The organism is Algoriphagus yeomjeoni (assembly GCF_003259505.1).
In the GTDB taxonomy this organism is placed as follows: Bacteria; Bacteroidota; Bacteroidia; order Cytophagales; family Cyclobacteriaceae; genus Algoriphagus; species Algoriphagus yeomjeoni.
Genome location: NZ_QLLK01000004.1, coordinates 57,672 through 288,357 on the forward strand (window position 1 = coordinate 57,672; position 230,686 = coordinate 288,357).

The following is a 230,686-nucleotide window of genomic DNA, read 5'->3' on the forward strand; positions in this document are numbered from 1 at the left end:
TCAAGACTTCTTTCCCGATGGTAGTAGCCGAAGAACTCGATGCAGATTGGAGCAGAGTTCGTGTCATCCAGGCAAATCTGGACACAGATCAATATGAGCGCCAGCTGACTGGTGGCTCTGGAGCCATGCCTCACTCTTGGGAGCGGCTTCGCAAAGCAGGAGCTACAGCTAAATATCTTTTAGTAGCTGCTGCCGCAAAGAAATGGGAAGTATCAGCTGATGAATTGAGTACTTCAGAAGGTATTATCTACCACAAAGCCAGTGGGAAGAAAATTGGTTATGGTGAAGTAGCAAATGATGCAGCGCTATTAACTGCTCCTGAAGAGGTGACTTTAAAGGACAAAAAAGACTTTAAAATCATAGGTACGCCAGTAAAGAATGTTGAAAACGCTGCTATTTTTACCGGAGAGCCACTTTTCGGGCTAGATTTCTATAGAGAAGGAATGCTTCATGCCATGATTCAAAGAGCTCCTTTCGGGATGAAAATCAAATCCATAGACGATGCTGCTGCTAGAAATGTAGCAGGTGTGAAAGACGTGGTAACCTTCGAGAATAGTGTTGCAGTGGTAGGAACTTCTACTTGGCCACTGATGAAAGCCAAAAAGCTTTTGAAAGTGGAATATGAGGCAGATGGAAAAGTGGAAAGTTCTGCGGACCACGATGAGATTTTCAAAGACCTACTTGCCAATGGAAAAGCCGAAGTAAAGCGAGAGGATGGCAATGTAAATTCAGCGTTCAAAAATGCCGCGCAAGTAGTGACAGCGGAATATCAGTGTCCTTTCCTTTCCCATTCGCCTATGGAGCCAATGAATTTCTTTGCGCATGTTCAGGCTGATAAAGTGGAATTGATTGGACCAACACAAACTCCAGAAAGTGCTAGAAGAGCAGCTGCTGAGGTTACTGGAATTGCTCCTGAAAATATTAGCGTTGAAATTACCCGATTAGGCGGTGGATTTGGTAGAAGACTTCGTGCAGATTATGTTGCTGAAGCTGTACATGTATCCAAAATGATGAATGCGCCCGTAAAGCTTACTTGGAGTAGGGAAGATGACCTGACTGGCGGAGCATATCGACCAGCAGTTCGATATAGATTCGATGCTTCATTGGATGCGGATGGAAATATGACTGGTTACAAACTCCGTGGAGTAGGTATGAATGCTGGAAATAGTACTAGAGAACATAATTTTCCATCAGGAGCTGTTGAAAACCTACTGATCGAAAATGTGAACTATAATTCTTCCATTACCACTAATGCTTGGCGTGCTCCGATTACGAATTTCTTGGCCTATGCTGAGCAATCGTTTTTGGATGAAGTAGCTTTAGCTGCTGGAAAAGATCCGATAGCATTTAGGTTGGAATTGATGGAAAAAGCGAAAGCTAATCCAGTAGGAGGAGAACTGCGCTATGATGTGGACCGTATGATCGGCGTTACAAAAACTGCAGCTGAGAAATCGAATTGGGGTAAAAACCCGAATGTTAAGCAGGGATTTTCTGTTTACTTCTCTCATAGAACCTATGTGGCTCAAGTTGCTGATATTGAGATGGAAAACGGAACCCCAACACTAAAGAAAATACACGTAGTAACAGACTGTGGAATGGTCGTAAATCCAACCGGAGCTGATCACCAAGTTCGTGGTGGAGTAGTCGACGGAATGGGACATGCAATGTATGGTAACCTGACTTTCGAAGGGGGGCTACCTACGCAGACAAACTTTGATAAATATCGACTGATCAGAATGAAGGAAGTTCCAGCAGTTGATACTTACTATGTGGATAGTGGCTTTGACCCAACTGGACTAGGTGAGCCTTGTTTGCCTCCGACGGGTGGTGCTATTGCGAATGCTATCTTCAGTGCAACTCAAAGAAGATTAAGAAGTCAGCCGTTTATCGAGCAGAAGGAATTCACTGATCTCAATTTGGGCATTAAGAGAGCCTAATTAGTAGCTAGACGTTAGAAATAAGTATCAAGAAAATAGAGTCACGATTCAAGAGAAAAGCACTTCCAGAATTTGTTGGAAGTGCTTTTTTTGATAATGAACCTTGTACTAGTTTATTAATCCTAAATATATTTTTTCTCGAATCTTATCTTGGATCTTGATTCTTTGCTCTCACTACTTATGTCTTAAATCTAAATACTTATGTTTTGCTACTTGATACTATCCTTAAATTTCGTCCATCTCTCTTTCTGGCCAATAAGGTCCTTTCAGGTTCAGTTTATCATTTTCGATTTCAAATGTGATTTTCATGCTATCCCTCTTTTGATCGTGGATTGCAAGACAGGCATTGTAGTGAATCAAGTCAAATTCTAGGTCGAAATCCCCCTCACTTTCGTTCTTGAAATTGATTTCGGATGATAGATCTACTTTTTCAGCAAGTGCTCCTTCTTTCTTGAAATAATAAGAGAGGAATATCCCTAAATCTTTTTTATTATCGGATAATACCAATTTAAGTTCATTTGAAGTTGGCTTTTTGCTTGATGGGAGTGTAATGGTCCAAGTTTCTTGCATGCCTTAAATTACTAATTTATTGTTTGATCACCATTTATCACACTATGCGAATTTTGATTGATACATGTAATTCCTTGAGCTAGAAAAATCCCTATTTTGCACACATGAATTACCCCATTTATCTTGATTACAATGCCACAACTCCTTGTGCTCCTGAAGTCGTAAAAGCTATGATTCCATGGTTTGGAGAACATTTTGGCAATGCGGCGAGTAAGTCTCATGCTTTTGGATGGGTGGCTGAAAATGCTTTAGATGAAGCTAGGGAGCAAGTGGCAAATTTGATCGGCGCACAGGCTAAAGAAATCATATTTACCTCAGGAGCTACTGAAGCAATTAACCTTGCAATCAAGGGAACATTCGATTTGTATAAGGGCGAAAAACAACATTATATCACCTGCGAAACTGAGCATAAAGCGGTTTTGGACTGTATGAAATCTATTGAGGAGGCAGGTGCAGAGGTGACCTATTTACCGGTGGACAAGAATGGGAATATAAGTTTAGCTGATCTGAACTCTAGCATTCTTCCTCATACAAAAATGATTTGCCTGATGTGGGCAAATAATGAAACAGGTATCATTCATCCAATTGCTGAAATAGCAGGATTGGCCGAGGAAAGAGGAATTGTCTTTTTTACAGATGGGGTACAAGCTGCCGGGAAGACTCAGGTTTCAGTAAAAGGCATTCACTTGATGGCTATTTCGGCCCATAAACTCTATGGACCCAAAGGTGTTGGCGCACTTTACATCAGGCATAATCATTCTTTACCTAAGCCACTTGCGCAGATTCACGGAGGAGGACATGAGAAGGGCTTCCGAAGCGGGACGCTAAATGTGCCAGCTATCGTGGGTTTTGGGAAAGCTGCAGAATTCAGATTGGATGAAATGAATGTAGAATCTGAACGACTCAAAAACCTCCGTGAATTTCTGGAAAACAAGCTTTTGACTATCCCAGATACTTTTTTGAATGGAAGTCAGAATAGACTTTCCCATGTGACAAATATTGCTTTCGGTGGAGTAGATGGTGAAGATTTACTTCGTAAAGTTTGCCAAAAAGTAGCCGTTAGTTCCGGTTCAGCTTGCACAAGCATTTCACCTAAACCATCTCATGTGCTCCAGGCAATGGGTTTAGATCATGATCTTGGACGAGCTTCGATTCGGTTTAGCTTGGGTAGGAATACTAGTGAGCAGGATGTGGTGGATACTGTGGTTTGGGTGGAGAAGGTGGTTCTTGGCTTAAGAGGATGATAGTATCTAGCCGCGAGAAAAAAACCGCGGCTTGGCGCCTTGGCGGGAGACTTCATCACAAATTCAAATCTCTCAAATCCTCCTCAGTATCTATATCAACTTTGCCTTTTGGGAAGGCTACTGTGACCATATCATCTTCATGAGCCATCGCAATTCCTTTGGCTCCTTCATCACCCGTTAAGGCCATCAATTCCTTGAAATAGGTACTCCCGAAAAGAATAGGTACACCAACAGTTTTTGAATACGCACAGGCGACAATGCCCTTACCTTCTTTCTTCTGGGTGGCAATCAACTTATTTAGGATCTTTGCATCTACAAAGGGTTGATCGCAAAGCATGACGATCACCTGATCAGGCTTATCAAGTTTGAGCATGTATTCTAAGCCAATTTTTAAACTGGAAGACATCCCTTTTTCGAAATGCGGATTCGGAATATTCGGAATACTTGCACCTGAAAAAGTCTTTTTGATCTCATCACGATTTGCACCAAGAACCAAAACTCTTTTGTCCACTTTGGCATCATTTGCAGCGTCAATAGCGAGCTGGAGCAAGGTCTTTTCCTTGTATTTTGCTATCTGTTTTGGGTAGCCAAGTCTGCTTGATTCTCCTGCTGCTAATATGATAATTCCTGTTTTCATCTGTTTATAATTTTATTTTTAATGGTCAGATAGCCTGTCCCGATTTTTCCTCGGGAGAATCTTGCCTAGTGATCCCGACAACTATCGGGACATCCCTCTGTGTGTCGTTTTCGACATGCTCGATTTCATGAGCTTAATCGTGTATTGGGCCTTTCTTATTTCGCAGAAAGGTACCTTGTTTTTTTGCCAAAACTGCTTTCACTTCTGCCAAAATGGATAAAGCGATCTCCTCTGAACCCTCAGCGCCGATATCCAAACCCATAGGAGAGTAGATAGCATTCTGATTTACAGTTAATCCATTTTTTTCCAAACGCTCGATCAACTTTTCAGATTTCTTTTTAGGGCCCAAAATCCCGATGTACGAAAGTCCCAAAGGAAAAAGGTCTTTTAGCACCTGAGCTTCATATTCGAAATTGTGTGTCATTAAAAGTGCAGCTGTATTAGTATCTATTTCCAACTGCTGAACGACTTCATCTCCCGAGCCAGTAATAATTCCGACGGCAGTTGGAAACCGTTCTGGAGTTGCCAGATTTTTTCTTCCATCAATGACAAAAACCTCAAGTCCCAGAATAGCCGCCATTTTGCATACCGGAATTGTATCATTTCCAGCTCCGAAAAGCAAAATTCGGATAGCGGACTTGATTGATTCCATGAATACTTGAACGTCATCCAATTCCTCATATTTCTTGATAATATGATGGGAAAAGTCATTTGCGCTAATTTCATTTTGAATCTGTGACCAAAGTGCAGGATCTAAGCTTTTTTCATTTCCAAAAGTCTGAGTTCCTTTCATTAGTACCTTGGTTCCAACTTGTTCTTGTTTGGAGTATTTCACTGAAAATACAGTGATCAATCTGCTAGTAACCCGCTCTTGAATAGCGATTTTCAGTAATTCAATTGGATTTATAGAATCTTGATAATCAATAGGTTCTATCAACACATGTATAATTCCATTGCAGCCTAAACCTACTCCAAACTTTTGATCATCTTCATCAGTGGTGTCATAAGTTACAAGCATGGATTTTTGCTGGAAAATCACGGTCTGAGCTTTGCGAAGCGCATCTCCCTCGAGACATCCACCGGAGATCGCTCCAGTCAATTCCCCGTCTTCTGACACCAGCATTCTTGCCCCAGGACGACGATAAGCCGAACCGTCTACCTGCACTACTGTCGCGAGCGCGACCTTCTTACCTTCTGCTAGGAAGATTCCATACGCTTTGATGATGGACTGGATTTCTTTCATTGAATAAGTATTTTCCTAAATAGTAGAAGTTCTTTATCAATTTCAAGAAGATTCATTTCGACGGTAAGGATTTTAGTAAAAATATAGGTCATGATATAACTTGCAGTATGAAAATCCCAAGTCTAGCCCAACTTAAAAAAGAACTTAGCTACTTAAATGAAAAGGAATTAATTGAACTGGTAGCTGATCTTAGCAAGTTTAGCCGTGATAATAAATCCTACCTTTTTTTTAAACTCAATGAGAAAGACAACCCACAACTCTATGTAGAAATGGTGCAGGAGGAACTAGAGCTTGATTTCCAAACGGCAAGGGGTGACCATTCATACTACGCGAAAAAAGCTGCTCAAAAACTTCGGAGGAAGATGAACAAGCTACTTAAGCTGAGTAAAGTCAAAACTGATCAAATCGAAGTTCTTCTGTTTTTCTGTGAAAAACTAAAGGAATACGGTTTTCTCAGACATAGAAATCAAGTGCTTGATAATATCTATCAAATGCAGTTGGCAAAAGCGGTTAAACTTATTTCACGCTTACATGACGATTTACAGTTTGACTACGAGGGTAGAGTAGAGGAGTTGACTAGTTGATGTTCTAGCTAGGATGTCGACTGTTTAAAGTCATCTGAGGACCGCTAATCATAATTTGCTTCGCTAAGTTTTTTGCAAACACTGGATTCAATCTGAAAAACCATAAATTCAGGAAACCCAACCTAAAACCTAGTAGAATGAAATCAACTTTTAGAATCCTATTGATAGGATTTCTCTTTGCAGTGCAATGCAGTTTTGCCCAAAAAGCTACTTCCACACGCTGGAAAGGCAAGCAAGCCGCAGTAGTTTTGACTTACGACGATGCGCTGAATGTTCATCTGGACAATGTAGTTCCAGCTTTGGAAGCTCATCAACTTAAGGGAACTTTTTACCTTTCGGCTTTTTTCCCAGGAAGTAAAAGCAGAATTGAAGATTGGAAAAAAGCAGCTGCTTTAGGCCATGAGTTAGGTAATCACACCCTCTATCATCCCTGCGATGCTTCATTACCCGGAAGGTCCTGGGTTTCACCTGACAATGATTTACATAACTATACTACAGAGCAAATTCTAAAAGAAATCCTCATGACGAATGTGTTTCTGGAATCTCTGGATGGACAAAAGGAACGGACATTTGCCTACACATGCGGAGACACGGCAACTGGTGAAGGTTCTTTTATGGAGGAAATCGAAGATGACTTTGTAGCCTCCAGAGGTGTGCGTGGGGCATTGAACGTGATTGGAAATATCAATTTACTTAATGTAGATAGCTATGGAATTAATGGAGAATCGGGCGAAGACCTGATTCAATTGGTGAAAGAAGCTCAGGAGAAAAATGCGCTGATTACCTTCCTTTTTCATGGAGTAGGAGGTGAGCATAACCTAAATGTATCTCTGGAGGCTCATCAAATGTTATTGGATTACTTGGCAGAAAATAAGGAAACTATCTGGACTACAACCATGCTGGATGCAGCAAAACATGTAAAAGAACTTCAACACTGATACGCTCAATATACCTTAAAACTTATAATGAAAAAGACAATTTTATTTACGCTACTTCTAGGAATTGGTGGTTTGTCTACTGCTCAAACGACTAAAGTAGATTCCTCTAAATATCCCACACCAGTTACTTTTACAAATGAGCAAGACCACGCCAATATGCAGCAGCAATTGGGTATCAAAGTGCTTCGTCCAGGCCCGAGTGGCAATGAATCTGCTCCAAATGCCGCAAACTATGATGAGACAAAAGCCAATCCTTGTCCAGAACTTCCGGATATTCTAACTACCGATGCTGGTCAAAAAGTGACTTCAGAGGAAATGTGGTGGCAAACTCGTAGACCTGAATTGGTCGATGCTTTAGAACGTGAAGTTTACGGCAAACTTCCAGAAAATATTCCTAATGTGAATTGGGAGGTGAAAATCACGGATCGGGAATTTGTAGCAAGAACTCCTGTGATAGCTAAGCAAATCATTGGGCATGTTGACAATAGCGCATATCCTTTGATTGAGGTTGACATCAATATGATGCTGGTAGTGCCAGCAAATGCCAAGGGACCAGTTCCGGTGTTGATTATGTTTGGCAGGCCTTCTTTTCCGGCTCCAGCTCAGCCAAATGGAGAGGATATGGAAATATTAAACACCTCCTTCAAGGAAATGATGATCAAGAATGATCCTTCCTTGCAAGCGCTTTTTGATAAATATCCAGCCTACAATCCAGTCACTCGATTGCCTGGTCCAAGTTTCTTTGCGCCAGCTCCAACTGGCGATTCTCCATCCACTGAGCAATTGCTTGCAGCAGGCTGGGGATATGTGACCATCGACCCAAGTAGCATACAAGCTGATAATCATGCTGGAATTACCAGAGGAATTATAGGTTTGGTGAATAAAGGTCAACCACGTTCTCCTGAAGATTGGGGTGCACTTCGTGCTTGGGCATGGGGCGCCGCAAGAGCTTTAGACTTCCTGGAAACAGAACCCTTGGTAGATGCTAAAAAAGTGGGAATTGAGGGAGTTTCCCGATATGGAAAGGCAGCTTTGGTGACTATGGCTTTTGAGCCTCGCTTTGCCACAGCTTTGATAGGTTCATCTGGAAAAGGAGGCACAACACTTCACAGGCGAGTTTTCGGCGAAGCTGTTGAAAGCCTTACCGGTGGAGAAAACTACTGGATGGCTGGAAATTACATGAAGTATGGAGCTGAAGAGTCTGTCTTTGGAAGAATGGATGGCTGTGATTTACCTGTAGATTCTCACGATATGTTAGCGCTGTGTGCACCTAGGCCTGTTTTTGTGAGCTATGGAATTCCTGAAAAAGGCGATGCCAAATGGCTTGATCAAAAGGGAAGTTATATGGCTGTGATTGCTGCTGGGGTTGCCTACAAACTGTTAGGATCATCAGATTTGGGCGTTTCCAATGATTACATGAAAGAAGAAATGCCACCATATAATACCGATATGTTGGACGGAGATTTGGCTTGGAGACAGCACGATGGAGGACATACGGATGGTCCGAATATGCAGCACTTTATTCCTTGGGCAAATCGGGTGTTGGATTACGAAAAATAATTTGGGATATATTGGCAAGATTAGTGATACAAAATCACGTTTGAAGTGAAGGAGTTAATCCTTATTCCTTCACTTCAAACTCAATAAATTGAAATTCTGAATCCTCTTGTTCAGAAGTTTGAATTTCCAGATCAGTTTCAAACAATCGATTCAAATTGTTTCCAGCTAGATCCTCCAATCTACTTGAAATCCTAACCTTGTACTTTCCTTTGTTCCAATTTGAATCAGGAGTGAAGTCTATGCTTTTTTCCTCATTTCCAATTTTCCACTCGCCATCGATTTCTTGATTTTTGTGCGATATAATCTTGAAAACTTCATTGAGCAAACTAAAATCGAGTGATTCTTCAAATTTAACTTTTAAGGGTGATTTGGATGCTGATCTTGGAATTTCCAACTGCCATTCTTGCGGAGCCGGAGAAATACTATCTCTAGCTACAACAGCAAAATCCTTTGAATAGTCCCGATCTAAAACTCCACCATTTAACCCTTTCCATTCAGAAGAAATAATCAGCTTATATTTTTCAGATTTGCTCAACGGAGCTCCCATTTTTTGATTAGGAATCAGGTCACGTTTGATTCTGCCCGGATCAAGCCAGACTGTCAGTAGCGTCTGATCTTCATTCCACAGTTCGGGTTGCAAATCCAAGAAAACACCTGATAGCGTATCAGTATCACCTTTAATTAGTGTCAAATAGTTGACGGATTGACCTTCACGCATTGGCTTCGAAAACTTCAAAAAGAGTTTCAGGAGATTTTCAGGAACACTATCCTGAGTTGGGTAAATTTCAACTAGTGAATGCTCAGAATCATTGGGATCAAAGCCAGGAATTAATACATCTCCCAGTTTTTTATCACCATTATATATTGCATAGCTCTGCCCTCTGGTGAAAGGGATCAGTGGTGAAAAAATAATCATACCGCCTTCTTCTTTTAATTCTCCAAGGATTGGAACGCGGTTACCTTCTTGCACTAGCCGAACTTCTATTTGAGAATTTCCGAGTTCATAAATGCTAAGTTTCTCCAATTGAAGTGCTACTGCTTTATCATTTTCCCAAACAATGGAAATAGCTTCCTCCGTCTCATTTGTACAGGAAAATTGGAATAGGACAACAAAAAAAATCAGGTTACGCAATCCACATAACCTGATTTCAATAAGCTCAATCATCATTATTTTGTCAAATTCTCAGCTTTATCTGATGACCAAAGATCGAGAGCCCCATTTGATTTCTTTTGTAAAAACACCATCGTCCCATCGTCCATTTTGGCTAATTGCTGTACATCGGTGAGTGGCGTTGATTCAAAGTCAACTCCATCCGTTTTGACATTATCAGCTAAAGGTTCTGTCAAGGATCCTTCAAAACTTTCAATATCCTTAAAATCAACTTGGAAAACAGGATGTCTTGAATTTGCCATAACCAGGTATGATTTGCCATCTTTTTTCATACTTATCAGGTCTAGCGGTTGATTACCATTCCCCATCTCAGCAATAGTTCTACCTTTTACATGAGTTCCAGCTTTCAATTCGTCCAGCGGAAACAAAACCAGAGGAGTACATGTGTAGCTAGCAATCAGGTATTCTTTCCCATTCACTTTACCAGTGGTAAAAGCTTTAATAGGTGAGGTAGTCTCATATCTTCCATGTGCTGCGTGAAAAATCTCCAAAGAGGCATAATCCTGCGAATCTGTGAAAGGAAATGGAATACTTCTGAAAGTTGAGCTGAATTCCTTATTGGATAGACCACTTACCATCAATTTGCCATCAGAATAGTCTATATCAGAAATAGTGGAAACTCGTAGCGATCGGCCTCTTCCATCTTTATCATCCACACCAGGTGAATTGTTAAGTTGCACTTCTGCAAATTCCACGTCCTTGAGCGTGACAGGAGCAAATTTACCCTCCGCCAAAGTCATTAAAACTGGAGTACCGTCCCCAGATTGAATTGCTAGATAAACCTTCTTTGAAATTGGATTAACGGCAATATCCAAAATAGAAATATTGTCTGATGTAGTGCCTAAAAGAGTAGCGATTTTCTGATCAATCGCTTTCACATCGATAGAAGAAACTGATTTCGGGCCCTTGACATCCTTGGTGTTTACCGCATAAACTGCTGCGCTTTTGGAGTCTCCAATAAATAAAATTCCTTCGGGGCCAAAAGCCAAAGAGGAAATAGACTTGACCTCCGGACTACCCATCTTTAGATTATAGGGCAATTCATCATTGCCTCGAAAGGTCATAGCGGCCAGAACCACCATGACTGTGCTTAATGCAACTAGTAAAACTGACTTTTTCATATTGTCTTGAGTTTAAGTATATCTTATTGCTAAACAGGAATTTATACAAAATTAAATTTGATTCAAAACAACTCTTTACAAGCGGTAGAAGAGGAATTCAATCAGCTAATTCAAGTCTTAAAGAACATCTGGCAGCAAATTGTTTAATAAAAATTTTATCCAGAAATGCTGTCAACCAATCAGTTAACTGGAATATCTCTAAAAATTAATTACTTTGTAGGTAGTTTGTTTTGAATACTTTTTCTCAAAATTTTTAATAACTACAGAATATGACAGGACTAATAGTATTAGATACTTTTATCAGTTTGGTTTTCATCTTCCTCTTGTACAGTCTCTTTACAATGACATTGATTGAATCGCTTACTTCAATTTTTAGCTCAAGAGCTAAGAATTTGATGGCAGGAATTGAACGGTTGTTAGCAGATGAAAATGAGTCAAATAAAACCAACCATACCATTGTAAATTTATTTTGGGCTTCAACAAATAGTCTACTTACAAAAGCCTTTTACACTCATCCATCAATTAGGTATCTAGGGCCAAAAGGTATAAACAGTAAACCTTCATATATAAGTCCTAATAGATTTAGCGAAACACTTGTTGACTTGTTACAAAAGGGAACGAATAGTAATGCAGTAGAAAACATTAGCGCCGCTTTGGGGATAATTCCAAAGTTTGAATTAGGAGAGCTAGAAGGCAATATCAAAGAGTTAGAGGAGGAAATCAAAATACTAAAGGGTATTGAATCTGTAGACGAATTTGAAGTTGAATCAGCTAAGCAAGAGCTGTCTTACCTCAAGTTAGAATTGGATAATAGAACCAAGACAAAGAATCCATTTCTCCCAGAGGATTTTATTTTAGGCACAGATACCAAATATCAATTCAATCTACTTTGGAATGAAGCCGGCGATGATATAGAAAAATTCAAGGGATTGCTAGAGCAATGGTATAACGATCAAATGGATAGGATTTCGGGTTGGTATAAAAGGAAGTTATCACTTCTTACTTTTATTCTCGGGTTCATAATTGCTTGTTCATTCAAGGTAGATACCATTCAATTAGCTATGGAATTGTCAAAAAATGAAGATTTGAGAGCAATCTATGTGGAAGGAGCTAAAGACATGATTGCTAATATTCAAACAGTGGATAGCATAAAACTTGAAGAGAATAGGCAATATTTTGATAAAAAGCTGCAAGAAAACAATCTTGTTTTTTCTGTTACTGATATCAGTTTTAAAGATATAAAATTCTTGAACTGGGTAGGTTTCTTGATCACCGCTTTTGCTATATCGCTTGGAGCACCTTTTTGGTTTGATCTACTAAGTAAGCTGATGCGCGTAAGAACCTCATTGCAGCCTGCAGCACCTTCGTCCTCAGGTACTTCTACTTCCAATGATGGGAAAAACACCAAAGCGGTAGGATAATGGAGACTTATAAAGGAATCGTAACCAAACTGGTTAATACTAGAATTTTCAAACCATCGGTAAATGCACCTAAATCCCAAGAACTTCAGCCGAGATGGGATGTGGAAATTTCACATGCCATACGGGGTGAACTTCATCGAGGTATAGATATTTGGTATGTTTTGACAAATCGTACTTTCGTATGGAGTGGGGCAGTTTTTACCAGCCAAAATATTCCAATCCTAGCAAAGCTATATTTAGTTACGGCTGATGATATTGGGGTAAATAAGGAGATAGATCTCGGTGCAAAACTTGCCCTAAAAAACGGATTGATTAATTCAATAGCTGTTCTGATTAATCGTACAGCTGATGCTGACGATGAGCATTTGGAAAGTCTTCATAAATTTCTCAATGAAACAAAAGGGCCTAATACGTCCGCGCCTTTGGCACATACCACCCATGTAGGATTGCATTATACTATTACATCAGGCAGGCCTGTTTCTCCTATTGAAGAAGTCAAAAATCTGGTTGATGAAAATGGATATTTTCCAGAATACAAGGGCTTGGATAGCAATTATGCTACTGACAGCTATGTGCAGCAAGCCATGCGTGAATTAGAATCCCAATACATCAAATTTAAAAAAGTTTTTAAGAGAGAACCTGCGCATCTTACTTCTCATCACGATGTTCACACATTCACCTATCCACTTTTCAATTCAATACATAGCTGGGCGATTAGCAAAAAAATTCCAATCCGTTCCCATAGTTTTTTGCCCCCAATAAGGAGAGAGTTTTATGATTTGGGTGTGAAACTGAATTTACCTTCAATCGATACGATGAATTCCTGGTCTATAAAATTGGGATGTCAATCATCGACAGACCATACTATGGTTGGACATTATGGTCCAGCACCTTTTCTTCCATTGATTAGCTATACTAGTGTGGTCAGGAAGAAGCATAAAACCTTAGATGGTGGGATTTATGATTTTTTGGCAAGTACAGATCAGACTCGGGAAATAATGGTACATATAATAAAGTCGGATCTCACAAAAAAGAGTGAGTTTAAACATCACTACAAGCCATTTGTGAAAGAATATCCTGGAGTAGATACAAGGTATTTTGCAGGAAGAGTTGCAGAATATGTTTCTTTGCAGACGAGGAAAACAGCCCTGGAAGGAAAATTAAACTCCTATTTCATTCCATTTGATTTTATACTTCCTGAAATAAGGAACGTTTAATAAGGTTTGAAAAAATAGGAGGATTTAAACATTAAATTTTTCTCCTGTCATCTCTTCCGCTACTGTCCATAGTTTAGATGCGACTAGTAGATCATGTGATCTTGAAGAAGAATTCACCACTTTAGGCGCACCTTTGATTTCTTTGAAACCAGAAGGGCCAAAATATTCACCGCCTTTGACAGTCGGATCCAAAGCTGCTCTTAAAGTAGGTAAAGCTCCAGCTTTGGCATCTTGTCCAATAAAGGAGGCAAATGGAGAGAATAACTTAGCTCCTATAATGGGCAATAGGTGGCCTAAATTAGTACTTGAGAAACCTGGGTGGGCTGCAAGAGATTTTAGCTTTAATCCCTTATCATCAATCCTTCTTTGGAGTTCGTATGCAAAAATCAAACATGCCAACTTACTTTGCCCATATACTTTCCAATTGGAATAGTTTTTTTCAGCATTCAGATTGCTAAAATTTATCCTCGCATTTTTATGGGCAAGACTGCTCAGCATCACTACTCTTGATCCTACGGTGTTTTTAAGTATAGGGAACAGTCGATTAACCAGTAAAAAATGAGCAAGGAAATTCACGCCAAATTGACTTTCAAATCCGTCTTTTGTTTTCTGAAAAGGAGGCATCATAATCCCAGCATTTGCTATTAAAAAATCAAGTCTGTTATGCTTTTCACCAAATTCCATTGCAAAATCCAGTACAGACTTCAGGCTGTTTAAATCAATGAGAATTATCTCCAAATCAGCGGCATGGACTTCCTTGATCATTTTGTCCATTGCCTTTTGAGCTTTGGCTAAGGAACGGCAGGCTAGAATGACAGTGATTTCCTTTTTTGCCAATGCCAAAGCTGTTTCATAGCCTAGACCAATATTGGCTCCTGTGACAATGGCAACTTTACCTTTTTGGGATGGAATAGATTCCAACTTAAATGTCTTCATAAAAAATATACTATTTTTTAAAAGTATGGACTTGCTTGATAAAATAATAACTACTGATAGTGAGCAATTTAGTGTAAAAAGCTTCACAAAAACAGCTGAATTTTCTATTCGTAGGAAATGCTTTTATAAACGGTGTTTGAGCACTTAAAGAAATCGATTAACTTTTTCACAAAATATTAGCCCATATGAAAAATCTACTGTTCGTCCTGTTAATACTATCCATCTCCTGCAGCCCAGAAGGAGAAACTAATGAGTCAAAAACGGCTCGAAACTTTGTGGAAGTATCAGAAATAGACACATCGATAAAGCCAGGTGACAATTTCTTCATGTATGTAAACGGCATCTGGTATGACACCGCAAAGATCGCAGATGATCAATCTGGTGTGGGATCCTATTCTTTTCTAAATATTCCTCAGAAGAAATTACTTGAGAATATTTTGGAGGAGGTTTCTAGAGCTGAAAATCCAGCAGGAAGTATAGAACAGAAAGTAGGCGATTTTTATGCTTCGGGTATGGATACTGAAGCCATCAATTCCAGAGGGTTTGAGCCCATCAAACCTATTCTTGAGGAAATTGAATCAATTTCTGATTTACCTTCTTTATTGAGTTTTGTGACAGATGAAATCAAATCAAATAGTGAATCTATTATTGGGTTGGGTATTTCTCCAGACGCAGAAAATAGTTCAATTAACATAGCACATTTTAGTCAAACAGGGCTTGGATTACCTGACCGGGATTATTATTTCAAATCGGATTCTTCGACCTTGGCAATTCAACAAGCATATCTGGACTATTTGGCAACGCTATTCCAGTTAACCGGAACAGATGAAATTACAGCTCTGAAGAATGCACAGAGTGTGTATGCGATTGAGAAAAAGCTCGCTGAATCTCATAAAACCCGAATCGAGCGAAGGGTTGTAAAGGAAAACTACCATAAAATGGCAGTTTCCGAACTGGATCAGAAGCAACCAAATATCCGTTGGTCAAGCATGCTGGATCAACTTGGGCTGGATGCAGATTCGGTAGATGTGAGGCAACCGGCTTATTATGAAACTTTGAATAGTATGCTAAAAACAGTATCCATTTCAGATTGGAAGAACTATATCAAAGCCCATACTTTATCGTCTTATGCTGAAGTTTTAAGTAAGCCTTTTGAGGACGCTTCTTTTGCATATGAAAAGGTAATCTCAGGACAATCCACCCAATTGACGCGAGCACAGCAAATGGTGCAAAAGGTAGATAGACAATTAGGGTTTGCTTTAGGTCAATTATACGTGAAACGCTATTTTAATGAAGATGCCAAAAAACGGGTTCTTGATTTGGTGAATAATCTTCAAAAAGCTTTTGAAAGCCGAATCAATCAATTGGACTGGATGAGTGACAGTACTAAAACTCAGGCAAAAGAGAAGCTTTATGCAATCACAAAAAAAATAGGATATCCAGACGAATGGAGAGAATATGATGTCAGCATTGATCCCACTAAGTATTTTGAAAATGTGCTTGCACTTCGTAAAGATCAGAGTCGGTACCAATTGGATAAGTTTGGTAAAGCTCCAAACAAGCTAGAGTGGGGTACGACTCCATCTACTGTGACAGCGTATTATAATCCTTCTTTGAATGAAATAGTTTTTCCAGCGGGCATTTTACAATATCCTTACTTCGATCTGTATGCTGATGATGCGATCAATTACGGTGGGATCGGTATGGTGATTGGCCATGAGCTAACTCATGCTTTTGATGATCAGGGAGCGCAATATGATAAGGATGGTAATGTAAAAAACTGGTGGACTGAGGCAGACTATGAGAAGTTCAAGGGCAAAACTCAGCAACTGATTGAGCGCTATGACACCTTCACTGTTTTAGATTCAGTTCATGTGAAAGGCGCAATGACTATTGGAGAAAACACTGCTGACAACGGTGCTTTATACATTGCATATGAAGCATTTAAACTAACTGAGCAGGGTCAGGATACTACAAAAATCGATGGATTCACGCCAGATCAGAGGTTCTGCCTTTCAATCGCCAGAATCTGGAGAGTCAAAACAAGAGATGAATTTTTGAGAACGTACGTGAATACAAATTCGCATTCTCCAGCCGTGTGGCGTGTCAATGGTCCTTTGATGAACTTCGATCCATTTTACACGGCATTTAATATTCAGCCCGGTGACGTAAATTATAAGTCAGAAGCAGAAAGAATCAAGATTTGGTAAAAAGCTGGGAGACTAAGGAAAAAGACTTCCTTAGTCTCTAGACTTTATCAATGAATCAGATTTCATTGAATTTTTTCATCAGTTGATAAGTAAACTGAATGATTTCCTTGTAGTTTTCTTTAGATATTTTCTCGTCGATTCCATGAAATCTACTCATAGTTTCCGGGCTAATTCGAAGGGGATAATACCTATACACATCGTCGGATATTTTATAAAAATAACGTGAGTCAGTTCCTCCACCAATTAATCCAGGGACTACCACTGTCTCAGGAAAAACAGACCGAACTGTTGCTTCTAAAAGCTTATATGAATCTGAGTCAATTCTCGAAGAAGGTGATGGATTAGTCAAAAAACCTGATTTTTCTACTCGTACTTTATCACTGATGGTATTCTCAATATGCTCCTGAACGGACTCTATTGTTTCTCCTTGAAGAATTCTAAAATTGATGGTAGCCTCTGCAACAGTTGGAATCACATTGTTCTTCACTCCGCCATCAATGATAGTAGGAGCTGTGGTTGTATGTGAATTGAGTGCTTTCAAAATAGGGCCTTTCAAAAGCCATAGATTAGCAAATGCAACTTTCTGAGCAAACGGCATTTCAGGCCCTAAATATTCAAGTTGGTACCGCACAGGATCTACTAATCTGTATGGACGCTGATTATTTTCCAAGTCAACAATTGCTTGGGCAAGCATTCCAATTGTATTTTCTCTTGGCGGAGCAGAACTATGACCACCATTTGTTTCTACAATTAATTTAAATGAGGCAAATCCTTTTTCCGCAACATTGATCATAGATACTGGTTGATCAATTCCCGGCACCATTCCTTCAGCTATCATTCCACCTTCATCTAGGGTAAAGGCAGCACGAATGCCTTTCTCTTCCAGATAATCAGCGATTTTAGCTGCACCATTTGCCCCGCCAACTTCCTCATCGTGACCAAAAGCAAAATAGATTGTTTGATTTGGGACAAAACCTTCTTTAATAAGCATCTCCGCACTTTCAAATAAGGCAATGAGAGATGATTTGTCATCCATAGTTCCACGTCCAATTATATGGTCTTCTGTGATTATACCTTCAAATGGTCCAGCTTCCCACATTTCCATAGTAGGGAGATCTACCGGCACCACATCCTGATGTGACATTAGGATAATTGGTTTTTTCGCAGGATCAGAACCTTCCCAAGTATAAAGGAGGCTGTATTCACTGATTTTGGTTAGCGACATTGTCTGATGCACCAAAGGAAAAGTTTCCGCCAAAAAAGCATGAAATCCATTGAATGCTACTGAATCTGGGATAGCATCTTCACTAAAGGAAATCGTCTGAAACTGTATGGCCTTTGATAGATTTTGAAAAACATCATCAGAAATTGTAACAGGCTGAATAGGCTGTGGTTCTACCTGTTTAGATTCCATTCTAAGGGCATTGAAAATCAAAACAGCCGCTAATAGGAGAACCAAAATAATTAGACCTAAAAATATTTTTGTAATTTTCTTCATGTGAAATCGGTATGAGGTTGGGGATAATTTGTTGAATATAAGAAAGTAGGCTGAATTCTTTGAAATTGATTTTAATCCTAATTAGAATTGCCTCTTTGCTTCAAATTCGGATAATCACAATCTCCTCCGGATATTTTCAGATCTTTATCCTACTTACACAGCAAAACTTCGCACACTAATCATTTGAAATACCCCTATGTTTGAAGGTCCTGATTATCCCAAATCAATCACTGAAGAAGAGTTTGAATCCTGGCTAGAAGAGGGTAGAGCAAGTAAAATCAGCTATCATTTTTTGCTGATTGTATGGAATGTGTATGATGAAAAATATAATCCTGTTTATGTGGAAACTAGAGATGAACTAACCAATTATGAATTATACCCTGATGCCAGAGGATCCGAAGCATTGATTGCAGTTTACGATCTCTATTCCGAAAGTAGGGTTAGTCTATAAGATAATAGCCTATTTTCGATAAAATGCACATTTCCATTTAATTAGACTTTGCCGATCAACCAATAAGCGGTGGATTCAAGTAAATATTTCTATTAATTCGCGGTAAGAAAACCTTCCTATCTATGTTGAAAAAAATCACCTCACTTGTACTACTTGTGATCCTCGCTGCCGCTTGTAGCAAAAAGACTGAAACTGCGTCAAGAGAGTTTAATGTGGAATTTGAAAAATTCAAGCTGGACAATGGTCTAGAAGTTATTTTTCACATCGATAAGTCAGATCCAGTGGTGGCAGTTTCACTGACTGCTCACGTAGGTTCAGCGCGTGAGAAAGAAGGTAGAACTGGCTTTGCTCACCTTTTCGAGCACTTACTTTTTCTGGAATCAGAAAACCTAGGAAAAGGAGGTTTGGATAAAATGACAGCTAGAATAGGAGGGTCTGGAGCAAATGGTTCTACCAGTCGTGATAGAACAAATTACCTTCAAACTGTGCCGAATGATGCATTGGAGAAAATGATATGGGCAGAAGCTGACAAGTTGGGTTGGTTTATAAATACGGTGACTGATCCTGTTTTGGCTAAAGAAAAGCAGGTGGTGAAAAATGAAAAAAGACAGGGAGTTGACAACCAACCCTACGGCCATACTTCTTATGTGATTGATAAAAACCTCTATCCTGAAGATCACCCGTACAATTGGCAGGTAATCGGCTCCTTGGAAGATTTGCAGAATGCAAAACTAGAAGATGTCAAGGAGTTTTTTAGAAGATGGTACGTTCCAAATAACGTTACACTTACAATAGCTGGTGATTTTGACCCAAAACAAGCTAAAGAATGGGTGGAAAAGTATTTCGATGAAATAGCAGCAGGTGAGTCCATAGCCCCACTTACTCCAAGACCGGGGAAAGTGGAAGCCATCAAAAAACTTTATCATGAAGATAATTTCGCGCGTCTTCCAGAGCTGACCATGACCTGGCCTACTGTGGAGCAATATCATGCAGACTCCTACGCTTTGGATGTGCTGACGGATTACCTATCCAGTGGAAAAGAAGCTCCTCTTAATGTGGTCTTGGTAGATGATAAAAAGCTTACATCCAATGTGAGAATGTATAACAGAACTTCAGAATTAGCTGGGCAAGCACAACTTTCTGTCCGCGCGTATGCTGACAAAGATTTGGATGAAGTAGCTGCCGCTATAGAAATGGCTTTCGCCAATTTTGAAAAAGAAGGCATCTCCGAAAAAGACCTAGCACGTATTAAAGCAGGTCAAGAAACACGCTTCTACAATGCTCTTTCCAGTGTTTTAGGAAAAGGTGTACAGCTAACTCAATACAATATTTTTGCTGAAGACCCTGGCTTTATCAATCAGGATATTCAAAATGTCTTGGCTGTCACGACGGAAGACGTGATGCGGGTTTTCAACCAATACATTTACGGTAAGAATTACATCGCTACCAGCTTTGTACCTAAAGGAAATTTAGAAGCTGCACTCGAAGGGTCTGAGAAAGCTGAAGTCGTAGAAGAGCAAATCGTACAAGGTGCCGAAGAAAGCTTCGATGCATCGATTCAAGCTGAATACGAGCGTGCGCCATCTACTTTTGACAGGTCTGTTGAGCCTCCTTATGGCGAAGCGCCTGAGGTGACTATTCCAGCTGTTTGGGAAGATTCACTCGGCAATGGCTTACAAGTATATGGCATTGAAAACCATGAAGTTCCATTAGTTCAATTCAATATGATAATTGATGGTGGACAACTATTGGATGATCCTAATAAAGTTGGGGTTGCCAATCTTTTGGCTCAGTTGATGACAAAGGGGACTGAAACCAAAACCACCGCTGAATTGGAGGATGCAATTGATCAATTGGGAGCATCAGTGAATGTTTATGCAACTACAGAGAATACAACTATAGCCGTAAATACATTAAGTAGAAACTACGATCAGGTGATGGACTTGGTGAAGGAAATCATTCTTGAACCGAGATGGGACTCTGTTGAATTTGAACTCGCCAAGCAGGCAACTTTGAGTAGAATTCGTCAACTGGAAGCTAGTCCAAACATGGTAGCTCAAAATGAATTCAATAAGCTGTTGTACGGAGAGGGTAATATTCGTTCTCAAAACATCTTGGGAAGCATTAAATCTGTAGAGGCGATTACATTGAATGACCTGAAAAATTATTATGATAAATACATTTCTCCTTCAGTTACCCGAATGCATGTAGTGGGTGATTTAGGTAAAGTGAATATTATCGCCTCTCTTCAAGACCTGGTAACTGACTGGGAAAGTAAGGACGTGAGCATTCCTGCTTATGATGCGCCATCAAGACCAGAGAATGCACAAGTTTATTTTTATGATATCCCAGATGCTAAGCAGTCCATATTACAATTTGGATATCCTGCGATGGCTTCTACCAATCCTGACTATTACCCTGCAGTGGTAATGAATTACATCTTGGGAGGTGGTGGCTTTGCCTCAAGATTGACTCAGGAACTCCGTGAAGGCAAAGGATATACTTATGGCATTCGATCTTCATTTGCAGGGGGAAAAGTAGCCGCTCCATTCAGTATAAGCAGTGGAGTGCGAAGCAACGTTACTTATGAGTCTGCTCAGTTGGTAAAAGACATACTTTCAGACTATGCTTCCACCTACACTTCTCAAGATTTGGAAACTACTCAAAGCTTTATGATCAAAAGTAATGCTAGGGCCTTTGAGACTGCTGGGGCGAAACTGAATATGCTGGAGAATATCAGCGAGTTTGGCTGGGATCCAGATTACATGAAGGATAGAGAGAAAATAGTAAATGAAATGACTGTGGAAAGAATTCAGGATTTGGCAGGAAGCTATCTTGATCCAAACAAGATGATTTGGCTGATTGTAGGAGATGCCAAAACACAACTGGCAGGTCTGGAAAAGCTAGGCTTTGGAAAGCCAATTCTTATCAATGAAGAGAAGGTTTCGATGGAAATGGACAAGTAGGTAATAAAAATCGTCCCTTTAGACACAGAAAAAATCTTCTGCTTATTTAATAGCTACCATAGTTTGCCCCAATGGGGTGGTCAATATTTTAATATGACCTCACTGTCTAGTTTTTGGAGAAGCAGGACTACTTCCATTAAGGTTATTTATTGATACAAAAATATCGCCCGCTGAACATTCTCAACGGGCGATTCTAAACTAGAAACTGCGATTAGACAATTTCAAATCTGAAACTTCTAATTTTAAATTCTTCCAGCTTCTCCAGCCAACTCCTCATTCTCATCTGCTAAGCCTGCTTCAATAAATTCAGCAATTTCAGTGTTTCTTTCTTGTCCATTTGCAAGCAAAACCCCCAATGCAATCATCACTCCGATACGGGTTCCCACTTTTTTAGCGGCAGTATTGAATAGAGGAGCTAATTCCTCATAGCTCACTTCCTCTGCTAATTTTGCAATGTCTGCTCTAGCTGCAGCCAATTTATCACCGGAAAGGTTAGTGTATTTCTTCGCAATTTTCTGAATCTCATTGATCGCAGAGCGCTGTCCTTGAGGCTGTCCTCCACCTTGGTTTTGTTGCTTTGCAGGTTGATTTTGTGGTGCAGAAGAAACTGGAGCTTGCTTTGCCCAGGAATCTCTCAAGCCCACCGTCTTGTTGAATACCAGGTTCTCTGCAGTAGAGTCCTTATCCAAAGTAAAATAGCCTAGCCTCTGAAATTGAAACTTATCATCAAGTGTAGCATCTTTTAGAAATGGCTCTAAATAAGCTTCTTTGATAATTTTTAAGGAATCTGGATTGACGAATTCCATGAAATTCTTATCCTCATGACTATCTGGAGCTTCATCCAAAAACAATCGGTCGTATTCTCTAACTTCCGCCTTAATAGCATGTTGGATAGACACCCAATGAAGCGTTCCTTTTACTTTTCTAATACTAGCTTCGGTACCAGATCCGGATTTTGAATCCAAGTCAGCAGTACAATGAATTTCAGTAATGTTACCCGCAGCATCTTTCACCACAGACTCACCTTTGATGATATAGGCACTTTTCAGACGAACCTCATTTCCCAAAGTCAAACGGAAAAACTTGCTTCCAGCTTCTTCTTTGAAATCTTCGCGCTCTATGTAAAGTTCTCCAGAGAATGGTAAATCATGTGTTCCTGAGTTAGGATCTTCTGGATTGTTTTCTGCAGAAAGGATTTCTGTTTTTCCAGCTGGATAATTGGTAATCACCAATTTCACGGGATCCAAAACGCCCATCACTCGGGTAGCTGTTTTGTTCAAATCTTCCCGGATACAGTATTCCAATAAGGAGACATCTGTAACTGAGTCACGCTTGGAGATTCCTGAAAGATCAGAGAATTTACGAATTGAATCAGGCGTATAACCCCTTCTTCTCAAACCTGAGATAGTAGGCATGCGTGGATCATCCCAGCCCGATACAGTCTTGGTCTGAACCAGTTCAAGAAGCTTCCGCTTGCTCATTACGGTGTAGCTCAGGTTTCTTCTGGCAAATTCCCGCTGCTTTGGTCTCAGTTTAGCTGGGTCATAGATTTGATCCAAAAACCAATCGTATAACTCTCGGTGCATCTTGAATTCTAAGGTGCAAAGAGAATGTGAAATCTGCTCTACGTAATCAGACTCACCGTGAGCCCAGTCATACATAGGATAAATGCACCATTCAGTGCCTGTACGATGGTGTGCTTTGCGCACAATCCTATAAAGAAGAGGATCACGCATCAACATATTGGAAGAAGCCATGTCAATCTTAGCACGAAGCACATAGCTTCCTTGCTCAAATTCACCAGCCTTCATTCTTTCAAATAAATCTAAGTTTTCCTCAACCGAACGATCCCGGAAAGGTCCAGCTACTCCGGGTGTTGTTGGTGTTCCTTTCTGCGTAGCCATAGCTTCTGCAGACTGCTGATCCACGTAGGCCTTACCTTCTTTGATCAGTTGAACTGCCCAGTCATAGAGCTGCTGGAAATAGTCTGAAGAGTAACATTCCGTTGCCCATTGAAATCCCAGCCATTGAATATCGCGCTTGATTGCGTCTACATATTCCTGCTCTTCCTTGCTTGGATTAGTGTCGTCAAAGCGAAGGTTAACGGGTGCATTGTGCATCTCACCCAAACCGAAATTCAAGCAAATAGAAGCTGCGTGGCCAATATGTAAATAGCCATTCGGCTCGGGAGGAAAACGAAAACGAAGTTTGTCCGGAGAAAAGCCTGCGGCCAAATCGTCAGCAATGATTTGTTCTATGAAATTGAGTGAGTCTTTTTCTTCTGTCATGGGTAAAAATTGAATTTCAAAATTAAGGCAATTGACTTGAAAAGCAATTAATGAATGCTTCGGTTGTATCCAGAAAGGGTTGCAATGATTTAAAAATTGCAAGATTGAAATATTGAAAAATTAGCTCCAAGTGAGCAATAGGTTAAAAATGCCTAATGTATCAAATTGAAGTACTCACCACCGAGAATGTCGTTAATCCAACTTCATAAATCGAAAATACTATTGCGTGGTATTTCTCATTTGAAATTTCTGACTTTACCCGGAGGCATGGCCTTTGTTTATTTTCCCCAAAAAAACACATATGGCCATACTAGGTAAGCTCGTAAAAGCGGGAATTGACATTACTTCAAAACTACAATTTGCAGAAGACACACCTGAAGTCTCTCAAGAAAAACAGCTTCGAGAGCTTCTTACTGAAGCCAAAAACACAGCCTTTGGAAAGTATTATGGATTTGAAGATATCCTGAAATCTGAAGATCCTGTTTCTTCATTTAGAAAAGAAGTTCCAATATTCAATTACCAGACCATGCATGAGCAATGGTGGGCTAGGCAGGAGCGATTGAATGATATTACTTGGCCAGGCAAACCTGATTTCTTTGCTCGTAGCAGTGGAACGACTGGTAAAAGCAGCAAAAGAATTCCGATAACCAAGGAATTCATGGCTTCTATGCGGTCAGTTGGATCTTCCATGATTAACTCTCTTCATGAATTCGATTTTCCAGAATCACTTTTTGAATCTGAAGTCTTGATGTTGAGCAGCTCGGCAAACTTGGATGAAAATGAGCAGGGCTTCAAGGAAGGTGAGATTTCAGGAATCAATGTGAGCAATTTCCCCGATTGGTACGACATTTTCTACAGACCGGGAAAAGACATTGCGGCCATTTCTGACTGGGATGAACGCGTAAATGCAATTGCAGAACAAGCTCCCGGATGGAATATTGGAGCTATTGCAGGAATTCCCTCTTGGGTTTTGTTGATGCTGAAGCGTATCATTGAGCGCCATCAACTTAAAAGCATACATGACATTTGGCCAAACTTGCAGGTGTATGCCACAGGAGGAGTTGCATTTGAAACCTACCGGGAGGATTTCGAAGCGGTATGTGAAACTCCACTTACAATCTTGGATACCTACTTAGCCTCAGAGGGATTTATCGCCTATACCAGCAAGCCTGATACTATGGCAATGAAACTAGCTTTGAATCACGGTTACTTTTTTGAATTTATACCCTTTGATGAGCGAGGAATAAACGAGACTGGAGACTTACTGAGTAATCCTTTGGTGTTGGGAATTGATGAAGTAGAAGTAGGGAAGGAGTATGTATTGATATTAAGCTCCTGTGCTGGTGCTTGGCGGTATGCAATTGGAGATGTAATCCGATTTGAAAGTCTCAACCCGCCACAAATAAAGATCACTGGAAGAACCAAATTCTTTCTCAATGTAGTTGGATCCCAGCTTTCGGAAGAGAAAATGGATAAGGCTATTTTGGAATTAGCTGAGGCAAACAAAACAACTATCAACGAGTATATGGTGGGAGCCATAAAAAATGAAGCAGGTGATTACATCCATCAATGGGTGTTAGTATCTGAGGTTAAACCAAGTGGATTAGCTAATAAATTGGATGAGCTGTTGAAATCAGCCAATAAAAATTATGCGGTAGCCAGATCCAAAGCACTTAAGGGAATAGATGTGAAGGTGATATCCAAGGATCAGTATACCAGTTATTTATCTGCTACCAATAAAAAAGGAGGACAGACGAAAACTCCTAAAGTCATGAAAACTGAAAAAATGAATGCCTTACTTGAGTTTATATCTCAACCTTAGGTAAAACAGGCACTAGTTCATCTGGGCAAAGTTCAGCGCCACGAATAGTCATGTAGAATTTTTTGATCTGATCCTGATATGCCGGAGAAATAAAATCGTTTTCAAGTATATATTTTTTGGCAGCAATCACATCCTTTCGGAAACCGTGCCGAATCGCAATGCTATCCGCTTCATGTTCCCGCTCGCGTTTGTATTTATCGGAAAGCACGTAGCGAATTCCATAAGCAATCATACCAGCATTGGAATGATTTTCATAATCCACAATGTGTCCAAGTTCATGTGCAAACCAACCACGCAATACATTCTCAGGTAAATCAGCTATGTATAGATCATCTGAGTCAAGTACTTTTTCAGCTACATCTAACTTATACTGTCGGTTTTTCCCAAAAATATCACTGAGATTAATCACCGGCTGAGCCTGCATAGTAGAGCTGCCTAGGTTGCTTTGAATGACATCAAATCCATAGCTGTGGAGTTCCTTATACTGCTGCCAAACATCGAGAAAGGCTTTTCTGATATTTTCATTGATTCCTGCAGAAAAAGTAGGAGAGCTGGTGTTCTTTACGCGGGTTTTCTCAAGACTGAATGATATACCAATCAAAACGGATACGATGATTAATCCACCAATAATTTTGTATTTGTGTCGCATTACTATCTATTTAAACAAAGAACATACCAGAGGTCTTTTGGTTTTATAAAGTAAAATATCATATACATGAAGTATGAATTCAATTTGTCTATACACTAGGTCTTTTCTCTTTTTGTTTTTCACAAACACGGAAATGACACCCTTTTATTCTTCTGCACTTTAGCAAACTCAGTGTCTAGAGATTTTTAGTTAAGAATAGAAGGCTGTGCAATAAGAGGCCAATCGAACATAAATTCCTTTATCCATAAAAAAGCCCAGGCAATCAAACCCGGGCCTTTCAACTCTAATCAACTCAACTAAACTTAGTTTGCGTTACTTCCGATATTTCCCTGAGCTACCACTACTCCAAGTTCAGCCATAGAAAGATGTACATTTACGTAGCCGTTGTACATCAACAACTGATCGTAAGTAATGGCTGTCATATCATCTAAAGCAACAATATTCGTCATACTCATTCCTGAATTACCATCTACCGGAGTAAAGGTTACTTTAATACCTCCGCCCATGGCTGCTGTATTTTCATGAATGTGAGCTGGATGTTCGCTTCCTGGAATTGTATTTTGTACTTCCAAAGTTGCTAGTGTTGTACCATTTACTCTTTCTTGGAACGTCACCATTCCACTGATTCCCGGTACATCTTTTTCACCCAAAACATACATTTTAGATTCGCCAGTCAACTCATTTTGTCCTATATCACCCTGAGCAACTAAGGTAGATAAGGCATCTGCAGAAAGGTGTACATTGATGTATCCGTTGAAATCCATCAGATCATCGTATCCAACCATCGTCTCATCGTCCAACATGGCAAAATTCGTTTGACTCATTCCGGTTGCTCCGTTTACTGGGTTAAATGTGAATAGTATTCCACCACCTTGAAGAGCTGTATTTGCGTGAATATGTGCAGGATGCATTTCATCTTCTGGGGTATTCATTAATTCTAATATTGCCAAAGCTTCACCGTTCATACGCTCTTTAAATGTCGCAGTACCGCTGATTCCATCTACAGCTTTTTCGCCTAAATCATAAACCTTTTCTACGCCTGTTAATTCGTTTTGTCCTATGTCGCCCTGAGCAACTAAAGTTGACAATTCGTCTACCGAAAGGTGAATATTTATATATCCGTCAAATTCCAGCAATTCATCATAGGTAATAGGAGTATTTTCATCCAACATTGCGATGTTGGTGACACTCATACCAGAAGTCCCATCTACAGGGGTGAAAGTAACTGCAATTCCACCACCTTCGGCAGCAGTATTAAAATGGATGTGTCCTGGGTGCATTCCACCGTCAGGAGTACCGTTAAGCATGATTTTAACCAAGGTCTCATCATTTTTACGCTGACTGAATGTAGCTGTACCAGAGATACCAACCACATCTTTTGTACCTAAATCATAGGTCTTAGACTCACCGGTGAGCACATTTTCTCCAATATCACCCTGAGCAACCAGCGTGCTAAGATCTGATGCTGAAGCGTGCACATTGATGTAGCCATCGAAGTTTATCAATTGGGAATAGGAGATAGCAGAGCCATCATCCAAGGTATTGACTGTCACGGAGCTCATTCCTGTGCCGCCTATTACAGTACCTAGAGTCAGTGCAATATCGCCACCTTCTGCAGCAGTATTAAAGTGAATGTGGGCTGGATGCATACCACCTGACGGCGTGCCTGAGAGCATCAAGTTGATTGTCGTCGTGTTATCGTCATTTTCGATAAACTCCGCCTTACCGGAAATACCTGGGTTGGAAACGGATGCTAAATCGAATGTTGTGGTCATGCCAGTTGGCATTGGCATAGGCATGGGTTCATTGTCGTCGTCGTTACAGCTAAAAAGAATAGCTGAAAAGAGTAATAAAATCCCTCCAAAGAGATGTTTTGAATAATTCATAATCATTGAGGTTAGTTAAAATTGATTCTGATTAATGCTTCCAAATTGTTTGGTTGCATTTTTAGCTACGAAGTGAGTATCCGCATTGGATTGCTTGGTTCTTTATTTTCTCAAAAAATCAAGTAGGGAGGGGGGAGGTTTTTACTAGCGTGTAGCAGAAAATTAAAAAGTATTCAACGAAGCGACAGCTTGAAAGCCCCAGTTCTTAGAAAAATCTAAACTGGGGTTTAAGCATTTTCTAACATTTAGAGTTATAGTATATAGGTTAGATATACTGGTGGAAAATGTTTGAGGCAAATAGTTGACATCTAATCCACTGACCTATTTCCCCCGGTATTATTGGAAGAAAAACATCTGATTTTATGAACTAATCCGCTACTATTTAGCCAATAATCCAACTCTTGTGATTCTGACCCATCGAGCAGTGCTTGCGCTTTTTTATATTCCTTTTCCAACAAACTGGAGTCAAAGCTTACTTTTTCAAGGATAGTTTTGTAATAGTTAAGAAATGATCCTTTTTCCATTTTTCTTAAATTTTTGTTAGTGAAAAATCTTCCTCAGGTTCAGAAATAAGATTTAAAACAAGTGAAGGCAACCTCAGTTGAGGTTGCCTGGTAAATTTTAAGAAATTTGAATGGTCTTAACGGGCTTCTTCTTAGCTTCCTCGCGCTTTGGAATAATCAATCGAAGTACTCCGTCTTGATAAGTCGCTTCAATCTTGTCATTTTCTACAGTATTAGGCAAATAGAATGAGCGCCTAAATGATTGATAGCTGAACTCTTTGCGTGCGTAGCTTGCTGACTCGTCATGATTTTCAGATGTTGTCGAAGCTTCAGCTTGAATGGTCAGCGTATTATTATCAAGCTCTACTCTGAAGTCTTCTTTTTTCATACCAGGCACAGCCATTTCGACCTTGAAATCACTATCCGTTTCCAGAATATTCACACTAGGAAGTGTATTTTGGCTGTTGCTTCTGCCAATCCCGGCTGAATCCAGCCAATTAAAAAAACCACCAGTTGGGAAGTCATCAAATAAGCTTGTAACTGGGCTATAACCGTTTCTTTTCATTAATGTGTTCATTGCTTTTACGTTTTAAGGATTAAACAAATAAACTGTCTTGATAGGTAATCCAGTTGCTAACCTTGGAGGATTACTGAATCAAGAAATTAATAAATTGAACCGCGATTCGGGAGTAAAAAAACAAGTTATATGCCATCTGATCTGAAGAATATATTTTGTCACTTTTTTCTGAAAAAATGACAGATTTACCCAGAATTCAAGTGTGTAATTTGTCAGTTTTTCAAGCTGTTTTTCTATGAAACCACGTTTTCCTTTTACTTCAGAGCAAGAGATTTGGAGAAAAAATACGCAAAAAGAAGTTCAATGGAATTAGAAATTAGGATCATAATGATTCTGGAAGGTAAATCCCAAAAAGTAAGAGGTTTGCAAGAAACGGGTCTAATCATTCTTTACCTATTCATTCCACTTTTAACCTTATCTTAATGCATCAAATTTAAAGATCTACTATACCTCCACCTCCATGAAAAAAACATTATTTCTGACCTCACTTGTAGCCATATGTGCCAGCTGTAGTCCTGTAGTTTTAGATGATGAAGCTTTATTGGCTTATGCAGATCTCGTAGATCAGGAGCTGATCAAGCATCATATTGCGGTGTTGGCTGATGATAGCCTGCGAGGGCGACTTCCGGGTACACCTGAATATGACATAGCCATGAACTATGTGGTCGAGCAATATAAATCCATGGGTATTGCCCCTCTGGGAGACAAGGAAGGTAGCACGTATTTTCAAAAGATGATGCTTCGCACGGCCATTATCGATGAACCTGCGTCGTATTTACTATTGAATAATTCTGATACCGTGACTGTAGGAACCGAGTACTTTTTTAGTGGAAATGCATCAGTACCAGAAGTGGAATTTGAAGGAGAACTGGTCATGGCAGGATACGGAATCGAGGCACCTCAGTTTGGATACAATGACTTCGAAAATCTAGAGGTAGCCGGGAAGGTGGTAGTTGTATTTACTGGAGGTCCGGATGCTTTACCAGCGACTGAACGGGCTCACTTCAGCAATACCAATACGAAGATTGAAACCCTGTCCCAAAAAGGTGCGGCTGGGATTATGTTTACAAACACCCCAAGTGGTAGGGGAAATTTCTCAAGTACCTATGAACGTGTATCTACAAGCGGAATCGTCAATGTTAAACTTTCCGACGGCGTGTATTCCGGTAGAGCTGTCTTTGGAAATTTGCAGTTTGGAGGCTTTTTCGACTGGGAATATCTTAGAAGTATCACAGACAATGAAGTTGATTCTATCTTGCTTGACTATGAGTCAGGAAAATTATCACAGCCCGCTAAGGAGCTTGTTTTCAGGGGAAAAGCAGTAAGCAGATACACAGAGATCGAAAGTGCCAACGTGGTGGGAGTGTTGGAAGGAAGTGAGTTGAAGGATGAATATGTTATTCATACGGCGCATTTAGACCATGTAGGTATAGGAAAGCCGGTGAATGGAGATTCGATTTACAATGGTGCGCATGATAATGCCTCAGGTGTCAGTGCGATGCTCGAGATCGCAAGACTGTACAGTGAGTTGCCTTCCAAACCGAAGCGATCATCTATTTTTGCCATCCTGACTGCAGAAGAAATGGGACTTTTAGGCTCAAAGTACTTGGCAGAAAATCCTGTTGTCCCTGCAAATAGCATCATTGCCAATGTAAATGCAGACATGCCCATGATGGTTGGTCCATTGGTATCTGTAGAACCACTAGGAGCAGAGCAAAGTAGTATAATGAGTATAGTTCGGCGAACTACCAGCTTGCTAAATCTTACTATAGATGAAGATCATCTTCCTGAGGAAGTTCGCTTTGTGAGAAGTGATAATTACAACTTTGTGTTGGCAGGAATCCCGGCCTTACGGATGAAATTCGGTATAAAAAGCAAGGATTCAGAAACGGGTCTGGATTCGGCAATTAAGTTTTTGATGAATGACCTTTACCATAGGCCATCTGATGAATTGGGAGAGAGCTTTAATTTCGATGGAGCCAAAACCTACGTGGAGCTGCAGTTTATGAATAGTTACCTGATCAATACGACAACTGCCCGACCTACCTGGAACGAGAATTCCTTCTTCAAGCGATTTGAGCGTTAGAGATTTGCGTTGCAAAGGCTAGCCTTTTTGGCTGAACACTTTTACCCCAAGGCAGTTTCAATTTCATGCATAATATCTCAGGAAATCATTCCGAACAGGGCAAAACCAAATTTTATTTAGCTCTTCGAAAAGGAATCTTATCAGGTTTAATTCTGAAATCTGAAAGAATGGGTGGATATTAAGCCTTCTAGTGAGGTATGGACTAATCTATACCTGTGCTGCAAAACAACAAAACATGAATAATCAAAATATGAGTCAATTTAATAGTGTATTGGAAAAGGGTCCTATGAGGAAATTAGTTATTGTCGGGATACTGGTAGTTATTCTATTTATCCTGAAGCCGTGGGTGCAAATTGGAGCAGGGGAAAGAGGAATAGTTTTGAATTTTGGAGCTGTTCAGGACAAGGTTTTAAGTGAGGGAATTCACTTTAAAATCCCGATCGTTCAGACTATAGAGATCATGGATGTGAAAATCCAAAAGGTAACGACAGATGCCGCTTCTTCCTCTTCAGATCTTCAGGATGTAGATATGTCTGTAGCTTTAAATTATCATGTAATTCCTGAGGATGCGAATTTGGTCTATCAGACGATTGGAGTTCAGTTTAAGGATAGAATCATTGATCCAGCCATTCAGGAAGTGATGAAAGCTGTTTCTGCACGCTACACTGCTGAAGAATTAATTACCAAGAGACCTGCCGTAAGTTCGGAAATGAGAGAGGCTTTGACCACTCGATTATTGGAGTCAAAAATAGCCGTAGATGCCTTCTCAATTATCAATTTCAGCTTTTCTCAGACCTTCACAGATGCAATTGAAGCAAAGCAAACGGCAGAGCAGAATGCGCTGAAAGCTAAGCGTGACCTGGACAGGATCAAGGTGGAAGCGGAGCAAACCATCGCCGCAGCAACTGCAGAAGCAGAAGCTTTAAGATTACAGAAGATGAATATTTCTCCGGATTTGATTGAGTTGAGAAAAATTGAAGCTAATCTAAAAGCTATTGAGAAATGGAATGGTATTTTGCCTGAAGTTACTGGTGCAGGTGCAATTCCATTTATTGGCGTGGGAGAAGCAGCGAAGAAGAATTAGATAAAGAGCAGGAATACGGGAGATTGAGGACAGAAGTATTCAGCATTAACTTATCAAGGTTTAGATTTTATCAAGGCTACCGGGTGTTTTCACTTGGTAGTTTTTTGCTTTTTGGTTTTAGCCTTATTATTATCGCTCAGGAATGAAGGGTTTAAAGAATTCTGAACAGCTTTTAATTTATTGATAGATAAGACTGTTTAAAAACTCCAGAGAAACAGTAATTTTTAGTCACATGGCAAGACAACGATTTAGTCAAACCATTAATCACCATGGTTGCAACCCATTGTTAGAAAAATCACAAATTCATTAGGCTCCGTGCTGGATAGCTTGTTGGTGACAGGGTTGAATGTGGAAAAATGGCAATGAGAATCTCTTATCAAAATATCACCCATTTGAGCGATGTCCAATATATCAAATCTATAAAGCAGCTCAGCTCCATAAAGGCATTAGCCTGATAACATCAACCTTAGATATCCCTATTTATTTTTAATATCTTTCATTTTCAGCTAATTATCTGCCCCAAAATGATCAAACTCAATCTTTTATTTATTACCACTTTTTTATTGCTGCTACCATTTAAGGTAAATGCAAATGATCGAGATCATTTATTCATCGGTGAAAAGGACATCAAGACTGATACGATCATTGTTCCGGCTTCTGACTTTTTGTACGAACTTCCCAAAGGGGACATCATCGCCAATTCTTGGGCTTTGAGGGAAGAATGGGTATTTAATAATACTGCGATTGTACTTAATTCTCTGAGCAATCTTCTGACTCATATCACTGTTGCACAGGCAGGTGATTACTATCTTTTTGTGCGGAGTAAGGGCAAACCGAACAGCTCTTTTAAGGTTGCCGTCAATGATCAGGTCACCACATCGATTTTCGGCAATGATTCCCTCATGACCTGGAAGCAGGGGGAAAGGTTCAAGCTTCTGGAAGGAAAAAATGTCGTCAAGATTACCAGAATAAACGCTGGTGCTGCATTTGATGTGTTGGCTTTTACCAAAGCTCCTAGTTTGGAAGAGAAGGAACTCAAACAATTTGAACTTAATCCAGATGTAAAGCTGCTGAAGGAATATTCTATACCTGCCTCAAACTCCGTGAAATTTGGAGATCTCAACGGGGATAATCTGACAGATTTTGTTGTGTTCACAAGGGACTATTCAGCACATGCCTTTGATCAGAATGGAAAGGAACTCTGGACTTGGGAAGCACCAGAAGAATACCGTCGGGAACGCTCAGAGTTTGAAGCTCCAGGTGTGATTTGGGATTTCGATCAGGATGGAAAAGCCGAACTGGTGCATTGGAGAATGACTGGTGAGAAGGAATGGTTGGTGATAGCGGATGGTCAATCAGGTGAAGTGATCAGGCAGACCGAATGGCCTACAAACCCCTTACCGCACGTATATAATAACTTTCGATTAGCAATAGGTAAACTCACTGCTGGAGATCCAAATGAAGTCGTGGTGTTCACCGATATGGGTGGAACCATCAGGGTAGATGCATATGATAGCAAGCTCACTCGGCTTTGGAATCATACCGAAAACCGAAAAAAAGACAATTTAGGTCATTACGTCTACCCGGTTGATTTGAATGAAGATGGAATGGATGAGGTATTGGTAGGATCACTTTTACTTGATTCAGATGGAAAGGAACTTTGGAACCGTTTTGATTTACTAGGAGACAACCATGACCATGCAGATAATTACAAGTTTGCCGACATAAACGGAGATGGGAAAAGAGACATTTTAACTGCCAATAGTGAGACTGGAGTCTTTATGTATGAGGGGTTGACGGGTGAAATAATCTGGCAAAATATCGCGGAACATTCCCAGCAGATAGAATCTGGAAATTTTCTAAAAGGCCAAAGCGAGCCTCAGGTGGTAGTTGGAGCTCGAACCTATGGCAACCGACAAGCTGGAGAGCAATATTTATGGAGCCAATTATATTGGTTTTCCAAAGAAGGGGAAATGCTTTTCAAATGGCCACAGAAGCCAATTAATGGTAATCCTGACTTTGTAAAAGGCGACTGGCTGGGTAATGGTCAAGATCAATTGTTTTGGTTCAAATTTTTTATCAATGAGGAGGGAAAAGGAGATTTATATTTTCCAGACCCTGTCTTTCATATGTTTGACTTTACCGGAGATGGGGCTGAAGAGGTAATAACGCTAGACGGGAGAACGCTTCGTGTTTTTGGCGCTAAAAATCCTCAAGTATCTAAGGATAAAAAAGAAGATCTTAACTATCTAAAGCACAAGGTGGTCAATCATACGCATTACTGATGGGCTAAGGTAGAACCGGCTATTTAAACAGAATTATTATCGCTCCCAAAGCTGTCAATACCAATATCATCTTTCTGAAAAAGACTTCATCGATCATCTTTATTAGTTTAATTCCCAGTACAAATCCTAAGATAATTGCTGGAATCAATTTCAGATCCAGTAGGAGCGTTTCCTCTGAAATAGTATGCCAGATAAAGAAATGAAAGGGTAATTTAAACACGTTAATAATCAGGAAAAGCCAGGCAGCGGTGCCAATAAAGTGGTTTTTGGGAAGTCTCATCGCTAAAAAATAAATGTTAGATATTGGACCAGCCAAGTTTCCAACCATAGTCGTGAATCCTGCCAGAGTCCCAACTCCACTTGCAAAAGCCCAATGAGTTGGGACTTTTTCTACTTTTTTCTGATCCCACCAAACGATAATACCCAAGACTAGGAAGATAATGATGGCCATTGCAATTTTAAAGATTTGCTCGGGAAGATCCATACCAATCCAACTGCCCAGAATTATCCCCAAAATCATCCAAGGGAGAAATTTAACCACGTATTTCCACTGGGTATGGCGATTGTAATAGATGACAGCAAAAACATCTGCCACCACTAAAAGCGGTAAGACGATACCTGTTGACTGCTTGGCTTCAAAGGCAATGGCCATGAAGGTCACATTGATAATGGCTATTCCTTTGATACCAGCTTTGGACAATCCGATGACAAATGCAGCTAAAAAACTAAGAATCCATGAAGTGGTACTGATCTCAGAGGCAATAGATAAAAACATAGATGTTGGTTAAAGGAGAAGTGCAAAAATAATTGAGTTTTCGAAACTAATTCCTTCCATAAAAAAGGAGGGGATTTGAAAGAATACTTATGGGAAATCAAAAATAGGGGATCATTTATTGGGATCGAATTGAAGTTATTTAAAAGAATGAAAAGATGATAAACGTGGCATTTTCAGTTGAACTATTGGATTTACAAATACCCAGACTTACATAGACATGTAGTTGGGTTTCTTGAGAAACCTTTGACTATAATTTTCCTAAAGTCATTGGTTGAATAGTCAACATTTCTCAAAGTTCTATTTAACTTGTTCATCTTTAATACTTTTTTTGTCACTTGATAACTGAGTATGAAAATGTTTAGTATTTCTTCTAATCAAACCTAGATGCTGAACCATCCGGTCAATTTGATAAATTGACTCAGCTTGCTGTCAAAATAATTAAGGCCGATGGAGGCTTGGGGTAGCGTAGATATATAGAATGAGAATGACAACGGAACCGTTGTACCCTTAGAATTACTTAATTATGAAAATTAAACTTTTATTAATTGATGATGATCGAATTTCTCTTTTAATAGCTAAGAAATATCTTTCAGACCATTGTATAAAAGAATTGGTAGAAGAAATTATTGCATTTACAGAGGCTGAGGATGCATTGAAGCTACTGAAACAAGCAAAATCTGATCAGGATCAATGTCTTTTTTGGATTCTTTTGGATGTCAATATGCCGAAGATTAACGGTTGGGAATTTTTGAAGTTGGTTGAAAAATATAAGTTAAAAAATTTGTTAAAAGTAGCCATGTTGACTTCTTCAATCAGTGAGGTAGATAAGAGTACGGCCAAATCTTTTGATACGGTACACGGGTTCTTTACAAAGCCTTTGACTCAAGAGAAATGTGAAGAATTTAAGGCCTTGATTAACCAACAAACAAGTTGATTTTTTTTGTTATGGACGATAAAAGCCTACTAAAATTTAAGGGAATTTGAGCTAACCTCCATCAAAATATTTATCCTGTTCAAGTAAGATTGCTTTGGTTTGAAGCTAGCGATTCTTAGTTTAGAATTGAGATTAGTGAATACTACAAGCACTTTTTGTTTGAGATTGGAATGAGCCCAAAAGAAATAGTATCGTCGTATAAAGAATTTGAAGATTTGTTGATCAAGGCAACAAATACGGCAAATGAAGGGATTACTATCAGCTCTATGGACCAAATAGATAGACCTCTTGTTTTTGTTAATGAAGGTTTCGAAAGATTAACTGGATATTCAAAAGACGATGTCATCGGCAAAAATTGCCGTTTCCTGCAGGGTGAAGAGACAGATCAAACTACGGTAGATATTCTGAGAAGAGCCATCAAAAAAGGTGAACAGGCAACAGTAGAACTCCTTAATTATAAGAAAGATGGAACTGCATTTTGGAACAGACTTTCTATTACTCCACTTAAGGATAAAAATGGAGTGACCACTCATTATGTTGGAGTTCAGTCAGATATCACTGAGCTGAGGGAAACACAGAAAAATCTTAAGTCAGCCAATAAGGAGTTAGCTTTGTTCCAGGATAAAATCAACTTTGAACTGGAGGAGGCTAGGAGAGTCCAGAATTTCATACTTCCATCAATCTTACCCTCTACCAATAAACTTAGTTTTGCTTCGGTTTTTGAACCCATGGATCAAATTGGCGGAGATTTTTATGATATTCTTGAAATTGAAAAAGGGATTTTTGGAGTATTGATCGCTGATGTCACAGGTCATGGAATCCAGGCTGCTTTGCTCACTTTTATGACTTCCTTTGCTTTCAAAAACATTGCACTTCAGACTAGCTCCACAGCCAAAGTAGTCACAGAGACAAACGAGAAACTCTATAATAAAATGCCGCGAGGTTCTTTTATTACAATGTTTTATGCCGTCTATGATTCAAATACTCAGCTTTTAAAATATACACAAGCTGGTCATCCAGAAGGTTATGTGATCAGAGCTAATACCAGAGAAGTTATTCCCCTGACGTCTTTGAGTCCTCTTGTTGGCGCTTTTAGCAAAGAAACGGTAAGCTATTCAGAATCAATAGTTAAGCTGGAAACTGGAGACAAAGTTTTACTTTACACAGATGCAATTCTTGAGGTTTGGGATAGCGAAGATGTGATGATGAAAAGGGAGGAATTCACAACATTCTTAATCAAAAACTCTAAACTTCCAATTGATGAGCTCCTGAAAGACATAAAGTTATTTTGTCTCAAATTCAGTGGACAAAGTAGTTTCAATGATGATTTTACTATGGTAGGATTTGAAGTACTTTCATGATAGAAACTAAAAAAGCCTCAAAATGAGGCTTTTCAACTATTATGCATTTAGTACTGTTACATGGCAGGAGGTAATAATACTGCGTCCACAAGGTGAACTACTCCATTTGATGCATCTACATCTGCTGCTATTACAGTCGCGCCATTCACTTTAGCACCGTCTGTTGTAGTGATCGTAATATCTTGACCATTAACAGTGGAAGCCTTCATTCCGTCAGTAAGATCTGTAGAAATAACCTTACCAGGAACAACGTGGTATGTTAAGATTGCAACCAATTTGTCTTTGTTTTCTGGCTTTAACAAGTCTTCAACAGTTCCTTCCGGCAACGCTGCAAATGCCTCGTTAGTAGGGGCAAATACAGTAAAAGGTCCTGCACCTTGTAATGTTTCAACAAGCCCACCTGCTTTAAGCGCTGCAACAAGCGTCGTCAAGGATTCATTCTCAAGAGCTAAAGTCACTATGTCTTTTGGCTGCTCCGCAACTACTTCTTCAACTTCTACAACTTCAACTTCTTCAGTGGAAGTTTTTTCGCCGCTACAAGCAACTGTAAATAAAAGCGCTAGGGCAAATAAATAATTTAATGTTTTCATGATTAATGGTTTTAGTTTAATAGGATAACAAAGTATCTTCAAACTTGTTCAGTTTTATAGAATCTTACGCAGAATTTGTGTGTCTAGATTCTATGAATGGTATAAAGGTTAATATGGCGGGATTAAAATGATGTTAGTACTATTTGTTACATAATTTATATTATGTTAAATAAAGAATTAAGCTAACCTTCAAACGTATATTCTCGATACTGAATCTCCAGCTCTTTTCCATGTACCACCACCCCAATTCCAAAGTTTGGAACAACATCTAAAAATCTGCATTCCAAAATTTCAGTTCTATTTGAATCAGTATGTGATGGAACGGTAAGAAATGGCTTATTCATAGTGTTTGTCACAAGAACTTGATCCAAGGGAAATGTTAATCCTTTACCAACTAGTTTGATGTACGCTTCTTTGATGCACCATAATCTAAAAAATGCTTCTGATTTAGTTTTTCCTACTGAGCTACGGATCAAGGATATTTCATCAGAACCAAAAAAATGATTTGAAATTAACTCTGCTTCAATCTCAGCGTCTAAAAATTCTATATCAACACCAATCTCAGCATCTTTAGAAAAACCATACAATACATGATCTTTAGAATATGATGTATTGAAAAAGATTTTTTCATCAGTATTGGCCACGTATGGTTTCCCAAGTTTTGTTTGGTTTATAACTATCTCATTGGGTTTGACAGCTAAATACTTAGAAAGTAACTGACGAAGTATACTTCTGCGCTTTATAAAATGATCTTTAAAATTTTGATGAATAAAACGATCAGCACGGATTTGCTCTTCATCAGATAATAGACTTTCGTCTACATCTGTTAATTCATCAAGCTTCGCAAGCCATAAGTCTACTTTCATAATCTGATGGATTGCAGCTTATTCATCATCCCACTTTCTTAGATTTCTTGCGATTGCTTCATTTAGCTGACCTGTGTAAGGTTCACGCATCAGCTTCAAATGTGGTCCCAATATTTCTTCTTTATCCACAATATTTACCAAGGGTTCCCACCCAAACGTATGCTTAAATTCCCTAGGTGTGGTAATAATTAGCGTATCACATTCGATTTTTTCTGGCTTATATGCAAGAATATATTTTTGCAAAAGGCCTGTATCCTTAATTAATGAAGGCTGTTTTGAACCTTTATTAATTTTCTTCAGCACTTTTTGAAGTAACACTGCGGGTTTCTTAAAGTAGTCCAAATAGGTGAAAATCTTTCGATAGCCACCTTTGCCAAAAGTTCTTGATTTATCAAAAAACAGCGGAGGGTCTATCATAATCAAGTTGACCTGATCCCCTGCCTCAAGCAGTTGTTTAGCCAACTCAAACGCAACCACATTTCCTATGGAATAGGATAAGATTCTATATGGTCCGGCGCCTTGAATCATCCTAATTTCTTTAAGTCCAAGGCTAGCTATTTCAGCAATATTTTTGGGAACAGATTCCTTCACCAACTCAGGACTAACAGATAAAATACCGTAAACAGGATATTCTGCAGGCAAATGCCTGGTCAATTGACTATAAACGGTTTCATAATAAAATTCACTATGAATGCAGAAAAGTGGTTTCTTAGTTCCTACTGTTTTAATAGGAATCACTCTGTTTATCGGTTTTAAATCTAATTCAATTACGTTTTTTTCACCATCAACTTTTGATGAAATCTCCCGAATTGAGTCTGTCATTTTGATGGGTTTTGAGAAGTTGTACCTTGAATTAATCTCCTCTTCTACCCTAGTCCATTCAAATCTAGAACCTCCATTTTTTTCAAAACTATCCCTAACACCTATCAATTTTTGGCCAAGAAACTTCTCCCAAACTTTCAAAACCTCCAACTCAAGCATGTTTTGAGGCCTTAAGTATTCTTCATGGTGAAGAGATTTCACCAGGGTTTCAACCGTAGAATAGCGAAGAAACTGTGCTGGAGTTACTTTAATCCCAATATCTCTGCATCTGGCGATGATCCGAATACTTTGGAGAGAATTCCCTCCAAGCTCATTGAAATCACGATTGACGGGAATTTCATCTACTCCCATAACATCCGCCCAAATACCAGCAATCTGACGTTCCAAATATGTAGAAGGATGTTTAAAAGTAGTAGTTATTGTTTTTGGTTTGGATAATGCAGTTTCAGATAGCGCTTTTAAATCAATCTTACCGTTTGGCAATAGCGGAAAATCCTCCATTGGTAGAAGAATATCAGGCACCATGAACCTTGGTAAATTTTGACGAAGGAAATTCTCAAATTCCTCCTCAAGGATATTTTCGCTTGATTTATAGGCTAAAACGATTTGTTGGTTGCTCCCATCTGTGACAAATGATATTGATGAAACTATACCGGGAAAGCGACTAGCTAACTCTTGAATCTCGGTCAGTTCAACTCTGTGTCCTCGGATTTTAATCTGATTATCTAATCTTCCTAGGTATTCTATCCATCCATTTTCCTGAATTCGCACTAAATCTCCGGTTCGATAAATCTTGCTCCATTCATCAGAAAAGCTATTTACTGTAAATTTTCCGACAGAGTCAGCCTCAGCTAGGTAGCCTTTGACAAGTCCCGCACCAGCAATACAGAGTTCGCCCGGAATGCCAGTAGGTACCAATTCCTGATTTTCATCCAATATGTAGGCTAAGGTGTTATTGCTTGCTAAACCTATGGGAACTCGATGAAATGAATCCCCTTCCATCACTTCCTGAACGGTACACCAAACCGTCCCTTCGGTAGGCCCATATTCATTAAAAAGACGGATGGTAGGGTGCTTTGCAAAGTGCAGTGCGATTAACTCGTTTGGAAACTCCTCACCTGCTAAGATTACAACTTGGAGTTCCTTTCTGTCACTGTCCCTACCCTGCAAAAGTGCTTGATAAAGCGAAGGCAACATTAAGGTATGGCTGACCTCTTCCCTACTGATAATCGACGAAAGTGCTGCTGTATTTAAGGTTTCATTATCCTGAGTAATAACCAATTTCCCTCCTGTACACAATGACCAGAAAATTCCTGCCACCGAGCTATCAAAAGAAAAAGAAGACAAAAGTAAAAATGAACTTGGGGACGCTTTGTAATACGCTTTCCTAGCAGCTACAGAAGAGAATAAATTATCATGACTAACTAGTACACCTTTAGGCTTATTTGTACTTCCAGAAGTGAAAATTAGGTAAGCATTTCGCGAACTATTCGATTCTTTATCTAACTGAAAGTCATTAGTATAGTTATAATCAAGTGAATCTATTTCTATTGATTCGAACTCTTTTTTGAGCGAAACTTTGGAGTGTAATAATCCACGATGCGTAAGGACATATTTTGCTCCTGACTCCTGTAGATATTGAAGAATTCGTTGATCTGGATATTCAGGATCCAAAGGCAAATATGGCCTGCCAAATTTCAGTATTGCGAGAATAGAAACAACAAAATCCACAGAGCGTTCCATGTAAATTCCTATGGGTTGATCTTGGGCTATAGCATGCTTTTTAAGTTCAAATGCTATTGCAGAACTTCTATGATCTAACTCTCCATAGGTCAGCCGGTCAGTACCACAAACTACCGCTGTTTGATCCTTCTTAGCTGACAGGATTTGGAGAATTTCGGTTATTACATTTCCATTAATTTCAGGATGAAAGGCATGACTTAACCCTGAAGTGAGGAAAACTCTTTCTTCCTCTGATAGTAAAGAATAGCGTTTTAATTCCTGGTCAGGATTATCGCAAATTTCTTCCAAAAGTGTTGTAAAATGGGAAGCAAGCCTTTCTGCAAAGGATGAACTAAACAAATCAGTACTATATTCTATTCCAATTTGGTAAGTCCCTTTATTCAATCCAAAGTGATGAAGTGTCAAATCAAATTTGGACACATCTAAATCCAGCACTTCAAAATCTACAGGAATTCCATTGTTCCGAAAAGGATTCTCTCCTGCCGAATGGCCTACAAACATGGCTTGAAAAAGCGGATTGTAACTTTGATCCTTTCGTTCTTTGGATGAAATGAGCAATTCCTCATAGCTTTTCTTTTGAGATGAGATAGCTCCGAGAACGTCTTTTTTTACTTCATTTAAAAGATCCTTAAATGATTTTTTCGACTCCAAACTACCACTAATTACTTGTGTATCTACAAAATAGCCAACCATGGATTTGAACTCTTCTTTGTCTCTATTTAAGACAGGAATACCCACATTTACAGCATCACTTTTTCCATATCTTCCTAAAAGAATTTGAAAACAGGCAAGAAAGAGATTGAAATCAGTTGTTTGAAGTGATTTGAGTGTCTTTCCAACTTTAGGACTTAATCTATCCGGAAGCGAAAATCTGGACAACTTCCCTTCATAACTAGGATTTGCTGGTCTTGGATAATCGAGTGGCAACTCCAAAAATGATTCATTGAAAGGCTCAGATGAAACTTGGTTGCCTGTTTCTTTTTGAAGTTCTTTTTGCCAAACTGTGTAATCCTTGTATTGAAATTCTGGTACTTCAGATTCAAGTGATTTATGCTTATATAATTTGGCAAAATCTTCCCTTAAGATTCCCATCGACCATGCATCAATGATGATATGATGAAAGGTCATACCTATAGTAAAATCACCGTTCTCTAATTGGCAAACAGCAACTCGGATAAGTGAATCAGTTTCCAAACGAAAAGGCTTGTTAGCTAAACTCTTAAGCCATTTTTTGGCATCCAAATCATTCTTAATTTCATCAGATATTTCCAAGCTGAATTTCTTTCCCCTTCGAAATACCATTGCTGGTTCTTCTTGGAAAATCACATAATTACTAGCTAAAACCTGATGCTTTTCAACTAGGTCTCCCAAAGCTGAAATAAAGTTGGCCTGATCGAAAGATCCATCCTGAAAATACCAGATTTCAGAATAATTGTAAACAGCACTTTCAGGATTTTTCTGATAAACAAAGAAAAGCCTACGCTGAGCTATGGACAGCGGATAATAGTCAGAAAGAGGAGCTTTAGGGATTCGCTCCTCTTCCGATAACTCTTCTTCAAGGTTTTGCTCGTTTAAATTGAGCCACTGATCTAACAGATCATCCGAATTCCCCTCCATATTCTAAACTACTAAAGGATTCCTTTTTCGAGTAACCAAGTATGGATTTTCATGTCATAGCCGAAAGCTCTCTCAATAATCCAGTAGGTAGAAATTGCGATTAGCAAGAGTGAGAATCCTACTACAATGATGTAGTAAAGTTTAACCCTGCTCAATAAGAATAGGATCGGAAATGCAATTAGAATTATTGCTAACTGACCTAATTCTACACCAATATTAAAACCTACCAATGAATAAACCAGGTACTCCCCTCCTCTGGACTGCTCAGCCAAAACTGATGCAAATCCGAAACCATGAAATAAGCCGAAGATCAAGATGATCAACCATTCCTTTTTATTCAGAAAGGGAACAATATTGTGAAATGCTGCCATACCTATAGATATAGCGATGATAGATTCCACTAATCTGGATGGCAAATTAACGAGTTCTAAAGCGGCTAAACTGAGCGTTACGGAATGAGCCAAAGTGAAAATGGTGATGATTTTAACTACTGAAATTAGAGCAATCTTAAAACTTTTTTCAGGTTCAAAATCCGTGTATTTGATGCCAAGCCAGCGTCTTTTTGGATCTTTTGGCCTGTAGACAATAACCGATGGAATCAGCAGAGCAATTAGAAAAAGAATGTGGTCTAACCCGATCCAAATGTGATAAACACCGGATTTTACCATTGCCAAAAAGCCAGTCAATACCGAGCCTTCTTCTATATCCAGCGTTTGGTTTGGGTTGGAGGTGCCAAAAATCAAGGAAGGAAGGGATTCATTAGCTAAAACCCCTGTTTTCCAATTTCTTTCAATATGTAGTAATGACTCATGACTACTTAACTCTTCCACAAAAATCTGATCATATACCTCAAGTTCAGAGGGTACAGTGTCCATATTTTCAACCTTAAAATTAAATAGAAGGAAATCGTCATCTTTTAATTGCAAGAGACCTAGTTCAGTAAAAGTGAGCGCGTGATCTCCATTTACCGAATTGAATTGTAAATGATCTGTAAGGTACTTTATGATTGCTTGAACCTTTGGGTTATTTTTATCTGGAATAGCTCCATGAGCAAAATCATAGTTAAAAACTTCTTTTATATCAGACTTCTTCAATTCTACCCGACAATCCATTTGACCCTCATATATACTCAAGTAAATGTAATTCTGATTTGGTCTGTGGGCCTCTACTCTCAAAACGCTTAGTGTAAAAAATACCAAGAATAGAAAACATGTTTTAATAAAATTAGTTGTTGTCATGGAATGGGGTTTGGATGAGTTCTTTAGACAAATTTATCTTGAAAATGTTTAGAAATAAGTTCAATTTGTTGACTCTAAAAAACTGAATTGGCCCAATAGATCAAAATTATTATAAGCCTACAGGTAAAATTAATTAAATGAAGAAGAATCAGGAGAGTATAATTATTGACAGTCACGCGGTAAATCAGATTATAAATACAATAGGTTTAAACCAGGTGATGGACAAGCTTATAGCCAACTTAGAAAAAGCACTTTTAGGCTATTCAAAAGAAGAAACTGAAATTCCAATTCGATCAGGATTCAACTATAAAAAACCCTTTCTTGGCTTAGTAGAGTGGATGCCGGTGATGAAAAAGGGTGAAGACGTTTTAATTAAAGTTGTTGGTTACCATCCTGAAAATCCAGAAATTTTTAAAATTCCAACCATTTTATCTACCATTTCATCTTATGATGTACATACTGGACATTTAAATTTTTTGGTAGACGGGGTATTATTGACAGCCCTTCGCACGGGAGCTTCCAGTGCTATCGCCAGTAAAATGATGGCTAAAAAAGACTCTAAAGTTTTGGGAATTATTGGTTGCGGAGCACAGTCGGTTCCACAGATTCATGCCATTTCTAGGCTTTTTGCTATTGAGGAAATTTTAATTTACGATACCGACCAACCTTCCATGGAAAATTTGGAAGAACGAATTGCACCAATAAATCTTGGTATTTCACCACAATCTTCAACTATAGCTGACATAATTTCAAAATCAGATATCGTTTGTACTGCCACCTCTATTGCACCTGAAAAGGGTCCACTTTTTTATGAATTTACGGTCAAACCTCATCTTCACATTAATGCTGTAGGGGCAGATTTCCCGGGAAAATTTGAACTGCCTAAATCTCTTTTAGAATCTGCCAATGTGTGTCCTGACTTTCTAGAGCAAGCAATTTTAGAAGGGGAATGTCAGCAGCTTAAATCATCGGACATAGGTCCTAGCTGGATTGAGTTGATTCAGGATGATAAATTGAAAAATAAATATCAGGGCGAACTAAGTGTTTTCGATTCTACAGGTTGGGCTTTGGAAGACCAAGTAGTCGCAAAACTTTTTTCTGACTACGCTCAAGAGTTAGGATTAGGCACTAAAATGAATATAGAATCCTATTCTTCTGATGAAAAAAATCCTTACGGAGTTTTCCTACCTCAACGGGTACAACCGGAAATTTTAGATTAAAACTTTAATATTTCTCAAACAAAACTTACTGATTTGTGATTATTATAAATTAAAAATCAATTTCCCTCCAATTATTTAACCTGTTTAATATGCTTAAAAATTTACTTTCCTTGCTTGCAATTGCCTTTGTTGGCGTTTTTTCTGCCCATGGGCAGGCGTTCAAAGGTCGGGTCCTAGATAGTGGAAGTTCTCCTATCATCGGTGCTTACCTTATTCATGGTGATTCTGAGCATCATGCGCATACCAATGATTCTGGATACTTTGTGTTACCCGGAGTATCTGCAGGTGACACGCTACAAATCAGCCATATAGGATTTGAAAGGCAAATCTATGTGATAGAAGATTTGACAAAAGAAGTAACAATCAGAATGAAAGATGCTGCCATTGAATTAGGTGAAGTGGTTTTCAGTCAAGACATAAATCCATTAAATACTTTATCTCGAATTGACCTCAAAACCAATCCGGTGAATACTTCTCAAGATATTTTGAGAAAAGTGCCTGGTCTTTTTATAGGCCAGCATGCCGGTGGTGGTAAAGCTGAGCAGATTTTCCTACGTGGTTTTGACATAGATCACGGTACAGATATCAACATCACAGTAGATGGAATGCCGGTAAATATGGTGTCCCATGCACATGGACAAGGCTATTCAGATTTACATTTCCTGATTCCTGAAACTATTGAGCGTGTAGATTTCGACAAAGGTCCATATAATGCTGATAAAGGTAATTTTGCGACAGCAGGTTATGTAAACTTCCAGACGAAAAGAGGCCTTGATAAAAGTTCTGTGAGTGTTCAGGGTGGTAGCTTCAACAGCATGAGAACTGTAGGTCTTTTTAAATTGATTAATGATAAAAAAAGCAATGCTTACATCGCAACTGAATATCTTTCCAACGATGGACCTTTTGAATCAAGCCAGAATTTTAGCCGCTTAAACTTGATGGGTAAATATGGGCTGACATTAGAAGATGGTAGCGATATCAGTTTGCTAGCTTCCTATTTTACCAGTAAGTGGGATGCGTCAGGCCAAATCCCTGTCAGAGCTGTTGAAAGTGGTCAAATCACAGAATTTGGTGCCTTGGATGATACTGAGGGCGGGGTTACCAGCAGAATGAATTTGGCATTGAATCACACCAAGCAAGTTAATGATCGACTTTTTGTAAAAAATAATGCCTATTACTCAACTTATGATTTTGAGCTTTTCTCCAACTTCACATTTTTCCTAGAAGACTCTATCAATGGAGATCAAATCAGACAACGTGAAAACAGAGCGATTTTTGGAGCAGAAAGTCAGGTGACTTACAGCAACGCATTCAGTGGTGGTGACTATGCACTTCAGTTTGGAGTTGGTGTTAGAAATGACTTTATCCGAGACAATGAATTAGCCGGAACAAAAAATAGAGATAGCGTAAGATTTGTGACTCAGCGTGGTGATATCACCGAGTCAAACTATTACAGTTATGTGAATTTTGACTTATTTCTGAGCAAACTTCGAATAAATCCTGGAATCAGAGTAGATTATTTCAAGTACCTATATCAGGATCAACTGACACCTGAATACGATCCAGCTTCCCTAACCGCAGCTGTTGTCAGTCCAAAACTAAATTTCATATACACAGTAAATCCTAGCGTTCAGGTCTTTTTAAAGTCAGGCATAGGCTTTCACTCCAACGATACCCGTGTGGTTCTTGAAAGACCTAATAATGAATCGATATTGCCTAGAGGCTTTGGAGCTGACTTAGGTGGTAATTTCAAGCTTTCTCCTAGACTCATCGTCAATGGTGCTTTATGGTATCTTGGATTGGAGCAGGAGTTTGTTTACGTGGGTGATGCCGGAATCGTAGAAGCCGGCGGCCGTACTGCACGTAAAGGAGTTGATTTGGGGCTACGCTGGCAGGCAAATAACTGGATTTATCTTGATGGTGATTTCACGTATTCTTACGCCAGAAGTATTGACGATCCTGAGGGAGATAATTTGATTCCTTTGGCTCCAAGAATTACTACGACTGGTGGTTTGAGTGTAGAGAAAAATGGATTTGCTGGTGCTCTCAGAGCACGATACTTGCAGGACAGACCTGCCAACGAAGATAATTCGGTAGTTGCTGAAGGATATACTATCTTGGATTTAAATGCGAGTTACAGTTTCAGTAACTTTTCCGTAGGATTTTTCATACAGAATTTGTTGAACTCTGATTGGAAAGAAACTCAATTTGATACAGAATCAAGAATCCGACTTGCAAATGGACAATTGGAACCTTCTCCAGTGAGTGAAATCCATTTTACCCCTGGAACTCCATTTAATTTCACAGGATTTGTCAAATTTTCATTTTAATTGAATGGAATTTAGTTGGAGCCCCGAGCAATTACAATTACGCCAAAAAGCTAAATTATTCTCCGAAGCAAACCTGAATGAGGATGTTTCACAAAAAGAACAGAATAATCTTTTTCCGCTAGAAGAATGGAAAAAGTGTGCTGAATTCGGAGTTCTGGGATGGCCTTTTAGCAAAGAATATGGTGGCAGTGGATTTGATCCACTGACCACTGTTCTTATGCTTGAGGGCTTAGGCTATGGCTGCAAAGACAATGGCCTCCCCTTTTCTCTCAATTCCCAGCTTTGGAGTACTCAAGTAGCTATAAATGCCTTTGGTACAGAAGAGCAAAAGCAAAAATATCTTACCAGACTTATTTCAGGAGCTATTGGTGCTTTTGGAATTACTGAAGAAGGATCTGGTTCTGATACCTATGCGTTAGAAATGACCGCAGAGAAAGTTGATGGAGGATACATCTTAAATGGAGAAAAGCATTACATCACCCTTGCTCCTCTCTGTGAAATAGCGGTAGTTTTTGCGACCACGAATATCAAATTAGCCAAATGGGGAATCACAGCTTTTATTGTGGATACCACAATGGATGGATTTACTAGAAGTGAGGTTCGTGACAAAGTCGGTATGCGAACTACTCCTATGGGAAATCTCTACTTAAAGAATTGCTTTGTCCCTGATGAAAACAGGCTAGGAAGAGAAGGTTCTGGACTTAGTCTTTTCAGCTCGGCGATGGAGTCAGAGCGTGGATATATCTTTGCAAGTCAAATAGGTAGATTGGAGAAACAACTCGAGCTTTCTATAGCTTATGCCAATACAAGAATGACCTTCGGAAAAAGTATTGGTAAAAACCAATCCATATCTAATCGTATTGCCAATATGAGACTTCGTCTGGAAACCTCAAAGATGCATCTTTACAAAGTCGCATACTTGGATCAGCATGACTTGCCTTTGATGAAGGAAGCAGCCATGGCCAAATTATATATCAGTGAAGCATTTGTAGAATCAAGCATGGATTTTATCCGGATATTTGGTGCCAAAGGAGTCGTTACCGAATATGAAGTTGAGCGTGATTTACGTGATGGTTTAGGCGGATTGATTTATTCTGGTACTTCAGATATTCAGAGAAATATTATTGCCAAATTGGATGGCTTGTTATGAATTCAACTACTGAAATATTAAGTAGACTCGTATCTGTAGTTGCTTCGACAACTCCTGATAAGGTTGCTTTCAGTAGTGTTGACGGCAAGATTACCTACGGTGAGTTAGACAGAAAGAGCAACCAATTGGCAAATTGGCTTGTAACTCACGGTGTGAGTAAGGGTGATCGTGTAGGAATACTTATAGGGAAAAATATTTTCACAGCTTATGCTATCTACGGAATTCTAAAGGCAGGTGCAGTGCTTGTGGCTCTAGATCCAAGTCAAACTACTGAAAGAATTGACGCTATTATTGCAGATTGTGATATTGAAGTGATTATTTCAATCTCTGCACATCAACGAGTTGTTAATCATATAAATACAAAAAAAATAACTGTATTAGGGTCTAATCAAGGTTTCTCTTGGGAAGAAGTTTTTACCCAAGCTAGCGATACAACTTTAGAATTAACCATTAAACCTTCTGATCAGGCTTACATACTTTATACTTCTGGATCCACGGGGGAGCCAAAAGGAATTGTCCACACCCACGCCAGCGGTATGGCTTATGCAAGGCAATCCTCACTCCTTTACGAAGTATCTCCAGACGATGTAATTGGGAATGTTGCATCACTTCATTTTGATCAAAGTACCTTTGGCTATTTCTCAGCGATGTATGCTGGCTGCAGTTCTTATATTTTCGGAACAAGCGAATTGGTGATGCTAGGTAGCTTTTGCGAAGCTGTTAGAACGAATAGCATTTCAATACTATATTCAGTTCCATCCCTTTTCATTGCTTTAGTTTCAGGTAATTTTGATCTCAACTTCCCATCCGTAAGATGGATCAAATACGGCGGAGAGTCTTTTCCCCCGAATAAATTAAATGAGTTGCATTCAAAGATTCCTCAAGCTAAACTTTCAAATGTATACGGTCCTGCAGAGGTAAATCAGTGTACTTATTTCAACTTTAAGGGTCCAGTTGATCCGGAAAAAGAAGTTCCAATTGGTCGAGTTTGGGATAATACCTCCTATTTGATTTTGGATGAAACTAATCAGCCCGTCCAGCTAGATGAGCAAGGAGAATTATTGATTCACTCTGCCACCATGATGTTGGGCTATTGGAATAATGACTCTTTGAATGAAAAGTCATTTTATCTAGCCAACATCGAAGGAAAACACATTAAATTTTACAGGACCGGTGACTTCGTTTATTTAAACAGAAATGAAGAACTTGTCTTTGTAGGAAGAATGGATAGACAGGTGAAAATTAGTGGAATAAGAGTAGAACTTGGTGCCATAGAGCAGGTTTTCAGAAAATGTGAGGAAGTAAAAGATGTGGCTGTTTTCACTTCAAAATCAAATGGAATGAGAGAACTTTGCGCGGCTATCGTTCTAGCAGAAAGCTCCTATGAACTAGAAAACCTAAGAAAAAAGCTTTTCAAACTATTGCCTAAAACAAGTATTCCCAAACACCTTTTCGCAGTGCAATCCCTACCTCATTCGGATAATGGCAAAGTGCACTACCGGAAGTTGGAAAAACAGTTTTCAAATTGAAATACCCTCGCTTTAAAATTTATGCTTAGTCAGGATCAAATTAATCAGTTCGAAAAGCAAGGCTTTCTACATCTAGCTAGTTGGTTGGAGGGAGAAAAACTTGAGCAAGTTATTCAGGCTATTGAAAAAATAGAGCAAATGGATGGCCCCGAGTTTTTTAGAGAAAAGACTTCTAAGAAAATCAGGACTGTATTTGCTCCGGAAAAATTCGATTCCTCTATTTTGGATCTAATAAAGAATTCTCCGCTTCCTTACGAAATAAAGCAGCTTTTAAAGTCAGACTTTTACCTTTTCCAATCAAAACTTAATACTAAAGCATGCCTCGAATCGGGGGTGTGGAGTTGGCATCAAGATTTTAAGTTTTGGAGAGAAGATGGAATGTTGGAACCAAAAGCTTTAACGGTTGCGATAATGCTCACTGATGTAGATGTGGCAAATGGACCGATCTTGGCCATTCCCTCCTCTCAACAGGAAGGTGAGGTAAACTCTTATCTGAATAACCCTGATGGTGTGCATGATGAGAATCTGAAATATATGATCAGTCAAAGTACCTTAGCCAGTATGGTGGATAAGTATAGTCCAATTATCCCATTTACAGGAAAAGCAGGTGATGTGCATATTTTCCACTGTAATTTGCTTCATAGCTCGTACCAAAACATGGGTGTGGTGGATAGAAAACTACTTATGTTTACCTTCAACCCTATCGAAAATATCCAAGAAGTCTCAGATCCAAGACCTGAATACATGGTCAAGAGAGACACATCAGCAATAAATCCAAACTAATGCTCGAACAAATTACAAACTATATAAATAAGGAAATTGATATTCTTGTCAGCCAAGAAGAGGAATTGCTTAGTAGTGGATTGATAGATAGCATTACTATTATGAAACTTATTGCTCATTTGGAGGAAACCTATCAGATCAAAGTTCCACCTCAGGATATGGTCATTGAGAATTTCAATACCGTTTCATCTATTAGAGATTACATTGCCCAACAGCAGAATAAATAATAAGCAGATTGCAACTATCAAAGGATTCGAGCACTAGCCTCACAGGAAGTCAACAAAGTATTTGGGCAAGTCAAAAATTCAACCCAAGCTCAACAGCAAATTATCTTCCCCATACATTTGAGTTTAGCGCAGCTATAGACCAAGAAGCTTTTAGCAAAGCTTTCAATCAACTTATTGCGCAAAATGACAGCCTAAGAACCGTCTTTCAAGAAGATGAAGATTCTAATGTGGCACAAATCGTTTTGGACACCATAGAATTTATTTTATCTGTAGAAGAACTTGGTGAGCAAGACTCTGATTCTTTTATCAATCGTCGGGTACAAACTACCCTAGATCTACAAATCAGATGCTTTGATTCGATTTTACTGAAGGTCAGTGATGATAAGTTTATTTGGTACCTCAATATCCATCATATTCTTGCCGACGCTTCCACATTTAAAGTGCTTTTTGATGAAATGTCTAAGCTTTATGAAGCTGAGCTAAAAGGTGAAAAAATTGAAGTCAATAATAAGACAAGCTTTGAATCTTATCGAGAGTTTGAATCCAAAAAAAGAGAAGACAAGAATTCGACAGCGGCAGATTACTGGAAATCCAAAGGACAATTTCCAAGTAAGAACTTATCGCTTTATGGAAACCAAAAAGGCTTATCCAATTCTAAAGCTACCAGAGTAAGAATCCCATTTTCTGAAGATTTAAAGACCCTTTTTGAAGAAAAGCTTACTACCGATGGGTATCGCTCTTTTAATCCAGATCTGACAAAATTCACTATTTGGGCAACACTATTTACAGCCTTTATTTCCCGGATAACAGCTGAGTCCGTGATTAGAATTGGAAGCCCCTTTCCTAATCGAAACCTAAGCAAATTCAAGAATACAGCAGGGTTACTAATTGAAGTGCTCCCCATAGACATTCAAGTAGATTCTGAGGATACATTCAAAAGTCTATTTGAAAAGGTTAGACAGGAGTTATTTGACTTCTTTAAGAATGGTTATCCTGGTGCACAGACCATGGAAAGTTCTCGGGGAATCCACCTGATCGTAAATTATATCCCTCTTTATTTTGGAGATTTTGGCACTATTCCGACGAAGACAAATTGGCTATTTCCAGATCAACTAGACTCTGGTCATCAGGTACGTTTTCAGGCGTTTGATTTCAACAATCAAGCTAATCTGGATTACTATTTCGATATCAATGAGGCTTACTTAACTCCAACTCAGGTGGAGCTTCTTCCTCGTCACTTTGAAAAACTAGTTAAAGGATTTATTGCTGACGATCAATCAAAAATCACTGAAATAGGCTTAGTATCTGCTCAGGAAAAGGATAACCTAATTTCAAATGGTGACTTCGAAAAGCTAGCTATTCCATCTCTTGATGATATGCTCAGAAGCTCATTTGAACAGAATTCAAATGTTACTGCGTTAGTGTTTGGAGAAGCTAGGCTCAGCTACCAGGAGCTAGAAACTTTAGTAAAAAAGGCAAGTCAACTCCTTAAAAATAAAGGCGTTAATCCTCAGGATATCGTAGTACTTCACAAGCATAGATCTATAGAGTTTGTGCTATTCGTTCTCGCTGTCTTAGACTTGAAAGCAACATTTGTCCCTGTCCCGGTGGATCTTCCCAAAAAACGGGTGGAAGGTATTTTGAAGGACTTAAAGCCTAGAGTGATTATCAGTGCGTCCCAGGAATTTGATGTTGATCAGCAGGTTATTGATATAAGTATTGAGGAGATTAAATCCCTTGAGCCGCTAGGTCAAGATTTGGCAACAAAAGCAGATTTTGATAGATCTGCCTATATTTTATTCACTTCTGGTTCTACGGGTGTTCCCAAAGGTGTTGAAGTTTCTTTAGCTTCTCTTTCAAACTATGTGGTCGAAGCGCGAAACTTATACAGCAGAGATGAGGCGGTTGGTATGCCTTTCTTTACTTCAATCGGTTTTGATTTAACGATCACTTCTCTTTTTTTACCACTAATCACAGGTGGTACTATCCATATTTACCCTGAAGGAAAATCTGGTCCAGATGTTTCTATTTTGGAAGTCATTAAAAATCAGGAGATAAATACCATAAAGCTGACTCCCTCCCACGCGAAAATCATTCAGGAAAACGCCTTAAGTAAATCCAATATTAGAACTGTGATTTTCGGAGGGGAAAACCTGAAAACAAGTCTTGCAAAATCTATCCAATCGAATCTCTCAGAAGGGTCCGAAATATTCAACGAATATGGCCCAACTGAGGCTACTGTGGGTTGTATTGTACATAAATATGAATGTTCTGAAGAAAGCAATTCTGTTCCTATTGGCAAATCAATTGCTGGTTGCTTCTTCTATATTTTAGACGAGGGATTGAATCCGGTACCTCAGGGAGTGCAGGGTATATTATACCTAGGTGGTCATGTTTTAGCGAAGGGATATTGGAATAATGCTGCTAAAACATCCGAGTCTTTTATAAGTGATCCTTTTCAACCTGATCAAAAAATCTATAAAACTGGAGACTTGGTACGACTCAATGCTTCAGGGATTTTAGAATATTTCGGTAGAGTGGATGAGCAAATAAAGCTCAATGGAGTCAGAATTGAAGCTGGAGAACTTGAAACATTAATGAATCAGTTCTCTACTATTGAGGAGGCCCATATTGTGGTGGCAGATTCGAATAGTGATTTGTTTGAAGCTCCAGATTTTCATTGCAAAAACTGTGGGATTCCTTCGAACTATCCGGATGCTGTTTTTAATGAAGAAGGTATCTGTAATCTCTGTGAATCCTTTGAGGAATATCAAAAAAACGTTTCCTCCTATTTCAAATCAATGGACAACCTCAGGTCAGAGATTTTGGGCTTGTCCAACCATGGGGAAAAAGAGTATGATTGCTTAATGCTACTAAGTGGCGGAAAAGACAGTAGCTATGCGTTGGCAAAACTGGTAGAGCTTGATCTAAAAGTTCTTGCTTGGACCTTGGACAATGGTTTTATCTCGGACAATGCCAAAGAGAACATCAACAATACGGTCACTAAACTTGGTGTAGATCATATCTATGGGCGCACAGATGCCATGAATGCAATATTCAGGGATAGCTTGGAGAGACATCAAAATGTCTGTAATGGTTGCTTTAAAACTGTTTATACGCTCAGTACCCAATTAGCCTTGGAGAAAAATATCCCGGTTATTGTGACAGGTTTATCTAGAGGACAGTTTTTTGAAACAAGATTGACAGAAGAACTTTTCTTAAAAGATCATTTTGACCCAAAGGATATTGATAAAATCATCCTTGAAACCAGGAAATCATATCATAGAAGTAAAGACGCCGTCAGTGAATACCTAGACGTATCCATGTTTGAGACTGATGAAGTATTCAGCAAGGTTTCTTTTGTGGATTTCTACCGCTTCAGTGACGTGAGTCTATCCGAAATGTACGAATACCTCGAAAATACAATTGGCTGGCAGCGACCTAAGGATACTGGGCGTAGTACAAATTGTATTATCAATGATCTTGGGATTTTTGTCCATAAAAGGAAAAAGGGATACCATAATTATGCCTTTCCGTATAGTTGGGATGTCCGAGTTGGGCATAAAAAACGTGAAGAAACGATCGACGAGCTTAATGATGAGCTTGGAGTTGAATCTATCAAAAAACTCATGGATGAAATCGGGCTGGAAGAGCAGGATGATTCCAAAGAGATCAGAGCCTATTTCAAAGCGTCCTCCCAGGTCAATAAAAATGAGTTGGTGGACTATCTGAAGGCATATTTGCCAGCTAATATAATTCCTTCATCCTACATTCAAATCGACTCCTTTCCTTTAACCTCCAACGGTAAAGTAGACAAGCAGGCTCTTTTGAGAAAAGAAACCAAAAGCGCAACTCCAAAATCTACACCTATAATAAAACCAAAAAACAAGATTGAAGAACTCGTACATAGTACTTGGTGCACAGTTTTGAAAATGGATGCTATCGATGTTACAGATTCATTTATCCCACTAGGCGGAAATTCTCTTTCGGCTATTCGTATCGTTTCACTTTTAAGTAAACGCTTGAATCTGGAGATTTCTATCCAAGACTTTTTTGAGCAAGACTCTATCAGGAAACTATCGGCTGGCATAGAAGGAGAGATAAAAAAGCGAATGGGGATTTCATAAAGTCAGAAATTTCAACTTTTGAGACTTCAATTTTTTAGCCGGCAAAAAATATGTCTCGAAAAGTTTTAGCTTTAAGACTTTATGAAAATCAATCTTAAATCACTAGGGCTTTACTTTGGGCCATTAGCTTTTATAGTAATTAATTTTTTTGTTGAGTTCAATGGCTTAAACGCGTCTGCTCAATCTATGCTAGCATTAGCTGCTTGGATGGCAATCTGGTGGATTTCTGAAGCCTTACCTATTGCAGCAACTGCTTTTCTCCCATTGATATTGATGCCCTTACTAGGTATTCTGCCTATCGCTGATGTGTCTGAAAACTACATGCATCCTACAGTTCTGCTATACATGGGGGGATTTTTGTTGGCTACTGGAATAGAAAAGTGGAGCTTACACCGCAGAATCGCTTTAAATATTATAAATCTCATAGGAACAGATCTTCGAAAGATCGTTCTGGGATTTATACTTGCCACTGGAATCCTTTCGATGTGGATATCCAATTCTGCAACTTCTCTTATGATGTTGCCTATTGGTTTGGCTGTGGTAAATCAGTTTAAAGATCAACTTGGACCTTCTAAACTAGCTATTTCTGAAAATCTAGGTAAAGCTATCATGCTCGGAATTGCCTACAGTGCATCCATCGGAGGCGTAGCAACATTGATCGGAACACCGACGAATATCATTCTAGCCAGCGTAGTTTCAGACTTGTATGGCTACGAAATTGGCTTTAACGAATGGATGTTATTTGGCTTGCCTCTATCTGCAGTGATGCTTTTTATATGCTGGTATTACCTGGTGAATTTTTCTAATCCCCTACCCGACCGCTTTAGTTTAAGTGATGGGAAAAGTATTATTAAAACCCAGTTAACTGCCTTAGGAAAAATCACTTATGAAGAGAAAATGGTGATGATCGTTTTTGGTTTAGTCTGTTTTGCATGGATTACCAGATCTTTCTTATTGCAGCAATTTTTACCGGGCTTGGATGATACGATTATAGTACTGATTGGTGTAATAGCCTTGTTTATTATCCCTTCCTCAAAAGATGATGAACGAATTTTGGACTGGAAAACAGCGGAGCGAATTCCATGGGGAGTATTGATCCTTTTTGGTGGTGGTTTAGCTTTGGCGGCAGGTTTCAAGGAAACAGGTCTGGCCGAATGGATCGGAACGAGATTTACATTAATCGAAGGTATTTCATTCTTCCTTTTACTAGTGATTATCATTGCTTCTGTCAACTTCCTTACCGAGGTGACATCCAATGTAGCCACTGCTTCCATGTTGCTTCCAATACTTGCGTCTGTGGCAGTGAAGCTTGATTTGCATCCTTTTGGATTGATGGTTGGTGCTACCTTGGCTGCAAGTTGCGCATTTATGCTTCCGGTGGCGACCCCTCCAAATGCCGTTGTTTTTGGATCTGGTTACCTTCAAATGAAGGATATGGTGAAAGCAGGGTTTTGGCTGAATATCATGTCGATCATTCTGGTGACGTTAATGGTGTATTTTGTCCTTCCGAGTATGTGGAAAATTGATTTGTTGAGCAATCCCTTTTGATTTGAGATTTACGCCATTTCCGAAGTTGGGTAAATCAATTTGTACTTCAGGCTTTGTCGTATTTCCATACTTCATTATTCGGAGTTTATTATTCAACATTCATTATTACTAGTGAGCCAATGTCGATTAATCAAGCTGAGCGAAGTTGAAACCTAGATTTTTTTCTTAAACCTCAATCAAAATTTCAGAAATGTTTAGCCTATAAAACTACCTCCTCTCTCCATTGATCTAGTAAATCCAAAATCGTAATTCGTAAAACCGAAATCCCAACTTCTTATTCATCCCCCGAATTCCCCATTTCGTCCCATACTTTTGCAAAGACTTACAGGCACCACTAATCTTGTCTTATCAATTAGGAAGAGAATTAATGAACACCAAGAAAGTCTTTTATTTGCTGATCCTTTTAGCGCTTATTTATAACATCATCCTGATGTTTTCGGTAGAAAGCGTGGAGACCGAAGGTGCAGAAAAGATTACCTTGAACATTAAGACAAATCTGATTGAACCAAAGTAATTCAAGCAGTTAATTAACAAGTCGATATGAAATCAAAAAGTTATGTTTTTCGGAATATTGAATGGTGGGTTGTCACCCTCATATTTATCATCATCGTGCTCACCAATATCATGGATGGTGTTCATTATGGCCAGATTGAACGGTTTCTAGGGAAAGTATTTATGCCCGTAGTAGTCTATATAGGCTTTTACCTGATGCACTTAGTGATAATACCGAAGTACCTAAGAGACAAAAATGTGGTGCAATTGGTACTTTTCAGTATTCTGACAGCAACCGTAACTGGGGCTTTTTCAGGAATTTGTGCTGCGGGAATGGATACTGATATAGAACGGTTTTTTAGCTTCTATTTTAGCATTTTAGCCCTCTATCCTGGTTATCTATTGACTGTGATACTGGTAAAAAAAATGCTATTGCCGCCAGTTTTCCGGGACTTTCAATTGTATAATGGCGTTAGGCTATTTATGCTACTCGTATTCTCGGTAGTATTTTTGATTGCCTCTAAGTTTTTCGTTAACTCAGGGACTTACATTATACTATTCATAATTTTCCCAAGTATCATTTTCTTTGTCCTATATAATTATCACCTGCTGTACCGAAACAAATTGGCAGGAAATATCAAAGCTTATCGCTGGTTCCTTTGGGGATTGATGGCCGTTATTTCTATTGTGTTTTTTATTATTGCTGTAGAAAATAGTGCAGAAGAAATCTTGCTTTTTGGAGTAGGTATGATCCTTTTACTCCTATTCGTAGTATTCCCACTTTCCAATCTGATTTTTAGAAAATACGAAGATTACATTGGTAAAATTGACACACTTTCTGTCCAAGTAAATCAAAGCACCGCCAACCTGAGTTTCCTTCGCTCCCAGATCAATCCACATTTCCTTTTCAATGCGCTGAACACGCTCTATGGAGCCGCTTTGATGGAAAATGCAGAAAAGACATCCGATGGAATCCAGAAGTTGGGCGATATGATGCGCTTTATGCTTCACGAGAATCAGATGGATAAAATCCCTCTTACCAGGGAAATTGATTACCTGAGAAATTACCTTGATCTCCAGATGCTGAGGTTTAAGAATGAAGAAAATTTAGAGGTGGAAATCAAAATGTCTGATGATATCTGTGAAGGAAGTATCTCCCCTATGCTGCTTATTCCTTATGTGGAAAATGCTTTTAAACACGGCATCAGCACCAAAAGCAAGTCCTGGATAAAGATAAACCTGAGGTGTTTACAAGGTTCAGTTCATCTGGATGTCGTAAACAGCATTCATCCCAAAAAGCAGACGGAAGATCCACGCGATGAATCAGGCATAGGTTTGGAAAATGTCAAGAGCAGGTTGGCGCATTTCTACCCACAAAAGCATAACTTAACCATCGTAGCAAACGATTCAGAACACTTCGTACACCTTTCTGTTCAGTTGTGAAACGGCTAAACAATACTTAAATAATGATTAATTCTATCGCAATAGACGATGAAAACATGGCCTTGGAGGTGATAAAATCTCACGCTTCCAAGGTCCCTTTTTTGGAACTCAGAGCCACTTTTACAGATGCTGTGGAAGGTTTGGAATACATAAAGGCTAATCCTGTAGACTTGATATTCTTAGATATCAATATGCCCGATATTTCTGGGGTGGAATTAGCGGCTCTTCTGCCAAAAGAAACTCAAGTGATCTTTACCACGGCCTATTCAGACTATGCTGTTCAGGGATTTGAATTGGATGCCATCGATTATTTATTGAAGCCTTTCAACCTTGTGAGATTCCTGAAAGCTTGCCAAAAAGCGCAAGAATGGATACAATTACAACCGGGAAACAAGCAGCAATCTCTTTACATCAAAACCTCTGATGGTCAAGTCAAAGTTAAGTTTAAAGACCTTTTTTGTTGTGAGGCTACTGGCAATTATGTGACTTTTCACCTGAGAAATGACAAGCTAATAAGCAGAATTACTTTGCTGGAAATAGAAAAAGAGCTTCCCTCCTCTTTTATTAGAACTCATCGCTCCTATATAGTCAATTCTGAATTAGTGGATAAAGCCGAAAGGCACCAACTAATTCTGGAAGGTCAATCTTTCCCAATTAGTTTATCTTTTGTTGATGAAGTAATGGGGCATTTTGAAAATAGTTGAGTCCAAAAGGTAAACCGTGGCCGAGCTTGCTGTCTTTACTTCGAATTTCTTATTTATAAAGGCTCAATAAAGTCCTTTTTATAAGCCATTGGAGTCTTTCCTATTCTATCTTTAAACTGCTTGTTGAAATTTGACAGAGTAGGAAAGCCACTTTCATAGCAAACCTGACTGATATTCAAATCTTCATCCTGCAGTAACTTGCGGGCATTGCTAATACGTACATCACCTACAAAATCAGAAAAGGATTTATTTACCCGAGTTTTAAAATATCGGCTAAAAGCACTTTCAGACATATTAGCTATTGATGCAACATCACTCAGCGTGATTTTTTCCTTGAAGTTTTTTAGTACATATTCCAATATCTCAGAGATCTTATCCTTTTCGTGTGCTGTATAGTTACTCTTATAGTCTGTATTTGTAATTGGATGTAATTCGGAGCTATGCGCCAATACGTCAAGAATCTCTAATAATCCTATAATACTTGCGCCTCCTTTGAGATGAACCAACTCTTTCATCATCTTCATCACTTTTTTATTAGTCTGACCAGTAACCTCAAGGCCTCGATCAGCCCGGGCAAGAAGTTTACCTATCTCTTCAAACTCCTCTTTTTGCAAAGCATCTTTACCCAAGAAACTCTCTGGAAAGTAGATTACGATGTCATGGGTATCTAAATTATTTTCTGGGTCGAAATAAGCATTATCACTCCTCCATACATGTGGAAGATTAGGACCAGTCAGGACTAAGTCACCTTCTTTGAAAGGCTTCATGTGATCGCCAATGTAACGAGTGCCTCTTCCTTTCAGAATGACATTAAGCTGATATTCTTCATGTGAATGCCAATATTTATCCAGATATGATTCCCGCAATTCTCTAATGACAAATACTTTGTTGCTAGGAATTTTTGATTTCTGCAATGGCTTTTTCATAGGTTATAGCTGATTTACTCTATATATTCATGGATATCAAGTCATAATTAATCATAATTCAGTCATAATTCAAGCTTCTAATACTTTTATTACGGAATTTTTTTATAAAAATTGAATTTTATGAAGTCTTCAAGCATCATCATTTCCCTATACTTTCGGCAGGTGATACATCAAGCTAGTAGTATTACTTAACTTGAAAAATAGAAGATAGTTCTAGACCAGCCTGATAAAAATGGACCTGAAGCAGTGGAAAAAATTAACCAAGACATATTTATAGAACATCATATAAACAAAAAGGTGATAGAATTTATATCACCTTTTTGTTATTTAGATTTAGGTATGTCTTTACCTTCTTTGTAATCCTTACTTACTATCTTCTTTCACTCGTGTACCCTCTGCATCAAACATGCCTAGAAGGTCTCCGTTGGCGTTGTCTGCATCTACTTTTTTCAGAAATAAGGTGACATCGTAACCGCTAATGTTAAATGATGTATTGATTACATCTCCATTAATAGTAGCAGAACTCATTTTTTTCTCTTCTGTAGCTCCTTCTTCCAGAAAATAACCCGTGGTCTTCCCGTCAATTGTTTCAAACCGAATAGGGATTGTAGCATCCCCTTCAGGAGTACCTTTAATTAAAACATTCCACTTGCCTTCAAAATATTCCGGTGAGGAAACTGAAGCAGCGAGAACAAAGCTAAGGGAAAGCAAGAAAATGATGCTAGCTAAAATAAGTTTGTTTGATTTCATACCTGGTTCTTTGATTAAATTATTAATCTCTCAATATAATGAAATGATTATTTGGTTTTCTGAAAATATCAATGGATTTATGCCTTTTTTACGAGATAAAGTCAAATAAAGTATTGTTGATTCAATTATTAAAAGAATATTTGGTACCTTATCTTAACCTGATTTTGACTTATTTGATGATCATTAACCTGCAACTGATAGAAATACACTTTAAAGTCAAGTCATCAAGAAGACTAAAACGTTTCCACAAATCAAAGCTTGGTGCCAATCAGTAACAGAAGAGTGAGCGGAGCTCCATTCAAAGTATTCCTCACTACTTTCTTCAATTGAATTAGAAAGATACCCGCTTAAATAATGTGTGCTGCAATTGATTAGGAAATACGGAAATAGAATCAATTCAGGATATAGAAACTAAGAAAATTTGAATTCTTAAAATTAACTTATGATCAAAATACATTCATTGGCTTTAGTTATTCTACTACTTTTTTCTTGTCAAGAGCCAGAGGATCCGCGTTTATCCGTCATTCCGGAAAATGGTATTGAAATAGGTGATCAGATTTGGATGAAAAAGAATCTAGGGTTAAAGAAATTCAAAAATGGTGATGATCTCTTTCACGCTACTAACCAAGGAGATTGGGAAAGAGCTTATTTAGAAAAAGTACCTGCTTGGTCTTATTATGAAAATTTAGAAGAAAATGGAAACGTATACGGATTAATCTATAATTACTATGCAATTGTTGATGCTAGAGGATTAGCACCCGAAGAATGGAAAATCCCTACGATATCTGATTGGAATGATTTATTTAATTTCAACGGAGGGACTCTTGAAGCAGGTAAAAAACTCAAAAGCACGGGTTACTGGATAAATAAACCTGGAACAAATACAAGCGGATTTAATGCACTTCCTGGAGGAGAAAGATACATTGGTGGTTACTTTGGTTCAAAAGGGTTAATCGCTTCCTTTTGGACATCTACCACTGAAAAATCTGGAGATATTATAACTGTAGGAATTTCAGATCTTTCCGAAGACTCTAAAATTTTTGTTTCAACTTCAAATGCTGACTATTTTTCTCCTTCTCAAGAACTTCCAGGCTTTTATTTAAGATGTATCAAAGACTAGTAGTCAATGAACTCTATTTATTGGTTTTCAGGTTGAAAACTAACGAATAAAAATTAAAACTAGAAAATCTGCTTTATGCCCTAAAATACAAAAAGGGAAACATTGCTGTTTCCCTTTTTGAGCCTCCTATCGGGATCGTCCCGATAACTATCGCGGACAATGACCTACTGATATTTACTTATACCTTAGGCGTAATTTTTCAGTAATTTCTGGGTACTTTATAATATTCTCCAAATAAACTCTGGATTTTGATTTTTTGATATGAGATTCTATTCTAACCGCCTGTGCTCTAGTTTCACATTCCAACGAAAAATATAGGCTCCAATCATTTGTAATTTTGGTAGAAGCAGACTGAAAAATATGTGAATTATGCTCTTCAATTCTACGACCAAAATCTTCCGATTGACCAATGTAGAATTGATCTATTTTTACTGAATACAGAATATAGACAACAAACATATAGGTAACGTTTGATGCCCTAAAATACAAAAAGGGAAACATTGCTGTTTCCCTTTTTGAGCCTCCTATCGGGATCGAACCAATGACCTACTGATTACAAGTCAGTTGCTCTACCAGCTGAGCTAAGGAGGCTTATTCCCTTATTGTGATGCAAATATAGCCGTTCACTTTATTTGCTCCAAACCCTCACAAAAGAAAAATCCTATCTTCCTTATTCTGAGTGAGAAAAATTTAAAACTCCCTTAATATTGACAGCTTACTCTTCAGTTTTTCGATCTCTTCTTCTGCTTTTTGGATCTTCACATCAAACTGATCTTTCAATTTATCAGCAGTCTTGGAGGCAGCAAAGAATTCCAAATTGTTTTTCCACAAGGTGATGTTATTCTCCAATTCAGAAATTTGCTTACGTATTCCGTGTTCTTTTTTATTCAGTGTTTTTACAGCGTTTGGATCCGATTGGAGTCTGTTCAGATTTAACCTAAATAGGAATTCCTCTCTTCCAGCTCCTTCAGGACTCAACTTTTCTAGATAAAGATCCACAGCAGTTTTGAATTGAGACTGAATCTCTTTCATGGATTTTCTAGGTACAAAACCCAAATCATTGAACTCCCCTACCAACGTGGTCAATTCATCCTCAGATACTTCTCCACTTTTAGCGGAATCAGTAATTTGCTTACAAATTGCCTGTTTACTTGCAAGGTTCTCTTCAAACTCAGCATTGGACTGCTTATTTGATTCTCTTCTATTGTCAAAGAAAGTATCACAAGCAAGTTTAAAACGCTTATAGAGACTATCTCTACTTTTTTCAGGTGTTGGGCCAAGCTTTTTCCAATCTTGCTGAAGTTTCACCAAAGCATTAGCGGTATTCTGCCAATCTGTATTGTCTTTTAATTCTTCTGCTTTGCTAATTAGCTCTTCTGCTTTAGCTTGGTTTGTTGCACGGATTTCATCAAGTTCTTTGAAGAACAAATTCTTGTTGTGGAAGAATTGCTTGAAAGAAGCCCAAAATGACTTATTTATATCCTTTCCTGCTTCTCTAGGTACAGGGCCTATTTTTTCCCAATTTTTTTGAATTTCTAAGATCTCCTTAGTCTTGGCATTCCACTCACGAATTCTATCTGCCTTAAATTCAGCAAAAGGCTTCAAAGATTCAATTAGTGCTTCTTTTTGATCCTGATTTGCTTTGAAAACTTCTTTTTGACCTTCATAGAAATCCTTTCTACGATCGTAAACTGCATCAGAAGCAGCTTTAAATTTTTGCCACAATGCCTCTTGCTCTTCCCTAGGAACTGGGCCTATATGCTTAAATTCCTCATGAAGCTCGTTCAGCGCTTTGATTGCATCTTTAAGATCTTTCACGTCTTTTAATGCAACGGCTTTATCAACAAGCTCCAATTTACTTTCTAGATTTTTCTTACGATCAAGCTCTTTTAACTCAAAATAGATACTTCTATTATCATAAAAGCGGTCCATCAAAGCATTGTAGCTTGCCCAAAGGCTTCTATTCTGTGATGCTGGTACTTGACCAATACTTTTCCACTCTTCTTGTAAGGCTTTTATCGTCGCCATACTTAAAGTAGTTTCCTCGCCGTCGACTAGATCTCTAAGTTTATTTAGCAACTCTGTCTTCGCCGCCAAATTGGATTCTTTTTTCTTTTCTGCTTCTTTGCGAAGGGCTCCTAGTTGATGACGATATTCGTAATAATATGTATTGAACTCCTTTTCTTCGTCACTTGGACGGAAATCAAAATCGTCTTCTGCACCTCCTTCAGCTTTAAATTTCTCTAAAGCTTCATCCTTTTCCTTATGCGTATATTCATCAAAAGCTGCCTTGATTTCATGGACAAGCTTGTCAATTCTATAGATATTCTCTTGCTTAACCTTACTTTTTAGTAAAGCCACAAGTTCTATTTTAGAAAGTGTAGAGACATCAATCCCCTCATCATGATGATCGTCTTCTTCATCCTCTGAATCACTGTCTTCGGATTCTGAGTCAGCATCATCAGTTGCTGAAGCAACTACTTCAGCTCCAGAATCAACTTGTTCAGCAGGCTCAGGAGAAGTTGATTGCTCTTCTATTGGAGCTTCTTCTACAACTTTGGGCGACACGGCTGCAGGTGTAATTGGAGCTTCGGCAATTTGTTCTTCAACAGCCTCTACAGGTTCATCTGCTTCTACAGATTCCTGAGTTGATTCAGCTTCCACATCGTTCTCCGGAGTTGAGTCTACCCTAGGTGAAGTTTCTGTTATCTGATCTTCCGTAGTTTCTTCGTTAGTTTCAGATCTAATTTCCTTTGCGATACCCTTTACCTCTTCAGAACTGGAGGCTTGAGTCACCTTGTCCTTGTCGGACAAATCATTACTTTTATCAGTCATAAAAACAGTACTATTAGGCGGCAATATGCGCAAAAGTAGGGATTTTGCCTAATTTAATCTTGGATCTAGGGGATAATTTGCTATTACTTTAAACTCTCCTCCCATATTCTTGAGTAGGTTTTTCCAAAGCTCTTCAGGTGTAAAATCAAAAGTTTTTTCATCCAGATTTTCTCTACAAATAATCCAAGTTTCCTCTGATAATTCATCATCCAATTGATCAGAACCCCATCCACTATACCCTAGAAAAAAACGTACTGACTCAGGGTCAAACAGTCCAAGTTTTAATTTCTCAACTAAAGAGTCATAGTCTCCGCCCCACCATATATTTTCACCCAAAGAAATACTGCCATCCAATGCCTTTTCCCCGACATAGATAAAATGTAGGGTATTCTGTTCTACTGGCCCACCTACAAATACTTCTTTGTCCAAAAATCCCAGGGCTTCCACAAGTTCCCCCAATTTAAGTATTGATGGTTTGTTGATAATAAGGCCAAAACTACCTTCTTCGGAATGTTCACAAAGTAAAACCACAGAGCGAACAAAATTTTCGTCTTGCAAAAATGGCTCGGAAATTAAAAGATCACCAGCCTTAGGGTTACGTTGTTCATCTTTACTCATTCGCATCTAAATTCTAAATTCTTGAAAAATATAGATCATAATTTTTTAAATGCAATGGCTATGGTAATTTTATATCAAAGAATTTATTGATTATAATCCATCTATGGACATCTCAGCAATACGTAAAGACTACACCATTAAATCTCTGGATATCAGTGATGTAAACGTAGATCCAATCATCCAATTCAAAGCTTGGTTTGAAGAAGCTGTAATAGCTCAAGTTCTCGAAGTTAATGCTATGACTGTTTCTACAATTGGCTTAGATGGGGCCCCAAATGCCAGAATTCTTCTATTGAAAGGCATCGATACCGGTTTTGTTTTTTTTACCAACTATTCTAGCGAAAAAGGAAAAGAACTTGAAAATCACAGTTTAGCTTCTTTAACTTTTTTTTGGCCCGAACTTGAGCGGCAAGTGAGAATTCGTGGAAAAATTGAAAAAGTAACAGCTGAAGAATCAGATTTATATTTTTTCTCTAGGCCTATAGGTTCACAAATTGGAGCCTGGGTATCACCACAAAGTCAAGTAATCGATTCAAGGGAAGACCTTAATGACCGGCTAACAGTATTCGAAAAACAGTTTACTGAAAATAGTATATCACGACCACCGCATTGGGGTGGGTACAGATTACTTCCAAATACAATTGAATTTTGGCAAGGGAGACCGAGTCGACTACATGATCGGATAAAATACGTACAGAAAGGTGATAATTGGGAAATCGTAAGATTGGCTCCCTAATTACTTTAGGTCAAAAAGATTATCACTTCCTATCATTCGTTCTACTGTGAAGCCTTCTCCATATTTCACTAGAATCTTGTGCCCAAATTCCCGAGCTCTAGCTTCTATGAATGGCAGAAATTCTGGATCTGAAATGAAACTGGCTGGTTCTTCGCTGGCTGGATCGTAAAACTGAGATTGGAATGCTAGAATACTATCAATTTTGGTTTGCCAATGCGGCGTAATATCCATCACAAAATCAGGCTCTATGTAATTGTTTTGAATGTAGTGATAAACAAATTTTGGTCTCCACGCCACTTGATCCACCCCGTTTAGCTGGGTTTTGATTTTACGAAGTCCGCTCATAAAGCATGCTGTACTAGCCAAATTAGAGCCTTTACCGTGATCAGGATGCCTATCAGAAACGGCATTAGCCAGTACAATCTCGGGTTGATATTTTCTGATCATCTCGATCAATTTCAATTGATGAGGTTCATCATTTTGAAAATAAACATCCTGAAAACCTAAGTTTTCTCTTGCTGAAAGTTGTAAAATTTTACTTGAAGCTTCGGCTTCCTGAAGGCGAATTTCAGGAGTACCACGTGTTCCCATCTCTCCTTGAGTAAAATCAACAATTCCAACTTTATGTCCTTTAGCTACATGGGAAGCAATTGTACCAGAACAACCTAACTCAGCATCATCGGGGTGTGCGGAAAAAACTAATATATCCAGCTTTGTCATTTTTTACTTTGGCTAGCGAACACGGAGGTTCTGTCCTATTCTTAATATTGTACGAGTTGAGATTCCATTTAACCTAGTTAGCGCACTTACTGATACACCATACTTTCTGGCTATAGAACCCAAATTTTCTCCCTTTTTTACTTTGTGATACGCATTTGTTCTCGCTTGAACTATATTACCAAAAAGCTCAGGGGTTATTAAATAATTTTGACTTCGGATTTTATATTCCGGAAAATCGTAAACTTTTTCTGCATCAAAGGCTAAGCCTCTATAGCGGAGTTCATAATGTAAATGTGAACCCGTACTTCTACCCGTATTCCCTCCTTTGGCTATTAGATCACCTGCTTTTACTTCTTGCCCAATATCCACTAGTTGTTTGGATAAATGACCGTAAAGAGTTTCTAGGCCATTTTTATGTCTGATAACAATGTAATAGCCATAGCCATATCTATCGTAAGATTTCACACGGACGATACCATCAAAACCACTATAAACAGGGTCTCCAGTATTCAAATCCAAATCTGTACCGTAATGCCATCTTCTCCACCGGTAACCATATGGAGAAGTCACTGGAGTTGTTTCTAGTGGCATTTTCCAATTATATCCAAAAAACTCATCGTATAGACGAATATTTACTGAATCGGTAAAGGTTTTTGGATCAAAATTATAAATATCAATTTTGTTAGAATCCCAGGAAGAATAATACTCAAATGCTGTCACCCATATACTGTCAATTTGGATTTGCTCGGATACTTTTATCAGCTGATTTGTGGGTGCCCAAATCATAATATCCTGATCTTCACTAATGATAGACCTCACTCTTCCAAGGTTTACATTATTTTCAAAAATAATAGAATCTGTTACGGACGATAATGACCTAAGATAGGATTCCTGATCAAACCCCCTCAGTTCGATATTCTTCCTTTCTTGGCCTGCTCCAGCAGGTGGTGTCGTATTATTTTTCTTGATAATCTTTGGAAAAATTTGAGCATTGGCATTTAAAGCGCCAATGCTCAGATTTAAACAAAAGACTACAAATAGGATTGAATACCTCATCTATTAGGTTTAATCATTCTCGAACTCAGCCAAATATCGCTCAGCATCCAAGGCAGCCATGCAGCCCGTACCAGCAGCTGTTACTGCTTGTCGGTAGATGTTGTCTTGCGCATCTCCACATGCAAAAACTCCTTCAACGTTGGTTTTGGTACTTCCTGGGATAGTTTTGATATAGCCGGCTTCATCCATATGAATATAATCTTTGAAGATGCCGGTGTTTGGTTCATGTCCAATAGCAACAAAGAAGCCAGAAATAGCGATTTCTGATTTTTCTCCGGTTTTATTGTTGAAGATCCTTACACCATTTACTTCATCATCTCCCAGGATCTCATCAGTCTCAGTATTCCAGAGAATTTGAATCTTAGGATTATTCATCACACGTTTTTGCATGATTTGGGATGCGCGCATCTCATCTTTACGGACAAGCATGTAAACCTTACTACAAATATTTGAAAGGTAGGAGGCTTCCTCACAAGCAGTATCCCCTGCTCCTACTATTGCGACTTCCTGGCCACGGAAAAAGAAGCCATCACAAACTGCACAAGCAGAAACACCTTTTCCATTCAATCTCGTTTCACTTTCGATTCCTAGCCATTTAGCTGATGCGCCTGTTGAAATCAAAACCGTATCAGCATGAATAGTGACTTGCTCATCTATGACTACAGTATGAGGTTTTGTGGTAAAATCAACACTTGTCGCCAAGCCATATCTAACTTGAGTACCAAAACGCTCTGCTTGTTTCCTAAAGTCTTCCATCATCTCCGGCCCGGTAACACTATTTGGGTATCCTGGATAGTTTTCGACGTCATTGGTAATGGTCAGTTGACCACCTGGCTGTCCACCAGTATATAACACAGGAGAAAGTCCCGCTCTAGAAGCATATATCGCTGCAGTATAACCTGCAGGTCCTGATCCAATGATCAAAACTTTTACTTTTTCAATTTCTGGTTTCATTAATAGGTAATATTAAATCGGGCAAATTTTATGATTTCTGCTCTAGTAACAAAGTTGCATCTTGTTAAAATTCCCTAAGCCCAGGCAAATGAGAATTTATTGACTTCTAAAAAACTAAAGCAAAATGTAATGAAATAAAAAAAGGGGGCTTAAGACCCCCTTTGTATTGTGTGCTTGCTTATCCGAGGTAAGGTTTCAGCGTCTTACTACGGGAAGTATGTCTCAGTCGGCGGATTGCCTTCTCTTTGATTTGTCTTACTCGCTCTCTAGTCAGATTGAATTTCTCTCCGATTTCTTCCAAAGTCATGGCATGCTCTCCGTTTAGACCAAAGTAAAGCGTGATTACATCAGCTTCTCTCTGAGTCAAGGTAGAAAGTGCTCGTTGAACTTCCTTACGAAGGGAATCATTCATCAAACCATCATCTGGCTTTTCATCACCGTCATTTTCCAAAACGTCCAAAAGGCTGTTTTCTTCACCTTGTACGAATGGCGCATCCATAGATACGTGACGACCAGAAATCTTCATGGTATCAACAACCTCATTGGCAGTAACTTCTAGAACCTCAGCCAATTCTTCTGGCGATGGCTCACGCTCAAATTTCTGCTCAAGCTCGCTAAAGGTCTTGCTGATCTTATTCAAAGAACCAACTCTGTTCAATGGAAGACGAACAATTCTGGATTGCTCAGCAAGTGCCTGAAGAATTGATTGTCTAATCCACCAAACGGCATAGGATATGAACTTAAATCCACGAGTTTCATCAAATCGCTGTGCAGCTTTGATCAGACCAAGGTTCCCCTCATTGATCAAGTCTCCCAAAGAAAGTCCTTGGTTCTGGTACTGCTTGGCAACTGATACTACAAATCGAAGGTTGGCTTTAGTTAATTTTTCCAGTGCCAATTGGTCACCTTCTCTAATTCTCTTGGCCAGAACTACCTCTTCATCTGCTGTCAACAGGTCAACTTTTCCAATCTCTTGAAGATATTTATCCAGGGATTGACTTTCTCTGTTGGTAATCTGTTTGCTAATCTTTAGCTGCCTCATTCAGGAATATGATTTGTGAAATTTAATAGTTTATGAAAATCAAATTAATCAAATGTTTCGATTAACCTTAAGAATTTGATGTTGGTTTTTCTGGTTTTGGCAATAAGGCCTTTCTTGAAAGCTTGAATTTGCCAGTTTTCTTATCTACATCGATCAATTTAACCTGTATTTCTTCTCCTGGCTCAAGTACACCGTCCATAGTTTCTACACGCTCATGCTTGATCTCGGAGATATGAAGTAAACCATCCTTGCCCGGCATAAATTCCACAAAGGCTCCAAAAGGTTGAATATTTTTTACTTTACCAGTATAAGTCTCTCCTATTTCAGGCTGAGCAACGATCGCTTTGATACGGGAAAGAGCAGCATTAAGTTTATCTTGATTTGCAGAGAAAATATTGATTTTACCCTGATTATCTACTTCTTCGATAACAATAGTAGCTCCAGTATCCTTCTGGATCTCCTGAATTACTTTACCACCTGGTCCAATCACCGCACCGATCAATTCCTTAGGAATCATCATGATAAATGATCTTGGAGTATGAGGTTTCAATTCTGCCTTAGGAGCTGCAAGAGTTTTAGTGATTTCATCCAAAATATGAAGTCTACCATCTTTTGCCTGAAGCAAGGCTTCTTTCAACACAGAATAGTCAAGTCCTTCAACTTTCAAATCCATCTGACAAGCAGTGATTCCTTTAGAAGTTCCAGTTACCTTGAAATCCATATCACCTAGGTGATCTTCGTCTCCCAAAATATCAGATAGGATAGAATATTTACCCGTCTTCGCGTCAGAGATCATACCCATTGCGATACCAGTTACTGCAGATTTGATAGGAATACCTGCATCCATCAATGCCAATGAACCAGCACAAACGGTAGCCATTGAAGAAGATCCGTTAGATTCCAAGATGTCAGAAACTATACGGATAGTGTATGGATTCTCCTCAACTGGAGGAAGTACTTTTTTCAAAGCTCTCATGGCAAGATTACCATGACCTACTTCTCTTCTTCCTGGACCTCTATTTGGTTTAACTTCACCTGTAGAGAAGCCTGGGAAATTATAGTGAAGGTAGAATTTGTTGTATCCTGAGATAGTTGCACCATCCACCATCATCTCGTCCATCTTAGTACCCAAAGTACAAGTGGTCAATGATTGAGTTTCACCTCGAGTGAATACAGCAGAACCGTGAGCAGAAGGTAAATAATCAACTACAGACCAGATAGGTCTTACTTCGTCCAATTTTCTACCGTCCAGTCTCTTCTTCTCATTCAACGTCAAGTTTCTAGCAGCTTCTTTGTGGATTTTACTGAAATATGGACCGATAAGGCTTGCTTCGTATCCGTGATCTTCACCTAAGCTAGCTACGAACTCTTCCTTAATTTCTTTAATTAAAGCAGAACGCTCAGATTTATTTGCGATAAGCTTACCTACGGAAGCATATAGCTTGTCGTAAACATCTGCACGCATTTTATCGAAAAGAGCTGGATCTGACTTCTCGTGATTGTATTCTCTTTTTACTTCTTTGCCTACAAGTCTTGTCAACTCAATTTGAGCTTGGCAATGTCTCTTGATTTCCTCATGAGCATATTGCATCGCTTCCAGCATTTCTTCTTCTTGAATCTCGTTAGCTTCGCCTTCTACCATTAGGATGAAGTCAAGCGAACCTGCCACGATAAATTCCAAAGAAGCCTTTTCTAACTCTAAAGGAGAAGGATTTATTTTCAATTTCCCGTCTATTTTCGCTACGCGAACCTCAGAAATAGGGCCATTGAAAGGAATATCAGACACTGCAAGGGCTGCTGAAGCCGCAAGACCGGCCAATGCATCTGGAAGCACATCATCGTCACCACTGATTAAAGTAATTGCGATCTGAGTATCTGCATGGTAATCATCAGGAAAAATTGGACGAATAGCTCTATCTACAATACGGCTAATCAAAATCTCGTAATCAGAAAGTCTTCCTTCTCTCTTCAAAAATCCTCCTGGAATTTTTCCTGAGGAAGCAAACTTCTCTTGGTAGTCAACTGACATAGGTAAAAAGTCCACCCCTTCTCCAGCTTCCTTCTTGGATACAACTGTAGCCAAAAGCATAGCCTTTCCCATCTTCACTACTACTGAACCATCAGCTTGTTTAGCCAAAGCCCCAGTTTCTATTATAATTTCTCTGCCATCTTCTAGTGTGATGGTCTTGGTGATTAAATTCGGTAACATAAATAATTGTTAGTTTGCGTCGTTAGTGGTAAAAGTTTCGGTATAACCTTAAAAATAAAAAAGTAAGGTTCTCACTCAAGAGAACCTTACTAGATTGGTTATTTTCTGATTCCTAGCTCGGCGATGATTGATCTGTATCGCTCGATTTCTTTCTTGTGAAGGTAATCCAATAGGCTTCTTCTCTTACCTACTAGCTTCAACAAACCAAGTCTTGAGGAGTGATCCTTCTTATTTGACTTCAAATGCTCAGTCAAATGCTTGATTCTGTGTGTAAAGAGGGCAATCTGAGACTCAGGTGATCCTGTGTCAGTAGCAGATTTTAACCGTCCATGATTCTTAAATAACTCTTCTTTAATCTCTGAGGATAAATACATGTTTAGCTAAATTTTGTAAAACAACCACAAAGGTAAGATATATTTTAAGAATATGAAAGCTTAATTCGCTTTTGAGCGAAGAACTTTAATCCTGTTTTGAACACTTTTCCACATGCTCAAATAAAAGTCAGGTTCAAATAATCTGGAGTCTTTTCTGGCCTGCCTCACAAAAAACAACCCAAAGGGAAGTAAGCATAAAATTGAAAACCATGTTCCAAATAAAGGATCTGTAAGCCCTTCTTTGGCCCACTTCTCCCCTGTAATGGTAAGCATGTAATAAATAATGAAGAAAATAATAGATACTAATACAGGCATTCCAAGTCCACCTTTTTTAATAATTGCACCAAGTGGTGCCCCGATCAGAAACATTGCAAAACAAGCAAAAGCCTGAGTGTATTTCTGGTACCATGCTATTTGAAATCTTCTATAGTCTCTTTTATAGTTCTCTATTTCAGTTTTCCTGATAGAAAAGTTGTTTTTCAAACTTCGGGAATTATTCAAAGCCATAGTGACGGCACTTTGCTTAATTCCTCTACCTACGACTAAAGAATCAATCTCTTTTCTTTCCTTATCAGTCAGCGGAGCAGTTCGAGGTGCATTTAATACAATTTTAGGTTCTGACTTTACAGCCGTATCACCCGAAGTAGGTTTATTTTCTACTTGCCCTTTTACAGGGGACATACTACTAGCTGATTCTTTAACGGTTCTACTGGAAGTAGCTTTAACTGACTTTAGTGAAGTGATAGCAGCGTCTTTATCCGATGTTGATAATAATCGAGATTCTGGATTTTCAGTCAAAACAGCACCTGTGTCCTTACTGGTATTGAACTTTAAATTATCCAAAGAATCTTTTAAAGCTTCTTCTCTTCTGAATTTCTCCTGTCTTACAGAGTCATCTATAAATTTACGTTCGGCAATATCAACTGGAGGCTCAAATTTTCTATCTCTAGTAAAAAAGGGATAGATACTTTCAGTACTTTGATAGTTTTGATAAAGCTTATCATTCAACAAAGTATTGATAGAGTCAAGACCAAGTTTGATTTGAGAGATATTTTTGATTGACCGATTAGTTGACCATGCGTCTTCTGCAGTTCTATTAAGTTTAAAGGTATTATTCAGGTCAAATACAATTTCATTTGTATCGAATGAAGTTCTGTTAAATTCTACTGGTTTTTCTTTAATACCCCTAGTTTGCCTCTCTTCACTGTAATTAATTCCTTGGAACAATGAAAGCTTCATGTAATTTTCATTGAAAAAGGGCTCCATCCTACCGGAATCTGCCAGTGTCATATTTAAATTCCCTGAAGACCCGCCTGCATGGCTGTAAATTATAATGTCTTTGAGGCCGTATTCACCTATTTTTTCATTGACCTTAATGCTGTAGCCAGGAATTCCCGCATAGAACACTCCAGCTTTAATATCTAGCGCCGGAGATTTCATTCGAATATCATAGAGCAAACCAAAGGTTTTAAGGTTCACTTTAGGAACGAGGTAATTATTGGAGAGATAAGCGGCAAATGATAAAAAAATTACAAAAACACCAATTGGCCGTAATGCCCGTAATAGCGAGATCCCACTACTTTTGATGGCCGTGAGCTCAAAATGCTCTCCAAGATTACCAAAAGTCATCAAACTAGAAAGTAGTACCGCGAGCGGCAGAGCCATTGGCGAAATACTAATCACAAAATAACCAATCAACTCAGCATAGATCCAAAAGCTCAGACCTTTACCAAAAATCTCATCGAAATACTTCAGCATGTTGACGGTCAACAGGATGAAATCCACGACAATAAAAGTCAATAAAAATGGGCCTAAAAAAGACCCAAGTATAAGTTTATCTAGTTTCTTCATTATTTAAACTGCTCACTAGGCAAATACGAAGCCTAGGAACTGAAGTTCAAATTTGGTAAAATCAATCGAGATTACCCACCAATAATATCTTTCAATCTTGCTATCAATCCTTCCCAGATTGCGACTAGCTCATCATCCTCATAGCTATCCGAGTAATCGATTACCTTTAAGAATAAGGTTTGGGTAAGGTCATTCTCTTCCAATTTGAACTCTATAAAAGCATGATCCGACTCATCAGGATTTTTTGGGTCGTAAAATTCAAATTTCACATGGGAATTACTTCGCTGAGAAGCTAAACGGGCATAATGATCCTCACCATCAAAATTGAAAATATAATTCTTATCCTCATTTATTTTCACTTCATCGGCAAACCACTCTTCTAATCCACTTGCAGTGCTCAAATAGTGGAAAACTATTTTTTTGGAGGCATTGATTTGATAATCAGCCACAAACTTATTTTTAACCATGATAATCGCTTTTACAGGATGTAAAAATTCATTTTTTTAAAGAACGTCAACTTGTTTTTCACAATACAAGACCTCATATTTGCATTCCCATTCGAAAGGGAGGTTTTCTGGGTTGATAATAAACGATTGTCAACTAAATCTTTTGACTGATGAAAGTGCTTTAATATAGGCATTAATTTCAAAAATCAATACCCAAAAAATGTTTCTCACTAATTAGAAACACTTTGACGTATTTGAACCAACATTTATTAATATTTGGCGAGGTATCCCGATGGTCCCGATAGTTATCGGGAGAGAGCAGGATTCATATCCGCTACGCCTCGGCGCACAGGCGCGGCGGACGGGAGTTTAAATCGCCCAATTGAGATATTGAATAGAAATTAAAAATGGCGAGGTAGCTCAGTTGGTTAGAGCGCAGGATTCATAACCCTGAGGTCGGGAGTTCAAATCTCCCTCTCGCTACTCAAAGGCTTTCAGAAATGGAAGCCTTTTTTTGGTTTACTATATTTGATATCTAATTAGAGTACAGGATTCATATCCGCTACGCGATGGCGTACAGGCGCGGCAGACGGGAGCCTGCTTTAGGCAGGTAAATTCAAATCTCTTCCCGACCTATCGGGACTACTCAAAGGCTTTCAGAAATGGAAGCCTTTTTTTGTTTCCAAATTTTCTAAATAAGTCTAGTTCTCTAGAGGGAATCTATTTCCCTATTTTTAGTAGATGACAACGCCCGAAATAAAAAACCCACCTTCCACCTTTTTTGAAAAACTTAACTTTCTCGGGCCGGGATTTATACTTTCCGCATCCATAGTTGGCTCCGGAGAACTAATCGCAACAACGGTTCTTGGTGCTGAAGGCGGATTTGTCACTTTTTGGGTGATTCTGGTTAGCTGCTTAATAAAAGTAGCTATTCAACTAGAGTTCGGCAAGAATGCGATTGTGACAGGGAAGCCTTTGATGAGTTCTTTCTCCTCATTACCTGGGCCAAAGAACTGGGCAGTTTGGAGCACCTTTTTATTGACGCTATTTAAAATAGTTCAAGTAGGCGGAATGATAGGTGGCGCTGCCATCGCCTTGAGTATGCTTCTGCCGCAACTCTCTCCTATTTTGCTAGCTTTTTTGCTAGGCGCAATCACAAGTCTATTGATTTACAAGAATTATTATAGTGTAGTTGAGCGAACCTCTATGGTAATGGTACTTGGCTTTACAGTTTTTACATTGGCATCAGTGATTGCAGTTAGCCATAGTCCCTTTGCTTTTACATTATCAGATGTCGCAAGTGGATTGACTTTTGAATTGCCTTCAAACTTGATTTTCGTCGCTATAGGGGCATTTGGTATTACTGGTGTAGCCAGTGATGAGATAATCGCATACACCTACTGGTGTTTGGAAAAAGGCTACGCAAAATATGCTGGAGAAAATGACGGTAGTGACGAATGGAAAGTCCGAGCTAATGGATGGATAAAAATTATGTATTTAGATGCACTCGTTGCAATGGTGATTTATACAGTAGTCACAGCAGCATTTTATCTTTTGGGCGCTTCTATTCTGTATGGCAATGAGGCTATTCCAAGTGGAAATCAACTCATAGAAACTTTAGCTAATATTTACACTCAAACGCTGGGTGAAAATGCCCGACTTGCTTATACAGCAGGCGCCTTCTTTGTTCTTTCCTCTAGTGTATTTGCAACGCTTGCTTATTGGACTCGATTGTTTCCGGATATTTTTGGTGAGCTTGGCTGGATAAAGTGGGAGGATCTGAAAACTAGAAATAAATGGGTAGCTGTATTGGCTTGGTCTTTACCTATCCTATGGGCTTTGGCCTTTGCATTTGTAAACCTGCCCTCCTTTATGGTATTGTTTGGAGGCGTTGTAGGCTCTGTACTTCTAATTGTGGTCGTCTATGCCGCCGTTTGCTTTCGATTTAGGAACAACACATTAAACCTAGCTTCTGGCGCTTTTTCAACTATGCTATTTTGGCTAAGTGTGCTTTCTATTGGAATGGTGTCCGTCTACGGAATTGTGAAGCTCTTCTAATAAAAATCAGTTTTGCAGAATAGTATTAAAAAACAATTTGATTTCCTCAGTATCTGGCCTAGGAGCATTTGGATGAATTAATTTCCCGGCTGGATCAAAAATCAAATACCTTGGAATCTGTGCTACGTTCAACGCTTTCAGGTATTCAGACTCCTTTTTTTTCAAAGCTACAAAGGATTGGCCTGGAATTGCAATGTCATATTTGTTAGCTACCTCTTCCCAAAACTTATAATTATCATCAACAGATAAAAAGATCACTTCCACTCCCCTGCTTTTATATTCCTCATTTAAAGCTAGAGCTGCCGGGAATGCTTTGATACAAGGAATACACCAAGCAGCCCAAAGATCAACATATAAATACTTACCGTTCTTTTGGTCAAGAAGCTCTTTAAAGTTGCCCAAGCTGTTTTGTAAGCCCATTAACTCTATGTTTGGCTCCAAGGCCTGTAGCGTTTTATTAAAAGAGTTCAGATGAATCAACTGAGCATAATTAGCTAATAGATCCTCATATAGCCCAAGAAATTCATCAGCATCCTTAAATGACAGGTATGGAACCTCCTTTTGCAAATGATGAAAGAGCAGCGATTTTTCGATAAAATTCAGGTCATCTCCAGCTATCAATGAATCTATTAAAGCTTTGGATTCCTCCTGAGTTTGGTTAGTAATAATCAGTTCAGAAAACTCATCCAAATACACGCTGTTGGCTAGCTGTGATTGATCTGTTTCCAGAATGGAATTAACGGCCATTTTGGTATTGATTTGCAAGCTTTCAGGATCGTAAGCCTCTAATTTCTTCTGTTCCAACCTATTTTTAGAACTGTAGAATTTTTTGATTTCTTGAGTCAGCAAACCAGCCTTAGTTATGGAATCCTTCCAAACCACCTCTTTTTGAAATCCCTGAATTGCTTCATCTTTATTTCGCTTCAAATCCTCATTCATGTCTAATTCGAAGGGCAAAGACTTTGTTTCATTCCACAAAAAATAGAAGTCTTGGGCTTTTGAATAAGGTTTACCATATAGCTCATTGTTCCTTAGAAGCTCCAAATTGTAATGGTATGGTGATAGCTCCTTATTGATAGAAGTAAGCCATGGTTTTTTGTCTTTGACTTGAATGAGAATGGAATCTCCTTTTTGGAGAAAATAGGTGAACTCAACCTGGCTATTGTCTCGATAAACAAGATCCAGATTTTCTCTGTAAGTGGAGATTACAAGAGCTATCCCAAGGTCTTTTGAACTCGGCAAAATTTCAACAGGTAGATGATTATCATCTAAAAACTTGAATACTGCCTTTCGCTGCTGAAAAAACTCCTGCGTAACACTATCTTCAAAAACCAATACAATCTTCTCTATACCTCCAGCTTCGATAGAAGCTTCCCCCTTTTCTCCAGAATTACAAGACCAGAAAGCCATGAGGACCAGAAATAGAAAAAATATATGAACCTGAAGCCTAGTCTTTCGCATTGCGCTTAAATTGTTTTTCCAGACTTTTATTCCTTTCCAAACTCCTGATAATTGCTGAATCCAGTGGGTGTTTTTTGATTAAATCATAAGTACTCCAAAAACTTGAATCAAGTTCATATTCAGTGTATTCAACTTCTTTATCGCGGCCAAGTGCATCTTTCGCACGAATCTTTTTCAAATCCTCAGTCACAGGGACATCAAACCAAAATGTGCTGATATCCATTTGATGTGTGCCCACATCACGATTTATCAATCTTAACTCTTTGTTACGAATCACTTCCGGATAGTAGACTCCATCAACTTCTCTAAACTTCGCAAAAGTTTGATATTCACCTGATAGCCAACTTATTTGATATTCTACAATCGCATGGTTTCTACTGTTTATTTTCAAATAGCTATTCCCATTAGGAGGATCTTTGGTACTAACAGCTATTTGATAGATTGTATCATTTCCCACAATCTCCTCTCCCATAAATCTATGGTAAGAAGGAATCTCTGGAATTCCCATAAACCGGTCTCCATCTTTCCCGAACAATGTTTTAGAATTATAAGCATCCCCTCGAAACCCATTATTATATTGATAAGTACCAATAATCTCGTTTATGGGTCCGGGAGTACTTCCTGTTGATTTAATATGCTCTCTAATTCGTTGCTTCAGCGTTACCATGGAAGAATCGACCTCCCCCATTTCATCACTTTGCCTTAAGGACTCCAATTTTACTTTAAGTGCATATCCATCTTTTAGATAGCTAACATCCTCTACCAACACAGCGGCCTCTACCAGTTTAGTAAACTCCTCATAGTTAGTAGAGACTTTTCTGTAAAATCCTGTAAGCTGATGTCGTTTGTCTGGATAGTTTTTGGGGAGATTATCAATCGCCTTAGAAATCATCTCCTGCATGGAATGATCTTCAGGCATCACAGTCACTTCATTCAAAGAAAGTAACTGCCTTTGGAGCTTGAGTGTGTTTCCAGTTTTAGAAAGCGAAGAAATCGGGACTTCCAGCTTTTGATACCCAATGGATGATATAATTACAATTTCATCCACGAACTGAGCGGGAAAGAAAAACTTGAATTCACCTTGATCATCAGCCAAGCCAGAAAAATCCGGATAGTTCTTTAGGTATAGGTAGGCAAACTGGACAGGCGAGGAATCTTCCGCATCTATTACGACTCCGGAAAAACTAGTTGTTTGTTGATTTTGAGCCAAGACAAAATGAGTGCAGAGCAAAAAAAACGTGAGGTAGAAAAATCGCATCACCTAATAAAATAAAAATCGCTGGTTTTCTCAATAGAAAATTAAAAAACACAAAAAAAGCCTCCCCGAGGGAAGGCTTCCAATAAAATAAGACAGTGCAACCTTATTTTACTCTTTCAACTACAGCTTTGAATGCTTCTGGGTGATTCATGGCTAGATCTGCCAAAACCTTACGGTTAAGTTCGATCTCACCTTTCTTCAATAATCCCATTAATTGAGAATAGGATACGCCGTGCATTCTTGCACCTGCGTTGATACGCTGAATCCATAAAGCTCTGAATTCTCTTTTCTTCGCTTTACGGTCTCTGTACGCATACTGAAGACCTTTCTCATACTTGTTTTTGGCTACTGTCCATACGTTGCTACCTCTTCCGAAGTAACCTCTTGTGGCTTTTAGCACTTTTTTTCTTCTTGCTCTGGACGCTACCGCGTTTACCGATCTAGGCATAGTGTTTTGTTTTTTGACAGTTGGTGTTCCTTTTGATCAGAATCTTGATTACCAAACTATCTGGTGAATAAATAAACCTTAATTAATTGATTTTAAGCTACTGTGGAGAATCAGATTCTCAACATATCTCTTACTCTACCCTCGTCAGATTCGTGAACTAGACCAGTTTTAGTCAGGTTACGCTTTCTTTTAGTAGCTTTCTTGGTTAGGATGTGGCTTTTGAAAGCGTGTTTCCTTTTGATTTTGCCGGTTCCCGTTAAAGCGAACCTCTTCTTTGCACTGGATTTGGTTTTTACCTTTGGCATTTTGCTGTATTTATTTAGTTGAAATTTATTTCTTTCCTGCCTTCGGAGCGATGAAGATGTTCATTCGTTTACCTTCCATTTTTGGAAGCTGCTCTACAGCTCCATATTCTGCAAGTGCCTGAGCAAATTTCAAAAGCAACATCTCGCCTCTTTCTTTAAACACAATGCTACGACCCACAAAATGTACGTAAGCCTTCACTTTTGCGCCTTCTTTCAAGAAATTGATGGCATGCTTCAATTTGAAATTGTAATCATGATCATCCGTATTCGGTCCGAATCTGATTTCCTTCAAAACAATCTTCGCCGCATTAGACTTGATTTCCTTCTGCTTCTTTTTCTGCTCGTACTTAAACTTCGCGTAATCTAGAATTTTACAAACTGGAGGATCGACATTCGGAGAAATCTCTACAAGATCCAGGTCATTTTCCTGAGCGAGTTTGATGGCTTTATCTGTAGGTAGCAGTGCATTTCCACCTTCTACAAAATCTCCAACTACCCGCACTTCACGAGCTCTGATTTTCTGGTTTACTTTATAAGGTTCTTCTTGTCTACCTCTATAGGGTTGTCTTTGGTTTCTCAAGTTTGCGTTGATTGTTTTTATGAAATTGGATGCAAATATCGGAATTATTTCTAATTAAGAAAAACTGAATCAAATAATACCTAAGTATTACTTGCTCAATGATGCTGAAATAATGCCTTGAAAATAAGTTATAAACTCCTCCGCGGAGAAGTTACCTAGATCTCCTTCACCATGTTTACGGACAGAAAGCTTCCGCTCTTCCTGCTCCTTTTCCCCCACTATCAGCATGAAAGGCACTTTTTTAACTTCAGAGTCACGGATTTTTCTTCCGATCTTTTCATCTCTGTTGTCTATAGAACCTGAAATACCGACCTCTTCGAGGATTGACTTAATTTCTTCAGCATATTCTACATATTTTTCTGAAATAGGTAAAATATTGATCTGCTCAGGGGAAAGCCATAGCGGGAAATTACCTGCACAGTGCTCTATAAGCACAGCGACAAAGCGCTCCAGAGAACCAAAAGGCGCTCTGTGAATCATCACTGGTCTGTGTTTCTGATTATCCGAACCTATGTATTCAAGTTCGAATCGGTTTGGTAATTGATAATCTACCTGGATAGTTCCCAACTGCCATTTTCTTCCCAAGGCATCTTTGACCATAAAGTCCAACTTCGGACCATAGAATGCCGCCTCACCAAGCTCAGTGACCGTATCCAGTCCTTTCTCAGCAGCAGCCTCTATAATGGCAGATTCAGCCTTGTTCCAAGCTTCGTCACCTCCGATGTACTTAGTCGGATTCTCAGGATCTCTAAGTGAGATTTGAGCTGTATAATCTTCAAAACCCAACGCCTTGAACACGTACAACACCAAATCAATCACCTTGATAAACTCTTCCTTCACCTGATCTGGTCGACAGAAAATGTGAGCATCATCCTGAGTAAACCCTCGAACTCGGGTCAAACCATGGAGTTCTCCACTTTGCTCGTAGCGATATACTGTTCCAAATTCTGCATATCGAATTGGTAACTCCTTATATGAATGTGGCTTGTGCTTATAAATCTCGCAGTGATGCGGACAGTTCATTGGTTTTAGCAAAAACTCCTCTCCTTCATGTGGAGTGGTAATTGGCTGAAATGAGTCCTTACCATATTTCTCGTAGTGGCCAGAAGTTTCATATAGAACCTTATGTCCAATATGAGGCGTAGTCACCTGCTGGTATCCTGATTTGTCCTGCGCTTTTTTCATGAAGTTCACCAATCGCTCACGCAGAAGAGTGCCCTTTGGAAGCCAAAGCGGAAGACCCGCTCCTACTTTCTCCGAAAACATGAAAAGCTCAAGTTCACGACCAAGCTTTCGGTGATCGCGTTTCTTGGCTTCTTCAAGCAAAGTCAAATAATCAGTAAGCTCTTTGGCTTTTGGGAAAGTCACACCATAGATACGGGTAAGCATTTTGCGCTTCTCGTCTCCTCTCCAATATGCTCCGGCTATGTTTGTCAGCTTTACAGCCTTTACAAAACCTGTATTTGGAATATGTGGACCTCTACAAAGATCTACGAAGTTTCCCTGCTGGTAGAAGGTTATTGAACCATCCTCAAGTCCTTCCAAAAGATCAAGTTTATACTCGTCTCCCTTTTTCTGGAAGTAGTCAACCGCATCTTTTTTGGAAATATCAGTTCGGATGTATTCATTCTTCTCCCGAGCCAATTCGATCATTTTCTTTTCGATGGCTTCGAGTTCAGAGCCGTCTAAGGTTTTATCTCCGAAATCTACATCGTAGTAAAAGCCCGTTTCGATCGGAGGTCCGATACCGAATTTGATCCCTGGATGTAGTGCTTCCAATGCTTCCGCAAGCAAGTGAGCGGAAGAGTGCCAAAAAGTATTTTTGCCTTCTCCGTCATTCCAGGTCAATAATTGAATGGAGGAATCTTCGTTAATAGCTCGGGTAGCATCCCAAACTTGTCCGTTTACTTTGGCGGCTAGAACGTTTCTCGCTAAACCCTCGCTGATACTTGCAGCAATCTGTAGTCCGGTAGTTCCTTTTTCGTACTCCTTCACAGTGCCATCCGGAAGGGTAATTTTAATATGTTCTGACATTTTTGATTTTATTTCTGCCCATACAAAAAGGCATAAAGATTAAGTTGCAAATATGCACAAGACCGAGGCAATCAAAAAATATATGAGAAGGGAATGTGGAAATGAGGGGTTATTTTTTAAATATCTTCATTCATGCCTGCAACCTTGTTTGCTTGGCTGGAAGACCGGAGACGGGAGACCGAAGTTGCCTCAAACCAGCTTTTGAATTTAGAAGTGTGCCCTTACTTTTTCACCGTATAAACAATCAACACTGGATTTTCAGAGTCTTTCGCGGCAAATGCTGTTTGTGCAAAGTTCTTTCCTTTGCCTCTCACATATTCCTCAAATCCCTCCTGACCGAGATCGGCTTTCTTCTGTTGTAGGGATTTAAATAGAGTTTTTCCCGGAATTGTATATCCTACTTTTCCTTCCGACAACTGATGGTAAAAAATATTTCTATGAGGACTTTCATTCAAATCATTTACTAGCTCTCCTTCTATTATATGAGTTTTACGATCGTCTCGTGTGTAGAAAATTTTATAAGATTTTTTTTCATGGCTCGCGCTTAAATAAAGCTGACTATCTGTGACATACCAGATGGTACTGAGGTAAAGTTTTGCACGATTATTAATAAATTCTAATTCCTGTAGCGGATCAAGATTTTCCTCATTTTTTATCATTTCTTCCTGACTCTGCCCATACTTCCCAAAATCAAAAACTAGCTTGGGAATAAATTCACCTTCATTTGCAATATAAATTGTATCCTGAAATGGCTGTCCGAAATAAATATGCTCATTAAATGACTTCAAACTATTTCTATTGGAATAGCTACCGTAATAAAGTTCGGGGTCAAATGGGACAGCTTTTACTGTATCTTCAAATGATTCATTCACACTTTCAATGAAAAACTGGCCTGCTTCAGATGCTCTATTGAAAAGATAATAACGCTTTTCACGATCAGAATAGACTGCTGCTCCAAATCGCTCGGAAACTTTTTGCTCTCTTAGGAATCCTCCTTTCAGATCAAACCACATCAATTTTCTAGGAAATACCCCCACGAGCATTATTTCTTCATTCCTCACAAGAGCACCATCAAAATCAAGGTATTGCCCTGGCCCTTCCCCATAGCTTCTCAATTTATTCAGGTATTTGCCTGATCGATCAAAAATCTGAATGCATTTGCACCCAAAAATATCCATTACATAAATCCTGTCCTCATGAAAAAAAATCTGTGAAAGTTCTCTCCCTAATAGACCATCTTCCACATCATCCTTCAGCCAGATATATTCTATCTCAGGCTCAAAAAATTCTGACAGTTTCCCCTCTCTAGTTTCGGAGAGGTCAACTTTTATGATTTCTAATCCATCGATGGATTCTTCTGAATTGTTTTTATCACTGGATGAGCAGGCGACAAAAAAGCCCGACAACAGGCAAAATAAAAATAGACGTAGCTTCTTCATTCACCCAAAATAGTGAATAGAATCAAATAACTAAAGTATAATTTGACCTGAAATTTTTACGGCAAATGGCTTAGCTCCAGGATTATCCAAATAGGTCATTCTATGGAAAAAGTCTATTCTGAAGAATTTGAAAATATTCTCGATCCCATATCCCAACTCTATATAGGGCTTGGTCGGATCCAACCTTCCAAATGTTTCTATTGAATTGCCATCAGGGTCCACTGTGGGCGCATTAGCTATATTTTTATTGCTGACAGATCCATATAGAATATTTGCATTTCCTACCGCACGCCATTTAAGCTTTTTGAGTAAAGGAATTTTATTGAGAAGGAAACCTTCAAAATAATGTCTATACCTCAAACTGGCATATTGATCTGAGGCAGATTCATTGAAATTCATCGTATTAAATGCTGCTGAGGTGTAGAACAATGTCTCGTTACCCAAGTGATTTTTCAATATCGGGTAAGGAACTTCTCCAAATACTTTTCCCGCATCGAACTCATATCGTGAAACACCAAACATTCCCATGTTCAGGCGCTGATACACATAGAAGTTCAACTTCGAATAAGATATATCCCCACCTAGCCAGTTCATTCCTTTGGCATAGCTTAACTCAAAAATTGGCCATCTCAGCGGCCCCAAGGAAGTGCGCTCATTATCATTGATCAGGATGGTTTCGTCCCTACCATATCTCAATCCAAACTTCGCTTCAGTGGTTCCAAAATTGGACCTATACTCACCCGTTCCCTTTTCCAGGTAATAAAAGTTGTACAATGGCTCAAAATCCATGAAGCTCAAATCAGAATACATGAGAAATCCCTTGAAAAACTCCCGCTGAAAGTTCACCTGATGCATTCTACTGAAATATGGCCTTCTGAGGGTGCCAAATCTACTGGCAGCAAGAAATATACTGTTTCCCTGTAAACTGGAAATCTCTAAACCGACTTGATCAATTTCTTTTTGAGTGGATAAGGAAACTGTAGTCCAGTGTAATCTGTCCAAGATGCGAGTGACTTTCGCGGAATACTTAAGCTCAGCATCTTTGAAGCCATAGGCCCCATAGCCATAAAGAACCCATTTGTCACTGAATTTTAGATTGGTACGGAAGCCCATTCCAAGCCTCACTCCTTCTATATCATTGTAATTAAAAAAGCCGGGCCATGGGCCAATATCTACTTTTCTGAAAGGCAAATATCCTGTTCCAAAGAACTTTAGGCCTTCCGAATAAAAGCGCACGATAGGGATTCTCTTCAACGTGTCCACCATCTGCAACACTGCCAATTCTTGCTCAGAAAGTACATCTTGACGATTTTCCTTCCAAAACTCCTCGCTTGCCTCATCAAAGTCAGGCAGCAAAGTGACGGATTGGTTGAAAAAGGAAGTTGGTTGAGGCTCACCAACCTCTATGCTGTCAGCAGAAGTGTAGAATTTGGCTAGCAAGCCCGCCGTATTAGGAGTGATCTGTCCTATTTTAATCTGAACACGTGTTTTCGCAGGAATCAATGGACCAGCAGTCGTAGGCTTCAACTCCTGTTGAATTTTGATTCGCTCAATGAAATTTAGGTTTGCTTCCTTCGGTATCGTCAAATCCACCTGCTTGAGCGCATAGGTCTCTTTATTAATCCAGATAGTCCCAGAAAACGCCAAATCCTGCTCTCTTAAAGGATAGACTTTCAGGAGGTAGCAGGAATCATTTCCCACCAAAACTGAATCCATCAAATCATAATCATAAAATTGCTTCCAGCCATCTGCAATCGGCGAAACAAATTCCTTTCCCACAATAGAAAGCCAGTTTTTGTAGAAATTATATTCCTGAAATGCTGAACCTGTAATTTGAGAAGTAGTAGATCCATCTGTAATGCCAACGCCGGTTACTTTTGATTTTACAACTACTTCTTTTCTGAGTTCGGGGTTATTTCGAAAATAAAATTTAGACAGGGTTTCAGAGAAAAATACAGGTAAAATTTTCTCCCCTTCGTCATTAGTAAGCTGCTTAATTGAATCTAAAACTGCAGTGACTTTTTGAACTGTTTTCCGCCTAGTAAAATCCTCAGACACATGATCAATGTCGATTTCTATCTTGGTATAATTATTTGTCTGATAAGCTGATAACTCTCGTTTATCAAAGTATTTTTTCCGGTCAACTGTTTTTCGAATGATCTCAAAAGCAGGATTTTCCCCAGCTTCAAATACAAAAGCTTCCATCTCAAAATCAGAAGGTTTAAGCTGAAAGTTTACAGTTTGCTCAGGCAGTTGCTCTAAGACTTTGACACCTGTGATGTATCCAAGGTAGCTCACCGTAATGCTATCTGTGAGTGATCTTGCAGACAGGCTGTAATTACCCTCAAAATCAGTAGAAATTCCTACCGAAGTACCTTTCAGTAAAACAGAGGCAAAAGGAATAGGATCTCCAGTAGCGGAATCTGTTACTTTGCCTTTCACCACAAATTGGCCAAAGGACTGAGCAGAAACGAGAAAGAAGAGGAGGAAAAAATACTTGCGGATCATGTAATAGTGGCGGCACTGAAAGTAATTCCTGCAAAATAAATTCATTAACAATGCAAATCGCTAATAGACTTGTTAAAAATTATAAAGAATCACAACTTCCGCATACCGCCTCTACTGGAAAAATGAAATTTCCGCTAGTATATTTGAGCTTGTAAACAGAGAAACATGATATACGATATTGCGGTAATTGGTGGTGGGATTGTTGGCTTAGCAACTGCTCTTAAAATTCAAAAAGCTAGACCTGATCTGAAAATAGTCATTTTGGAAAAGGAGGATCAATTGGCAAAACACCAAACCGGTAATAACAGCGGCGTAATTCACTCGGGTCTTTACTACAAGCCAGGTTCACTGAAAGCAACGAATTGCATTGGCGGATATCATGAATTGATACAATTCTGTGAAGAAGAAAAAATTCCATTTGAGATCACTGGAAAGGTAGTTGTGGCGACACGAGAAGAGCAAAAACCCTTGTTGAATAACTTGTACGAGAGAGGTATTCAGAACGGCTTGGAAGGTACCAGATATATTACCATCGAAGAGCTCAAAGAATACGAGCCACACTGTGCAGGTGTAGCCGCACTTCATGTTCCGCAAACCGGAATTGTTGATTATTTCAAAGTTGCATTGGCTTATGGAAGAAAGATTGTTCAAAATGGAGGCGAAATTCTATTGAACAATAAAGTACTGGAAATCAATCAACAAGAAGGAGTCAATTACATAGAAACTTCTAAGAAAACTATCCAGAGTAAACTTGTAATCAACTGTGCGGGCCTCTACTCTGATAAGGTAGCTCAGATGAGTGCTGACGAGGCAATAGATGTTAAAATCATTCCTTTCAGAGGTGAATACTTTAAGCTGAAAAGGGATAAGGAATTCTTGGTAAAGAACCTGATTTACCCGGTGCCTGATCCTAACTTTCCATTCTTAGGCGTACACTTTACACGTATGATGAAAGGCGGCGTGGAAGCTGGACCAAATGCAGTTTTAGCTTTCCGCAGAGAAGGATATAAAAAATCCCAGATCAATCTAAAGGAATTAGCTGAATCCTTAGCCTGGCCTGGATTCCAGAAAGTCGCTGCGAAATATTGGCAAACAGGATTTGGTGAGATGTATAGGTCTTTTTCGAAGGCAGCATTTACCAAAGCACTTCAGGAATTGATTCCGGAGATTCAGGAATCTGATCTAGTCGAAGGTGGTGCTGGCGTGAGAGCTCAGGCTTGCGACCGCACTGGTGGTCTTTTGGATGACTTCTCCATCAAAGAGTCAGCTCATGCAATCAACGTATTAAATGCACCTTCTCCCGCTGCTACAAGTTCGCTTGCAATTGGAGGAACGGTGGCTGAATTAGCGCTGAAGAGGTTTTAATAATCAATTCTCCCGCAAAGCTGCAGAGGCGCAATTTCAAAATACTTTGTGGCTCATTTCGGCGCAAGTCTTCAGACTTGTGCCCTAGAAATTGAAGTCTTCAGACTGCATTGGAATTGGTCCATGTCGTGAGACTTGGACCAGATAAAGCTAGCCCGTTATCGGCTTCGACTTCGCTCAGCCAGACAGCTTATCTAATAAATATTAGAATTCTACTAAGCTAAACGAGTATTATAGCACTGTCACACTGAGCGAAGTCGAAGTGTATAAAATTCAAAACCTTCGAGGAAATCCCAAAGTCTAGCGACATTTGGGATGATGCCTCAAAGGTTAATCTACACCTGAGTATTCACAGAGTCAGGCAAATATCTATTGGCAAGTTTGATCATCTCATCACCTTTCACCAAGTCACTGGCGCTAAGCTCCGAAGTATGTTTGTGGCCTGAAGCTCCTAGAAGTTCCTGAACTGCATGCACAGTATTCTTGTGGAAATTATACACCCGCTCAGACTTATCGGTAACTACTAATCCCCCTACCAAGCTTGCTCTCTGAGTAGCTACTCCAGTTGGGCATTCATTGGTGTTGCAACGAAGGGCTTGTATACAACCTATACTAAACATAAAACCACGTGCAGAATTGCACAAATCAGCTCCAAAAGCAATATTTTTTAATATCGCAAACGCAGAGATTGCCTTTCCTGATGCTATGATTTTGATATGTTCCCTGATCTGAAACTTCTCCAGAGTCATTCGAACAAAAATAAGCGCAGGTTCCAGCGGTAACCCAACGCTATCTGAGAATTCTAAAGGCGCTGCTCCAGTTCCTCCTTCTGCCCCATCCACAGTAATGAAATCAGGATAAGTATGCTTTGCTACCATTTCTTTGCAGATAGCTGTAAACTCCTCTGTTCTGCCTATACAAAGTTTGAAACCCACAGGTTTACCTCCAGATAATTCCCTCACTTTAGCTATAAACTGTATCAACTCGATCGCATTGGTAAATGCACTATGTGAAGGTGGAGAAACTATGGTCATTCCCGCCTTCAAACCACGTATTTCAGCAATTTCTTTAGTATTTTTTATTCCAGGCAAGACTCCTCCGTGGCCCGGTTTTGCTCCTTGGGAAATCTTGATTTCAATCATTTTGACTTCCGGCCAATTAGCCTTTTCTGCAAATTGTTCCTCGCTAAAATTCCCCTGCTCATCACGGCATCCGAAGTATCCAGTGCCTATTTGCCATACTAAATCTGCCCCTTGACGGTGATAAGACGAAATGCCTCCCTCGCCAGTATTATGATAAAACCCACCTTTTTTTGCACCCAGATTCAAAGCTTTGATGGCGTTTGAACTCAATGAGCCAAAGCTCATTGCTGAAATATTCAGGATAGACGCGGAATATGGCTGCTTACAAGCTTCATTTCCTATTACCACCCGTGCATCCTCATCATTAGTATGGACTGCATAGATAGAGTGCCTTAAAGCCATGTAATCTTCTCCATTGATTTCCCGCTGTGTACCAAAAGGATGTGTGTCATTTACATTTTTAGCTCTTCTATAAACCAAGGATCGAAGATTTCTACTGAAGGGCCTTCCATCTGTGTTCGTTTCTATAAAATACTGCTGAATCTCTGGACTTATTTTCTCTAATAAATACCTGAAATGTCCCACAACCGGGAAATTTCGCAGGATAGCATGCGACTTTTGGTTGATATCATAAATACCTATACCCAAAAGGATTACAAGTATACCCAGGATAAAATACCCGAATTTGAACTGAACAAACTGGAAATACCACATTAGAAAAAATGTAAGCATGGCCAATAGCATCAAGCTACCGAAAAACATTTTTTTCATATCAAATTCTTTTGATGATTTAGCGCACAATATAACAAAAGACTTAGGGCTAAGCCGGATTCAGAAGGAATTCTTGAACTCTATGTTCTGCCCAGGTAAACTCTTGTCCACTCAGTACAAAACCTGTGTGTCCACCCCTTTTTGGCATTTCCAATGTCAGAAAATCTAACTTTTCTGCAAGAGAAATAGGATAGCACTCTGGTCCAAGAAGTGGATCATTCGTTGCATTTAGGACAAGCGTTGGTATTTGAATGAAAGGCATCCAGTTGTCTGCACTTACTGTTTTATAAAAATCAATAGCATCCTTGAATCCATGAAGTTTAGCGGTGAAAAGTGTATCAAAAGCATCAAAATCTTTGACTTTATCAAGTAATTCAAGATCAATCAAATCTGGATACTGAGCTGCTTTTGCTATTATTTTAAGTTTGAGTTTACCTAAGAACCTATTCTTATAAAAAGCATTTCTCCTCAACTTTAGCGTATTGGCACTGGAAAGTAGATTACAAGGTGTAGAATACACAGCTGCCCGCTTTATTTCGACGGGAAGATCACTCCCCTTCTCACCTAAATACTTGAGCGTCTGAGCCCCACCCATGCTGATTCCTGTCAGAAAAATCTCTTTGTAGGAATGGTTTTTAAGTACATGAGTAATGGTAGCATCCAAGTCATAGCTGGCTCCATGATGATAAAGGATTGGCCCTAAATTGATTTCTCCGCCACATGAACGATTATTCCAAACAAGTACATCTATCTTTTTGGAATTGAACAGTTTAACCATTCCCCGTGCATAATGGCGCTCAGAATCTCCTTCTAATCCATGGGATATAATCAGTAGTTTTGAGCTTCCCACTTTTGCCCAGTCTAAATTCAAAAAATCGCTATCAGGTGTATCTATCTTTTCTCTGGTATAGTGTACATCTTTCACTTTTCTAAAAAGACTGGGAATTATAGTCTCCAGATGTCCATTGAAAAGGTAGGCAGGTGGTCCGTTATAAGTTGATTTGATAATAGGCATGAACCCCAAAAATAAGAAGCTTTGAAAGAAAATAAGGCTTCTAGTAGGTCAAAACTAGTTTAAGTTAATTCGAAAACTCTCTTGATAGCAATCTCCAGTTTTCTCTGCAAATTCCGGTAATGGTTGGAAAAAGCAGGACCATCAAATCCCTCACTTTCAATTATTTCTTTACCCAGTTGCAACTCATCTGTAATTTGTAATAATTCAAACATCGCCAAAGTAGGCTTCAACTTATGCCGAATTTGCTGAAGTTTTACATCATTTTTTTCCAGTGAACCCTGAGCATAAACCTCTTTTAATTCAAGGAGACCTTTATGAATGGCTAATGTCAATTCTTTTTCAAATTCTTTGTCTCCATCAGCCATTCCAGAAATAAGCTGATTAAGATCAGGATAGATTTGTTCCATGTTGGTTTTTTGATGAGGCTATGCCAGCTAGAAATCCTGTGGACCAAGCAGCTTGAAAATTAAAGCCACCGGTAATTCCATCAATGTTCAAGACTTCTCCGGCAAAGTAAAGGTTAGGGTGAAATTTACTTTCCAAGGTTTCCGGGTTCACTTCGTTCAAATAAATTCCCCCAGCAGTTACAAATTCTTCTTTAAAGGTGGTTTTCCCTTCGACTTTCAAATTATAGCAAAATAAATTCTGTACCAACTTATTGATTTGCTTTTTCGATAGTGATCCATATAATTGTCCATTTTCTATCCCTGAAAGCCTAGTAAAATGCTCCCAAAGCCTTGCAGGGATATCAAAAAGTGTATTGCTCTCTACTTTTCGATTGGGATGTGCGAGGATATAGCTCTTGATATGCGCATTATACTGCTCCTCGCCAAACTCTCCATTCCAATTGATCAAAGCAGTTGCGATATAGTTTTGATCTTTTAGCCATTGTGCCCCAAAGGCAGATAATTTCAAAACTGCAGGACCACTCACCCCCCAATGGGTGACAAGCACAGGGCCTCTATAATTCAGTTTGGTGCCTTCGATTTTGACAATACCATCCCCAACAGATAAGCCCATTAGCTCTCTGATAGATTCTTTTGGGGTGTTAAAAGTAAAAAGTGAAGGAATAGGATCTAAAATACTGTGATTTAGATTATTGAGAAAGGAATAATTATCTATTTTTGGATGGCCACCGCTAGCAATTATTAGTTTGTCGACTACAAATGAACCGGAATCTGTTTCAAGTTTATATTGGTTTTCAATGTGAGTAATTGACTTAACTCCGCAAGATTTCAGGATGGTGATTTTAAGTTTCTGCGCTTCTTTGAGAAGAGCATCAATCACAGACTGAGAAGAATCGGAAATCGGAAACATTCGTCCATCTCCTTCAATTTTGAGAGGAACTCCTCTACTTTCAAACCAAGTAATCGTGTCTTCAGATTTGAATTTTGAAAAGACCTTCTTTAAAAATTTCTCTCCTCTAGGATAATTCTTTACCAATTTTGAGATTTCCATAGGTCGGTGTGTGACATTACACCTTCCGCCGCCTGATACTTTTACCTTAGACAAAAGCTTGGGTGACTTTTCGAAAATTGTAACATCTCTTCCTGCACCACTTGCATGGATTGCTGCAAAAAATCCCGCAGCTCCCCCACCAATTACTCCTATTTTCAAAACCTATATTCTATTGAAATACAACTATTTAGCATGACTACCTTTTTCTAGAAAATGAACCTAAAATCCCTCTAGTTAATTCTCTGAATATGGTCCTACCCAACTGTCTAACCATGGTGTTTTTACTCAGCTCCTCAAATAATGAAGCATCTTCTGCAGTTCTTTTGGTAGTCCTTGTGGAGGATTTTGGACCAGGTAATTCAGCTTTCTTTTGAGTTTCCTCCAATTCAGTCATTTTTTTCTCCAATAATTCAAAAGCACTTTCACGGTCTAGATCTTGATTGTACTTATAGATCAATCCAGAATTTTCGACCACCGCATCAATTTCCTCTTCATTCAAGATATCCATGCGGGTAATCGGAGCTCTAACTAAGGTGTGCGCAAGTGGAGTTGGAATACCTTTTTCATTCAAAGCCGTGATCAACGCCTCCCCAATTCCCATAGCAGTCAGGACTTCTGAAGTCTCATAGTAAGGTGAATCTGGGTAGTTTTCGGCGGTCTTAGTGATCGCTTTACGATCTTTCGCAGTGAAAGCCCTTAAGGCATGCTGAACTTTCAGTCCTAATTGACCTAGAATATTATCAGGCACATCGGTAGGTGTTTGTGTACAGAAATACACTCCCACACCTTTAGATCTGATCAATTTGACAATTGCCTCTATTTTCTCAAGTAGGTCATTGGAGGCATTGGAAAACACTAAATGGGCTTCATCAATAAACAAACAAAGCTTTGGCTGATCTGCATCTCCTTGCTCTGGGAAAGTTTCATAGATTTCCGATAGCAAACTGAGCATAAACGTAGAAAACAGCTTTGGTCTACTTTGAATATCAGTCAACCTGATTACTGAGATCACTCCTTTTCCATCTTTCTTCCTTAAAAAGTCTTCAACTTCGAATGACTTTTCCCCAAAGAATCGCTCTGCGCCTTGCTGCTCCAACTCAATGATTTTACGCAATATCGTATTCACTGAGGCAGAAGAAACCTGACCATACTCCTTTTGAATGGCTTCTTTGCCCTCATTGGTAATGAACTGCAACACACGCTTCAAATCCTTAAGATCCACCAAAGGAAGATGATTGACATCACAGTATCGAAAGATAAGTGAGATGACGCCTTGCTGAGTATCATTAAGCTCAAGAATCTGCGCAATAAGTACAGGACCAAACTCTGAAACGGTTGCTTTCAACCTGACACCTTTCTCATCAGAAATTGACATCAACTCTATTGGCAAGCCCATCGGTTCATAATCCACACCAATCACCTCAGACCTATTTTTAATGAAATCATTTGCAGTCCCTGGCTGGGCTAACCCGGATAAATCACCTTTTAAATCCATCAAAACAGAAGGCACCCCTTTCAGTGCTAGCTGCTCAGCGATAACCTGCAAAGTTTTTGTTTTACCTGTCCCCGTGGCTCCGGCTATTAAACCATGCCTATTCATGGTTTTCAAAGCAATCTTTATTTGCGCCCCTGTAACTGGTACACCGTCTAAAACGCCTGTACCGAGAATGATGGAGTCTTTCTTGTATTTTTGACCTTCGGCCAAATGGTTGATGAATTCTGCTGTTTTACTCATGAGGGTTTTGATTAAAAAACCAAACTACAAAAAAAACCTTGATGCCATGAGCAAAAAGGTTTTCGATGAAAAAGTTATTTGGAATAGTTTTAATGAGTTACCATTGGCTCAAGTGACTTAGCTTGCTCAATAAAGTCAGCAACCTTGGAAGCAGCAGGAACAACTCTAGTTAATCCTTTTTCTTCCTGAGTTTTAACCAGCGCAGCATGAAGATTCTCAGCATTTCTTGTCCTTAATTCTTTCACAGTATCTACGCCAGCCGCTTTCAGCAATTCTGCAAATTGACTTGCAACACCGTTGATTCTGAAAAGATCGGCCATATTTACCCAAACAAGAACCTTGCTTTCATCTAAGCCTGAAGCCTCAGCAATTGCCTTTCTTCCTGCTTTAGAAGCACCTTTTTCTAGCAATCCTTCTACAGTAGATACTCCCGCTGCAGCAAGTTTCTCTTTCATTGCAGGACCTATACTCTCGATCATTGTGATTGGTTTTCCCATTTCTTTAATTTTTAGGGTTAAAGTTTATGACTGAAAATTCTAAAGTTGAGTTCAAAGCATTAGAATTTCAACCATTGAAAAGAATTTGTTCCTAAAATAAAGACAATTTTTAACTTCTAAAATCCATTTTGCAGATTATAGAGAGATTTCCCCTTTTGGAAACATTAACTTTACCTTGAAGAAACTTCTACCTTTATTGCTTCTTTAGAAAAACAATATCCCTGTGAGCTTTAAATTTCACCTCCCACTCCTACTTCTCAGTTTCATCTTTACTTTGGCAGTCAGCCAGGTCACGCTAGCGCAAATTGGTCTCAACCTTGGACAGACCGATCAATGGATGAAAGGCGCAAAGGCTGCAATTGAAAGAAGTGATTATGAAACTGCTAATTCAATATTTAGAAATCTAATAGATTCAGGTCAACCACTTCCTGAAGAAATGCCTTACCTGTTCGCTGAAACGCTTTTTCATTTGAAACAATACGATAATTCTGCCAATTTCCTGAATAAGTACCTAGAGCTGACGGGTTTCACAGGAGACCATTATCAGGGAGCACAGGAACTTCAGCAGCGATTGGAAGCTCCACTAAAAGAGATTCAGGAATGCCAGCTTTGTGATCGAAGAGGCTATCGCTACAAGACTTGCTTCACCTGCGAGGGAAAGCGGCAAATCGAGCAGGATTGTAACTATTGTAAAGCTAAAGGCGTGGTTGGATGTAGCCGCTGCAACGGTTCGGGTATGATCACCAAAGTGAATATCTTCAAAATTGTGGAGTATTTCGAATGTGAAAGGTGTGCTGGCAAAGGCAGGTTAACTTGCCCAGTTTGTGAAGGAAGTTTGAAGGAAGTCAGCTCTTGCAGAACCTGTAATGGAAGTGGGAAATTAAGCTCTGAGGATATTTGCGACCATGTAGCTGATGAAGCCCACGAACATGTAGAAGTGAAAACTGAAGCTGTACGTTAGAATTTAGTCGCAGTATTCAGTCAAAGTTTTCAGAATGACCAAGCGCAGTATTCAGTCACAGAGTTTATACTAGCACCAAAACTGCGTTCGGTGAATGCCCAGCATAAGCGAAGCGAGATACTGGGTGAGAGCCAAAGAGCAGGTAATCAGAGTGCCAGCTTCTGGAGAAGAATGATTACTCTAAGCCGTGACCTCTGCGATTTCCGCGGTACTAAAGTGTCCCAAGCGGTTAAAAAAAGTCATAAAAAAACCGGCATTTGCCGGTTTTAACTTATTTACAATATTTATCAAATGCTTCAGCTGCTCCGGGATATTCCAAGGCTTTGGCGAGTTGAAAGTCCTCACATGAGGCTCCCACTTTTTTCATCGCAACCTTCAATAAACCTCTATTAAAGTACGCCTGTCCAAAATCCTTGTCCACTGCGATTGCATTTCCATAAGCTTTCAAAGCTTCATCAGGCTTGCCAAGTTGGTGAAGAGCTCTAGCTTTCATAAAAGATGCCATGGCAGGTGCTCCTGGTATTTCTGCCGCCTGATCTGAATAAAGCAAAGCATTTGTGTAATTCTTTTGATTGTAGTGCACATTTGCTAGGCTTAGAAGAACCTGAAAATTATTAGGTTCTACTTCAAGCGCCTTCTCGAAATCAGCTTTTGCCTCCTCATAATTACCTTGCTCCTCATTCGCTCTACCTCTATTGTAAAGCATGCGAACATCGTTTGGCTTGAATTTTAAATCCTCTGTATACTCATTCGCTGCTTTTGCATATTCTCCTCTATTGAAATATACATCACCTGAACTTGTCTTCTTTTCAGAGCAAGACCAAAGAGAAACTGAAAGAAAAAGGACGAATATCGCTTGGATAATTATTTTCATTATTGTTGGTTTATACTGCTACACTATTGTCTCGTAGCGCATCATTTAGAGATGTTTTGAGGTCTGTAGAGGCTTTCCTTTGTCCTATAATCAAAGCGCAAGGAACCTGAAAAGTTCCTGCAGGGAAAGTTTTCGAAATGGAACCAGGAATAACTACAGAACGCTGTGGCACAAAACCTTTGTATTCTACAGGCTCAGCCCCAGTCACATCTATGATCTTTGAACTTGCCGTCAAAGTAACTCCAGCGCCAATTACTGCTTCCTTACCTATTCGAACACCTTCTACTATGATGGCTCGGGAACCAATAAATGCTCCATCTTCGATAATTACTGGGGCTGCTTGGATTGGTTCTAATACTCCTCCAATACCTACTCCACCACTTAAATGAACGTTTTTGCCGATTTGCGCACAAGATCCTACAGTAGCCCATGTGTCAACCATCGTGCCACCGGCTACATATGCTCCTATATTAACATAACTTGGCATCATCACTACTCCTGAGGCTAAAAATGCTCCATAACGAGCCACAGCGTGAGGAACTACACGAACACCTTTCTCTGCGTAGTTAGTCTTAAGCGCCATTTTATCATGGAATTCAAAAGGCCCTACTTCTATGGTCTCCATTTTTTGTATAGGGAAATAGAGAATTACAGCCTTCTTCACCCAGTCGTTTACCTTCCAGTCACCGTCTTCGGTAGGCTCAGCTACACGCAGAATACCAGCATCCAGATCAGCTATGACGGCTCTAATTGCTTGTTGAGTAGTTTCTTCCTTTAATAATTCCCGGTTATCCCAGGCCTTTTCTATGATAGTCTTCAGTTCCATTATTTTGGTTAGTTTCGTTTAATGAGTGAAAAATCAGCTTCCCTAATACCAGTCTTAATTGCGTCTAGCCTTAAGCCCGCCAAAGATACGAGAGCTTGGGGAAAGCTTGGCCTTTCACTACGAGAAACAGGGCTATATCAGCTAAATTTTATGGGATTTTCACAAATACCCCTAAAAAATTACGAAGATGAAAAGTATTATACCTCACTTTCGAATGCGTCCTCAAGCTGGGGAAGATTATTCTCGCAGCTAACTTTCATAAAGGTCCTATCGCAGGTCCGCCCAAAAATCCTGATTTGTTGTACCTACGAATACCTCCCAGTAGCAGCATTTTTTAAGGGGATTTTGGGCTATAAATTAATCTATGATGTACAGGAAAATTATGTCAAAAATCTTGATTTAAATCCTGATTTAAGCTCGGATAAGAAGCAGAAAGTAGCTCGATTAATCAGGGGTATGGAAAGTGCTAAAGGTGTTGACCTATTCCTTCTCGCTGAGAAATGCTATCAAGATGAAATGCCCGATAAGTCTCCTTTTTTGATCTTGGAAAATAAATATGCAGGAGAAATAAAAAGAGTTTCATCAATCATACTCCCCAAAAAAGCGGGTTATAATTTTTTGATTTCGGGTACGCTAACGCCAGCTTTTGGGACACTTGAAGCAGTGAATTGGTTCAAGGAAATCATCAAAGTATTTCCAGATTCTACACTCAAAATCATTGGGCATTGCACACTTTCTAGCTTCAAAAAAGAGCTTGGAAAAGCCTGTGAAAACATCTTTCAAATTGATCTAAAATCATCTGATTTCCCAGTACCACATGAGGAGATTATCGCAGAATATTCGACAGCTGATTTTGCGATTTTACCCTATCAAAATAGAGAGGCTATAAAGGATAAAATGCCAACCAAACTTTTTGAATCTGCTGCGCTTGGAATCCCAGTTTTAATAGGAGGAAACCCAAAATGGCGGGGCTTCTTGGCACCATTTTCCGGAGGATTTCCAATTGATTTTTTCGACTTAGAAAATGCAAATCAGCAGTTCAATGCCGCACTTAATCAGGAATATTTCACTCAGATTCCTGATGATACTATCCTGTGGAAATCCCAACACCGGGATTTCATCGAAGCAATAACCTCCCTTTAAATTCTAATCAGGATGTGGATTACTATCCACAGTTATCCACCTATACCCTATTTTCTACACTCATTTCATCAAAATGGAAACTGAGTTATTTTGATACTTTCCTCAATAAATTTGAATTGAACTAAGTTTCAAACTATTTATTATCAGTACTTTAAGTACATATTTACGTATGACTAATCTTATTTTTAGCCTTACCTAAAACCCTAAACACATTTGAAAATAGGTTATCCACAGCTGATTTAGCCACTATAGAATATATTTTTAGCTATATCTAAATTAATTTTTATATTTGCCTCAGTACAAATTAGAATACCATGACCTTAACTACAGCGGAGGAGAATTATCTGAAAGCTATCTATCACCTATCGGATGGAGCCACCAAATCTGTGTCGACAAATGATGTGGCTGCAGAGATGAAAACTAAACCTGCATCGGTCTCAGATATGCTAAGAAAGCTAGGCGATAAGGAGGTGATAGAATACCGTAAATATTACGGAGTCAACATCACAGAAGAGGGGAAAAAGAGAGCGCTACAAACCATCAGAAAACACAGACTTTGGGAAGTGTTTCTAGTAGACAAATTACAGTTTGCATGGGATGAAGTTCATGAGGTAGCAGAGGAACTGGAACACATACAATCTCCTCTCCTAATTCAGCGTTTAGATGCCTATTTGAACTATCCGAAATTTGATCCGCACGGCGATCCAATTCCTGATGAATATGGTGATGTACGAGCCAGACCAAGGCTTGCTTTGAACGAGATGGATGTAGATCAAAGCGGTCAGATCGTGGCAGTAAAAGACAGCTCTGCAGCCTTCCTAAAATACCTCGATAAAGTTGGTGCCTACATCGGCGCCAGAATCAAAATATTGGACAAAGTGGAGTTTGATGGATCTATGGAAATTCTCGTGGATCAGAAGAAAACGCTCTTTATGTCGAAGGATGTAGCAGCAAATATTCTGGCAATTCAATCATGAGAAACTGTCTACTAATACTGATTATTTCACTCCTCTCCTTTGCCTGTAAATTTGACAATCCAGAGGAGAATACTAAGCCGCAAATAGTAGCGACAACAAGCATCCTTGCTGACGGAATTAGAAATATCGTCGGCGAAAATGCTGATGTAGTTTCTCTCATGCCGGCTGGCGTTGATCCACATTTATACAAGGCTTCGGTTCGGGATTTGGACTTGCTTCAAAATGCAGACATGGTTATTTACCATGGGCTTTTTCTGGAAGGGAAAATGACTGAGATCTTTGAGAAGCTTGCTTTCAGCCAAAACCTGATCAACGTATCAGAGAATATTCCTCAGGAACTACTTTTAAGATCCGGGCCAGAGGCTCACTCCGTAGATCCACACATCTGGTTTGATGTGTCACTTTGGTCTTTGGCACTGGCTCATGGCTCGGAGGAGCTTATCAAGTGGCAGCCAGAGTGGAAAACAACCATCAACAAGAATACAGAATCGTACCTTTCTCAATTAGCACTTTTGCATCAGGACAACCTCACCAAAGTAGCACAACTTCGCCAAGCCAATCAAGCGCTCATCACTGCGCATGATGCCTTCTCCTATTTTGGAAGAGCCTATGATCTGGAAGTTTTGGGACTGCAGGGATTATCCACACTCAGTGAGCCTGGGCTTCGGGATTTGACTGGGTTAGTGAGTTTCATTGTGGAGAGAAATATCCATGCAGTTTTTGCAGAGCAAACCATTTCCCCAAAAGCAATTGAGGCAGTGGTCGCAGGATGTGCGAACCAAAATCATGAAATTAAACTGGCTGGCCCATTGTATACAGATAGTTTGGGAGCCCCAGAATCTCCAGCCGGAACCTATATAGGAATGGTGAAAACCAATGTTCAAGTAATTTTTGAAAGCCTAACACAATGATCATAAACGTAGATTCCCCGATTTTAGAAATACATGACCTCACTGTCAGCTACGATCAAAGTCCAGTCTTATGGAATGTGGATCTGAGTTTACCAGCTGGAAAACTGATAGGAATACTTGGTCCAAACGGTGCCGGTAAGTCAACTTTAATTAAGGCCATCATGGGATTGATTCCAACTACCGGAGGATATGTCAAGCTTTTTGACCGTGAGTTAAATGACGTAAGAAGTCGAATCAGCTATGTCCCTCAGCGGGAATCTGTGGACTGGAATTTCCCCGCTTCTGTGCTGGATGTGGTGATGATGGGTACCTTTGGAAAACTAGGTCTTTTTCGTAGACCTGGAAAAAAGGAAAAGAAGATCGCCATGGATTGCCTGGAAAAAGTGGGAATGCAATCCTTTATAGACCGTCAAATCTCAGAGCTTTCCGGAGGTCAGCAGCAGCGGGTTTTTATCGCCAGAGCTTTAGCTCAGGAAGCAGACCTTTATTTAATGGATGAGCCTTTCGCTGGAGTGGACATGGCAACGGAAACAGCAATCTTCCAGCTTCTGCAGGAAATGACTGCAGCTGGCAAGACAGTGATCGTTGTCCATCACGACATACACTCTGCCATGAATTACTTTGATTGGATCATCATGCTAAACCTGCACTTGGTAGCATCCGGCCCAAAAACCCAAGTGGTAACTGAAGAGCTTTTGAGAAAGACCTATGGCGGTAAGCTCAACCTGCTTACCAAAGTCACAGACATTATCAGACAGAAAGACTTTAATCCATTGAAAAATTGATATGAGCGATTTTGTCTATTTCTTCACATTTCAGGATGCATCCATTGCCTTTGTAGTAATTGGGATCACACTCTTGGGCATCGGCTCTGCTTATGTGGGAACGTACAGTTTTCTGGACAAAAAGGCCTTATTGGGAGACGCTATCTCCCATGCAGTACTTCCGGGCATTTGCCTAGGCTTTATGCTTGCAGGAGAAAAGAATCCTATTTACATAGTGACTGGAGCATTTCTATCAGGGGCCTTAGCTACTTTCCTTACTTCCTGGCTAAAAAGCAAAACCCGATTGAGTGATGATGCAATCATCGCCTCCATCCTATCCATTTTCTTTGGATTCGGAGTAGTACTTCTCACTGTGATACAAAAATCAGGAAATCCAGAGATGGCTGGTCTTAACCAGTTCATCTTCGGAAATGCCATTGCCATTCTTGAAGAAGATCTATACATCTATGGAGGTCTGGCAATCTTAATCATTCTTACACTGACCGCTTTCAGAAAGGAATTTTCAATGCTAGTATTCAATGCCGACTTCGGAAAGTCCATTGGCTATCCCATGGGAGCGATCAGATTGATATTTAATGTGCTCATGATACTGGCGGTAGTAATAGGTATCCAAGCAATCGGCGTGGTGTTGATGGCGGCCTTGTTAATTACTCCGGGAGCAGCAGCTCGATTCTGGACGGATAAACTAGGAAAGCTTCTTTTAATCGCCGGGGCATTTTCAGCTGTGTCGGGAATCATCGGAACCTACGTCTCCTTTATAATTCCCCAGATGCCCACTGGTCCTTGGGTGGTGGTTTGTTTATCGCTGCTAGCATTAATTTCCTTTCTTTTTGCCCCAAAAAAAGGCGTGCTCTCTCGCTTTATCGCAAGAAGGTATTACCTCAAAAAAACGCATCAAGACCACCTTTTAAAGTTGATTTATCATGGAATAGAAAGTGGGAAAAGCAGCTTCCCTATAGAAGAAATCTATCAGTCCTTTCCCTACAGAAAGCGAGAAACGAAGCATACTATTGATGAATTAATCAAAACAAACCTACTTACTATAAATCAAGGCTTTATAGACTTCACTTCTAAAGGGAAATCAGAAGCCAAGCGAATTGTGAGACTTCATAGACTTTGGGAACTTTACCTCAATGAGTACATGAATATTGCCCCGGATCACGTACACGATTCTGCCGAAAAGCTTGAACATATTCTGACACCAGAACTTGAAGCCTTGCTAGAGAACAGACTTAATTATCCTAAACTCGATCCTCACCAGGAGAATATCCCCCGCGACAACGATGAGCTTTGACCAAAACGCATTTCTGATAATTTTCACAGCCTCACTCATCTCCATATCCTGTGGATTGCTAGGGGTGTTTATGATGCTTCGCAAAATGTCCATGACCGGAGATGCCATTTCACATGCGGTCCTCCCGGGGATTGTCATTGGTTTCTTTGTGTCAGGAAGCCAGCGAGGACTGGAAGTCATCATTGGAGCTGGGATTTTGGGGATTCTGGCCACCCTACTGATCGATTGGCTGAAGAATAAAGCTAAAGTGCAACTCGATGCTTCCATTGGAATTACATTTACGCTCTTATTTGCCATAGGCATCATCCTAATAAATATGCTTGCCTATAAAGTCGATTTGGATCAGGAATGTGTGCTTTATGGGGAAATTGCTTACCTCCCGATTGATCTTTGGATCACTGACGCAGGCTTTAGTATGGGCCCAAGAATCACCTATTTGGCAGTTTTGAATTTAGTTTTGGTAGGAACCTTTATATTCCTCTTATATAAGGAGTTAAAGCTTACCAGTTTTGATGAAAACTTCGGGTTGGTAGTTGGACTACCGGCTGGAGCAATAAATCTGGCTTTGATGAGTATGGTGTCCTATACTACTGTCAGTAGTTTCGAAGCGGTTGGTGCCATTTTGGTAGTGGCTTTACTTGTCGTCCCACCTGCCACGGCTTTTCTTTGGACGAAAAAATTAACATCTCTTATTAAACTTACCTGCGGCTTAGGTATTTTTATTGCAGTAACAGGATATTATGCAGCATATTTGGTAGATAGTTCTATCGCAGGGATGATGGTGGCTGTAGCTGGTGTTATCTTTCTGGGAAGTGCCGCAATCAAAGGAATCAAGCCAAATTGGGCATTCGGAACTTCCACCCCCAGCAAACCGTTGGAGGTTTGACAAAATACGGTAGACCGAAGACAGAAGACAGGAGATAGAAGACCACAGATAATAGGGCTACTAGCATTATTGCGTATAACCATATATTTAATTCATGAAGAAATTAGTAATCATAGGCTTAATTCTAATTGTTAGCAATTTTGCACAAGCACAGGAAAAAATAGAGTGGCTGAAATTTGAGGAGGCTGTGGCCGCTACAGAGGCAAACCCCAAAATGCTTTTTGTGGACGTGTACACTGATTGGTGTGGCTGGTGCAAGAAGATGGACAAGGAAACTTTCACTGATCCTGATGTAATCAAATACATCAATGAAAACTTTTATGCAGTAAAAATGAATGCAGAGGATGATAAGCGCACCTTTGATTTCAAAGGAAAGAAATACTCCGAAGCTCAAATGGCGGCGACTATGCGGGTGCAATCATATCCTAATTTTGTGATCATTGATCCAACTTTGCAGAATATCACTCAATTACCTGGATATAGAGAGCCAATTCCATTTTTAGATGGGTTGGGTCAGATAGTTCATAATGGATTTGGTGCAAAATGAGTTTTTCACTTTCCGAGCAAAATGATACCATCATCGCTTTAGCTACGCCGCAGGGCGTTGGCGCTATTGCAGTAATTCGCCTTTCCGGCAAAGAGGCCATCAGCCTCACTAACGAAGTTTTTTTTGGCAAAAATCTAGAAAAACAGGAATCTCACACCATACATTTTGGAACCATTCGCGATGGGGAAAAAATCATAGACGAGGTCTTGGTTTCTCTTTTTATAGCTCCCAAATCATTTACCAAGGAAAACGTGGTGGAAATCTCCACTCATGGCTCATCCTATATCATCAATCAGGTTCTCAAACTATTCATCCGCAAAGGTGCGCGTCCTGCAAAGCCTGGAGAATTCACTCAGCGTGCATTCCTGAACGGACAGTTTGATCTGGCGCAAGCTGAGGCTGTAGCCGATCTGATTCATGCGGATTCCGAAACTTCCCATCAAGCAGCACTCAGTCAAATGCGTGGTGGATTTAGTTCTGAAATACAGGAGCTTAGATCTAGACTGATTCATTTTGCTTCAATGATAGAACTGGAACTGGATTTTGGCGAGGAAGACGTGGAGTTTGCCAGTCGAGAAGAATTACGTGCGCTTGTAGAGCGATTACTTCGTGTAGTTGAGGAGTTGATTTTGAGCTTTGATCTGGGGAATGTGATCAAAAACGGAGTTCCAACCGTAATCGCCGGGAAACCCAATGCAGGCAAATCCACCCTACTCAATGCCCTGCTCAATGAGGAAAAAGCCATCGTCTCTGAGATCGCTGGAACGACGCGGGATTTTATAGAAGATGAAATCAATATAGGAGGAGTAATCTTTCGCTTTATAGATACAGCTGGTTTACGGGAAACTACCGATACTATTGAAGCTATTGGAGTGAGCCGAACTCAGGAGAAAATGAAGTCCGCTTCTTTGATTTTATATCTCTTTGATTTGGGAGATACAGATTTGGTGGAGATCAATCGAGATGTCAATAAACTGGAAAATCAGGGTGTACCCTTCCTGAAAGTTGCGAATAAGGTAGATAAGGGTAATGAACAGTTAATAAGTGAGTTAAAAGAAAAGCATCCGGACACTATTTTCATCTCCGCTGGAAACAAAGAGAACTTGGAAGGACTGAAAGTTCGCATACTTGAGCTTGTCAATCTGGACAAATTCCGAACTGGAAATACGGTCGTTACCAACGTGCGTCACTACGATTCCCTAGTCAAAACCCGTGAGTCCTTACTTGATATTTTGAGTGGACTGGACAATGAAGTGACCAATGATTTTGTGGCCATGGACATCCGCCGCTCCTTACATTTCTTAGGTGAGATTACTGGTGAGATTACCACTGATGATTTGTTGGAGAATATTTTTAGGAATTTTTGTATCGGGAAGTAAATAAGTAAATTGAAGGATGAAGAATAATAAAAATTCGCATAAAACGGCTTCAAAACTTAGAACACAAAAAGCATATCTGACTAAACGAGATATTGTCCGTGTTTCAAAAGCTGCAATAACAAAAGCTTCTGACCAAGCAATGAAAACTGCGGGTTATGTAATTAAGGCTGAAAATGGATGGGTTGTCCGAGAGAACCAAGATGGAAGTATTCAGCGGATTAAAGAAATAAAAGGAGCTTCAACCCTGCACAAACTTGTTCTCGACTAAGCCAGAACTACGTCTGAGGGTTTTTGCTGGCCCGAATGGATCAGGAAAAAGCACAATTATTGAGGCAGTAAGAAATCATAAAGTAAGTGAAATCCCTGTTGATTTTGGTACTTACATCAATGCTGATGATCTAGCAAAGAAACTACTAAATGAAGATGTTGGGTTTGATAAATACAACATAGAAACAACAGAAGAAGAATTCGTAGATATTTCTACTTCTTCTGGATTAATCTCATCTGCATTTACAAAGAGTGATTTTTTAAAAACATTTTCTTTCTCTAATAATCAAATAAAGCTTCTTGATCTGGAATTCAACGAAAGACTTGCTCAGATAATTGCTGATTTTTTGAGAAAAAAACTCCTTACAGATTTAAAAAAGTTTTCCTTCGAAACTGTTTTCTCCCATCCTTCCAAAATTGATATAATGAAGCAAGCCAAAGCTGCTGAATATAAGGTTTACTTATATTTTGTTTCTACGGAAGCTCCTGAAATCAATAAATATCGTGTTAAAATTCGGACAGAATTGGGAGGACATAGCGTGCCTGAAGATAAAATTGAACAGCGCTACTACAGATCTCTTGATTTAATGTATGAAGCAGCTCAACATGCTTATCAAGCATATTTCTTTGACAACTCTAGAAATGGTGAAAATTTCAGACTTGTCGCTCATTTTAAAATGGTTAAAGGAGAGAAAGTTTGGGATAGTATGGATGAAACCAAAATCCCCAATTGGTTTTATGAGTATTATTCAAATAAGGTCTGAAAATCTTTAGTAAAACTAAGGCGACTCTGAATATATCAATCAGCTTGAATTCTATTTCAAACTTGTTTGGACGTCATTGCGAGGAGGTACGACGAAGCAATCTCATTGTTTTATTGAAGCTCTTTCCACATTAAAATAGGCATAGTTGGCTCCGAAATTTCTTATTTTGACTCGTAACAATCTCACTTTATAAGAATACTGACTGTCCTCAAAAATATAATAATCACCAGGATTCAATTTTGATGTACCTATTGATACTTGGCTTGAATTCCTTATTTCTATATCGGCTACTTCGGGATTTTCACTAACATTGTTGGGAAATAGGCTGTATTTCCTATCATCTATGGGTAAATAATTACCAACTTTTACTACTTCGCCACTCAAAATTGTAGCGTAATCCAATGCTACTTCTTCTTTAGTAGAAGAACCTATATCTCCTGATTGTTCAATGATTTCTTCGTCATTTATTTGTTTCGATATAGTTGGTGTTGGTATTTCTTCAGGTTTACTTTCTATTTTTGATATGGAAATATTACCCTGATCCTCTAGTAATTCAACAGTTTGATTCACTTCATCATTTGACATATTTTCCGGTGGACGACTATCTAGGTATATATAAATACCTACAATTGCTGTAATTAGTCCAGCTATTGAGGTTAGCAAAGCTGGTAAATTGCTCCAAAATCCTTTCTTTTCATCTGTCATAATATGTGCTGTTTAAAAATTAGTTCTACCTACTATACCTCTTAAAATTCTCTGCCTGCTCAAAAATCTCTTTGTACACCTCATCCCGATCTACCGGAGGATAATCGTTTTCAGCTAAAAGAATAATCAAATCCACTTTCAGTTCCGCTTTGATATCATCTCGCTTGCTCCAGTCGGTGTACTTGGCTTTGTCATCCACCACATCTTTGACCAACTGCGCCAAGTGAATCAATTTGTCTTCTGGATACACAAAGTCATACTTGACCGCCAACTCCTTCAGAATATCATAGAAAGCCTTTTCCTCGAAGTCTATGCCCATTTCTGCAAAGGATTCCTTCTCCTTTTTCATGGCATAATATAGGTTTATGATCTCGTCAGTGAATTCATCCAAAACTCTACTATCCAGTGTATCGGCTTCCTTCCGCTCGTTATACTTCTCCACCAGATGTTGCATCTTTTTGGAGAAATCCACTCCCTTGATTTTGTTGATTTGCTTAAACTCCTCTATGGCTTTGGCCAAAAGCTTCTGCAGCAACTTGATCTTGGTATGGGGTAGTTTAATCTTATCAATCTTAGCCAAGTAGTCGGCTTCGAAAATATCCACCTCTTTCTGATCGTCCTCTCCAAGTTTAAAAATCTCCTCTACCCCTTCACTTCGAATGGCTTCCTGTATCATCTCCCGAACTTTCGCATTCATCTGCTCGGTATCCGGAGCTTCTCCCTTTGTCAGTTTGAATACAATAGATCTCACTGCAATAAAAAAATGAATCTTGTCCTTTTCTATATTGGTAAAAGCTGCTGATCCCGAGCAAATATCATAAGCGGCTTTCATCCGCTTCACCAGATTCATAAAGCGCTTTTCCAGTTTCTGGGTCAGCTGCACGAATTCAGCCGCTTGATTCAGCGTATGCAACTGCTGCAAAGGAGAACCTGTGAAATATAGGCTGTAGTCAAACTTGTGGAAGATTGCTTCCAGCAAATCCACCTGATCTTTGACCACCACGATGGACTGTTGTATATCCTCAAAATTCTGACTATCCACCGTAGAATACTGCTTCAGAGCTAGATTCATCTGTTTCTTGATCCCAATATAATCCACCACCAAGCCTTTTGACTTACCTTCAAATTTCCGATTCACCCGCGAAATCGTCTGGATCAAGCTATGTTCCTGTATGGGTTTGTCTATGTACATGGTATCCAAAAAGGGCACATCAAAGCCCGTCAGCCACATATCCACCACAATGGCAATCTTAAAATTACTCTTTGCATTCTTAAACTGCCGATCCAGTTCCTTTCTATAATCTTGGGTCCCCAACATCTCCCAAAGCTCCTTTTCATCATCCTTGGAGCGGGTCATCACCATATTTACTCTTGCCATAGGCTTGAGTTCTTTTCGGTCTTTTTCCGTCAACTCTACTCCCTCTTCCGCAACCAATACCTCAGCCCATTCCGGTCTCAAAGCTATTACTTCTTGGTACAATTGATAGGCAATCTCCCTAGTGGAACAGACAAACATCGCTTTCCCTTTGATGGTACTTCCTTCTGCTATCCTAGTTTCATAGTGAGTAACAAAGTCCTTGGCAATGGCCTCAATTCGACCTGGATCGCCCAATATCGTCCGCATCTGGGTGATCTGCTTCTTGCTCTCATCGACTTGATATTCATTTGCGCCAGCCTCAGCTACCATAGAGTAATAGTTCTCAATCTCCTGAAGCTTGCTGTTTTCCAGCAACACCTTCGCCGCTCGACCCTCATACACGATCCGAACCGTGATCTCATCCATCACCGACTCGGTCATAGTGTAAGTATCCACGATCTCCCCAAACACATCCATGGTCGCATCGATCGGCGTACCCGTGAAACCCACATAGGTCGCACTCGGCAGGGAATCATGGAGATGCTTCGCAAAGCCAAAACTTTTCTTCACCCCTTTTTCTGTCACCCGAACCTTCTGATCCAGATTTGTTTGGCTGCGATGTGCCTCATCCGAAATACATATCACATTGCTGCGCTCGGTTAGCAATTCGGTGTCCTCGTTAAATTTATGAATCGTGGTCAAAAAGACTCCGCCTGAATTTCTGCCCTTCAGTTCCTCCCGCAGTTCCAGCCTGCTACTGACACTTCGGATCACATTATCTCCTATAAATCCCTTGGCATTGGTGAACTGTCCGCTGAGCTGATCATCCAAGTCGGTACGGTCGGTGATCAAGACGATGGTAGGACTGGCAAAATCCACCGACTTCATCAGCAGTCGAGTAAGATACAGCATGGTAAAACTCTTCCCACAACCCGTCGCACCGAAGTAAGTTCCCCCTTTGCCGTCTCCATGGGGCAACTGATGCAGTTTGATATTTTCAAACAGCTTGGTCGCGGCATAATACTGCGGATAGCGACAGACGATCTTCTCGTCCTTCTTGGAGCTATCCGGCACATAGATGAAATTATGGATGATGTCCAGCAACCTACGCTTGTCCAGCATTCCCTTGATCAGGGTGTACATGGAGTCAATGCCATGCACTTTGGTGGACAACCCCGTATTAGGATCGATCTCCTTATCCAGACCCTCGATCTTCCGCCAGGAATAGAAAAACTCATAGGGAGCAAAGAAACTTCCAGCCTTGGTATTTACCCCATCCCCTATGACACAAAAGGCATTGTACTTAAATAAATCCGGAATATCCCGCTTATATCGGGTGGTCAACTGAACGTAGGCAGAATGCAAACTTGCTTCTTCTCGAATAGATGACTTAAATTCAAAAACGACCAGTGGCAAGCCATTCACATAGAGAATCCCATCCGGGATACGCTTCTCAAAACCCTGAATCTCCAGCTGATTGACGATTTTGAAGATGTTTCGCTCCGGCTGCTCGTAGTCGATCAGTGAAATAAAAATATCCTTCCGGGTATGATCCTCACGCTTCAGCAGGAAGCCATCCCGCACCCAATTCATGATGGTCTTATTCGTCTCGTAAAGATCCGAAGCGGGCAACTTCTCCAGATCACGGATAATCCCATTCACCTCATTCGGCGTAATCTTCTCTTCCAAATACCGCTGCTGCAAATAATGCTGCAAATCTTCCCGAATCAAGACTTCTTCCTTGCCTCGGAGCATATCCTCCCCCTTCACATGGGGGTATCCCTGCGCTTCCAAAAGCGAGATAAAGGCCTGTTCAAGTTGGGATTCGGTGAATTTCATTTTGATTATTTATACAGGGAAAAATTTATCATCAGACCATTTTGAAGGATTATTGATAATGTATTTAGAAATACGTTGATACGATTGTTCATTCCGTATGATGTGTTCCCAATAATTACGTTGCCATAATTTACCGACAAACGGTTGCCAATTCAATGTTTTTACACCACGAATATATTCCACCGTCGTGATTGATTTAAACGCATCCATCATATCACCAATGGTTTTCGTTGGGGCAATCCCTTGTGGTTGCCCTATTTGATTTTGTGTTATACCGTAATTTTGGGCGACCGTTTCATTTAGGGCGACCACAAGGGTCGCCCCTACGGTCGCCGCAACGATTTCCAAAATGCCGTGAAAATGGTTTGGCATTATTACATATTCGTGCAATTCAATATTTTTAAATCGTTCTGGTAATTTTAACCATTCGGTATTAATCATTGTGCCTGCCGCATTCAAAATCATTTTCCCATCCACCACATCACCAAATAAACAGGCCCGATGTTGGCAACAAATGGTAATAAAATACAAACCGGCCTGCGAATAATCGTATCCTTTTAATCGGATGGATTTACGTTGGGGCAATCCCTTGTGGTTGCCCTTATTTCGATTGTACTTATTCATCGTCTTGGTCGTATTCGTTCCAATAGAATGCCGCCCCTTCCGCATCCAGGGTCTTATAATATTCCAATAACCGCACAAACAATTCCTTTCCTATACCCATATCAACCAGTGACAATAAGGTATCTAATGTGTTTTCAATGGTATTTTTATCCTGATTTCCTGATTGGATCAAATGATTGATTTCTGCTTCCAAAGCTGGCAAATGCCCCTTAAGTGACTCCTGAAAGGATTCAATGCTTTGTTTGATACTCCGAAACAAGTCCTCTTCCATATCTCTTAATATTCCACTTTCGCTAATTTAGAAAGCAACACGTCTTTCAGTTCCGTTAGCTTTTGGTTTTCTATTGATTTCAAACCCTGATTCCATTCTATATTTTGGAGTTCGCTCATTTCAAAAATTACAAATTGTTAAGGGTTAATGTTTAAGGGTCAAGGATTAATGGTTAATGGCCGCCCCTCATTAACCATTAATAATTTACCATTAATAACTAATCTTTGACCCTATAGCCCACTGAAATGATGACATCCAGATTGTAACCATATACTTCAACTTCCTGTGTTTTCCCTACCATAGCCCCATGCTGAGTGGTTATTCGGAATTTCCGAACAACCACTTTTTCGTCCAACTCGCCTTCTGCAAACACATTCTTGATATGCTCATTAATGGTTGATTTGGCTTTACCAAAAAGGGTAGCCATTTGGTCTTGGTTAAGCCAAACCGTTTCTTCCTCTAAGCGCACATCGATTTTGATGTTGCCGTCAGCGTTTTGATAGATCAGGATGTCACTGTTCATAATGGCTTTTTGTTGGGATTCAATAAATTTCATGCTATCCAATTCAAATTATATCGTTCTATAATTTCAATTGCTTTCTTTGTTAAAATAAATAAGTTTGCAGTTTCAGGTGCTAATTCATTGCCATTTTTAAGAATTTTACAAGTAGTTTCAAATGAAATAGATGTGCCAGAATGTCTATTCTTTTCTTTAGGAATAATTGACCATTCAATTTTAAAATCTTCAATACCAACAATTCCATTTATCTCCTTATTAATCTCAAGCTTCCACAAATGATCGGGATATGATAGGATAGGGATAAGAGCATGTAAATAATCAACTTTATAATCTGAATATGGATTATTCTCAATATTTTCCTTCATATCATTTAGCCGTAGTTTAAATTCTTCAAAATCAGATATGATTGATTTTAAGGACTGGTAAACAATTAAAAACCTTAAATCATAAACAGAGACATATCTTCCATTTATTCTAGGTCCACTCCTGCGTTCTTTAATAATTATTTGTTTTGAAAAAATTTTCAACAGTTTTCTGATAGGTAAGTAACCAGATTTATGAAATGCAAAAATTAGATAAAGAATATATCTGATATCTATATGATCTTTAAGACTATACAACCGATCTCTCTCATTTGTAGTTGTAAGGATAACAGTTAAGAAAACTTCACTTAACTTATCTTCTAATTCCGGAAGAAGATCAAAATGAAAGGTTCCTTCTGAATAAAACTTATCTATATATCCTGAAAAATCAACATCTTGCCCATATCGGTTAGAATAGATTTTTCTAATATTATTGATGTCACATACAAGAATTATTTTATCAAAGTCAAATTTGTTTTCAGATGAATCATGATCAAAGTGAGCGGAAAAAACATTCAATATTCTAAAAATATGATCAGGGTCAATCCTGTCCAAATCATCAATTATTAGGACTGTTTTCTTCTTTGAATCCTTTTCTTTTATCTGAGTAGATAATTGACAAATTAACTGAGTGTAAAAATCTTCTTCCTTAACTGATCCTTTTGTTTTATTGATTTCTTCAAGATACTTGATGATTGTTTTTTCTTGATCACTCTGGTTTCCTTTGTGCTGAATTTCAAATGTTTTATAGAGTTGAATTATCTCTTTAGCTATTTCAGCTACTTGTTTACCTATAACAGGAATTTGCCTAACAAATGGCATTATTATGTTTTCAGGATTATTTTGAAGAAAAAAACCAAAAGATATACTCTTTGGAATTGAGACTTTTTCAAACTCAACATCAAGCCTCAAAAAATTAAAGAGAATATCATATTTAATTAATTCAAAAATATCTTCATTCGAAGCAACTGAGTAATTAATTGGGAAAAGATGAAATACTTGATATTCTGATTTATGCCTTTCAAAATAATCTTTAAGGAAGCTTGTTTTTCCAGTACCAAAAGGAGCAGAAAATATAATTCTATGATTATCTATTTGATTAAGGTGATCACTGAAATTTGATGAACCTCTATCTGTTTTAATCTTAAAGTCTGGTTTTTCCATTTTGGTTAGTTTTAAGATTTTGAATTATAATTAGCTCTATTCTCCGCAACCATTGCCAATTTTTGTTCTGTCCATTCCTCGATCTCCTTCACCCTCACCCTCCCACTAATCAACTCCGGCAATAATCTATCGCGAAGTTGGGTTAGAGTATCAATATTTTGAAGATTTAATTTTCTTTTTTCAAATAATTGATATGATATTTTTTCATGCTCTAATAAAACTTCCATTCTTGGATGTAATAAACTAATTTGTTTAAGGTGCATTGGACCAAAGTTTTTCTGGACACTTCCTGAAGCCCTTGTTTCAAGTTCATATTGCAAATCAGTATTACAATAACCGTAGATATAGTATTTAGTACTTATACCTTTAATTTCTCGGAATCTAATTACACTTGTATTCAATGAAAGTGGTAAATGCTCTTTCCGCACAAAAGAAAATCTTCCCAAAGTTCCTGAAGTTGATATCACTATATCATCCTCTTCTAGCTGAAAATGTTTGTATTTACCAAGTGCTTCTTCTCTTGTTAATTTATTTGCAGTTTCTAATGTTAAATCACCATCCTTAATACATCGGATATTAATAAACTTAATACCATCTTCTTCTTCAGTGTATTGCCAATTTCTTATGCCAGGACCTTCTAAAAAGTCTACAATTTCAGGAAATGAGACATCCTCCCACCCCTCAGGTATCCACTTCCCAAGCACCTCATTATATTCAAAGGAAGAAGGAAACTTTGTGGCTAGGGCTGGGTTGGTGCTGATCAGCTTCTTGGAGTCGGCTACGAGCTTTCGCTTCTCGGCTATCGCTTCTAGCTCATCGGGCATAATGTTTCCTGCTGCCAGTGCATTATCCATCACGGGATCGAAGTCCACAAACCAGCTTTTAAACAGGGCTTGCGCCATGGCTTCCAGCGTTTGGTTTAGCTGCCGATTTAGCTCGATCTTCTCATCCAAAGTCCCTAAAATATGGGCTATGGCTTTTTGTTCAGGGAGAGGTGGGATTTTTGAATCTAATAAATGCAGATGATTTCGATTTAATCCAGGAACTGCAGCTTTGTCTGAGCAACTTTGAAAATCAATTTGTTGCAGAAAGTAATAAATGAATTTTGGGTGATTGCCTTTAAAGTTCTTGACATATAAGGTTGTGTTTAATGGCCAATACTCTTCATTTACAAAGAATACCTTGCCTATAGTCCCGTATCGTCCTGTTACTACACCTGGTCCTTTTACTTTTGAATCGGCGTGATAATCAGAAAATCCACCAGAAGATATAACTGGAATCTTTCCGCTTATTCTTAATCTCGCTGGCAAATCATACCCTCTTTTCAATTCCAATATTTCACCCAGCTTACCTCTAAACCACTCACTCATACCCCAATCCCTTTAAATTCTCCAAAATAGCCTGATCCAATGCCTTGGCTTGTTCCAGTTGGCCTTTAAGAGTGGCGGTAAGTTCGCTCATCTTATCCTCGAAGTGGATGCCATCGTCCTCTTCTTCTGCTACACCCACATAGCGACCGGGAGTCAGGACGTAGTCGTTGGCTGCGATCTCGGCTAGGCTGGCGGACTTGCAGAAGCCGGGTTGGTCTTGATACCCCTTTTGATCATCTTTAGTAATCGAGGATTTGTCATCCCGAGCACTGGAGCTACGTGAGTAGCGTATATCGAGGGAGGCTTCGACTTCGCTCAGCCTGACATCCGCTGAATCGCACGGGATAACGGAGGCGTTACGCCAAGAATGATACGTATCCGCGATCGTCGCAATATCTTCTTTGGTCAGTTCCTTCTGCGTGCGGTCGATCATGGTTCCCAGTTGGCGGGCATCGATAAAGAGGGTTTCCCCTCTTCTATCCCGAAACTGCTTTGACGGATCCTCTGGATGTGGGCGCTGAGCCTTGTTTTTGGTCACAAACCATAGACATACGGGAATCTGCGTGGTATAAAACAACTGCCCCGGTAAGGCGATCATGCAGTCTACCATGTCTTTTTCGATCAGTTCCCGACGAATATCGCCTTCCCCGGAGGTATTACTACTCATAGAACCGTTTGCCAAGACAAAGCCAGCCGTTCCGTTTTCGGATAGTTTGCTCAGCATATGCAGAATCCAGGCGTAGTTGGCATTCCCGGCAGGTGGAGTCGTAAACCCTGCCCAGCGTGAATCGTCCTCTAGTTCGTTTTTCTCCCGCCATTGGCTCTGGTTGAAGGGCGGATTGGCCATGATGAAATCAGCCTTGAGATCGGGATGCTGATCTTTGAAAAAGGTATTGGCAGGCACATCGCCCAAGTTGCCCGAGATCCCACGGATGGCGAGGTTCATCTTCGCCAGTTTGTAAGTCACCGCAGTATATTCCTGTCCGTAGATGGAGATGTCCTTGGTATTGCCCTGATGGCTTTTGACGAATTGCACCGACTGCACAAACATCCCACCCGAACCACAGGCCGGATCGTAGATCTTGCCCTTGTAGGGTTCCAGCATCTCAGCGATGAGGTTTACGATGGATTTTGGGGTATAGAATTCTCCTCCGCCCTTTCCCTCTGCTGCCGCAAAGCGACCGAGGAAGTATTCGTAGATCCTGCCGACCACATCTTCCTCTTCATCGCCTACGGTGTCTATATTATTTATGGTATCGAGCAGGGCGGCGAGCTTGCTAGGATCCAGATTCAGTCGGGAAAAGTAATTGTCGGGAAGTGCACCTTTGAGGGAAGGATTATTTCGCTCGATGGTATGCAGGGCGGTATCCACGATTAGTGCGATATCATCTTGCTTCGAGTTTTCGATGACATGGCTCCAGCGGCTTTCCGGTGCCAGAAAGAAGACATTCTTCATATTGTAGAATTCCTTCATCTCCAGGTATTTCTCCTTGCCCTCAGCGATGAGTTCGGCTTTGCGTTCCTCGAATTTATCCGAGGCAAACTTGAGGAAGATCAAGCCTAAAACGACGTGTTTGTATTCTGAGCTTTCTACTGTTCCTCTGAGTTTATTGGCCGAATCCCAGAGGGTTTCTTCCATGGACTTTTGATTCTTTTGGGCTGTTTTTTTAGCCATTGGATATGGATTGTATTATAGGATTTATCATTGGAATCTGAAATTTCAGGTAAGTCAAAAGTCTGAACTCACATAAAATTGAAAAATTTTCAGAAGTACTAAGTATTAAAGATATAAAAGTTCGCACCTAAGAAAAGGTTGTTTATAAAATTTTTAAGGTTTCAGAGTAAATAATAGTGTCCAGGTTAAACTAAATCCTATTAGGGATTTGTAACCCAAAGCCCTTATTCAAGGAATTTTAAATTCGAAATATACATGCCTCGGATTTTGTCACAGGCCGAAATGAGACTACATCTTCACATTGAAATCCGTTTCCAGCCTCCCGCAGACATATTCGTCTCCATAGGATAACTCTGGGCGGGAGGGAAATTGCTCGATTACCTTTTTACCATGGGTTGCACCCATGGCTATTAATGGTTTGACTACTTCGTAGTCTTGCTTTATTCACCTAACATTTAATTCCTTCTAAGTAGAAACCCATGGCTACAAATATGCCCCTCCTACGGACCTGCCTTCTACTAACAGGATCAATTTCATTTACCACAATCGCTATTCTTGTAGGCGCGGTGGGAAGACGCAGCAGCGGGCCAGCGTCCGGCATGTGCGGTGGGAGTCCCGATAGCTATCGGGATGCCACGTCTTGACTTTTTGGTTCTTTTGGGTCAAGCCAAAAGAACGGATAGAAATGAATAAAAATTGTTTCGTTTTCATCCTCCCTCAGAGGCTTTCATTTCCAGAATATGATATTGGGCGGAAGGGGGATTTTGTGGTCAAACCATTAATAATATTTGAGTTACCAAGCTATTGCTCCTCTGGAGCAATTATTTAATTCGTTGCGAATCCATAGTGCCCTCCGCGACTTTGCGGTTAAAAAAAACTGATCACTACCTCCTACCCAAATACTCAGAATCAGAAATCAGCACCTTCTTATTATTCAATGGCCTATGAAACACCAGGTAAACCTCCCATTCCAAGCCCAAATCACTTGGTGAAAGCGGAACTGATACTTCTAAGTCTTTTCTTCTCCCAACTTCCTGTAGCCAAATATGTCTCTCCTCTTCAGGTTGGTTGAGCAATACACTCACTCGATCACCTGGACTAGCATTGGCTTCATTTGAATTTGCTAGCCAAGAGATCTTGATCCGCTCCACTTCCCTTATTGCTTTTGCCTCAATTGCTCCCACCAAACTACCCTTGCTGATTTGTAGGTAAGCGGAATTGATTCTGGGAATTGCCTGATGATTATATCCTTTGGTAGATAAATCAGTATGTGCCCAGTTGACACTGGTCTTCTGATCCAGAAAGTTTTGGTAACCAAAATCGAGTACCTGTTTCAGAGGTCTTAGGTATGCATTGACCTCTGCCAATCTGTTTCTATATACTTTCTGCAGAGTAGTTGGATTGGTTTTGTTTTTATGAGGGCCTTTGGGCAAACTCCTCATAATGGTTTTACCATTGAGTTTGTAGAAGGTAAACCCTCCTACTTTTCCTTCTGGCTGGATAATGCTGGAATCCGAAATAGTAGCCATAGTGTTTTTGGTTAAAAGTTAAACTACAAGAAAAGTAGTGAAAAGTAAATACTAATCAAATAGTAAAGCAGCTGATGGTCAGACTATTTACATGGATTATACTTACTTAATTTTTTTAAAACTTATACAAATCTTAAATAAACTCTGTATTAACCCTGTATAAACCTCTTATTTTGATTGCAAATCCACTACCTTCTAACAAGACAGACTATTCAGGAGTAGTAACAGTTTTTGCTTTAAACTGCTGCAGATTCTTGCTGACCTGTGTGGCTAAAAGCTGGAAAAAGTATTGTCTATTGCTGACCTCCAGGTGGGTTTTATCGAGCTGCGAAAGCTCCAGTAACCAACACTGATACATCTCCCAGAGATAATAGGAAATATCTTCTTCACTGTAATATTCGAATAGTTCCTCTGCGGTATGATCGAAGTTTAAATTCATGATTGGCAAGGTTTAATTTATGGAGTATATCATTTCATTCTGCTAAGAAAAAAGCGTTTACGGATTAAGTTTCTGAGCTACTTTATATTCCAGCTCTTTCTGTTGATTTGTAAGTATTTGAACTGCTTGGTATAATTCCTCTTCTGTATCCCAGTCCTTATTCATGGCTGCGATTAGCGAGCGATTGATTTCTAATGCTTGAAGAAGAAATTCAATGATTTGAGAGGAGTCAGATTCAAGCAATGAAGCAATATTATTGCCCAAAGAGATAGATAATAATAAATATCTGAAAGATGCAGATGAAGGATTAATGTCATGGATTTAACAGTTGATTCTGATCCAAGTACTTAAATTTCACTGGGATACTATATTCCAGCGTAGGATGATTTATCTTATAAAATGGAATAAACTATTCCGACAGAAAGCGTCTATTTTACTACTTTTCCTTGTGCCGATGGCAGAAATGAAATAATTTAGTTCAAGGACTCTAAGGAGAATTTCCTAATTTCCCATATCACTAAGAATACAATGAACGAAAAGATCCACCACGGTAGAAATATTAAAAGATTCAGGGAAATGATGGGCATCAAGCAGGAAGCCCTTGCCTTTGAACTTGGGGCTGACTGGTCCCAAAAGAAAATCAGTTTACTTGAGCAAAAAGAAGAAGTGGAAGAAGATCTTCTCCAGCAGGTGGCGGAGATATTAAAGGTTCCTGCTGAGGCGATTAAGAACTTTAATGAAGAAGCAGTTTTTAATATTATTTCAAATACGTATCATAACGATAGTAAAGATCAATCTACAATAATTGCGAGTTCAGTTAATTACCAACCTACTTTCAATGCCATCGATAAGTTGGTAGAAGCGTTAGAAGAAAACAAAAAGCTCTATGAGCGACTGCTGGAATCCGAAAGGGAAAAAGTAGAGTTGCTGAAGAAGATGCTGGATAAATAAGAATCAATCTGTCAAGGTTGACATCAATTTGGCCAAAACCCTTTGAATTGATATCTCTATTACCCCGAGTTGCACCCGCAGCTCCGCCTCGTCGGACAGGTATTAATGGTTTGACTACTTCGCGAGCATAATAAATCCAGACGTAATTTTGAACCACCAAGGTCAATCATAAAATTATACCAAAATCACTTTTGTATGGGCGCGGTGGGAAGACGCAGCAGCGGGCCAGCGTCCAGCATGTGCGGTGGGAGTCCCGATATTCTTTTGCGTCAAAGCCTGCCCCCCCTAAGCGTAGATTGTATCTACGCTTTTATATTTTTCAGGAATTTGTAATTCCCAGCCTAGACCTATCTGATGCTTTAAAAAATAACAGCAATCCGTTTTGGCGAACCACCTTTTCCCGATTGACATCAACCCTACCAAAAATGAAACCTAACGATACCATTTGACTACAAATAGTTGACCTCTCTACGGTGATTTATTTTTTCTCCCAATGACGTGCTAGAGAACCACAATTAATCCGCTTACTTCGCCTGCGTCTTCACAGGCCGAAACCAGAAATCATCTTAACATTGAAATCCGTTTCCATCCTCCCGCATGAACATCCGTTTCCAAAAAATGACTTTGAGCGGGAGGGAAATTGCTCGATTACCTTTTTACCATGGGTTGCACCCATGGCTATTAATGGTTTGACTACTTCGTTGTCTTGCTTTATTCACCTAACATTTAATTCCTTCTAAGTAGAAACCCATGGCTACAAACATGCCCCTTCTACGGACCTGCCTTCTACTAACAGGATCAATTTCATTTACCACAATCGCTATTCTTGTAGGCGCGGTGGGAAGACGCAGCAGCGGGCCAGCGTCCGGCATGTGCGGTGGGAGCTTTGCTGAGTCTTGACTTTTTGGTTCTTTTGCGTCAAGGCAAAAGAACGAGAGAAAGAAGGTTGGATCTAAATATATGATAATTAATGAGAAAGAGGTCTGGCCATTAAATTTTTAGCTAGGATAGCTTAAATGAAATCCGTTTCCAGCCTCCCGCAGAAGCTTTAGTTTCCAGAATATGATATTGGGCGGGAGGGAAATTGCACGATTACCTTTTTACCATGGGTTGCACCCATGGCTATTAATGGTTTGACTACTTCGTAGTCATACTATCCTCATTTATAATCCTTGAGCTACCAAGTTGTTGCTCCTCTGGAACTGTTATTTAATTCTTTGCGAATCATTCCTTTGTGTGCTTTGCGACTTTGTGGTAAAAAACAACTATCCCGCTGTTTGCCTAGAATGGTTGAACCACAAAATTTTGACCCATTTTCACAAAATAACTCCCTCCTTTAACGTTCTCTGACCTTTTCCTTTCTTTGGCTGTGAAGGATTAGTGAAAGTAGACCTCAATCTTTATCTTAGAGCGATTCCCCCCTGACATGATTTTCTATTCCGTAATTAAATTCAGCACCCAGGAGAATAATAAAAGTGCTGATAAAAAGCCACAGCATGAGAAAGACAACTGCGGAAATCGAACCATAGATTTCACTTAAATTCCAGAAATTACGGATGAAAAATGAAAATCCCCAGGAAGCCAGAAGCCACAAAGAGGAGGCTAAAACAGCACCGGGAATGACCCACATAAAACCGGGACGCCTTCTTTTAGGCCCAAAATAATAAATCATACTAATACTCCCCACCAGAATAATTCCCATCACTAGCCACCTCAACCAAGTTATAAGGCTTTCAAGATTATCGGGTAAACCTATTTTCTCAATGATTGCGGGAAATGCTACAATCAAGGCAGCACTTAAAATGATTAGGATGATAGCACCAAAAGTGAATAATAAGGTAAGTCCGTTGTTTTTTATGATCCCTCTTTTACTTTCGGTCTCATAGGCAATATTTATTCCCCTAAACAAGAATTTTGTCCCAAGATTGCCAATCCAAATGCCCAGCAGAATTCCCAAAAAAGTACCCCAGCCTAGAGATTCCCCTTCGGATTTGATAAAATTATCCACCCGATATTGAAGGATTTTATGGGTCTGCTCCGGAATTAAAGAACTGATTTTGGATACCTGTTCCTCAATTTGCTGAGGATCCATTACAACTCCATAGATGGAAATGAGAGCCATAATAGCTGGGAAAATGGCTAAAAATCCAAAAAAGCCCACTCCAGCCGAAATAATTACCACATTATTTTCGACAATGCGTTCTTTTACTTTTATCAAAATGCTCCTCCATTCAGAGAATGATAATTTAGAAATGGATTGAAGCGTTTTGTTCATAATTCTAGCTTAGGTGAAATCGTCAAGCAAGATACAGGATGCATTTTTCCTCTCTAAACTTAGTTTTCAATCTCGAACCAACTATTGTAGTATTTTCAATCCAACTTTTTCAATATTCTTTCATTCCAATAGCCCTCTATCTTACCTAAGTCGGTTGGACAACAATTCATTTTGACCTATTTTTAGCAATAACCTAAACCTAATAACCTATGCAAAAAACTTTTCTAATTCCGCTACTCCTATGCCTTGGCTTGACTGTCTCTCAAGCCCAACAAGGCACCAAAGAACGAATCAAAGTACATAGTAGGGCGCTGGAGGGAAACCTGATCGGTGATCCTGCAGACCGGGACGTGACAGTTTACCTCCCTCCTTCTTATCAATCCGATCCAGACCGAAGCTTCCCTGTCCTCTACATGCTTCATGGATTTACCGACACGGATTCCCAGTGGTTTGGATGGGAAGATCATTGGATCAACCTTCAGAATGTGATCGAAAAGTCCCTCGCCGATGAAGGTTCAAAAGAGATGATTGTCGTGATGCCTAATGCTTTTAACACCTTTAAAGGAAGCATGTATGCAAGTTCGGCTACTATAGGCGACTGGGAAACCTTTGTCACCCAAGAGCTGGTGACCTACATAGATTCCAAGTACCGAACCCTAGCCAATAAGGCCAGCAGAGGACTTGCCGGACATTCCATGGGTGGATATGGCACACTCCGTCTGGGTATGAAATATCCTGATGTTTATGCTGCCATCTACGCCCTAAGCCCCTGCTGTATGGATGGCGGAGCATCGACCAATCCTGAGATGATCTCAAAATTGGAAAACTTCACTTCGGAACAACTTGATGATGCATCCTTTGGAGAAATTGCAGCCCTTGCTACTTCTGCTGCTTTTGCACCAAATCCCCAAAATCCTCCCTTTTATTTGGACCTTCCTGCAAAGGATGGCTCGCCGCGTCAGGATATTATCAATAAGATCATCGCAAGCCGAACGCTCACCACGATTGATCAGTATATCCCAAACCTGAAAAGGCTAAAAGCCATAGGAATGGATGCCGGAACAGAAGATAGAGGAATCAGCGCTGCTACCAAAAAGCTGCATGAGGTACTGGATTCCTACCAGATCGAGCACCTATATGAAAGCTACGAAGGTGACCATTTGAACCGCATCGCGGAACGCATTGAAACCAAAGCCTTGCCTTTCTTTTCAGAACATCTTGTTTTTCAAAAAAGCACCGTAAGCGAAATTATTGAAAATGGTGGCACAGGTACGTATCCAGCTGTCATGACTTCGGAGAGCAGTTTGCCCACACATACCATCTTTAGACCTCAAGATATAGAGTCATTTGGCGGAGCACAAAAGCTCCCATTGATAGCATGGGGCAATGGTGCCTGTTTTGATTCTCCCTGGGAGCATGTCAATTTTCTGAATGAAATAGCTTCTCATGGTTTTCTGGTTGTCGCAATTGGCACGATGCCCAAACAGACTGATACCCGTTCCAAATCACAAAAACTACTGGATGCCATAGACTGGGCCATTGCACAAAATAATGATCCTAGCAGCCCCTACTATCAAAAGATAGATACGGAGCACATTGCAGTGAGCGGTATGTCCTGCGGAGGTTTGCAAACTATAGAGGTTGCCGATGATCCTAGAATCACCACGGTTGGCGTATTTAATAGCGGTGTATTGGGGAATCCTGGAGGTGGAATGTCTGGAATGCCACAGGTCGGTAAGGAACAGTTGCAAAGAATCAAAGTTCCTACACTCTATTTACTGGGTGGAAAATCAGACATAGCTTATGGAAATGGTATGGACGATTTTAGTCGTATCAATCATATTCCTGTATTTGTAGGCAATCTGGATGTGGGACATGGGGGCACCTATGCACAGCCACATGGTGGAGAATTTGCCCGGGTAGCACTAAATTGGTATCTCTGGCAATTGAAAGGAGATGAGGAAGCAGGAAAGCTTTTCACTGGCGACTCTCCAGCATTAGCGAAATCAGAAGGATGGGTAATAGAAAAGAAAAACATGGATTAAGCTAAAGGGAATAGTCAGCTCGGACATAAATAAAACCGCCTCCAAAATGTACATAAGATAGATTTTGGAGGCTTTTTTGTGTACTTCGCAATCATGCATTTGCAAAATATTGTCGCAAATGAAAAGTTACTTTTCTACTTTGTTAAGTTTGATTCGGGAGCTATAGCCTAGATTGCCACGTCGAAATCAATTCCCTTCGGTCCTTAATTTATCCTCGCAATGGCGTTCTAATCCATAACTTTTTAAATCTCTAATCCCCTTTCTCAAATCCCTCAAACCTATTTACCATCCCCAAGTTCCTGGAGCTCCTTTGAATGGTCCTACAATGTCACTAGTGATCCAGCCACCATAAAAATCTCCCTCTTGGGCCTGGATTTTTTCTTCATTTACATAACAAGCATCCATTAGATGGGCGTAGATGGAAATGGTATTTTTGAGTTGAGGATATGCCTTATTAGGATTGAGATAGCCCCAAGCCGCCCGAGAAGCAGTTTTGGCCCCTACTTGTATATCGTAATAATTGGCAGTGCCTTTCCACTCACAATAGGTAGAACCTTGAACAGGAATCAAAACTCCTTCTTTGAAAGCATCTAGAGGTATGTAATACGTGGGAGGATGGCTGGTTTCCAGCATTCGAAAGGAGTTATTCGTATCAACAATGATTTCACCATTAAACACAATACGGAGGTGTTTTTTGCAAGATTCAAGTTTTGGAGGACGTGGATAGTCCCAAACTGATTCTTGCCCTTCTTTGGGTTTTATAGGCTTGGTCGACATGTCATTTTAACCAAACTCCCCCACTTTTGTTATGGGTTTTCTATACCATAAGCCCCAAAAGGATAAATCAATAGAATTCATTTCCAGAAAATAACTTTGTGCAGGAGGGGTAATATTTGGTCACACTTTAACCATGGGTTGCACCCATGGCTATTAATAGCTTGACTACTTCGTAGTCATTCACTAAACTACTACAGTTCATCTACTACACCACTAACTATGTAATCCCGTAAAAGCAATTACCTAATTCATTTACTACAATCTTCTGTAGTGTTGGCGTGATGGGATGTCGTGGCCCTGTCCGCATCCTGGCTCTTCGATATAAATGCCCATAGGTACTTTATTTAACGCTCAGCCCTCTTTTTGCGTCAAAGCCAATCCTGATTTTTTTAGGGGCAAAAGGAAGAAGTAAAAAGAAGATTGGATTGAAAGAAATGACAATATGTATATCTGCTTTGTTACCAGTAAATAGATAAAAGCGACTTAATAGATGGTATACTCTAGCTTTGAGGCCGCTTCGGTCTTCGGTCATTCCCGCCTGCAGTTCGGGCAGGGGTCTTGCAGCCAACCAAGGAAAGAATATAAGGTGACTGGCATCATTGCGGATAATCATAAATGACAATAATACGAGGGATTAATGTCCATTAAATCTCTTAATACTTTTCTATAATTATTTTTAGAAACCTCGTAAAATTCTAAGGTTAGACTCTACCTCATCTACAAGAACTTTACTGCTATTTGGCAGTAGGATTAAGACTAATTATTTCCAATTATCTGAAGCCCAAAGAGATAATTATGAGGTCGAATTGGCTCATATAGTTTTATAGCATTTATCGCCTGCACATTCCTGATTCGTGCTATATTCCCCAAATAATACCATCTCGAGAAAAATATTTTGTGAGGGTTTAAATTTATAAACTCACTTTTTTGGACTTTCAATCCCAACTTATGATTTTCATGAAGTCCTATCATTTATTTCAAAATTTCCTTTTGAATTTCAACTGTATTATACTAGTTTTCAAAGCTTTATTCTTTTTCTGCAAGACATAAATTAGAAAAGTGCTAAGGAAAAGGAAGTTAAAAAAGTCACTTGAACTACCATTAATATCTATGCTCAGGTGCCTGTTTGCAATCAGTTTCTAGTCATTTCAAATCAGTGTTTGGACAGTTTATTACCCATCCTCCAGCGCTAACTTAAAAAGAAGAATTATATGAAATTAGGAATCCTTGGAGGAACTAGCCTAGCCAAATCCCTGGGCAAAAAATACATAGATGCAGGACTTTCTGTCGTATTTGGTGTCCGCACAGATTTTAATATTGATGAAGCCGAATGGAAGGTTCTCAACCGTTTCTATGATAGACTTTGCCCTTTCCAATCTGCTATCATACAATCGGAGATAGTTTTGATTTGCTGTGAAAATGAGCATTTGGCACAAGTTTGCCAGGAACTAAAAGAAGTGGATCTGGAAGACAAGATTATAATCGATTGTACCAACGGCGATTATGATAAAAAGCTGAGCACTGGGAATACACAGTTGATTCGCAGGTCAGCTCCAAAAGCTATAATTTTCAAAGCTTTCAATAACCTTGGACTTGATTATCCAAATTCCGATGTGCTGGGAATAGTGAAGGAAACCTACTTTTGCGGAGATTCAAACTTGGAAAAAATCCGGATAAAAAGATTAATCGAGTTAATAGGCTTTAAAGCCATAGATGCAGGTAAAATGAAAAATGCAACTCTACTGGAAGCATTTTATCATTTAAGCCGAGAGATCACTTGGAACAAGAAAGAAGAGTCTAATTATCATTTTAAACTGATTTCAGTATAATTATTTGGTTTATAGGCATTGAAAAGGCAGCAACACCAACATGCGCTAAACTTAACGGCACAAAGGAACCTTACTAACAAATTTTCTCTTCAGTCTTATAAATTGAGATCAAGTCAGAACACAGGAATTATTATCAGCTGTTTTGCTTAAGCTATACTTGCCATCCACTTTCAGCAATCTGGCAGCTAGATTTCACATCTAATTTCTGTCGAAAGGGATAATTTTTTGATATTAATAGGTAGAGGTGTATTCAGTTTTCAAAAAAAATGTGGCAACAAGAACTGACTAAATTAAACCATCAACCTTAAGATTTGATTGAGTCCTTCAAGCCCAACCTCAATTTTGGGGACGCTTAATGTCGCCTCAATCTAGGGTATCTCTCTTCCTTTCAATCAGAAATTCACTTAGTCTTATACCTGAAAATGCTGCTAAAAAATCAAGCCTATACCCCTTAATTTCTCTGATTACAAAAAACGTATTCAAAGCAATTTTAAATTCTTTTTAGGTCTTTTTCACGATTAGTGTCTGATTTACTATACAATTCAAGGGCTAGAATAATATAAATAAGCATAATTCAGTCACTTTTTAAATCAAAACAGGAAGAAATTCATTAATTAAAAAAAGAAATTAGTGAAGTATTTAATGAGCAGGCTTTGAAAGTAGAGAATTTGAGAAAAGCAATCTTACTTCTGAGCACCAAAGTTTGAATTGATTTGAATATGATTATTCCAATTGCATTGAATCAAAAATTGAAGGAATTTAATCAATTGATAAAGGAAATCTTTTCAATTCTAAGTCCAGACCATAGTGACTTGAAGCTGATATAGTTTTAAAGAGTTCGAAAAGTTTGATTCCTGAATTTTGCTAGATGAAAGCAGAAAAATCTAGTATGTCTTCTTCTCACTTTATGGGAAAAAGTAATTTGAAACACTGTAAAAAGTATACGTAATTTAGAACAAGAGTCTTTATTAATTCAGTTTGGAAATCTAATTTTTTTTACCCCAACTAGTAATTAATAGAAACTGTAATAAAAGCTGAAAAATGGCCAATCTGGCCAAAAAATTATTAAGTAAACAGGCTATCTTAAAAGTAAATTTTAAATAGTTTGAGATTGGGTTCAAGTATATCAAGAGGTAGTAGAAAGTTCTACTACCCCTTTTTCCATTAGTTGTATTAATTTCTTTCCGTGCACTCTATTTATTCTAATAGAGGGTGAAAGTTACAGCCAAAAAAAATCCCACCATAGTACTGTTAGGAAGTAAACATCATTGCATATTTTATCTCAAAATATGTATTGTAAGGTTATATCCTACGTATTGTAAACCCAGAATTAACATAAACCCTAAAATAATCATGTTTAAAAAAAGACTGGAACTGACCCTACTCTTGCTGCTATTATTTTCTATTATTTCAATAGCCCAAGGCCCTAAAAAAGATTCTAATCTAACCTCTGAGTATGAGGCTATTTCTATTAAAAGAGATATTGTTTATCGTGAGGGAGAGAGTAATGCGTGGAAGCTGGACTTGGCTACACCAAATGATCAAGGATCCGCCTTACGCCCAGCTCTTGTGATAGTGCATGGAGGAGGATGGTCCATGGGCTCTAAGTCTGTGGATGTTTATCAAAATATGATGGTTGATTACGCAGAGAAAGGATATGTAACGATCAATGTTGAATACAGATTAACAGGTGAAGCTGGCTTTCCTGCCTGTATTGAAGATGTTAAAAATGCGGTTCGTTGGCTACGCGCACATGCCGAGGAATTACATGTAGATCCTGAAAGAATTGGAACCTATGGTCACTCAGCTGGGGCACATTTAGCTTTGATGCTTGGCATGACTTCAGAATTAGCGGAACTAGAAGGTAATGGAAGTTATCAAGAATATTCCAGCCATGTAAATGCAGTCGCTGCAGGCTCTCCTCCTACTGAGTTGGGTCGTGAGACTCCAATGTCCAAGCCAATTTGGTGGCCAATAGGATATATTTCCGCAGACCATCCTCCAATGCTTCTAATTCAAGGAACAGAAGATCCGGTGGTAAAGCCAGTCCTTACGCGAGATTTTGTAACGAAGATGAAGAATGCAGGTGCGGAAATAGAATATATAGAGGTAAGTGGTGGTCATGATGTGGCATATTCAAGCCAACTCGAGGTGACCGATCCCGCAATCGAAAAGTTTTTTGGCAAACACCTGAAGCCATAAACCTAGAAATTCAAGAAGAAACTGTAAACTCAAAACACCAAAGCACTTCTGATTTATTCAGTATCATAAATAAGTTTTGGTTCAGTTCATCTCTGAATATTGACTTTGAAAACTACATTTCCATTTCGTTGACATATTAATATTCAGATGGTTAAAATTATTATTTCCTCTGTTTATGCTACATAAAAATCTTACCCAAATGACTATTCCTAATCAAACAAAACTTAAACTAGCTCATTATACAGCTGCTTTTTTTATTGCCTACCTGCTTTTTGCCACAGGACTTATGGCCCAACGTGTTCAAGATGATAGCAAAGGATTAATTGTTCACGATCCGGTGATGATGAAGCAGGATAGTTTATACTACCTTTTTATGACTCACGGTGGAGTGGCCAAGAGTAGTGATTTAGAAAATTGGACCAGAATAGAACCACTTCCTAGAAATCTGGAATGGGTGACTAATGATATTGTTCCAGGTTATAGAGGAGGTTTCTGGGCTCCAGACATTCAATTTTACAATGGCCTATATTACCTCTATTATTCACCTTCTGCCTTTGGGAAAAACACCTCTGCAATTGGCGTCATGACAAACAAGACCCTGGATCAAACAAGCTCCGATTATAAATGGGAGGATCAGGGTATGATCTTACAATCGGTTCCAGGAAGAGACTATTGGAATGCGATTGACGCAAATGTGATTTTTGTCGAAGAGGAAACAGGTACAACTACAGGCTGGTTGTCCTTCGGTTCATTTTGGGGAGGATTGAAGTTGGTTAAACTTGGGCCAGATATGAAATCAGTGGCAGAACCACAAGAGTGGTACGGAATTGCTCAACAAGAGCGCACCTTTGGAAGGCCAGACGATAATGCAGGAAATGGTGCAATTGAAGCCCCTTATATCTACCAAAGAGGGGAATATTTTTATCTTTTTGCCTCTATAGATTATTGTTGCAAAGGCTTGAATAGCACTTATAAAACAATAGTTGGCAGGTCAAAGGATATCCGTGGACCATATATAGACAAGGAGGATAAGCCTATGTTTGCAGGTGGTGGAGAGCTAATCGCAGGAGAAACCGATAAATATGCAGGTATTGGACATTGCTCGGTATATGATTACGATGGCAAAACACTATTTGTAGCCCATGGATATGACAAGGAAGATAACGGACGATCCAAGCTGGTTATCAAAGAAATTGACTGGGATGAAGAAGGTTGGCCTACAATTAAATTTTGAAACCCAAGGTTAACATGCTTATTAATACTCTTCACAGAAAGTAATTTGCTTAATTTACCTTTTATGAGTATATCGATAACTTCTACTTTAAGCTAATTTACATGTGGTTTAATTTGCTATAATTTTCTCTGTAAAGAGATATAAAAATAATGCAATTTGGGATATAATTATTAGCCAAGAACTTATGAAATAATTACATTTAATAGAAATAATCCATAAAAATCAAGAAATTAGGGACAAGGTCTTGATGTTGTGCCTGCTATCCTCTTGAATTCCTGATACACATCCAATGGTATTAGCATATAGTGCAATTACCTGAGAATACTTGTATGATTTTTTCCTGCAAAACTGACTTGATTTCATATCTATTATGAGATATTCCAAAAAATATTTTTAGAAAATACTCTAGCCAAAACATACTTTAATAATTTAATTTTTGGTCATAAAACAGTAAATAAAAGGTTTTATACAGTTGGTTTTTTAAAATCTATATCGAGAAATTAGTATCGAGTAAATAGTAAAATAAAAAAATGATCTGGCCTAGCCAAATTTGAAGACCAACCAGGCCAAGTCGCAAAATGAAAATTTACCTCCGACTTTACTTCAGCAGGAAGATTCGTCGAAGAATAAATTGAACATATTTTGTTTTAATTATTTGTCTAACTAAACCCAATAACCAATGTCAAAACACTTCATGCAGGCTGTATTTACCTGCACACATGGCTTTCTCTGAGAAGCTCTCCACAAAACTCACAAGAGTCCCCTAAAAATTTTAATAATCTGTATATCAGCGGATTAAATCGGTTTCATAATCTTATTTAGAAGACTAGTTTTTTCAGAATTTTTCTTCAATGATTTAGAAATTTGTACTAATGGTACTTGTCTAAAATTAGGCAGGGTAGAATAATATTGATTTTAAAATAATGTTTATTTCAATCTAACACATAATAATATGAAATGTAATTCTTTACAAAAGAGTGCCTTTTTTATCTGTATGTTGTTGTTGTCAAGTTTTATAAGTATCACCGAGAGTATTGCTAATAAGTTAGAGTCAGCAAATATTACTATGGATGATATGGCTATCGATGTCAGCGGCACTGTATATGATGCTAAAGGTTTCCCACTACCGGGTGTCACCGTAATGGTGAAAGGCACGACTACAGGCGTAGCAACAGATTTGGATGGTAGGTATTCCCTCTCGGTGCCAGACTCTGAAAGTACTTTGGTATTCACCTTCATTGGATTTAATTCACAAGAAATCCAGGTAGGCAATCAATCCACAATTAACGTAACACTTACAGAAAATCTTGCCGATCTCGAAGAGGTTTTGGTTGTAGGATATGGTGTTCAGAAGCGAGGCACTATTACAGGAGCTGTCAGTGAAGTAAAAGCAGAAGACCTATTACGAACTCCAGCTATCACTACTTCTGGTGCTTTAGTAGGTAAAATGCAAGGTGTGACTGCTAGACAGACAGATGCGCGTCCAGGAGCTAGCACATCCATTCAAATTAGAAATATGGGTGCTCCTTTATACGTAATTGACGGGATTCCCTCAGATGCAGCACAATTTAATAACCTAGGACAATCTGATATTGAGACTATCTCTGTATTGAAAGATGCATCAGCTGCAATTTATGGTATGAGAGCTTCCAACGGTGTGGTGCTAGTTACTACCAAAAGAGGCAGCCAAAATAGAAAACCTGAAATCTCATTATCAGGATATTATGGACTACAAAACTTTACCAGATATCCTCAGCCAGCCAATGCTTTTCAGCACGTTCGCGCAAATGCCGAATCAGAAGTAAACTTGGGTGGAACACCAACCATCAGTCCTGAGGATTTGGCAAAATGGGAACAAGGAACTGAGCGGGGATTTCAAAGCTTTGACTACTATGATTTCATCATGAAGCCAAACGTCCCGCAATCCTCAATCAATGCAAGTGCTACCGGAGGGTCTGAAAACACGAAGTATTTCTTCTCTCTTTCTCATTTGGGACAAGACGCACTTATTGATGATTACTTATTCCAGAGAACTAACTTTCAGTCGAATATTGATATGACACTGGCAGATGGATTTACTGTAGGTACTCAACTTAGTGGTCGTCTGGAAAATAGAGAGCAGGTAGGTGTACCTGGTCTAGATGATTATTTCAATCCATTCTTGAGTATTTTCACCATGTGGCCAACTGAAAGACCATATGCGAATGATAATCCTAACTATGTTAATGGAGATGTTCACAATATCAATGTGAACCCTGCAACCTACACGAACGAAGTTACAGGCTACGTTGATGAAATCAATAGAGCAATTAAGGCTAACTTCTTCGCGCAATATGAATTCGACTTCGGGCTATCCTTAAAAGCTACATACTCTTATAGTTTCAATAATTTTGATTTCGATGGATTCGAATACACCTATGATGGTTACATCTACAATGAGGATACTGGAATCTATGAAACTCGACCGGAATGGGGAAATCAAAATCCTTGGAGGGAAAGAAGAAAGCGTAATACGATTGATAAAGTAGCTCAGCTTCAAGCTAATTATAGCAAGAAGTTTGGGGATCACTTCATTTCAGCAATAGGTGTATATGAGCGTTGGAGTCAAGATTCTCACTACATGGTAGTGCATACCGTGCCACCAAACAATTATATACCTCTCATGTCTTTCGCGGATCAGGATTTATTAATTGATCAGATCTACCAGGAAGCCAGAGAAGGATATCTAGCCAAAATAAATTATAACTACAAAGAGAAATACCTATTAGAGGTTTTTGGTAGATATGATGGAACCTTCCTTTTTGACGAAGAAAATCGCTATGGTTTCTTCCCTGGAGTATCTGCAGGATGGCAAGTTTCCAATGAGTCATTCATGGAAAATGTAACGGGTAAATTCCTAAGTGGATTGAAACTGCGTGCATCCTGGGGACAAACAGGAAGTGATCGTACTGGTGGATTCATTGTAGACCCATTCAGCTATTACTCTGGATATAATTTTATCCCGACTGCCGGCGGAAGCGCAATTTTGAATGGTTCATTCGTACCCGGAGTTGATCCTAGAGGAATTCCAGTTACTAATCTTTCCTGGATTGTCAATACCAACATAAACTTTGGATTGGATTCCTATTTCTTCGATAATAAGTTGTTTTTACAGGCAGATATCTTCGAAAGAAGAAGAACAGGCCTTCCTGCTGGACGATACGATGTGCTTCTTCCAGCAGAAGTAGGTTATGGTTTACCACCTGAAAACCTAGAATCAGATGCCCATAGAGGCGTGGAGGGTATTATTACCTATGCAAGCAAAGTTGGCGAATTGAATTTCAGCGTTAGTGCTAACGCAACTATCTCGAGATTGAAAACTATAGATCGCTACAAGCCTAGATTTGGTAATTCTTGGAATGAGTACAGAAATGACCAAGAAGGAAGATGGGCAAATATCAACTGGGGCTATGAGGTAGAAGGCAGATTTGAAAGTCAGGAACAAATCAACAACCACCCTGTCAATATTGATGGGCAAGGAAATAGAAACCTGCTACCAGGCGATTTCATCTACAAAGATGTGAACGGCGATGGTTTGATAAATGGCATGGATGAGCGTCCTATTGGATATTCAGAAGGAGCCAATCCATATGCGAGTTTCGGTATTAATGCTTCGATGAACTACAAAGGATTTGATGTCTTTCTTGGTTTTGCTGGTGCTTCTATGCAGACATTCAACAGAAACTGGGAGCTTAGATATCCATTCCAAAATAATGGTACTTCTCCAGACTTTATGTTTGAAGACAGATGGCACAGAGAAGATTTATACAACGCAGACAGCGAGTGGATCCCAGGTCACTACCCTGCTATCAGAAGATTTGGAGCAGATCACTTGTACAATAGAAAAAACACATTCTGGTTGACCAATGTGAAGTACATGAGACTTAGAAACCTAGAAGTAGGATACCGCTTATCTCCTGCTACTTTGGATAAAATCGGAATAACTGCCCTTCGTATCTACGCCAATGGTACTAACCTTTTCTCTTTTGACAATGTGAAGGAGTTTGGAATTGATCCAGAAATCGGAGCAGCTAACGGACTCGTTTATCCACAACAACGTTTGTTCAACTTTGGATTTAGCATAACCCTGTAAACCCAAGACTTATGAAAAAATTCAATATTTATATAATAGCATTAGCACTTATAAGTGCTGTAACAACTTCTTGTGATCCAGATTACCTGGAGCTTGAGCCACCAAATATTCTACTGGATAATCAAGTTTGGAATGATACCAAATTGGTAACAGGAGTCCTTTCAAATTATTATGATAGACTCCCTTCCCACACTAGTCTAACTGGTGGTTGGGCAGATTTTGCAGCCTATGACGAAGCGATGTGGTCAGGTTATTCAGGAAACGATGGGCTAAATAACATTGGTTCATATGGTTTTAATCGCTGGCAAATATGGGATTATGGCTTGATTAGAGATATAAACCTCTCAATTAACAAGTTAAACACCATTTCTACATTGCCAGACAATCAAAAAACTCAATTCCTAAGTGAGCTTCGATTTATCCGAGCCTACGTTTATTTTGAGCATGTAAAACGTATGGGCGGAATACCTATCATCACAGAAGAATTAATCTATGACTTCAGTGGAGATCCAAGTTACCTGCAAAACCCAAGGAATACTGAAGCTGAAGTATATGATTTCATCATCAGTGAAATGGAGGAGATCATACCTACGATTGGTAACAATGGGAGCAATACCCGTGCAAATCGGTTTACTGCCCTGGCTGTGATCAGCAGATCAGCACTTTATGCTGGTTCTTTGGCAAAGTATAACTCCGCTATGAGTGCTCCTATTCAGTTACCTGGAAATGAGGTAGGCATAGATGGATCGCGTGCTCAGGGGTATTACACTAAATCGCTTTCGGCATCCAAAACTATTCTTGAAGAAGGTGGATATAGTCTTTATAATTCTAATCCAGATTTAGGTGAGAACTTCTATGAAGCTGTCATCAACAAAAATGGAAACCCTGAAGTAATTTGGGCACAGGATTTTCTTCTTTCAGCTGATAAGCGCCATGGATTTACCTACGACAATGTGGCTAGATCTGCTCGTGAAGATAACTTAGGCTCCTCAGCTATCACTCCTAGTCTTAATCTAGTAGAAGATTACGAATACTTAGATGGAAGCTCAGGAGAACTAAAAATCCGTACTCCAGATGATTCAGATTATATTTACTATGATGAGGTAAGTGATATTTTCGAAGGTAAAGATGCCCGCTTATACGGAACAATCATCTATCCTGGTGCCACTTTTAGAGGTCAAGAAATCTTCATGCAAGCTGGCGTAATGGTTTGGAATGGAAATAGTTATGACAGAATTGAATCTGATGGATTAGCCACAGAATATATTGATGGCGGAACTCTAGTAGCGGCAGGTGGCCCACATAGATCTATTCAAGAAGTATCTAATACTGGTTTTTACCTTAGAAAGTATGTGGATAATGCCGTTGGTGCAAGTACAAGAGGTATTCGAAGTGAAGTTTGGTGGGTAAGATTCCGATTAGGAGAAATTTACCTAAATGCCGCAGAAGCTGCACTAGAACTAGGTCAAACAGGTGAAGCTTTAGGCTATATCAATACCCTAAGAGAAAGAGCTGGCTTTGGTGCAAATAGCCTCAGCAGCCTGACTATGGAGGATATCATGCATGAGCGAAGAGTAGAGCTAGCTTTCGAAGACCATGTAGTCTGGGATTATAAAAGATGGAGAGTTGCCCATGAAAAGTGGTCTGGCAGCACAACTAATCCTGAAAGCATGATTTATAGTCTATATCCTTATCGTGTGGTACGCCCAGGAGATCCTCGTGATGGAAAATTCATCTTCATGAAGTCCGTTGCACCAAGATTCCGCGCACCGAGATTCTTTCAGTTGGGAAACTATTACTCCGAGATTAGTCAAGGTGTAATTGACGCCAACCCGAAAATCGTAAGAAACCCATTCCACTAAAACAGGAAACGCTATGAAATTAAAATCAATAAATACTTATTTGATCCTGCTGATAGGCCTAGTGGCTGCCAGTTGCGAGTTTGATAACTTCGAAGAACCTAAATCCACCTTGTCTGGTAGAATAGTTTATAACGATGAGCCTTTGGGGCTAAGAAGCAATGGGGTTCAGCTAGAGCTTTGGCAAAGAGGCTATGACCTTTTTCAAAAAATACCGGTATATGTCGCTCAAGATGGCACTTTCTCAGCTGTGATTTTTGATGGGGATTATCAGATGACCTTGATTAGAGGAAATGGACCTTGGATGGACAGAACTGATTCAATTCCTGTACAGGTAAGGGGATCACAGATGATTGATGTTGAGGTGCAGCCGTATTTCGTGATCAATAACACTAGTTTTGATGTGAATGGAAACTCTATTTCAGTAACATTTACGCTTGAAAATACTAACAGTGGTAGAAACTTGGAGTATGCATCAATTTACATGGGTAGAACCATGCTCACTGATGCTGTCAGAAATGATGGTGTTTTTAGAGTACCAATGGATCAGATAGTATACGGGACACCAATCACAGTAAATGTTCCTATCCCAGGAGGATTAGCTTCTAGAAGTGATATTTTCGTAAGGGTAGGCGCCAAAACAGCCGGTGTAGCCGAACTTGTCTATTCACAAGCACAGAGCAAACCATTATAATTCTTTAGCATAGGGGTATAATGGGAGGCCAGTTGACGAGAGTTAACTGGCCTTTTTTTATTGCTCCTCTATTATATGTAAAACTATTTTTCAGGCATTCAGAAAGAAAAACATGACATCTATTGAAGTTGAATTAATAATTCAATTGAGCTATTAGCATTTTTACACCTAAATTTTCCTGTAAAACTTCTCCCATATAGCTCATTCCATTTAACCTTAACTTTTCTTTCAAACGAAATATTAATTTCTAACTTAGCGCCATCAAATGAGGGGTGCCCTAAAAGTTACGGGCTGAGATCATACCCATCCCGATTTATCGGGAGCACCTGATCCGGGTAATGCCGGCGTAGGGACTAGATTGCTGTTCTCCCTTTTTTGAATAATCATAAAACGTTATTCAAATGTTAGTATCTATTGACCTAAACCTGCTACTTGAGCAGATCAAAGCCACCAGTTTACTGGAATGGATTGCTGTGAGTTTTGGAGTCACAGAAGTACTCTTTGCTAAAAAAAACAATGTGCTACTCTACCCTGCAGGTATTATTGGTATTCTCTGTTCAGGCTTTCTGCTCGTCGATGCCAAGCTGTATGCAGAAACCTTGCTCCACGCCTATTACCTAGTCATGAGTATTTATGGCTGGGCCATGTGGAAAAATCGCACTGCCAGCGGAGCTTCCTCCATCTCCCGAAGTACGAAAAAGGAGCAGAAAATCACCTGGGCCATCGCTATTCTGGGGTGGGGTTTTCTGTACTTTATGCTCACCAACTTTACAGACTCTGATGTGCCAATCGTAGATGCTTTTGTGTCATCTACTGCCTGGGCTGGCATGTGGCTTTTGGCCAAAAGAAAGTTGGAAAATTGGATTTGGCTAAACGTATCGAACTTGATCGCCATTCCTTTACTCTTTCATAAAGAGTTGATTTTAATGTCATTACTTACCCTATTCCTTTTCGTAGTAGCTATTTTCGGCTATTTCGATTGGAAAAAAGAACTAGACCAACCCAATGCAAAATTCGCAACTGTTTAACCATGAACTAGCCCAAAAAGCAGAAAAACTAGGACAGCTTCCGGAAGAATGGCTGACTGAAATTTATGCAGAGAAATGGTTTAAGCTGTTCGTCCCAAAGGATTTGGGAGGTCTAGGATGCACCTTGCCTGAAGCACTGAAAATTGAAGAGAAATTAGCAAAGCTGGACGGAAGTTTGGGATGGACTGTGACTCTGTGCGCAGGAGCTGCTTGGTTTGTTGGATTCATGAATGAATCCGTTCGGAAAGACATTTTTCCTGACGAAAAACTATGTCTGGCAGGAAGTGGATTTGTGGGAGGAAAAGCTAACAAGGTCGGTGATAAATACATCATCTCTGGAAGCTGGACCTATGCGTCCGGGGCTTTACATGCCACTCATCTTACAGCAAACTGTGAAATATTCGAGGAGGGAAAAGCATTGCTAGACAAAAAGGGTAATACGCTGATTAAAGCATTTGTACTAGATAGAAAAGACATGGAAATCCTCGATGGCTGGAATTACATGGGAATGATCGCAACCGGAAGTCATGCTTTTAAATGCGAAAATCTATCCGTTCCACTAGACAGATGTTTTGAAATTCTTCCTGAGAAAGCTCAGCTCAAAGCTCCTATTTATCAATACCCATTCTTGCAATTTGCAGAAGCTACACTGGCGGCTAATATTCTGGGAATTTCTAAACATTTGATAGAACTGATTGAGCAATCCTTTTGGAAAAGACATGAGTATAGAAAGTACGATAAAAAACACCTTCGCTATTTTCAAAACCTCCTTAGCCAACAAGCCAAAAAACTTCAAAAGCTTAGAGATGAATTTTACAGTCAGGTGGACTCATCTTGGAAAGAACTTAGTAAAAATGGCAAAATATCCGAGTCTAGATTAAAGAAAATCAGTAAAATCAGTCGAAAACTAACTCAAAAATGTAGAGAAATAAATGGAAAACTGTATCCTTTCGCTGGTTTGGAAGCTGCAAAAACCCACACAGAATTAAATCGGGTTTGGCGTGATTTCAACACCGTGGGACAGCATGCTTTGTTGATATTTCCATTTTAGATTAGGTAATTGTTGTTTTCCCGCAGATTTGCGCAGATTAATTTCTCAGATTCACGTTGAGAATTTCCTTTCTAGGTTTCAACTGTTTACAATCAAATTTATAGGCAATTCGATCAAATACGTCTTTAAAAGGTTAGAACAGGTAAGTTCAAAAAATTTTCTTCATTACATTGGGTCAGTAAATAAACAGCACTTTTTTTTAGCAAAGTCTATTACCCTATGAAGTTAAAAGAACCAGTTAAGCCCTTAATAATACTTGTACTAGCAATACTTTTTACCGCTTTTCATCAGTACGCTGAGGAGAAAAAAACGCTCTACTTAATAGGAGATTCTACGGTTAGAAATGGCGGTGAAGGCAATTTACAGAGAGGTTGGGGAAATGTGCTTCAGGATTTTTTTGATAGCACAAGACTTGAAGTAAGCAATCAGGCCATGGCGGGCAGAAGTACCCGCACTTTCATCAAGGAAGGCAGATGGGAAAAAGTACTTGAAACACTAAAGCCTGGTGATTATGTAATCATGCAATTTGGGCACAATGAGGGCTCTGTTCCAGACACAACTAGAGCCGGTTATCGAGGAGTTTTGCGGGGAATGGGTGACGAAACCGAAGAGCTTACCTGGCCGGATGGTACCAAAGAAACTGTTCATACCTATGGATGGTACCTTGAAAAGTTCATCACCGATACCAAAGCTAAAGGCGCTACTCCCATAGTCGCATCCATGATTCCTCGCAACAAATTTCAAGACGGAGAAGTCGAGCGGGCTAATCAGGATTTTGGGAAATGGGCTAGAGATGCAGCCAGGAGGCAAGGAGCTTTTTTCATTGACCTGAATTCAATCGTGGCAGATCAGTATGACAAATGGGGTCAAGAGGTTGTAAAAGGCCTTTTTGAGCGGGATCACACGCATACCAATGAAGCTGGTGCCAGAATCAATGCTTGGTCAGTTACCCAAGGTATAAAAGACTTGAAAGACTGTGACCTTAAAGATTATCTGAAAAAGGACAAACCAACACTTTTCCTTATTGGTGACTCAACAGTCAAAAATGGTCAAGGTGATGGAGCTGGCGGACTTTGGGGATGGGGTGATTTTATAGCTCCTTATTTTGAATCAGACAAAATCAAAGTGCAAAACCATGCGCTGGGCGGCACCAGTAGCCGTACGTTCCAGACTTATGGAATGTGGCAGAAAGTGCTTGACAAACTCGAGCCTGGCGATTTCCTAATTATGCAATTCGGTCACAACGATTCTAGTCCACTTGACGATGAAGCCCGTGCACGAGGAACAATCAAAAGTGCCGGTTTGGAAGCTGAAAACATCTACAACCCAATCACTAAAAGTCAGGAGATCGTTTATTCCTATGGGCAGTATTTGCGGCAGATGATATTGGCAGCCAAAGCTAAAGGCGTCACTCCTATCGTCTGCTCTTTGATTCCTAGAAATAACTGGCAAGATGGCAAAGTCATCACTGCAGAAAATGACTATGGGTTGTGGGCAAAGCAAGTCGCTGAGGATACCGAAACTGCTTTCATCGATCTCAATCAATTAGTAGCTAATCAATATAATGAGTTGGGGGAGGAATATGTAAAAGCTCATTATTTTAATGATACCGATCACACGCACACCATAGAAGAAGGAGCGGAATTGAATGCGAAGATTGTAGCGGAAGCCATTGAAAGTCTTAATGAAATTGGCCTAAAAGACTTCTTAAATAATGAATAGCTTTAACTTTAAAATGCTTAATCTTTCCTTTTTTTTACTCTACCATTAAAATCAAAATGCCACAAAAACTAGCCTTTCGAATGAAGTTAATTCCTGGTTTCGAAGAAGAATATGAGCGAAGACATCGTGAAATCTGGCCTGAATTAGTTACTTTACTCAAAGACACAGGAATCATTGATTATCAGATATTTTTGGACAAGGAGACATCTAATCTTTTCGCCTATCAAGTAATCGAGGGGGAAGCCAATTCCCAAGATTTGGGAAACACAGCAATCGTACAACGCTGGTGGAAACACATGGCTGACATCATGGAAACTAACCCTGACAACTCTCCTATTTCCGTTGCATTGCCAAATGTTTTCGACTTACAATAACCCATTACCTATGCTTTCAAAATCCAAATACCTTCTACTCCTTTTTCCCATCCTAGCCTTTTTAGGTTTTCAACTTTTAGATAAAAAATCACCTGCTTCAGCTGAATGGCCGGAGATCACCCAAACAGCCAAACCTTGGACTCGCTGGTGGTGGATGGGAAATGCTGTGGATGAAAAGAACCTATCCAAACTACTGGAAACTTATCATGAAGCTGGACTTGGAGGAGTGGAAATCGCACCGATCTACGGAGCTAAAGGCTATGAAGATCGGTACCTAGAATTTCTTTCAGAAGAGTGGTTGAGCATGTTGGATTTCACTGTCACCAAGGCTGAGTCACTTGGAATGGGCGTGGATATGACTCAGGGAACAGGTTGGCCGTATGGCGGACCACAGGTAGGTGTGGAAAATGCAGCGACTCGCATGATTATCCAGAATTATGAAAAGGTAGATGGCCAAGAATTACCAACTCCTATTCAATTCCAAAAGAGAAGAGAAAATCAATACGATGCTGAGCTGATCGCTGTGATGGCTTATGATAAAGATTTAAATGCGAAGGATATCACTTCGTTTGTAAAGGCAGACGGGCAACTTGATTGGGATGAAGCCGGAGCTTGGCAGATCAAAGCTATTTTCCTGGATAAAACTGGGCAGATGGTCAAAAGAGCTGCTCCAGGAGGTGTTGGATTTACCTTAGATCACTTCAGCAAATCCGCAGTCGACTCGTATAATTCCTATTTTCAAAAGGCTTTTGCTGGAAAGGATTATGGAATTCGGTCATTTTATAACGACAGTTTTGAAGTCTATGGAGCTGATTTTACTGGGAGCTTTTTTGAGGAGTTTGAAAAACGAAGAGGTTATGATCTTAAGGCTTTTCTTCCTTATCTGGAAAGTGAGGAAGATTCAGAAATGGTGAGACGTGTGAAGTCTGATTATAGAGAAACCATTAATGACCTATTGCTGAATAACTTCACGAAGAATTGGACGAGTTGGGCTCATAATCAATCCAAACTCACGAAGAACCAAGCACACGGTTCCCCAGGGAATTTGCTTGATCTTTATGCTGCAGTGGATATTCCAGAGTGCGAAACTTTTGGATCCAGCTACTTCCCTATTCCCGGACTTAGACGAGATAGTGCAGACGTCAGAAATGTGGATCCAGATCCTATTATGCTGAAGTTTGCCTCATCTGCGGCACATTTGACCGGTAAAAATCTAGTTTCATCCGAGACTTTCACTTGGCTGGGAGAGCATTTCAAATCCTCCTTTTCCCAGATGAAACCAGAGGTTGAGCAGGCATTTTTGGCAGGAGTTAATCACATTTTTTACCATGGTGTGACTTACAGTCCTGAAGATGTCTCCTATCCAGGTTGGCTTTTTTATGCATCGCTAAACCTGACGCAGCAAAACAGTCTTTGGCCACACTTCAAGGGCTTTAATGATTACATCGCTAGATCACAGGCTATTTTGCAAGCTGGAAAAGCTGACAATGAATTGTTGGTTTACTGGCCGGTTTACGACGTTTGGGCGGAGCCAAAAGGGAAAATGGAAATGATCACAGTGCATGCTGTCGATGAGTGGTTGCATCCAACGGAGTTTTATAAGCAGTCCAAAAGCCTGATGGAAGCTGGTTATTCTCTCGATTTTATCTCGGATGATATTATAGCAAATTCAACCGTGAAAGATGGGCTGATTCAAACCTCTCCAAAGAACTCTGCGAAAGTTTTGCTTATCCCTGAGACTGAGTTTATGCCCATTGAGACTTTAAAGTCAATCTTGAACTTAGCAGAAGCAGGTGGCAAAGTCATCTTTCAATCCAAGCCAAAATCCATTCCAGGCTATCATTCTGACCAAGAGTCAAGACAAGCTGAGTTTGATGCTTTATGGGCTTCTTTGTCATTTAACCATGGAAAAGTAAATGTGGGGAAGGGTCAGGTCATTCTGAATCAAGACTCTCGTGGAGCTTTGGAAAGTTTAGGGATTTATAGAGAAAAGTTGGTGGATTCTGGATTAAATTTTATCCGTAGAAAAGTAGCTGATGGTACTTACTATTTCTTGGTGAATCACAGTGCGAATACTATTTCCCAAACCATTTCCCTAAATGCAAAAGCAGGAACCGTGATGGTCATGGATCCGCTTACTGGAAAAACTGGATCAATTCCTACAACAAGTAATTCAGAAGGCACAAGTATTTCCATCTATCTAAAATCTGGAGAATCAATTTTCCTGAAGACTTTTGAAGATAAAGTTGACTTGGCAATTCCTGCTTGGGCGGATTATTCTCAATCATTAAACAGCGCGGACATTTCGAATAACTGGAAACTTACTTTCATCCAAGGCCAGCCAAAGCTTCCATCACCACAGACGATGGAATCAATCAAACCTTGGACTGATAACGATTCCCCAGAAGCGGATGATTTCTCGGGTCAGGCAAGTTATTCCAGTGAATTTGAAATGAAGAAAACTGAAGGCAAGCACTATTTATTGACGATCGATAAGGTATATGAATCAGCCAAAATCTGGATCAATGGAAAGGAAGCGGGGAATATCTGGAGTATTCCTTATCAACTCGATGTAACGGAGCAATTACAAAATGGTAAAAATACCATCAAAATAGAAGTTGCAAACTTAATGGCAAATAGCATCAGATTTCTTGATAGAAATGGCATTGAATGGAGAAATTACCATGAGATCAACTTCGTAAACATCGATTACAAGCCATTTGATGCAAGTAACTGGAACACTATGCCTTCGGGAATAGCCGGTAAAGTTCAGATATCAGAATTTGATTAAGGAAATATTTCAAAATGTGCCAAAAACGCTATCCTAACCCATATAGCACAGGATACATGACAGCATCTTCAAACCTAATTTGAACGCTAGCCCAAAAGAAAACCTATGTCTGAAAAACAAAACTTGAAACAGCGGCTCGAAGCTGTCAACGAATACGAGCGAACTCCCATTCCCAAAAACAAACTTAAAGGCTGGAAAAGCTTCATCGGAACTTATGCCGGAGAACATACCGCAGGAACTGAATTTGTACTTGGTCCTCTATTCGTAGCTCACGGAGCTTCTGCTGGTGACTTAGTAAGTGGACTGATTGTAGGTAATATTTTAGCGGTTTTGAGTTGGGCTTTTTTCACTGGAAAAGTAGCTGTAAAGACAAGGACAACACTCTATTACCAATTGGAAAAAATTGCTGGAAATCGCTTTACACTTGTATATAACGTAGTAAACGCAGCGCTATTTTGCTTTTTGGCTGGTTCAATGATCGCTGTTTCAGCCACTGCAGTAGGGATTCCTTTCAATCTTCAGATGCCTTCGCTTACCGATGTGTATCCAAATAGTGTGGGCTGGGTAATCACAGTTTTTGGTATTGGAGCCATCACCACGGTGGTAGCCATGTTTGGATTCAATGTGATTTCAAAATTCGCAAATATCGCAGCTCCATGGATGATTATGATCTTTATTGCAGCAGCGGTCGGTGTTTTGCCAAGATTAGGAATCACATCCTTTTCTGAGTTTTGGCCTATAGCCGACAGCACGATTTGGAATGGGGTTCCATTGGAAGGGCAAAGCAAATTCACGTTCTGGCATATTATGTTTTTTGCTTGGTTTTGCAATATGGGCATGCATATCGGAATGGCAGATATGTCTCTACTACGGTATGCAAAAAAATGGACCTATGGCTTTTCATCAGCAACAGGCGTATTTTTAGGTCACTTCATCGCCTGGATGGCTTCTGGCATCTTGTATTCACTATTCCTTTTGGAGTCCAAAGGCAGTTTAGTATTTGCTCCTGGACCTATCGCCTATGAAGCTGCGGGGATTGCCGGAGCAGTTTGCGTAGTGATCGCAGGCTGGACAACCGCAAATCCAACACTTTACAGAGCTGGACTTGCTATACAATCTATCAATCCGAAGTGGAAGACTTGGAAAGTAACGCTCTTTGTAGGTTTGGTGACTACCATCGCTGCATGTTTCCCTGCTTTGGTGATGCAATTGCTGGAATTCGTCGCGCTTTATGGGTTGATCCTAATGCCACTTGGAGCTGTGATTTTCTTGGATGTATTTGTATTACCGAAAATGGGACTTGCCAGTAATTATGCTGAGTTGACCAAATCACATTTCAATCCAGCAGTAGGAATCACATGGGCGATAGCACTTATCTTCTGCTTGGGCTTGAATATTTATGGCGGAGTTGAAATTTTCTTCCTTGGACTTCCAGGCTGGTTTGTGGCAGTAATTGTTTATTTACTTGCCTCAAAAGCACTGCAGAAAAAGACCAGCAACGTCTCTCCTACTATTCCATTAACTTATTGATCATGAAAAACATACTAAAAATTATATCATTCGCTGCTTTAGCATTGACACTTGCTCCTTCCTTTCTGGTTTTCAAAGGAAGCATCACTCCCGAACTTTCCAAAACACTGATGTTAATCGGGACTATAGTTTGGTTTGCCACAGCTTCTTTTTGGATGAATAAATCTGAGGAAGAAACTGAAGGTCAATAATTAGTCAGTCCAGCTTCTGGAGAAGCAGGACAACAACTTCAACAACAATAACCACATTTAACAATAAAACCGCGTCCTCCGCGTGACCTCTGTGCTCTCTGCGGTAAAAAAAATATCATAATGAAACTTACGCTCGATCAAATACAGTCACAAAACAATTATCAAAGTGCAGAACACAACAGAAGCTTTGAATTCCTTGCCGAAAGCTTAGAGAAAAAGGGAATTGATGTAGAATCTCTCATTTCCAAACTTCAAGAACTACAGATAGCCATTCCAAGTTGGGCACTGGGAACAGGTGGTACACGATTTGGGAGATTTTCCGGAGGTGGTGAACCGGCCACTTTGATCCAAAAAATCCAAGATGTAGGAATCCTTCATGCACTCAATCAGTCCAGCAACGCTGTTTCCCTTCATATTCCTTGGGATATTCCATCTGATTACCAAGCGATAAAAGACAGTGTCTCAGAAGTAGGGATTGGCTTTGATGCGGTAAACTCCAATACTTTTCAGGATCAGGCTCACCAAGCGCATAGCTATAAATTTGGTTCTCTCGCAAATTCAGAACAAGCAGTTCGAGACTTAGCCGTGGAGCATAACAAGAAGGTAATTGAGATCGGAGAGAAACTAGGTTCCAAAGCACTCACTGTTTGGTTGGCTGATGGAAGTAGTTTCCCTGGACAGCACAGCTTGAGAAAAGCACTGGAGAATACTCACTTGTCTTTGCAGGAAATCTATAAAGCAGTTCCGGATGATTGGAAGCTTTTGATTGAATACAAGCCTTACGAACCTTCCTTCTACAGCACAGTGATTCAGGATTGGGGAACTTCATTTTTACTGGCTAATAAACTCGGCAAAAAGGCTTATACGATGGTGGATTTGGGACATCACCTGCCAAACACCAATATCGAGCAGATCGTAGCAACCTTGATGACCGAAGGTAAATTAGGCGGATTCCATTTCAATGACTCTAAATACGGTGACGATGACCTGACTGTGGGAAGTGTAAAACCTTATCAGTTGTTTCTGATTTTCCAGGAATTGGTGAAAGGATTTAAAGAGACAAACAATCCCCCACTTTCATGGATGATCGATGCCAGTCACAACTTGAAAGATCCTATGGAAGATCTGATTCAATCCGTTCAGGCTATTAAACTCGCCTATGCTCAGGCATTATTGGTAGATAGTAAATCCTTAGAAGCAGCTCAGGAAGTCCATGATGTGGCAGGAGCTCAGGAGATTTTACAGGATGCATACAGAACAGATTTACGCCCTTTGCTTGCTGAAGCAATGCGCAGATCCGGTGGAGCAATTGACCCAATCAAAGCATTCAGATCACTTAAAGTAAGAGAATCCTTAATCAATGAAAGAGGCTTAAAATCAATTGCTTCTGGGTTGTAATTCATGCTTAATTAGTTTTGAAAAGGCTACCACAAAATTGCTGTTTGTCACATTGAGCGAAGTCGAAATGTCAATTATTTGCTTCAACTGGCTTTCGACTCCGCTCAGGTTGACAAATTCAATTCCTTTTGAGACAGCCTCTTCATTTTTTGGGCAATAAAATTTTGCGCTCTCTGCGTAACCTTCTGTGTACCCCGCGGTTAATTTTTTCACTTTTTCTTTTTCCCGCTAAGGGTAATCCCTTCCAAAGCTGTCTTCTATATGACCACACAAAAAGTCATAACAGCAAATGGGAAAATATAGCCAACTCCGAAAAATCACTCAGGTTTTCAGCGAATACGGAATCGTATTGACAGGCCAGAGAAAACACGACCACTTCCTCTTCGATCTACGAATGGACAAAATCTTCCTCAATGGATTGATTTACGAATTGGAATATGCACTTAACATTGAGCTAGAAGATAAAAAGGTAATCAACATTGATGCACCCTCTCAATTGATCGCGCTTCTGCTCGATTGATTCGCCATGAAGAGCATTCTTTCATCCTGTAGCTAAACTGCTGTCGATCGAGTCATACACTGAGATTGCTTCGTTCCTCGCAATGACGTGCACAAAAGTAATTCTAAACATGCGCTACAGATCTGTGACTTGTAAGGATGCCTTGACCAATGAACTTATCGAACCGCCGCATCCTAAGCCCCTAAAATACATTTTCAAAAAATCTCAATGCAAAATGAAAACTCTCTACACAAAAATATTCCTATTCGCATTCTTGTTCATCACACTCCTTTCAATTTGCTTCGCTCAGGAAAAAAGTCCAGCTCATCTTGGCTTCTTCTACCCCATTTCCACCCATGGAACAGAAGCAGCGAATTACACCAATAACTTCAGTTTTCATGTTCTTACCGGGCTATCTGGAGGAGAAAATGGGGCTGCAATCTATGGTTTGGCAGGAATGGTAAAAGGTGATGTAAACGGAGCTCAAATCTCTGGACTCTGGAATCATGTCACCGGAAAAGTTGTAGGGCTTCAAGTCGCTGGATTGCTGAATCAGAGTTCTCAAGCAAGTGAGGCTGCCCAGATAGCTGGGATCAGCAATATCAACCTAGGAAATTCGGCTTTCCAGGCTTCCGGTATTTTCAATAAAGCCAAGCTGGTAAATGGGGCTCAGTTTGCCGGAATCTCAAATATTGCAGAGCACAACGATGGAATTCAAGCTTCTGGAATCGCTAGTCTGTCAAAATCAGTCACGGGAATTCAGGTGTCCGGATTCGCAAGTATTTCTCCTGAAATAGACGGAGCACAGATTGCCGGTATTGCCACCATTTCAAAAACTGTCAAAGGAGTCCAAATCGCAGGGCTTTCGAATGTAGCTGAAAAGGTTGAAGGAGTTCAGATTTCAGGACTTATAAATCAGGCTAAAACCGTAAAAGGAATACAAATCGGCCTGATTAATATTGCAGATAGTAGTGATGTGACCATAGGTTTGATCAACATGGTGAAAAATGGCGACCATAGATTGGGTGTTTCCATTGATGAAAACTTCAATTCCTTTTTGACTCTTCGCTCAGGAGGAACGCGAGTTTATGGAATCGTCGGAATAGGAACAAACTTGGAAGTAAAAGACCTGAAATACGGTTTTGAAGCTGGTTTAGGTCTAAATCTAGCTGAATCCAGACATTTCAGACTAGATGTAGAAGGAGTCAGCAAATACCTGACAGATTTTGAAGGCAATGATTTCTCCAAATTCAGCTTTCAATTGCTCCCAACTTTAAAGATTTCCAAAGGTATACATCTTTTCGCTGGGCCTAGTCTTTCTTATATGCACTCAAGTGACCTGGATGCTGTCGATCATACAGGATTGACAATTTGGGATGAGACTTGGAGAGAAAATTACCATGCAGCGTTATTAGGATTTACTGCGGGAATTAATGTGAGGTTTTGAGAAAACTGTTTGATGTTGGATGCCCGATGACCGGTGTAGCCTGCATCGGTCACCCGACATCGGACAACCTGCAACTACTACATTTCCCTATAATCCCATAATTTTACTTTCCCCACTAAGGGTAAATGCAGTTGAGCTTGTCATAGCTATGAAAGCATCAAATAATTAAAGGTGATCGAGAATCTTACACATCTGTCCACTCCGCAAACGCTTGTCGATGAGCAATCATTTGAAGGCGTCTTTAAAAGCTATTTCAAAGCCTTGCATGCCTATGCGCTAGCTATAATAAAGGATTCTGAAGAGGCAGAAGAGGTAGTGCAAAGCGTATTTCTAAAGCTTTGGGAAAAGCGGGAAACCATTGAAATCAACAGTTCGCTGAAAGCTTACCTCTACCGGGCTGTGTACCATGACAGTCTCAACCACATCAAGCATCAACAAGTGAAAAGAAAGCATTGGGATCACGCGCACTACGAAATGACTCAGGGAAAACCTGAGGAAATTGGTGAACAGATCAAAGGCCAAGAAAATGAATTGTACGAGCGCTTTCAACTGGCAATGGAAAAATTGCCTGAGAAATGCCGGATGGTCTTCAACCTCAGTAGGTTTGAGGAACTGAAATATCAGCAAATAGCCGATAGGCTAGAGATCTCCATCAAAACGGTGGAAGCACATATGGGAAAAGCACTGAAGACTTTGCGGGTAGAACTTGCAGAATTCCTTCCGCTGCTTTTGATTTTTTTGATAAATCTATAAGCTATGGAAACCATGAACGAAGAAAAATTGATCAAATATTTGCTTCAGGAAAGTGATGCCGAAGAGAGCAAAGCTGTTCAGGATTGGATTTCTGAAGATGAGGCAAATCAAAAACAGTTTGAAAAAATCAAGTGGATTTGGGATTCCAGTAGTTTGCTTTTGGAGAAAAGCGAAGTGGATGAAAATCAAGCTTGGCAAAAGTTTACTGAACTTAGAAACAAAAAAATAGATACAGCGCCAAAACAAAACCAGCGCTTTTTACAGAGCAAATTGTTTCGGGTAGCAGCAGCAATTACCTTGATTTTCATATCTGCTTGGGTTTATTCAGCATTTCTTCCCCAGTCAGGAAGAGCCTATTTCAGTTCTGTTGAACTTCAGTCAGAAGACACTCCTATTGAAGTTCCACTACTTGATGGTACGGCAATCACTTTGAATAGAAATACAACTCTTAGCTATTCCCAGAAGCTTTTTACAAAAGAAAGAAAAGTGACTTTAGAAAATGGAGAGGCCTTTTTTGATGTAAAGCGAAATGAGCAAAAGCCATTTGTTATTCAATCTGAAGCTGTTCAAATAACTGTGTTGGGAACAAGTTTCCACGTTAAAACAACTGGGAATATCACTGAAGTAATTGTCGTGACTGGGTCAGTCCAAGTTGAGATTGATGGTAAAAAAGAGGTGCTAAGGCCTGAAGAAAAACTTTCTGTAAATCAGGAATCCGGAGAGATGCTAAAGACTATTCCTTCCAATAACCTGTACAATTATTACGTCAGTAAAAAATTCCAGGCAGATGAGATTCGATTGCAAGAATTAGTCACTTCCTTGAATGAAGCCTACGATTCAAACATAGAAATTGCTAGAGAGGAATTGAAAGATTTAGCAATAACCACCACCTTGGAATATGACTCGCTTGACAAGAATCTAGAAGTGCTACGAGAAACGCTAAACCTTACTATAATTCGTCAAGACGGAAAGATTATCATTCAGTAAACAGCCTTTTCATGGAAATAAAGGACTATGGTTGAAAAAATCATAGTCCTTACTTTGTTAAATTACCCCAGATTTTAATCCCAAGTTTTCAATGTTGAGATTCAACCCACTTTTTCGGTACGCTCTCCTACTTTTGATTTTTTTGATGCATTCATTGGAAGGTTTTTCTCAGATGATGCTGGAGAAAAAAATCCAATTTGCGAGTAAGGATGCATTTAGTCTAGGCCAGATGCTGGATACACTTTCATCCAAAAACGATTTTTATTTTTCCTATGAAAGCACTTTGCTACCATTGGACAACCCTCTATCAAATGAAAACTATTCAGGAACCATTGGTGATTTTCTTCTAAAAGAGCTTGGAAATGAATACGAGTACAAGGAATTGCCTGGCTATATTATCATCCGATATGCGCCGGAAAAATTGGATCTGGATGCAGAAATGGACAAGCGATTCAATACCGTCACCGTAAAGGGATACATTAGAAATAGCAGTACCCAGGAAGCAGTAAGTAGGGCCAGTATCTATGATAAAAATACGCTTGCTTCCACATTGACGGATCAGAATGGCTATTTCAAGCTGAAATATAAAAAGCAGAATTCTTCGATTTGGCTTACGTTGAGCAAGGAAAATTACCGGGACACCACTTTTTTGCTAATGCCCACAATAGATATTGTAGCGGAAAAAGAGAACCGCCGATTTCGATACATCCCTGGTGATAGTACTACCAAGGCTCTGGAAGAGAGTTTTCTTGGAAAAGCATTTATCGGTTTCAAACAAAGGCTTCAAGGAATCAACATGGGTAGCTTCTTTGCCGAAAGCCCTGTGCAAATGTCGCTCATTCCAGGTCTAAGCACCAAAGGAATGTTCAGCAGTCAGACGATTAGCAAGTTTTCTCTAAATCTAATAGGCGGCTATACAGCTGGAATCGAAGGAATGGAAATAGCGGGCATTTTCAACATCAATAAGCGTGATGTTAAATCGCTACAAGTTGCCGGGATTTTCAACTTAGTTGGTGGAAGTTCCAAAGGTCTGCAGGTCGGTGGAATTTATAATTCTGTGTATAAAAATGTAGACGGACTTCAAGTTGGTGGAATTTTCAATCAAGTAAAAGGCAGTGTAAAAGGCCTTCAAATTGGAGGAATCGCCAACTATGTCCAAGATACAGCTGCTGTGCAAATTGCAGGAATTGTAAATCACGCTGATCAATCAAAACATTTTCAACTTGCCGGAATCACTAATAACACCTCAAAATCCGCTGGCTTCCAATTAGCTGGAATTTCAAATCTTGCCGGAGACTCTGTTGACAATCAACTCACCTCCATTGTCAACCGAGCCAAAATTGTCAATGGATTTCAATTTGCGCTGATCAATGTGGCCCAAGAAAGTGATTACCCTGTTGGCTTACTGAACTTTGTTAAAAATGGAGAAAAGAACGTAGGTCTTTCCATAGATGAATCTGGTTTTACACATTTTGACTTTAGGTCAGGTGGGCGAAAAATGTATGGGATTCTTGGAGTGGCCTACAACCTGAGAGACATCGACACTCCGATCGGACTTGAAGCAGGATTGGGAATTCATTTGATTCCAGAGCGGAAGTTTTCATTGGACACAGAGTTTGTGTCAATGACAGCAAGTGATTTTGTAGAGGTGACAAATCATATCCAATCGTTTCGACTTTTCCTTGGCTTTAAATTCGGAAACCATCTTCGTGCTTTTGTTGGCCCAAGTTTGAACTTCGCCTTCCTGGATCCTGGCCAAGGAGATTTCACAAACGGTTGGCATATCCTCGAAAAAACGACTACCAATGGTATTTATAGAAGTTTCGGAGGAGTTAGTGGAGGGTTGCAAGTGATTTTTTAAAATTAAGCAATCTGGTGCATGTCTTCAGACTCGTCCGATGGCAAGAGAGCTTGAACCAGAATCATTGATCTTTTCACACTCCTTTTAAAATATCAGACGAAAATGTTGCACCCCAACGGTACTCCTTAGCGTATACTTCAGCGATCACTGTGGTTGAAAATTACACATAAAAAACCCGAACGAGGTCGGGTTTTTGGGTGGTTTGAAAACAACCTTTCACTAGTTTCCTATTTTAATGTTGCCACTTGAGACAACACCTGACACGGTATAAAGAGAACCGTTATCTATCTTCAATGAGCCAGAAGAGTTACTTTCTCCCACTCTTATATTTCCACTAGAGGTAGTCATGTCGAAATTGAAATCCCTCAAATCGGAGTTTGTCTGTATATCAAAACTTCCAGATGATCCTTCGAATTGAGTATTTGAACCAAAGTAAGAATTGCGAACAGTATAATTTCCTGAGGAAATCTTCAATCTACCAAGTTCCTGAACTCCGTTCAAAACTCCATTGCCAGAGTTTAAAGAACTATTTACCTTACCCTTAATCATTTTGAAAGTAAACTTCCCGCTTGAACCTATAGCATTCAAGTTACCCTCGAGATTTGATATGGAAGCATTCCCAGAGGAAATCTCCAACTCAACATCTCCAATGAGATCATAAGCATTAATCTTGCCTGAGCTTAATTGCAATTCCAAAACTGGTGCACTGATATCTCCCAATTCCACATTTCCAGAACCTCCATCAAATTCAAATTCCTGAGCAATCACTTGACTAATTTTGATATTTCCTGATCCAGCTTCCATATCGATATTCATCAGTTCCGGTCCGTTCAGATTAATATAACCACGGCTATTTCCTCCGCCCATACCCTTTCTTTCTACTTCTATAATCAGCTTATTCTTATCTACTCTGTACTCGATGGAATAATTACCTACCCTGCTGGATTCCAAAACTCCAATAAGCTGCACAGACTCCAAATTTGGATTACCTATATAGGAAACATCCAAAAAAGATGATTCTATTTCTATAGAATTCACTTCGGTGAACTCTTCATTAATTGACTGTACCAACTCAAGGTTAGTATCACAAGACGTCAAAGAAGCAATTGTAGAACTAACTAGCGCAATTGCTAAAACTCGAAATTTACTTTGTTTTGCTCTCATAAACAGATAGTGTTTCAGAATTAACTGTTGAAAATTTACATTAACTAGTCTGCTTGCATATTATCGTATGTCTGGTTGAATCTCAGGTTTCTATAAGGTATTTTCCGTGATTCAGATCAATTGAGCACTGATGGTTAGAAAGCCATTTCCTTTGAAGAGGCAAAATCCAGCTATACTCTATTTTTATAGAAAATAAGATTTCTATTTCCATGATCTATCACCAGAAATATTCGAACTTGAAATTCAAATCATCTTTAGCAGATACAGTAAAGACAACTTGTTTTTAATTTACCCTTAGCGAAATCTTAAAAAATGATAGCGAACACTCCAGCCCCTCCCTATTACGCAGTAATATTTTCAAATATGCGTACAGAAATCAATGATGGTTATGAGGAAACTGCATTAGAGATGGTGCGTTTAGCCGAAGCTCAAGTAGGCTATCTTGGCCATGAAAGCGTGAGAGATGGATTAGGAATCACTATCAGTTACTGGGCTAGCTTAGATGCCATTCGAAATTGGAAACAGCAAACAGATCATCTTTTTGCACAAAGAATGGGAAGAGAAAAATGGTATTCAGCTTATAAGACAAGAATTTGTTTGGTGGAGCGGGATTATGAGTTCTCGATTTGATCCTGAAGTAAATAAGTAAGTTCACTTGATACTCAATTATCTCAAAACAAATGACTTCAAATGTTTATTAACTAGAAAAGGCTCAGGAATAAGATTCCTGAGCCTTTTTATATAATTGTAACTCTCTTTAACCTCTATGGCTTAAAAAGCATATCCGAGACCAACTCCTGCAAATAGAGGCCAAAATCCATTAGTATTAAAGATTGGGTTCAAGTTTATTTTCCACATAAAACCTCCATCCGTCGGCACTCTTCTATAACCAAAATTCATCACTCCCATAATTGAAGGAGAATTGTCTATATCAAGAATGAAGCTGGTATAACCACTTTCTGAATAGGAGTCGCAGACATAATTTCCATTACCGTCATAATAACAACTTTCGTAGTAGTAATTTTGATTATTGAATGCCAAAAAAGTTGCGCCAAACCCCATTTCAAAAAAATGGTTTCCTTTTCCATAAAGCTTATTCACCATTACAGGAAGAGAAAAAAATGAATCACCATCCACAGCATAGCCCCCGAAACCTACTCTCATTCCCCAAGAGTCGATTTTAGTTTTGTCAAATCTGAAATCATAGTTAAAACTATACGGAAGTCCTGGCCCACCCAATTCCATATAAATTGCCTGGGTTGCCAATTTGGGTTCGACTTCTTGAGCGTGTACTACCTGTGTACTAAGTAGCAATAGCAATCCTAGTATTAGACGTTTCATAAATGTTGGTTTAAGATATATTAATACGAAATAACGCTATTTGCTCTAAATAGATGGTTAGATTTGATTAAATTTTACTGTTTAATTAGTTTTTAATTTTTCAAAATTATTATCCTGACCTAAGAATACTAGTATGAATGCAAAAAAACTGAAATTGACTGGGGGGGTGATTTCTGCCTACATGTTGTTGATGGTTTTTGTGTCATGTGTAAATGACCCCGAAATCAATCCTTTTGGTGAATGTGGAGGACCTAGGAAGGCAAATGCTACGGATTTAACTTTATACTATGAACCTTCACAAAATAGTGCTTCCGCTACGGAGTCTGATACAGTAAATTTTAAAGACTTCAATATTTATCTTAGAATCAACTGGGAATTAGTTTCTGAAGCTTCAGCTAGCTCGAGTTTTCCGGGGATGGCATTTGCTCTTTCCTGCGCTCCCAATTTAAATTTTCAAAATATTACTGGCCTTAGAATAGAACTGCTTGCGCCCTATGGAGGTCAAGAAGCAGGTACAGATATTTCTAATTTAGTCAGCACCCACGACGATATTAAATTATCCGAGTTGAAAGATTTCTCTGGTTCTTTGGGTCAATATAGGCTAACAGTTGACCTTCAGCCTAGTAATCAAAGTCAATTGAAAACCAGAACTGTTTTAACCCTTAAAAATGGCTCAGAGAAAATCTTAGAATCCACTTCTCCAGTACTTTTAACGAACTGATCTTATGCTAAAAAAAATCCTTTTAGGTGTTTTTGCCGCAGCAATGGTGCTTGCCGTTGTGTACATGCTGGGTCCTAAGCTAAAGGATCAAGAAATCACCATTGAGTATCCGCAGGTGCCGACTCGCCTGACCGAGTTACAAGACTATGTAAATCAGAGGGAAGATACTGTGATAGGTCTTAAGCCAGGCAATGAAGCCTATATAGTCTGGGCAGATAGTATGAATAAGCACAAAACCCCCTATTCAATTGTATATATCCATGGTTTTGGTGCCAGTCCTATGGAAGGAGATCCAGTTCATCGGTTTCTTTCAGCCCATTTTGGAGCCAATCTTTTTGTGACGAGGCTTCCAGATCACGGCGTAAGGAGGGAGAATGGCTTAGAATATGTAAGTGCACAGGCATTGGCAAACGCCGCCGGTGAAGCATATCAAATCGGGAAAAGTCTAGGAGATGAAGTAATCGTAGTTGGGACCTCCATGGGAGGAGCTTTGACTCTTCTCTTGGCAAGTCAGCAACCTGATATCAAGGCGGTAACAGTATATTCTCCTGCTGTTCGGGATTATGGTGAGAAGCTTTCTGCATTTTTTTCCCCTTGGATGCAAAAATTGATGCAATGGACGATGATGAAAAATAAAATAATTCATCAAGATAGAGAAGGTGAAAAAGCGATGTATTGGTCAGAAGACTACCACATGAACATTTACGAAAGTCTGGCAATCATCCTTTACAGTAATATGAATGAAAGCACCTTCACTAAAATTAAACAGCCATTTTTTCTAGCATATTATTACGAAGATGAGCAAAATCAGGATGATGTGGTCTCAGTGCCCAAAATGCTGGAAATGTATGAACAGATAAGTACCCCATCCGAAATGAAAAGAAAGAAAGCATTCCCAAAAGCTGCTGATCATGTAATTGCCAGTTCTATTACCTCTGGAGATTGGGAAGGAGTGCTTTTTAGTACAATTGATTTCTTAGAAAATGTGGTGAAAATCCCAGCCAAACCGAAGTATCAGGAAAAAGTGGATGAATTACTGATGGTGCAGGAATCACAAGGAAAAATAGACTAGAAAAACACAAAAGACCAAGCTGTAAAACTTGGTCTTTTTAATTTCCTCTATTCAAACTTAGCTCTGAACGGCTCCGTGGGAAGGCCTAGATTATTCACCAAATTCACTTCCGGATTATCAGCCCAAGCGTACCGAATTTCTCCTTTTTCACTTCCTTCAGGAAGCATAATTCTTACTGATGACTTATCAGAAATCGTTGCGGTAACCTGCTGAAAATCGCCATTTTCTTTAGCTGCAATAAAGCCTTTCACTTCCTCTCCCTCAGTTAATTCCAATCCTTCACCTACTGATTTAAAAAGGACAAATAATTCATTTCCTTGCCTGAACAGTGAATCAAACTGCGGTCCAGAAGCAAGATTTTTCTCCTTATATGCTACTTTTCTGGCTTGTAGCCAAAGTCTTTCTCCGACATCTTTTTTGTTTCTAGGGTGTATATCCCCAGCTTCTCCAATGTCAATAATTGTAGCCATTCCCGTATTTGGCAATTCTAATGTTTGGGTTTGAGCTTCTCTCAAAAAGGCCCAATTACTATCGGGTTGTACATCTTTTCTCTCCATGAAATTTGCCAATTGAACAAACAAGAATGGAAAGTCTCCTAACCCCCAGTCTCTTCTCCAGTTGGTAATCATCGTGGAAAACAGCTCTTTATATTCCTCATGACGGCCTGCATTACTTTCTCCTTGATACCAAATTGCACCTTTAATCGAGTAATTAGTAATTGGGACAATCATCGCATTGTACATCATTCCAGGCATCCAGTTAAAATATTCAACTTTCGGAAGTTGAGGCTCTACAATTGAGTTTGAATAGGCCCAAGTCCCTTCAAGAGAAATCTTTTCTCCTGATTCTAAAATATACATCTCGCCTTTCTGTCCTACTCTAGGCTGATTATTCCAAGTATTTATAGCTCGAATAGTTAACACATTACCGCCCTTCAATAGCATGTCAGAAGGAATCTCGATGTCCGACATAGACACTCCCCAATCTTTGTAATGAAGCAATTTTCCATTGATATAGACATAAGCCATTTGATCCAATGCAGGCAAATGCAAGATTATATCATCCGTACTTGTAAGATTGAATTTCTTACGAACCCAAGCGATATGTTGTAAAGGGTTGGCATCGGGCAAGTTTATTTTTCTCCAACTTGAATCATCGTAACCAATAGAGGCAACGTTCCTTGCTGCAAGCGTATCAGGATTGCTCACCATGGAGTCCCGAAGCTGCTGATTCATCTCATTTTCGTTCAGCTTTGCTATCCAAGTATCTCTATTTTCTACCACGTCCTTTGCCTGAGCCAGGAAAGAACCTTCCATCTCAACTAGAATCTCAGCATCTGTCCAGCCTTCCACAGGAGTTCCACCCCAGTTGGACTCAATGATTCCTACTGGCACTTTCATTTCCTGATTATTTCGCTTCGCAAAAAACCAAGCTACAGCTGAAAAGTCCTTCATATTCACTGAATCAGCGACTTTCCACTCTCCTCCTACCACATCGTCTAGTTTCTCCGCACTATAGGAATTAGGAACCTTAAAAAACCGGATCTCTTGGTTTCCTCCTTCTGCAAATTCTTTTTCCGCACCAATTACCTGAGATTTCAATCGCCATTCCATATTGGATTGACCACCTGCTACCCAAACATCACCTATATATACATCGTTGATTTTCTGATTATTAACTTCCAGCACAAAAGGTCCACCAGCTGCTAATTCTGGCAATTGCAATAACCATGTACTATCCGCTTCAACAGTTCCACTTGTTATTGCTCCTGCCAAACTGACCCGTACATTTTCTCCAGGAACACCTTTTCCCCAAATAGAAATAGCCTCTTGCCGCTGTAAAACCATACCATCACCAAACAGCCTAGGCAAGGAAACTTCCGATTCAAACTTTGTGGACTCACATGAAAATAGAATCAGGAGGACAAATAATTTCCAGGTATGTTTCATAGATTTTTGTAAATTCTTATGGAAAAATGCCTAAAAAATTTGAAACATCTAAACATAACTCCCATTAAGAAAGTCTAACACTCCCTCCAATTGGAATTATTGATTAATCGCCTCCAATGAATTAGCTAAATATGCAAATGGTGCATTCCAATTAATAGCAATCTCATTCGAAGCATAGCTACAACTTTCATCTGTATAAGATTCGTCTGGATATGAACTCAGGTAGTTGCAGCCATCCTGCTGCCTTGGATTTGGACCACCAACAATGAAACCAGGCAAAGGAGGTAAATTAGGTCGGGAAGTGGCTAGTCTATGATGCGGGTGCAAGGGAGATTTTGTACCAAATCCTGTAACATAGGAATACCCAGTAGCATTTCTACCAAGGATATAATCCAGATTATCCAATGCCCTTTCAAGAAATATTCGCTCATTGCTTTGCTTATAAGCATATATCAAAAGTATTCCTTGATTAGCAGCAACTGCATTTGAACCCCAAACAAAATTCTTGGAGTTGGTTTCAATCGGAGTGTTGAAAGCCGTTCCCATTGTACCTTCAATTTGCTCTCGAGCTGCTGCAAGCAAGTTTATTTTTAACATTGCCATCCATTCTTGTGGCAGCAAGGTAATATGGTCCTGATGCCTCAACAATGAGTAATAACCTAACCAGGCTACCTGATTCCAAGATGGAAGTTTGAAGCTCTGATCAGCATTGGCTAGTTCCTCCCAGTAGGTCAAATTATGAGTGGTGATAAAAAGCTCTGATGCAGCCCAGATCCATTCATCGCTGGTATTTGTATCGCCATAGGCACCCGTGACTACATCTGGATCAAAAGCTTCATTCAATTCATTTTGCTTGTAAAGGACATCCGGGTTCTCTTTTGCCCAACTCCAAGCTTTCTCTGCTGCTTTTAAATACATAACAGATTCTTCAGGAAAATACGCCTTGTAAATACGTGAAGCTTGAGCCATTACAGCTGCAAAATCCAATGTTGCTGTGGTACTTTTGGCAACAAAATAGCGCTGGGAAACTGCCAGATGAGGCTCAACCATTCCTTCAAACTTGGCTGTAGTCAGCTTGTGATAAACGCCACCATCCGTAGGATCCTGCATAGTAATCATCCACTCCAAATTCCAGCGAATTTCATCCAAAAGGTCAGGAACTTGATTCCCGGATTCTGGAATATTCAATTCTAGTTTCTCAAAATAATTAGGATAATCTTCATACAGTGACAAAAGAGTACCAACTGTAATCCCTGAGTTCACTACATATTTATTGTAATCTCCGGCATCATACCATCCCTTTGGAGATGAAAATACCTCTCCAGACTTTCGGGAAGCAGAAATCGCTGAAGGATGAATCATTACTTGATCATCAGGATGACCCATTGGCCTGGACCAGATACCTGCATGATTCTCCTCCAAGTCCAAACTTGCTCTTTGATAATAAAATGCCTTAATACTCGCCTTCCCTAATTCTTGATTGACTTGGGGCTTGATTTCAAATGGATACGATTTTCCTACTCCATTTAGTACCAAAATATATTTCCCAATTTCAGAAAAAGTAGAGAAGTCAGCAATTCTAGTGTTACTTCCCGAAAAGGTCTTTTTAACGGAAGAGGATAATTTTCCTTCAAATACGATGCTCTTTCCAGCTGTATCCCATATCACAAAATCTTCTCCATCTTCATGATTTAACACCACTGCCAATTTTTGTTGATTTGGATAGAAGCCAAGTTGATTGAGACGTATGGATTCATCAACGGGTAGGTTTTCGTCTATCATGGGAGCTTTGCATCCCATAAATAAGATCAAGAAAAGCAATACTGCCGAAGTAGCACTCCTTTTTCTTAAATGACTGATGTATAAAGTATTATTACTCATCGATTCAATTAATATAGATATCTAAAAGCTCCTTTATTGGGGATCCCAATCCAGAGCGTATTATCAAAATTCAATGAACTGGAGACATTTGATTTCAAATCCATTCCATTGTACTTTCTGTCCAAAACCTTCCAATTCCCATCTTCGCTTTTTCTTAATACCCATCCTTGGTTTGCATCGATTCTTCCGATTTTCAATCTTGCTTCCAATTGATTCCCCAGAAATATCAAATCATATCCAGAGCCTTTTTTCAATGCATTTATAGCTTGTATAGGAGATGCTTGAACTATAGTGGGTAATGCTATTTCTTCGAATAGCCCATTCTTCAAAGTGAACATCTTCGTTTCCAAATTTTGAGCTTCCACTTTGTTGGCTTTTTCAAGCTCCTCAGCAGCGAGAATATCTTGGATTTTTGCTTTGGAAAAAGCCTCATGGCTAGGAAAAAGAGCCTTTTTCTTGTACATCTGAGCGGCTAATTCATCTCTGGAAAAGAATGGAAACTCCTCTCCCATTACCGGAAAAGTCATCAGGGGATCGACTGAGCCATTGCTGTCAAAATCTTCGAAGTAGATCCGAACTGGATTTTCAGCATCTGTTTGTAAACGTGAATTCAAGCCCCAATTTCCGGCTATCAATTCTGGACTTCCATCTCCATCCAGATCCTGAATTAATATGGACGACCAAAGTCCTGTTTTTCCACCGGGCAAAAACTCTTCCGAACGATCTACTATTTCTCCATCTTTAAAATTTAGAATTCGGATTCTATCAAATTCAGACGCTATAATCAACTCATCAAGTCCATCCTGATCGAAATCATAGGTTTGTGAAGCTCTTACTCTGGATATATTTTCTAAGACAATTGGAGAAAAAGTACCATTTCCTTCATTAAGCCAAAGTTGGCTAGAAACTGATTCCGGCCATCTTCCAGGAACATATCCTGTCCCTACAAACAAGTCATCCAATCCATCTCCATTAGCATCCCAAGTACTAGCATGCTCGGTAGGAAGTATACCAAAGTCAAAAGAGGATTCGGTGAAAACTCCATTTCCATTATTGATCAAAAGCACATCTTTCTGTCTTTCGTCCCTTTCCGTCAAATCAAAGTACCCACCTTTTGCCACGTAGAGATCCAAATCAGAATCTCCGTCTGCATCCAATGTCGCCATTGAGGTAATGGTTGGATGTTCAGAAGAATAAAGCAATTCAAATTTCTCTTTGTATCCTCCAACCTCTCTTGGATAGGATTTGATAGATGATCCATCAGACACGATTATTTCATCTACACTATCGCCATTTAGATCCGCTTCAATTATCGAAACTTTGTTTTCAGAAAGGCTATACAGCAATTGGCTTTGTCGCTTGAAATCATTCGGAAGAGTTGCTTTTGAATCAATCAAAAACTCGCCTAAGGCAACAAAATAGGGTTCTGTTTTAGCTTCAATTCTATATTCTATTTCAGCATCAGCTTCAGAAACCTCCAGAATTTGATTGATGCCGACATTTTTAATCCTGTTGATTTTGCTATTTTTCCATCGTACCTCGATTGAATCAACCTTTTCATTGTCCAATCCGAAGTGCAGAATAGAACTTACATTTCCTTGGTAACCTTTGTAAATCTGCTGCTCCTGAAAGTTGATTTGGCCATTTTGATAGACTGTCACGCGAGCTCCAATTCCATCTTGATTTCCTTCCAGTCCCTTAAGTTTGATTTGGATAAAGTTCGATTGAGAGCGATCAGAAGTCATGTTCCTAAAAATCTGAGCAGGTTCATTCAGATTATTGATCACCAAATCCAAATCTCCATCCTGATCCAAATCTGCGTAAACAGCTCCATTGGAATTCCCCGGAGTATCTAGCCCCCAGTTTTTAGATTGATTCTCAAACTGAATTCCGTTGATATTTCTGAAGGCATAATTACCAACTTTTGTCGCGGGCATTTTCTCTATCAGCGCATTGATCCCAGTCGCCGTAACCTTTTCATTTTGCAGGTATTCATTTCGGTAATTGATGAAATCCAGATTGGTAAAATCCTTCAAGAAACCATTACTGACAAAGAGATCGGTAAATCCATCGTTATCAAAATCTGCAAATAATGGTGCCCAACTCCAATCAGTTGCACTCACTCCTGCCAGCTGCCCAATCTCAGAGAAAGTACCGTCACCATTATTGAGCTGCAACATATTTCGCATCAATTGATGCCCAAGTCCAGCCTTCAAGAAAAGTTTGTAATGCTCGTAATTCTCAGGAGTGAAGAGTAATTTTTGTCTGGTATTATCTTCTGGAAGCATATCCAGACTCATAATGTCCAATTTCCCATCACGATTGATATCGGCCGCATCCAATCCCATGGTGTAGAGACTTGTGTGTCCGATTGCTTCATTTATTTCATTGGAAAAAGTGCCGTCACCCTGATTGATGTAGAGATAATCGGGAGCAGAATAATCATTCCCCAAATAGATATCAGGATAACCGTCTCCGTTGAAATCAGCGATAGAGGCTCCCAAACCATAACTCAAGCCCGTTTCTGTCAATCCAGATGCTTTGGTGACATTTGTAAAAACGCCGGTATCATTTCTATAAATTTTGGTGCTGCTCAAGGAATCAGCGGTACTAAGCATAGCTTCGAATGCATTGATGTTGAGATTATTAAAAAGTCTTGGATTGTGATTGAGCAATAGCATATCCAAATCCCCATCTTGATCAAGATCAGAAAAATATACTGCGGTACTGAAACCTGTATCGTCTAATCCAAATTCAGAAGCTCTTTCTTCAAAAAATGGTATTCCCTGCTTGTCTAACCCTTGATTTACAAACAACTGATTTCTTCTCTGCTCATCTGGCAAATCACCAGAATAGCAGACGTAAATGTCTTTTAGGCCATCGCCGTTGATATCAACGATTGCGGTGCCAGTAGTCCAGGCATTGTCTTTTCCTGCTGTACCCGTTGCCAAGGTAATATCCCGGAAATTCAGGTTACCCTGATTCAAAAAAAGCTTGTTTTGACCTTGGTTTGCTGTAAAATACAAATCTTCAAGTCCGTCATTATTAACATCACCCACAGCTACCCCACCTCCATTGTAGAAATATTGGTAGGTCAGAATATTGGCGACTTCTGTTTCTTGGATTTGATTGGTAAATGCAAGGTTGGTGGAGTCAGTACTTACTAACTCAAAAAGTGTTTGGACTGTTTCCTGCTGTTTTTCTTGGCAAGAGCCAATGAAAATTAGTGCTCCTAGTGCAAGGACTTGGAGGATTCTTAATGATTTATTCTTTCTAAAGGTGAGTTGGGGGTTCAAGCTCAAGGATAAATTAAGTTTTCAAAAGAAGCTAGTCATTTGAATTATAGCTTAAAATGAGGTGGGTTTTAATTTACTGGTGTGGCCTCAGTGACCTTATAGGTTAATTAAGTCATATAGTATAATCTCCGAGGCAGAACATTCTACCCCGGAGACTGATTAAACAAACCTCTTATGCTATACTATTAATTTACTGCTCTAATCACTCGAATGTTATCCACGCCTACGACAGCTTGTATATCATTTGATGTAGTATTTATCACTACCAATCTTAGCTGTTTTGTAAACCCGTCGCCTTTCAAGAAATCTCCATAGGTATTTAATCTAGTAGATCCATTAGTCAGTCGGGTCATGTTTGCCGATAAGGTGTGCCAGCTTCCATCAGTAGCTTTGATCACTTCACTTAGTGGAATATTGTAACTCAATTCATTGCCATTACTATCCGGATACCAGATTTGCATTTCTAATCCCGCGATAGATTCAGTTGTATTGATTGCTACTTCGAAACGAATATCAAAGTTCGTTGCTGGAGTACTTGGCTCATAACCTTCTCCTTCTGGGAAAATTTGAACACCACCCCAATTTGCAAGATTGATAACCTTATCATTATTCCAGCCCCAATTTGCTGGAAACGCCTGATTCATACCTGCGAAACTACCATCTAAACTAGAGATTCCCGGTTGAGAAGGCTGAATCATATCACCTGATATGCCCCATCCCCAGTTCCATGGCCATTCTAGAGCTCCATTAGTATCGAAATCAGCCACCATACCTTCTTGTGCAAAGATTTGGGTATTTCTATTTACAGCTGATCCACCAGATTTGGAAACAACTCTGATAGATTGACCTTCAGAGAAATCTAAATTATCAGGTACTGTTACCTTGAGTGTAGATCCAGCAGAATTCGTCTCAATTCCTGAAGTAACATAAACGTCTTCACCTGGGAAATAAACTGTATCTACGAAGTAGAAGTATCTACCGAAAAGAGTCAATTCATCACCAGCTTGTACATACTGATTCTTTACTTGAGTGACCTGCGGTGCTGGCGGAAGTGTCTGGAATTCTATGATAGCCTCCCCAGATTTATTTACCAATCTTAAGGTGTTTGGAACATTTGGATCAGTAGCTACAGTCGGCACTGAATCTCCTACAGTTACAATCACGGTATTATTAGTCACGTAAGCGGTATTCACTCCTAAAGGATAATCATTCAAATACACTTGCTGCGTACCCAAAAGATTATTACCCAAAATCGCAATTGTACTTCCCAATGTAGCAGAAGTAAATGCACTGTCAGCCGTGGTTGGATCAGTATTTCTAACCCGCTCTATAGTTGGAGGTCCAACATTAATTTCATCCTCCTCAGTACACGCACCAAGTGCAAGTACCACTAGTAGCGCTGAGGCTACTAGCATTGAGTGTGAGGATCTTATATTTTTTATGATGTTCATATGTTTAGCATTTCAATGTAAGTCCACAAATTAATTTTCTACTGAGAAATCATACGGTACAGCAGGCTTTCTCAAGTTTGGAGCCCTAGACAATTCTGCTGACGGAATTGGAATTAGGAAATTAGAAGCATTCACATCAAAATATCTTGGAGATGTATCGCTGTCTGGAATTTCAATTTCCCAAAGTGTAGGATCAGGAATTTTGTCGGCATAGATTCTGAACGTGCCTCTATCTTGGCTAGAAAGGATATCATAAGCCTTTGCTGGATCATAGTAGTGCAGTTTGGTGAATTCATACCAAGCCTGACCTTCCATTGCAAATTCTTTGATTCGCTCCTCAAATACATCCTGCCAAGTGACAGAAGTCAAGGCATTTACCCCTGCCCTGGCTCTTACCATATTCACATATTTCAGGGCTTCAGCTGGATTTTTACTCAATACTGCTTCTGCATAAGTCAAGTAAACATCAGCCAATCTTAGAATGTAAGTATTGATTTCCGTTCCTTGTTGAACGACTTTTCCGGCATTGTCTTCAGGACGACCCACTACATATTTTTTCACCCATGCACGAGTATTATATTCTCTACCTCCCTCAATACTTCTTGCAGGAACTCTTAGCTCTTGAGCTGATCCTCCTGGAGGCACTTGAGTGATGTAAGGATAGTGATCACCTGGGAACATGTAAGTTGCTTTTCTTCTTTCGTCAAATACTAAATCATCGTATAGATCTAGTACCCACTTGGAAGCTCCAATATCTCCACCCCATCCGTCACCGAAACCAGTGATTTCAGAACCGAAGGCCAAGAAAGCCTGAACAGAGTTTTGTGCTCCCCATGCACCAGCCTGACCTGCGTTATAAGTCCATTGTAAAGCTGCCAGTGTTTCTATGTTGTTATTATTCGCTGTTTTGAATAGATCCTCATAGTTCTCCACTAGCGAAGCTCCTGAATTATCGATCACTCGTTTAGCAAAATAAGCAGCAGAATCAAGGTCTGATTGGTTTCTTGAACCACCGACTCCAGCTTTAGTCAGGTACATTTTAGCAAGCATACCTTCAGCAGACCACTTGGTCAAGCGACCATTCAATACTGCAGTTTCTGGAAGATTATCCACTGCATAGCGAAAATCTTTAATGATGAATTGCCAAACAGACTCTTCAGTATTTCTAGCGATAGTTGTATCCTGAAGAAGTGCCGTGTTATTTGTAATAATCGGAACTGGTCCCCAGTTTTGAACTAAGTAAGAATAAGCCAAACCTCTCATGAATCTGCCTTCAGCAATTCCGTGATTTTTGATTCGCTCTGTCACATCTTCACCTGCAAAGGCATCAATGTTATTGATCAAGCTATTTGATTGTGCGACTACGTTATAGAAAGCTCTCCAAGATGTGCCATTTTCAGGAGTCTCACCCGTAGTATTGAATCGTACGTTTTCTAGTTGGTAGGATCCAGATGTCAGTGTACCACCTCGGGCATCACCGATACCGTGACTTGCTTTGTCATTGTAGGCAAACCATACGATATTATATAGCGGAGCAGAAGCTGCCAATATTTGGTCATCAGTCTTGTAGAAGTTAGCGTCTACAATCGCATCCAATGGGGGTCTATCCAAGAAATCTTCTGAACAGCCCACCATTCCTCCCAGTAGCAAAGTAGCTCCTAGGACTAGTTTATGGAATTTCGTGTTTGTTGTCATGTGTTTATAATTTTTGGATTAGAAGTCAACACCTAAGCTGAATGTGTACATTCTCGTCTGAGGATATCTACCGTAATCCACACCGATCAATTGATTACCGGCAGAAACGTTGTTACCTACGGAAGCACCTACCTCAGGATCGTATCCTTTGTATTTGGTGAAAGTGAATGCATTCTGAACACCGAAGGCAACTTTCAGACCTCTAACTACATTCTGTTTTCCTAGCAATTCGTTAGGAACCACATAAGAAAGGTTGATATTTTTAACCCTAACATAGGAACCATCTTCTACAAACTTATCTGAGATTCTAGTACCATTTCCATTAAGGTCAGTAGCAGTGATTCTTGGTATGTCTGTTCCTGCATTTGCAATGAATGGATTACCTGATGCGTCCATTTCGATTCTTGCATAATCATAAGTCTCCAATAACATATTTCTACCCAAGTTCACATTGTTTGGGTTGATGTTTATGAATCTGTTGTAGTTGTAGATATCTACTCCAAGCGCTCCTGTAAACAACACATCAAGAGCGAATCCCTTGTATGCAAATTGCTGAGTCATACCAAAAGTGAATTTTGGCCAAGGGTTACCGATGAAAGTCTGATCACGCTCATCGATTACTCCATCCTCATTGATATCCTTGTATTTGATATCACCTACATAAATTCCATTATCACGATCGACCTGAATTGGATTTCCAGAGTTATCTACTGGTCTTGGAGATGATTCCACTTCCTCAATAGTTTGGAACAAACCATCAGCTTGATATCCGTAGAATAACCAAGGAGCATATCCTGGCTGAGCACGAGCTGTGAAGCTATTCAACCACCAAGCAGTACGGTCGATAAAAGCAGTTTCAGAGAAGAATTTGGTCACTTCAGTTTGGAAGCCTGAGAAGTTATAATTGGAGCTCCAAGAGAATCCACTAGCTCTGTTATCAATGTTGATCGTGTTGATCGTGATACCATAACCTCTGTTTTCCAACGCACCAATATTAACTGTTGGCGTACCGATACTTCCTTCAGCAGATGTACCCATATACCATGGTAGCGGGTTAGGCAAAAGCAGGTTATCAGTTTTCTTCAAGTAGAAATCACCTTCGATCTGAAGTCTGTTGTTGAACATATTCAAGTTGAAACCCAAGTTCACCGTAGAAGTTTCTTCCCACTTCAGGTTTGGATTACCGAATCTGGAAACCAGGAATCCACCTCCCCAAGGAGTAGGAATACTTGGTGAGCTCAATGGCGCGAAGATCGCACCTGCATTACCTTGGTTACCAGTAAGACCTGTTTCAAATCTGATCTTTAATTCATCCATCCAAGTAGCATTCTGTAAGAAGCTTTCTTCAGAAACTCTCCATGCTGCTGAAACAGAAGGGAAATAACCCCAACGATTCTCAGGACCGAAATTCGCAGATCCATCTGCTCTGAATGCACCTAATAAGATGTATTTTTCATTGAAGGTATAATTCGCTCTCGCAAAGTAAGACTCCATAGCCCAGTGATTGGCTCCGCCACTATTAGTAGCACCTTGCGCTGAGCCAAGACCCAACTCCTGCAAATCATTTGAAGGGAAATTAAGTCTAGCTGCATTCATAAACTCATATTGAGACTCCTGTGCTTCATGGGAAGCCATCACGTCCAACGCATGCTTACCCCAAATTGCACTGTAGGTTAACATTTGGTTCCAGTTCCAATAAAAGCTATTGCTGGATTCCTGCGAAAGTGTATTCGTGTCATTAGTCACTACACCAAGCGTATAAGTAGGCGTAAAGAAGTGGCCATTATTGTAGTTAATGCTGGTGTTCACCATAGAACGGAATTTCAATCCTTTGACGATGTCAATTTCTACGTTGAAACCACCCTGCATACCTCTTCTTTTATAGTTTCTATCCAATAGATTCGCAAGAGCGATAGGGTTAGCTGGAGTAAACTGCAAGCTTGATCCATTCACAGGATCCGCACCACCCCAAGATCCATCAGGATTGGTTACTGGTACATTTGGAGCCATTTGGATCGCATTGTTGATTACATCAGAACTACCTGTCGCCAGTTGCTCATCCGTGTGGAATAGCTGAAGGTTCAAACCTAACTTCAACCATTTTCTGGTTTGGTTATCAATATTTGTTCGAACAGAATATCGGTCAAATGAAGACCCAATTGCTACACCTTCCTGATTGAAGTATTCACCAGAAATGAAAAACTGAGTTTTCTCATCTCCACCAGTTAGGGTGATATTATGCTTGTTCAATGGCGCAGTTTTGAAAAGCGCATCTTGCCAGTTTGTTCCTTCTCCCAAAATAGAAGGATCAAGGAATGCTGCTGGAGGATCACCGCCTGTGATTTCCCGGATATCTTTAGTCATAGTAGCATACTGGCTCAATGACATCACTTCTAAATTCTCAGGCTTATCCTGAAGCGTGTATAAGTAATTGTAAGAGATTTTGGTTTCACCAGACTTACCACGCTTTGTAGTGATCATGATTACACCATTTGTACCTCTAGAACCATAGATCGCTGTCGCTGAAGGGCCTTGAAGAACCTCCATTGATTCGATATCGCTAGGGTTCAAACCTGCCAAAGGATTTGTAGATGAGGTGTTGCCATACGAAACAGCAGAAGGCTGAATCTGAACACCATCAATTACATATAAAGGCTGATTGGTACCACTGATAGAGTTGACACCTCGAATATTTACCGAGATTCCTCCTCCTGGAGCACCTGTATTTTGAGTGACATACACACCGGCAGCACGTCCCTGAAGGGCTTGCTCTATCGTTGTATTCACTGTACGCTCTATATCTTCAGATGTCACAGAAACCTGTGCACTAGACATATCACGTTTTTTCATAGTACCGTAACCTACCACCACAACTTCATCCAAAGAAGCCATATCTTCTTCCATGGAAATGTTAATTGTGGACTGGTTACCTACCACGACTTCCTGAGACTTATAGCCGATAAAGCTAAAGACAAGGACAGATTGTGAAGAAGGAGCCGTAATTGCATACGTTCCGTCAACTTCAGTTGCTACACCAGTGGTGGTTCCTTTCACCAACACTGTGACACCTGGTAAAGCTAGTCCATCGGCTTCAGATTTTACGGTACCAGTGACCGTAACTTGAGCCTGAACTACACCTACCAGAAGCATGAGCCAAAGCGGTAATAGTTTTTTCATCATGAGGGGTTTAATTGTAAGAAATTGGTATATAGGTTTTGAGCGGGAAAAGGTATTCCCGAAGCAAATTGTGATAATTGTAATAGCTTGTTTCGCTTCATACAGGTTAGGTTTTGTTTAAAAATCTTAGCAACAAACACCAAAAACTGAGATGAATTCCTAACACCGAACTTGCATATTCGATGAGAATTGAATTTTTAATAATTCAATTGAAGAGAAATTAGATCAGGTTTTTGGGTTTATTTCTTTGATCCGAATAAATGTAGTTTGAGTTATTGCTGCATAGGGTATTCAAATGTTTTTATTAAGGGTATCAAATGTTAACCACTCCGAAATCGTTTGCATAATGCAATTAAAGGCAGTTTTTGTGGTTTAAATCAGGGATGTTTTTCTTGAAAACATCTTTTTATTAACCGCTGTGTTCGCTGAGGATAGCGCAGAGGGCGCTAATCTAACTTCGAACTTTTAATCACTTTGATCATTGAATTTGAAAACTGAACATTGAAAATTTTCTTCGCCTTAGTTCAAATTCTTTTCCAGCGCCTTTTTCACCACCTCTCCCCAAGGCTTAATTTGAGAATCTGTCCAATCGCCTTCGGAAGATGCCGACGGCAAAAGCATAGAACAGGTCTCATCCTTATCCGCTATAGACCAAGCAGCCCAAGAGATTTTTCTGCTCTCCATCCATGAAAGCCAAGCGCCCCAAGATGCAGTATCTATAGGTCCATCGCCGGTAGCTTCCATTCCAGCACATTCGGATACGAAAAGAGGCAGTCCTGCTTTATAGGCTTGCTCTGCCCTTTCTCTCAAATAGTCCTTATGAGTAGCTGCGTAGAAATGCAGCACATACATGATATTTTCCTGATTCAGGATTGGATTCTGAGCGACTTTGTGAATGTCTTGGCTCCAAGTAGGTGAACCCACCAAAATCAAATTATCTGGGTCATGCTTCCTGATTTCAGTAATAATCTCTTCACTGTAAGCTTTCACTTCCTCCCAGGTTTCGTAATCCGGTTCATTGAAAAGCTCATAAATCACATGAGGGTTGTCTCCGTAGGTCTGCGCCATTTCACTAAAAAATGCCTTCGCCTCTTCGGGATACAAATCATGACTATGCCAGTCGATGATCACGTAGACGTTCTCAGCTATGGCAGCATCTACAACAGCCTTGATTTTTTGAAGTGCAAACTCTGGGTTATCCAGATAGGCACCATCGGGGTCCACACCCATCGCTGCCCGTACCAAATTGGCATTCCATTCACTTTTTAGCCATTTTACTGCAGAAGTGTTGTAAAATCTAGGCCACCAGTTGTGCCATCCAAAGCTCACTCCTCTTAACATAACGGGTTCACCGTTGCTATCAGTAAGCTTGCAGTCGGTTACTTTTAATTGCCCAAAGTATTCCACCTCCCCTATGGGATCAGGAACTGCTGGTGTGGGTAAGGGATCAGGTGATGAAGCTTCGGAGCAGGAAGATATAATCAAGCCAGCTACGATTAGTAGTTTTTTCATTTGTTGGGTTGTTAATTGATCATCAAGTTTACACCAACAAATCTTACCCTTAGGGTATGTATTGTTTCAGATTAGGGTATAGTAGGTTAAAAGAACAGCCCAGTCAGCTTTTTATAGACTCGTGTCACCAAAAAGTAGAGCTGTGTCTATTTTTTCATGAATTAGATCAACAAAAAGTAGCGTTAGGTCTATATTTTCATGAATTAGATCAACAAAAAGTAGAGTTAGGTCTAGATTTTCATAAACTAGATCAACAAAAAGTAGCGTTAGATCTATATTTTCATGAATTAGATCAACAAAAAGTAGAGATAGGTCTATGTTTTCATGAATTAGATCAACAAAAAGTAGAGCTAGGTCTATGTTTTCATGAATTAGATCAACAAAAAGTAGAGTTAGGTCTAGATTTTCATGAACTAGATCAACAAAAAGTAGAGTCGAGTCAGCTTTTTATAGACTCGGGTCACCAAAAAGTAGAGTTGAGTCAGCTTTTACTAGTGATGAGTCAGCATAATTAGATTATTCCGCAGCTATTTCTTGCTGGCGGGCGGCGTATTCTGAAGGAAGAATCGAAAACTCTGCCTTAAAGTGCTTGGCAAAATATTTGGCATTATTATACCCAACCATATAGGCGATTTCAGATACATTCAGTTGACTTTTCGCAAGTAATTGAGAAGCCCGTTTTAGGCGAATAAGTCTAATAAATTCTATAGGGCTCTTACCTGTGATAGACTGTAGCTTTTTATACAAATGCACCCTACTCATGCCCAATTCCTTACTAAGAAATTCAACAGAAAGCTGTGAGTCCTCCATATACTTCTCTACCAATGCAACAGCTTTTTGGATCAATTGATCGTCAAGGGAAGTCACATTCACTTCAGAGGCATTGATCTGGATTTTATTCCTGTTTTGCTCCTGAATCATATTTCGCTCACGTAAAAGATTCTTAATACTTAGGAGCAAAACTTCCAGATTAAAAGGCTTTGTGAGATAAAGATTACAGCCACTGTCTAACCCCTGAACCATGGTTTCCTCAGATTTTTTAGCCGTCAGCAAGATGACAGGTATGTGGGAAGTTTTGATGTCCGTTTTTACTTTTTGGGTAAACTCCTTACCATCCATCTGCGGCATCATCACATCAGAGATTATCAAATCCGGTATATGCTGCTGTGCCAAATCCCATCCCTGGGCTCCGTTTGTAGCCGTAAGAACCTGATACGAGTCCGAAAGACAGTCTTTGAGGTAATTTCTAAACTCTACATGATCTTCTGCTATCAGAATCAAATCTTTCTGGTTAGCTCTTTCTAGCACGTTTTCATCATCCTCTACTTCCTCCCAATTTTCCTGAATAATTAGATTTATAGGAATACTCAAGGTGAATACTGAACCCATACCTGGTTGGCTTTCTACTAGGATTTCACCATTCATCGTTCGGGCAAAATCCTGCACTAGCGATAACCCAATACCACTACCTTGATTGAGCTGCTGCTTATGCCCTTCTGTGGTGTAAAACCTGTCGAAGATCTTATGCTGATCATCTATGGAAATACCAATCCCCGTATCTGAAACTGAAAGATTCAGCATTGCCAATTCTTCATTCTCCTGCTGAAGCTCTAAAGTGACGGTGATCGCACCATCTTCAGGAGTGAATTTGAAGGCGTTTGAAAGCAGATTAAAGATAATCTTCTCCAGCTTGTCCGGGTCAAATATTGCCTGCTGACTATGCTTATTCGTCTCAAAATTCAGGTGTATATGTTTATTTTCAGATAATTCATGGAAATCAGATACACATTCCTTGATAAACTGAACTACATCCCCTTCCGAAGGATGAAAAATTAATCCTCCCTTCTCTACATTTTTCACATCCAACAACTGATTGATCAACTTTAGCAGACGTCTGGCGTTACGTTGAATGATTTTGTACTGACCTAGCAAGCCCGCATTATCAGTCTCCGATATAAGATGTTCTGTTGGGGTAAGAATCAAGGAAAGCGGTGTCCTGAATTCATGGCTCAGATTTGTGAAGAACTTGGTTTTCAATCGATCCAAATCCTGCACTCTTTTAGCTTCCTGCATCGCCTGCTCCTTGTCAAATTTCTCACGTTGCCGGGATAAAAGCTGATTTCTGAAGTAGAAAATAATGGCGACTATGATAATAAAATACAAGAAATAGGCAATTGGTGTTTTCCAAAAAGGCGCTAGAATTTTTATATCCAATTGGTACTCATACAAACTCCAGCCGTCCAAAACAGTCCCCGGTTGCACTACAAGAGTATAATTCCCAGGATCTAGGTTAGTGAAGGTTACTTTCGCTAAGTCATCATTTAGATAAATCCAATCGTCATTGAATCCAATAAGTTTGTACCGGTACTTGTTTTTCTCTGGATAAAGGAAATTCAACGCGCTAAAGCCAATAGAAAATATGTTCTCATCATGCCGCAACATAAGCCTGTCCATATTCTCAAGAGATTTTGGCAAAACCACCCTATTACTTAAGATCTCTCCTACTTTGACTTCTTCATTGAAAAGCTGAAAATCTGTAAAAACTACTGCTGGGTTGTTCCGCTCAAAGGCAAAATTTTCAGATTTAAAGATGTTGTACCCATTTGGTCCACCAAAAATAAATTCATCTTTACTCGTTTTTAAAGCGGAATTTTTATTGAATAAAGCGGCTTGAAGACCATCTTTTTGGTCAAAATTCTGAAATGAAATCGAGTATGGATCTACGCTTCTATTAATCTCGGCAAAGATCAACCCCATCTGAGAACTGATCCAAAGGTTATTGTCCTCGTCTTCCAATAAATCCACGAGATAGGAAGTGGGCAAGCCTTCTTCTTCTCCATAATGGACAAATGAACTATCAGAAGTATTAAAATAGTAGAGGCCAGTCATACTTGTCACCCAAAGTACGCCTTCCTTATCCATAAATAAATCGGTGGTATTAGAGTCTACTAATCCATTTCCTTCAGTTTCTGAATAAAATCCATGTTCCCCGGTTTCATAATTCAGCACGTTAATTCCACTCCCACCCGAGATCCAAATATTGCCGGATTTATCCTCGGCAAAGCCAGTGATGTACTGATTATTGGTATAGAACGGAGCACTACCAGCTGGATAGTTATGAAAAACCTTTCGCTCCTTATCTAACATAGAGATCCCTGAGCGAAGCGTTCCTATCCAGATTTTTCCAGTGCTATCTTCGAAAAGCTTCCAAATACTTGGTCCTGGTATTCCAGCTTGTTTATCGGGCTGGTATTGATAGTTTTTAAATTGTTTGCCGTCAAAGCTTCCCAAGCCATTCAGGTATGTACCAATCCAAAGAACTCCTTCCCTATCTATCATCAAATCAACGATGACGTCCCCAATAAGGCTGTTATTAGATGAAGGGTCATGCTTATAATGAGTGTAGGTATTTGTTTTCCTATTGTGATAGTAGAGACCGCCACCATTTGTACCAATATAAAGGTTGCCTAAACTGTCCTCTGCAAAGGCATTGACATCATTGAATGGAAGTGAATTAGGATCTGAAAAATTTTTTCGGACGTGAGAAAAGCGCAACAATCCCTGATGGTAAAAGGCAACTCCCTTTTTATGCGTACCCACCCAAATAATGTCTTCATTGTCTTTATACAAAGCATAAATCACATTATGAGGCATGGTATTATCCAAGGAGTTCTCACCAGTTAAATATTTGACTCTGCCACTAGATTTATCAATCACATTAATACCACCATGATCAGTACCAAGCCAAATTTGCCCTTTCTTGGCTTCAACCACCGATTTCACCATGTTATTATTCAGACGATATTTACCTCTACTTTCTTGGTTAGCCTGTACTTCATGCGTGAAGCCATCCACCTTAAAAACGCCCAGATCTCGATCTGGATCATAAATCCAGGCATCTCCATCTGAGTCAATTGCCATTTCATAATTAGCAACTGTCGGTATCTCATTTTTCGGAAGCTTCAAAGTTTTTGTGACTATAAGTCGGTTTGGGTCGAGCAAGTCTATCACTCCAGAATTGTGAATCACCCAAATAAGTCCATCTGGAGCCTCTCCTATGGAGACTATTTGATTTGAAAAAAGACTTCCAATTGAATTGTTCTTTTGTACATAAACAGTTTCTCCTGAATCCCCATCATATATGCTGATACCTTTTGATGGATGTGTAAACCAAAATCTATTTTGGCGATCCTTCATCAGCATCCCAACTGAGTCCGATGCTAAATCATAAACCGATGAAAAAACTGTAACTCCTCTGGAAAATTGCTCAGTTTCAGGGTTATAAATATCAAAAATACCGTTTACATTTTTTATCCAGAGCTTATCATTAGGTCCTACAAACAACCTGTGGATGTTGTTGTGTGAAATAGAGGTGGAATCTTTCGTATTTAAAAAAACTTTGGTGCGGGTACCATCATACCGGTACAAACCATAGGCGGTACCATACCACATCATGCCGTCAGCATCTCTTATTATGCTCAGAATATTTGAATTTGATAACCCTAGGCTTTCATCCAAATTTCGAAACACGAGCTTCTCAACTTCATCCTGTGCAGTAAGAGGTCCTGCCCAAAATAAAAGCAAACAAGTAATTCCGAATAGCACAAATCCTTTCATACACGACAAACTAGGGCTGACAAATTATGAGAATAATAAGTAAAATCTTACTTCAATAACTAAAATTCACAATCCCAGGTTAATATTTTTCGCAAAAAAAGTCCGATTGAAGAAAATCAACCGGACTTTTAAGATTTTTTTAATAAAGAGACTTAGATGAATCTATTTAATAGATTTTCAAAGTATTCTTGCTTACCACTTGTCTGTATTGGCTCCCCTACTTCAGCTGCATAGTTTCTCAAATCTTCTAGTGTAAGTTGTCCTGTTTCAAAGGATTTGCCTTTACCAGTATCGAAACTTGCATAACGGTTCTTTCTTCTTTCTAAGTAATCAGATTTATCCAAGATATCCTGAGCGATCAACATTCCTCTTGCAAAAGCATCCATACTGCCAATGTGAGCTAAGAAAAGATCATCCATATCAGTAGAGTTCCTTCTGATTTTAGCATCAAAGTTTACTCCACCACCTTGAATCCCTGCTGTAGTCAACAATACAAGCATTGCTTCTGTCATCTCCTGCAAGTTCATAGCAAACTGATCAGTATCCCATCCATTTTGATAGTCACCTCTGTTGGCATCGATACTTCCTAGCATACCTGCATCAGCACATACTTGAAGCTCGTGTTGGAAGGTGTGACCTGCAAGTGTTGCGTGGTTCACTTCGATATTCAATTTGAAATCTTTGTCCAATCCGTGCTGTCTCAAGAAGCCAATCACAGTAGCTGCATCGTAATCGTACTGATGTTTAGTTGGTTCCATTGGCTTAGGCTCAATGAAGAATGTTCCTTTAAAACCATTCTTTCTAGCATAATCACGAGACATGGTTAGAAATTGAGCCAAGTGCTCAGTTTCACGCTTCATATCTGTATTTAGCAAAGACATGTAACCTTCACGGCCACCCCAGAATACGTAGTTCTCACCATTCAGGGCAATAGTTGCATCAATGGCATTTTTCACTTGAGTTCCTGCCCATGAAACTACATTGAAATCAGGGTTAGTAGAAGCACCGTTCATGTAGCGAGGATTGCTAAAAACGTTTGCAGTTCCCCAAAGCAATTTCACTCCTGTTTCAGCCTGCTTTTGCTTAGCATATTCAGTAATGATTTGCATTCTTTTCTCATACTCTGCAAGACTTGGTCCTTCATCGATCAAGTCGATATCATGAAAGCAATAGTAAGGAGCTCCAATTTTTGTAATGAATTCGAAAGCAGCATCCATTTTGTCTTTAGCTCTCTGAATTGGGTCTGCAGCAGCATCCCAAGGATGAACGATCGTTCCAGGCCCGAATGGATCTCCACCAGTTCCACAGAAGGAATGCCAATAGGCAATAGCAAATTTGAAGTGCTCCTTCATTGTTTTGCCGGCAATGATACGATTCTCATCGTAAAATCTAAAAGCCAACGGATTATCGCTTTCCTTACCCTCAAAAGGGATTTTATCGATTGAAGAGAAATAAGTTTTTGACATTTTTACTTTGGTTTATTAGGTATTTATAGGTTTGAAATTTAATTAATTGGATGCTTTTTGGATTGTCTCTAAGTAACTTTTCCAAGTTTCATATACTTCTTCATAGGGCTCATAGAAGTGCTCATTAGGTTCTATAGTCTCAAGCAATTCTAATCCAGCAAAAGCCTCCGCTTCGTTTGCATAGACGCCAGCACCAATGCCTGCACCTCTTGCTGCCCCTTGTGCCCCATCTGTATCGTACAGTTCCAAGACTACTTTATTCATATGAACAAAAGTCTTTCTGAAAACTGGACTTAGGAACATGTTTGCTTTTCCTGCTTTCACAGTATTTAGGTCTAGGCCCATATCCTGCATTATCTGGAATCCAAAGGTAAGGGCTGAAACTATTCCTTCCTGAGCAGAACGGATAAAATGTCTTTTATCATGCTTCAACAGGTCCAGCCCCATCATATGCGCTCCGACATGCTGGTTTTGCATAATACGCTCGGCTCCATTTCCAAATGGAATAAAGGTCAAGCCATCAGATCCTATTGGAGCAGACCCGCCAAGGTTGTTCATTTCATCATACTCAATGTGAGCAGCTCCCATCACTTTTTTCAACCAGCTATTTAAAATACCGGTACCATTCACACAAAGAAGCACGCCATAGGAAGGGTTCTCTTTTGTATGATTCACGTGTACAAAGGTATTAACTCTGGACAAAGGATCATGAAGTGGTTTATCGGCTACTCCATAGACTGTACCTGAAGTACCGGCAGTTGTCGCTAGCTCACCTGGCTTTAATACTTGAAGTGAAAAAGCATTGTTAGGCTGATCTCCAGCACGATATGAAATAGGTATACCTTCTTCCAGTCCGGTTACTTCAGAGGCAAAAGCAGAGACTCTTCCTTGTATAGAATAGGAAGGAACTACTTCAGGAATCCATGATTTGGAGATTTGATAGTTTGCTAAAACTTGATCACTTAGGCCATTTTTTTGAAAGTCCCAAAATATTCCTTCAGACAAACCCGTCTCAGAAGTACAGATTTCTCCAGTTAATCTCATCGCAATGAAATCTCCAGGAAGCATCATTTTATGAATTTTGGCTGCAATAGCAGGCTCATTTTCGATGACCCAGCGTAGTTTAGAAGCAGTGAAATTACCTGGTGAATTCAAGAGATTTTTCTGGCAGTATTCTTCACCTAGTTCTTTATACGCTTTTTCTCCAATTCCTACTGCCCTACTGTCACACCAAATAATTGATGGTCGAAGCACATTTTGATCCTTATCAACTAATACAAGGCCGTGCATTTGGTAAGCTATACCAATCCCCTTCAATTCGCCTTTCTTAACAGATGTTTTGTTCAACACATAGCGTATTGAGTGCTGAACGTACTTCCACCAGGTATCCGGATCTTGCTCAGCCCATCCTTTTTCAGGGGCGTTAATAATCATTTCCTCTTCAGGAAAAGCTTTTGATAAGATTGACTTACCTGTATCTGCGTCAAGTAGTGAGGTTTTGACAGAGGAGCTCCCAATGTCAATTCCTAATAATAATCGTCTCATTAAATCTATTTTTTACCAGAATGCGATGTACAAAGCTGCAGTGATTCCTGCGATGAGCACCGCACCAATTTTGAATTTGGTACTTGTTTTAAACAACTCCTTGTTAATATCAATGCTGTTTGGATGGTCTTTTCCTTTACCTTCTACCAAACTTATGATAATCATAAGTGCTGCCAACACCAAGAAAACTACTCCCATTCGATCGAGGAATGGTAATCCAGGAAAAATGACCTTCAGCACCACCGAAAGAGGAATACTCAAGGCAGCTCCTGTTAAAGCAGCATTCGAGGTTGTTTTCTTCCAGAATACTCCAAAAAAGAATATAGCAAAAACACCTGGACTAATAAAGCCTGTGTATTCCTGAATAAACTGGAATGCCTGATCAAGTGCTCCAAGAGCAGGTGCGACGATAGAGGCTACTCCAAACGCAACAAGAGCGGTAATTCGCCCAACCTTTACCTGATCGGCCTCAGAAGCGTCTTTTTTGATGTATTTATTGTAAATGTCCATCGTGAAAATCGTAGAGGTACTATTTGCCATAGACGCCAAAGAAGAAACGATTGCTGCTGTCAATGCTGCAAAAGCAAGTCCTTTCAAGCCGACTGGCAACAATTGAAGCAAAGTAGGATATGCTCGATCAGATTTGATTAATCCGGAAACCGGGTCTTTCATGGACTCTATAAACCCGACGTCTATGCCATTATTTACAATTACAAAAGCAGCAATTCCTGGAATTACTACGATCAAAGGCATAAGTAACTTTAAGAAGCCAGCGAAAATCATCCCTTTCTGAGCTTCATCCAAGCTTTTGGCAGCTAAGGCTCTCTGTGTAATATATTGGTTGAAACCCCAATAGCTAAGATTGGTAATCCACATACCTCCTACCAAAACGGAAATTCCGGGAAGATCCAGATAAGCATCACGCGTTCCGCCAGATCCATCAGGAATCATCATTTCTCCTTTTGACAAGATCATGGAAAAATGACCAGGAACTTCTCTGCGCAATAAACCAAGTCCTTCCCAAGCGTCACCGCCTCCTACCATCTGAAGCGCGATGTAAGTAGTTGCTAGACCACCTGCGATCAAGAAAACCACCTGAATTACATCAGTCCAAGCCACAGCTTTTAGACCTCCATAGATAGAATAAATCATGGCGAAAAGCGCCAATCCGAAAATGCCATATCCCAAAGGCACATCTAAAATGGTATTTAAGCTTAATGCTCCTAAGTACAATACAGATGTCAGGTTGACAAATACATAAAGCAGCAGCCAGAAGATGGCCATGGTGGTTCTTACACGAGTATCGTATCGATCAAGTAAGAATCCAGGCATGGTGTAAATGCCCTTTTTGATATAAACGGGTAAGAAGAAAATAGCAACTACTAATAAGGTGACTGCCGCCATCCATTCATAGGTGGAAATAGCTAAACCCAGGGCGAAGCCTGAGCCTGACATACCAATAAATTGTTCAGCTGAAATGTTGGAAGCTATTAATGAAGCTCCTACTGCCCACCAGGGCAATGCCTTAGAGGCGAGAAAATAATCAGAAGAGTTTTTGACGTGCCCCTTCTTTTCACGTGATACAAAAATACCCATCCCTATGATGAGCAAGCAATAGCCTATAAAGACGGCTAAATCTAAAGGTTCTAAGAGCATAAATGTTAGGTTAGGTTTGGGAGGTTAGTTTTTTTGGGTACAAGACTAATCTTAATAGAATAGGCGGTTAAAGATAATATTTTCATCATAATGACTGTCATAAAAAGACGCTATTTCATTTTCATTCAAATAAATCATTTAGGTGCTGTAGTGGAATAGTTGAGAACAGTGTTTTATTATAACTCTCTAAATAACTGATTCCCGTACAGTTACTGATAAATGCTTGATCAGCAGCTTCCAATTCTGAGGGTAAAAACTCCCCTTCTTCAAAAGGAATATTTTTTAGGACTAAATAATCTAAAATCACCTGCCGACTTACTCCATTAATACAACTACAACTCAAAGCTGGTGTAAAAACAACTTTATCCTTAACCCAAAAAATATTTGATGCTCCAGATTCAGATATGTAGCCCCTATGATCAAGGAGTATAATTTCATCTAAGCCTCTATCTTTTCTCTCCTGATTTGCCAAAACATAAGGCAAAGCATTTAGGGTTTTGAAAGCAGACCAGCTGTTTGGAAACAATTGAGTTTTTAAGGATACATCTACTTTCTTTTTGATTTTTGGAGCCGGTTTGAATTCAGAAATTTGAAGCATTTGTTTTACTTCGTTTCCTTCCGGCGTGTATTTGCCTTGGCCACTTCGGTAAACATTCCACCTGACTCGCTTTCGTTGATTCGGGAAATTACTAGCTAGAAACTGAACTAGTCCTTCTGCATTTATACTTGAATCGTCCAGATTTAAAAGCTGCATTCCTCCAGAAAGTCTCTTTAGATGCTTCTCGAAAAACCTGATTTCTTTGAAATCCCAAACCATAGTTTCAAACAGCCCATCCCCAAAATTCATAGCGCGATTAGGTATTTCAGAAGAATCAAGAAATACCCAATCATTGCCAGATAAGGAATTAGTAAAGATTGTATCGATTTCGATCATAAAACTGTTCATTATCGGCCAGAAGGTGTTTTTGTTTACTAAATCTATTGTTAAACTATGTCAACACACGACCATTTAAATGGTATTCTATGTAATAAATAAGAATTTTTGCATGATTTACATGCGACGATTTTACCTTAGCATCAAAATTGGAACATATAGACCTAGATGGCAAATAAAAGTAGCGTTTTTGATATGATCGGACCGATAATGATAGGACCATCCTCTTCGCATACGGCTGGAGTAGTTAGAATCGCTAGAGCGGCAATCCGCGTTTTAGGAGGAATCCCTGACGAGGCAGTCATCACATTTTATAATTCTTTTGCAAGAACCTATGAAGGTCATGGTAGTGATCGAGCGATAATCGGCGGTTTGATGGATTTTAAAACGGATGATGCCAATATCAAAAACTCGCTTGAAATAGCTAAGGAAAAAGAGTTAACCTATAAATTCAAGTCCATCGGAAACTCCTCTATTCACCACCCAAATACCATAAAACTCAATCTAAAAAAGGGTGAAAGAGCGGTGGAAGTGGTGGGAGAAAGCCTGGGCGGAGGAGTTATTAATATTGCCGAAGTGGATGGATTTGTAGCAAATTTTTCAGCAGCAAATCATACGCTTATTATCAAGGCTAAAGATATTGCTGGTGCTATTGCCTTCATTTCTGCTGTAATTACACAAGAGAAAGCAAATATTGCTACTATGTCTGTTTCCCGAAAAGGTAAAAATGACCTTGCATGCCATGTGATTGAAATGGATTCTGGAATCCAAGAAATTACCTTAACTTATCTGAAATCACTATCCTGGATTACTGAACTAATTTATATACCTGACATTGACCTTTAACTACACCATGAGAAAATTCCTATTGGGTATTGCCCTAGTTTCAGGAATTTGTTTTTCCACTTTTGCACAAGAAGCAGTGATTCCTACATTTCCTTTGGATTTGGAAACAGCTGTTGATATTGCATTGAAAAACAACCTGACACTGAAAAGAAGTGAACTGAACCAACTCTCTAATGAGGCTACATTGCTTCAAAATCAGGGACAGCGCTACCCAAATCTAACTACTGGAGCAAGCTCTGGCTATAGATGGGGTAGATCTATTAACCCGGTTACCAACCTTTTTGAAACGGCACGTATCGGAAATATAAACGTCTCTGCCTCTTCGAATGCAACAATTTTTGCAGGCAACCAAATCAATAATTCAATCAAACAGTCGAAAGTGGATTTGGAAGCTGGATTGTATACTATTCAGGCTACAAAAAATGACATTACGCTAAATATTATCAACCTGTTTATCAATGTTGTATTTAACAGAGAGCAGGTAAATGTTGCCGAAAATCAGCTTGCAACAACGAAAGACCAGTTGGTTCGAACCACTAAATTGGTCGATGCAGGATCTTTGCCATTATCCGACCAACTGGATGTACAAGCGCAAAACGCTACCAATCAGGTGAATTTGGTAAATGCAACAAACAATTATACTATTTCCAAACTAAACTTAGCTCAAGCTCTTCAAATCCCCTTCACATCGGAATTCGCTGTGATTGAGCCAGAGTTTGAGATAAATGAATCTCTAATGGCGACGGAAACCCCAAAAGACATTTACGAAACTGCTTTGGGAATTATGCCAGAAATCAAGATAGCCCAGGCTAATATTGAAAGTGCTGAATATGGAGTTAAACTCGCTAAAGCTGGCTACTATCCTACTTTAGGAATTGGAGCGAATATTTTCTCAAACTATATAGATCAAGCCTTTGGGACAGATCGACCGTCTTTCATACAGCAACTCGACAACAACCTTTCGGAAGCTGTAAGTCTTCAATTGAGCATCCCGATTTTTTCAAGACTGAATAATAAGGCTGGGGTGCAGCGTGCAAGAGTGCAAAAACAACTCAGCGAGGTAGCAGCACTTGAAGCTGAAAATCAGCTGAGGAATGACATAGAAACAGCTTATAATAGTGCCCTTGCCGCACAGTTGACCTATGAATCATCACTTGTACAGGTCGAGAGCCTACAGGAAACCTTCAGAATTTCACAGCAAAGATTTGATTTAGGTGCTATCAACTCAGTAGATTTTCAGGTAGCGCAAAACAATCTTTTCAATGCTCAAGCAAATCTGCTAAACGCTAAATACACTTATATTTTCAGAGTAAAAGTTCTTGATTTTTACCTGGGTAATCCTATTAATTTAAATTAAACCATGGCCAATAAAAAATCAAATAAGCTATTATATTACCTCTTAGGCGGTATAGTGGTATTAATCATCTTTGCAGTAATTGCCCGGAATGCTGGATGGGTAGGTGGAGAAAAAGAAACACAGGTAGAAGTCTCCACTGTAAAGAAAACTGCAATTATAGAGAAGGTAAGCGCCTCCGGCGAGATTCAACCTGAAGTGGAAGTAAATCTAAGTCCTGACGTAGCAGGTGAGATTATTGAACTGAATGTAGAAGAAGGAGATTCTGTGGCGGTAGGAAAGCTTTTGGTGAAAATCAGACCTGATAATTTTATTTCAGCCTTAGCCAGAACAAGAGCAAATTTCAACCAGCAAGAAGCAAACCTTTCTCAATCAAAGGCGGCACTGCAGAGATCAGAAGCTCAATTCACTCAAGCTGAACAAAACTTCAACAGGCAGAAGGCTCTTTATGAGCAGAAAGCCATTTCTCAGGCAGACTTTGAGCAGGCTCAAGCAACCTTCATCTCTGCACAAAAAGATCTGGAAGCAGCAAAGCAAAGCGTACTAGCTTCAGAATTCGTGGTGAAAAGTTCTCAGGCGTCTGTGAATGAAGCTGAAGAAAACTTAAGGTTGACAAATGTATATTCACCGGTGAGTGGTATCGTGTCCAATCTTTTGGTGGAGCAAGGAGAACGAGTAGTAGGTACACAACAAATGGCTGGTACGGAAATGTTGACCATCGCTGACCTTTCTAAAATGGAAGTAAGAGTAGATGTCAACGAGAACGATATAGTGAGATTGAGCTTGGGAGATACCACCATCATCGATGTTGATTCCTATGCATATACTGGCAAAACATTCAAAGGAATAGTAACAAGTATTGCTAACACTGCAAATACAAAAGCCTCTGCAGATGCTGTTACCGAATTCAAAGTGAAAATCAGAATTCTTAACGACTCCTATCAGGAGCTAGTCGATGAAGGTAAAAAATACCCTTTCAGACCTGGAATGACCGCTTCTGTAGAGATTATCACTAATTCAAAAAGTAATGCACTATCTGTCCCTCTAGCAGCTGTGACGACCAGAGAAAATAAGCTAGATACACTTGCCGCTGGCACTACCCGACTTAAAGAATTGGTATTTGTAAATGAAGGTGGAGTTGCAAAATTAAAAGAGATCAAAACCGGAATTTCTGACTTCCAAAACATTGAGGTATTAGAAGGCTTAACCGAAGGTGATCAAATCATCTCTGGCCCATACTTTATCGTAAGTAAGGACCTAAAAGAAGGTGACAAAGTAGCACCTGCAGAAGGAAAAATCATGGCAATCAAACAAGATTAAGCCAGTAGGTAATTTCTTCAATACTTATTCCCAAAAGCAAAAGCCCTGTGAACTTCCAAATTCACAGGGCTTTTCACTTATTGTCAACTCGTATTTACCATTTTTTCAATTGAGCATAAACCAGGTGAAGTGGAAAGCCCATTACATTGTAATAAGACCCTTCAATTTTTTCTACGCCTATAAAACCTATCCATTCCTGAATACCATAAGCCCCCGCTTTATCCATTGGTTTGTATTGATGAATATAATGCCATATTTCCTCCTCTTCGAGAAATCTAAACGACACGATAGTCTCATCTTCTAAGGTTATTTGCCTGGAAATATCTCTAATAGTGACTGCAGTCATCACCGTATGAGTAGAGCCCGAAATGCTTTTCAACATATCAAAAGCTTCTTCCTCAGTATTGGGCTTACCAAGCACATGTCCATTTTCAATGACTACAGTATCTGAGGTAATGAGAATTTCATTGTCAGCTAGTTGTCCTTTAAAAGACTCAGACTTCAATTTAGAAAGATAGGCAGCGACATATTCGGCTCGAAGATCCTTCGGGATAGTCTCATCAACAGAATTTACCCGAACTTCAAATTCTACTTCCAAGCCTTTTAACAGTTCTTGGCGCCTCGGGGAGTTTGAGGCTAGGATAAGTTTCTTTCCACTTAGGTTACTAAAGAAAGGATTCATATTCGAAATCAAATTCATCTTGTTTAATACTGGCGAAAAGTAATCCGCCTAATGCTTTTGGATAGAAATAGGTAGACTTCTGAGGCATCACTTGACCACTTCTGCACACTTCCAACACTTGCTCCAATTCCAATTCTCGAGTAATGACAGCAAAGCTTGCCTGTCCAGATCTAACTTGCTGAATACATTTTGAAAAATTTCGCTCGTAGAAAATTTGATCGGAATTTCTCTGTTCAGCTACCGGAATACCCAAAATCCTTGCGAACAAAACCTCATGAAGAACAGAAAGATCCAACTGCCTTATACTTTCAGGTAAGTGCAAATTGAGTTGATCCATCATTTCTGACTTCAATTGTAAGGTATAGCTCTCCTCTCCCATTACCAGCCCAAAGGTATGAGGTTTATGAAAAGCATATGCACCTAATTCTTCGGGATCAGCAAATTTTTTCACCTGAAACCATTCTTGGATCTTTCCCAGAAAAGCGGCTTGGGTTAATTCCAATCCATAATAGAGCCGATGAGTAGGAAGTATTTTCAAATGATTCCCACTGGTATTGGTGAGATACATCAGGTGATAATCATAGCCTTTCCACTTGGTATCAGGCAATTTCCCTCTCATAGATTTCCGGAATTCTATCGCACCTTCTATTCTATGGTGCCCATCGGCCAAAATCACTTGTTTATCCTTTAGCACCTTTAGAAAATGCTTAATGATTTCTGGATTTTGAATGATCCCCATCACTTCTCTTACCCCTTGGTAATCTTCCAATTCATACAAAGGATTAGCGATAGCATCGTCCATATAAGACTCCAACTGTTCGTCCTTATCTTCATACAGACCATGAGTTGGACTTGCTTGAATCTGCGTCGTTTTCAGTAAATCTATTCTATCATTTACAGCTGAGACAATTGTATTCTCATGCCTCAAAATCACTTCTTCACTCCAATCATAGGCCTTGATTTGGGCAATGAATCCCTTTCTGCATCGCTCGTCATGCTCGCCCGGAAGGCGGAAATATTGATAATACACATAAATTCCAGGCAAAGTGTCCTGCTGAATTACTCCTTCTGATTTCCACTTTAGAAGGGTTTCTAAAGCATTTTGAGAAGGATTATTACCCTGAGGTACAGAAAGATGAATACTATTGAGCGGATTCTCATAGAGTAACTGCCGCTGTCGGGTCGAAACCACATCAAATAATGGAGCAGTTAATTCCTCCATTTTTGGAGTCAAAGCCTCTGCATAGCGCCAAGCTTTTAGTGGTAGGATTTCTGCCATTCTACTGTAATCTATTTCTCCAAGCGCTTTGGGACTTTGGCGCAGCTTCACTTTGCCCAGCATTCTGAGAATTACTCTGTGAATAAAACTCAACCGCTAAAACAGCTAACAATTCCATTTCTGAGTCTGAAAATTGCTGCTCCAGAACTGAAGGGTCAAAATAGTTCTCTACAAATTTCGTATCAAAAGCTCCACTGACGAATGATTCATGAGTGATTGCAAACTTGCAGAACTCAAGCGTAGTCTGAATCCCTACGATCTTATAGTCATCGATGGCACGAACCATCTTTTCGATAGCAGCAGTTCTATTTTCGGCATGAGTAATCAACTTCGAAATCATAGGATCGTAATAAATAGGAATTTTCATCCCTTCTTCAAATCCATCATCCACACGAATTCCTGCACCTTGTGGCCTCTGATAGGTCTCTAGTGTTCCGATGTCCGGAAGGAAATTATTACTTGGATCTTCAGCATAGACTCGTACTTCAAGTGCATGCCCATTAATTTTGAGATCTTCTTGGGCAAAAGAAAGTGGCTTTCCTTCGGCAATTAAAATTTGCTCACGAACGAGGTCCTTTCCGGAGATCATTTCCGTCACAGGATGCTCCACTTGGAGACGGGTATTCATTTCCAGAAAGTAGAAATCCAAATTCTCATCCACGATAAACTCCACCGTTCCAGCTCCATAGTAGTCACATGCCTTAGCTACGCCTACTGCCGCTTCACCCATCGCTTTTCTCATCTCTGAAGAAACTACAGCCGAAGGAGCTTCCTCAATCACTTTTTGATGACGTCTTTGAATAGAGCATTCCCGCTCAAATAGATACACGATAGTACCTTGCTGATCTCCCAGAATTTGGATTTCTATATGTCTCGGTGAAGTGATGTATTTCTCTATGAAAACTGCGCTGTCACCAAAGGAAGATTGTGCCTCACTTACTGCCCGCTGCATTTGCTCTTCGAATTCCCCTTCATTTTCCACAATTCGCATTCCTTTTCCACCTCCCCCGGCACTAGCTTTAATCAGAATAGGATAACCGATTTCTGCAGCTCGAGCCTTGGCAACAGGGATATCCGAAATAGCTTCTTCCGTACCTGGCACCAAAGGAATATTGTATTTGGCGACAGCCTGTTTGGCGGCAAGCTTAGATCCCATCACTTCAATTGACTCTGAAGAAGGACCTATGAATATCAAACCCGCAGCTTTTACTTTCTTGGCGAAATCAGCATTTTCTGAAAGAAATCCATATCCTGGATGAATCGCATCGACTCCCAACTCCTTACAAACCTCTATTATTTTATCACCTAGCAAATAGGATTGTGAGGAGGCTGGCGGACCTAAGCATACTGCCTCATCGGCAAAAACTACATGCGGGGATAGTCTATCTGCCTCACTATAAACTGCAACTGTCGAAATGCCCATTTCTCTGGCAGTCCGCATGATTCGCAGGCTTATCTCTCCTCGGTTTGCTACTAGAATTTTTTTGATTTTGGCCATTATCTCTGATATTATTAGCTAGAATTTGGGTTTAAGCGAAATAAAGAAATTTATCTGAGCTTTGTTAAGAATCATTTGTTTCACTGTTGTTTTTTGCTTGGGAGGCTTTAAAGTTTTATTTTTGTCGGATTTTAATGAACAGATCATTAAATCCCTTATCACTTAAATTCGAAACACTTTGGATCTATTTGCAAAATTAAAAATGAACATGGGCCCTTTGGGCAAGCACTCTGAATTTGCTGACGGCTATTTCTCTTTCCCCAAACTTGAAGGTGAAATTGCCCCTAGAATGAAGTTTCAGGGAAAAAATGTTCTTACCTGGAGTTTGAATAATTACCTAGGCCTAGCAAATCATCCTGAAGTACGTAAAGCTGATGCTGATGCGGCCGCTGAATATGGTGCAGCCTATCCGATGGGCGCGCGTATGATGTCAGGACAAACTACACTTCACGAGCAATTAGAAGATGAATTGGCAGCTTTTGTAAACAAGAAGAAAGCTTATTTATTGAACTACGGTTACCAAGGAATTATGTCTGTCATAGATTCACTTCTAGACAGAAAAGATGTTGTAGTCTATGATTCTGAATGCCATGCATGTATTATTGATGCACTTAGAATGCACTTGGGTAAGCGTTACGTTTTCCCTCATAATGATATTGAAAACTGCGAAAAGCAGCTAGAAAGAGCCACCAAGCTTGCAAATGAAACCGGCGGAGGAATCCTCGTGATTACTGAAGGAGTCTTCGGAATGACTGGAGATCAAGGCAAGCTGAAAGAAATCGTTGAGCTAAAGAAGAAATTTGAATTCAGATTGTTGATCGACGATGCGCATGGCTTTGGTACTATGGGTAAAACCGGTGCAGGTACAGATGAAGAACAAGGTGTACAAGACCAGGTGGATCTTTATTTCTCCACTTTTGCTAAGTCTATGGCTAGCATTGGCGCATTCATCGCTGGTGATCCAGAAGTGATTTTGTTCTTGAGATACAATATGCGTTCTCAGATTTTTGCTAAGTCTCTGCCTATGCTTTTGGTGAAAGGTGCGTTGAAGCGTCTCGAGCTACTGAGAACTCAGCCTGAGCTTAAAGACAATCTCTGGACAATTGTCAATGCACTTAGAGATGGGCTTCATGAGAATGGATTTAGCACAGGCAAATCAAATTCTCCAGTAACCCCGGTAGTACTTAATGGTACCGTAGGTGAAGCAGCAGCTTTGACTAAGGACCTGAGAGAAAACTACAGTATCTTCTGTTCTGTAGTGATTTACCCAGTGATACCTAAAGGAATGATTATCTTGAGATTGATTCCTACGGCTGTCCATACTTTGGAAGATGTAAAAGAAACTATCACAGCATTTGCAGCGATAAAAGAGAAATTAACAAGCGGTGTTTATAAAAATTCCGAGTTTGCTATTTCGGTTGGTGAATAAAAATAATTCAAAAAAAATGCCCTCAGGATTGAATTAGCAAGTATTTGGGCTATATTGAATTACAAATAAACTTATCATCAACTTTAAAAAAACACTTTTACTATGAGCAAATTTAGTGAAGTAAGCGAACTGGTTAATTCTCTTAAAGACGATTTTGAAAAGTTCTACGACAAAGGAAATCAGGCAGCTGGTACTCGCGTAAGAAAAGGAATGCAAGACTTGAAGAACATGGCTCAAGACATCAGAAAAGAAGTTCAAGACATGAAGAACGCAGGTTGATTCCAACAATAAAAAAAGGTGACTAAACAGTCACCTTTTTTTGTGCAAAATGAAATGAAAGTGGAGTTTAAAACTCCACTTTATTGTTTTCTTGAGCTATATCTGCTAGCCTTTTGCTAGGATCAATCTCGATAGATTTAATCAGATCTGATTTTTTATTCACTGTAATTGTCTTGGTAAGATTTGTCCATGGCCAATCTTCAGAAATCACTCTAGTCGGCGCTCCATCTTCAGGGGCCTTTTCACCTCTCATTATTTCCAAAGGCAAATAAACCATCTCAGAAGTACCATCCTTGTAGGTAATCACCAAGTCTATAGGCATCGGCATCAGACCAATTCGCTCAAGTGTGATTTCAGTTTTGTCACCTTGGGCTTTTACAGCTTTTATTCCATAATCAATCGTCTTGGTAGTATACACAAAGTATTCTTTGTACCAATCCAATTCCAAGCCACTCTCTTTTTCCATAATACGGATGTAGTCATTCACATTTGGGTGTTTGAATCTCCACGTATTGAAATACCTATGTATCCCTCTATCCCTAGCTTCTTCACCAATAATGTAACCCATTTGAGCCATGAATACAGCACCTTTAGAGTAGGCTGCCGCACTATACGCTGAGTTTGTATGGTAATGGTCTGAGTGCGTACTCATCGGCTCTTCTTTACCAGAACTCACCAATCGATAATATCCTGCATAAGAACCTCTAAGTGGGTTTTCACTTGGTCTGAAAATAGCAGAAGAAGTAAGGGAAGCCGCGTAGCTAGTAAATCCTTCGTCCATCCATGGGTATAGCGCCTCATTCGTAGCAATGACACCCTGAAACCAGCTATGGCCCAACTCGTGAATCATTACACCTACTAGGCTATTTAGGTTACGACCACCAGTCACTAGCGTAGACATAGGATATTCCATTCCACCATCGCCACCTTGTATTACTGAGTACTGCTTGTAGGGATACTGACCAAAATGCTCAGACATAAATTCTATTGCCTTTGGCGTGTACTCCATCAGTTTCTCCCAGTTTTCGGTAGCACCATCTTCAGGAATATACAGGTGATGGACAGTTATCCCATTATCCATCAGGAATTTATCGTGACGGTATTTAGGATCTGCTGCCCACATAAAATCGTGAACCTGCGGAGCTTTGAAGTGCCAGGTCAGGTTCTCTCCTATCGGCTCAGGCACTGTTACACCTGCATCTTCATAGCCATGACCGATTTCATTTGGATTTTGTAAATAACCCGTTCCACCAATCACATACGTTTTATCGATGGTGATTTTCACATCAAAATCTCCCCAAATACCATAAAATTCACGACCGATGTAAGGATTTGCATGCCATCCTTGCTCGTCATACTCAGACATTTTAGGATACCATTGTGACATAGAATATCTCACGCCTTCCTCACTGTCACGACCTGATCTTCTGATCTGTAGCGGTACTTGACCGTTGAAAGACATTTCAAATGTAGCGTCCGAATTTGGTAGAATTGGCTCTGTAAGCTCTACCTCCAAAATCGTCCCTACCTCTTCAAAATCAACATCTTTACCATTCATGGTCAGGCTATTTACTCTCAAATAACCTATCTCTTCTGGCTTTAATTTGCTGATGCGATCCCCTACTCTACGGTCAGGATCAGCGATGCTTCTGGATCTTTCATCCATCATACTACCTGGCTGAAAAGCATTGTAATACAAATGATAAAAAACACGATGAAGCGTGTCAGGTGAATTATTGGTGTAAACCAACACTTGTGTTCCAGTGTATTGATTGGTTTTGACGTCCATATTGACGTCCATTTGATAATCAGCTGCCTGCTGGAATCTTCCTGTTTGAGCAAAGACTCCACTGCTACCTATCATCAAAAGAAAAAGCCCATAAAAAGGCTTTGCCAACTTAATATGCATAGTGATTAGTTTTTTAACAAAGAAAACCAAATCCAAAAGCGTTCCAAAACCACCCGTAAAAAATAGGAGCATAAATGACTTAGATCAATACCACAAAAAAAATCCCGAAAATCGACTTGGACTTGAACTGAGTAATTTTCGTAAAGCTCAGCAAACTACTCCTGACTCCCCCCAAAAGTCACAAACTCCAGCCATTCCCCGGCCATGCTCAGCATAGAATTTATGGTTCTACCATGATTATATTGGTAATGACACTTGACTGATTATTGATGACCAAAGTAAGGTGAACCCAATAAAAAAATGAGGTTTGTTTAATACCGATCGTGCCTTTGGCACTCTTAAAAAATGTCTAATATAATTGAAACCCAGAATTGCATTCTGGGCTATTATTAGCCTTGCCGTTGGCAAGGGTTCGGAACCTTAAGATTCGATTTAAATCCTCGCATTGACACGAAAGCTCTTTTGCCAAAGGCAAAACCCATATCAGCCCCGAATACAGCGAAGCGAAATTCGGGGGCAACGAAACACAAAAAATCACAAGAGTGCCAAAGGCACGATCGGTAATTACCTATAAATTTATGCCGTTGGCAAGGGTTCGGAACCTTAAGATTCGATTTAAATCCTCGCAATGACGCGAAAGCATTTTGCCAAAGGCAAAACCCATATCAGCCCCGAATGCATCGCAGCGAAATTCGGGGGTAACGAAACACAAAAAATCACAAGAGGCCAAAGGCACGATCAGTAATTACCTATAAATTTATGCCGTTGGCAAGGGTTCGGAACCTTAAGATTCGATTTAAATCCTCGCATTGACGCGAAAGCATTTTGCCAAAGGCAAAACCCATATCAGCCCCGAATGCAGCGTAGCGAAATTCGGGGGTAACGAAACACAAAAAATCACAAGAGTGCCAAAGGCACGACCGGTATTTCCTTTTTATTAACCTACGCTACCAATCCAAATTCACCTCCTTCACCCTATCTCCTTCTCCAATCTCTTTTCTTCATTCTCTCTTCTCTCCTACCAACCAACATCGAACATCGGTCACCCCACATCCAACAATAAACCAATTGCAGCAAAACACATAATCAACTATCTTGACTTCCTATCAAATTCCACTTTATGAAATCCTTCAAAACCTCCCTACTTTTTCTCCTAATCTTACTCATAGGAACCTCCAATCTTCTCGCCCAGGTCAAACCCATCTTTGAAAACGGAGAAGCCCAAATCATCCCGGAACTGAAAGATTCCTCCAACTGGATCCGAACGGACCTCTGGGTAGAAACGGAATTTGATACGGATGGAGATGGCAGAATGGATAGAATGCATGTGGATGTGACCCGACCGCTGCAAACCGAAACAGAAGGCCTCAAGCTTCCTGTGGTCTATGCCAGCAGCCCCTATTATGCAGGAACTGCCGGGAATGCTCCTATCTTTTGGGATGTAAAGCATGAACTTGGAGAGCCAGCAAAGCCAAGAAATAAAACCGAAGTAGTTCGCACAGGAAAACGGCCGATTATTTCCAATTCGGAAATTATGAATTGGGTTCCCCGTGGCTACATTGTGGTGCACTCCTCCTCTCCTGGCACCGGACTTTCTCAAGGTTCGCCCACTGTCGGCGGAGACAATGAATCTTTGGCACCGAAGGCCGTGATCGAATGGCTCACTGGCAAAGACAATGGCTACACCACGCCCGATGGAAATGAGAAAGTGATGGCATTCTGGTCCACTGGGAAAGTAGGCATGACCGGAACTTCCTACAATGGTACGCTCCCATTGGCTGCGGCAACTACTGGCGTAAAGGGCCTGGAAGCCATTATCCCCATCGCTCCCAATACTTCCTATTATCACTATTACCGATCCAATGGACTGGTCCGATCACCGGGAGGATACCTGGGCGAGGATATTGATGTCTTGTATGACTTCATCCATAGCGGCGACGAGTCCAAAAGAGCTTACAACAACAAGACAGTTCGCGATACCGAAATGGCTCAGGGCTTGGATAGAATCACAGGCGACTACAATGACTTCTGGGCTGGCCGTGACTACCTCAATGACATGGAACCTATGAAAGCGGCCCTGCTGATGTCGCATGGCTTCAACGACTGGAACGTGATGCCTGAGCACAGCTATAGAATCTACGATGCGGCTCGCGCCAAAGGGATTCCTGCCAAAATCTACTACCACCAAAATGGACATGGTGGCCCACCTCCTTTCTCTATGATGAATCAATGGTTTACCAAGTACCTGCATGGCGTAGACAACGGCGTGGAAGAAGGACCCAAAGCCTACATCGTCCGAGAGCGGGACGAGCAAAGCAATCCAACTGCCTATGCTGACTTCCCAAATCCTGCGGCTTCGGATGTGAACTTCTACCTAAGCCCTGGAGCTCCTGAAGCGGGAAGCATGGGTCTGGAGAAAAAGACTACTGCCAAACAAGAAACCCTGGTGGACAACTACTCCTTCACAGGATCAGCCTTGGCGCAGGCAGACTACACCGAGCACCGACTGCTCTACCTCAGCCCGGTGCTTACCGAATCGATACATATTTCTGGAATTCCTAAGATCACCGTGAAACTGGCATCGAATAAACCAGCCGCCAACCTATCTGTGTGGCTAGTTTCCCTACCATGGACCGAAGGGAGAAATACCAAAATCACCGACAACATCATTACCCGAGGCTGGGCAGATCCACAAAACCATGCTTCCATCCGCAAAGGAGAACCTCTAGTCCCAGGCACATTCTACGAGGTCACCTTCGACCTACAGCCAGACGATCAGATCATCCCCGCAGGACAGCAGATCGGCCTGATGATCTTCTCCTCCGATGCCGAGTACACCTTACTTCCCAAGCCAGGTACAGAACTGACCATAGATCTTGATGGAACGGTACTGACTCTTCCAGTGGTGGGAGGAAAAGGAGTGGTGGAGAAGGCGGTGAAGTGAAATTAGGTGCGGATTCTGTAAAATATACCCTGTGTAGGGTATAGAAAAGGAGGGTTTAGTTCGGATCTTGGGAATCAGAAAAGAAGGGTAAAACCGTATCTATCGTTCCAAAACAGAAAAGTAAAGACGGTTTTACCGTAACAATAAACAAGTTGGGTGCAAGCTTAAAGACACCGTAAAAAATAAAATTATGACAAAAATTGTAAGGGGTTCGGAATGGAGAATTTGGGATTTACATATCCATACTCCTGAATCAATATGTCAAGACTATAAAAATACTCCTGAGAATTGGGACAAGTTTATTAACTGCTTAGAAAACCTACTAGAAGATGTGAAAGTGATTGGTATAACTGATTACTATTTCATTGATGGGTATGAGAAAGTAATGGCTTATAAAGCCAAAGGAAGATTGAAAAACCTTGAAAAAATATTTCCAATTCTTGAGTTTCGAATTGACACCTTTGGAAGCGGAAATGAAAACAGACTTCAAAAAATTAATTTACATATTTTATTTGATATAGATGAATCAAAACTAGAGGATGAAATAAAGAAAATACGTGAAGAATTTATCGACAACATAAAGATTTCGAAATTAGAAGCTCATAAAACTAAAAAACTCTCAAAAGAAAAATTTTCTGAAATAGGCGGAACAGTAAAAGACGGCTTTGAATCACTAATACCTTCAACAGAAGAAGTTTTAGAACTTGTAAATTCAACTGCTTGGAAGGACAAAACTTTTCTATTCCTTGGATATAAAGAATGGAGCAATCTGGAAAAAAATCAACAGCTTAAACCTTTAAAAGACCATTTATATTCACAAGTCAAAGCATTTTTCAGTAATAATATTGAATCAAATGAAAAAAATCAAAATTGGCTTAATGAGTTTGGAAATAAAAAATTACTTCATTCACTAGACATTCATTCATTCAAATATTTAGACTCATATGAATTTGACGAAAATGGAAATAAAAAGTCAATTGAAAATTATCATTGCCATACTTGGATAAAAGCAGACCCAACATTTAATGGTCTAAAGCAAATTGATTACGAACCTGATGAGAGAGTAATTATTGAGCAAATTAAACCACAAGAAAAAGCAGGTTATCAGGCAATTGATTCTGTAACCATCACTCATAGTGATTTTACACATCAAACTTTATACTTAAATCAAAACCTTAACTGTATAATAGGCGGAAGGTCAACAGGCAAATCCGTTTTGCTTGGAGCAATTGCAAAGAAATTAAATTGTGATAAACCTGTAAAATTTGGCAATCAAGAATACACCGACTTTGTTAACGCAATAGTTTCTGGTCTTTCCATTACTTGGAAAGATGGTGTTGAAAACAACGACAGAAATATAGAGTATTTTCCACAAAGCTATATGTATCAATTAGCCAAAAACAAAGATGGAGAACTGGATAAATTAGTAGAGGAAATTATTAAACAGGATATCGTAAAAAATCAGTTAATAACAAACTATGATTCCTTTTCAAGCGAAAACAATTCTGATATAACAACAAAAATCAACAAACTCTTTCAATTACAAGAAGATTTAATCAAGCGAAAGCTAAAACTTAAAGAAAAAGGGGATGAAAAAGGAATTAAAAATGAAATCGAAAAACTGACTAAAGAACTTTCAGAGCTAAAACTAAAAATTCAAATATCCGAACAAGAACTTGAAGAATATAACAAGTTAAAATTGCAATTAGAGGAGCTTACAAAGACTAACGAAACCTACAATACTCAAATCTCAAAAATACAAGCATTAAAGGAGAAGTTTTTCCTTAATAAAGACATAGACTTTGATATAGTTTCACTCTCAGATGCAAACAGAAGTGACATTAAATCTTCCTTTGAAAAGCTTAGAGAAAAATTTCAGAATGAATGGGAATCTGAAATTGATAAAATATCTTTAAAAAACTCTGTAATTGTCAAAGCAAACAGCGAAGCAATAAACGAGATTGAAAAAAATCCAAATTTTATAAAAGGGATTGAAGCTTTCAAGAATAACAAACAATACAAGGAAGTTGAGGAGAAACTCAAAAATCAAAGAGACAAGCTTGCCGACATAACGTTAATTAAAAAAGAAATAGAAGAGTTTATTTTACAAATTGACAGTTTTAAAACCTCTATAAAACAAGCACATAGGAACTTTTATATCAAAATTGAAGAAATAAAAGAAAGCCTTAAAATTTCAGAGGGTAAACTAGAAATATTAGCTTTCCCAAAATTAAAATCGAATGAATTCAAGGAACTTCTTAACTGGAGTATCAATCAGCAAAGTGACGAAGGAAAAAGGATAGTAAATACTCCTATTGAGAATAAAGTAGAAGACTATTTTAAACTTACAAATGAGATTTTTGAGAAACTCTTAAATGCTAACATTACATTAAAGGGCGGAAATGAACATTTGGGTTTAGCATTAAAATTAATGGCTACAAATTTCTTTCAAATTTCCTACAAAATTCTTTATGAAGACACATTTAATCAAATGTCAGAAGGAAAAAAAGCCTTTGTTGTTCTTATGTTGCTGTTAGACTTTAGTGATAAAGATTGTCCAATTTTAATTGACCAACCAGAAGACGATTTAGATAATAGGGCAATTTATAAAGAGTTGGTTAAGTATCTGAAAAAGAAGAAAAAAGAAAGACAAATAATTGTGGTAACGCATAATCCAAATATCGTGGTAGGTGCTGATTCAGAGCAAGTAATTGTTGCTAATCAAAATGGTATTGACACCAAGAATAGAAACGGAACTAAATTTCAATATATCACAGGTAGTTTGGAAAACACGAAAGAGACTGATGCAAAAATTAACATTATTTTAGAGAGACAAGGAATTAAAGAACACGTCTGTGAAATACTCGAAGGAGGTAATGAAGCATTTAAACAACGTGAGAAAAAGTATGACATTAAATAGAAAGCCAACCCCGTGGTCTGTGTCTCACAGACCAATACACATCCCAGACCTTTCTTAGTTTTGGCGAACCGTCATTTTCCCTACTTGGTGTAGTCAGATCGTTATCTAAGCGTAGTCAAATCGATTTTGTGTCTGGGTGAAGTTTCTAAATTCACCCTAATGTCCTATCCAATTTAAATTGGTATAAAACGCCTTTAACAATAATCAACCTCAATCAGCCCCTCCTTTCTAGATACCAAAGAATCCCCAATTCAGTCACTTCCCATTTTTCAACCTATTTACCTGAAGATTCACCCTTTTAGCTCGAAGTTTCATATGTTGATCCTCAAGCTTGAACCTATTTGCTCGAAGTTTCATGTGTTGATCCTGAAGTTTGAACCTATTTGCTCGAAGTTTTATGCTTTAATCCTGAAGTTTGAACCTATTTGCTCGAGATTTTATACTTTAATCCTCAAGCTTTAACCTATTTGCTCGGAGATTCATACTAATATTCTCAACGTTCATTCGCCGAGCTTTAATCTTCACACTTTACTACTGAAGTTTCACTCTTTAAGTATAATGCTTAATTCTTTTATACCCCCGCTAGGAGTAAAGCGCTAGCCTAAGCGTAGAAAATAATTTGGCTAAAGCCGTTTTATCCTATAACCAAATCTCAAATGAATGGGCTAAAGCCACATTCCTATTCAACTAGTGTCGTTTAAATTGCTACCTGTAATTGAATTCCGTTGAATTGTCTCCTGCCCCGATTCCTATTGGGGCTGGAGGCATCGAAATGATTGCTATCCTCCCTTCCCCTCCGCTCAGCTATCGCCTCACCCTTTCACAATCTCCACTTCCAATCCTAAGAATTTTCCCAAGGTATCCGAAAAACGCTGCGCTTCCCAGATCTCCAGATCCAGGCTTTCTTCCCCGAAGAGTTTGATGGTCAGCTTTTCGGCAGTAGGGATGCAATAGACGTTTTCCACCCATTGATTTTTGGTTTTATCCAAGCCTACCGCAACCCTCAGAATTCCTGAAAGTCCTCTGACCAATCTTTGTAAATTCTTATCCAGCTTTTTGAATTTTTTGTGACGTTTTTTTGGACCGGATTTTCGGTGGTATCTGGACAGATGGGCTAGTATAGTGAGTTCATCATTGTTGAAGCCCCTCAGCCTTCCCTTCAAAATCAAATACCTGGAATGCTTATGGAAATCCTTGAAATTCACAAACTGACCTATATCATAGATGAGGCTTGCATGGTGCAGCAACTCCCTACTGGAATCCTCCAGACCGTGTAGGGCCTTTAGCTGGTCAAAAAGCTGAAGCGCCAACTTCGAGATATGCCTTTTCTCGGCTATATCTGTATCATAGCGAGAGGCCATCATCAGCGAACTGCTTTCCCGGACATCTTTACCCTGCTCTTGGCGGTCTAGTTTCTGGCCATTTTTCTCCAAATAGTCTATGATCAATCCGTCCCTCAAGGAAGCATCCGAAAGGGTGATTTCATCCACCTTGGACATTTTCAGCAATTCCAAAAGCAACAGTCCCCCCAGATGGATGGCATCTACGCGGTTGGCACTGATGCCGGGAATGGCTGATCTTTTCTCAGGCTCAAGTGCCAGAAGCTGAGTTATGATTTTTTCCAGATCCTTTATTTTGACCACTTCAGCATTGACGGAGCTGATGATCGTTTTATTTGTTAGTGCCAAAACTGCCTCTCCTAAGGTCCGGATGGTACCTGAAGTGCCGACTACCTTGGAAAAACCAACCTGTGAAGCTTTTGGGATAATTTTTCCGGCAATGGAACAGATATGTTCTTTCAGGTCTTTTTGCTGTGTTCTGTCCAGGGGATTCTGATTTCCTATCAGATCTAAAAGTCTCAGGACACCCAATTTCATACTGCTCGTGAAGAGTACTTCCTCCCGATTTCCAACCACTGCCTCAGTACTTCCACCGCCGATATCAAGGACCATCGCATTTTCTTTTCCTAGCTCTATGGTTTTGTTCACTGCCAAAAAAATCAGTCTGGATTCCTCTTTTCCGGAGATCAACTGGGGCGACAATCCCACATCCTGGATCAATCGGTCTAAAAATTCCCTGCCGTTTTTGGCTTCACGAGTGGCGGAGGTAGCTGCAGTGATGATATGCTCCACCCCATATTGGTCGGCAAGCTGCACATACCTGGAGATGGTTTGCAGGCCATTGTCAAATGCTTCCTGACTGATTACCTTATTTGCAAAAACCCCAACACCGAGTTTGACCATTTCCTTCTCCTGAACCAACACCTCATAGCTTTGCCTTGAGGTGACTTTGACTATAATCATGTGAATGGAATTGGTTCCGATATCTATGGCAGCTAGGTTCATGGGTCTTTTTTTGGGTTTGATGAATATTAAAAATAATTATGTGGTTATCCGCAATGATGCCAGTAGCCTTTTTTTCTTTGGTTTGAGGGACAGAAGACCGATGACCGATGACCGAAGTAGCCACTATGCTAGCTTTAATCACTTCCTTTGTTGCTTTTATCTATTTACTGGCAGAAAAGCGGATATACATAATACTAAAAGTACAGGATAAAAAATAAATGGGATTGAAGGTTTGATGACTGTGTTTGAAATCACATGCTATTCGAGATTTGTAATCTCGAACTTTCAACCCCGTGGTCTGTGTGTTGCTTCGGTTCAGTCCTAGCGTAACGATTAGCTGCCGTAGGAACCTTACAGGAAATACTGTTTTAGCTTTAGGCAAAACAATAGAGGCCACTACAGAAAATAAGGCTCTAATGCTTTAAGTCGCCGTCGATCATTTATAGAAAAAATGCCTGACTATCTCTACCATGGCATTTTGTGAAACGCCTTTCGAGGATGATCAAGCTTGTATGAAATAAAATTTCTTTTTATCTCCGCCCGAATTACATAATTTACTATTCCTCTGATCCTTGCATGTGGTAAGCAACTAGTTGTTCAAATGAGTTTAGAAATTTAGCTTGTCCCATATCAAAGGTTAATTTTCTATTGCTAGGTTCAACAATTCAGGAATTTCAAAAAGTCAATCTTGAATTTGGATAAATAGATGAAGTGCCAATTCAATTACATAACCCAAAATCGAGCAAGTGAAAATCGCACAGCTACATTTTTTTCAACTACTAAAGGAAAGTCTATTCCTTAAAAATATAGAATTCAAACCTCATCTTTTATTTCTGATGCTCATGTCCTTGTTGGCTATGCATTTCCAACCAAGTTACGCGCAGACTGAATTTACAGAAGTCAGTTTTGAACAGGGAAATAATCCCAAAAGATCAAAATACTTTATAACAGGCAAGGTCACTCAATTAGAGACTTCCGAACCACTGGCAGGTGTTGCCATTCATATAGACGGAATCTTTGCCGGAAACAATACCGATGCAGCGGGGCAATATGCCCTTACGCTTGATTCAGGAAAACACCGGCTCGTTTTCCGGGAGTTTGGAAAAAAACCAGCTCATTATATTGTTTTACTATTTGGAGACGGCCAATTGGACGTAACGCTAGCCGATCGCGATTTTGAATTAGAGGTATTTACGGTACAGGCAGAGGAGCGCGACAGAAATATCCGGAGTCCGATTACCGGTGTCACCAAAATGAACATCGATGAGATAAAACTTGTGCCGGCATTTTTGGGGGAGGCTGATGTGTTCAATGTGCTTCAATCCATGCCGGGAGTGACTTCTGTAGGCGAAGGTTCTGCAGGAATGAATATTAGGGGCGGTCAGGCAGATCAAAACCTGATCATGATGAACGAGGCCATAGTGCTCAGTAACAGCCACGCATTGGGTTTTCTGTCATCATTTAATGGGGATGCGCTCCAAAATTTCACCTTGTATAAAGGAACAGTGCCGAGCTACTTTGGGGGAAGGAGTGCCTCAGCATTGAACATTGAAATGAGAAAAGGTAACAGAGAAAACTGGAAAGGAAGTGCTTCTTTGGGAACTTCGGTCAGCAAATTCCTGGTAGAGGGGCCTATCGTTCCAGAAAAGACTTCAATGATATTTGCCTCAAGGTTATCTAATGCCAATTGGCTTTTGGAGAATGCAAATGAAGTTGATGTCCAAAATAGTAAGATTAACTTCCACGATTTTTACCTGGGTATCTCCCACCAATTTTCTGAGAATAACAGCCTTGATTTCAACCTGCTGAATACCGGAGATTACTTCAGGTTTTCCAATAAGTTTGGGTTTGAATGGGACAATCTCGTCGGGTCTTTAACCAGCCGAAACCTAGTGACCGATAATTTCTCTCTGGTCGGCTTGGCAGCTTTTGGGTCATTCAACAATGGTTTTTTTGAACCATCTGAAGTAGACCCATCCAAAATTGATAATGGACTTTACTATTTCCAAGGAAAAATAACCGGTTTGTTAACGCTCGAAAAGGTGGACATCAACTTCGGCGCAGAAGCTGTCCAATACCAAATGAGGCCAGAATCGCTCAGTCCTCTTACAGAAGAGTCAGGGATTGCTGCGCAAACAATTCAGAAAGAAAGAGGATTAGAATATGCACCCTTTGTATCAGCTGATTGGAATCCATCAGAAAACTTTTCTATATCAGGAGGCATCAGGTATTCAAATTATATACAACAAGGACCGGATTCAGTCTATAGATATCAAGAAGGAGTTCCAATGTCTAGGTTGACAATTGAAGGAGTTGATTACATAGAAAGCGGACAAGTGGTGAGGTTCAGTGGCTTTGAACCAAGGTTCTCCTTCCGCTGGACTTTTGGCAACTCCAGTTCTATCAAAGGCGGCTATTCGGTCATGAACCAATACCTTCAAACCATCTCCAATGCTACAGGCCCGACGCCAATAGATCTTTGGCAGCTAAGCACAACCTATATCCTACCACAAAGATCCCAAAATGCTTCTTTAGGATACTTCCGAAACTTCAAAGAAGATGAGTGGTCTACCTCTCTCGAGGGCTTTTACAGGACTACGGACAACCAATTGGAGTACCGGGATTTTGCTGATTTGTTTGCAAATCCGCACCTAGAGACCGAACTGATCCAAGGGAAAGGCAAATCTTATGGTGCAGAAGTATTGATCCAAAGAAATAGCGGTGGTATCACAGGTTGGCTAGCCTATACCTATACCAGGTCATTAATAAGAACCACCTCTAATTTTGCAGAAATTCAGGTTAATCAGGGCAATTGGTTTGCTACCAATTTTGATAAACCGCATAACATTTCTCTTGTCACCAACATCCATATCGGAAGGGGACGGACTTTCAATACAAATTTCAACTTTTCGTCGGGCAGGCCTGTAACAGGGCTTACATCTAACTATGTGGTCGGAGGGATTTTTGTTCCAAATTTTGGGAACAGAAATGAATTCAGGATACCAAACTATTTTAGAATAGACATTTCTTACCTCACCAATGGGTTTGTAAGAAAATGGGATGACAAGATCAATTTCAGTGTCTACAACCTCACAGGTCGCAGAAATGCCTATTCGGTATTTTTTCAAAGAGAAGGCAGAAACCAACGATTGGTACCTTATCAGATTTCAATTTTGGGCACCGCTTTTCCATCATTCACTTACACTGTTTCTTTTGGCAAATGATCTCACGCACTAAAAAATCTGTCCGGCTCCTTGTGGTATTATCTTTTTACTTTTTTTTACCATTTTCCTGTATTGACAAACTTGAGTTTTTGGAAGATAAGCAAGAAGTACAATTGGTAATTTATGGACTTTTGACCGATGTGAATGAAAGACAAGTCGTCACAGTATCTAAAACTTCAGCTATTGGTCTCAGGCCAATGGAAATTAGGGATGCTAGGGTTTCCTTATTAACAGCATCTGGAGACAGATTTAGATACGTTCATAATGGATTAGGAGAGTATTTCTTAGAAGGATTTGCTGCACTAGAAGGAGAAAGTTATGCCATCGAGGTACTGCTGGAGGATAAAGTCTACCGGTCAAACTATGAGAAGATTCCTGAGCTTCTTGCCGATGATGTAATCAGTTTTGAATTTAATAAAGAACCATTTAGGACTGAGGCTCCGGAATCGGTTTTCACGGTGAATTCGGAGACAACACTGCCTAATTCGACAGATCCGATCTACCTGAGATGGACGGTGGAAGAGACATATTTTTGGCCTTTGGTCTATTTACCGGGGACGGGATTTCCTCCTCCACCTCCCCCGCCTTGTTTTATATCGGATGTCATTGAGCCCAATAGACTCAATTTATTTGACGGTTCGGGTAGCAGTACCCGAAAAGGAAATTTTGCATTAGCAAAAAGATTAGTGGACAATTCCTTTCTATATCCATTTTTTGTGAGCGTCAAACAACTCAGCATCAATCGGGAAGCCTATGAGTATTGGGAAAAAATAGAAGCTGTGATCAATAATCAAGGATCCTTATTTGATATCCCCCCTGCTTCAGTGTATGGAAACATCTCCAATGTAGAAGACCAAAATGAAAGAGTCTTGGGGTATTTTGAAGTTGCCAAAACCAAGGTGACCAGGATTTATACAACACGTGCAGATGTCCCATTTTCTCTTGTGGATCCTTGTCAGTATTTTCAAAATAAACCTGAAGATTCGTATGCCGCTGAATGCAAGTCTTGCGAAGCGCGGGCCCAAGGCAGAAGTTGGACAAATGACGCACCTGATTGGTGGGAGTTTGATTGAGATTTTTGGGGTTTGGGCAAGGATAATATCATAAGATGAAAAAGGACTTTTATTCAAATTTGACCCTACTTACCTGCCTTGCTTCTCTGCTTTCGGTACACTTCTCTTGTATTGAACCACTTGATTTTTGGCAGGAAACACAGGAGGGACAATTAATCATCTATGGATTGTTTACGGATATTGATGATAATCATATTGTCAATATCAGCACCTCCGCACCTTTGGCTTTTCGTCCCAAAGGTGTTTCAAATGCAGCCGTTTATTTACTGACCGAAGGGGAAGGAAAAGCACCATATTTCAGCAAAGGAAACGGTGTTTATGAATTGCAAGGGGTGAAATCAACAGAAGGAAAAAGTTATGCTTTAGAGGTGGTTTTGGAAGGAGTGACATATAGGTCAAAATTTCAAGAAATGCCGAAGGTTGTTGGCAAGGACAGTCTAAGCTACCAAGTTGCGTATGAACCGTTCAGATCCTCACTGGATGAGCATGTTTTTAAGGTATTCGCTAAATCAGAAATACCGGAAACCAAAGACCAGCTATTCCTCCGGTGGATAGTGGAGGAAGGACATTATTGGCAGCTACTCTGGATTCCTCCTGGCACCCCTCCGCCTCCACCCTGTTTTATTTTTGATGTCATGGATCCAACACGAGTAAATTTATTTGACGGGACAGTCACTTCAAGTCGGCAAACAGAGAGATTATTGGCTATCAGGAAATTCGACAATGCCTTCCTATTCCCATATTTTGTAACAGTCAAACAGTTAAGCATCAACAGAGAGGCTTTTGAATACTGGCAACAAATCAATATTGTCATTAACAACAAAGGCTCCCTTTTTGACATACCGCCCGCTCCGGTATTTGGGAACATCACGAATACTGAAAATCCAAATGAGCTTGTACTTGGCTTTTTTGAGGTTGCAAAATCATCAGTTTCGAGATTCTTTGTGACCTCTGAGATTTCTCCTATTTATTTGCAGCCGATCTGTGAATTCATTCCCGGAAAACCCACCAATCAATATCCAGCAGAATGCCTATCCTGTGAAGGTCGAGCAGCAGGCCGGGATTGGACAAGTACTATACCTGACTGGTGGGTCTACGATTGACCTCAAAATCAATAGAGTAATCAAAAAATAATATCATAGGTAAAACCCTAGATCTAGGTTGGAACTTTGATACCAACAATCGGCCTAATTCCTAGCTCTAACACTCAATTAAACTATTCTTTATCCGTCCAACTTTTGAGTGCTATTCCAAACGCTTCTTTTAGACTAAAGCTTCTTATCTATTTTCATATAACTGAGAATAGTAATCTTGATACGCTCCAGATGTCACATGATCCAGCCACTCCTGATTGTTCAAATACCAATCAATGGTAATTTCAATTCCTTCTTCAAATTGCAGACTTGGCTCCCAGCCTAGCTCCTTTTGGATCTTGGTGGCGTCTATCGCATAGCGGTGGTCATGGCCTGCACGGTCCTGGACGTAAGTGATTAGCTTTTCAGAAGTTCCGGCTTCTCGCCCAAGCTTCTGATCCATTTTGGCACAAAGCAATTTCACTATATCAATATTCTTCCACTCATTGAAGCCACCGATGTTGTACGTTTCCCCAGGTTTTCCATTGTGAAACACCGTATCAATCGCTCTGGCATGATCTTTCACAAATAGCCAATCTCGAACGTTTTCCCCTTTGCCATAAACTGGTAGCGGTTTGGAATTCTTAATGTTATTGATGCAAAGCGGGATGAGTTTTTCAGGGAAATGATTTGGTCCATAATTGTTTGAGCAATTAGAAACCACGGTTTTCATTTTGTAGGTATTGGCATAGGCTCGTACAAAATGGTCTGAGGCTGCTTTGGATGCTGAATAAGGAGACTGAGGATCATAAGCAGTGGTTTCCAAAAAGAAGCTATCGTCATCAAGGGATCCGTAAACTTCATCTGTGGAAACGTGGTAAAACAAATGATCCGAAAGGTTTCCCTTCCAATATTCCTTGGCCGTATTTAACAAGTTGACCGTTCCAAAAACATTGGTCTTCACAAAAGCTAATGGATCCGTGATGGATCTATCTACATGCGACTCTGCTGCCAGATGGATTACATCGGTGATCTGATGCTTTTCAAAAATAGCTGAAAGGGCATTTGCATCTTGGATATCTGCTTTTTCAAAAACATAATTTGAAGCTCCCTCTACTGCTTTCAAGTTCTCCAAATTACCTGCATAAGTCAAGGCATCCAGATTGATGATTTTGTACTGAGGGTATTTTTGAACAAAAAGTTGAATCAGGTGGCTGCCTATGAATCCGGCCCCCCCTGTGATCAAGATTGATTTTTTCATGAGTTACTATTTATGCTCAATTATCATTCATCAAGTAAAACCTGAGGCCTGCTCGAAAAGAACTTATTTTTTGTAATAGTCTAAATACCATTCGGTAAAAGATCTTACCCCTTGCTCGATTGGGGTATCAGGTTTATACCCAGTATCTCTCACCAAATCAGATACTTCCGCATGGGAAGCTGGCACGTCACCTGGCTGAAGAGGAAGCAGATTCATTTTGGCCTCCTTACCTAATCCCTTTTCTACCGCATGAATGTAATCCATCAATAAAACCGGAGATGAGTTACCAATATTATAAACTTTATAAGGTGCTTTGGAGCTTCCCGGATCTGGTTTCTGCGAATCAAAATCAGCATTTGGACTGGCGGGTCTATCGGCTACTTTTAGAACTCCTTTCACGATGTCATCTATGTAAGTGAAGTCTCGCTTCATATTACCATGGTTGAATACCTGAATAGGTTCTCCTTTCAAAATAGCTTCTGTAAAAAGGAACAAAGCCATATCAGGTCTTCCCCATGGCCCATAAACGGTAAAGAATCTTAAACCGGTCGTTGGAATATTAAAGAGATGGCTGTAAGTATGTGCCATCAGCTCATTTGACTTTTTCGATGCTGCATACAAAGAGATAGGATGATCTACAGAGTCTGAAGTGGAAAAAGGCATCTTCTCGTTCGAGCCATAGACAGAGCTGGAAGAGGCATATACCAAATGCTTGACAGGATGAAATCTGCAGCACTCAATGATATTCAAAAAGGAAATAATATTGCTTTCTATATATACCTCAGGATGAGTCAAGGAATATCGAACACCAGCCTGAGCTGCCAGATGAATCACTACATCAAATTTCTCTTGGGCAAAAAGCGCTAGCAAGGGCTCCTTCACCGATAAATCCAACTGAATAAATCTATAACTGGGCACAGTATCGGATTGCACTAGCTCACCTTTTTTCACCAAGTCACGCTGAATTCCCATATTGGCCAAACGGGCATATTTCAGATTGATGTCGTAATAATCATTGACGATATCCAGACCAACTACCTCGTCTCCCCTCTCCAAAAGTTTTTTAGCGACGTGAAATCCAATAAATCCAGCAGTTCCGGTAACCAGGTATTTCATAAAAGAATTTTATTAGGTGATGAAGGCTTAAATATAAGTCATTCGGACGGACTGACCGCCCCAAGAAGGGTTTGATATCTTTCAAAAATTTCTTGGTGAACTTGAGGTCTGTTATAATTTGAAACCACTTCATCATACAATGTCATAGCCATCTGGGTCATTTTGTCCCGCTTTACAAAAGCAAATTCCATTGCTTCTTTTAAAACAGCTACGTCTTTCACCGGAAATATTAATCCTGTCTTTTGTTGGGTAATGAGATCGGTATTTCCAATAATATCAGAGCAAATCACTGGTAACTGCATCGCACCAGCTTCTAAAAGCACATTTGGAAAGCCTTCACGATGTGAAGGGTGAACCAATACATCGGCAAGCGCCAAATAATGCGCGACATGATCTGACCAGTCTATCTGTACGATCCGAGGGTGATCGATAATGATTTTAATAGTCTCAGGACTGAGCGGATTTAGGTCCTGTTCAAAACTTCCAAGAAGTACCAGTTTGGACTTACCCACAATCTTGGAACTCAAAAAAGCATCCACCAATTCCTGAATGCCCTTGTCTCTAACTAATCGACCAACTGATAAAATGATAAAATCATCTTCGCCAGGAAGTATGCGCATGGTGGCTGCCACCAAGTGATTTTCTTTGAGAACTCCTCGGTTGAACTTATCCAAATCTACCCCATTTGATGAGCCTCTACCGATTACAGTCAATTTCTCTGAGGGACAGAGATCATTTTCAACCACGAAATTCTTAAGCCCATTGGAATTAGGCCAAACCTCAGTCGCATAGCTGTAGGTAATCTTCTCCATTTTTTCCAGAAGACTTTTCTTTCCTCCTTCGGCCGCCATGAATGGAATTCCAGCCAGTGTATGAATTCTCACTTTCACACCAGCTAATTTTGCAGCAATCATCCCCAACAATCCCGCTTTTGGGGTATGCGTGTGCACAATATCAGGCTGCTCTTTTTTGATCAACTGATACAATTGCCACAGGCATTTTAAATCTTGAAATGGAGTGATTTTTCGTGTAAATGGAATGACCTCATGCCTAACTCCTTCTTCTTTGATTACTTTTGGAAGCTCTCTACCATCTGCACTTACCATCAATAGGTCCCAACCCTGCTCTCTCATAAACTTCATTTGCCCTGCAAGCAATAATTTGAGAGAAATCGGAACGGTGGTTATTCGAATAAGTTTAGGCATCAAAAAGGGATTCTATCTAAAACGACGAAGGTAAGACTTTTGAGTCTTTTTACCCTGAGAAAAATGCAAATGGTATTCCAAAAAGGACTTTTATAAAATTTCAATAGTTCGGATTTCCCAATTTACCACTCCGTTTCCTGTTGTTCTTCTAACCTGTTGCGAATAAATTGGCCAACCCCAACCATGCATCACTGTTACATCTTCTCTTGTGTTGGTGATTTCTCCTGCTTGAAGCATTAAAGTATCAATATCATCATCCGAGCTATCGGGAATAAAGGCCTTAAGTAGTTCCCGAGTTTGAGCTACTAATTGCTCAGCGTCTGCTTCTACAAAAGAAACAAGTCTGAAATCGTTATCTTCTTCGAAAATCTCTTCTAATTCCACAAAAAAATCCCCATCTACTAAGCCTCGATCATACAATCCGGGGAGCTTCATTTTACCTGTTAAAGGCTCGTTTAAACGTAATTTTGCCCCGTGATAATTCAAAAATTGGAATACGTCCTTGGTGCTAGATAGTTGTACCTGCGATTGTGTTTGATTTGCCCCATACATGGAATCAACGAGCTGATTTACATTAGGAAGTGTATCAAAATCAACTAATAACTGCTCCCTTACTTTATCATAATAATCGCGTATTTGCTCCCAATTAACCAGAGTTTTGAATGTCCCAAGGTTATTGGTTTTAAAAATCACCACATCCCCTCCTTCAATATCCCTTGCTCTGTTTGCTACTTCCTCGAGTGATTCATTACCTGGCCCAAACGAATTTTGAAGATCTCTATAAGTCCATTTTACAGTGTATTCAACATCAGTTGAATCCAATATCTCCATATCTACCAAATAAGAAGTAGTGCCATGAAATGTTGTGTCTTCACCGTTTACAGTAATATTTTCTAGCACCATAGAATAGGAAGTTATTTCTCCTAAATCCCAGTATGCAATAACCTGTACGGTTGAATCCTCCATATTAATCTGAGCGTATCCCAACGGTGAAATGATCAGTAACTTGATCAGCAAAAATAATTTCCTTTTCATAGCCGAATAATTTACCCGCAAGAAAACTATTTTCTCGAATCAAACTACAACCTGCATTATAGAAATGGGCAGCTATTACTCATGAAAAACACAAATGACTGGTTAACAGCGCAGAATATAAGTGAAGCAGCTAATCCCCCTCTTCCAATTCAAAAATCTCTTCAAGCCCAATTCCAAAAACCTTAGAAATCTTCAAAGAAAGGACTGTAGAAGGCACATACTTCCCAGCTTCTATACTGTTGATTGTTTGCCTGGACACGCTGACTTTTTCCGCCAGATCCTGCTGCGTCATATTATGTCGGGCGCGTTCAATTTTTATGGTGTTTTTCATCGAACCTATATCAAAAAGCAAGGGTAGATTGCCCCTGCTTGTAAAGAACCCATTTGAATCGTCCGATGAAAATAAGTTGAATAGTAAAGAGGTTGTAGCCCATGAATTCCAAGAACCCAAAACCATAGAGCATTAAGGTTGCGATGATTAAGATAAATGTATGGGTATAGCAGGCTACCAAAAGCGAATCCAGTCGAAGCTTCTGAATGTATTCATCTTCTTCTTTTTCCTTTGAAAAAGCGATCAAAAACAAGGAGAGAAAAACACCAATCATTGCAAATTCAACCGAAAAGTTCTCTTTGTCAGGATCAAAGAAATCAGAAATCCCCCCTTGGGATTCAGCAGATGAAATGTTAAGCCATGAAAATTCAAAACCAGAGTAGGTTGCTGCAAAAAGCAAGACGGCAAAAGGCAAAAGTAAAATCCATCCAAATTTCTGGAATCGATGAGGCAAGAGTATTTTAGAAAGCATAATAGCGTCAGTTTAGGTTAGTCTTTGGTAGCCATGAATTTTTGATACTGAAATGCTGCATAGACGTAAGCATTCAATAGGAACAAAACCAAATAGGCTGTGAATATCTCTGAGGTAATTCTATCAAATCGCAGGTAATTGATCAGCATCAATGCGCCAACACCCCAAATAAGCCAGTAGGATCCTGTTTGGTAAGCCTGAAGCCTTAATGATTTAATCATCTCGTCTTCATCTTTCTCCCTTGAAAGATTCAATAGGCCAAAGCCAATAGCCCAGCAACCGTAAATCACTTGGGCAGATTCGTCCGGACTAATATCCATTCTAGTAATAGCCATCCCAATGACTAGAAGGATCGGAAGCGAAAAAAACAAAAACGCTACTTTCTTCCAACCTGGAGAAAGTAAGGGCACATGTAATATAGATTTGTTGTTCATAAGACAAGTTGTTTTGACCAAATGTAAAATAAACTTTACTTAATGACAAAATATTTTGTCACAAAAATTTATCAGAGCTTTTGATTTTAAGCATCACACCTTCATAATATTTTATGAATTCACATAAAAACAGTCGTATTGTTTACCTTTAGGCAATAAATCCATTCAATAATTATATTTTCCATGATTTCGAAAATGAAAATAGCCATCATAGGCTGTGGCAACTTAGGAGCTTCTATCGCAAACGGACTTTTAAAGCGGGATGATTTTGATCCTAAAAATCTGACGTTGACCAAAAGACATGTGGATAGTCTCAGCGGTTTTGCGGTCTTGGGAGTAAATGTCCAAAGCGACAATATCTCTGCGGCAGCAAACGCTGATCTTATTATTCTTGGAGTGAAGCCATACAACATCGCTCCTATTCTGACTGAAATCAACCCATCGCTGAATCCAAAAAATCAAATCATCATCTCTTTGGCTACTGGGATCACCCTGGCAGAAATGTATCAGGTAATTGACTCAAACAGTATCACCTTCCGTGCAATGCCAAATATTGCTGCAGATATTCAGGAATCTATTACTTGCATCTGTTCTCAAAATGCGGATCAAGATCAAGTAAAGCTTATCTCCGAGTTATTTGACGGAATAGGTTTTACTATCCCAATTGATGAAAACCTGATGGAAGCCGCTACCGTATTGGGCGCCTGCGGAATAGCCTATGTGTTGAGGTTTATGCGAGCGATGATCCAAGGAGGAATTCAGATTGGATTTGACTCAGTCACTGCCAGTAAAATTGTAAATCAAACTGTAAAGGGTGCAGCAGAGTTGATGATTCAAAAAAACATGCACCCTGAAGCCGCAATCGACAAAGTAACCACCCCAAAAGGTTGCACTATTGTGGGCTTAAATGAAATGGAACATCGAGGCTTCAGTTCGGCAATGGTGAGAGGCGTAATAGCCAGTTACGAGAAAATTGCGAAATGAATGATTTAGTAATGATTTAGCAATATTCAAGGAATATTAAATCTAAATCAAGAAAAATTACTATTTAATTGAATAGGAATAACTTTAAGATTGTTTTTCTTTTGAATCTTTTTACTAGATTTGTCCCGGGTGATAAACAACTTTTGCTATTCCTTTTTCAATGACACGATTTTTAAAGGAAGGACTGTTTGGTACTTTTTCTTCCTTCCTTTCATATTTTCACCCAACAAAAAACCCTTTCCATTTTAAAACGGAAAGGGTTTTTTGTTGATATCTTGGAATAATTTAGTCGAAAATCTCGGCAAGTTTAGCCTCCAAGCTTGGCCCACGAAGGTCTTTTCCTATGATTTTTCCGTCAGGATCGATTAAGTATGTAGCGGGAATCGCGTTGACCTGATAGGTTTCCGCAGCAGCTGAATTGAAATATTGCAAATCCGAAACCTGAGTCCAAGTCAAGCCATCTTCCGCTATAGCATCTACCCAAGCCTCTTTCGTACGGTCTAGTGATACCCCGAAAACTTCAAATCCTTTCTCATTGTATTGGTTATACAATCTCACCACATTAGGATTTTCCTCTCGGCATGGCTTACACCAAGCAGCCCAAAAATCAATCATAACATACTTTCCTCTTAGATCAGAAAGCTTAATAACTTCCCCGTCGGGATTAGGAAGCTCGATTTCCGGAGCGATTTGCCCCATAGAAAGAGCTCTCATCTCATCTAGTTGCTGCTTTATCTGAATAATTGACTTAGTCTCTGGGTAAATTTCATCCAGCTTAGCTACCAAACTATCCATAAATTGGAATTCATTTTTGGGATTTAACAAACCAATTGCAGCCAAGGAAGCGAAACTGTCGCCCATACTATTGATGACGTTCTTCACTTCCGTAGATTGATTACTCTCCAGTAGCATAGCTTCAGTCTGAATCTCTTTGATCTTTTCGGTATTGTTCTCACCCATTGCTTGATAATAGGACTCATTTAGGGCATTGACTTTAGTCTGGTAAGACTCCATTAATTTTTCGATTTTCTGCATTTCCTGAGAATCTTGAGATCCATTAATAACCAAGCTTTCAGGGTTTGCAAAATCATAAGAAATGTCAACATCTTCATTATAGAGAGCTAGGCGAATTATTTTTTCCCCATACATATTCAACTCGTAAAAAGTTGGAGTATTTACCTCCACTTGATAGCTGAATTTCCCATTATTATCTACCTCCAGTGTATCCAAAACTTTAGGACGACTATCCGTAAACTGCGATAATATTACTGCACCAACCCTAGCGTTTTCTATAGTTCCTGAGATTTCTACCATCCCTTCATTTTTTTGCTTTTCCTCACAGGAGAAAAAAGACAAGAGTAATAGAAATACTATTCCGTTCATTTTGTTCATCATGGGTTATTTCTGTAATAATTCAGTTAATATTTTTGTGGCTACTTTCGGATCAGCTTTACCTTGGGACTGCTTCATCACTTGCCCCATAAACAAGCCCATCAAACCTTTTTTGCCTGATTTATACTCTTTTACTTTCGCCGCATTTGCAGCCAATACTTGTTCTACAATCGGCTTTAAAGAAGACTCGTCACTTTCCTGTATCAAATTCAGCCGTTGCGCTATCTCCATTGGATTTTCGCTGTTGTTTTTCAGCAATTCTGGAAAAACATGTTGTGCAGCTGCCGTGTAGCTTACTTTGCCGTCCTCAACTAACGCAATCAAAGTAGCCAATGCTTCATGAGTAATTGGATAAGTCTCTTTTGATAAAGATTGTTCGCCAAGCGACAATTTCACTGGCCCCATCACCCAATTAGAAGCCGCTTTGTAATTAGTAGTTTTGGTACAAAGCTCATTAAACCATAAGGCAATGTCTTTAGATTCAGTCAAAAAGCTAGCATCGTAATCTGGCAAACCAAACTCCTCCACAAACTTCTTGTGAAGATCTCTTGACAACACAGGCATGGTTGCTTTTACTGCATTCAACCACTCGTCAGAAACTACCACGGGACTCAAATCCGGTTCTGGGAAATAGCGATAGTCGTTCAAATCTTCCTTGGTCCGCATACTGGCAGTGAGTCCGGTATTTGCATCGAAGGTCCTCGTTTCGGAAATAACCTCCTCACCTGCTTCAATCAACCCGATCAGACGCTCGTGCTCATGCTCAATGGCACGGAATACATTGCGGAAGGAATTCATATTTTTCACTTCTACTTTTTTGCCTAGCTCCGTAGCACCTTTCAGCATTACTGAGACGTTGGCATCACAGCGAAGGGAACCTTCTTCCATGTTTCCATCACAGATATCGAGGTATTTCACCAGTTTTTTAACCTCTGCTAGGAATGCATAGGCTTCTTCGGGACTGTGCAGATCAGGTTCAGTTACGATTTCTATCAATGGCGTACCAGCACGGTTAAAATCCACCAACGTATCAGCTTCCTCAGCCAAATGAATAGATTTCCCTGCATCTTCTTCCATGTGAACACGGTTCAGGATCACGTCCTTCTTCCGACCGTCTGCAAGTTGAATCGGTACGGTACCTCCCACACAAATTGGCCCTTTGTCTTGGGTCAATTGATAACCCTTAGGAAGGTCAGGATAAAAATAATTTTTCCTTGCGAAGACATTATGTCTAGTGATCTCAGAATTACAAGCCAATCCCATCTTGATGGCATAGGCGATTGCCTTGCGATTTACCTTCGGTAAGGTTCCTGGGTGTCCCAAAGTGATGGCCGAGATCTGCGTGTTGGGTGCCTGACCGTAGAGATTCGCATCAGCTGCAAACATTTTACTCTCGGTCAAAAGCTGCGCATGCACCTCCAAACCGATGATCAACTGATATTTATTCCTTAATTCTTCGCTTAGCATTCGCGCGTTTTTTCTGTGTTTTTAAAGGTACAACTCTCTGGCTTTTACCACTACATTTTCTAGTCCAGCTAGGTTTTTTCCTCCTGCAGTGGCAAAAAACGCTTGTCCACCTCCTCCACCTTGTATCTCTTTAGCCAATTCTCTTACGATTTGACCAGCATTTAAATTTTTACTTGCAATCAATTCTTCGTCTATAATTACCGCAATCTGAGGTTTGTCATCGACTTTGGCTGCCAAAATCACAAAGGCATTTGCAATCTCATTTTTCAACTCATAAGCCAGCTTCTTCAAGGAATCCGCATTTGGCAATTCCACTTGAGCTATCAAAGTATTAATGCCTTCTCCTGCCACAAATTGCTTAAGCAACTCAACTTTCACTCCCGAAGCTTTCTCCAGATGCAAAGCATCAATCTCTTTTTTCAAGTCATTTCGCTCTTGAAGCAAAGCCTCAATTGACTTCATCAGGTCCTTAGGGTTCTTCAGCAACTCCTGAATTTCTTTCACCAAATTCTCTTGCTTTCGGAAATATTCCTCGGCAGCTTTGGCTGTGATAGCTTCAATCCTTCGAACGCCAGAAGCACTGGAAGCTTCGGAAATAATCTTAAACAAACCAATTTTACTTGTTTGAGGAACGTGAGTGCCTCCGCAAAGTTCTACAGAAAATTCCTTGTCAAAGGTGATTACACGCACAAAGTCACCATATTTCTCTCCAAAAAGCGCAGTTGCTCCTTGCTTCTTTGCCTCTTCTATTGGCACATTTCTTTGCTCGGAAAGTGCAATGTTCTGTCTGATTTTATCATTTACAATATCCTCCACTTTAGCAATTTCGGAATCAGTTAATTTGCTGAAATGAGAAAAATCGAAGCGAAGTAAATTCTGATTCACCAAAGACCCTCGCTGTTGGATATGATCACCCAGAACTTCTTTCAAAGCAGCCTGAAGCAAATGCGTAGCTGTGTGATTATTTTCTGTTAGAAATCGCTTTTCAGCATCTACTTCTGCACCAAACTTAGCTTCAGGATTTGTGGGAAGCTTCTCCACAAAATGAACAATCAAGTCATTCTCCTTCTTGGTGTCAATTACTTTGACTGTTTCGGTTTCAGAAATTAATAAACCTGTGTCCCCTACCTGTCCCCCGCTTTCGGCATAGAAAGGAGTTTTATCTAACACGATTTGGTACTTATCGCCTTTTTTATCTGAGATCACACGGTACTTGATGATCTGGGCATGCGCTTTAAGGAAATCATATCCTACGAATTCAACCCCGTTGTCTTCGTTCACAAGTACCCAATCACCGGTTTCAGATTCAGAGGCTGCGCGGGAACGAGTTTTCTGCGCTTCCATTTCAAGTGCAAAGCCTTTTTCATCAAGCGAAAGTCCGCTTTCGCGAGCGATCAAAGAAGTCAAATCAAGTGGAAAACCGAAAGTATCATACAATTCAAAGGCCGTTTTCCCTGGGATTACATTTTCGCCTTTCGCACTTAATTCAGACTTAATCTGGTCTAGTATCTTCAATCCATTATCAAGTGTTCTGAGAAAAGAAGTTTCCTCTTCAAAAATCACTTTCGCTATAAATTCCTGTTGCTGTCTTACTTCTGGGAAAATATCCCCAAAATTATCTGCAATGAGGCTAGTCAATTCATATAAAAATGGTTCTTGGAAGCCCAAAAACGTATATCCATAACGAACGGCTCTTCTGAGAATTCTACGAATCACATAGCCAGCCTTGTTATTTGAAGGCAATTGACCATCAGCGATCGTAAATGAAATCGCACGAATGTGATCGACGATCACGCGGAATGCTATATCAGTCGGCAAATCCTCGCCGTAAACTTTGCCTGATTTCTTTGCCAAAGCAGCCAAAAATGGCGCAAACAAATCTGTATCGTAATTGGAAGATTTGTGCTGAATAGCTCTCACTAAACGCTCAAAACCCATTCCTGTATCGACGTGAGTAGCTGGAAGTGGTTTTAGCGATCCATCAGAAACTCTGTTGAACTGCATGAATACCAAGTTCCAAATCTCGATCACTTGCTCATGATCATTGTTTACTAAGTCTTTGCCAGCAACAAGAGCACGCTCCGCATCGGATCTTAAGTCAACATGGATTTCAGAACAAGGTCCGCAAGGGCCTACATCGCCCATTTCCCAGAAATTATCCTTCTTCGAACCCATGATGATACGGTCCTCTGGAACGATGGCTTTCCAAAGATCATAGGCTTCCTGATCCATCCCTAAATTATCACCAGCGTCACCTTGGAACACTGAAACATACAACCTGTCTTTATCTAGTCCATAGACTTCTGTCAATAGTTCCCAAGCCCATTCAATCGCTTCTTTCTTGAAGTAGTCACCAAATGACCAGTTTCCTAGCATCTCAAACATAGTGTGGTGATAGGTATCCACGCCCACTTCCTCCAAATCATTGTGCTTTCCACTAACCCGAAGGCATTTCTGGGAATTTGCGACACGGGAATATTTGGCTATTTCATTTCCTAGAAATGCGTCTTTGAACTGGTTCATTCCCGCATTGGTAAACATCAGCGTAGGGTCATTTTTGACCACAATCGGTGATGAGGGAACGTAGTGATGCTGTTTTGATTGGAAAAACTCAATAAAAGTGCTCCGTATTTTCTTTGCTTCCATGAAGGTTTTGAGGCAATTAAGAATGCTATTTAGGCCGTTTCACAGGCGTTATTATCGGGGAGCAAAATTAACAGAATTGACGGTGTTACCTGCATTGGGGTGAGAATTTCTCTCTTGGCAAATATCCCGCAAGGGCGCAAAGACGCAATTTCCATATTTGTTAACCTTTGAGGTTTCCAGAACCTCGAAGGTTTTGTTGCTCTCAAAAAAAGCATAGCGGAAAGTCCTGTCGGAAATTTTTCACAACAAAGTAATAAAGCATAACCTCTTTGCTTAGAGAGATTACGCTTGACGGTAGATTTTACACTAAAACCTTCGAGGTGAAAAAAAAACCTCAAAGGTTATCAAGCACTGCGCCGCTGGGCCGCCACTAGAAAAACCAAACCTCAACTCTTCGGGAATGTCGTAAATCGTAAATCAAAATTCGTAAATACTCTTTCAACTTGTAAATCCCCTACTCACCTCTTACTTTCATAAAAGTCTTTAAAACGTCAAAAAAATTAATGAGCTACCTTGATCAAATAACCTCACCTACGCTTCTCCTTGACGAAAAAATCTGCCGCGCCAACATCAAGCGAATGGCAGATAAAGCAGCTCGGCACAATATGAAGCTCGTTCCACATTTCAAAACCGCTCAGTCCAACCAAATTGGTGATTGGGCAAAAGAATATAATATTACAGAGGTAACTGCCTCTTCCATCAAAATGGCAGAATACCTCTCAGGGCAAGGCTGGGTGAATATTCATATCGCATTCCCATTCAATCCTCTTGAAATCCCAAAGCTTAATAAAATAGCCGAAAGACAATCTATTTCCGTGCAGTTGATCAATGCTGAAACTACCCAAATGCTTTCCGATCAATTGGAGTATTCTGTAGGGTTTTTCATAGAAATCGATGCGGGTTATGGAAGAACAGGCGTAGAAGTATCCGATTTCGGTTTGATTGAGGAGATTTTGTTGATTGCCAAAAAGTCAGACAAGCTAAAATTCAAAGGTTTTTACATCCATGCAGGTCACTCCTATTATATGCCTGATATTCCTGCCCTTTACGAGCAAACCCGGAATGCCCTTAGCATGCTGAAGCACAAGTACAATTCAGAATATCCCAAGCTAATTACTCGAACTGGAGATACGCCCGGATGTGCAGTGATGGAAGACTTCGGAGACATCGACGAGATGGGGCCGGGAAATTTTGTGTTTTATGACCTGATGCAGGCAGAATTAGGCGGCTGTGACAAAAAGGATATTGCTGTTTCTCTCGCCGTGCCAGTCGTGGATATCAAAAAGGACCGAAAGGAAATTCTAGTTCATGGCGGTGGAGTTCACTTGGCCAAAGACGTGCTGGTAGGAGAAAATGGCCTGAAAAACTTCGGAGAGATTGTTTACCTCCATGAAAATGGTTGGATTATTCCTGAAACCAAATCCTTTCTCAAAAGCATTTCCCAGGAACATGGGATTATAAAAGCTTCGGATGAGTTGCTCGCTAAAGTGAAAGTTGGAGACATCTTAGGTATTCTTCCCGTTCATTCCTGTATGACAGCGGATGCGATGGGCGAATACATGAGGCTGGATGGGAAAATGGTGGATCACGCGGAAGGTAGTGTTCAGTAATCAGTTTCAGTATTCAGTACATTTTACAAAACAAACCTAGAACACATCACTAGGCTTAGTTTCCGGAGGGTTGGATTCGGGTGGGTTAATGCGTGGTTATTATTGATTTTAATGAATCCAAGGAAAGTGGCTTATGTATAAATCCATCTACTATTTCATATGATTTAGACTTATTCAAATCACTAGCATCTGTTGACGAAGAAACGATGTAGATAGAAATATTTTTTAAACCAAAGGACTTTTGCAAAACCATTTCCTCCAAGAATTCCCAACCACTTAAAACGGGCATATTTATATCCAAAAAAACAATAACCTCCTCATCAAGATCTCTTTTCAGGGCTAGTTCATTCAAGCCAATTTGCCCGTTTTCGCACTCACAAATTGACAGGTATGGCAAGCGCAAATTATTTAGCATCTTAAGCGTTATCAACCTAAAAATCTTATCATCTTCTATTAAAAAAACATGCTTATTTTTCATTTTTACTAAAGTCAAATGTCTGAGTTTCTTTCATAATATTCTTTACTATTTCATCTAATTCTTTGGAGCTTACCATTAACTGTTCTAAGGAAAAAAGGCAACTCATTAGAGTCCACCCCTCCGATTTGAATTAAATTAATAATGCCTAACATAAGGAAAAGTGGCGTCCTTAACACCTGCGATCGTGTCCATGCAATGCAATATTTCTTACTTTGGACATCGTTCTGAGTTATATAGTGATTTCTACTTAGTGCGAATTCGATACTCTTAATCAAATCTATACCCGCGGTTTTCTTCAATCACCAAAACTGAGAAGGCTGTATTATACTCATCTCTTTCAGTCATTATTTATTAGATAAAGTGGTGAGCTGCAGCCAGAATTCTTCAATTTTTATAATAGCTTTCAAGAACTCATTCATATCAAGCGGCTTTTTTACATAACTATTGCAGTATTGTTTGTAGGCTTCATCGATATCCTTTTGATTGGAAGAAGTAGTCAACATGATTACAGGGATTGATTTTAATTCTTCATCATCTTTTATTTGACTTAAAACTTCATGGCCATTAAAAATCGGAATATTAATATCCAATAAAATCAAATCTGGACGCTTCGCCTTAGTAAATTCATTCTTTCTGTAGAGAAAGTCTAAAGCCTCTTGTCCGTTTCTGGCAATGCTGATCTCTGTTTTCAACTTGCTCTCTTCAAAGGCCTCAAGCGTTAAAATAATATCTCCCTCATTATCTTCAACTAAGAGTATATGTGCAGGTTTTGTACTCATATCCTTATTATTGATTAATTGCTATTTCAAATTTAAAAACGGTACCCTCTCCAAGTTCAGACTCCGCCCACATTTTTCCCCCATGGAGTTCTACAACTTTTCTACAAACTGCAAGACCTATACCGTTGCTATCATTATTTGGGTTTAAAGAATGGAAGATTTTGAACACATTTTCCAGCTGATTCTCTGGAATTCCGATACCATTATCTTTCACTGCAAAGGTTACTTTTTCTTCTTTACTTTGTGACGTGATCTGTATGATAGGGTTTTGGTCTCCGCGGTATTTTAAAGCATTGCTGATCAGGTTGGTGAGCAAACGCTTAAAAAGAATAGGATAAACTGCGATCTCAGTAATGTCCAGATTATATATAATTTTACCATTCAAATCTTCTAGCTCTTTACTAAATTGCATCAAGACCTCCTCAAAAAGATCAGGTAACTTTACCTCTTCCAAACTCTCGTTGAGTCTTCCAGTTCTAGAAAACTCCAATAGGTTGGTGATCATCTTGTCCATTTCATTGGCAGAGGAATTAATGATTTCAAAATATTGCTTCTGTTTGCCTTTTTCTAAGAAGTCGCCCTTTTTTTCAATTATGCTAAGTAAACCTTTAATACTTCTCAAAGGAGCTTTCAAATCATGAGAAGCGACATAGGCAAATTCTTCCAGTGACTTGTTTACATCCTGCAGCTGCTTGTTTTGTGCTTTAATGACATCATTCAATTTACTGACTTGGTAGATATATTCTTCCTCCGTAGTGACATCGTCTTGAATAGAGAAAAAGCCTATAAACTCCCCTTCTAAATTGTAAAGAGGACGAGCTTTGATGTGGGTAAGGTATTTATTGCCAAGTTTAGTATAATTAATAATGTTGACTTCAAATGAATCTCTATTGGCAATGGCCTCTGCCATTTGCCTAACTACTTCTGGATCACTTTCTTTTCCTTGAAGAACTCTGCCAGGTATTTTGTTTAAAACTTCACATTCTTCATAACCTGTCATTTTCTCAAAGGTTTCATTCACATAAATAATTCTACCATGAGTGTCTGTCATGATTACTGCATTGGGTGACTGCTCTGCGATCAAAGAAACTTTTTGAAGTTCTTGCTCTGCATTTTTACGGTGATTTATATCCCTGATTGTCAGTAGATATTTCTTTCCTTCACTTTGGCGCAGTGTAATAGCCTTGACAGTAGCCTCTAACCAGCGCAAATTTTTGTTGGATTTCTGAAACTGAAACTCAACTAAGCCTGGCTCCTGGCCTGAATCAATACTTTTTAAGGCTATTTTTAACCTATCGGCATGAACTGGGATTTTCTTGAATAAATTGAGTTTATAAAGCTTATCCAGCTTATATCCAGTGACTAAAAAACCTGAAGGAGTGCAATACTCTATATCCCCTGCACTATTGATGATGCATACCATATCCCTTAAGTTTTGGGATATCAAGCCCAAAATCTCTGCTTGATCGCTATGCTTTGAGTTTAGCTCTTTGAGTGCATTATCTGATACTTCCAATGCTTTTTGAAGCCTGTTGGCTTGGGTCAAATCGACAAATACTAGAATCACACCTTTTATTTCGTCCTTTTGAGTACGGAAAGGTGATATTTTGAGTAGGTACTCCCGCTTTTTGATATCCTCTATTCTTGACTCAAAAGAGGATTGATTTTCCAGTACCATACCAATTCGATCTAGTAGATTTTCCAACTGGATCTTTCCACGAAACTGGCTGATATTACGTCCGATATCATGTGGAACAAGGTCTAATATTTTTTTGAGTGAGGGAGTGAATTTCCGAATATTCAGATTGACGTCCAGAAAAAGCAGTGCGATCTCGGTACTTTGAATCAGATTATTCAGATCATCATTGTTATTCGCCAGCTCACTGTTTTTTTGCTGATACTCAGCGTTTACGGTATAAAGTTCTTCGTTTACGGATTCCAATTCTTCATTGGAACTCTGCAACTCTTCGTTGGCAGCTTGTAACTCTTCATTGCTAGACTCCAGCTCTTCGACGGTGGTCTGAAGGGTTTCTCGGTTCACCCGTAATTCTCGTTCCAGAATATTGATTTTCTCCTTAGAAACAGCACTTAGGTTAATTCTTTCAGCAGCCTCTACCTTATTGCTATTGCCCGATACCTGCTCAAAGGTGATGAATACATACCTCATACCTTCCAACAATTCCTTGGTCCTGATGTGAATATCCAACGTAGAATTGGGCTGAAAATGCATGTGGAAATCCTCCGGAACGGCTAGGTCTCCAAGAATAATGGCGTTTCCGTCTTGCAAGACTTTGTTTACTGCCACTTCTAACGGAACAGCAAATACTTCAGGAAGCATGCGTAAGACATTAGAGCTGATTTCACCCGGAGGAATACGTAGCCAACGGTGAGTGCTACCTGAAGTATGTAACAAATTAAAATGTTGGTCTATCACCATGGAATCAGGAACATACTCTTGAATCAGGGTATGTTGGATTTCACTCTGCAGTTTTCCTTTAGTTGTTACAAGAGGCTGTTCAATTTGCCTAGCTTCTGGTGCTCTATCCCAGCTTTGCTTCTGAAATCTCTGGGCGGTATGGAGCCGTTGTATGAATTTTTTATTTTCAATATTCTGAAAAATCTTATAGCGATGGTTTACTTCCCTAAACTCTTCACTTTCAGCCCCTAGAGATTCACTTGGACCTAGGAAGAGATATCCACCTGTCCTCAACGCATACTGAAACAGTTTGAAGAGCTGCTGCTGAACTGGTTCGTTAAGATAAATCAACAAGTTTCGGCAGCTTACTAGGTCAATCTTATTGAAAGCAGGATCTTGGATCAAATTGTGCACCGAGAAAACAATCATCTCCCTGATTTCTTTGACAATGCTATACCCGCCTTTTTGCGAAATAAAGTAAGTATTCAGGATCTCTACTGGCACCTCAGAAGTAATGTTCTCCGAGAAAATTCTATTAGAAGCTAGTTTAATTGCATCCTTGTCTAGGTCGGTGGCAAAAATGCTTACATCAAACTGCAGTTTGTTTTTCCGCAGGTAATCTTTCACCAGAATAGCTAAAGAATAGGCTTCCTCTCCAGTGGAGCAGGCAGGAACCCAAATGCGCAGGGTTTTGGTCTCAAGGTTTTCTTCGACGAGTTTTGGGATTACTTCAGTGGTCAAGGCTTCAAAAGCCTCTTCATCTCTAAAAAACCGTGTCACACCAATAAGTAACTCCTTAGAAAGCAAATGTGCTTCAGCAGGATTGTCCTTTAGTAAACGGTAATATTCTTCAATTTTGGTGACATCCAATAAATTCATCCGCCGGTGAATTCTACGGGAGACGGTAGTATGCTTATAACCTGTAAAATCAATAGCAATAAGCTCAAGGACTGTTTTGAGGATTTTTGAAATAACTGGGTTCCCCTCTGCATGATTTTGATATTTCTGTATCAGTAGTTTTCGATTTGTGAAAAAAAGACTGATTTCCTGTGGCATTTCTTCAATAGAACAGACCTTATCTACCACTCCAGTATGAATGGCATTGTTAGGCATTCCATTGAATTTGGCATCATCTGGCGACTGTACTAGCACCAGACCGCCTTTTTCTTTCACGTACTTCAGGCCTTCAGCGCCATCACTCCCGGTTCCTGAAAGGATAATAGCACAGGCATTATCTTGGAGGTTTTCTGCCAGTGACATAAAAAAACTAGTGATTGGAAAACTGAGCTTTCTGTCTTCCTTATCATTTAATACAAATTTTTCATTTCTTATTTCAACAAACTTTTTGGGAGGGTTCAAGTAAATAGCACCAGGATTAATGGACATCCCATCCTCAATAATATAGATGGGCAACTTAGTATGCCTAGCCAGTAACTCATCCATCAAGCTCTTGTGATTGGGGGCCAAATGCTGTATGACAACATAGGCACCTATCGGGTCATCAGCTGTTTTTTCAAAAAACAACTCCAAGGGTTCAAGACCGCCTGCAGATGCACCTAAAGCGATTATTGGAAATTTAATCTTGTCTTTCATTAATTTTTTTCGGTATTGTAAAATAAAAAGTTGAGCCAACCCTCACTTGTGAATGAAGCCCTATTTGTCCTCCCATAAACTCAACACTTCGTTTGGCTATTGAAAGCCCTACTCCTGTACCTTCATATTCATTGCTATTATGAAGTCTCTGAAACAACTTAAAAATTTTATCATAAAACTGAGATTCTATACCTAATCCATTATCAGAAATAGCAAATTCCCAGTAATCGTTCTGCTCACGTGCCGATATATCGATACTAGGAGCAGTGTCTTTTTTTCTATACTTCAACCCATTATCCAGCAGGTTGTGAAATACTGTGGTAATCAAAGGCTTGATAGTCCAAATGGTAGGCATTTCAGTCCAATTGATTTTTGCAGAAGCAGCAGCGATGGTCCCTTCTCTCAACTCCAAATAATTCAATAGTAAAGCATCTAGATCTACTAGTTCCAGTTCATCACTAGGTCTATTGACCCTGGAGAAGTCCAGCAAATCCAAGACAATTTGCTTCATACGCACAGCTCCATTTTCGGCAAAAGTAATATACTTCTTCCCTTTTTCATCCAGCTGGTCTCCATAGTTTGAACTAAGCTTATGCATAAAGCTTGTAACCATTCTTAAAGGCTCCTGCAGATCATGCGAAGCCACATAAGCATACTGTTCAAGTTCTTCATTTTTGACTTGCAGTGCTTTTTTACTCGCCTCAAGCTCGGTCTTTAGTTGTTGCTGCTCGGAAATGTAATTTTCAATTCCTTTGAAAATCTTGGGAATAAGGGCTGATGAGAGGTAACATAGAAAGATAAGATTAGAGCTGACAGCAATCCATTCATTCACGGAACTCATATCTACATTATGACTGAAATCAATCAAATCGAACGCTATAGCAAACCCAAAAAAGATAGAAATAAACAGCACAAGATGACTCCACCAATAAGCGTATTTATTATCGAAAATTATAATAGAATAGACACAGGCCGCCAAAAAGTATACTAAAACAGAGCCTGAGGAGGGTGAGGTGAAAATATTAAGCGTGATGGCAAACGCATAAACAGTAAGAGAAAATATCAACTTTCTAGTAGCTGTTTTTACGCTAGGTACAAAGGCTATAAAACACATCAAACCAATTGTAATGAAGTGCAATAGGGTGATATACTCTTTGTTTTCGAAGGTGATCAGGAATAATGATGGAATCAGCGCAATAAAGCAAAGCGGAAGTATAAATATTAAAGTGGTTGCAAAAAGGCTATTTCTCCAATAATTCACACCTCTGTTTGCTTCAACTGAAGATGGGACACAGTTTGCCAATATCGCTCTCTTGTATTTACTCCAAATTTCTATCATCAATTTTTAGGTACTGTAAAGCGGACTTCTCTTTCATCCAGAAATCCCCCATAACTCGTGAATTTAGAAGAAATAGAATTGCACTCCAAAGGGAAAAAAACCTTTCCTACATGCTACAGCTAGTGGATGGTTGGCAAGTGCTTTTCAAAGTACATGAAAAATAATTGGCTTTGAGAACAATCTAAATAAGTAGAGAGCAAAGCTATAAAACAGGATTTAAAAACATGTTACTCGAAAAACATCCTCATAAATCCCAAGAAATTTGCCTGATCCCAAGGTCTGACCGACAAAAAAATACGTCCTGATTAGAAGCGACAAAAACCTACCAGCTTCCCATAATTGTTTGATTGTAGTGAGCTACTAAAAATGCTGATTAATTAAATTTTTAAATATTTTTCAGTACTATAGAGCTACAACTCACCATGATTTTGGACAACCTGGCATTTACCCTTAAACATCCTATTCCTAAGAAGAAATAAACTTCAAAGTGATTTCTACCGGAATCACTCAGTAGTTTCCATTTTATTTCATGATTATGAAACGATTAGCCAATTATTTATTTCTCTTTTTTCTTTTAGCTCATGTCCAGTCACTTCAAGCCCAGCAGGATTCAGACTTCGAAATTGTCCAACAAAATATTTTCACGCAATATCAGCAAGCTACGAGCGCGGCAGATCTGAACAATCTAGCAAACAAGGTACAAAAGGAAATACAGGCAGACGGGAGCTGGAAAGATATCAACTATGCTGACAACTCCCTGTCGAGTTGGGAGCCAGATGTTCACATCAAGAGAATCGGACTGATGGCAAAGGCTTATAGTAGAAAAGACAACAAGTTCTACTTGAGTGCCAGTACGCATCAGCGTATACTTAATGCCATCAGGTATTGGGTTGAATTAAAACCTGAGCCAACTTCAAAAAACTGGTGGTGGCTCAGTATAAGCGTCCCCAAAGAGATCGGACAGCTTTTGATCGCCATGCGCACAGTAGAGCCAGGGGTACCGGAAGATTTAGAGAAAAAATTAATCAGCTGGATGAGTAAAACTGCCTCAATCACAAAATCTCCCGGAAGAGACGGATCCAATTTGACTGATATTGCGCAGCATATGATCATGGAGGCAGCACTCACCAAAGATGCAGCTTTAATCAAGCGGGCTGTAGACGCGACAGCTGCTACGATCAAAATCTCCCCAGGTGATGGTATACAGCGAGACATGTCTTTTCATGCTCATGGCCCCGAGAATTACATGCATGGCTACGGCAGAGAGTACCTCTCTGGTATTAGAAATGTGGCCACTTACATCCAAGGAACAAGATTTTCATTTACTCCTGATCAGATTGCTTTAATATCAGATTTTACCCGAAATGGGTTCTTGCAGGTGATCCGTGGTCGCTATGTAGATTTTAGTGTGATTGGCCGGGGAATCGCCAGAAATAATGCAACCCGAGTGAATGTGGGAATTGTGAAGCAAATTAGAGAAATCGACATCAACCGTCACCAAGAAGAATACGATCAGGCAATTGCAAGAATAGAAGGCAAAGCAGATCCATCAGAAGGAATCAGCCCTAAGCATATTTATTACTGGAGATCTGACTATACCGTACACCACAGACCTGAATTTATGGTTGGCCTTAATATAGCTTCAAGTCGAAGTGTACGTACCGAATCCGGAAACGGTGAAAATCTCACTGGGCATTTTCTTACTGAAGGCGCTACTTTCATAGCAGTAGAGGGAAATGAATACCACAATATTTTTCCAAACTGGGAGTGGAATAAGATTCCAGGAACCACCACACCTGAAGTCAGCCCGCTTAAAAAGCGTAGAAACTGGGTCGCAAATAGAGGGAATTCTGATTTTGTAGGAGGAGTAAGCGACGGATTGAATGGGATTTCAGTTTATCAGATGTCCGATTACAATACCAAAGCCAACAAAAGTTGGTTTTTCTTTGATGATAAAGTCATTTGTCTGGGGTCAGGCATCTCAGCAAATAGACAGGAATCGATTACTACTACATTAAATCAATCTTGGTTGAAAGGACCTGTTCTACTATCTCAAAATGGAGATTTTGAAGAGTTTAAGAGCGAGAAAGCTGACAAACTAAAAAACATCAAGTGGATCTATCATGATCAAGTCGGATACTATTTCCCGGAAAATCAAAGCGTAATGCTTTTTGCAGATAACCAACCAGGTGCATGGTCAGAAATTAATTCCAATTCATCTTCCAAGATCATAGAAAAGGATGTCTTCAAACTTTGGATCGACCATGGGAAAAACCCGAAAGAAGCCTCCTACGCATACATTCTTTTACCAGGTGTTGAAAACGCTCAAGAGTTGACCAACAAGAATATTTCTTCGGTAGTTATCCTTCAAAACTCGCCCGAGGTTCAGGCTGTACAGGACAAAAAAAATGGGTTACTTGGGGTCGTTTTTTATAAGAAGGGTAAATTCTACTGGGAAAATAACAGATTAGAGACTAGCCAACCTGTACTAGTGCAGCTGGAAAATACCGAAGGCAAAACCTGGAAAGTAACCTTGTCAGAGCCTACTCAAAAGCTGACAGGAGCTTTAGAAATAAAACTTCAACTAGAGGGAATTGAAAAGATAATCACATTTGAGCTGCCAGAAGGAGATATGGCAGGTTCCTCTGTGAGCCAATCCATTCAATTCTAATCAAATTAACTCACATGTCTTCACAACTCGAAATCACCCGGTTCTTCACAAAACCCCAAGAGGAAGTTTACAATGCATTTCAGGCAGCCGATAGTCTCCAGCAATGGTGGGGGCCAGCAGGGTTTGAGATGGAGGTAAGAAAATTTGAATTTTTTAGAGACGGCATTTTTCACTTTGTCCTTAGAAATAAAGACGGTTACCAAATGTGGGCTAAATGGGTGTTTACTGAAATAGAAGCTTCCTCCCGGCTGCAGTTCATCAATTCCTTTTCCAATGAAGCTGGAGAAACGGTCAAAGCTCCAGAAGTTCCTTTCGGTGCAGATTGGCCGATGGAAATGATCGTGGATCTGGAGTTTTATGAAGAAGATGGAAAAACTAGAATTGATCTGGTCTCCTACCCACATAATTCCTCTGATGCTTCCAAAAAAGTATTTGCTGAAAACATCGGAAATATGGAGCAAGGATTTGGAGGCACGTTTGATCAATTAGCATCTTATCTTTCCAAATAAGTAGCTTATACTTGGCAAATGAAATCTATGTTGAGAAAGGTCAGTTGGTGGTTTTTTGGGATTCTCTGTACTCTCATAGGACTTTATCCCATACTTTATTTTATTCTGGATAGGAATTTCGGTTTACTCCAATCTAAATCTTCTGAGCTTCTCAATTCATTCG

The 230,686-nt window shown here is 39.7% G+C and carries 175 protein-coding genes and 2 tRNA genes (2 of these 177 only partly in view); 83 read left to right on the plus strand and 94 right to left on the minus strand.

What is annotated here, in order from left to right:
- On the plus strand, positions 1-1,937 hold the 3' portion of the coding sequence (locus LV83_RS07755) for a xanthine dehydrogenase family protein molybdopterin-binding subunit (protein ID WP_111610989.1). The gene continues 229 nt to the left of window position 1, outside the view; only the last 1,937 of its 2,166 coding nucleotides appear in the window; its start codon lies off the left edge, out of view; it ends in the stop codon at positions 1,935-1,937.
- 225 nt (positions 1,938-2,162) lie between these two features.
- Here the strand turns inward: LV83_RS07755 and LV83_RS07760 are convergent, their stop codons facing one another.
- Complete coding sequence (locus tag LV83_RS07760; RefSeq protein ID WP_111610990.1) at positions 2,163-2,507, minus strand: hypothetical protein; 345 nt, start codon at positions 2,505-2,507, stop codon at positions 2,163-2,165.
- A 104-nt stretch (positions 2,508-2,611) separates the two neighbouring features.
- Here LV83_RS07760 and LV83_RS07765 point away from each other — a divergent pair, with 104 nt between their 5' ends.
- On the plus strand, positions 2,612-3,751 hold the full coding sequence (locus LV83_RS07765; RefSeq protein WP_111610991.1) for a cysteine desulfurase family protein: 1,140 nt from the start codon (positions 2,612-2,614) through the stop codon (positions 3,749-3,751).
- Positions 3,752-3,806: 55 nt separating this feature from the next.
- On the opposite strand, the gene LV83_RS07770 is transcribed toward LV83_RS07765, so the two are convergent.
- Both LV83_RS07770 and LV83_RS07775 read right to left on the minus strand, forming a co-directional pair.
- Positions 3,807-4,388, minus strand: coding sequence for a nucleotidyltransferase family protein (locus tag LV83_RS07770; protein WP_111610992.1), 582 nt, complete (start codon positions 4,386-4,388; stop codon positions 3,807-3,809).
- Between the two features lie 133 nt (positions 4,389-4,521).
- A complete protein-coding gene (locus LV83_RS07775) occupies positions 4,522-5,631 on the minus strand; it encodes an XdhC family protein (RefSeq protein WP_111610993.1) in 1,110 nt (369 codons plus the stop codon).
- A gap of 107 nt (positions 5,632-5,738) precedes the next feature.
- Between LV83_RS07775 and LV83_RS07780 the strand changes: the two genes are divergently transcribed.
- From LV83_RS07780 to LV83_RS07790, 3 genes are all read left to right on the plus strand, one after another.
- Positions 5,739-6,215, plus strand: a complete 477-nt coding sequence (locus LV83_RS07780) for a hypothetical protein (protein WP_111610994.1) — start codon at positions 5,739-5,741, stop codon at positions 6,213-6,215.
- Between the two features lie 137 nt (positions 6,216-6,352).
- Positions 6,353-7,153, plus strand: a complete 801-nt coding sequence (locus LV83_RS07785) for a polysaccharide deacetylase family protein (RefSeq protein WP_111610995.1) — start codon at positions 6,353-6,355, stop codon at positions 7,151-7,153.
- Positions 7,154-7,180: 27 nt separating this feature from the next.
- Positions 7,181-8,713, plus strand: a complete 1,533-nt coding sequence (locus LV83_RS07790; protein ID WP_111610996.1) for a glucuronyl esterase domain-containing protein — start codon at positions 7,181-7,183, stop codon at positions 8,711-8,713.
- Positions 8,714-8,774: 61 nt separating this feature from the next.
- Here LV83_RS07790 and LV83_RS07795 read toward each other — a convergent pair whose 3' ends face one another.
- Entirely contained in the window at positions 8,775-9,881 is a 1,107-nt protein-coding gene (locus tag LV83_RS07795; protein ID WP_111610997.1) for an Ig-like domain-containing protein, read from the minus strand.
- Positions 9,881-11,005 carry a hypothetical protein gene (locus LV83_RS07800; RefSeq protein ID WP_111610998.1) on the minus strand — a complete coding sequence of 375 codons (1,125 nt, stop codon included), beginning with the start codon at positions 11,003-11,005 and terminating at the stop codon, positions 9,881-9,883. Before LV83_RS07800 ends, LV83_RS07795 begins: the two co-directional genes overlap by 1 nt.
- A 269-nt stretch (positions 11,006-11,274) precedes the next feature.
- On the opposite strand from LV83_RS07800, the gene LV83_RS07805 reads away from it, so the two are divergent.
- Positions 11,275-12,426 carry a hypothetical protein gene (locus LV83_RS07805; RefSeq protein ID WP_111610999.1) on the plus strand — a complete coding sequence of 384 codons (1,152 nt, stop codon included), beginning with the start codon at positions 11,275-11,277 and terminating at the stop codon, positions 12,424-12,426.
- Complete coding sequence (locus tag LV83_RS07810) at positions 12,426-13,643, plus strand: ChbG/HpnK family deacetylase (protein WP_111611000.1); 1,218 nt, start codon at positions 12,426-12,428, stop codon at positions 13,641-13,643. Before LV83_RS07805 ends, LV83_RS07810 begins: the two co-directional genes overlap by 1 nt.
- Before the next feature lie 24 nt (positions 13,644-13,667).
- On the opposite strand, the gene LV83_RS07815 is transcribed toward LV83_RS07810, so the two are convergent.
- Complete coding sequence (locus LV83_RS07815; RefSeq protein WP_111611001.1) at positions 13,668-14,579, minus strand: oxidoreductase; 912 nt, start codon at positions 14,577-14,579, stop codon at positions 13,668-13,670.
- Positions 14,580-14,764: 185 nt separating this feature from the next.
- Between LV83_RS07815 and LV83_RS07820 the strand changes: the two genes are divergently transcribed.
- Positions 14,765-16,789, plus strand: coding sequence for a M13 family metallopeptidase (locus LV83_RS07820; protein ID WP_111611002.1), 2,025 nt, complete (start codon positions 14,765-14,767; stop codon positions 16,787-16,789).
- Between the two features lie 55 nt (positions 16,790-16,844).
- Here LV83_RS07820 and LV83_RS07825 read toward each other — a convergent pair whose 3' ends face one another.
- On the minus strand, positions 16,845-18,287 hold the full coding sequence (locus tag LV83_RS07825; protein ID WP_245947019.1) for a M20 family peptidase: 1,443 nt from the start codon (positions 18,285-18,287) through the stop codon (positions 16,845-16,847).
- 196 nt (positions 18,288-18,483) lie between these two features.
- On the opposite strand from LV83_RS07825, the gene LV83_RS07830 reads away from it, so the two are divergent.
- Both LV83_RS07830 and LV83_RS07835 read left to right on the plus strand, forming a co-directional pair.
- Positions 18,484-18,738 (plus strand): hypothetical protein, encoded by a 255-nt coding sequence (locus tag LV83_RS07830; protein WP_111611003.1) that lies wholly within the window; start codon positions 18,484-18,486, stop codon positions 18,736-18,738.
- A 122-nt stretch (positions 18,739-18,860) separates the two neighbouring features.
- A complete protein-coding gene (locus tag LV83_RS07835; RefSeq protein ID WP_111611004.1) occupies positions 18,861-21,704 on the plus strand; it encodes a M16 family metallopeptidase in 2,844 nt (947 codons plus the stop codon).
- A gap of 242 nt (positions 21,705-21,946) precedes the next feature.
- On the opposite strand, the gene LV83_RS07840 is transcribed toward LV83_RS07835, so the two are convergent.
- A complete protein-coding gene (locus LV83_RS07840; protein ID WP_111611005.1) occupies positions 21,947-23,992 on the minus strand; it encodes a glutamine--tRNA ligase/YqeY domain fusion protein in 2,046 nt (681 codons plus the stop codon).
- Positions 23,993-24,293: 301 nt separating this feature from the next.
- On the opposite strand from LV83_RS07840, the gene LV83_RS07845 reads away from it, so the two are divergent.
- The gene (locus LV83_RS07845) at positions 24,294-25,814 is read left to right on the plus strand and encodes a GH3 family domain-containing protein (protein WP_111611006.1); all 1,521 of its coding nucleotides are present in this window, start codon (positions 24,294-24,296) and stop codon (positions 25,812-25,814) included.
- Here the strand turns inward: LV83_RS07845 and LV83_RS07850 are convergent.
- The 4 genes from LV83_RS07850 to LV83_RS07865 all read right to left on the minus strand — a co-directional run bounded on the left by LV83_RS07850 (position 25,798) and on the right by LV83_RS07865 (position 29,429).
- Complete coding sequence (locus LV83_RS07850) at positions 25,798-26,463, minus strand: hypothetical protein (RefSeq protein ID WP_245947020.1); 666 nt, start codon at positions 26,461-26,463, stop codon at positions 25,798-25,800. The two genes, LV83_RS07845 and LV83_RS07850, sit on opposite strands and share 17 nt — an antisense overlap.
- A 302-nt stretch (positions 26,464-26,765) precedes the next feature.
- On the minus strand, positions 26,766-28,349 hold the full coding sequence (locus LV83_RS07855) for a CHRD domain-containing protein (protein WP_111611266.1): 1,584 nt from the start codon (positions 28,347-28,349) through the stop codon (positions 26,766-26,768).
- A 308-nt stretch (positions 28,350-28,657) separates the two neighbouring features.
- On the minus strand, positions 28,658-28,873 hold the full coding sequence (locus tag LV83_RS07860; RefSeq protein ID WP_111611007.1) for a hypothetical protein: 216 nt from the start codon (positions 28,871-28,873) through the stop codon (positions 28,658-28,660).
- 97 nt (positions 28,874-28,970) lie between these two features.
- Positions 28,971-29,429 carry an Hsp20/alpha crystallin family protein gene (locus LV83_RS07865; RefSeq protein WP_111611008.1) on the minus strand — a complete coding sequence of 153 codons (459 nt, stop codon included), beginning with the start codon at positions 29,427-29,429 and terminating at the stop codon, positions 28,971-28,973.
- A 460-nt stretch (positions 29,430-29,889) separates the two neighbouring features.
- On the opposite strand from LV83_RS07865, the gene LV83_RS07870 reads away from it, so the two are divergent.
- From LV83_RS07870 to LV83_RS07880, 3 genes are all read left to right on the plus strand, one after another.
- Complete coding sequence (locus LV83_RS07870) at positions 29,890-31,515, plus strand: M28 family peptidase (RefSeq protein ID WP_111611009.1); 1,626 nt, start codon at positions 29,890-29,892, stop codon at positions 31,513-31,515.
- Positions 31,516-31,750: 235 nt separating this feature from the next.
- Entirely contained in the window at positions 31,751-32,599 is an 849-nt protein-coding gene (locus LV83_RS07875; RefSeq protein WP_111611010.1) for a prohibitin family protein, read from the plus strand.
- A gap of 524 nt (positions 32,600-33,123) precedes the next feature.
- Positions 33,124-34,884, plus strand: a complete 1,761-nt coding sequence (locus LV83_RS07880; RefSeq protein ID WP_111611011.1) for a rhamnogalacturonan lyase family protein — start codon at positions 33,124-33,126, stop codon at positions 34,882-34,884.
- 19 nt (positions 34,885-34,903) lie between these two features.
- Here LV83_RS07880 and LV83_RS07885 read toward each other — a convergent pair whose 3' ends face one another.
- Positions 34,904-35,659 (minus strand): sulfite exporter TauE/SafE family protein, encoded by a 756-nt coding sequence (locus LV83_RS07885; protein ID WP_111611012.1) that lies wholly within the window; start codon positions 35,657-35,659, stop codon positions 34,904-34,906.
- A 523-nt stretch (positions 35,660-36,182) separates the two neighbouring features.
- Between LV83_RS07885 and LV83_RS07890 the strand changes: the two genes are divergently transcribed.
- Together LV83_RS07890 and LV83_RS07895 are read left to right on the plus strand one after the other, a co-directional pair.
- Positions 36,183-36,593: a response regulator gene (locus tag LV83_RS07890; protein ID WP_111611013.1), complete on the plus strand. Its 411-nt coding sequence runs from the start codon at positions 36,183-36,185 to the stop codon at positions 36,591-36,593.
- A gap of 170 nt (positions 36,594-36,763) precedes the next feature.
- A complete protein-coding gene (locus LV83_RS07895; protein ID WP_111611014.1) occupies positions 36,764-37,954 on the plus strand; it encodes a PP2C family protein-serine/threonine phosphatase in 1,191 nt (396 codons plus the stop codon).
- Positions 37,955-38,010: 56 nt separating this feature from the next.
- Here LV83_RS07895 and LV83_RS07900 read toward each other — a convergent pair whose 3' ends face one another.
- From LV83_RS07900 to LV83_RS07915, 4 genes are all read right to left on the minus strand, one after another.
- Positions 38,011-38,544, minus strand: coding sequence for a fasciclin domain-containing protein (locus LV83_RS07900; RefSeq protein ID WP_111611015.1), 534 nt, complete (start codon positions 38,542-38,544; stop codon positions 38,011-38,013).
- Positions 38,545-38,726: 182 nt separating this feature from the next.
- Entirely contained in the window at positions 38,727-39,410 is a 684-nt protein-coding gene (locus LV83_RS07905; protein ID WP_111611016.1) for a 4'-phosphopantetheinyl transferase family protein, read from the minus strand.
- Between the two features lie 18 nt (positions 39,411-39,428).
- Positions 39,429-43,592 carry a non-ribosomal peptide synthetase gene (locus tag LV83_RS07910; protein ID WP_111611017.1) on the minus strand — a complete coding sequence of 1,388 codons (4,164 nt, stop codon included), beginning with the start codon at positions 43,590-43,592 and terminating at the stop codon, positions 39,429-39,431.
- 11 nt (positions 43,593-43,603) lie between these two features.
- On the minus strand, positions 43,604-44,830 hold the full coding sequence (locus LV83_RS07915; RefSeq protein WP_111611018.1) for a HupE/UreJ family protein: 1,227 nt from the start codon (positions 44,828-44,830) through the stop codon (positions 43,604-43,606).
- 137 nt (positions 44,831-44,967) lie between these two features.
- On the opposite strand from LV83_RS07915, the gene LV83_RS07920 reads away from it, so the two are divergent.
- From LV83_RS07920 to LV83_RS07965, 11 genes are all read left to right on the plus strand, one after another.
- Positions 44,968-46,050, plus strand: a complete 1,083-nt coding sequence (locus LV83_RS07920) for an ornithine cyclodeaminase family protein (RefSeq protein ID WP_111611019.1) — start codon at positions 44,968-44,970, stop codon at positions 46,048-46,050.
- Between the two features lie 89 nt (positions 46,051-46,139).
- On the plus strand, positions 46,140-48,380 hold the full coding sequence (locus LV83_RS07925) for a TonB-dependent receptor (RefSeq protein WP_111611020.1): 2,241 nt from the start codon (positions 46,140-46,142) through the stop codon (positions 48,378-48,380).
- Positions 48,381-48,384: 4 nt separating this feature from the next.
- The gene (locus tag LV83_RS07930; protein WP_111611021.1) at positions 48,385-49,530 is read left to right on the plus strand and encodes an acyl-CoA dehydrogenase family protein; all 1,146 of its coding nucleotides are present in this window, start codon (positions 48,385-48,387) and stop codon (positions 49,528-49,530) included.
- A complete protein-coding gene (locus tag LV83_RS07935; protein ID WP_111611022.1) occupies positions 49,527-51,059 on the plus strand; it encodes an amino acid adenylation domain-containing protein in 1,533 nt (510 codons plus the stop codon). The genes LV83_RS07930 and LV83_RS07935 overlap by 4 nt, the downstream gene beginning before the upstream one ends.
- Before the next feature lie 21 nt (positions 51,060-51,080).
- Positions 51,081-51,842: a phytanoyl-CoA dioxygenase family protein gene (locus tag LV83_RS07940; RefSeq protein ID WP_111611023.1), complete on the plus strand. Its 762-nt coding sequence runs from the start codon at positions 51,081-51,083 to the stop codon at positions 51,840-51,842.
- Positions 51,842-52,069 (plus strand): acyl carrier protein, encoded by a 228-nt coding sequence (locus LV83_RS07945; protein WP_111611024.1) that lies wholly within the window; start codon positions 51,842-51,844, stop codon positions 52,067-52,069. Before LV83_RS07940 ends, LV83_RS07945 begins: the two co-directional genes overlap by 1 nt.
- Before the next feature lie 8 nt (positions 52,070-52,077).
- Positions 52,078-56,196 (plus strand): non-ribosomal peptide synthetase, encoded by a 4,119-nt coding sequence (locus tag LV83_RS07950; RefSeq protein WP_111611025.1) that lies wholly within the window; start codon positions 52,078-52,080, stop codon positions 56,194-56,196.
- 81 nt (positions 56,197-56,277) lie between these two features.
- Positions 56,278-57,744, plus strand: coding sequence for an SLC13 family permease (locus LV83_RS07955; RefSeq protein WP_111611026.1), 1,467 nt, complete (start codon positions 56,278-56,280; stop codon positions 57,742-57,744).
- A 367-nt stretch (positions 57,745-58,111) separates the two neighbouring features.
- Positions 58,112-58,258, plus strand: coding sequence for a hypothetical protein (locus LV83_RS21385; protein ID WP_211320466.1), 147 nt, complete (start codon positions 58,112-58,114; stop codon positions 58,256-58,258).
- A gap of 26 nt (positions 58,259-58,284) precedes the next feature.
- Positions 58,285-59,679, plus strand: coding sequence for a sensor histidine kinase (locus LV83_RS07960; protein ID WP_111611027.1), 1,395 nt, complete (start codon positions 58,285-58,287; stop codon positions 59,677-59,679).
- Positions 59,680-59,702: 23 nt separating this feature from the next.
- Entirely contained in the window at positions 59,703-60,383 is a 681-nt protein-coding gene (locus LV83_RS07965) for a LytR/AlgR family response regulator transcription factor (RefSeq protein ID WP_111611028.1), read from the plus strand.
- 53 nt (positions 60,384-60,436) lie between these two features.
- Here the strand turns inward: LV83_RS07965 and LV83_RS07970 are convergent, their stop codons facing one another.
- Both LV83_RS07970 and LV83_RS07975 read right to left on the minus strand, forming a co-directional pair.
- The gene (locus tag LV83_RS07970) at positions 60,437-61,309 is read right to left on the minus strand and encodes an AraC family transcriptional regulator (protein ID WP_111611029.1); all 873 of its coding nucleotides are present in this window, start codon (positions 61,307-61,309) and stop codon (positions 60,437-60,439) included.
- Between the two features lie 363 nt (positions 61,310-61,672).
- The gene (locus LV83_RS07975; protein ID WP_111611030.1) at positions 61,673-62,059 is read right to left on the minus strand and encodes a hypothetical protein; all 387 of its coding nucleotides are present in this window, start codon (positions 62,057-62,059) and stop codon (positions 61,673-61,675) included.
- 442 nt (positions 62,060-62,501) lie between these two features.
- Between LV83_RS07975 and LV83_RS07980 the strand changes: the two genes are divergently transcribed.
- Positions 62,502-63,179, plus strand: a complete 678-nt coding sequence (locus LV83_RS07980; protein ID WP_111611031.1) for a fibrobacter succinogenes major paralogous domain-containing protein — start codon at positions 62,502-62,504, stop codon at positions 63,177-63,179.
- A 174-nt stretch (positions 63,180-63,353) separates the two neighbouring features.
- On the opposite strand, the gene LV83_RS21790 is transcribed toward LV83_RS07980, so the two are convergent.
- The 4 genes from LV83_RS21790 to LV83_RS08000 form a co-directional block, all read right to left on the minus strand.
- Complete coding sequence (locus LV83_RS21790; RefSeq protein WP_394335797.1) at positions 63,354-63,680, minus strand: GIY-YIG nuclease family protein; 327 nt, start codon at positions 63,678-63,680, stop codon at positions 63,354-63,356.
- A gap of 17 nt (positions 63,681-63,697) precedes the next feature.
- Positions 63,698-63,770 (minus strand) — tRNA-Thr (locus tag LV83_RS07990).
- Positions 63,771-63,869: 99 nt separating this feature from the next.
- On the minus strand, positions 63,870-66,014 hold the full coding sequence (locus tag LV83_RS07995; RefSeq protein WP_111611033.1) for a DUF349 domain-containing protein: 2,145 nt from the start codon (positions 66,012-66,014) through the stop codon (positions 63,870-63,872).
- A gap of 48 nt (positions 66,015-66,062) precedes the next feature.
- Entirely contained in the window at positions 66,063-66,632 is a 570-nt protein-coding gene (locus LV83_RS08000) for a YqgE/AlgH family protein (RefSeq protein ID WP_111611034.1), read from the minus strand.
- Between the two features lie 103 nt (positions 66,633-66,735).
- Between LV83_RS08000 and pdxH the strand changes: the two genes are divergently transcribed.
- Positions 66,736-67,368, plus strand: a complete 633-nt coding sequence (gene pdxH / locus LV83_RS08005) for a pyridoxamine 5'-phosphate oxidase (RefSeq protein ID WP_111611035.1) — start codon at positions 66,736-66,738, stop codon at positions 67,366-67,368.
- On the opposite strand, the gene bshB1 is transcribed toward pdxH, so the two are convergent.
- The 8 genes from bshB1 to LV83_RS08045 all read right to left on the minus strand — a co-directional run bounded on the left by bshB1 (position 67,369) and on the right by LV83_RS08045 (position 76,041).
- A complete protein-coding gene (bshB1, locus tag LV83_RS08010) occupies positions 67,369-68,088 on the minus strand; it encodes a bacillithiol biosynthesis deacetylase BshB1 (protein ID WP_111611036.1) in 720 nt (239 codons plus the stop codon).
- A 12-nt stretch (positions 68,089-68,100) separates the two neighbouring features.
- On the minus strand, positions 68,101-69,144 hold the full coding sequence (locus LV83_RS08015) for a M23 family metallopeptidase (protein WP_111611037.1): 1,044 nt from the start codon (positions 69,142-69,144) through the stop codon (positions 68,101-68,103).
- Between the two features lie 9 nt (positions 69,145-69,153).
- A complete protein-coding gene (gene trxB, locus LV83_RS08020; RefSeq protein ID WP_111611038.1) occupies positions 69,154-70,098 on the minus strand; it encodes a thioredoxin-disulfide reductase in 945 nt (314 codons plus the stop codon).
- 178 nt (positions 70,099-70,276) lie between these two features.
- A complete protein-coding gene (locus LV83_RS08025) occupies positions 70,277-71,140 on the minus strand; it encodes a sigma-70 family RNA polymerase sigma factor (RefSeq protein ID WP_057936313.1) in 864 nt (287 codons plus the stop codon).
- 67 nt (positions 71,141-71,207) lie between these two features.
- Positions 71,208-73,349, minus strand: a complete 2,142-nt coding sequence (gene pnp, locus LV83_RS08030) for a polyribonucleotide nucleotidyltransferase (RefSeq protein WP_111611039.1) — start codon at positions 73,347-73,349, stop codon at positions 71,208-71,210.
- Between the two features lie 98 nt (positions 73,350-73,447).
- A complete protein-coding gene (gene rpsO, locus LV83_RS08035; RefSeq protein WP_057936311.1) occupies positions 73,448-73,723 on the minus strand; it encodes a 30S ribosomal protein S15 in 276 nt (91 codons plus the stop codon).
- A gap of 60 nt (positions 73,724-73,783) precedes the next feature.
- On the minus strand, positions 73,784-75,574 hold the full coding sequence (locus tag LV83_RS08040) for an LptF/LptG family permease (protein ID WP_111611040.1): 1,791 nt from the start codon (positions 75,572-75,574) through the stop codon (positions 73,784-73,786).
- Between the two features lie 71 nt (positions 75,575-75,645).
- Positions 75,646-76,041, minus strand: coding sequence for an START-like domain-containing protein (locus LV83_RS08045; RefSeq protein WP_111611041.1), 396 nt, complete (start codon positions 76,039-76,041; stop codon positions 75,646-75,648).
- Positions 76,042-76,429: 388 nt separating this feature from the next.
- On the opposite strand from LV83_RS08045, the gene LV83_RS08050 reads away from it, so the two are divergent.
- A tRNA-Met gene (locus LV83_RS08050) sits at positions 76,430-76,503 on the plus strand.
- A gap of 258 nt (positions 76,504-76,761) precedes the next feature.
- Complete coding sequence (locus tag LV83_RS08055) at positions 76,762-78,078, plus strand: Nramp family divalent metal transporter (protein ID WP_111611042.1); 1,317 nt, start codon at positions 76,762-76,764, stop codon at positions 78,076-78,078.
- 6 nt (positions 78,079-78,084) lie between these two features.
- Here LV83_RS08055 and LV83_RS08060 read toward each other — a convergent pair whose 3' ends face one another.
- From LV83_RS08060 to LV83_RS08095, 8 genes are all read right to left on the minus strand, one after another.
- Positions 78,085-79,488 carry a TlpA family protein disulfide reductase gene (locus LV83_RS08060; RefSeq protein WP_158530536.1) on the minus strand — a complete coding sequence of 468 codons (1,404 nt, stop codon included), beginning with the start codon at positions 79,486-79,488 and terminating at the stop codon, positions 78,085-78,087.
- 37 nt (positions 79,489-79,525) lie between these two features.
- Positions 79,526-80,797, minus strand: coding sequence for a peptidase associated/transthyretin-like domain-containing protein (locus LV83_RS08065; protein ID WP_111611044.1), 1,272 nt, complete (start codon positions 80,795-80,797; stop codon positions 79,526-79,528).
- A 103-nt stretch (positions 80,798-80,900) separates the two neighbouring features.
- Positions 80,901-81,245, minus strand: coding sequence for a 50S ribosomal protein L20 (gene rplT, locus LV83_RS08070; protein ID WP_091691840.1), 345 nt, complete (start codon positions 81,243-81,245; stop codon positions 80,901-80,903).
- A 110-nt stretch (positions 81,246-81,355) separates the two neighbouring features.
- Positions 81,356-81,550, minus strand: a complete 195-nt coding sequence (gene rpmI, locus LV83_RS08075; RefSeq protein ID WP_087941465.1) for a 50S ribosomal protein L35 — start codon at positions 81,548-81,550, stop codon at positions 81,356-81,358.
- Between the two features lie 25 nt (positions 81,551-81,575).
- Entirely contained in the window at positions 81,576-82,130 is a 555-nt protein-coding gene (gene infC / locus LV83_RS08080) for a translation initiation factor IF-3 (protein WP_111611045.1), read from the minus strand.
- An 87-nt stretch (positions 82,131-82,217) separates the two neighbouring features.
- A complete protein-coding gene (thrS, locus tag LV83_RS08085; RefSeq protein WP_111611046.1) occupies positions 82,218-84,164 on the minus strand; it encodes a threonine--tRNA ligase in 1,947 nt (648 codons plus the stop codon).
- Positions 84,165-84,385: 221 nt separating this feature from the next.
- Positions 84,386-85,603 (minus strand): 6-bladed beta-propeller, encoded by a 1,218-nt coding sequence (locus LV83_RS08090; protein ID WP_111611047.1) that lies wholly within the window; start codon positions 85,601-85,603, stop codon positions 84,386-84,388.
- A 30-nt stretch (positions 85,604-85,633) separates the two neighbouring features.
- Positions 85,634-88,111 carry a DUF5686 and carboxypeptidase-like regulatory domain-containing protein gene (locus LV83_RS08095; protein ID WP_111611048.1) on the minus strand — a complete coding sequence of 826 codons (2,478 nt, stop codon included), beginning with the start codon at positions 88,109-88,111 and terminating at the stop codon, positions 85,634-85,636.
- 165 nt (positions 88,112-88,276) lie between these two features.
- Between LV83_RS08095 and lhgO the strand changes: the two genes are divergently transcribed.
- Complete coding sequence (gene lhgO, locus LV83_RS08100; RefSeq protein WP_111611049.1) at positions 88,277-89,476, plus strand: L-2-hydroxyglutarate oxidase; 1,200 nt, start codon at positions 88,277-88,279, stop codon at positions 89,474-89,476.
- Between the two features lie 335 nt (positions 89,477-89,811).
- Here lhgO and LV83_RS08105 read toward each other — a convergent pair whose 3' ends face one another.
- From LV83_RS08105 to LV83_RS08130, 6 genes are all read right to left on the minus strand, one after another.
- Positions 89,812-91,329 carry an FMN-binding glutamate synthase family protein gene (locus LV83_RS08105; RefSeq protein WP_111611050.1) on the minus strand — a complete coding sequence of 506 codons (1,518 nt, stop codon included), beginning with the start codon at positions 91,327-91,329 and terminating at the stop codon, positions 89,812-89,814.
- Positions 91,330-91,378: 49 nt separating this feature from the next.
- Positions 91,379-92,344 (minus strand): YheT family hydrolase, encoded by a 966-nt coding sequence (locus LV83_RS08110; protein WP_111611051.1) that lies wholly within the window; start codon positions 92,342-92,344, stop codon positions 91,379-91,381.
- A 59-nt stretch (positions 92,345-92,403) separates the two neighbouring features.
- Positions 92,404-92,751, minus strand: coding sequence for a hypothetical protein (locus LV83_RS08115; RefSeq protein WP_111611052.1), 348 nt, complete (start codon positions 92,749-92,751; stop codon positions 92,404-92,406).
- A complete protein-coding gene (locus LV83_RS08120) occupies positions 92,732-93,961 on the minus strand; it encodes a BaiN/RdsA family NAD(P)/FAD-dependent oxidoreductase (protein ID WP_111611053.1) in 1,230 nt (409 codons plus the stop codon). The genes LV83_RS08115 and LV83_RS08120 overlap by 20 nt, the downstream gene beginning before the upstream one ends.
- A 37-nt stretch (positions 93,962-93,998) precedes the next feature.
- Positions 93,999-95,537, minus strand: a complete 1,539-nt coding sequence (locus LV83_RS08125) for a helicase HerA-like domain-containing protein (RefSeq protein WP_111611054.1) — start codon at positions 95,535-95,537, stop codon at positions 93,999-94,001.
- Between the two features lie 89 nt (positions 95,538-95,626).
- A complete protein-coding gene (locus tag LV83_RS08130) occupies positions 95,627-96,034 on the minus strand; it encodes a DUF4332 domain-containing protein (protein ID WP_111611055.1) in 408 nt (135 codons plus the stop codon).
- A gap of 223 nt (positions 96,035-96,257) precedes the next feature.
- On the opposite strand from LV83_RS08130, the gene LV83_RS08135 reads away from it, so the two are divergent.
- Positions 96,258-96,995: a molecular chaperone DnaJ gene (locus LV83_RS08135; protein ID WP_111611056.1), complete on the plus strand. Its 738-nt coding sequence runs from the start codon at positions 96,258-96,260 to the stop codon at positions 96,993-96,995.
- 271 nt (positions 96,996-97,266) lie between these two features.
- Here LV83_RS08135 and LV83_RS08140 read toward each other — a convergent pair whose 3' ends face one another.
- Both LV83_RS08140 and LV83_RS08145 read right to left on the minus strand, forming a co-directional pair.
- Entirely contained in the window at positions 97,267-97,869 is a 603-nt protein-coding gene (locus tag LV83_RS08140; RefSeq protein ID WP_111611057.1) for a tetratricopeptide repeat protein, read from the minus strand.
- A 10-nt stretch (positions 97,870-97,879) separates the two neighbouring features.
- Positions 97,880-98,695 carry a 2,3,4,5-tetrahydropyridine-2,6-dicarboxylate N-succinyltransferase gene (locus LV83_RS08145; protein WP_111611058.1) on the minus strand — a complete coding sequence of 272 codons (816 nt, stop codon included), beginning with the start codon at positions 98,693-98,695 and terminating at the stop codon, positions 97,880-97,882.
- A gap of 150 nt (positions 98,696-98,845) precedes the next feature.
- Between LV83_RS08145 and LV83_RS08150 the strand changes: the two genes are divergently transcribed.
- The 10 genes from LV83_RS08150 (at position 98,846) to LV83_RS08195 (ending at position 107,648) form a co-directional block, all read left to right on the plus strand.
- Complete coding sequence (locus LV83_RS08150) at positions 98,846-99,838, plus strand: glycosyltransferase family protein (RefSeq protein ID WP_146613699.1); 993 nt, start codon at positions 98,846-98,848, stop codon at positions 99,836-99,838.
- Between the two features lie 314 nt (positions 99,839-100,152).
- A complete protein-coding gene (locus LV83_RS08155) occupies positions 100,153-100,815 on the plus strand; it encodes a metal-dependent transcriptional regulator (protein ID WP_111611060.1) in 663 nt (220 codons plus the stop codon).
- Positions 100,812-101,726 (plus strand): metal ABC transporter solute-binding protein, Zn/Mn family, encoded by a 915-nt coding sequence (locus tag LV83_RS08160; RefSeq protein ID WP_111611061.1) that lies wholly within the window; start codon positions 100,812-100,814, stop codon positions 101,724-101,726. The genes LV83_RS08155 and LV83_RS08160 overlap by 4 nt, the downstream gene beginning before the upstream one ends.
- On the plus strand, positions 101,723-102,511 hold the full coding sequence (locus tag LV83_RS08165; protein ID WP_111611062.1) for a metal ABC transporter ATP-binding protein: 789 nt from the start codon (positions 101,723-101,725) through the stop codon (positions 102,509-102,511). Before LV83_RS08160 ends, LV83_RS08165 begins: the two co-directional genes overlap by 4 nt.
- A gap of 1 nt (position 102,512) precedes the next feature.
- The gene (locus LV83_RS08170) at positions 102,513-103,805 is read left to right on the plus strand and encodes a metal ABC transporter permease (protein ID WP_111611063.1); all 1,293 of its coding nucleotides are present in this window, start codon (positions 102,513-102,515) and stop codon (positions 103,803-103,805) included.
- Positions 103,795-104,691 (plus strand): metal ABC transporter permease, encoded by an 897-nt coding sequence (locus tag LV83_RS08175; RefSeq protein WP_111611064.1) that lies wholly within the window; start codon positions 103,795-103,797, stop codon positions 104,689-104,691. The genes LV83_RS08170 and LV83_RS08175 overlap by 11 nt, the downstream gene beginning before the upstream one ends.
- A gap of 94 nt (positions 104,692-104,785) precedes the next feature.
- Complete coding sequence (locus tag LV83_RS08180) at positions 104,786-105,238, plus strand: thioredoxin family protein (protein WP_111611065.1); 453 nt, start codon at positions 104,786-104,788, stop codon at positions 105,236-105,238.
- Positions 105,235-106,617, plus strand: coding sequence for a tRNA uridine-5-carboxymethylaminomethyl(34) synthesis GTPase MnmE (gene mnmE / locus LV83_RS08185; protein ID WP_111611066.1), 1,383 nt, complete (start codon positions 105,235-105,237; stop codon positions 106,615-106,617). The genes LV83_RS08180 and mnmE overlap by 4 nt, the downstream gene beginning before the upstream one ends.
- 16 nt (positions 106,618-106,633) lie before the next feature.
- On the plus strand, positions 106,634-106,885 hold the full coding sequence (locus tag LV83_RS08190; RefSeq protein ID WP_111611067.1) for a hypothetical protein: 252 nt from the start codon (positions 106,634-106,636) through the stop codon (positions 106,883-106,885).
- Entirely contained in the window at positions 106,872-107,648 is a 777-nt protein-coding gene (locus LV83_RS08195; RefSeq protein WP_111611068.1) for a toxin, read from the plus strand. The genes LV83_RS08190 and LV83_RS08195 overlap by 14 nt, the downstream gene beginning before the upstream one ends.
- Positions 107,649-107,750: 102 nt before the next feature.
- Here LV83_RS08195 and LV83_RS08200 read toward each other — a convergent pair whose 3' ends face one another.
- The 11 genes from LV83_RS08200 to LV83_RS08250 all read right to left on the minus strand — a co-directional run bounded on the left by LV83_RS08200 (position 107,751) and on the right by LV83_RS08250 (position 119,767).
- Positions 107,751-108,353, minus strand: a complete 603-nt coding sequence (locus LV83_RS08200; protein ID WP_111611069.1) for a hypothetical protein — start codon at positions 108,351-108,353, stop codon at positions 107,751-107,753.
- A 25-nt stretch (positions 108,354-108,378) separates the two neighbouring features.
- Positions 108,379-111,549 carry a type I restriction endonuclease subunit R gene (locus LV83_RS08205; RefSeq protein ID WP_111611070.1) on the minus strand — a complete coding sequence of 1,057 codons (3,171 nt, stop codon included), beginning with the start codon at positions 111,547-111,549 and terminating at the stop codon, positions 108,379-108,381.
- Between the two features lie 9 nt (positions 111,550-111,558).
- Positions 111,559-112,173, minus strand: a complete 615-nt coding sequence (locus tag LV83_RS08210; RefSeq protein ID WP_111611071.1) for a transposase — start codon at positions 112,171-112,173, stop codon at positions 111,559-111,561.
- Entirely contained in the window at positions 112,166-112,444 is a 279-nt protein-coding gene (locus LV83_RS08215) for a hypothetical protein (RefSeq protein WP_111611072.1), read from the minus strand. The genes LV83_RS08210 and LV83_RS08215 overlap by 8 nt, the downstream gene beginning before the upstream one ends.
- Positions 112,445-112,661: 217 nt before the next feature.
- A complete protein-coding gene (locus LV83_RS08220; protein WP_245947021.1) occupies positions 112,662-113,000 on the minus strand; it encodes a hypothetical protein in 339 nt (112 codons plus the stop codon).
- Entirely contained in the window at positions 112,997-114,490 is a 1,494-nt protein-coding gene (locus LV83_RS08225) for a P-loop NTPase fold protein (protein WP_111611073.1), read from the minus strand. The genes LV83_RS08220 and LV83_RS08225 overlap by 4 nt, the downstream gene beginning before the upstream one ends.
- A gap of 11 nt (positions 114,491-114,501) precedes the next feature.
- Positions 114,502-115,860: a restriction endonuclease subunit S gene (locus LV83_RS08230; protein ID WP_111611074.1), complete on the minus strand. Its 1,359-nt coding sequence runs from the start codon at positions 115,858-115,860 to the stop codon at positions 114,502-114,504.
- Positions 115,853-117,535, minus strand: a complete 1,683-nt coding sequence (locus LV83_RS08235) for a class I SAM-dependent DNA methyltransferase (RefSeq protein WP_111611075.1) — start codon at positions 117,533-117,535, stop codon at positions 115,853-115,855. Before LV83_RS08235 ends, LV83_RS08230 begins: the two co-directional genes overlap by 8 nt.
- Before the next feature lie 884 nt (positions 117,536-118,419).
- Positions 118,420-119,064 carry a DUF6266 family protein gene (locus LV83_RS08240; RefSeq protein ID WP_111611076.1) on the minus strand — a complete coding sequence of 215 codons (645 nt, stop codon included), beginning with the start codon at positions 119,062-119,064 and terminating at the stop codon, positions 118,420-118,422.
- A gap of 208 nt (positions 119,065-119,272) precedes the next feature.
- A complete protein-coding gene (locus tag LV83_RS08245; RefSeq protein WP_111611077.1) occupies positions 119,273-119,503 on the minus strand; it encodes a hypothetical protein in 231 nt (76 codons plus the stop codon).
- Between the two features lie 57 nt (positions 119,504-119,560).
- Entirely contained in the window at positions 119,561-119,767 is a 207-nt protein-coding gene (locus tag LV83_RS08250) for a hypothetical protein (RefSeq protein ID WP_111611078.1), read from the minus strand.
- A gap of 264 nt (positions 119,768-120,031) precedes the next feature.
- On the opposite strand from LV83_RS08250, the gene LV83_RS08255 reads away from it, so the two are divergent.
- The gene (locus LV83_RS08255) at positions 120,032-120,454 is read left to right on the plus strand and encodes a helix-turn-helix transcriptional regulator (RefSeq protein ID WP_111611079.1); all 423 of its coding nucleotides are present in this window, start codon (positions 120,032-120,034) and stop codon (positions 120,452-120,454) included.
- A 1,405-nt stretch (positions 120,455-121,859) separates the two neighbouring features.
- Here LV83_RS08255 and LV83_RS08260 read toward each other — a convergent pair.
- Entirely contained in the window at positions 121,860-122,729 is an 870-nt protein-coding gene (locus tag LV83_RS08260; protein WP_111611080.1) for a YihY/virulence factor BrkB family protein, read from the minus strand.
- 209 nt (positions 122,730-122,938) lie between these two features.
- Here LV83_RS08260 and LV83_RS08265 point away from each other — a divergent pair, with 209 nt between their 5' ends.
- Positions 122,939-124,774: an alpha/beta hydrolase-fold protein gene (locus tag LV83_RS08265; RefSeq protein ID WP_111611081.1), complete on the plus strand. Its 1,836-nt coding sequence runs from the start codon at positions 122,939-122,941 to the stop codon at positions 124,772-124,774.
- Positions 124,775-125,056: 282 nt separating this feature from the next.
- On the opposite strand, the gene LV83_RS08270 is transcribed toward LV83_RS08265, so the two are convergent.
- On the minus strand, positions 125,057-125,551 hold the full coding sequence (locus tag LV83_RS08270) for a DUF427 domain-containing protein (RefSeq protein WP_111611082.1): 495 nt from the start codon (positions 125,549-125,551) through the stop codon (positions 125,057-125,059).
- A 340-nt stretch (positions 125,552-125,891) separates the two neighbouring features.
- The gene (locus LV83_RS08275) at positions 125,892-126,164 is read right to left on the minus strand and encodes a hypothetical protein (protein ID WP_111611083.1); all 273 of its coding nucleotides are present in this window, start codon (positions 126,162-126,164) and stop codon (positions 125,892-125,894) included.
- A gap of 598 nt (positions 126,165-126,762) precedes the next feature.
- Between LV83_RS08275 and LV83_RS08285 the strand changes: the two genes are divergently transcribed.
- From LV83_RS08285 to LV83_RS08380, 19 genes are all read left to right on the plus strand, one after another.
- The gene (locus tag LV83_RS08285) at positions 126,763-127,380 is read left to right on the plus strand and encodes an NADPH-dependent F420 reductase (protein WP_111611085.1); all 618 of its coding nucleotides are present in this window, start codon (positions 126,763-126,765) and stop codon (positions 127,378-127,380) included.
- A gap of 1,353 nt (positions 127,381-128,733) precedes the next feature.
- Positions 128,734-129,582, plus strand: coding sequence for an alpha/beta hydrolase (locus tag LV83_RS08290; protein ID WP_111611086.1), 849 nt, complete (start codon positions 128,734-128,736; stop codon positions 129,580-129,582).
- A 175-nt stretch (positions 129,583-129,757) separates the two neighbouring features.
- The gene (locus LV83_RS08295; protein ID WP_245947022.1) at positions 129,758-130,816 is read left to right on the plus strand and encodes an arabinan endo-1,5-alpha-L-arabinosidase; all 1,059 of its coding nucleotides are present in this window, start codon (positions 129,758-129,760) and stop codon (positions 130,814-130,816) included.
- Positions 130,817-131,849: 1,033 nt separating this feature from the next.
- Positions 131,850-134,948 carry a SusC/RagA family TonB-linked outer membrane protein gene (locus LV83_RS08300; protein ID WP_394335799.1) on the plus strand — a complete coding sequence of 1,033 codons (3,099 nt, stop codon included), beginning with the start codon at positions 131,850-131,852 and terminating at the stop codon, positions 134,946-134,948.
- Positions 134,949-134,959: 11 nt separating this feature from the next.
- Positions 134,960-136,810 (plus strand): RagB/SusD family nutrient uptake outer membrane protein, encoded by a 1,851-nt coding sequence (locus tag LV83_RS08305; protein ID WP_111611088.1) that lies wholly within the window; start codon positions 134,960-134,962, stop codon positions 136,808-136,810.
- Between the two features lie 13 nt (positions 136,811-136,823).
- Positions 136,824-137,501, plus strand: a complete 678-nt coding sequence (locus LV83_RS08310; RefSeq protein ID WP_111611089.1) for a DUF3823 domain-containing protein — start codon at positions 136,824-136,826, stop codon at positions 137,499-137,501.
- A gap of 401 nt (positions 137,502-137,902) precedes the next feature.
- Positions 137,903-138,529, plus strand: a complete 627-nt coding sequence (pnuC, locus tag LV83_RS08315; RefSeq protein WP_111611090.1) for a nicotinamide riboside transporter PnuC — start codon at positions 137,903-137,905, stop codon at positions 138,527-138,529.
- Positions 138,507-139,580: an acyl-CoA dehydrogenase family protein gene (locus LV83_RS08320; protein ID WP_111611091.1), complete on the plus strand. Its 1,074-nt coding sequence runs from the start codon at positions 138,507-138,509 to the stop codon at positions 139,578-139,580. Before pnuC ends, LV83_RS08320 begins: the two co-directional genes overlap by 23 nt.
- A 219-nt stretch (positions 139,581-139,799) precedes the next feature.
- Positions 139,800-141,302 (plus strand): rhamnogalacturonan acetylesterase, encoded by a 1,503-nt coding sequence (locus LV83_RS08325; RefSeq protein WP_111611092.1) that lies wholly within the window; start codon positions 139,800-139,802, stop codon positions 141,300-141,302.
- Between the two features lie 56 nt (positions 141,303-141,358).
- On the plus strand, positions 141,359-141,676 hold the full coding sequence (rhaM, locus tag LV83_RS08330; protein ID WP_111611093.1) for an L-rhamnose mutarotase: 318 nt from the start codon (positions 141,359-141,361) through the stop codon (positions 141,674-141,676).
- Between the two features lie 10 nt (positions 141,677-141,686).
- Complete coding sequence (locus tag LV83_RS08335) at positions 141,687-144,467, plus strand: glycosyl hydrolase (RefSeq protein WP_111611269.1); 2,781 nt, start codon at positions 141,687-141,689, stop codon at positions 144,465-144,467.
- A 105-nt stretch (positions 144,468-144,572) separates the two neighbouring features.
- Positions 144,573-145,997, plus strand: coding sequence for a purine-cytosine permease family protein (locus LV83_RS08340; RefSeq protein ID WP_111611094.1), 1,425 nt, complete (start codon positions 144,573-144,575; stop codon positions 145,995-145,997).
- Between the two features lie 2 nt (positions 145,998-145,999).
- Complete coding sequence (locus tag LV83_RS08345) at positions 146,000-146,188, plus strand: hypothetical protein (protein ID WP_211320467.1); 189 nt, start codon at positions 146,000-146,002, stop codon at positions 146,186-146,188.
- A gap of 120 nt (positions 146,189-146,308) precedes the next feature.
- Positions 146,309-147,586, plus strand: a complete 1,278-nt coding sequence (locus LV83_RS08350; RefSeq protein WP_111611095.1) for a sugar isomerase — start codon at positions 146,309-146,311, stop codon at positions 147,584-147,586.
- 289 nt (positions 147,587-147,875) lie between these two features.
- Positions 147,876-148,106: an acyl carrier protein gene (locus LV83_RS08360; RefSeq protein WP_111611097.1), complete on the plus strand. Its 231-nt coding sequence runs from the start codon at positions 147,876-147,878 to the stop codon at positions 148,104-148,106.
- 214 nt (positions 148,107-148,320) lie between these two features.
- Entirely contained in the window at positions 148,321-149,532 is a 1,212-nt protein-coding gene (locus LV83_RS08365) for a hypothetical protein (protein ID WP_146613700.1), read from the plus strand.
- 171 nt (positions 149,533-149,703) lie between these two features.
- Positions 149,704-150,285: an RNA polymerase sigma-70 factor gene (locus LV83_RS08370; protein ID WP_111611099.1), complete on the plus strand. Its 582-nt coding sequence runs from the start codon at positions 149,704-149,706 to the stop codon at positions 150,283-150,285.
- 3 nt (positions 150,286-150,288) lie between these two features.
- A complete protein-coding gene (locus LV83_RS08375) occupies positions 150,289-151,272 on the plus strand; it encodes a FecR family protein (RefSeq protein WP_111611100.1) in 984 nt (327 codons plus the stop codon).
- A gap of 91 nt (positions 151,273-151,363) precedes the next feature.
- Positions 151,364-153,133 carry a peptidase associated/transthyretin-like domain-containing protein gene (locus tag LV83_RS08380; protein WP_111611101.1) on the plus strand — a complete coding sequence of 590 codons (1,770 nt, stop codon included), beginning with the start codon at positions 151,364-151,366 and terminating at the stop codon, positions 153,131-153,133.
- Positions 153,134-153,352: 219 nt separating this feature from the next.
- Here LV83_RS08380 and LV83_RS08385 read toward each other — a convergent pair whose 3' ends face one another.
- Entirely contained in the window at positions 153,353-154,297 is a 945-nt protein-coding gene (locus LV83_RS08385; protein ID WP_111611102.1) for a DUF4097 family beta strand repeat-containing protein, read from the minus strand.
- Between the two features lie 312 nt (positions 154,298-154,609).
- On the opposite strand from LV83_RS08385, the gene LV83_RS08390 reads away from it, so the two are divergent.
- The gene (locus LV83_RS08390; protein ID WP_111611103.1) at positions 154,610-154,927 is read left to right on the plus strand and encodes an antibiotic biosynthesis monooxygenase family protein; all 318 of its coding nucleotides are present in this window, start codon (positions 154,610-154,612) and stop codon (positions 154,925-154,927) included.
- A gap of 141 nt (positions 154,928-155,068) precedes the next feature.
- On the opposite strand, the gene LV83_RS08395 is transcribed toward LV83_RS08390, so the two are convergent.
- Entirely contained in the window at positions 155,069-155,638 is a 570-nt protein-coding gene (locus LV83_RS08395) for a hypothetical protein (protein WP_111611104.1), read from the minus strand.
- Between the two features lie 133 nt (positions 155,639-155,771).
- Between LV83_RS08395 and LV83_RS08400 the strand changes: the two genes are divergently transcribed.
- Both LV83_RS08400 and LV83_RS08405 read left to right on the plus strand, forming a co-directional pair.
- On the plus strand, positions 155,772-156,359 hold the full coding sequence (locus tag LV83_RS08400) for a hypothetical protein (protein WP_111611105.1): 588 nt from the start codon (positions 155,772-155,774) through the stop codon (positions 156,357-156,359).
- 4 nt (positions 156,360-156,363) lie between these two features.
- Positions 156,364-157,431: an alpha/beta hydrolase gene (locus LV83_RS08405; protein WP_111611106.1), complete on the plus strand. Its 1,068-nt coding sequence runs from the start codon at positions 156,364-156,366 to the stop codon at positions 157,429-157,431.
- 47 nt (positions 157,432-157,478) lie between these two features.
- Here LV83_RS08405 and LV83_RS08410 read toward each other — a convergent pair whose 3' ends face one another.
- The 7 genes from LV83_RS08410 to LV83_RS08440 all read right to left on the minus strand — a co-directional run bounded on the left by LV83_RS08410 (position 157,479) and on the right by LV83_RS08440 (position 172,392).
- On the minus strand, positions 157,479-159,380 hold the full coding sequence (locus tag LV83_RS08410; RefSeq protein WP_111611107.1) for a sialate O-acetylesterase: 1,902 nt from the start codon (positions 159,378-159,380) through the stop codon (positions 157,479-157,481).
- A 96-nt stretch (positions 159,381-159,476) separates the two neighbouring features.
- Complete coding sequence (locus LV83_RS08415; protein ID WP_245947023.1) at positions 159,477-161,261, minus strand: glycoside hydrolase family 9 protein; 1,785 nt, start codon at positions 161,259-161,261, stop codon at positions 159,477-159,479.
- 8 nt (positions 161,262-161,269) lie between these two features.
- Positions 161,270-164,563 carry a VCBS repeat-containing protein gene (locus LV83_RS08420; RefSeq protein ID WP_111611108.1) on the minus strand — a complete coding sequence of 1,098 codons (3,294 nt, stop codon included), beginning with the start codon at positions 164,561-164,563 and terminating at the stop codon, positions 161,270-161,272.
- Between the two features lie 179 nt (positions 164,564-164,742).
- A complete protein-coding gene (locus LV83_RS08425; protein WP_245947024.1) occupies positions 164,743-166,008 on the minus strand; it encodes a glycan-binding surface protein in 1,266 nt (421 codons plus the stop codon).
- A 30-nt stretch (positions 166,009-166,038) separates the two neighbouring features.
- On the minus strand, positions 166,039-167,703 hold the full coding sequence (locus tag LV83_RS08430; RefSeq protein ID WP_111611109.1) for a RagB/SusD family nutrient uptake outer membrane protein: 1,665 nt from the start codon (positions 167,701-167,703) through the stop codon (positions 166,039-166,041).
- An 18-nt stretch (positions 167,704-167,721) separates the two neighbouring features.
- Positions 167,722-170,880: a SusC/RagA family TonB-linked outer membrane protein gene (locus LV83_RS08435; RefSeq protein ID WP_111611273.1), complete on the minus strand. Its 3,159-nt coding sequence runs from the start codon at positions 170,878-170,880 to the stop codon at positions 167,722-167,724.
- Positions 170,881-171,399: 519 nt separating this feature from the next.
- Positions 171,400-172,392, minus strand: coding sequence for a glycoside hydrolase family 5 protein (locus tag LV83_RS08440; protein ID WP_111611110.1), 993 nt, complete (start codon positions 172,390-172,392; stop codon positions 171,400-171,402).
- Between the two features lie 56 nt (positions 172,393-172,448).
- Here LV83_RS08440 and LV83_RS08445 point away from each other — a divergent pair, with 56 nt between their 5' ends.
- Positions 172,449-172,907, plus strand: coding sequence for a hypothetical protein (locus LV83_RS08445; RefSeq protein ID WP_111611111.1), 459 nt, complete (start codon positions 172,449-172,451; stop codon positions 172,905-172,907).
- 1 nt (position 172,908) lies between these two features.
- Here LV83_RS08445 and LV83_RS08450 read toward each other — a convergent pair whose 3' ends face one another.
- The 5 genes from LV83_RS08450 to LV83_RS08470 all read right to left on the minus strand — a co-directional run bounded on the left by LV83_RS08450 (position 172,909) and on the right by LV83_RS08470 (position 182,622).
- Positions 172,909-177,009, minus strand: coding sequence for a hybrid sensor histidine kinase/response regulator transcription factor (locus tag LV83_RS08450; protein ID WP_111611112.1), 4,101 nt, complete (start codon positions 177,007-177,009; stop codon positions 172,909-172,911).
- A gap of 152 nt (positions 177,010-177,161) precedes the next feature.
- Positions 177,162-178,475: a xylose isomerase gene (gene xylA / locus LV83_RS08455; protein WP_111611113.1), complete on the minus strand. Its 1,314-nt coding sequence runs from the start codon at positions 178,473-178,475 to the stop codon at positions 177,162-177,164.
- A gap of 42 nt (positions 178,476-178,517) precedes the next feature.
- On the minus strand, positions 178,518-180,020 hold the full coding sequence (locus tag LV83_RS08460; RefSeq protein WP_111611114.1) for a xylulokinase: 1,503 nt from the start codon (positions 180,018-180,020) through the stop codon (positions 178,518-178,520).
- Between the two features lie 12 nt (positions 180,021-180,032).
- Positions 180,033-181,676, minus strand: coding sequence for a sodium/sugar symporter (locus LV83_RS08465; RefSeq protein ID WP_111611115.1), 1,644 nt, complete (start codon positions 181,674-181,676; stop codon positions 180,033-180,035).
- Between the two features lie 121 nt (positions 181,677-181,797).
- Positions 181,798-182,622 carry an aminotransferase class IV gene (locus tag LV83_RS08470; protein ID WP_111611116.1) on the minus strand — a complete coding sequence of 275 codons (825 nt, stop codon included), beginning with the start codon at positions 182,620-182,622 and terminating at the stop codon, positions 181,798-181,800.
- Between the two features lie 156 nt (positions 182,623-182,778).
- Here LV83_RS08470 and sdaAB point away from each other — a divergent pair, with 156 nt between their 5' ends.
- From sdaAB to LV83_RS08485, 3 genes are read left to right on the plus strand one after another with little or no spacing between them, the layout of a single operon-like run.
- Complete coding sequence (gene sdaAB, locus LV83_RS08475; RefSeq protein WP_111611117.1) at positions 182,779-183,456, plus strand: L-serine ammonia-lyase, iron-sulfur-dependent subunit beta; 678 nt, start codon at positions 182,779-182,781, stop codon at positions 183,454-183,456.
- A 7-nt stretch (positions 183,457-183,463) separates the two neighbouring features.
- Positions 183,464-184,813, plus strand: a complete 1,350-nt coding sequence (locus LV83_RS08480) for a TolC family protein (RefSeq protein ID WP_111611118.1) — start codon at positions 183,464-183,466, stop codon at positions 184,811-184,813.
- Between the two features lie 3 nt (positions 184,814-184,816).
- On the plus strand, positions 184,817-186,130 hold the full coding sequence (locus LV83_RS08485) for an efflux RND transporter periplasmic adaptor subunit (protein WP_111611119.1): 1,314 nt from the start codon (positions 184,817-184,819) through the stop codon (positions 186,128-186,130).
- A gap of 94 nt (positions 186,131-186,224) precedes the next feature.
- On the opposite strand, the gene LV83_RS08490 is transcribed toward LV83_RS08485, so the two are convergent.
- The 3 genes from LV83_RS08490 to LV83_RS08500 are packed head-to-tail and all read right to left on the minus strand — an operon-like array spanning position 186,225 to position 189,589.
- The gene (locus LV83_RS08490; RefSeq protein WP_111611274.1) at positions 186,225-186,812 is read right to left on the minus strand and encodes a Maf family nucleotide pyrophosphatase; all 588 of its coding nucleotides are present in this window, start codon (positions 186,810-186,812) and stop codon (positions 186,225-186,227) included.
- Positions 186,796-188,154: a DUF1015 domain-containing protein gene (locus LV83_RS08495; RefSeq protein ID WP_317046664.1), complete on the minus strand. Its 1,359-nt coding sequence runs from the start codon at positions 188,152-188,154 to the stop codon at positions 186,796-186,798. Before LV83_RS08495 ends, LV83_RS08490 begins: the two co-directional genes overlap by 17 nt.
- Positions 188,093-189,589 carry an acetyl-CoA carboxylase biotin carboxylase subunit gene (locus tag LV83_RS08500; protein WP_111611121.1) on the minus strand — a complete coding sequence of 499 codons (1,497 nt, stop codon included), beginning with the start codon at positions 189,587-189,589 and terminating at the stop codon, positions 188,093-188,095. The genes LV83_RS08495 and LV83_RS08500 overlap by 62 nt, the downstream gene beginning before the upstream one ends.
- A 178-nt stretch (positions 189,590-189,767) precedes the next feature.
- Here LV83_RS08500 and LV83_RS08505 point away from each other — a divergent pair, with 178 nt between their 5' ends.
- Both LV83_RS08505 and LV83_RS08510 read left to right on the plus strand, forming a co-directional pair.
- Positions 189,768-191,018, plus strand: a complete 1,251-nt coding sequence (locus tag LV83_RS08505) for an aminotransferase class I/II-fold pyridoxal phosphate-dependent enzyme (RefSeq protein WP_170124563.1) — start codon at positions 189,768-189,770, stop codon at positions 191,016-191,018.
- Positions 191,019-191,120: 102 nt separating this feature from the next.
- On the plus strand, positions 191,121-191,297 hold the full coding sequence (locus LV83_RS08510) for a histone H1 (protein WP_111611123.1): 177 nt from the start codon (positions 191,121-191,123) through the stop codon (positions 191,295-191,297).
- Between the two features lie 67 nt (positions 191,298-191,364).
- Here LV83_RS08510 and LV83_RS08515 read toward each other — a convergent pair whose 3' ends face one another.
- Positions 191,365-193,161 carry a M1 family metallopeptidase gene (locus LV83_RS08515; protein ID WP_245947029.1) on the minus strand — a complete coding sequence of 599 codons (1,797 nt, stop codon included), beginning with the start codon at positions 193,159-193,161 and terminating at the stop codon, positions 191,365-191,367.
- Positions 193,162-194,326: 1,165 nt separating this feature from the next.
- Between LV83_RS08515 and LV83_RS08520 the strand changes: the two genes are divergently transcribed.
- Positions 194,327-196,150, plus strand: coding sequence for a Xaa-Pro dipeptidyl-peptidase (locus tag LV83_RS08520; RefSeq protein ID WP_111611124.1), 1,824 nt, complete (start codon positions 194,327-194,329; stop codon positions 196,148-196,150).
- A gap of 190 nt (positions 196,151-196,340) precedes the next feature.
- Positions 196,341-199,070, plus strand: a complete 2,730-nt coding sequence (locus LV83_RS08525) for a TrlF family AAA-like ATPase (RefSeq protein WP_111611125.1) — start codon at positions 196,341-196,343, stop codon at positions 199,068-199,070.
- Positions 199,071-199,882: 812 nt separating this feature from the next.
- On the opposite strand, the gene LV83_RS08530 is transcribed toward LV83_RS08525, so the two are convergent.
- On the minus strand, positions 199,883-201,415 hold the full coding sequence (locus LV83_RS08530; protein ID WP_111611126.1) for a Ppx/GppA phosphatase family protein: 1,533 nt from the start codon (positions 201,413-201,415) through the stop codon (positions 199,883-199,885).
- Positions 201,416-202,161: 746 nt separating this feature from the next.
- Here LV83_RS08530 and LV83_RS08540 point away from each other — a divergent pair.
- The 3 genes from LV83_RS08540 (at position 202,162) to LV83_RS08550 (ending at position 206,815) form a co-directional block, all read left to right on the plus strand.
- Positions 202,162-204,639, plus strand: a complete 2,478-nt coding sequence (locus LV83_RS08540; protein WP_146613701.1) for a TonB-dependent receptor — start codon at positions 202,162-202,164, stop codon at positions 204,637-204,639.
- An 89-nt stretch (positions 204,640-204,728) separates the two neighbouring features.
- Positions 204,729-205,712, plus strand: a complete 984-nt coding sequence (locus tag LV83_RS08545) for a DUF4249 domain-containing protein (protein ID WP_158530540.1) — start codon at positions 204,729-204,731, stop codon at positions 205,710-205,712.
- A gap of 35 nt (positions 205,713-205,747) precedes the next feature.
- Positions 205,748-206,815: a DUF4249 family protein gene (locus LV83_RS08550; protein ID WP_111611130.1), complete on the plus strand. Its 1,068-nt coding sequence runs from the start codon at positions 205,748-205,750 to the stop codon at positions 206,813-206,815.
- 175 nt (positions 206,816-206,990) lie between these two features.
- Here LV83_RS08550 and rfbB read toward each other — a convergent pair whose 3' ends face one another.
- The 7 genes from rfbB to LV83_RS08585 form a co-directional block, all read right to left on the minus strand.
- Entirely contained in the window at positions 206,991-208,046 is a 1,056-nt protein-coding gene (gene rfbB / locus LV83_RS08555; RefSeq protein ID WP_111611131.1) for a dTDP-glucose 4,6-dehydratase, read from the minus strand.
- A gap of 63 nt (positions 208,047-208,109) precedes the next feature.
- The gene (locus LV83_RS08560) at positions 208,110-209,162 is read right to left on the minus strand and encodes an NAD-dependent epimerase (protein WP_111611132.1); all 1,053 of its coding nucleotides are present in this window, start codon (positions 209,160-209,162) and stop codon (positions 208,110-208,112) included.
- 38 nt (positions 209,163-209,200) lie between these two features.
- The gene (locus tag LV83_RS08565) at positions 209,201-210,367 is read right to left on the minus strand and encodes a glycosyltransferase family 4 protein (protein WP_111611133.1); all 1,167 of its coding nucleotides are present in this window, start codon (positions 210,365-210,367) and stop codon (positions 209,201-209,203) included.
- Positions 210,368-210,457: 90 nt separating this feature from the next.
- Positions 210,458-211,402: a hypothetical protein gene (locus LV83_RS08570; RefSeq protein WP_111611134.1), complete on the minus strand. Its 945-nt coding sequence runs from the start codon at positions 211,400-211,402 to the stop codon at positions 210,458-210,460.
- A 130-nt stretch (positions 211,403-211,532) separates the two neighbouring features.
- Positions 211,533-211,733, minus strand: a complete 201-nt coding sequence (locus LV83_RS08575; protein ID WP_111611135.1) for a helix-turn-helix transcriptional regulator — start codon at positions 211,731-211,733, stop codon at positions 211,533-211,535.
- A gap of 10 nt (positions 211,734-211,743) precedes the next feature.
- Positions 211,744-212,205 carry a hypothetical protein gene (locus tag LV83_RS08580; RefSeq protein WP_111611136.1) on the minus strand — a complete coding sequence of 154 codons (462 nt, stop codon included), beginning with the start codon at positions 212,203-212,205 and terminating at the stop codon, positions 211,744-211,746.
- Between the two features lie 17 nt (positions 212,206-212,222).
- Positions 212,223-212,639 (minus strand): hypothetical protein, encoded by a 417-nt coding sequence (locus tag LV83_RS08585; RefSeq protein WP_111611137.1) that lies wholly within the window; start codon positions 212,637-212,639, stop codon positions 212,223-212,225.
- 183 nt (positions 212,640-212,822) lie between these two features.
- Between LV83_RS08585 and proC the strand changes: the two genes are divergently transcribed.
- Positions 212,823-213,623 carry a pyrroline-5-carboxylate reductase gene (gene proC / locus LV83_RS08590; protein WP_111611138.1) on the plus strand — a complete coding sequence of 267 codons (801 nt, stop codon included), beginning with the start codon at positions 212,823-212,825 and terminating at the stop codon, positions 213,621-213,623.
- 285 nt (positions 213,624-213,908) lie between these two features.
- Here the strand turns inward: proC and LV83_RS08595 are convergent, their stop codons facing one another.
- From LV83_RS08595 to alaS, 3 genes are read right to left on the minus strand one after another with little or no spacing between them, the layout of a single operon-like run.
- Positions 213,909-215,018 carry a TlpA disulfide reductase family protein gene (locus LV83_RS08595; RefSeq protein WP_317046665.1) on the minus strand — a complete coding sequence of 370 codons (1,110 nt, stop codon included), beginning with the start codon at positions 215,016-215,018 and terminating at the stop codon, positions 213,909-213,911.
- A 3-nt stretch (positions 215,019-215,021) separates the two neighbouring features.
- Positions 215,022-216,482 (minus strand): Asp-tRNA(Asn)/Glu-tRNA(Gln) amidotransferase subunit GatB, encoded by a 1,461-nt coding sequence (gene gatB / locus LV83_RS08600; RefSeq protein WP_111611139.1) that lies wholly within the window; start codon positions 216,480-216,482, stop codon positions 215,022-215,024.
- Positions 216,483-216,503: 21 nt separating this feature from the next.
- Complete coding sequence (alaS, locus tag LV83_RS08605) at positions 216,504-219,128, minus strand: alanine--tRNA ligase (RefSeq protein WP_111611140.1); 2,625 nt, start codon at positions 219,126-219,128, stop codon at positions 216,504-216,506.
- 503 nt (positions 219,129-219,631) lie between these two features.
- Here alaS and LV83_RS08610 point away from each other — a divergent pair.
- Positions 219,632-220,738 (plus strand): alanine racemase, encoded by a 1,107-nt coding sequence (locus LV83_RS08610; RefSeq protein ID WP_111611141.1) that lies wholly within the window; start codon positions 219,632-219,634, stop codon positions 220,736-220,738.
- A gap of 85 nt (positions 220,739-220,823) precedes the next feature.
- On the opposite strand, the gene LV83_RS08615 is transcribed toward LV83_RS08610, so the two are convergent.
- The 4 genes from LV83_RS08615 to LV83_RS08630 all read right to left on the minus strand — a co-directional run bounded on the left by LV83_RS08615 (position 220,824) and on the right by LV83_RS08630 (position 227,343).
- Positions 220,824-221,216 carry a response regulator gene (locus tag LV83_RS08615; protein ID WP_111611142.1) on the minus strand — a complete coding sequence of 131 codons (393 nt, stop codon included), beginning with the start codon at positions 221,214-221,216 and terminating at the stop codon, positions 220,824-220,826.
- A gap of 344 nt (positions 221,217-221,560) precedes the next feature.
- Complete coding sequence (locus tag LV83_RS08620; protein WP_111611143.1) at positions 221,561-221,995, minus strand: response regulator; 435 nt, start codon at positions 221,993-221,995, stop codon at positions 221,561-221,563.
- A gap of 7 nt (positions 221,996-222,002) precedes the next feature.
- Positions 222,003-226,004, minus strand: coding sequence for a CheR family methyltransferase (locus LV83_RS08625; protein ID WP_111611144.1), 4,002 nt, complete (start codon positions 226,002-226,004; stop codon positions 222,003-222,005).
- On the minus strand, positions 225,988-227,343 hold the full coding sequence (locus LV83_RS08630) for a sensor histidine kinase (protein WP_111611145.1): 1,356 nt from the start codon (positions 227,341-227,343) through the stop codon (positions 225,988-225,990). The genes LV83_RS08625 and LV83_RS08630 overlap by 17 nt, the downstream gene beginning before the upstream one ends.
- A 535-nt stretch (positions 227,344-227,878) precedes the next feature.
- On the opposite strand from LV83_RS08630, the gene LV83_RS08635 reads away from it, so the two are divergent.
- The 3 genes in view from LV83_RS08635 to LV83_RS08645 are tightly spaced (at most 27 nt apart) and all read left to right on the plus strand, a layout consistent with a single transcriptional unit that may run on beyond the window.
- Positions 227,879-230,014, plus strand: a complete 2,136-nt coding sequence (locus LV83_RS08635; RefSeq protein WP_158530542.1) for a polysaccharide lyase 8 family protein — start codon at positions 227,879-227,881, stop codon at positions 230,012-230,014.
- A 14-nt stretch (positions 230,015-230,028) separates the two neighbouring features.
- Positions 230,029-230,523 (plus strand): SRPBCC family protein, encoded by a 495-nt coding sequence (locus LV83_RS08640; protein ID WP_111611147.1) that lies wholly within the window; start codon positions 230,029-230,031, stop codon positions 230,521-230,523.
- Between the two features lie 27 nt (positions 230,524-230,550).
- Positions 230,551-230,686: the beginning of a DUF2306 domain-containing protein gene (locus LV83_RS08645; RefSeq protein ID WP_111611148.1), read on the plus strand. 512 nt of this gene lie beyond the right edge of the window; only the first 136 of its 648 coding nucleotides appear in the window; its start codon is at positions 230,551-230,553; its stop codon lies beyond the right edge, outside the window.

Excerpts from the sequence above, each read along its gene's own strand:
- LV83_RS07760 (WP_111610990.1), bottom strand. The coding sequence starts at position 2,507 with ATGCAAGAAACTTGGACCATTACACTCCCATCAAGCAAAAAGCCAACT.
- LV83_RS07765 (WP_111610991.1), top strand. The coding sequence starts at position 2,612 with ATGAATTACCCCATTTATCTTGATTACAATGCCACAACTCCTTGTGCT.
- LV83_RS07770 (WP_111610992.1), bottom strand. The coding sequence starts at position 4,388 with ATGAAAACAGGAATTATCATATTAGCAGCAGGAGAATCAAGCAGACTT.
- LV83_RS07775 (WP_111610993.1), bottom strand. The coding sequence starts at position 5,631 with ATGAAAGAAATCCAGTCCATCATCAAAGCGTATGGAATCTTCCTAGCA.
- LV83_RS07780 (WP_111610994.1), top strand. The coding sequence starts at position 5,739 with ATGAAAATCCCAAGTCTAGCCCAACTTAAAAAAGAACTTAGCTACTTA.
- LV83_RS07785 (WP_111610995.1), top strand. The coding sequence starts at position 6,353 with ATGAAATCAACTTTTAGAATCCTATTGATAGGATTTCTCTTTGCAGTG.
- LV83_RS07790 (WP_111610996.1), top strand. The coding sequence starts at position 7,181 with ATGAAAAAGACAATTTTATTTACGCTACTTCTAGGAATTGGTGGTTTG.
- LV83_RS07795 (WP_111610997.1), bottom strand. The coding sequence starts at position 9,881 with ATGATGATTGAGCTTATTGAAATCAGGTTATGTGGATTGCGTAACCTG.
- LV83_RS07800 (WP_111610998.1), bottom strand. The coding sequence starts at position 11,005 with ATGAAAAAGTCAGTTTTACTAGTTGCATTAAGCACAGTCATGGTGGTT.
- LV83_RS07805 (WP_111610999.1), top strand. The coding sequence starts at position 11,275 with ATGACAGGACTAATAGTATTAGATACTTTTATCAGTTTGGTTTTCATC.
- LV83_RS07810 (WP_111611000.1), top strand. The coding sequence starts at position 12,426 with ATGGAGACTTATAAAGGAATCGTAACCAAACTGGTTAATACTAGAATT.
- LV83_RS07815 (WP_111611001.1), bottom strand. The coding sequence starts at position 14,579 with ATGAAGACATTTAAGTTGGAATCTATTCCATCCCAAAAAGGTAAAGTT.
- LV83_RS07820 (WP_111611002.1), top strand. The coding sequence starts at position 14,765 with ATGAAAAATCTACTGTTCGTCCTGTTAATACTATCCATCTCCTGCAGC.
- LV83_RS07825 (WP_245947019.1), bottom strand. The coding sequence starts at position 18,287 with ATGAAGAAAATTACAAAAATATTTTTAGGTCTAATTATTTTGGTTCTC.
- LV83_RS07830 (WP_111611003.1), top strand. The coding sequence starts at position 18,484 with ATGTTTGAAGGTCCTGATTATCCCAAATCAATCACTGAAGAAGAGTTT.
- LV83_RS07835 (WP_111611004.1), top strand. The coding sequence starts at position 18,861 with ATGTTGAAAAAAATCACCTCACTTGTACTACTTGTGATCCTCGCTGCC.
- LV83_RS07840 (WP_111611005.1), bottom strand. The coding sequence starts at position 23,992 with ATGACAGAAGAAAAAGACTCACTCAATTTCATAGAACAAATCATTGCT.
- LV83_RS07845 (WP_111611006.1), top strand. The coding sequence starts at position 24,294 with ATGGCCATACTAGGTAAGCTCGTAAAAGCGGGAATTGACATTACTTCA.
- LV83_RS07850 (WP_245947020.1), bottom strand. The coding sequence starts at position 26,463 with ATGCGACACAAATACAAAATTATTGGTGGATTAATCATCGTATCCGTT.
- LV83_RS07855 (WP_111611266.1), bottom strand. The coding sequence starts at position 28,349 with ATGAATTATTCAAAACATCTCTTTGGAGGGATTTTATTACTCTTTTCA.
- LV83_RS07860 (WP_111611007.1), bottom strand. The coding sequence starts at position 28,873 with ATGGAAAAAGGATCATTTCTTAACTATTACAAAACTATCCTTGAAAAA.
- LV83_RS07865 (WP_111611008.1), bottom strand. The coding sequence starts at position 29,429 with ATGAACACATTAATGAAAAGAAACGGTTATAGCCCAGTTACAAGCTTA.
- LV83_RS07870 (WP_111611009.1), top strand. The coding sequence starts at position 29,890 with ATGAAAAAAACATTATTTCTGACCTCACTTGTAGCCATATGTGCCAGC.
- LV83_RS07875 (WP_111611010.1), top strand. The coding sequence starts at position 31,751 with ATGAATAATCAAAATATGAGTCAATTTAATAGTGTATTGGAAAAGGGT.
- LV83_RS07880 (WP_111611011.1), top strand. The coding sequence starts at position 33,124 with ATGATCAAACTCAATCTTTTATTTATTACCACTTTTTTATTGCTGCTA.
- LV83_RS07885 (WP_111611012.1), bottom strand. The coding sequence starts at position 35,659 with ATGTTTTTATCTATTGCCTCTGAGATCAGTACCACTTCATGGATTCTT.
- LV83_RS07890 (WP_111611013.1), top strand. The coding sequence starts at position 36,183 with ATGAAAATTAAACTTTTATTAATTGATGATGATCGAATTTCTCTTTTA.
- LV83_RS07895 (WP_111611014.1), top strand. The coding sequence starts at position 36,764 with ATGAGCCCAAAAGAAATAGTATCGTCGTATAAAGAATTTGAAGATTTG.
- LV83_RS07900 (WP_111611015.1), bottom strand. The coding sequence starts at position 38,544 with ATGAAAACATTAAATTATTTATTTGCCCTAGCGCTTTTATTTACAGTT.
- LV83_RS07905 (WP_111611016.1), bottom strand. The coding sequence starts at position 39,410 with ATGAAAGTAGACTTATGGCTTGCGAAGCTTGATGAATTAACAGATGTA.
- LV83_RS07910 (WP_111611017.1), bottom strand. The coding sequence starts at position 43,592 with ATGGAGGGGAATTCGGATGATCTGTTAGATCAGTGGCTCAATTTAAAC.
- LV83_RS07915 (WP_111611018.1), bottom strand. The coding sequence starts at position 44,830 with ATGACAACAACTAATTTTATTAAAACATGTTTTCTATTCTTGGTATTT.
- LV83_RS07920 (WP_111611019.1), top strand. The coding sequence starts at position 44,968 with ATGAAGAAGAATCAGGAGAGTATAATTATTGACAGTCACGCGGTAAAT.
- LV83_RS07925 (WP_111611020.1), top strand. The coding sequence starts at position 46,140 with ATGCTTAAAAATTTACTTTCCTTGCTTGCAATTGCCTTTGTTGGCGTT.
- LV83_RS07930 (WP_111611021.1), top strand. The coding sequence starts at position 48,385 with ATGGAATTTAGTTGGAGCCCCGAGCAATTACAATTACGCCAAAAAGCT.
- LV83_RS07935 (WP_111611022.1), top strand. The coding sequence starts at position 49,527 with ATGAATTCAACTACTGAAATATTAAGTAGACTCGTATCTGTAGTTGCT.
- LV83_RS07940 (WP_111611023.1), top strand. The coding sequence starts at position 51,081 with ATGCTTAGTCAGGATCAAATTAATCAGTTCGAAAAGCAAGGCTTTCTA.
- LV83_RS07945 (WP_111611024.1), top strand. The coding sequence starts at position 51,842 with ATGCTCGAACAAATTACAAACTATATAAATAAGGAAATTGATATTCTT.
- LV83_RS07955 (WP_111611026.1), top strand. The coding sequence starts at position 56,278 with ATGAAAATCAATCTTAAATCACTAGGGCTTTACTTTGGGCCATTAGCT.
- LV83_RS21385 (WP_211320466.1), top strand. The coding sequence starts at position 58,112 with ATGAACACCAAGAAAGTCTTTTATTTGCTGATCCTTTTAGCGCTTATT.
- LV83_RS07960 (WP_111611027.1), top strand. The coding sequence starts at position 58,285 with ATGAAATCAAAAAGTTATGTTTTTCGGAATATTGAATGGTGGGTTGTC.
- LV83_RS07965 (WP_111611028.1), top strand. The coding sequence starts at position 59,703 with ATGATTAATTCTATCGCAATAGACGATGAAAACATGGCCTTGGAGGTG.
- LV83_RS07970 (WP_111611029.1), bottom strand. The coding sequence starts at position 61,309 with ATGAAAAAGCCATTGCAGAAATCAAAAATTCCTAGCAACAAAGTATTT.
- LV83_RS07975 (WP_111611030.1), bottom strand. The coding sequence starts at position 62,059 with ATGAAATCAAACAAACTTATTTTAGCTAGCATCATTTTCTTGCTTTCC.
- LV83_RS07980 (WP_111611031.1), top strand. The coding sequence starts at position 62,502 with ATGATCAAAATACATTCATTGGCTTTAGTTATTCTACTACTTTTTTCT.
- LV83_RS21790 (WP_394335797.1), bottom strand. The coding sequence starts at position 63,680 with ATGTTTCCCTTTTTGTATTTTAGGGCATCAAACGTTACCTATATGTTT.
- LV83_RS07995 (WP_111611033.1), bottom strand. The coding sequence starts at position 66,014 with ATGACTGATAAAAGTAATGATTTGTCCGACAAGGACAAGGTGACTCAA.
- LV83_RS08000 (WP_111611034.1), bottom strand. The coding sequence starts at position 66,632 with ATGAGTAAAGATGAACAACGTAACCCTAAGGCTGGTGATCTTTTAATT.
- pdxH (WP_111611035.1), top strand. The coding sequence starts at position 66,736 with ATGGACATCTCAGCAATACGTAAAGACTACACCATTAAATCTCTGGAT.
- bshB1 (WP_111611036.1), bottom strand. The coding sequence starts at position 68,088 with ATGACAAAGCTGGATATATTAGTTTTTTCCGCACACCCCGATGATGCT.
- LV83_RS08015 (WP_111611037.1), bottom strand. The coding sequence starts at position 69,144 with ATGAGGTATTCAATCCTATTTGTAGTCTTTTGTTTAAATCTGAGCATT.
- trxB (WP_111611038.1), bottom strand. The coding sequence starts at position 70,098 with ATGAAACCAGAAATTGAAAAAGTAAAAGTTTTGATCATTGGATCAGGA.
- LV83_RS08025 (WP_057936313.1), bottom strand. The coding sequence starts at position 71,140 with ATGAGGCAGCTAAAGATTAGCAAACAGATTACCAACAGAGAAAGTCAA.
- pnp (WP_111611039.1), bottom strand. The coding sequence starts at position 73,349 with ATGTTACCGAATTTAATCACCAAGACCATCACACTAGAAGATGGCAGA.
- rpsO (WP_057936311.1), bottom strand. The coding sequence starts at position 73,723 with ATGTATTTATCCTCAGAGATTAAAGAAGAGTTATTTAAGAATCATGGA.
- LV83_RS08040 (WP_111611040.1), bottom strand. The coding sequence starts at position 75,574 with ATGAAGAAACTAGATAAACTTATACTTGGGTCTTTTTTAGGCCCATTT.
- LV83_RS08045 (WP_111611041.1), bottom strand. The coding sequence starts at position 76,041 with ATGGTTAAAAATAAGTTTGTGGCTGATTATCAAATCAATGCCTCCAAA.
- LV83_RS08055 (WP_111611042.1), top strand. The coding sequence starts at position 76,762 with ATGACAACGCCCGAAATAAAAAACCCACCTTCCACCTTTTTTGAAAAA.
- LV83_RS08060 (WP_158530536.1), bottom strand. The coding sequence starts at position 79,488 with ATGGCTTTCTGGTCTTGTAATTCTGGAGAAAAGGGGGAAGCTTCTATC.
- LV83_RS08065 (WP_111611044.1), bottom strand. The coding sequence starts at position 80,797 with ATGCGATTTTTCTACCTCACGTTTTTTTTGCTCTGCACTCATTTTGTC.
- rplT (WP_091691840.1), bottom strand. The coding sequence starts at position 81,245 with ATGCCTAGATCGGTAAACGCGGTAGCGTCCAGAGCAAGAAGAAAAAAA.
- rpmI (WP_087941465.1), bottom strand. The coding sequence starts at position 81,550 with ATGCCAAAGGTAAAAACCAAATCCAGTGCAAAGAAGAGGTTCGCTTTA.
- thrS (WP_111611046.1), bottom strand. The coding sequence starts at position 84,164 with ATGTCAGAACATATTAAAATTACCCTTCCGGATGGCACTGTGAAGGAG.
- LV83_RS08090 (WP_111611047.1), bottom strand. The coding sequence starts at position 85,603 with ATGAAGAAGCTACGTCTATTTTTATTTTGCCTGTTGTCGGGCTTTTTT.
- LV83_RS08095 (WP_111611048.1), bottom strand. The coding sequence starts at position 88,111 with ATGATCCGCAAGTATTTTTTCCTCCTCTTCTTTCTCGTTTCTGCTCAG.
- lhgO (WP_111611049.1), top strand. The coding sequence starts at position 88,277 with ATGATATACGATATTGCGGTAATTGGTGGTGGGATTGTTGGCTTAGCA.
- LV83_RS08105 (WP_111611050.1), bottom strand. The coding sequence starts at position 91,329 with ATGAAAAAAATGTTTTTCGGTAGCTTGATGCTATTGGCCATGCTTACA.
- LV83_RS08110 (WP_111611051.1), bottom strand. The coding sequence starts at position 92,344 with ATGCCTATTATCAAATCAACTTATAACGGACCACCTGCCTACCTTTTC.
- LV83_RS08115 (WP_111611052.1), bottom strand. The coding sequence starts at position 92,751 with ATGGAACAAATCTATCCTGATCTTAATCAGCTTATTTCTGGAATGGCT.
- LV83_RS08125 (WP_111611054.1), bottom strand. The coding sequence starts at position 95,537 with ATGAGTAAAACAGCAGAATTCATCAACCATTTGGCCGAAGGTCAAAAA.
- LV83_RS08130 (WP_111611055.1), bottom strand. The coding sequence starts at position 96,034 with ATGGGAAAACCAATCACAATGATCGAGAGTATAGGTCCTGCAATGAAA.
- LV83_RS08140 (WP_111611057.1), bottom strand. The coding sequence starts at position 97,869 with ATGAAAATAATTATCCAAGCGATATTCGTCCTTTTTCTTTCAGTTTCT.
- LV83_RS08145 (WP_111611058.1), bottom strand. The coding sequence starts at position 98,695 with ATGGAACTGAAGACTATCATAGAAAAGGCCTGGGATAACCGGGAATTA.
- LV83_RS08150 (WP_146613699.1), top strand. The coding sequence starts at position 98,846 with ATGGGATTTTCACAAATACCCCTAAAAAATTACGAAGATGAAAAGTAT.
- LV83_RS08155 (WP_111611060.1), top strand. The coding sequence starts at position 100,153 with ATGACCTTAACTACAGCGGAGGAGAATTATCTGAAAGCTATCTATCAC.
- LV83_RS08160 (WP_111611061.1), top strand. The coding sequence starts at position 100,812 with ATGAGAAACTGTCTACTAATACTGATTATTTCACTCCTCTCCTTTGCC.
- LV83_RS08165 (WP_111611062.1), top strand. The coding sequence starts at position 101,723 with ATGATCATAAACGTAGATTCCCCGATTTTAGAAATACATGACCTCACT.
- LV83_RS08170 (WP_111611063.1), top strand. The coding sequence starts at position 102,513 with ATGAGCGATTTTGTCTATTTCTTCACATTTCAGGATGCATCCATTGCC.
- LV83_RS08175 (WP_111611064.1), top strand. The coding sequence starts at position 103,795 with ATGAGCTTTGACCAAAACGCATTTCTGATAATTTTCACAGCCTCACTC.
- LV83_RS08180 (WP_111611065.1), top strand. The coding sequence starts at position 104,786 with ATGAAGAAATTAGTAATCATAGGCTTAATTCTAATTGTTAGCAATTTT.
- mnmE (WP_111611066.1), top strand. The coding sequence starts at position 105,235 with ATGAGTTTTTCACTTTCCGAGCAAAATGATACCATCATCGCTTTAGCT.
- LV83_RS08190 (WP_111611067.1), top strand. The coding sequence starts at position 106,634 with ATGAAGAATAATAAAAATTCGCATAAAACGGCTTCAAAACTTAGAACA.
- LV83_RS08200 (WP_111611069.1), bottom strand. The coding sequence starts at position 108,353 with ATGACAGATGAAAAGAAAGGATTTTGGAGCAATTTACCAGCTTTGCTA.
- LV83_RS08205 (WP_111611070.1), bottom strand. The coding sequence starts at position 111,549 with ATGAAATTCACCGAATCCCAACTTGAACAGGCCTTTATCTCGCTTTTG.
- LV83_RS08210 (WP_111611071.1), bottom strand. The coding sequence starts at position 112,173 with ATGAATAAGTACAATCGAAATAAGGGCAACCACAAGGGATTGCCCCAA.
- LV83_RS08215 (WP_111611072.1), bottom strand. The coding sequence starts at position 112,444 with ATGGAAGAGGACTTGTTTCGGAGTATCAAACAAAGCATTGAATCCTTT.
- LV83_RS08220 (WP_245947021.1), bottom strand. The coding sequence starts at position 113,000 with ATGAAATTTATTGAATCCCAACAAAAAGCCATTATGAACAGTGACATC.
- LV83_RS08225 (WP_111611073.1), bottom strand. The coding sequence starts at position 114,490 with ATGGAAAAACCAGACTTTAAGATTAAAACAGATAGAGGTTCATCAAAT.
- LV83_RS08230 (WP_111611074.1), bottom strand. The coding sequence starts at position 115,860 with ATGAGTGAGTGGTTTAGAGGTAAGCTGGGTGAAATATTGGAATTGAAA.
- LV83_RS08235 (WP_111611075.1), bottom strand. The coding sequence starts at position 117,535 with ATGGCTAAAAAAACAGCCCAAAAGAATCAAAAGTCCATGGAAGAAACC.
- LV83_RS08240 (WP_111611076.1), bottom strand. The coding sequence starts at position 119,064 with ATGGCTACTATTTCGGATTCCAGCATTATCCAGCCAGAAGGAAAAGTA.
- LV83_RS08245 (WP_111611077.1), bottom strand. The coding sequence starts at position 119,503 with ATGAATTTAAACTTCGATCATACCGCAGAGGAACTATTCGAATATTAC.
- LV83_RS08255 (WP_111611079.1), top strand. The coding sequence starts at position 120,032 with ATGAACGAAAAGATCCACCACGGTAGAAATATTAAAAGATTCAGGGAA.
- LV83_RS08260 (WP_111611080.1), bottom strand. The coding sequence starts at position 122,729 with ATGAACAAAACGCTTCAATCCATTTCTAAATTATCATTCTCTGAATGG.
- LV83_RS08265 (WP_111611081.1), top strand. The coding sequence starts at position 122,939 with ATGCAAAAAACTTTTCTAATTCCGCTACTCCTATGCCTTGGCTTGACT.
- LV83_RS08270 (WP_111611082.1), bottom strand. The coding sequence starts at position 125,551 with ATGTCGACCAAGCCTATAAAACCCAAAGAAGGGCAAGAATCAGTTTGG.
- LV83_RS08275 (WP_111611083.1), bottom strand. The coding sequence starts at position 126,164 with ATGATTATCCGCAATGATGCCAGTCACCTTATATTCTTTCCTTGGTTG.
- LV83_RS08285 (WP_111611085.1), top strand. The coding sequence starts at position 126,763 with ATGAAATTAGGAATCCTTGGAGGAACTAGCCTAGCCAAATCCCTGGGC.
- LV83_RS08290 (WP_111611086.1), top strand. The coding sequence starts at position 128,734 with ATGTTTAAAAAAAGACTGGAACTGACCCTACTCTTGCTGCTATTATTT.
- LV83_RS08295 (WP_245947022.1), top strand. The coding sequence starts at position 129,758 with ATGCTACATAAAAATCTTACCCAAATGACTATTCCTAATCAAACAAAA.
- LV83_RS08305 (WP_111611088.1), top strand. The coding sequence starts at position 134,960 with ATGAAAAAATTCAATATTTATATAATAGCATTAGCACTTATAAGTGCT.
- LV83_RS08310 (WP_111611089.1), top strand. The coding sequence starts at position 136,824 with ATGAAATTAAAATCAATAAATACTTATTTGATCCTGCTGATAGGCCTA.
- pnuC (WP_111611090.1), top strand. The coding sequence starts at position 137,903 with ATGTTAGTATCTATTGACCTAAACCTGCTACTTGAGCAGATCAAAGCC.
- LV83_RS08320 (WP_111611091.1), top strand. The coding sequence starts at position 138,507 with ATGCAAAATTCGCAACTGTTTAACCATGAACTAGCCCAAAAAGCAGAA.
- LV83_RS08325 (WP_111611092.1), top strand. The coding sequence starts at position 139,800 with ATGAAGTTAAAAGAACCAGTTAAGCCCTTAATAATACTTGTACTAGCA.
- rhaM (WP_111611093.1), top strand. The coding sequence starts at position 141,359 with ATGCCACAAAAACTAGCCTTTCGAATGAAGTTAATTCCTGGTTTCGAA.
- LV83_RS08335 (WP_111611269.1), top strand. The coding sequence starts at position 141,687 with ATGCTTTCAAAATCCAAATACCTTCTACTCCTTTTTCCCATCCTAGCC.
- LV83_RS08340 (WP_111611094.1), top strand. The coding sequence starts at position 144,573 with ATGTCTGAAAAACAAAACTTGAAACAGCGGCTCGAAGCTGTCAACGAA.
- LV83_RS08345 (WP_211320467.1), top strand. The coding sequence starts at position 146,000 with ATGAAAAACATACTAAAAATTATATCATTCGCTGCTTTAGCATTGACA.
- LV83_RS08350 (WP_111611095.1), top strand. The coding sequence starts at position 146,309 with ATGAAACTTACGCTCGATCAAATACAGTCACAAAACAATTATCAAAGT.
- LV83_RS08360 (WP_111611097.1), top strand. The coding sequence starts at position 147,876 with ATGGGAAAATATAGCCAACTCCGAAAAATCACTCAGGTTTTCAGCGAA.
- LV83_RS08365 (WP_146613700.1), top strand. The coding sequence starts at position 148,321 with ATGAAAACTCTCTACACAAAAATATTCCTATTCGCATTCTTGTTCATC.
- LV83_RS08375 (WP_111611100.1), top strand. The coding sequence starts at position 150,289 with ATGGAAACCATGAACGAAGAAAAATTGATCAAATATTTGCTTCAGGAA.
- LV83_RS08380 (WP_111611101.1), top strand. The coding sequence starts at position 151,364 with ATGTTGAGATTCAACCCACTTTTTCGGTACGCTCTCCTACTTTTGATT.
- LV83_RS08385 (WP_111611102.1), bottom strand. The coding sequence starts at position 154,297 with ATGAGAGCAAAACAAAGTAAATTTCGAGTTTTAGCAATTGCGCTAGTT.
- LV83_RS08390 (WP_111611103.1), top strand. The coding sequence starts at position 154,610 with ATGATAGCGAACACTCCAGCCCCTCCCTATTACGCAGTAATATTTTCA.
- LV83_RS08395 (WP_111611104.1), bottom strand. The coding sequence starts at position 155,638 with ATGAAACGTCTAATACTAGGATTGCTATTGCTACTTAGTACACAGGTA.
- LV83_RS08400 (WP_111611105.1), top strand. The coding sequence starts at position 155,772 with ATGAATGCAAAAAAACTGAAATTGACTGGGGGGGTGATTTCTGCCTAC.
- LV83_RS08405 (WP_111611106.1), top strand. The coding sequence starts at position 156,364 with ATGCTAAAAAAAATCCTTTTAGGTGTTTTTGCCGCAGCAATGGTGCTT.
- LV83_RS08410 (WP_111611107.1), bottom strand. The coding sequence starts at position 159,380 with ATGAAACATACCTGGAAATTATTTGTCCTCCTGATTCTATTTTCATGT.
- LV83_RS08415 (WP_245947023.1), bottom strand. The coding sequence starts at position 161,261 with ATGAGTAATAATACTTTATACATCAGTCATTTAAGAAAAAGGAGTGCT.
- LV83_RS08425 (WP_245947024.1), bottom strand. The coding sequence starts at position 166,008 with ATGAACATCATAAAAAATATAAGATCCTCACACTCAATGCTAGTAGCC.
- LV83_RS08430 (WP_111611109.1), bottom strand. The coding sequence starts at position 167,703 with ATGACAACAAACACGAAATTCCATAAACTAGTCCTAGGAGCTACTTTG.
- LV83_RS08435 (WP_111611273.1), bottom strand. The coding sequence starts at position 170,880 with ATGAAAAAACTATTACCGCTTTGGCTCATGCTTCTGGTAGGTGTAGTT.
- LV83_RS08440 (WP_111611110.1), bottom strand. The coding sequence starts at position 172,392 with ATGAAAAAACTACTAATCGTAGCTGGCTTGATTATATCTTCCTGCTCC.
- LV83_RS08445 (WP_111611111.1), top strand. The coding sequence starts at position 172,449 with ATGTATTGTTTCAGATTAGGGTATAGTAGGTTAAAAGAACAGCCCAGT.
- LV83_RS08450 (WP_111611112.1), bottom strand. The coding sequence starts at position 177,009 with ATGAAAGGATTTGTGCTATTCGGAATTACTTGTTTGCTTTTATTTTGG.
- xylA (WP_111611113.1), bottom strand. The coding sequence starts at position 178,475 with ATGTCAAAAACTTATTTCTCTTCAATCGATAAAATCCCTTTTGAGGGT.
- LV83_RS08460 (WP_111611114.1), bottom strand. The coding sequence starts at position 180,020 with ATGAGACGATTATTATTAGGAATTGACATTGGGAGCTCCTCTGTCAAA.
- LV83_RS08465 (WP_111611115.1), bottom strand. The coding sequence starts at position 181,676 with ATGCTCTTAGAACCTTTAGATTTAGCCGTCTTTATAGGCTATTGCTTG.
- LV83_RS08470 (WP_111611116.1), bottom strand. The coding sequence starts at position 182,622 with ATGAACAGTTTTATGATCGAAATCGATACAATCTTTACTAATTCCTTA.
- sdaAB (WP_111611117.1), top strand. The coding sequence starts at position 182,779 with ATGGCAAATAAAAGTAGCGTTTTTGATATGATCGGACCGATAATGATA.
- LV83_RS08480 (WP_111611118.1), top strand. The coding sequence starts at position 183,464 with ATGAGAAAATTCCTATTGGGTATTGCCCTAGTTTCAGGAATTTGTTTT.
- LV83_RS08485 (WP_111611119.1), top strand. The coding sequence starts at position 184,817 with ATGGCCAATAAAAAATCAAATAAGCTATTATATTACCTCTTAGGCGGT.
- LV83_RS08490 (WP_111611274.1), bottom strand. The coding sequence starts at position 186,812 with ATGAATCCTTTCTTTAGTAACCTAAGTGGAAAGAAACTTATCCTAGCC.
- LV83_RS08495 (WP_317046664.1), bottom strand. The coding sequence starts at position 188,154 with ATGCTGGGCAAAGTGAAGCTGCGCCAAAGTCCCAAAGCGCTTGGAGAA.
- LV83_RS08500 (WP_111611121.1), bottom strand. The coding sequence starts at position 189,589 with ATGGCCAAAATCAAAAAAATTCTAGTAGCAAACCGAGGAGAGATAAGC.
- LV83_RS08510 (WP_111611123.1), top strand. The coding sequence starts at position 191,121 with ATGAGCAAATTTAGTGAAGTAAGCGAACTGGTTAATTCTCTTAAAGAC.
- LV83_RS08515 (WP_245947029.1), bottom strand. The coding sequence starts at position 193,161 with ATGATAGGTAGCAGTGGAGTCTTTGCTCAAACAGGAAGATTCCAGCAG.
- LV83_RS08520 (WP_111611124.1), top strand. The coding sequence starts at position 194,327 with ATGAAATCCTTCAAAACCTCCCTACTTTTTCTCCTAATCTTACTCATA.
- LV83_RS08525 (WP_111611125.1), top strand. The coding sequence starts at position 196,341 with ATGACAAAAATTGTAAGGGGTTCGGAATGGAGAATTTGGGATTTACAT.
- LV83_RS08530 (WP_111611126.1), bottom strand. The coding sequence starts at position 201,415 with ATGAACCTAGCTGCCATAGATATCGGAACCAATTCCATTCACATGATT.
- LV83_RS08550 (WP_111611130.1), top strand. The coding sequence starts at position 205,748 with ATGAAAAAGGACTTTTATTCAAATTTGACCCTACTTACCTGCCTTGCT.
- rfbB (WP_111611131.1), bottom strand. The coding sequence starts at position 208,046 with ATGAAAAAATCAATCTTGATCACAGGGGGGGCCGGATTCATAGGCAGC.
- LV83_RS08560 (WP_111611132.1), bottom strand. The coding sequence starts at position 209,162 with ATGAAATACCTGGTTACCGGAACTGCTGGATTTATTGGATTTCACGTC.
- LV83_RS08565 (WP_111611133.1), bottom strand. The coding sequence starts at position 210,367 with ATGCCTAAACTTATTCGAATAACCACCGTTCCGATTTCTCTCAAATTA.
- LV83_RS08570 (WP_111611134.1), bottom strand. The coding sequence starts at position 211,402 with ATGAAAAGGAAATTATTTTTGCTGATCAAGTTACTGATCATTTCACCG.
- LV83_RS08575 (WP_111611135.1), bottom strand. The coding sequence starts at position 211,733 with ATGAAAAACACCATAAAAATTGAACGCGCCCGACATAATATGACGCAG.
- LV83_RS08580 (WP_111611136.1), bottom strand. The coding sequence starts at position 212,205 with ATGCTTTCTAAAATACTCTTGCCTCATCGATTCCAGAAATTTGGATGG.
- LV83_RS08585 (WP_111611137.1), bottom strand. The coding sequence starts at position 212,639 with ATGAACAACAAATCTATATTACATGTGCCCTTACTTTCTCCAGGTTGG.
- proC (WP_111611138.1), top strand. The coding sequence starts at position 212,823 with ATGATTTCGAAAATGAAAATAGCCATCATAGGCTGTGGCAACTTAGGA.
- LV83_RS08595 (WP_317046665.1), bottom strand. The coding sequence starts at position 215,018 with ATGATGAACAAAATGAACGGAATAGTATTTCTATTACTCTTGTCTTTT.
- gatB (WP_111611139.1), bottom strand. The coding sequence starts at position 216,482 with ATGCTAAGCGAAGAATTAAGGAATAAATATCAGTTGATCATCGGTTTG.
- alaS (WP_111611140.1), bottom strand. The coding sequence starts at position 219,128 with ATGGAAGCAAAGAAAATACGGAGCACTTTTATTGAGTTTTTCCAATCA.
- LV83_RS08610 (WP_111611141.1), top strand. The coding sequence starts at position 219,632 with ATGAGCTACCTTGATCAAATAACCTCACCTACGCTTCTCCTTGACGAA.
- LV83_RS08615 (WP_111611142.1), bottom strand. The coding sequence starts at position 221,216 with ATGAAAAATAAGCATGTTTTTTTAATAGAAGATGATAAGATTTTTAGG.
- LV83_RS08620 (WP_111611143.1), bottom strand. The coding sequence starts at position 221,995 with ATGAGTACAAAACCTGCACATATACTCTTAGTTGAAGATAATGAGGGA.
- LV83_RS08625 (WP_111611144.1), bottom strand. The coding sequence starts at position 226,004 with ATGAAAGACAAGATTAAATTTCCAATAATCGCTTTAGGTGCATCTGCA.
- LV83_RS08630 (WP_111611145.1), bottom strand. The coding sequence starts at position 227,343 with ATGATAGAAATTTGGAGTAAATACAAGAGAGCGATATTGGCAAACTGT.
- LV83_RS08635 (WP_158530542.1), top strand. The coding sequence starts at position 227,879 with ATGAAACGATTAGCCAATTATTTATTTCTCTTTTTTCTTTTAGCTCAT.
- LV83_RS08640 (WP_111611147.1), top strand. The coding sequence starts at position 230,029 with ATGTCTTCACAACTCGAAATCACCCGGTTCTTCACAAAACCCCAAGAG.